The 230,686-nt window shown below is 50.6% G+C and carries 206 protein-coding genes and 7 tRNA genes (2 of these 213 cut by a window edge); 132 read left to right on the top strand and 81 right to left on the bottom strand.

Features of this window, described 5'->3' with window-relative positions:
• The 4 genes in view from J6J28_RS06390 to J6J28_RS06375 are tightly spaced (at most 10 nt apart) and all read right to left on the bottom strand, a layout consistent with a single transcriptional unit that may run on beyond the window.
• On the bottom strand, positions 1-874 hold the 5' portion of the coding sequence (locus tag J6J28_RS06390; RefSeq protein WP_301720501.1) for an AAA family ATPase. The gene continues 2,198 nt to the left of window position 1, outside the view; 874 of the gene's 3,072 nt are visible here — the first part of the coding sequence; its start codon is at positions 872-874; the stop codon falls past the left edge of the window.
• Between the two features lie 10 nt (positions 875-884).
• The gene (locus tag J6J28_RS06385; protein ID WP_301720500.1) at positions 885-2,042 is read right to left on the bottom strand and encodes an exonuclease SbcCD subunit D; all 1,158 of its coding nucleotides are present in this window, start codon (positions 2,040-2,042) and stop codon (positions 885-887) included.
• An 8-nt stretch (positions 2,043-2,050) separates the two neighbouring features.
• Positions 2,051-2,560, bottom strand: a complete 510-nt coding sequence (locus J6J28_RS06380; RefSeq protein WP_301720499.1) for a hypothetical protein — start codon at positions 2,558-2,560, stop codon at positions 2,051-2,053.
• Positions 2,561-2,562: 2 nt separating this feature from the next.
• Positions 2,563-3,681 (bottom strand): helix-turn-helix transcriptional regulator, encoded by a 1,119-nt coding sequence (locus J6J28_RS06375; protein ID WP_301720498.1) that lies wholly within the window; start codon positions 3,679-3,681, stop codon positions 2,563-2,565.
• Between the two features lie 196 nt (positions 3,682-3,877).
• Here J6J28_RS06375 and J6J28_RS06370 point away from each other — a divergent pair, with 196 nt between their 5' ends.
• Genes J6J28_RS06370 through J6J28_RS06355 form a run of 4 tightly spaced genes read left to right on the top strand, consistent with a single transcriptional unit; the run spans position 3,878 to position 9,569 of the window.
• Complete coding sequence (locus J6J28_RS06370; protein WP_301720497.1) at positions 3,878-4,804, top strand: ADP-ribosylglycohydrolase family protein; 927 nt, start codon at positions 3,878-3,880, stop codon at positions 4,802-4,804.
• Position 4,805: 1 nt separating this feature from the next.
• Positions 4,806-5,141, top strand: coding sequence for a hypothetical protein (locus J6J28_RS06365; RefSeq protein WP_301720496.1), 336 nt, complete (start codon positions 4,806-4,808; stop codon positions 5,139-5,141).
• A 33-nt stretch (positions 5,142-5,174) separates the two neighbouring features.
• On the top strand, positions 5,175-6,164 hold the full coding sequence (locus J6J28_RS06360; RefSeq protein ID WP_301720495.1) for a hypothetical protein: 990 nt from the start codon (positions 5,175-5,177) through the stop codon (positions 6,162-6,164).
• 9 nt (positions 6,165-6,173) lie between these two features.
• Entirely contained in the window at positions 6,174-9,569 is a 3,396-nt protein-coding gene (locus J6J28_RS06355; protein ID WP_301720494.1) for a TM0106 family RecB-like putative nuclease, read from the top strand.
• Positions 9,570-9,832: 263 nt separating this feature from the next.
• Here the strand turns inward: J6J28_RS06355 and J6J28_RS06350 are convergent, their stop codons facing one another.
• A complete protein-coding gene (locus J6J28_RS06350; protein ID WP_301720493.1) occupies positions 9,833-10,402 on the bottom strand; it encodes a DUF6933 domain-containing protein in 570 nt (189 codons plus the stop codon).
• A 149-nt stretch (positions 10,403-10,551) separates the two neighbouring features.
• Between J6J28_RS06350 and J6J28_RS06345 the strand changes: the two genes are divergently transcribed.
• The 3 genes from J6J28_RS06345 to J6J28_RS06335 all read left to right on the top strand — a co-directional run bounded on the left by J6J28_RS06345 (position 10,552) and on the right by J6J28_RS06335 (position 12,483).
• Positions 10,552-10,788: a hypothetical protein gene (locus J6J28_RS06345; RefSeq protein WP_301720492.1), complete on the top strand. Its 237-nt coding sequence runs from the start codon at positions 10,552-10,554 to the stop codon at positions 10,786-10,788.
• A 294-nt stretch (positions 10,789-11,082) separates the two neighbouring features.
• Complete coding sequence (locus J6J28_RS06340) at positions 11,083-12,168, top strand: calcium/sodium antiporter (RefSeq protein ID WP_301720491.1); 1,086 nt, start codon at positions 11,083-11,085, stop codon at positions 12,166-12,168.
• A 45-nt stretch (positions 12,169-12,213) separates the two neighbouring features.
• Positions 12,214-12,483 (top strand): hypothetical protein, encoded by a 270-nt coding sequence (locus J6J28_RS06335; RefSeq protein ID WP_301720490.1) that lies wholly within the window; start codon positions 12,214-12,216, stop codon positions 12,481-12,483.
• Positions 12,484-12,498: 15 nt separating this feature from the next.
• Here the strand turns inward: J6J28_RS06335 and J6J28_RS06330 are convergent, their stop codons facing one another.
• The 5 genes from J6J28_RS06330 to J6J28_RS06310 are packed head-to-tail and all read right to left on the bottom strand — an operon-like array spanning position 12,499 to position 17,040.
• A complete protein-coding gene (locus J6J28_RS06330; RefSeq protein WP_301720489.1) occupies positions 12,499-12,747 on the bottom strand; it encodes a YkoF family thiamine/hydroxymethylpyrimidine-binding protein in 249 nt (82 codons plus the stop codon).
• A 50-nt stretch (positions 12,748-12,797) separates the two neighbouring features.
• The gene (locus J6J28_RS06325) at positions 12,798-13,295 is read right to left on the bottom strand and encodes a DUF2569 domain-containing protein (RefSeq protein WP_301720488.1); all 498 of its coding nucleotides are present in this window, start codon (positions 13,293-13,295) and stop codon (positions 12,798-12,800) included.
• Between the two features lie 29 nt (positions 13,296-13,324).
• Entirely contained in the window at positions 13,325-14,323 is a 999-nt protein-coding gene (locus J6J28_RS06320; RefSeq protein ID WP_301720487.1) for a LacI family DNA-binding transcriptional regulator, read from the bottom strand.
• A 33-nt stretch (positions 14,324-14,356) separates the two neighbouring features.
• The gene (locus J6J28_RS06315) at positions 14,357-15,682 is read right to left on the bottom strand and encodes a glycoside-pentoside-hexuronide (GPH):cation symporter (RefSeq protein ID WP_301720485.1); all 1,326 of its coding nucleotides are present in this window, start codon (positions 15,680-15,682) and stop codon (positions 14,357-14,359) included.
• Positions 15,679-17,040, bottom strand: coding sequence for a GH1 family beta-glucosidase (locus tag J6J28_RS06310; protein ID WP_301720484.1), 1,362 nt, complete (start codon positions 17,038-17,040; stop codon positions 15,679-15,681). The genes J6J28_RS06315 and J6J28_RS06310 overlap by 4 nt, the downstream gene beginning before the upstream one ends.
• Before the next feature lie 137 nt (positions 17,041-17,177).
• On the opposite strand from J6J28_RS06310, the gene J6J28_RS06305 reads away from it, so the two are divergent.
• Together J6J28_RS06305 and J6J28_RS06300 are read left to right on the top strand one after the other, a co-directional pair.
• Positions 17,178-18,422, top strand: coding sequence for a sugar MFS transporter (locus J6J28_RS06305; protein WP_301720483.1), 1,245 nt, complete (start codon positions 17,178-17,180; stop codon positions 18,420-18,422).
• Complete coding sequence (locus J6J28_RS06300; protein ID WP_301720482.1) at positions 18,409-20,943, top strand: glycoside hydrolase family 3 protein; 2,535 nt, start codon at positions 18,409-18,411, stop codon at positions 20,941-20,943. The genes J6J28_RS06305 and J6J28_RS06300 overlap by 14 nt, the downstream gene beginning before the upstream one ends.
• Positions 20,944-21,059: 116 nt before the next feature.
• Here the strand turns inward: J6J28_RS06300 and J6J28_RS06295 are convergent, their stop codons facing one another.
• The 4 genes from J6J28_RS06295 to hexR form a co-directional block, all read right to left on the bottom strand.
• On the bottom strand, positions 21,060-24,059 hold the full coding sequence (locus J6J28_RS06295) for a TonB-dependent receptor (RefSeq protein WP_301720481.1): 3,000 nt from the start codon (positions 24,057-24,059) through the stop codon (positions 21,060-21,062).
• Positions 24,060-24,092: 33 nt separating this feature from the next.
• Positions 24,093-26,729: a glycoside hydrolase family 16 protein gene (locus J6J28_RS06290; RefSeq protein WP_301720480.1), complete on the bottom strand. Its 2,637-nt coding sequence runs from the start codon at positions 26,727-26,729 to the stop codon at positions 24,093-24,095.
• 178 nt (positions 26,730-26,907) lie between these two features.
• Positions 26,908-27,918 (bottom strand): type I glyceraldehyde-3-phosphate dehydrogenase, encoded by a 1,011-nt coding sequence (gene gap / locus J6J28_RS06285; RefSeq protein WP_301720479.1) that lies wholly within the window; start codon positions 27,916-27,918, stop codon positions 26,908-26,910.
• Positions 27,919-28,030: 112 nt separating this feature from the next.
• Entirely contained in the window at positions 28,031-28,885 is an 855-nt protein-coding gene (hexR, locus tag J6J28_RS06280) for a transcriptional regulator HexR (protein ID WP_301720478.1), read from the bottom strand.
• A gap of 114 nt (positions 28,886-28,999) precedes the next feature.
• Here hexR and zwf point away from each other — a divergent pair, with 114 nt between their 5' ends.
• The 6 genes from zwf to J6J28_RS06250 all read left to right on the top strand — a co-directional run bounded on the left by zwf (position 29,000) and on the right by J6J28_RS06250 (position 35,979).
• Complete coding sequence (zwf, locus tag J6J28_RS06275) at positions 29,000-30,472, top strand: glucose-6-phosphate dehydrogenase (RefSeq protein ID WP_301720476.1); 1,473 nt, start codon at positions 29,000-29,002, stop codon at positions 30,470-30,472.
• Entirely contained in the window at positions 30,469-31,161 is a 693-nt protein-coding gene (pgl, locus tag J6J28_RS06270) for a 6-phosphogluconolactonase (protein WP_301720475.1), read from the top strand. The genes zwf and pgl overlap by 4 nt, the downstream gene beginning before the upstream one ends.
• Positions 31,162-31,179: 18 nt before the next feature.
• A complete protein-coding gene (gene edd, locus J6J28_RS06265; RefSeq protein ID WP_301720474.1) occupies positions 31,180-32,997 on the top strand; it encodes a phosphogluconate dehydratase in 1,818 nt (605 codons plus the stop codon).
• Positions 32,998-33,027: 30 nt separating this feature from the next.
• On the top strand, positions 33,028-34,035 hold the full coding sequence (glk, locus tag J6J28_RS06260; RefSeq protein WP_301720473.1) for a glucokinase: 1,008 nt from the start codon (positions 33,028-33,030) through the stop codon (positions 34,033-34,035).
• Positions 34,032-34,667: a bifunctional 4-hydroxy-2-oxoglutarate aldolase/2-dehydro-3-deoxy-phosphogluconate aldolase gene (locus J6J28_RS06255; protein WP_301720472.1), complete on the top strand. Its 636-nt coding sequence runs from the start codon at positions 34,032-34,034 to the stop codon at positions 34,665-34,667. Before glk ends, J6J28_RS06255 begins: the two co-directional genes overlap by 4 nt.
• A 73-nt stretch (positions 34,668-34,740) precedes the next feature.
• Complete coding sequence (locus J6J28_RS06250) at positions 34,741-35,979, top strand: APC family permease (protein ID WP_301720471.1); 1,239 nt, start codon at positions 34,741-34,743, stop codon at positions 35,977-35,979.
• Positions 35,980-36,055: 76 nt separating this feature from the next.
• Here the strand turns inward: J6J28_RS06250 and J6J28_RS06245 are convergent, their stop codons facing one another.
• The 6 genes from J6J28_RS06245 to J6J28_RS06220 form a co-directional block, all read right to left on the bottom strand.
• On the bottom strand, positions 36,056-36,265 hold the full coding sequence (locus J6J28_RS06245) for a cold-shock protein (protein ID WP_301720814.1): 210 nt from the start codon (positions 36,263-36,265) through the stop codon (positions 36,056-36,058).
• Between the two features lie 211 nt (positions 36,266-36,476).
• Positions 36,477-37,199: a flavodoxin family protein gene (locus J6J28_RS06240; protein ID WP_301720470.1), complete on the bottom strand. Its 723-nt coding sequence runs from the start codon at positions 37,197-37,199 to the stop codon at positions 36,477-36,479.
• Positions 37,200-37,424: 225 nt separating this feature from the next.
• Positions 37,425-37,778 carry a DUF488 domain-containing protein gene (locus J6J28_RS06235; protein ID WP_301720469.1) on the bottom strand — a complete coding sequence of 118 codons (354 nt, stop codon included), beginning with the start codon at positions 37,776-37,778 and terminating at the stop codon, positions 37,425-37,427.
• Between the two features lie 36 nt (positions 37,779-37,814).
• Positions 37,815-38,813, bottom strand: a complete 999-nt coding sequence (locus J6J28_RS06230; protein ID WP_301720468.1) for an NADP-dependent oxidoreductase — start codon at positions 38,811-38,813, stop codon at positions 37,815-37,817.
• Positions 38,814-38,931: 118 nt separating this feature from the next.
• Positions 38,932-39,008: transfer RNA gene (locus J6J28_RS06225), tRNA-Val, on the bottom strand.
• A gap of 152 nt (positions 39,009-39,160) precedes the next feature.
• Entirely contained in the window at positions 39,161-39,382 is a 222-nt protein-coding gene (locus tag J6J28_RS06220; protein WP_301720467.1) for a hypothetical protein, read from the bottom strand.
• 101 nt (positions 39,383-39,483) lie between these two features.
• On the opposite strand from J6J28_RS06220, the gene J6J28_RS06215 reads away from it, so the two are divergent.
• Complete coding sequence (locus tag J6J28_RS06215) at positions 39,484-39,951, top strand: Rrf2 family transcriptional regulator (RefSeq protein WP_301720466.1); 468 nt, start codon at positions 39,484-39,486, stop codon at positions 39,949-39,951.
• Here the strand turns inward: J6J28_RS06215 and J6J28_RS06210 are convergent.
• The 4 genes from J6J28_RS06210 to J6J28_RS06195 form a co-directional block, all read right to left on the bottom strand.
• A complete protein-coding gene (locus tag J6J28_RS06210) occupies positions 39,905-41,104 on the bottom strand; it encodes a vWA domain-containing protein (RefSeq protein WP_301720465.1) in 1,200 nt (399 codons plus the stop codon). The genes J6J28_RS06215 and J6J28_RS06210 overlap by 47 nt on opposite strands.
• Positions 41,104-41,940 (bottom strand): AAA family ATPase, encoded by an 837-nt coding sequence (locus tag J6J28_RS06205; RefSeq protein ID WP_301720464.1) that lies wholly within the window; start codon positions 41,938-41,940, stop codon positions 41,104-41,106. Before J6J28_RS06205 ends, J6J28_RS06210 begins: the two co-directional genes overlap by 1 nt.
• A 9-nt stretch (positions 41,941-41,949) precedes the next feature.
• Positions 41,950-42,336: a DUF6746 family protein gene (locus J6J28_RS06200; protein ID WP_301720463.1), complete on the bottom strand. Its 387-nt coding sequence runs from the start codon at positions 42,334-42,336 to the stop codon at positions 41,950-41,952.
• Positions 42,337-42,458: 122 nt separating this feature from the next.
• Entirely contained in the window at positions 42,459-43,550 is a 1,092-nt protein-coding gene (locus tag J6J28_RS06195; RefSeq protein ID WP_301720461.1) for a DUF3080 family protein, read from the bottom strand.
• On the opposite strand from J6J28_RS06195, the gene J6J28_RS06190 reads away from it, so the two are divergent.
• Positions 43,551-44,171 (top strand): riboflavin synthase subunit alpha, encoded by a 621-nt coding sequence (locus tag J6J28_RS06190; protein WP_301720460.1) that lies wholly within the window; start codon positions 43,551-43,553, stop codon positions 44,169-44,171.
• A 71-nt stretch (positions 44,172-44,242) separates the two neighbouring features.
• On the opposite strand, the gene J6J28_RS06185 is transcribed toward J6J28_RS06190, so the two are convergent.
• Complete coding sequence (locus J6J28_RS06185) at positions 44,243-44,452, bottom strand: CPXCG motif-containing cysteine-rich protein (protein WP_301720459.1); 210 nt, start codon at positions 44,450-44,452, stop codon at positions 44,243-44,245.
• A 65-nt stretch (positions 44,453-44,517) separates the two neighbouring features.
• Positions 44,518-45,408, bottom strand: a complete 891-nt coding sequence (locus J6J28_RS06180; protein ID WP_301720458.1) for a DMT family transporter — start codon at positions 45,406-45,408, stop codon at positions 44,518-44,520.
• 137 nt (positions 45,409-45,545) lie between these two features.
• Between J6J28_RS06180 and thrS the strand changes: the two genes are divergently transcribed.
• The 7 genes from thrS (at position 45,546) to J6J28_RS06145 (ending at position 52,478) form a co-directional block, all read left to right on the top strand.
• Positions 45,546-47,462 carry a threonine--tRNA ligase gene (gene thrS / locus J6J28_RS06175; protein WP_301720457.1) on the top strand — a complete coding sequence of 639 codons (1,917 nt, stop codon included), beginning with the start codon at positions 45,546-45,548 and terminating at the stop codon, positions 47,460-47,462.
• 19 nt (positions 47,463-47,481) lie between these two features.
• On the top strand, positions 47,482-48,024 hold the full coding sequence (gene infC / locus J6J28_RS06170) for a translation initiation factor IF-3 (RefSeq protein WP_301720813.1): 543 nt from the start codon (positions 47,482-47,484) through the stop codon (positions 48,022-48,024).
• Between the two features lie 77 nt (positions 48,025-48,101).
• The gene (gene rpmI / locus J6J28_RS06165; RefSeq protein ID WP_126762134.1) at positions 48,102-48,299 is read left to right on the top strand and encodes a 50S ribosomal protein L35; all 198 of its coding nucleotides are present in this window, start codon (positions 48,102-48,104) and stop codon (positions 48,297-48,299) included.
• A gap of 15 nt (positions 48,300-48,314) precedes the next feature.
• Entirely contained in the window at positions 48,315-48,668 is a 354-nt protein-coding gene (gene rplT / locus J6J28_RS06160) for a 50S ribosomal protein L20 (protein WP_301720456.1), read from the top strand.
• A 127-nt stretch (positions 48,669-48,795) separates the two neighbouring features.
• Positions 48,796-49,776, top strand: coding sequence for a phenylalanine--tRNA ligase subunit alpha (pheS, locus tag J6J28_RS06155; RefSeq protein WP_301720455.1), 981 nt, complete (start codon positions 48,796-48,798; stop codon positions 49,774-49,776).
• Between the two features lie 14 nt (positions 49,777-49,790).
• A complete protein-coding gene (gene pheT / locus J6J28_RS06150) occupies positions 49,791-52,178 on the top strand; it encodes a phenylalanine--tRNA ligase subunit beta (protein ID WP_301720454.1) in 2,388 nt (795 codons plus the stop codon).
• Between the two features lie 3 nt (positions 52,179-52,181).
• A complete protein-coding gene (locus tag J6J28_RS06145) occupies positions 52,182-52,478 on the top strand; it encodes an integration host factor subunit alpha (RefSeq protein WP_301720453.1) in 297 nt (98 codons plus the stop codon).
• Positions 52,479-52,536: 58 nt separating this feature from the next.
• Here the strand turns inward: J6J28_RS06145 and J6J28_RS06140 are convergent, their stop codons facing one another.
• The 3 genes from J6J28_RS06140 to J6J28_RS06130 all read right to left on the bottom strand — a co-directional run bounded on the left by J6J28_RS06140 (position 52,537) and on the right by J6J28_RS06130 (position 54,504).
• Entirely contained in the window at positions 52,537-53,223 is a 687-nt protein-coding gene (locus J6J28_RS06140; RefSeq protein ID WP_301720452.1) for a ChrR family anti-sigma-E factor, read from the bottom strand.
• Positions 53,216-53,836 (bottom strand): sigma-70 family RNA polymerase sigma factor, encoded by a 621-nt coding sequence (locus J6J28_RS06135; protein ID WP_301720451.1) that lies wholly within the window; start codon positions 53,834-53,836, stop codon positions 53,216-53,218. The genes J6J28_RS06140 and J6J28_RS06135 overlap by 8 nt, the downstream gene beginning before the upstream one ends.
• 68 nt (positions 53,837-53,904) lie before the next feature.
• Positions 53,905-54,504 carry an LON peptidase substrate-binding domain-containing protein gene (locus tag J6J28_RS06130; protein WP_301720450.1) on the bottom strand — a complete coding sequence of 200 codons (600 nt, stop codon included), beginning with the start codon at positions 54,502-54,504 and terminating at the stop codon, positions 53,905-53,907.
• Between the two features lie 149 nt (positions 54,505-54,653).
• Here J6J28_RS06130 and J6J28_RS06125 point away from each other — a divergent pair, with 149 nt between their 5' ends.
• The 10 genes from J6J28_RS06125 to J6J28_RS06080 all read left to right on the top strand — a co-directional run bounded on the left by J6J28_RS06125 (position 54,654) and on the right by J6J28_RS06080 (position 63,185).
• A complete protein-coding gene (locus J6J28_RS06125) occupies positions 54,654-55,592 on the top strand; it encodes a YbgA family protein (RefSeq protein ID WP_301720449.1) in 939 nt (312 codons plus the stop codon).
• Complete coding sequence (gene phrB / locus J6J28_RS06120) at positions 55,592-56,995, top strand: deoxyribodipyrimidine photo-lyase (RefSeq protein ID WP_301720447.1); 1,404 nt, start codon at positions 55,592-55,594, stop codon at positions 56,993-56,995. The genes J6J28_RS06125 and phrB overlap by 1 nt, the downstream gene beginning before the upstream one ends.
• A gap of 64 nt (positions 56,996-57,059) precedes the next feature.
• Entirely contained in the window at positions 57,060-57,548 is a 489-nt protein-coding gene (locus J6J28_RS06115) for a nuclear transport factor 2 family protein (protein WP_301720446.1), read from the top strand.
• Positions 57,548-58,273, top strand: a complete 726-nt coding sequence (locus tag J6J28_RS06110) for an SDR family NAD(P)-dependent oxidoreductase (protein ID WP_301720445.1) — start codon at positions 57,548-57,550, stop codon at positions 58,271-58,273. The genes J6J28_RS06115 and J6J28_RS06110 overlap by 1 nt, the downstream gene beginning before the upstream one ends.
• A gap of 57 nt (positions 58,274-58,330) precedes the next feature.
• On the top strand, positions 58,331-59,617 hold the full coding sequence (locus tag J6J28_RS06105) for an NAD(P)/FAD-dependent oxidoreductase (protein WP_301720444.1): 1,287 nt from the start codon (positions 58,331-58,333) through the stop codon (positions 59,615-59,617).
• Positions 59,607-60,341, top strand: a complete 735-nt coding sequence (locus J6J28_RS06100; RefSeq protein WP_301720443.1) for a DUF1365 domain-containing protein — start codon at positions 59,607-59,609, stop codon at positions 60,339-60,341. Before J6J28_RS06105 ends, J6J28_RS06100 begins: the two co-directional genes overlap by 11 nt.
• 25 nt (positions 60,342-60,366) lie before the next feature.
• Positions 60,367-61,602 (top strand): SAM-dependent methyltransferase, encoded by a 1,236-nt coding sequence (locus tag J6J28_RS06095; RefSeq protein WP_301720442.1) that lies wholly within the window; start codon positions 60,367-60,369, stop codon positions 61,600-61,602.
• The gene (locus J6J28_RS06090) at positions 61,593-62,147 is read left to right on the top strand and encodes a DUF2878 domain-containing protein (protein ID WP_301720441.1); all 555 of its coding nucleotides are present in this window, start codon (positions 61,593-61,595) and stop codon (positions 62,145-62,147) included. Before J6J28_RS06095 ends, J6J28_RS06090 begins: the two co-directional genes overlap by 10 nt.
• Positions 62,140-62,661 (top strand): chalcone isomerase family protein, encoded by a 522-nt coding sequence (locus J6J28_RS06085; RefSeq protein ID WP_301720440.1) that lies wholly within the window; start codon positions 62,140-62,142, stop codon positions 62,659-62,661. The genes J6J28_RS06090 and J6J28_RS06085 overlap by 8 nt, the downstream gene beginning before the upstream one ends.
• Positions 62,658-63,185 carry a DUF3833 domain-containing protein gene (locus J6J28_RS06080; RefSeq protein WP_301720439.1) on the top strand — a complete coding sequence of 176 codons (528 nt, stop codon included), beginning with the start codon at positions 62,658-62,660 and terminating at the stop codon, positions 63,183-63,185. The genes J6J28_RS06085 and J6J28_RS06080 overlap by 4 nt, the downstream gene beginning before the upstream one ends.
• 69 nt (positions 63,186-63,254) lie before the next feature.
• Here the strand turns inward: J6J28_RS06080 and J6J28_RS06075 are convergent, their stop codons facing one another.
• The gene (locus J6J28_RS06075; RefSeq protein WP_301720438.1) at positions 63,255-63,644 is read right to left on the bottom strand and encodes a hypothetical protein; all 390 of its coding nucleotides are present in this window, start codon (positions 63,642-63,644) and stop codon (positions 63,255-63,257) included.
• An 81-nt stretch (positions 63,645-63,725) separates the two neighbouring features.
• Here J6J28_RS06075 and J6J28_RS06070 point away from each other — a divergent pair, with 81 nt between their 5' ends.
• The 4 genes from J6J28_RS06070 to J6J28_RS06055 are packed head-to-tail and all read left to right on the top strand — an operon-like array spanning position 63,726 to position 67,045.
• Positions 63,726-64,508, top strand: a complete 783-nt coding sequence (locus J6J28_RS06070) for a Nif3-like dinuclear metal center hexameric protein (RefSeq protein ID WP_301720437.1) — start codon at positions 63,726-63,728, stop codon at positions 64,506-64,508.
• Positions 64,505-65,275: a methyltransferase domain-containing protein gene (locus J6J28_RS06065; RefSeq protein ID WP_301720435.1), complete on the top strand. Its 771-nt coding sequence runs from the start codon at positions 64,505-64,507 to the stop codon at positions 65,273-65,275. The genes J6J28_RS06070 and J6J28_RS06065 overlap by 4 nt, the downstream gene beginning before the upstream one ends.
• Positions 65,262-66,185 carry a diacylglycerol/lipid kinase family protein gene (locus J6J28_RS06060; RefSeq protein WP_301720434.1) on the top strand — a complete coding sequence of 308 codons (924 nt, stop codon included), beginning with the start codon at positions 65,262-65,264 and terminating at the stop codon, positions 66,183-66,185. Before J6J28_RS06065 ends, J6J28_RS06060 begins: the two co-directional genes overlap by 14 nt.
• Positions 66,182-67,045, top strand: coding sequence for an NAD(P)-dependent oxidoreductase (locus tag J6J28_RS06055; protein ID WP_301720433.1), 864 nt, complete (start codon positions 66,182-66,184; stop codon positions 67,043-67,045). The genes J6J28_RS06060 and J6J28_RS06055 overlap by 4 nt, the downstream gene beginning before the upstream one ends.
• 75 nt (positions 67,046-67,120) lie before the next feature.
• Here J6J28_RS06055 and J6J28_RS06050 read toward each other — a convergent pair whose 3' ends face one another.
• Positions 67,121-68,476 carry a DUF1329 domain-containing protein gene (locus tag J6J28_RS06050; RefSeq protein WP_301720432.1) on the bottom strand — a complete coding sequence of 452 codons (1,356 nt, stop codon included), beginning with the start codon at positions 68,474-68,476 and terminating at the stop codon, positions 67,121-67,123.
• A gap of 246 nt (positions 68,477-68,722) precedes the next feature.
• Between J6J28_RS06050 and J6J28_RS06045 the strand changes: the two genes are divergently transcribed.
• Positions 68,723-69,868: a sialidase family protein gene (locus J6J28_RS06045; RefSeq protein WP_301720430.1), complete on the top strand. Its 1,146-nt coding sequence runs from the start codon at positions 68,723-68,725 to the stop codon at positions 69,866-69,868.
• A gap of 7 nt (positions 69,869-69,875) precedes the next feature.
• On the top strand, positions 69,876-72,218 hold the full coding sequence (locus J6J28_RS06040) for an efflux RND transporter permease subunit (RefSeq protein WP_301720429.1): 2,343 nt from the start codon (positions 69,876-69,878) through the stop codon (positions 72,216-72,218).
• Between the two features lie 27 nt (positions 72,219-72,245).
• On the opposite strand, the gene J6J28_RS06035 is transcribed toward J6J28_RS06040, so the two are convergent.
• Together J6J28_RS06035 and sbcB are read right to left on the bottom strand one after the other, a co-directional pair.
• Positions 72,246-73,865, bottom strand: coding sequence for a GMC family oxidoreductase (locus tag J6J28_RS06035; RefSeq protein ID WP_301720428.1), 1,620 nt, complete (start codon positions 73,863-73,865; stop codon positions 72,246-72,248).
• The gene (gene sbcB, locus J6J28_RS06030) at positions 73,849-75,282 is read right to left on the bottom strand and encodes an exodeoxyribonuclease I (RefSeq protein WP_301720427.1); all 1,434 of its coding nucleotides are present in this window, start codon (positions 75,280-75,282) and stop codon (positions 73,849-73,851) included. The genes J6J28_RS06035 and sbcB overlap by 17 nt, the downstream gene beginning before the upstream one ends.
• A 228-nt stretch (positions 75,283-75,510) precedes the next feature.
• Here sbcB and J6J28_RS06025 point away from each other — a divergent pair, with 228 nt between their 5' ends.
• Genes J6J28_RS06025 through hrpA form a run of 3 tightly spaced genes read left to right on the top strand, consistent with a single transcriptional unit; the run spans position 75,511 to position 80,823 of the window.
• Positions 75,511-76,554, top strand: a complete 1,044-nt coding sequence (locus tag J6J28_RS06025; RefSeq protein ID WP_301720426.1) for an isoaspartyl peptidase/L-asparaginase family protein — start codon at positions 75,511-75,513, stop codon at positions 76,552-76,554.
• 45 nt (positions 76,555-76,599) lie between these two features.
• On the top strand, positions 76,600-77,022 hold the full coding sequence (locus tag J6J28_RS06020) for a CBS domain-containing protein (RefSeq protein WP_301720425.1): 423 nt from the start codon (positions 76,600-76,602) through the stop codon (positions 77,020-77,022).
• Between the two features lie 15 nt (positions 77,023-77,037).
• Positions 77,038-80,823 carry an ATP-dependent RNA helicase HrpA gene (hrpA, locus tag J6J28_RS06015; protein ID WP_301720812.1) on the top strand — a complete coding sequence of 1,262 codons (3,786 nt, stop codon included), beginning with the start codon at positions 77,038-77,040 and terminating at the stop codon, positions 80,821-80,823.
• On the opposite strand, the gene J6J28_RS06010 is transcribed toward hrpA, so the two are convergent.
• From J6J28_RS06010 to ubiG, 6 genes are all read right to left on the bottom strand, one after another.
• Positions 80,820-81,086 (bottom strand): GrxA family glutaredoxin, encoded by a 267-nt coding sequence (locus tag J6J28_RS06010; RefSeq protein ID WP_301720424.1) that lies wholly within the window; start codon positions 81,084-81,086, stop codon positions 80,820-80,822. The two genes, hrpA and J6J28_RS06010, sit on opposite strands and share 4 nt — an antisense overlap.
• Positions 81,087-81,189: 103 nt before the next feature.
• Positions 81,190-81,453, bottom strand: a complete 264-nt coding sequence (gene yfaE / locus J6J28_RS06005) for a class I ribonucleotide reductase maintenance protein YfaE (RefSeq protein WP_301720423.1) — start codon at positions 81,451-81,453, stop codon at positions 81,190-81,192.
• Between the two features lie 5 nt (positions 81,454-81,458).
• Positions 81,459-82,589: a class Ia ribonucleoside-diphosphate reductase subunit beta gene (gene nrdB, locus J6J28_RS06000; RefSeq protein WP_301720422.1), complete on the bottom strand. Its 1,131-nt coding sequence runs from the start codon at positions 82,587-82,589 to the stop codon at positions 81,459-81,461.
• Positions 82,590-82,607: 18 nt separating this feature from the next.
• Positions 82,608-84,950 carry a class 1a ribonucleoside-diphosphate reductase subunit alpha gene (gene nrdA / locus J6J28_RS05995; protein ID WP_301720421.1) on the bottom strand — a complete coding sequence of 781 codons (2,343 nt, stop codon included), beginning with the start codon at positions 84,948-84,950 and terminating at the stop codon, positions 82,608-82,610.
• 357 nt (positions 84,951-85,307) lie between these two features.
• Positions 85,308-85,979 (bottom strand): HAD family hydrolase, encoded by a 672-nt coding sequence (locus J6J28_RS05990; RefSeq protein WP_301720420.1) that lies wholly within the window; start codon positions 85,977-85,979, stop codon positions 85,308-85,310.
• Between the two features lie 3 nt (positions 85,980-85,982).
• Positions 85,983-86,693: a bifunctional 2-polyprenyl-6-hydroxyphenol methylase/3-demethylubiquinol 3-O-methyltransferase UbiG gene (gene ubiG / locus J6J28_RS05985; RefSeq protein WP_301720418.1), complete on the bottom strand. Its 711-nt coding sequence runs from the start codon at positions 86,691-86,693 to the stop codon at positions 85,983-85,985.
• Positions 86,694-86,876: 183 nt separating this feature from the next.
• Between ubiG and gyrA the strand changes: the two genes are divergently transcribed.
• The 11 genes from gyrA to J6J28_RS05930 all read left to right on the top strand — a co-directional run bounded on the left by gyrA (position 86,877) and on the right by J6J28_RS05930 (position 98,497).
• Entirely contained in the window at positions 86,877-89,516 is a 2,640-nt protein-coding gene (gene gyrA / locus J6J28_RS05980) for a DNA topoisomerase (ATP-hydrolyzing) subunit A (RefSeq protein WP_301720417.1), read from the top strand.
• A 9-nt stretch (positions 89,517-89,525) separates the two neighbouring features.
• The gene (gene serC, locus J6J28_RS05975; RefSeq protein WP_301720416.1) at positions 89,526-90,614 is read left to right on the top strand and encodes a 3-phosphoserine/phosphohydroxythreonine transaminase; all 1,089 of its coding nucleotides are present in this window, start codon (positions 89,526-89,528) and stop codon (positions 90,612-90,614) included.
• 16 nt (positions 90,615-90,630) lie between these two features.
• Positions 90,631-91,728, top strand: coding sequence for a histidinol-phosphate transaminase (gene hisC, locus J6J28_RS05970; RefSeq protein WP_301720415.1), 1,098 nt, complete (start codon positions 90,631-90,633; stop codon positions 91,726-91,728).
• Between the two features lie 7 nt (positions 91,729-91,735).
• Entirely contained in the window at positions 91,736-93,010 is a 1,275-nt protein-coding gene (gene aroA / locus J6J28_RS05965) for a 3-phosphoshikimate 1-carboxyvinyltransferase (protein WP_301720414.1), read from the top strand.
• 72 nt (positions 93,011-93,082) lie between these two features.
• Positions 93,083-93,787, top strand: a complete 705-nt coding sequence (gene cmk, locus J6J28_RS05960; RefSeq protein WP_301720413.1) for a (d)CMP kinase — start codon at positions 93,083-93,085, stop codon at positions 93,785-93,787.
• Positions 93,788-93,896: 109 nt separating this feature from the next.
• Positions 93,897-95,576 (top strand): 30S ribosomal protein S1, encoded by a 1,680-nt coding sequence (gene rpsA / locus J6J28_RS05955; protein WP_301720412.1) that lies wholly within the window; start codon positions 93,897-93,899, stop codon positions 95,574-95,576.
• 47 nt (positions 95,577-95,623) lie between these two features.
• Complete coding sequence (gene ihfB / locus J6J28_RS05950) at positions 95,624-95,908, top strand: integration host factor subunit beta (protein ID WP_301720411.1); 285 nt, start codon at positions 95,624-95,626, stop codon at positions 95,906-95,908.
• Between the two features lie 85 nt (positions 95,909-95,993).
• Positions 95,994-96,257, top strand: coding sequence for a lipopolysaccharide assembly protein LapA domain-containing protein (locus tag J6J28_RS05945; RefSeq protein ID WP_301720410.1), 264 nt, complete (start codon positions 95,994-95,996; stop codon positions 96,255-96,257).
• Positions 96,250-97,407, top strand: a complete 1,158-nt coding sequence (gene lapB / locus J6J28_RS05940; RefSeq protein WP_301720409.1) for a lipopolysaccharide assembly protein LapB — start codon at positions 96,250-96,252, stop codon at positions 97,405-97,407. Before J6J28_RS05945 ends, lapB begins: the two co-directional genes overlap by 8 nt.
• Positions 97,408-98,106, top strand: coding sequence for an orotidine-5'-phosphate decarboxylase (gene pyrF / locus J6J28_RS05935; RefSeq protein WP_301720408.1), 699 nt, complete (start codon positions 97,408-97,410; stop codon positions 98,104-98,106).
• A gap of 82 nt (positions 98,107-98,188) precedes the next feature.
• On the top strand, positions 98,189-98,497 hold the full coding sequence (locus J6J28_RS05930; RefSeq protein ID WP_301720407.1) for a ComEA family DNA-binding protein: 309 nt from the start codon (positions 98,189-98,191) through the stop codon (positions 98,495-98,497).
• A gap of 9 nt (positions 98,498-98,506) precedes the next feature.
• Here the strand turns inward: J6J28_RS05930 and J6J28_RS05925 are convergent, their stop codons facing one another.
• Positions 98,507-99,115, bottom strand: a complete 609-nt coding sequence (locus J6J28_RS05925) for a rhomboid family intramembrane serine protease (RefSeq protein WP_301720406.1) — start codon at positions 99,113-99,115, stop codon at positions 98,507-98,509.
• A 125-nt stretch (positions 99,116-99,240) separates the two neighbouring features.
• On the opposite strand from J6J28_RS05925, the gene ggt reads away from it, so the two are divergent.
• Positions 99,241-101,007 (top strand): gamma-glutamyltransferase, encoded by a 1,767-nt coding sequence (gene ggt / locus J6J28_RS05920; protein WP_301720405.1) that lies wholly within the window; start codon positions 99,241-99,243, stop codon positions 101,005-101,007.
• 29 nt (positions 101,008-101,036) lie between these two features.
• Here the strand turns inward: ggt and msrB are convergent, their stop codons facing one another.
• Both msrB and J6J28_RS05910 read right to left on the bottom strand, forming a co-directional pair.
• Positions 101,037-102,200 carry a peptide-methionine (R)-S-oxide reductase MsrB gene (msrB, locus tag J6J28_RS05915; protein WP_301720404.1) on the bottom strand — a complete coding sequence of 388 codons (1,164 nt, stop codon included), beginning with the start codon at positions 102,198-102,200 and terminating at the stop codon, positions 101,037-101,039.
• A complete protein-coding gene (locus J6J28_RS05910; protein ID WP_301720403.1) occupies positions 102,197-102,919 on the bottom strand; it encodes a DUF1499 domain-containing protein in 723 nt (240 codons plus the stop codon). Before J6J28_RS05910 ends, msrB begins: the two co-directional genes overlap by 4 nt.
• Positions 102,920-103,028: 109 nt before the next feature.
• Here J6J28_RS05910 and J6J28_RS05905 point away from each other — a divergent pair, with 109 nt between their 5' ends.
• The 4 genes from J6J28_RS05905 to J6J28_RS05890 are packed head-to-tail and all read left to right on the top strand — an operon-like array spanning position 103,029 to position 107,057.
• Positions 103,029-104,174 carry an ABC transporter substrate-binding protein gene (locus J6J28_RS05905; RefSeq protein ID WP_301720402.1) on the top strand — a complete coding sequence of 382 codons (1,146 nt, stop codon included), beginning with the start codon at positions 103,029-103,031 and terminating at the stop codon, positions 104,172-104,174.
• Complete coding sequence (locus J6J28_RS05900; protein ID WP_301720401.1) at positions 104,171-105,784, top strand: ABC transporter permease family protein; 1,614 nt, start codon at positions 104,171-104,173, stop codon at positions 105,782-105,784. Before J6J28_RS05905 ends, J6J28_RS05900 begins: the two co-directional genes overlap by 4 nt.
• The gene (locus tag J6J28_RS05895; RefSeq protein WP_301720400.1) at positions 105,784-106,443 is read left to right on the top strand and encodes an ATP-binding cassette domain-containing protein; all 660 of its coding nucleotides are present in this window, start codon (positions 105,784-105,786) and stop codon (positions 106,441-106,443) included. The genes J6J28_RS05900 and J6J28_RS05895 overlap by 1 nt, the downstream gene beginning before the upstream one ends.
• Positions 106,443-107,057 (top strand): CDP-alcohol phosphatidyltransferase family protein, encoded by a 615-nt coding sequence (locus tag J6J28_RS05890; RefSeq protein WP_301720399.1) that lies wholly within the window; start codon positions 106,443-106,445, stop codon positions 107,055-107,057. The genes J6J28_RS05895 and J6J28_RS05890 overlap by 1 nt, the downstream gene beginning before the upstream one ends.
• Here the strand turns inward: J6J28_RS05890 and J6J28_RS05885 are convergent.
• Genes J6J28_RS05885 through metG form a run of 4 tightly spaced genes read right to left on the bottom strand, consistent with a single transcriptional unit; the run spans position 107,002 to position 111,498 of the window.
• Positions 107,002-107,844, bottom strand: a complete 843-nt coding sequence (locus J6J28_RS05885) for a sterol desaturase family protein (protein WP_301720398.1) — start codon at positions 107,842-107,844, stop codon at positions 107,002-107,004. The genes J6J28_RS05890 and J6J28_RS05885 overlap by 56 nt on opposite strands.
• 5 nt (positions 107,845-107,849) lie before the next feature.
• Positions 107,850-108,221 carry a histidine triad nucleotide-binding protein gene (locus tag J6J28_RS05880; protein ID WP_301720397.1) on the bottom strand — a complete coding sequence of 124 codons (372 nt, stop codon included), beginning with the start codon at positions 108,219-108,221 and terminating at the stop codon, positions 107,850-107,852.
• A 46-nt stretch (positions 108,222-108,267) separates the two neighbouring features.
• Complete coding sequence (locus J6J28_RS05875) at positions 108,268-109,458, bottom strand: class I SAM-dependent rRNA methyltransferase (RefSeq protein WP_301720396.1); 1,191 nt, start codon at positions 109,456-109,458, stop codon at positions 108,268-108,270.
• 3 nt (positions 109,459-109,461) lie between these two features.
• Positions 109,462-111,498, bottom strand: coding sequence for a methionine--tRNA ligase (gene metG, locus J6J28_RS05870; protein ID WP_301720395.1), 2,037 nt, complete (start codon positions 111,496-111,498; stop codon positions 109,462-109,464).
• Between the two features lie 117 nt (positions 111,499-111,615).
• On the opposite strand from metG, the gene apbC reads away from it, so the two are divergent.
• Together apbC and dcd are read left to right on the top strand one after the other, a co-directional pair.
• Positions 111,616-112,686: an iron-sulfur cluster carrier protein ApbC gene (apbC, locus tag J6J28_RS05865; protein ID WP_301720394.1), complete on the top strand. Its 1,071-nt coding sequence runs from the start codon at positions 111,616-111,618 to the stop codon at positions 112,684-112,686.
• 30 nt (positions 112,687-112,716) lie between these two features.
• Positions 112,717-113,310, top strand: coding sequence for a dCTP deaminase (gene dcd / locus J6J28_RS05860; protein WP_301720393.1), 594 nt, complete (start codon positions 112,717-112,719; stop codon positions 113,308-113,310).
• A gap of 68 nt (positions 113,311-113,378) precedes the next feature.
• Here dcd and J6J28_RS05855 read toward each other — a convergent pair whose 3' ends face one another.
• Together J6J28_RS05855 and J6J28_RS05850 are read right to left on the bottom strand one after the other, a co-directional pair.
• On the bottom strand, positions 113,379-116,039 hold the full coding sequence (locus tag J6J28_RS05855) for a M14 family metallopeptidase (RefSeq protein ID WP_301720392.1): 2,661 nt from the start codon (positions 116,037-116,039) through the stop codon (positions 113,379-113,381).
• Positions 116,036-116,992 (bottom strand): gluconeogenesis factor YvcK family protein, encoded by a 957-nt coding sequence (locus J6J28_RS05850; protein WP_301720391.1) that lies wholly within the window; start codon positions 116,990-116,992, stop codon positions 116,036-116,038. The genes J6J28_RS05855 and J6J28_RS05850 overlap by 4 nt, the downstream gene beginning before the upstream one ends.
• Positions 116,993-117,241: 249 nt before the next feature.
• On the opposite strand from J6J28_RS05850, the gene J6J28_RS05845 reads away from it, so the two are divergent.
• From J6J28_RS05845 to J6J28_RS05825, 5 genes are all read left to right on the top strand, one after another.
• Positions 117,242-118,207, top strand: a complete 966-nt coding sequence (locus tag J6J28_RS05845; RefSeq protein WP_301720390.1) for a DUF4382 domain-containing protein — start codon at positions 117,242-117,244, stop codon at positions 118,205-118,207.
• A 141-nt stretch (positions 118,208-118,348) separates the two neighbouring features.
• Positions 118,349-118,864 (top strand): DUF192 domain-containing protein, encoded by a 516-nt coding sequence (locus J6J28_RS05840; RefSeq protein WP_301720389.1) that lies wholly within the window; start codon positions 118,349-118,351, stop codon positions 118,862-118,864.
• Complete coding sequence (locus tag J6J28_RS05835; RefSeq protein WP_301720387.1) at positions 118,861-120,525, top strand: M28 family metallopeptidase; 1,665 nt, start codon at positions 118,861-118,863, stop codon at positions 120,523-120,525. Before J6J28_RS05840 ends, J6J28_RS05835 begins: the two co-directional genes overlap by 4 nt.
• A gap of 74 nt (positions 120,526-120,599) precedes the next feature.
• Positions 120,600-121,166, top strand: coding sequence for a YgjV family protein (locus J6J28_RS05830; RefSeq protein WP_301720386.1), 567 nt, complete (start codon positions 120,600-120,602; stop codon positions 121,164-121,166).
• Between the two features lie 61 nt (positions 121,167-121,227).
• Complete coding sequence (locus J6J28_RS05825) at positions 121,228-121,560, top strand: LapA family protein (protein ID WP_301720385.1); 333 nt, start codon at positions 121,228-121,230, stop codon at positions 121,558-121,560.
• Here the strand turns inward: J6J28_RS05825 and J6J28_RS05820 are convergent.
• The 3 genes from J6J28_RS05820 to J6J28_RS05810 are packed head-to-tail and all read right to left on the bottom strand — an operon-like array spanning position 121,544 to position 126,373.
• Positions 121,544-122,062, bottom strand: a complete 519-nt coding sequence (locus J6J28_RS05820) for a DUF2937 family protein (RefSeq protein ID WP_301720384.1) — start codon at positions 122,060-122,062, stop codon at positions 121,544-121,546. The genes J6J28_RS05825 and J6J28_RS05820 overlap by 17 nt on opposite strands.
• Positions 122,063-122,119: 57 nt before the next feature.
• The gene (locus J6J28_RS05815) at positions 122,120-125,227 is read right to left on the bottom strand and encodes an efflux RND transporter permease subunit (RefSeq protein ID WP_301720383.1); all 3,108 of its coding nucleotides are present in this window, start codon (positions 125,225-125,227) and stop codon (positions 122,120-122,122) included.
• Between the two features lie 3 nt (positions 125,228-125,230).
• Positions 125,231-126,373 (bottom strand): efflux RND transporter periplasmic adaptor subunit, encoded by a 1,143-nt coding sequence (locus J6J28_RS05810; RefSeq protein ID WP_301720381.1) that lies wholly within the window; start codon positions 126,371-126,373, stop codon positions 125,231-125,233.
• A gap of 145 nt (positions 126,374-126,518) precedes the next feature.
• Between J6J28_RS05810 and J6J28_RS05805 the strand changes: the two genes are divergently transcribed.
• Genes J6J28_RS05805 through J6J28_RS05795 form a run of 3 tightly spaced genes read left to right on the top strand, consistent with a single transcriptional unit; the run spans position 126,519 to position 128,931 of the window.
• Positions 126,519-126,959, top strand: a complete 441-nt coding sequence (locus tag J6J28_RS05805; RefSeq protein ID WP_301720380.1) for a hypothetical protein — start codon at positions 126,519-126,521, stop codon at positions 126,957-126,959.
• An 11-nt stretch (positions 126,960-126,970) separates the two neighbouring features.
• Complete coding sequence (locus J6J28_RS05800) at positions 126,971-128,341, top strand: M28 family metallopeptidase (RefSeq protein WP_301720379.1); 1,371 nt, start codon at positions 126,971-126,973, stop codon at positions 128,339-128,341.
• Complete coding sequence (locus J6J28_RS05795) at positions 128,341-128,931, top strand: YqaA family protein (RefSeq protein WP_301720378.1); 591 nt, start codon at positions 128,341-128,343, stop codon at positions 128,929-128,931. The genes J6J28_RS05800 and J6J28_RS05795 overlap by 1 nt, the downstream gene beginning before the upstream one ends.
• On the opposite strand, the gene J6J28_RS05790 is transcribed toward J6J28_RS05795, so the two are convergent.
• Genes J6J28_RS05790 through J6J28_RS05780 form a run of 3 tightly spaced genes read right to left on the bottom strand, consistent with a single transcriptional unit; the run spans position 128,923 to position 131,926 of the window.
• Positions 128,923-129,957: an ArsA family ATPase gene (locus tag J6J28_RS05790; RefSeq protein ID WP_301720377.1), complete on the bottom strand. Its 1,035-nt coding sequence runs from the start codon at positions 129,955-129,957 to the stop codon at positions 128,923-128,925. The genes J6J28_RS05795 and J6J28_RS05790 overlap by 9 nt on opposite strands.
• The gene (locus J6J28_RS05785; protein ID WP_301720376.1) at positions 129,957-130,229 is read right to left on the bottom strand and encodes a cory-CC-star protein; all 273 of its coding nucleotides are present in this window, start codon (positions 130,227-130,229) and stop codon (positions 129,957-129,959) included. Before J6J28_RS05785 ends, J6J28_RS05790 begins: the two co-directional genes overlap by 1 nt.
• Positions 130,226-131,926 carry a carbon starvation CstA family protein gene (locus J6J28_RS05780; RefSeq protein WP_301720375.1) on the bottom strand — a complete coding sequence of 567 codons (1,701 nt, stop codon included), beginning with the start codon at positions 131,924-131,926 and terminating at the stop codon, positions 130,226-130,228. The genes J6J28_RS05785 and J6J28_RS05780 overlap by 4 nt, the downstream gene beginning before the upstream one ends.
• A gap of 131 nt (positions 131,927-132,057) precedes the next feature.
• On the opposite strand from J6J28_RS05780, the gene J6J28_RS05775 reads away from it, so the two are divergent.
• From J6J28_RS05775 to J6J28_RS05715, 13 genes are all read left to right on the top strand, one after another.
• Positions 132,058-133,884, top strand: a complete 1,827-nt coding sequence (locus tag J6J28_RS05775; protein ID WP_301720374.1) for an ABC transporter ATP-binding protein — start codon at positions 132,058-132,060, stop codon at positions 133,882-133,884.
• 118 nt (positions 133,885-134,002) lie between these two features.
• Positions 134,003-134,527, top strand: a complete 525-nt coding sequence (locus J6J28_RS05770) for an RNA polymerase sigma factor (protein ID WP_301720373.1) — start codon at positions 134,003-134,005, stop codon at positions 134,525-134,527.
• On the top strand, positions 134,511-134,951 hold the full coding sequence (locus J6J28_RS05765) for a zf-HC2 domain-containing protein (protein WP_301720371.1): 441 nt from the start codon (positions 134,511-134,513) through the stop codon (positions 134,949-134,951). Before J6J28_RS05770 ends, J6J28_RS05765 begins: the two co-directional genes overlap by 17 nt.
• Positions 134,948-135,283 carry a YbjQ family protein gene (locus tag J6J28_RS05760; protein WP_418055166.1) on the top strand — a complete coding sequence of 112 codons (336 nt, stop codon included), beginning with the start codon at positions 134,948-134,950 and terminating at the stop codon, positions 135,281-135,283. Before J6J28_RS05765 ends, J6J28_RS05760 begins: the two co-directional genes overlap by 4 nt.
• A gap of 150 nt (positions 135,284-135,433) precedes the next feature.
• A complete protein-coding gene (locus J6J28_RS05755) occupies positions 135,434-135,670 on the top strand; it encodes a hypothetical protein (RefSeq protein ID WP_301720370.1) in 237 nt (78 codons plus the stop codon).
• Between the two features lie 79 nt (positions 135,671-135,749).
• The gene (locus J6J28_RS05750) at positions 135,750-137,072 is read left to right on the top strand and encodes a DUF2868 domain-containing protein (RefSeq protein ID WP_301720369.1); all 1,323 of its coding nucleotides are present in this window, start codon (positions 135,750-135,752) and stop codon (positions 137,070-137,072) included.
• Complete coding sequence (locus J6J28_RS05745) at positions 137,059-138,429, top strand: GTPase/DUF3482 domain-containing protein (RefSeq protein WP_301720368.1); 1,371 nt, start codon at positions 137,059-137,061, stop codon at positions 138,427-138,429. The genes J6J28_RS05750 and J6J28_RS05745 overlap by 14 nt, the downstream gene beginning before the upstream one ends.
• 232 nt (positions 138,430-138,661) lie before the next feature.
• Positions 138,662-140,113 (top strand): tyrosine-type recombinase/integrase, encoded by a 1,452-nt coding sequence (locus tag J6J28_RS05740; RefSeq protein ID WP_301720367.1) that lies wholly within the window; start codon positions 138,662-138,664, stop codon positions 140,111-140,113.
• Complete coding sequence (locus J6J28_RS05735; RefSeq protein WP_301720366.1) at positions 140,110-140,901, top strand: hypothetical protein; 792 nt, start codon at positions 140,110-140,112, stop codon at positions 140,899-140,901. Before J6J28_RS05740 ends, J6J28_RS05735 begins: the two co-directional genes overlap by 4 nt.
• A gap of 110 nt (positions 140,902-141,011) precedes the next feature.
• Complete coding sequence (locus J6J28_RS05730; RefSeq protein ID WP_301720365.1) at positions 141,012-141,212, top strand: helix-turn-helix transcriptional regulator; 201 nt, start codon at positions 141,012-141,014, stop codon at positions 141,210-141,212.
• A 3-nt stretch (positions 141,213-141,215) separates the two neighbouring features.
• Positions 141,216-144,164 carry a DUF927 domain-containing protein gene (locus J6J28_RS05725; RefSeq protein WP_301720364.1) on the top strand — a complete coding sequence of 983 codons (2,949 nt, stop codon included), beginning with the start codon at positions 141,216-141,218 and terminating at the stop codon, positions 144,162-144,164.
• Positions 144,165-144,775: 611 nt separating this feature from the next.
• Complete coding sequence (locus J6J28_RS05720; protein WP_301720363.1) at positions 144,776-145,972, top strand: DUF262 domain-containing protein; 1,197 nt, start codon at positions 144,776-144,778, stop codon at positions 145,970-145,972.
• Positions 145,969-146,616, top strand: a complete 648-nt coding sequence (locus J6J28_RS05715) for a HEPN domain-containing protein (RefSeq protein ID WP_301720362.1) — start codon at positions 145,969-145,971, stop codon at positions 146,614-146,616. The genes J6J28_RS05720 and J6J28_RS05715 overlap by 4 nt, the downstream gene beginning before the upstream one ends.
• Positions 146,617-146,695: 79 nt before the next feature.
• On the opposite strand, the gene J6J28_RS05710 is transcribed toward J6J28_RS05715, so the two are convergent.
• Genes J6J28_RS05710 through J6J28_RS05700 form a run of 3 tightly spaced genes read right to left on the bottom strand, consistent with a single transcriptional unit; the run spans position 146,696 to position 153,193 of the window.
• Positions 146,696-149,851: a type I restriction endonuclease subunit R gene (locus tag J6J28_RS05710; protein WP_301720361.1), complete on the bottom strand. Its 3,156-nt coding sequence runs from the start codon at positions 149,849-149,851 to the stop codon at positions 146,696-146,698.
• On the bottom strand, positions 149,844-151,214 hold the full coding sequence (locus J6J28_RS05705) for a restriction endonuclease subunit S (RefSeq protein ID WP_301720360.1): 1,371 nt from the start codon (positions 151,212-151,214) through the stop codon (positions 149,844-149,846). The genes J6J28_RS05710 and J6J28_RS05705 overlap by 8 nt, the downstream gene beginning before the upstream one ends.
• A complete protein-coding gene (locus J6J28_RS05700) occupies positions 151,211-153,193 on the bottom strand; it encodes a type I restriction-modification system subunit M (RefSeq protein WP_301720359.1) in 1,983 nt (660 codons plus the stop codon). Before J6J28_RS05700 ends, J6J28_RS05705 begins: the two co-directional genes overlap by 4 nt.
• A 270-nt stretch (positions 153,194-153,463) precedes the next feature.
• On the opposite strand from J6J28_RS05700, the gene J6J28_RS05695 reads away from it, so the two are divergent.
• Positions 153,464-153,997, top strand: a complete 534-nt coding sequence (locus tag J6J28_RS05695; RefSeq protein WP_301720358.1) for a hypothetical protein — start codon at positions 153,464-153,466, stop codon at positions 153,995-153,997.
• A gap of 101 nt (positions 153,998-154,098) precedes the next feature.
• Here J6J28_RS05695 and J6J28_RS05690 read toward each other — a convergent pair.
• The 3 genes from J6J28_RS05690 to J6J28_RS05680 all read right to left on the bottom strand — a co-directional run bounded on the left by J6J28_RS05690 (position 154,099) and on the right by J6J28_RS05680 (position 156,111).
• Positions 154,099-154,175 (bottom strand) — tRNA-Pro (locus J6J28_RS05690).
• Between the two features lie 74 nt (positions 154,176-154,249).
• Positions 154,250-155,854 carry a DUF3413 domain-containing protein gene (locus tag J6J28_RS05685; RefSeq protein ID WP_301720357.1) on the bottom strand — a complete coding sequence of 535 codons (1,605 nt, stop codon included), beginning with the start codon at positions 155,852-155,854 and terminating at the stop codon, positions 154,250-154,252.
• 35 nt (positions 155,855-155,889) lie between these two features.
• The gene (locus J6J28_RS05680; protein WP_301720356.1) at positions 155,890-156,111 is read right to left on the bottom strand and encodes a YejL family protein; all 222 of its coding nucleotides are present in this window, start codon (positions 156,109-156,111) and stop codon (positions 155,890-155,892) included.
• Between the two features lie 72 nt (positions 156,112-156,183).
• Here J6J28_RS05680 and yejK point away from each other — a divergent pair, with 72 nt between their 5' ends.
• The gene (gene yejK, locus J6J28_RS05675) at positions 156,184-157,227 is read left to right on the top strand and encodes a nucleoid-associated protein YejK (RefSeq protein WP_301720354.1); all 1,044 of its coding nucleotides are present in this window, start codon (positions 156,184-156,186) and stop codon (positions 157,225-157,227) included.
• Between the two features lie 85 nt (positions 157,228-157,312).
• Here yejK and cspD read toward each other — a convergent pair whose 3' ends face one another.
• The gene (gene cspD / locus J6J28_RS05670) at positions 157,313-157,522 is read right to left on the bottom strand and encodes a cold shock domain-containing protein CspD (RefSeq protein ID WP_126761954.1); all 210 of its coding nucleotides are present in this window, start codon (positions 157,520-157,522) and stop codon (positions 157,313-157,315) included.
• A 226-nt stretch (positions 157,523-157,748) separates the two neighbouring features.
• Between cspD and clpS the strand changes: the two genes are divergently transcribed.
• Both clpS and clpA read left to right on the top strand, forming a co-directional pair.
• Positions 157,749-158,069: an ATP-dependent Clp protease adapter ClpS gene (clpS, locus tag J6J28_RS05665; RefSeq protein WP_301720352.1), complete on the top strand. Its 321-nt coding sequence runs from the start codon at positions 157,749-157,751 to the stop codon at positions 158,067-158,069.
• 43 nt (positions 158,070-158,112) lie between these two features.
• Complete coding sequence (clpA, locus tag J6J28_RS05660) at positions 158,113-160,386, top strand: ATP-dependent Clp protease ATP-binding subunit ClpA (RefSeq protein ID WP_301720351.1); 2,274 nt, start codon at positions 158,113-158,115, stop codon at positions 160,384-160,386.
• Positions 160,387-160,398: 12 nt separating this feature from the next.
• On the opposite strand, the gene infA is transcribed toward clpA, so the two are convergent.
• The 4 genes from infA to ald all read right to left on the bottom strand — a co-directional run bounded on the left by infA (position 160,399) and on the right by ald (position 163,656).
• Positions 160,399-160,617: a translation initiation factor IF-1 gene (gene infA / locus J6J28_RS05655; RefSeq protein WP_008489926.1), complete on the bottom strand. Its 219-nt coding sequence runs from the start codon at positions 160,615-160,617 to the stop codon at positions 160,399-160,401.
• A gap of 66 nt (positions 160,618-160,683) precedes the next feature.
• Positions 160,684-161,409, bottom strand: a complete 726-nt coding sequence (aat, locus tag J6J28_RS05650) for a leucyl/phenylalanyl-tRNA--protein transferase (protein WP_301720349.1) — start codon at positions 161,407-161,409, stop codon at positions 160,684-160,686.
• A 14-nt stretch (positions 161,410-161,423) separates the two neighbouring features.
• Positions 161,424-162,383 carry a thioredoxin-disulfide reductase gene (gene trxB, locus J6J28_RS05645; RefSeq protein WP_301720348.1) on the bottom strand — a complete coding sequence of 320 codons (960 nt, stop codon included), beginning with the start codon at positions 162,381-162,383 and terminating at the stop codon, positions 161,424-161,426.
• A gap of 145 nt (positions 162,384-162,528) precedes the next feature.
• On the bottom strand, positions 162,529-163,656 hold the full coding sequence (gene ald / locus J6J28_RS05640; protein ID WP_301720347.1) for an alanine dehydrogenase: 1,128 nt from the start codon (positions 163,654-163,656) through the stop codon (positions 162,529-162,531).
• 144 nt (positions 163,657-163,800) lie between these two features.
• On the opposite strand from ald, the gene lrp reads away from it, so the two are divergent.
• The 6 genes from lrp (at position 163,801) to serS (ending at position 170,497) form a co-directional block, all read left to right on the top strand.
• Complete coding sequence (gene lrp / locus J6J28_RS05635) at positions 163,801-164,292, top strand: leucine-responsive transcriptional regulator Lrp (protein ID WP_301720346.1); 492 nt, start codon at positions 163,801-163,803, stop codon at positions 164,290-164,292.
• A 147-nt stretch (positions 164,293-164,439) separates the two neighbouring features.
• Positions 164,440-166,836 carry a DNA translocase FtsK gene (locus J6J28_RS05625; protein ID WP_335342632.1) on the top strand — a complete coding sequence of 799 codons (2,397 nt, stop codon included), beginning with the start codon at positions 164,440-164,442 and terminating at the stop codon, positions 166,834-166,836.
• Between the two features lie 12 nt (positions 166,837-166,848).
• The gene (gene lolA, locus J6J28_RS05620) at positions 166,849-167,475 is read left to right on the top strand and encodes an outer membrane lipoprotein periplasmic chaperone LolA (protein ID WP_301720345.1); all 627 of its coding nucleotides are present in this window, start codon (positions 166,849-166,851) and stop codon (positions 167,473-167,475) included.
• Between the two features lie 62 nt (positions 167,476-167,537).
• Positions 167,538-168,821, top strand: coding sequence for a replication-associated recombination protein A (locus tag J6J28_RS05615; protein WP_301720809.1), 1,284 nt, complete (start codon positions 167,538-167,540; stop codon positions 168,819-168,821).
• Positions 168,811-169,200: a fluoride efflux transporter CrcB gene (gene crcB / locus J6J28_RS05610; protein WP_301720344.1), complete on the top strand. Its 390-nt coding sequence runs from the start codon at positions 168,811-168,813 to the stop codon at positions 169,198-169,200. Before J6J28_RS05615 ends, crcB begins: the two co-directional genes overlap by 11 nt.
• Before the next feature lies 1 nt (position 169,201).
• Positions 169,202-170,497, top strand: coding sequence for a serine--tRNA ligase (gene serS, locus J6J28_RS05605; RefSeq protein ID WP_301720343.1), 1,296 nt, complete (start codon positions 169,202-169,204; stop codon positions 170,495-170,497).
• Here the strand turns inward: serS and J6J28_RS05600 are convergent.
• From J6J28_RS05600 to J6J28_RS05580, 5 genes are read right to left on the bottom strand one after another with little or no spacing between them, the layout of a single operon-like run.
• Complete coding sequence (locus J6J28_RS05600) at positions 170,494-170,823, bottom strand: TusE/DsrC/DsvC family sulfur relay protein (RefSeq protein WP_301720342.1); 330 nt, start codon at positions 170,821-170,823, stop codon at positions 170,494-170,496. The genes serS and J6J28_RS05600 overlap by 4 nt on opposite strands.
• Before the next feature lie 19 nt (positions 170,824-170,842).
• Positions 170,843-171,184, bottom strand: a complete 342-nt coding sequence (locus J6J28_RS05595; protein ID WP_301720341.1) for a hypothetical protein — start codon at positions 171,182-171,184, stop codon at positions 170,843-170,845.
• A 3-nt stretch (positions 171,185-171,187) separates the two neighbouring features.
• Entirely contained in the window at positions 171,188-171,535 is a 348-nt protein-coding gene (locus J6J28_RS05590; RefSeq protein ID WP_301720339.1) for a DsrE family protein, read from the bottom strand.
• Positions 171,535-171,903: a DsrE/DsrF/TusD sulfur relay family protein gene (locus tag J6J28_RS05585; protein WP_301720338.1), complete on the bottom strand. Its 369-nt coding sequence runs from the start codon at positions 171,901-171,903 to the stop codon at positions 171,535-171,537. The genes J6J28_RS05590 and J6J28_RS05585 overlap by 1 nt, the downstream gene beginning before the upstream one ends.
• Before the next feature lie 6 nt (positions 171,904-171,909).
• Complete coding sequence (locus tag J6J28_RS05580; protein WP_301720336.1) at positions 171,910-172,584, bottom strand: Bax inhibitor-1/YccA family protein; 675 nt, start codon at positions 172,582-172,584, stop codon at positions 171,910-171,912.
• A 196-nt stretch (positions 172,585-172,780) separates the two neighbouring features.
• Between J6J28_RS05580 and J6J28_RS05575 the strand changes: the two genes are divergently transcribed.
• From J6J28_RS05575 to J6J28_RS05515, 13 genes are all read left to right on the top strand, one after another.
• A tRNA-Ser gene (locus tag J6J28_RS05575) sits at positions 172,781-172,872 on the top strand.
• Positions 172,873-172,990: 118 nt separating this feature from the next.
• A complete protein-coding gene (locus J6J28_RS05570; RefSeq protein ID WP_301720334.1) occupies positions 172,991-173,782 on the top strand; it encodes a thioesterase family protein in 792 nt (263 codons plus the stop codon).
• A gap of 220 nt (positions 173,783-174,002) precedes the next feature.
• The gene (locus J6J28_RS05565) at positions 174,003-174,689 is read left to right on the top strand and encodes a LuxR C-terminal-related transcriptional regulator (protein ID WP_301720333.1); all 687 of its coding nucleotides are present in this window, start codon (positions 174,003-174,005) and stop codon (positions 174,687-174,689) included.
• A complete protein-coding gene (gene uvrC / locus J6J28_RS05560) occupies positions 174,664-176,535 on the top strand; it encodes an excinuclease ABC subunit UvrC (RefSeq protein WP_301720332.1) in 1,872 nt (623 codons plus the stop codon). Before J6J28_RS05565 ends, uvrC begins: the two co-directional genes overlap by 26 nt.
• 16 nt (positions 176,536-176,551) lie before the next feature.
• The gene (gene pgsA / locus J6J28_RS05555) at positions 176,552-177,100 is read left to right on the top strand and encodes a CDP-diacylglycerol--glycerol-3-phosphate 3-phosphatidyltransferase (RefSeq protein ID WP_301720331.1); all 549 of its coding nucleotides are present in this window, start codon (positions 176,552-176,554) and stop codon (positions 177,098-177,100) included.
• Positions 177,101-177,179: 79 nt separating this feature from the next.
• Positions 177,180-177,255: transfer RNA gene (locus J6J28_RS05550), tRNA-Gly, on the top strand.
• An 8-nt stretch (positions 177,256-177,263) separates the two neighbouring features.
• Positions 177,264-177,337: transfer RNA gene (locus J6J28_RS05545), tRNA-Cys, on the top strand.
• A gap of 29 nt (positions 177,338-177,366) precedes the next feature.
• Positions 177,367-177,453, top strand: a tRNA-Leu gene (locus tag J6J28_RS05540).
• A 100-nt stretch (positions 177,454-177,553) separates the two neighbouring features.
• Positions 177,554-178,267 (top strand): YiiX/YebB-like N1pC/P60 family cysteine hydrolase, encoded by a 714-nt coding sequence (locus tag J6J28_RS05535; RefSeq protein WP_301720329.1) that lies wholly within the window; start codon positions 177,554-177,556, stop codon positions 178,265-178,267.
• 147 nt (positions 178,268-178,414) lie between these two features.
• The gene (locus tag J6J28_RS05530; protein ID WP_301720328.1) at positions 178,415-178,702 is read left to right on the top strand and encodes a hypothetical protein; all 288 of its coding nucleotides are present in this window, start codon (positions 178,415-178,417) and stop codon (positions 178,700-178,702) included.
• Positions 178,703-178,749: 47 nt separating this feature from the next.
• Entirely contained in the window at positions 178,750-179,343 is a 594-nt protein-coding gene (locus tag J6J28_RS05525; RefSeq protein WP_301720327.1) for a CBS domain-containing protein, read from the top strand.
• A gap of 81 nt (positions 179,344-179,424) precedes the next feature.
• Positions 179,425-180,915: an FMN-binding glutamate synthase family protein gene (locus J6J28_RS05520; protein WP_301720808.1), complete on the top strand. Its 1,491-nt coding sequence runs from the start codon at positions 179,425-179,427 to the stop codon at positions 180,913-180,915.
• Between the two features lie 11 nt (positions 180,916-180,926).
• Positions 180,927-182,126 (top strand): MFS transporter, encoded by a 1,200-nt coding sequence (locus J6J28_RS05515; protein ID WP_301720326.1) that lies wholly within the window; start codon positions 180,927-180,929, stop codon positions 182,124-182,126.
• Here J6J28_RS05515 and J6J28_RS05510 read toward each other — a convergent pair.
• Positions 182,100-183,017 (bottom strand): LysR family transcriptional regulator, encoded by a 918-nt coding sequence (locus tag J6J28_RS05510; RefSeq protein WP_301720325.1) that lies wholly within the window; start codon positions 183,015-183,017, stop codon positions 182,100-182,102. The genes J6J28_RS05515 and J6J28_RS05510 overlap by 27 nt on opposite strands.
• Positions 183,018-183,102: 85 nt before the next feature.
• On the opposite strand from J6J28_RS05510, the gene J6J28_RS05505 reads away from it, so the two are divergent.
• Genes J6J28_RS05505 through J6J28_RS05495 form a run of 3 tightly spaced genes read left to right on the top strand, consistent with a single transcriptional unit; the run spans position 183,103 to position 185,516 of the window.
• Positions 183,103-183,753, top strand: a complete 651-nt coding sequence (locus tag J6J28_RS05505; RefSeq protein WP_301720324.1) for a LysE family translocator — start codon at positions 183,103-183,105, stop codon at positions 183,751-183,753.
• Between the two features lie 49 nt (positions 183,754-183,802).
• Positions 183,803-184,687, top strand: a complete 885-nt coding sequence (locus tag J6J28_RS05500) for a 6-carboxytetrahydropterin synthase (RefSeq protein ID WP_301720323.1) — start codon at positions 183,803-183,805, stop codon at positions 184,685-184,687.
• The gene (locus J6J28_RS05495) at positions 184,680-185,516 is read left to right on the top strand and encodes a M23 family metallopeptidase (protein WP_301720322.1); all 837 of its coding nucleotides are present in this window, start codon (positions 184,680-184,682) and stop codon (positions 185,514-185,516) included. The genes J6J28_RS05500 and J6J28_RS05495 overlap by 8 nt, the downstream gene beginning before the upstream one ends.
• Here J6J28_RS05495 and J6J28_RS05490 read toward each other — a convergent pair.
• On the bottom strand, positions 185,513-187,303 hold the full coding sequence (locus J6J28_RS05490) for a M61 family metallopeptidase (protein ID WP_301720321.1): 1,791 nt from the start codon (positions 187,301-187,303) through the stop codon (positions 185,513-185,515). The genes J6J28_RS05495 and J6J28_RS05490 overlap by 4 nt on opposite strands.
• 151 nt (positions 187,304-187,454) lie before the next feature.
• Between J6J28_RS05490 and J6J28_RS05485 the strand changes: the two genes are divergently transcribed.
• The 3 genes from J6J28_RS05485 to J6J28_RS05475 are packed head-to-tail and all read left to right on the top strand — an operon-like array spanning position 187,455 to position 190,248.
• Entirely contained in the window at positions 187,455-188,531 is a 1,077-nt protein-coding gene (locus J6J28_RS05485; RefSeq protein WP_301720320.1) for a sensor histidine kinase, read from the top strand.
• On the top strand, positions 188,531-189,358 hold the full coding sequence (locus J6J28_RS05480) for a LytR/AlgR family response regulator transcription factor (protein ID WP_301720319.1): 828 nt from the start codon (positions 188,531-188,533) through the stop codon (positions 189,356-189,358). The genes J6J28_RS05485 and J6J28_RS05480 overlap by 1 nt, the downstream gene beginning before the upstream one ends.
• 29 nt (positions 189,359-189,387) lie before the next feature.
• Complete coding sequence (locus J6J28_RS05475) at positions 189,388-190,248, top strand: DUF6279 family lipoprotein (protein ID WP_301720318.1); 861 nt, start codon at positions 189,388-189,390, stop codon at positions 190,246-190,248.
• Here J6J28_RS05475 and pyk read toward each other — a convergent pair.
• Positions 190,241-191,677, bottom strand: a complete 1,437-nt coding sequence (pyk, locus tag J6J28_RS05470; protein ID WP_301720317.1) for a pyruvate kinase — start codon at positions 191,675-191,677, stop codon at positions 190,241-190,243. The genes J6J28_RS05475 and pyk overlap by 8 nt on opposite strands.
• A 224-nt stretch (positions 191,678-191,901) precedes the next feature.
• On the opposite strand from pyk, the gene J6J28_RS05465 reads away from it, so the two are divergent.
• The 16 genes from J6J28_RS05465 (at position 191,902) to J6J28_RS05390 (ending at position 214,647) form a co-directional block, all read left to right on the top strand.
• Positions 191,902-193,347 carry a glyceraldehyde-3-phosphate dehydrogenase gene (locus J6J28_RS05465; protein WP_301720316.1) on the top strand — a complete coding sequence of 482 codons (1,446 nt, stop codon included), beginning with the start codon at positions 191,902-191,904 and terminating at the stop codon, positions 193,345-193,347.
• A 73-nt stretch (positions 193,348-193,420) separates the two neighbouring features.
• Entirely contained in the window at positions 193,421-194,551 is a 1,131-nt protein-coding gene (locus tag J6J28_RS05460; RefSeq protein WP_301720315.1) for a M14 family metallopeptidase, read from the top strand.
• A gap of 68 nt (positions 194,552-194,619) precedes the next feature.
• A complete protein-coding gene (locus tag J6J28_RS05455; protein ID WP_301720314.1) occupies positions 194,620-196,305 on the top strand; it encodes an alanine/glycine:cation symporter family protein in 1,686 nt (561 codons plus the stop codon).
• Between the two features lie 129 nt (positions 196,306-196,434).
• On the top strand, positions 196,435-196,761 hold the full coding sequence (locus tag J6J28_RS05450) for a hypothetical protein (protein ID WP_301720313.1): 327 nt from the start codon (positions 196,435-196,437) through the stop codon (positions 196,759-196,761).
• Complete coding sequence (locus J6J28_RS05445) at positions 196,761-197,051, top strand: YeaC family protein (RefSeq protein WP_301720312.1); 291 nt, start codon at positions 196,761-196,763, stop codon at positions 197,049-197,051. The genes J6J28_RS05450 and J6J28_RS05445 overlap by 1 nt, the downstream gene beginning before the upstream one ends.
• Before the next feature lie 4 nt (positions 197,052-197,055).
• The gene (locus J6J28_RS05440) at positions 197,056-197,541 is read left to right on the top strand and encodes a GAF domain-containing protein (protein ID WP_301720311.1); all 486 of its coding nucleotides are present in this window, start codon (positions 197,056-197,058) and stop codon (positions 197,539-197,541) included.
• A complete protein-coding gene (locus tag J6J28_RS05435; RefSeq protein ID WP_301720310.1) occupies positions 197,534-197,824 on the top strand; it encodes a hypothetical protein in 291 nt (96 codons plus the stop codon). Before J6J28_RS05440 ends, J6J28_RS05435 begins: the two co-directional genes overlap by 8 nt.
• Entirely contained in the window at positions 197,817-198,473 is a 657-nt protein-coding gene (gene proQ, locus J6J28_RS05430; RefSeq protein WP_301720309.1) for an RNA chaperone ProQ, read from the top strand. Before J6J28_RS05435 ends, proQ begins: the two co-directional genes overlap by 8 nt.
• Positions 198,474-198,477: 4 nt before the next feature.
• Positions 198,478-200,541 carry a carboxy terminal-processing peptidase gene (prc, locus tag J6J28_RS05425; protein WP_418055165.1) on the top strand — a complete coding sequence of 688 codons (2,064 nt, stop codon included), beginning with the start codon at positions 198,478-198,480 and terminating at the stop codon, positions 200,539-200,541.
• A 95-nt stretch (positions 200,542-200,636) separates the two neighbouring features.
• A complete protein-coding gene (locus tag J6J28_RS05420; RefSeq protein WP_301720308.1) occupies positions 200,637-202,019 on the top strand; it encodes a sodium-dependent transporter in 1,383 nt (460 codons plus the stop codon).
• 50 nt (positions 202,020-202,069) lie between these two features.
• Positions 202,070-203,548 (top strand): Na+/H+ antiporter NhaC, encoded by a 1,479-nt coding sequence (gene nhaC / locus J6J28_RS05415; RefSeq protein ID WP_301720307.1) that lies wholly within the window; start codon positions 202,070-202,072, stop codon positions 203,546-203,548.
• An 8-nt stretch (positions 203,549-203,556) separates the two neighbouring features.
• Positions 203,557-206,172: an aminopeptidase N gene (pepN, locus tag J6J28_RS05410; protein WP_301720306.1), complete on the top strand. Its 2,616-nt coding sequence runs from the start codon at positions 203,557-203,559 to the stop codon at positions 206,170-206,172.
• A gap of 196 nt (positions 206,173-206,368) precedes the next feature.
• Positions 206,369-211,207, top strand: coding sequence for an NAD-glutamate dehydrogenase (locus tag J6J28_RS05405; protein ID WP_301720305.1), 4,839 nt, complete (start codon positions 206,369-206,371; stop codon positions 211,205-211,207).
• Between the two features lies 1 nt (position 211,208).
• Positions 211,209-212,216 carry a quinone-dependent dihydroorotate dehydrogenase gene (pyrD, locus tag J6J28_RS05400; protein ID WP_301720304.1) on the top strand — a complete coding sequence of 336 codons (1,008 nt, stop codon included), beginning with the start codon at positions 211,209-211,211 and terminating at the stop codon, positions 212,214-212,216.
• A gap of 56 nt (positions 212,217-212,272) precedes the next feature.
• Positions 212,273-212,824, top strand: coding sequence for a cell division protein ZapC domain-containing protein (locus J6J28_RS05395; protein ID WP_301720303.1), 552 nt, complete (start codon positions 212,273-212,275; stop codon positions 212,822-212,824).
• 83 nt (positions 212,825-212,907) lie between these two features.
• Positions 212,908-214,647 carry a bifunctional 2',3'-cyclic-nucleotide 2'-phosphodiesterase/3'-nucleotidase gene (locus J6J28_RS05390; protein WP_301720302.1) on the top strand — a complete coding sequence of 580 codons (1,740 nt, stop codon included), beginning with the start codon at positions 212,908-212,910 and terminating at the stop codon, positions 214,645-214,647.
• Here J6J28_RS05390 and J6J28_RS05385 read toward each other — a convergent pair.
• Positions 214,626-214,702: transfer RNA gene (locus tag J6J28_RS05385), tRNA-Met, on the bottom strand. The two genes, J6J28_RS05390 and J6J28_RS05385, sit on opposite strands and share 22 nt — an antisense overlap.
• A 190-nt stretch (positions 214,703-214,892) precedes the next feature.
• On the opposite strand from J6J28_RS05385, the gene rlmKL reads away from it, so the two are divergent.
• The 5 genes from rlmKL to rmf all read left to right on the top strand — a co-directional run bounded on the left by rlmKL (position 214,893) and on the right by rmf (position 221,296).
• Positions 214,893-217,031 carry a bifunctional 23S rRNA (guanine(2069)-N(7))-methyltransferase RlmK/23S rRNA (guanine(2445)-N(2))-methyltransferase RlmL gene (rlmKL, locus tag J6J28_RS05380; protein ID WP_301720301.1) on the top strand — a complete coding sequence of 713 codons (2,139 nt, stop codon included), beginning with the start codon at positions 214,893-214,895 and terminating at the stop codon, positions 217,029-217,031.
• Positions 217,021-217,260, top strand: a complete 240-nt coding sequence (locus J6J28_RS05375; protein ID WP_301720300.1) for a glutaredoxin family protein — start codon at positions 217,021-217,023, stop codon at positions 217,258-217,260. The genes rlmKL and J6J28_RS05375 overlap by 11 nt, the downstream gene beginning before the upstream one ends.
• On the top strand, positions 217,257-219,164 hold the full coding sequence (gene uup, locus J6J28_RS05370; protein ID WP_301720299.1) for an ATP-binding cassette ATPase Uup: 1,908 nt from the start codon (positions 217,257-217,259) through the stop codon (positions 219,162-219,164). The genes J6J28_RS05375 and uup overlap by 4 nt, the downstream gene beginning before the upstream one ends.
• A 7-nt stretch (positions 219,165-219,171) precedes the next feature.
• On the top strand, positions 219,172-220,932 hold the full coding sequence (locus J6J28_RS05365; RefSeq protein ID WP_301720298.1) for a DUF3466 family protein: 1,761 nt from the start codon (positions 219,172-219,174) through the stop codon (positions 220,930-220,932).
• Positions 220,933-221,122: 190 nt separating this feature from the next.
• Positions 221,123-221,296, top strand: coding sequence for a ribosome modulation factor (gene rmf, locus J6J28_RS05360; RefSeq protein WP_301720805.1), 174 nt, complete (start codon positions 221,123-221,125; stop codon positions 221,294-221,296).
• A gap of 95 nt (positions 221,297-221,391) precedes the next feature.
• On the opposite strand, the gene fabA is transcribed toward rmf, so the two are convergent.
• The 7 genes from fabA to J6J28_RS05325 all read right to left on the bottom strand — a co-directional run.
• Positions 221,392-221,904, bottom strand: coding sequence for a 3-hydroxyacyl-[acyl-carrier-protein] dehydratase FabA (gene fabA / locus J6J28_RS05355; RefSeq protein ID WP_301720297.1), 513 nt, complete (start codon positions 221,902-221,904; stop codon positions 221,392-221,394).
• A gap of 77 nt (positions 221,905-221,981) precedes the next feature.
• Positions 221,982-223,895: a Lon protease family protein gene (locus J6J28_RS05350; RefSeq protein WP_301720296.1), complete on the bottom strand. Its 1,914-nt coding sequence runs from the start codon at positions 223,893-223,895 to the stop codon at positions 221,982-221,984.
• 26 nt (positions 223,896-223,921) lie between these two features.
• Positions 223,922-224,788: a TraB/GumN family protein gene (locus J6J28_RS05345; RefSeq protein ID WP_301720295.1), complete on the bottom strand. Its 867-nt coding sequence runs from the start codon at positions 224,786-224,788 to the stop codon at positions 223,922-223,924.
• A gap of 288 nt (positions 224,789-225,076) precedes the next feature.
• Entirely contained in the window at positions 225,077-225,613 is a 537-nt protein-coding gene (locus J6J28_RS05340) for an SRPBCC family protein (protein WP_301720294.1), read from the bottom strand.
• Positions 225,613-228,696 (bottom strand): efflux RND transporter permease subunit, encoded by a 3,084-nt coding sequence (locus J6J28_RS05335; RefSeq protein ID WP_301720293.1) that lies wholly within the window; start codon positions 228,694-228,696, stop codon positions 225,613-225,615. Before J6J28_RS05335 ends, J6J28_RS05340 begins: the two co-directional genes overlap by 1 nt.
• Positions 228,693-229,754, bottom strand: coding sequence for an efflux RND transporter periplasmic adaptor subunit (locus J6J28_RS05330; protein ID WP_301720292.1), 1,062 nt, complete (start codon positions 229,752-229,754; stop codon positions 228,693-228,695). Before J6J28_RS05330 ends, J6J28_RS05335 begins: the two co-directional genes overlap by 4 nt.
• A 125-nt stretch (positions 229,755-229,879) precedes the next feature.
• Positions 229,880-230,686, bottom strand: the 3' portion of a protein-coding gene (locus tag J6J28_RS05325; RefSeq protein WP_301720291.1) for an SPFH domain-containing protein. The gene runs 129 nt beyond the window's last position; 807 of the gene's 936 nt are visible here — the last part of the coding sequence; its start codon lies beyond the right edge, outside the window; its stop codon occupies positions 229,880-229,882.

Below are 230,686 nucleotides of genomic sequence, written 5' to 3'. Positions count from 1 at the left end.
CTGCTTGTTGATTGAGTGTTTCGAGTTTTTGTTTGTTGGCTTCAAGACTAACAAAACGTTTGACGAGTTCTTCAGCCTGGGTCAGCGCTTTTTGAGCCTGTTCACGGGAGGACCGCAGCGTTTCAAGTTCTGACAGTGTCTCTTGAATTGGTTTTTCCTGCTCTTCCAGCCCCAATGTTGCCTGCTCAATAGACTGAAATCCGGCTTCTTTCAATTGGTGTTCCAATTGTTTTTTTAGCGCCTGGTAGTCACTACTGACCCGCTGCGCTCGTTCACGCACCGCTTCTTCAATGCGTTTGAATTCTGCGGTGTTAAACAAACTGGCGAGGATCTTTTCGCGATTTTCCGAGTTAGCGGTCAGCAGTTCACGGAATCGTCCCTGCGGGAGAACTACGACTTGCTTAAACTGTTTTTCATCAAGTCCAATGAGGTTGCTAACGAGATCAGTCACATCGCGCACTGAATTCGCTTCAAGTAATTCGGTACTCCATTCCTCTGGCTTGCCTTCACCACTACTGACTTTGTAGATGTTCGCAGTGTGTTCACGTTTCGCAAGGCCCTCACCACGTTTTTTCGCGGTAAACTGGAAAGGCTTTCTTTCGACGCGATAAATTGCACTACCCAAAGCGAAGATAAACACGACCTCGGTCACAAGTTCGTCGCTCGCGTGGTGGCAACGCATAGAAGGGCCACTGCGGTCGCCGGTGGAGGTGCCATAGAGTGCAAAGTTCATGGCATCGAGCAGAGTCGTCTTACCTGCTCCTGTGGGACCGTTGATCAGAAACAAAGGGTGCTCGCCTAAGTCGTTGAAGTTAACAGTTTCAGTGTTCGCAAAAGGACCGAAAGCGGTCATTGCCAGGTACAAAGGTTTCATCAGCGGTTCCTTATGCTTTTTGTGCGGCTTTGTTGACGTCATCCATGATGCTGGCGAGCAGGTTTTCTTGCTCCTCTGACAAAGGTTCGGTGGTCATTGCTTTATAGAAGTCGGAAATGACTTCGATTGGCTTGCGGCCTAATTGCTCGCGCGTTTGGCGTGTATCTGTAGCTTCACGTTCTAGTGCAAGCTTAGTTAAGTCGAGAATATTCGGGTACACGGATCGTAAGCGTGCGAGCGGGTCAAGAATCGCCTCTTTATCAGTGAGTTTGATCTGAATATAATCCTGCGCGTTTGGGGCGGTCTTACCAGCGGCGAGCAGCTCATCAAACTTGCCTTCAAGCACCTGAACATCCCGAATGGCACGCAGTGGTAATAGTTCAACCTGAACCGATTTATCCTCTGCGAAACTAACAAGGGTGACCGACTTCTTCTGCTTTACTTCGGAGAAACTGTACTTTAACGGTGAACCACTATAACGCACGTGTTTATAGCCCTTAAATTGCGCTTGATGCAAATGGCCGAGGGCGGTGTAATCAAAGTCTTTGAATAAGTCCGCATCCACACACTCGGCACCACCGATACTTAGCGGTCGTTCAGACTCGCTGGTGTTTGCCCCGGCAATAAAACTGTGACTGATCACGACTTGCGCTGAAGTATCATCATAATGCTCGGAAATATGTTGCTTGAGTAGGTTGGTGACGTGCTCTTGCGCACTTTGATGGTCATTCGTTTTGACGCCAAAATAATCGTTCACCGACTCAGGATCACAATAGGGAATTCCCCAAATAACAACCTTGCCAAACGATGCATCAAGCTCCACTGGTTTGAGTAGTTCATCAAACGAGGTGAACAAATGTAGACCGGAGTGTTTGAGCAGTTGCGAGCCAAAACCTAAACGTTGCGCGCCATCGTGGTTGCCCGAAATCATGATTACTGGAATGGCCAGTTCGCTGATTATGGTGGTCAAGGTCTGGTCGAGCAGCGCAACAGCATCTGCAGAAGGTAATGCCCGATCATAAATATCGCCCGCAACAATCATCGCATCCACTTGCTGCTCTTGGGCATAGTCAATAATCTGGTTTAGCACATGTTCTTGATCTTCAAGCAGGGAGTGTTGATTAAAAATACGGCCAATATGCCAGTCTGAGGTGTGTAATAGTTTCATTTCGTTCCCTATTCTTGAACAAGTAACTGTGACAAATAGTCGAAATCATAATCACTGTAGTCAGCGAAATTCTCAATGACATCATGCAGAAACGACTGGGGGTCGGTGTATTCGCGCCGACCAAAGTTCAGATGCCTGCCATTATTGTCCCACTTGCAGAGCATCCCGTCAGGCTGCTCAGAGGTGCCCTCGATACTGCGCTCAAAAACAAAAAAGAGATATTCCCCATCACGCGGCAAAATAGCAGCAAAGTAGGGAAGCGGTACGCGGCTCGGTGATTCGAACTCGAGCAGAAGTGCATTAGGCTCATCGAAATAAGTCGGTTTTAGGGCTTTCTCGTAGTCTCTGTCGACAAGTTCCCGAGTAAAAAAACGTAATCCTGTAAAATCACTGCTTTGTAAGTCAGCGAAAAACGACTCAACCCTTTTGCGTTGTTCTTCCGTTTCTATCCTGAACAAACTGGGTAGTTGCTGCGCCTGAAAATTGTAAATGCGTTCGTTACGGTTGTCCTCGCGCATGGCTAGTCCTTAATTTCCGCAAATGGCACGAATGTCTTTTCGTTTGGTGGAGGTACACTTAAGACGTCTGCGCCATCCATAGCTGCGGCGCGCTTGATATCACGGTAAAACATTTCCCGGAAAGGCTGGGGAGATAACACTTTTAAGTAGGCACAGCGGGCGTTTAACCAGTTGACCAGATTTTGATTATAGGGGACATCAACTTGCAGCCAAAAGATGGTTGAGTGTCCTTCAACGGGTCGAATAACTTGGTTTTTGCCGAGGTGACTGTCCTGGATTTCGCGTCTTACCGAGTCAAATATTTGTAGCTCGAGTGTAAATTCCTCTCCAATAGTCATATCAAAATGTCGCTCGGCATGAGCCTTCAATTTAAAGTCACCGACCTGTGGTGACTCAGTAATAACCCCTTTGAGATTCTGTATACGCGAAATCGGGAGATTGGCAACGACACCATTGTTCCCGAAAGCATCGTTTTTTTGTAAAAATCGACACACTAAATAAGGGACCTTGCCACGATAGACTATTCCTAGCGCTGTGACTTTAAATGTCTTTGCCGGATCTCCACGGTGCTTGACGTAATCGATTTCAATCACATTTTGCTCGAACACATCTCTGAGTAATTGTTCAAACAGCCGAACAGGGATTTCCGGCGCCTGTAGTTGATGATCCGATGGCACATAGTCAACAAAGCGATGCCAATTAGCTGCCAGACTGCGGTTATGTGTATTGTGTTCGAGCATGCTTTGCGCATATTCAAAAAATGGCTTGAGCTTATTTAAAAGCAGCTGGTGTTTGATGCCAGTCAAATGCTTTTCCGCAATGAGCGCAGCTAGCGCGACTTCATCAGTAAACTCGGGAGCAGGTCCTTTCTTTCCGTTACCCGCGGTCCATTTTTGTGGTTCACGATGACCCGCTTTCCCGTAGTGACGGATACTATGACTACCTGTCGCATCGTTTAAGTCGCGCTCTACGGTTCGTCTTGATACATTAAAACCGTACTCTTCAGTTAGAATTTCAGTCAACTCCTGAGCAGTGCGAGGCTTCTGCCTTAGCAATTGAACGATGCGATCAACGCGCGAAATGATTCGCCCTTTGCGGCTTGTTTCTGCGTTTTTAGACATGTGCCTTATCCTCTTCCTGTCGTAATGTATTCACGCGTAACCAGTCACAATGTAACCGAAACCAGCGGTGATAGGTATCGTGGCATTACTGTGCTCGGATATTCATCCTAAAGCTTCTGCCCGACATATCATGTCGTTCATGGTTGATACCTTTACAGCAGGTTTGAATAACCGAACTTAAAAAGGGAGAACGATAATGAGTGAACAGGCAGACTGTAAACGATTGGGTTGTTTTTGGGGGCAGTGCGTCGGCGATGCTCTGGGCAGCTTGGTTGAATTCAAAACGAAAGCGACTATCTCTCGTATCTACCCTGACGGTATTAAAAAGCTCGAGGCCAGTTCAGTTTTCCCAATAGCAGAATGTGGCCAGCTGACTGACGACTCGGAAATGGCGATCGCACTGTTAAACTCCATGCATGACGAAAACGGTGACTTCATTGGTTACAGTCCCGAACGCGCTATGCGCAACTATCGCGATTGGTTCGATAGTGATCCCATAGATTGTGGCATGACTGTAGCATCTGCTATCTGTGGTGCTCCGAATCCTTCCAGTGAGTCAAACGGTGCGCTAATGCGTGCCAGTGCTCTGGCGATAAATTCGCGTTTGACAGACGAGCAGACACTTGCGGAATGGGCTCGTGTCGATGCTGAAATTACCCACCCAAATCGTGTATGCCAGCAAGCGAATCAACTTTTTGTTTTGCTTATTCGTTTTCTTTTGGAAAGCTCGGCAGAAAGAGACAGTGGCGACGAGCTTTATGCTCAAGCGTTACGCATCGTAAAAGCGTACGAGTTAACGACTATTTCCGCGCTTGTTGTACAAGCTCGTCAGGCCAATATGTCAGACTTCTATACCAATATGGGCTGGGTACGCATTGCTCTGCATAATGCTTTGTTTCACTTGTTTAATGAAACACCTTGGCGTGAGGCTGTACACACCACTGTCATTCAGGGCGGTGACACTGATACCACGGCCGCGATTGTTGGTGCCTTACTTGGTGCTCGTGATGGTCTGTCAGCTATACCAGAGGACTGGTTGCAGGACGTACAGAATGCGATACCAGTACATCGGCCTCACTACCTCCATGCGCGTCACGGAGCTAGTTTGCTCGCGGAGGTGTAACGTGGATATCGGCGAAATTATCAAAAATTTTGCGATTGTGATGGTGATGCTTTGGATCGTGATGAAGCTAGTAATTGTCGCGTTTTGGACGCTTTGTGCCTTTGTCCAGATCCATTGGTACATGTTTAGTAATCATCCGATCTTATCGGTTGTCTGCTTTGGTATTTGGTACACGCCAGGTGAGGCATTAATAACGTTTATCTTATTTGAAATAACGTTGCTAATCGCCTTCGGTATCAAAATGGATAAACCTGGAATGTACAAGGCTATGGGCATTGGCGCGTTATTGGGGTTTTGGTTAGCCAAGCGCAACGGTGATAATTTGCGGCTTAAGTGATGTTTATAGGCCATTAATAAATAAGGAAACATTATGAACGCTCTTATAAAAGTATTTAAAAGTCACATTCACAACGGTCTCGTCAGTTGCGCGCCGAATTTGGAGAACGCGTCAGCGTTTATTTGCGACTCGCACCTCGATCCAGACAACTACGCAATGCCTGTTCTCAACGAATCAGCGTCGACGGTTATCTCTTTACTCGAACAAGGGAGGTTTGACGAGGTAGAGGACAAACTGACCTTTGAGCCCACAAAGACCATACGTGGTGTGATACGCGTGATGGTTCGAACCCACTTGAATCGACAGGGGGTAGGTCATGTAAGTCGGGGAAGTGCCGATAAAACTCTGGCAAAACGCGTTCTGTTGCCCTTCGAAAACGACTTTGACTATCAAAAAATGCTTGACCACGATTATTTTGCAGAACAATGGGAAGAAGCTCTTGAAGCGCATCCCGCCGAATATGATGAAATTGACCGGCAATCAATTGCGGGGTTGAGAAAATTGCGAGGTGGTCAGCGCACGAATGCACGCGTGGCTAAACATTTAGGGATCCATGATAACTGGGCGAAGGTGTTTACCGGTATCTACAGTGGTTTGCAGTTTTTGGACAACAACTATCATTTTAACGCTGAAGCTTTGTGGTCAGATATGAACGCCTGCGAGAATGATATTGAAGCTACCAAACGTTTGGTTAAAAAGGTCCAGACTGGCATTCATCAATATGGTGAGGCGCTTGCTGGTAGTTTTCTGGCGGATTTGGGACATGCCGGGTTTGTTAAACCGGATACCCACGTTATCAGTTCAGTGGCAGCAATGTGTGGTCGGGAATCGGTACCTTCGCAGTCTGCAGTTGATTACGTATACAAGCTGGCTGAGACGCTGAGCATGGAACCACGTGCGGTAGATAAACTATTTTATCTAGGCTGTTCAGGGAAGCTTTATTTGTATAACTTGGGAATGAAGAACCCACGCCAATTTAAAAGTGACTTTTTAAATGATTTAGGTCCGCTTGGCCAGCTATAAGGAATTTAAATGCGCCAACTAAATGGCAAAATCTATTATTCGCCATCAGAGCTTACGCTGTTTCACGACAGCCCGTTCGCCAGTTGGTGCGAATTTTGTTACCGCGCAACAGACCAAAGGTATCCGACGCCTGATCCTGAAGATGCCTTTCTTGTCATGTTGCAAGAGGCTGGTTACGCGCATGAAAAATGGTTGGTGAATGACTTAAAACACCAGGGACGTAATGTCATTGATGTGAAGGAGCGCTGTGCCGATGGTACTTTTCTTGACGAACACCAGATGACTCGTCAGCTAATGGCGGAAGGGACAGACGTGATTTTCCAAGCGGCTCTTATGGACGATAGATTCGCCGGTTATGCCGATTTTCTCGTTAAGATCGACGTACCGAGTGAATTGGGCGATTACAGTTATGTTGTCTGGGACACCAAGTTATCGAAAACAGCGAAAGTCACGCACTTATTGCAACTTTTAGCCTATGCGCGCATGGTTGAATCTGTTCAGGGGAATCTGCCTGTAACGGTGACGGTGGTACTCGGCAGCCATGAGTTTGATACCTATCCAACAGCTGAATACCTTGCTTACTTCGAGTCTACTCGTGATAAGTTTTTGCTAGCTGCTGAGTCCTTTAATCAGGAAGCGATGCCGGATCCTTATGAATCAAAGGAGTTCGGACGCTGGAGCAACTTTGCTGAAAAACTATTGAGCGAACAGCGACATTTATCACTGGTAGCAAATGTTCGTCGCAGTCAGGTGCTGAAACTGAATAATGCGGGCATCCATACTATTGACGCGCTTGCTGAATTAGATGACTTGTCCAGCGTAAAAATACCCAAAGTGACGCTAGAAAAATTAAGAGAACAGGCTCAAGCGCAAGTGGCGACGGAGCAAATGGGGAAACCGCAGTACCGTCTGCGTGCTTTGAAACCGAACGAACCGAAACCCTTTGATCACCTGATGCCGTTTAGTCGTGGCGATATCTATTTTGACCTGGAAGGTAACCCTTTAGCTGAAGGAGGTCTGGAATTCCTTTGGGGTATGACGGTGTTTGATGATGCCGATAAACAGAGTTTCGTTGCGTACTGGGCGCATAATGCAGAGGAAGAGAAAAAAGCGCTCGGACAATTTTTTGAATTTACCCTAGACCGCTGGCAACGTTTTCCTGACATGCGTGTTTATCACTACGCCCCTTACGAAATGACGGCATTAAAACGTTTGGTCGCGCGCTACGGCATTTATGAAGCCGAGCTTGACGACATGTTGCGAGCTGGCCTTTTTGTCGACTTATATAAAGTGGTAAAAAGCACTTTAGTGATTGGTCTGCCATCTTATTCGATTAAAAAAGTCGAGCTCTTTTATCGAAGCAAACGCGAGACCGAAATCGGCGTTGGTGGGGATGCTGTTGTTGCTTACCAAAACTGGGTGGAGCTAGGCGACGATAAAATTCTTGAGGCGATTGAGCATTACAATAAAGATGACTGTGACTCGACCTATGAGCTCGCAAGTTGGCTAAGAGTCCTGGAAGCTAAGCATCGGCCCGAGTTAGCACAACTTTCCAAAGACAAGGAGTATGAAAGGGAGGCTGGGGTACGTGAAAAAAAGCCTGATGAAAACGCAGAGCTAAAAGCTCAGTTACAAGAGCTTGCCGATGCGCAGGAGGATGCTGAAGAACGCCATGCGATTGAGACACTGATGAACCTTATTGATTTTCATCAGCGTGAAGAGAAACCTAAATGGTGGCAATTTTTCGAATGGCTTGGCCTTCCAGATGATGAACTCATTGAAGAGCGAAATGTAATCGTTGATTGTAGGATTGTAGGTCGAGCGGAAAACCTATTTCGCGTTAACTACCTAGCCGAACAGGAAGCAACTGTAAGTGCAGGTGCAGCGTTTGGGATAAAATCTAAAGCAAATCCTGAAATCAGCAGTGTAATCAATGCAAGAATAGTTTCCGTGTTGGACGGCACTACCTTTGAAATCTCTGTTGCAAAAAAGGATGCGGATCGTGTTCCAATTAGCTTTACCCTTGTCGCAAAAGAGATCGTACCCAGCGGTGTGATGGCTAAGAGTTTAGTGGCGTTTGCAGCTCAAGTTTGCAGTCAGCGGACCCTTGGTGAGTCGGCGGTTGCCGATGTATTACGACGCTCAGCCCCTCGATTTACCGAACCGTTGACGACACTTCAAGCGAATCAGTGCGAACAAGAGGAGCGACTAAATGAAGTTATCCGCTTGGTTGAGAATCTTAATCATAGTTACCTGACAGTGCAGGGACCTCCCGGAACCGGAAAAACCTTTACCGCGTCAAGAGTTATTGGCCATCTTCTTCGGAGTAAACCGAATCTGGCAATTGGGATAAGTAGCAATAGTCACAAAGCTCTGAATAATCTGTTGCGTAGCGTTGTCGAATATTGCCGTAGTGAAGGAATTGCGTGTAATGCGTTTACACTGAAAGTGGATGAAGAGCTTGAGTCCCTCGGCGTTAAAACAGTCGGGCAGAATAACAAAGCTTGGAAGGTGATAGGTCCTGATGTTGTGATTGGCGGCACTGCCTGGATGTTTTCACGTGATGATATGCAGAACTCTCTTGATTATCTGTTTGTTGACGAAGCTGGACAAGTGGCACTAGCAAACGTTGTTGCGATGGCGCCGAGTGCACGTAATATCGTGTTTATGGGAGACCAAATGCAGCTCGGACAACCCACTCAAGGAACACATCCAGGCGAGGCTGGGTTCTCGGTGTTGGATTACTTGATGAAGCACGAACAGGTAGTGCCGGAAGATAAAGGCGTTCTACTGAGTCGTTCATATCGGATGCACGAAGATATATTGGGTTTTATTAGTCGCATGGTCTACCAAGGGAGATTAGAACCGGATCCGGCAAATGCCGTGCAATCTGTAGAGCTTCCGGAACACGGTCAATGCTTGATTCGTAAGAACACGGGCATTGAATTTCATCAGGTCGATCATGATGGTAACACAGTGGCCAGCGATGAAGAGGCTAGCTATATTTATGACCTTTACCAGCAATTACTGGGTCAGAACTACACAAATAAACAGCGCGTTCAGCATGCGATCTGTGCTGACGATATTCTTATTGTGACACCCTACAATTTGCAGGTGCAATGCCTAAAGAATTTACTCCCGAAAGCGCGCATCGGTACCGTTGACAAGTTCCAGGGGCAAGAAGCGCCCATCGTGATTTTTAGTTTTTGTTCGAGTGCACCGGATGAGAGTCCGCGCGGACTCGATTTCCTGTTCGACATTCGCCGCCTAAATGTTGCAGTGTCGCGCGCACAGGCATTGGCAATAGTTATTGGTTCGCCGCGTCTTATGGATGTGGGCGCCACCTCAATTTCTCTAATGAAGAAGGCATCGCTGGTAGTTGAACTTGGGTGCATCGGTAAATAATACTTGCCTAGGCTCAAACAAGACCGATGGGCTATAGCAATCCCCATCAGCAATGTAGGTTTGCATTCTATCCTGTGTGAATGACATGTTATGGCGCTGTCCCTCGGGGGGAGGGATGTAAGTTTGTGCGAATGGATGACGCGCCAATGGGTGACCAAGTGTAAACAGCGGGGGTAAAACTACAAAAGATGTCATCGTCGCCACCAGCGGCACAAGCAGCTGCTAATAAGCCGATTATAGAAGGATACGCAAGACAGAAATACTTATTGTTGGCGTCCAATACGTTCGAGCATTTGCAACATTTCGTTGCGAGGCCACAACGGCTCTTTGCGACCTTTGACACGGCGGGGTGTGTCGGCAAGCCATGCGCCGGTGCGATAGCCCGTGATTTCGGTGACGTCGATGCGGTCGTAGTAGACCTGATGCTCAAATTCGTCGCGCATACGGTTCAGTGTACCTAGGGCTGAGCGATCGCATTCGGTGTCAATGCGCAATGGGCGCAAAAATCGATGTGCGGTGTCGAGGTGGCGCTCTTCAGCGCCGCATTTAAGTAACGTGTTCATCAAAGTATCTACAAATAGATAATTGAGCTCGGCAAAACCGGACTTTCTAAGACCTGGCAACACGAGTGGGAAACGGGTGGCGTCGTGCACAAGCAAGACGCAATTGCGCCGCTGAATAATCAAATTATTGCCATGCCAGCCACTTAACGGATTGATATCCAACTGCGGTTGTTGATAGAGCCATTCAGTTGCCTGGGGTACATCGAGCTCACCGTTGGATTGTAATGGAAGTTTTGCGTAAAGTTTGCGAGTAGCGTGGAGTTCGAGCATGTTGTCACCTGATTGTTTCTATCGGCTATGATAGCACTTGCTATTATGCATTGGCACGGTGGCGAATTTACAGATGTCAGCTAAACTTATAACAGACCGACGAATTTAGTGAACAGGCTTTTAAATTGCTACTGGCTAGAGGAGGCATTATGAAGTTTGAAGCCATCTTAAAAGATCCGTCTGCAGTGTATGATAAACCTCAAGACGTGTTAGACGACGGCAACCTCTCTCGTGACGAGAAATGTGAAATTCTGAAGCAGTGGGAATACGACGCTGTGGAGCTTCAGGTAGCGACTGAAGAGAATATGCCGGGCCCAGAAGACAGCACATTAGATGATATTCTTGCGGCGAAGCAAAAACTGCTTGATTGCGACGACGAAGTGTAAAGTAACAAGCTCGCCATAAGTGTGGCTGCTCGGGAGTTGGTTTTGTTTACCGAGCAGCGACTAGATGCAGCTTTAGGTTTTCGTTTGCAACCGTGTAATGTGCATCGGTGCTTCCGCAAGGAAGTATTCTCCTCTGTAATACCCCATCATGATCTACCTTCCTAAGTTCAAAATTACCAAGCGGTTTTAGCTGGATACGATTTCCTGAAAATATCTGGCAGCCCTATGGGAAGGTGGTTTTTAGTGTAATAGACTAATGCGTATTACAATTGGTACTAAGGACTTGAGGTAAAAATGGATTACGTTCTTTTGGCATTAGGCCTGGTCTTATTGATTTGCGGTGCTGACGGTCTGGTTCGTGGCGCGGCGCGGTTGGCGGCAAGCATTGGCATTCCAACCGTAGTCATAGGTTTGACCGTTGTCGCATTTGGTACCAGTGCGCCCGAGTTGGCGGTGAGCATTAACTCGGCGATTGCCGATAAAACCGAGCTGGCCATGGCCAACGTGGTCGGTAGTAATATTTTTAACGTATTGTTTATTCTTGGCTTAGCAGCCGTAATCACTCCTTTAGCTATATCACGCCAGCTTATTCGTCAGGATGTGCCAATCATGGTGTTGATCAGCGCGCTGGTGTTCTTTCTGGCGTCAGATGGCATGTTGAGCTTCATGGAATGTGCGCTGCTGGTCGTTCTCCTGGTGATTTATACCGTGTTCTTATTTGTTCAGGGGAAGAAGTCGGAGAACGCCAAAGCGGACGCTCCTGATGGAGATGAGTTAGCTGAACTGACCCAGGGTAACCACCCGGCCTGGCAAAGCTTATTGTGGTTGGTCGTTGGTCTGGCGCTGTTGATAATTGGTGCGAGCTTGCTTGTTAATAGCGCAGTAAGTATCGCGCGCACCTTTGGCGTGAGCGAGGCGGTGATAGGCTTGACCATTCTGGCGATTGGTACCTCATTGCCTGAAGTTGTCACCTCTATTGTTGCCAGCTTCAAAGGGCAGCGAGATATTGCAGTGGGTAACGTGGTCGGCAGTAATACTTTCAACCTGCTGGCTGTGCTTGGTATTTCAGGTATCGTGAGTTTTGATGGCTTGGCAGCAACAGCGCAGCTGGTGCAGCAGGATCTTCCCATCATGCTCGGGGTTGCTATCCTGACCTTACCGCTGGTCATCACAGGTTCAACTCTAAGTCGCAGTGAAGGGGCTTTATTTTTCGGTTTGTACGTCTTTTATACTGCGCTGTTAATCGGCACCGCGAAAGGCGCGGCTTGGGTGAGTCCGCTGCAGTCGCTGTTCTGGTACCTGGTACTGCCACTGACGGTGCTTGTGGTGCTGGCATCACTCATCAGGGACGTCGCAAGGCGGCGTCAAGCGTCACAATAGTCAACTATACTTAGTTCAGCTTCTTAATTAAGGGAGACTATCTCTATGAAGACTGCTTATACAGATATTGAGCTCGAACAACTGCTGGAACGGTTAAATAAAGCGTTATTTGAATCTGATCCCATGAATACGGGGTGCCAGGAAAATGACGCATACGACGAGTACGAAGGGATTGCTGCTGCAGCCGTAAATTACATGATAAGAGGCGCCACAGAACGTGACGCCATAACCCAAGCTCTTAAAGATAGTTTCGACGATCTTGTCACTGACGAGAAAGTTGATCAGGTGCTCAACTCACCTGTAATGAAAGATTAAGCGAGAAACTATAGCTTATGGCCGCAAATCACCGTGCAGGAATTTAACGACAAAGACGACTTTACCGTATCGTTCAAATGACCATTTAATGCATGCCTGTAACGCGGCCATCACTTCATCGTAGTCGCCAAAGACCTGAGTGCTGAGGGTATTGGTAATAATGTGCAAGTCTTCAAATTTGTTGAGTTCATCAATAAAGCCTTTAATAGGCTCGATATAGTTATCGGCGAGCGGATATTTACTGATGTCGATAGTTAGTTTCATTACGACTTTACTCCTTTTATAAGCGAACGAAATCAAATGCTACGCCAACCTCAGAAGGTGTTTTTCACCCGTTTAGAGATCAGCATGTAGGGCACCCATATCAAAGCATAGATAATTGCGCGGATTATATCGAGAACTGTGGCCTCATCAATGGCAACAAGGTCAGGCATGAGCTTATGAACGATCCAGGCGTCAGCAATCAAAAACAGGGGCGAAAACACGCATAAAAAAATAAACACCCGCGGGAACCAACGATGTTTACTGAAAAACAGATACAGCAGCGCTAGCGAAACAAGCAACATGAAGGCGTTTGCCAGCATCTCCACGTTCAGCAGCAGTTCCAGGTGAGGAACGAAGGACTTAGAATTTGGATTGGCTGTGATTTCATAGGCGCCGTTCATATAATCAACGAGCATAGGCAGGTATTCAACGGCTAAAAATAAAGGGCTCACAATCACGCCAAAGGCGACCAGGTAGAGCCATCCACCAATTCCTTTTAATTCATTTTGTTGTTGTAATTGTGGTTGTACGTCCGCTACTTCGTTCACGGCTAAGTTCCTTTTAGTTGTTATTGGAATTAAATTTTTTGCGTTGAGTCACGCTCAATGACGCGCGGCTCAAATACATCCTGTAGTTCTTTAACTGGCTGGTGGTAAACATTTTTCAGTACCCAACGCGCAGCCATTTGACCAATTTCCGCAATCGGGTAATCGACTGTGGTTAACTTGGGGTAGGTATAGTGGGCAAAATTAACGTTATCGAAGCCAATAACCGAAAGTTGTTGAGGTAAATCTAGGGGAATATCGTGGGCTGCTGTTATCGCACCTGATGCCATTTCGTCGTTGGCGCAGACCAGCGCGCTGAATGGCACGTCGGTACCGAGTAAGTGCTGAAGACCTCGGACACCGCCGGTTTCCTGAAAGTCGCCTTCGAAGAACAAGGTTTTATTTTCGGCAACACCAAATTCGGCCAGGGCTTCGAGGTGGCCGGCATAACGTTCTTTGGCATCATTTTTCCACATGGGGCCAGAGACATAAGCAATATCGCGATGGCCGAGCTCGAGCATGTGATGAGTGGCCAGATAACCGCCTTGGCGGTTGTCTAAAGTAATACAACGGTCGGCTATGGCGCGCACATAGCGGTTAATTAAAACAAAATCACAGCCGCCATCGGCAAGGCCGCGCAGGTAATTGTCACTGACCGATTCCACATGCAAGATTAACGCGTCGCAGTTACGACTACGTAAAAACTCAATGCTCTCCCGTTCGAGCTCGGCGTCACTGTGACCTGCGGCGATAATTACGTGCTTCCCAACGGTGCGGAATTCCTCTTCAATACGTGCTAACAGCTCACCATAGAAGGGACCACTTAGCTCTGAGACCAGAATGCCGATGCTATTGGAGCGGTTGCTGGCGAGGGATTGCGCGACGGAGTTGGGGCGGTAGCCAAGCTCTTGCATTGCTGCTTCGACCTTTACGCGGGTGGCTTCGCGAACCTGCGCGGTGTTATTGATAACACGCGACACTGTCGCCAGCGATACGCCGGCCAGCTTAGACACTTCGTAAATTGTTGCCATCTCTTGCTGGACTCTTGTTAGCTTTTGTTTTTATTAAGGTTCGTTTGTGAGTTCTTGCGCAATTTTTATGACTCGCGACTGGTTAAGAGTGTACCTGCGCATTATCCATGCAACAAGTAATGATGCGATCGCGGGCAGCACAGTAAAAGCGACGAGTATTCCAAATTGAGTGTGTTCGGTTTGCATTTGACCGGCCTGGTAGTTGTAAAACGCCAGCCACCAGCCGGCGATGGCGCCACCAAGTGCAATACCTATTTTTATGAAGAACACCACTGAGGAATACACCAGCCCGGTGGCACGGATTCCCGACTGGCGTTGGCCAAAATCGACAACATCAGCAATTTTCGCCCACAACATTGGGGTGGCCATTTGTAAGAAGAAGCTCCACAAAAAATACAGAGCAAATGCCAGCACCAGCTGATCAGGGCGCACCCAGAATGCGGCGACCGACATAAGTGCTGCAATGATCTGCAGTGCTTTATAGGCAATCACTTTATCGACCCGACGTGTGAGTGGGTTGGCCACTGCACACCCCAGGATATTGCCAACCATGCCTAAAGAAATAAAGGCGGTAATCAAGTCTTCGCGCAACAGGTAGTACTTCACATAGTAAATGGCAAGGGTATTTTTAATAGCGATGCCAATGAGCAACACCACGGCCACGATCGCCAGCGTGCGTAAGGCATCGTTGCGCCATAGGTTGCGCAGCCCCGAGCCCAGTGTCAGGTGTTGTGTCGCAGGCGGTTGAACGCGTTCCTTAGTGCCGGCAAAACAAAGCAAAAACAGCATCACGCCAAACACACTCATTGCCGTGATGGTGAGTTGATAGCCGAGCGCCCGGTCGCCTTGCCCGAAGAAGTCTACCAGCGGCAGGGTGAGCAGGGTGACGATAAGACCACCAAGCATGCCAAACACGAATCGATAAGATTGCACCGATACCCGTTCTTCGGGATCTTTGGTCAGTACGCCGCCAAGGGCCGAGTAGGGAATATTAATCGCAGTGTAAGCTAACATCAGCAGGGTGTAGGTGACATAGGCATAGATAACTTTGCCGGTGGCATTCAAATCTGGCGTGGTAAAAGCAAGAATACTGCAGACGGCAAAGGGAATGACCAGCCACAGCAGGTAGGGTCGAAACTGACCGAAGCGAGTGCGGGTTTTATCAGCCAGCAGTCCCATCATGGGATCGGTAATGGCGTCAATCAGCCGCACCACCAGAAACATGGTACCGACCGTCGCCGCAGAGATACCAAAAATGTCAGTATAGAAAAATGCTAAAAACAGCATTACGGTTTGGAAAATCAGATTGCTTGCTGTATCGCCTAAACCGTAAGCCACTTTTTCGCGGCGAGAAATCATAACGCCTCCACAGCGGGTAACTGTGTTTTTCGTTGCAGCCAGAAAGTCTGTAAAGCTAATGCACTGGACTTTAATATACGTTGTTGGGTGTCAAAGTCTACATAGACGATGCCAAAGCGCTTACTGTAGCCTTCGGCCCACTCAAAATTATCCAGCAGGCTCCAGGCAAAGTAGCCATTAATAGTCACGCCGGCTTCAATACAATCATGCACCGCCAACAGGTGCTGCTGATAGTAATCAATACGGGCAGCATCGTCGACTTGGTTATCTCTCACTTCATCAGGGAAGGCTGCGCCATTCTCAGTGATGTAGATCGGCGGTAGATTGGCAAAGCGTTGATTCAGGTCAGTTAGGATTTCGGTTAACCCTTGCGGGTAGATTTCCCAGCCCATCGAGGTGAGCGGTGGCGCTTGCGGCGGCACGTCTGAAAACCAATCATTCTTCTCGCGAAATACCGTACGCGTATAGTAGTTCACGCCAAGGAAGTCGAGGCTCTGGCCAATAGTTGCCATATCATCCGCTGCGATATCTGGTCGATCAGCTTCTGGTAGTTGGTTGAGCAAGTCAGGGTAGCTTGCCTCTAACAGTGGCTGCAAATACCAGAGATTATGGTACTGGTGCGCCTGTAGAGCGGCCTGACGGTCGGCTTCGCTATCGCTCGCGGGGTGACAGGGACTAAAATTCAGTACGATACCATGCAGAGCTTGCGGTGCATGTCGGCGTAAAACAGGCATCGCCAGTCCGTGAGCAAGCAGCAGATGGTGCGCAGCCTGACGACCTTCCCGGCGGTTTTTATGCCCGGGCGCGTGAATGCCGGCCTCATAACTTAAATAGGCACTGCAGAAAGGTTCGTTGATGGTGGCGTAACTTGCCACTTTATTACCCAGCGCCCGGCCGACGATATCAGCGTACTCGGCAAAGCGATACGCGGTATCACGATTGAGCCAGCCGCCCTGGTCCTCGAGATATTGTGGCAAGTCCCAGTGATATAAAGTCACATGGGCCTGAATGCCGTTAGCGAGCAGGGCATCCACCAGATCGATATAAAACTGTAAGCCCTGACGATTCACCGAGCCGTCGGCGTTAATAACCCGTCCCCAGGCAATGGAAAAGCGATAGGCATCGACGCCCAGTTCAGTAATAATATCCAGGTCTTGTCGCCAGTACTTGACGTGCTGGCAGGCATGAAGACCATCGGATCCATCTTTAATCCGGCCTGGCTCGGCGCAAAAAGTGTCCCAGATACTGGGCGCACGCTGGTCCGCCGCACCTTCAATCTGGAAAGATGAGGTCGCAACCCCAAACAGGAAGTCGCTGGATAGCAGCTTGGAATGCTTCGGTAAGCTTATTTTAGTCATAAACGTCTTATTCTCGGTTGCCGAAGAGTTTCCGCCAAAGGATTGCGATTAAACTCAATTATGCTATAAATGAAAGCGCTTTCATCATAGGCTATTAAACAAGCTATCGTCAAAAAATAATAAAGATTGAGGCCGTTATGACCCAACAGACAACAAATTATCGGTTCGCGCTGACAGCGTTAACCTCATTGTTCTTCATGTGGGGATTTATTACCTGCATGAACGATATTCTTATTCCATACCTGCGGCTGCTGTTTGATCTGAATTATGCGCAGTCGATGTTGATCCAATTCTGTTTCTTTGGTGCTTATTTTATTGTCTCGGTGCCGGCGGGCCACTTGATCGGTAAGATTGGTTACAAGTCGGGTATTGTTACCGGACTGATGATTTCTGGCGCCGGGTGTGTGCTGTTTTACCCGGCCGCGCAAGCGGAAGTTTACGGATTGTTCCTGTTGGCACTGTTCGTACTGGCATCAGGGATTACCATTTTACAGGTAGCGGCAAACCCTTATGTAACTGTACTTGGCGACTCACGCACAGCATCCAGTCGCTTAACCATGACCCAAGCCTTCAACTCCCTGGGAACGACGGTCGCCCCATTCTTTGGTGCCTGGCTGATTTTTGGCGGTGTGGCAGATCCAGAGGTGACTGGCGTGTCGAAAGATACCGTTAGCCTGCCATACTTCATCCTTGCCGGCACCTTAGTGCTGATGGCCTTTATTTTTATGCGTCTGAAGTTGCCTAATATGGGCAAAGTCGACCCAACCGAATACATTCCAAGTGACGCCAAAGCCTGGAAGCAAAAGCATCTTATGTTGGGCGCAGTGGGTATTTTTGTTTATGTCGGGGCGGAAGTTGGCATTGGCAGTTTCCTCGCTATGTACATTGCCGAGCCGAGCATCGGTGACATGAGTATGTCAAAAGCATCGCATTATATTTCCTGGTACTTCGGTGGCGCTATGGTCGGCCGCTTCCTGGGGGCTGCGGTGATGCAAAAAATTAGTGGTAACCGGGTACTCGCTTTCAATGCGGTTGCTGCGGTGCTCTTAGTCGCAACCACCATGCTGAGCTCAGGCGCACTGGCCATGTGGTCGCTGTTGTTTGTTGGTTTGTGCAACTCGATTATGTTCCCGACTATCTTCAGCCTGGCGTTACAGGATCTTAAGCAATGTCGCGGGCAGGGCTCGGGCATTTTATGTCTGGCCATCGTTGGCGGGGCAATCGTACCCCTGATTCAGGGTTTCCTCGCTGATCGTGTTGGCATTCAGATGGCCTTCATCGTGCCGCTGGTGTGCTATGTCTACATTGCTTATTATGGCATGAGCGGTTATCGGCCGCGTGCATCACAAATGACGCAGGAGGCAGCTAATGCAGCAGAGTAAATTACCAAAGAAGATGCTGGCGACTTGCATCGCGTTAGCGTTAATGGGATGCACAGAGGTCGCCACTGACACCACGCAAGACTCAGGTGCAGAGCAGGTAAAAGCACCGATCTGGCCGGCCATTGCCTCACCGGTTGCGCTAGATCCAGCCATCGAGCAGCGAATCACGGAGCTGCTCGCCGAGATGACCCTGGAGCAAAAAGTTGCACAGATGATTCAGCCGGAAATTCGCGATATTAGCGTCGAGGACATGCGCCGTTACGGCTTTGGTTCCTACTTGAATGGCGGTGGTGCATTTCCGAATAATGATAAATACGCCACGCCGCAGGACTGGATTGCTTTGGCAGAATCCATGTACCAGGCCTCGGTAGATGACAGTCAGGACGGCTCAACTATTCCGACCATGTGGGGCACTGATGCTGTGCACGGTCACAATAATGTGATTGGCGCGACTATTTTTCCACACAATATTGGTTTAGGGGCAGCAAATAATCCTGAACTGATTGAGCAAATTGCGGCAGTGACAGCTAGGGAAGTCATGGTCACAGGTATCGACTGGGTATTTGCTCCGACGGTTGCTGCAGCGCAAAACCTGCGTTGGGGCCGAACCTACGAGAGCTACTCAGAGAATCCAGCTATCGTGCGTGACTATGCGGCCGCCATTGTCCGGGGCTTGCAGGGTACACCCGGCGAGAACTTCCTTAGTGAGCAACATGTTATCAGTACCGTTAAGCATTTCGTGGGTGACGGTGGTACCACTGATGGTATCGATCAGGGCAACACCGAAGTGGATGAAGAAACCCTTTCGCGGGTGCATGCCCAAGGCTATGTCGGTGGCCTGGAAGCTGGCGCGCAAACAGTAATGGCGAGCTTCAACAGCTGGAACGGTGAAAAAATTCACGGCAGTGAGTATTTATTGACGGATGTGCTCAAGCAGAAGATGGGCTTTGATGGCTTTGTCGTTGGTGACTGGAACGGTCACGGGCAAATTCCAGGCTGTAGTAATCATGACTGTCCACAGGCCGCAAATGCTGGTCTGGACGTTTACATGGTGCCGACCGGGGCGTGGAAGCCGTTGTACGAAAATCTGGTGCAACAGGTGCGGGACGGTATTATTCCGCAGACCCGGGTGGATGACGCAGTGCGTCGAATTTTGCGGGTGAAAATGCGCGCGGGTTTATTTAATAAGCCGAGCCCGGCACAGCGGCCTTTGGCGGGCAAAACAGAACTTATTGGTAGCGATGCGCACCGTGCCATTGCCCGTGATGCAGTCCGCCAGTCGCTGGTTCTCCTGAAAAATAACGGACAGTTGCTGCCACTTAATCCCAGCCAGCATATTCTGGTAGCAGGCTCTGGTGCCGATAACATCGGTCAGCAGTCCGGCGGTTGGACCATCAGCTGGCAGGGCACTGGCAACACCAATGCCGACTTTCCTGGTGGAACTTCAATCTATGCAGGTATCGCTGAGCAGGTAGAGCAGGCGGGCGGCAAAGCTGTTTTAGCGCCGACAGGCACATATCAGGACCAACCCGACGTTGCCGTGGTAGTGTTTGGTGAAGAACCTTATGCCGAGGGCAATGGTGATATTGCAAATCTTGATTATCAACGCGGCAACGCAACGGATTTAGCCTTACTACAGCAATTGCAAGCCGATGGCATCCCGGTGGTAGCCTTGTTTATCAGTGGCCGCCCAATGTGGGTCAATCCGGAACTGAACGCCGCTGATGCCTTTATGGCAATCTGGCTGCCGGGCAGTGAGGGTGCAGGTGTTGCAGATGTTATCTTGCGCAATGCTGCGGGCGAGATTCAATATCCGGTGCAAGGGAAGCTTCCTTTTTCCTGGCCCGCTCATCCAGCACAGGCGGATCGTCGTTCAGTGAGTACCGACAACCCACCTTTATTACCGCAAGGTTTTGGTCTGGCCTACGGTGAAGAAAATGTACTTACTGACCAACTACCTGTGCAAACGGGTAACTCGGACGGCACGGTGAGTCTTGCCATCTTTGATCGAGCGCCGCAATCGCCATGGTTGATTGAGTTACGTAGTGGCGGTGAGCGCGATATCGTGGAAAGTAGTATCCAGCAATTGGGCACCATCCGTACCCAGACGTTTGACGACCAGGTACAGGAAGATGCGCGAACCATGCAATTTTCTGGTGAAGGTGTTGCAGCGTTTAACTTTGTCAGTCCATTCCCACGGGATTTGCGCGCCTATGCTGAGCAGGACAGCGCTTTAGCTGTTACCCTTCGGCTTGACTCGGAAGTTCCTGAAGATGCGGCCCTGACGCTGTTCTGTGGCGAAAACTGCGGGATCCACGCGCCTGTTGCGCAACACTTAAAGCAACTGAGTTCAGGTGAGTGGGCGACGCTTAACTTCAATGTGCAGTGCTTACAGGATCTTGGTCTGGATATGGCCAAAGTAAGCGGCATATTTGGCTTAGAGTCGGCTCAGCCATGGACCCTGAGCTTTAATGACGTGCGTCTGGTGCCAAGCGCTACTACTGACAGTATTTGTTTGTAAGCTTTTTTTAGATTTTCTCTCTCCCCAAAAAAAAGCCTGCTTGCGCAGGCTTTTTCCTTAGTTCCAGGGTCGTTTCTTTCGTTTCAGGTTTGCTCAAACCTGTGTCCAGATCCCCATCAGAAGCTATATCTAGCTCCCAGTGAGTACCGTGGACCATACTGACGGGCGAAGAGGAACTGTTCTTCATACCGTCCGTATCCTTGCTCAGTCTCATTGTTCAGGTTGATACCTTCAAAGAAGACCGTAAAGCGATCCGTGATGTCGTAATTCACACTCATGTCCCACTGACCGTATTCACGGGCATATTGCGGTGGAGCATCAGCTGAACCCTGGGCTTGGCCCACACCGATCAGGTAGCTGTCACGCCATGCATAGGTGATTTTTACTGAGAAGCCATGCTTCTCGTAGAACGCCTGGAAGTTTGCTGAATCGCTCAAACCGGTAAGCGGTGCTTGTTGAGTCAGGCTGTCCGTATCAAACTTAACATCGCCGTCGACGACAGTTGCGTTAACACCTAAACCAAAACCACTGTCCCAGAACACGTGTTGAACCGCCATTTCGAAACCATCGACCATTTTGCTGTCAGTATTACTTGGTTGCGTAATGTTCCAGACAATTAAAGGGTCGTCAGCATTTGGCTCGATGACACCTTCGCCGTTACCAAAACCAAGCGCCAGCATTTCTTCAAAAATAGCTGTACTGGTCGCCTGCTCATTGCGCGCTTCCAACGATGCAATCGCTTCCTGGTAGCGAGGCCCCTGGAAGATGTCACGCAAACCATCAATAGTGGTTTCAGTAATGGTGTTCTGAATGAAGTTATCTACGTCTTTCCGGAAGTAACCAATGGACGCGTAGCTTGCTTCGCCATAATAGTATTCAAGAGACAGATCAAAGTTAGTGGACTCGTACGGCAACAAGTTGGTGTTACCCTGACCACCCACGCGTGCACCTGGCTTCGGACTGCCACTTAGGGAGCGGCCACCGGCTAACGCTCCCAGAGGCGCGCGGGTGATCGACTTGCCGTAAGAGAAGCGGCCGATAACATCAGGTGCCAGTTCAACTTTAAGGTCAAACATCGGCAAAAAGACGTCGTGCTCGCCAGTGAGTGTCAAGAAGCTGGCCTGATCTTCAGGCTCGTACTGCATAATCCATTCTGAAGCACTGACCCAATTGACCTGACGCTCAACACGTTGCTTGGTGGAACTGGAAACATCGGTTTGCTCGTAACGGACACCTACATTTAACTGCGAGTAATAGCCAGCGATTTCAAAATCCCAATCGGACTGGATAAAGATGGCATCCGTGACTTCATTAACACCGGCTTGGCTATCGATACCGTTGCTAAACGGATCTGCCAGGTAAGCGTCGCTGCCCATCAACTCCTCGGTTAGGTAGGCGCGTTGGCGCGCAACCGCTTCATCGAAGTCGTAGGTGTAGTAGTAGTTGGTTAATAAATCGCTGCCACCACCAGCAAACTGGTCCAGAAAATCCCCGGTGCCGTTGCGGGTGAACATGCCATCAGGGAAGATAAAGGCAAAGGCTGGATTGAATCCTGGCCCACCTTCCAAGCCGCTCCACGCCGTATAGCCGCCAAAGGTCTGGTCGGTCCGTGACAGGCCAGCGGTAATTTTGACTAAAGGAAGATCAAAAGTGCCATTGTTAAACCATTCCGATTTGAACTGGTACTGTTTTACCGTTGATTCGCCTGGACGACGGAAAAACTGGCTAAAGTTTGAATCAATTTCACTCGGCATCAGTTCGTTGGTACCGTTGGCCCAGTTGATCAGAATTTGTGGGATCTCGCCGTTACGATAGTCGTAAATTTTTGAGTTCAGTTGATCTGAGCCTAAAATGACCTGGCCAAAGAAGTTGCTGCCGGGATCGACGCCGTCATCGGTTTCATTACTTGAATCATGCACATCGAACCAGAGTTTTAAGTCATTGTTGACGTCATAGGTAATGTTCAGGCCAATGGACTCAGCTTTGACTTCGGTAGTGCCTTTTTCTGCGGTAAAGGAACCGTCATTACCGGAGATATCCGCGTAAAGTGCTGTACCGTTCTCATCCAGTTCGTAGGAGTTGATGTTGCCACCGAACTCATTCCAAATGCCCCAACCGAAGGCAGTGCGTCCGGTAACTGAGCGGCTGGCAGTGTAGTCAGCGGTGATCATGAGATCGCGGATAGGGGCAAATTGTAAGGTCAGCTGACCGTTGGTACGTTCCTGGCTGAGATCTTCAATGCCGTAGTTCATGTCTTTCGGGAAAAAGTGATTGCCGATGCGGTTACCTTCCTCATCGACTGGACGAGGGTCAATGAATTCACCCTCAGCCAGATCAGGTAAACCTACGTTCGCCTGCCAACCTTGAACGTTCGCGCGCTGGACTTGAAAGTCGCGACGGTAGTTGGAGAAGGAGAAGGCCACACCAAAGGTGTCATCAGCAAAGCTGTTGCTGTAGACCGCGGCAATTTCCGGGGTGATGTCGTCACCTTTTTCGACCGAGGTGTCGTGCATACCTTTGGCCATAATCGAGAAAGCTTCACCAGAGCGGGCGAGTGGGCGAGTGGTGACGATATTCACCGTAGCACCCAAACCGCCACTTGGTAACGCAGCACGCGCTGTCTTATACACTTCAAGCGCACTGACACCCTCTGACGAGAGGTTTTCCAGATTGTAAGAGCGGGTGTTACCGGTTCCCGGCATTTGCCGGCCATTTAAGGTGATCAGGTTAAATTCAGGACCGAAACCACGCACGGTGATCTGGCTGCCTTCACCATTGACCCGGCTGACCGATACACCGGTGATGCGTTGTAACGATTCGGCCAGGTTGGTGTCAGGGAACTTACCCATTTCTTCGGCGCTAATGGCGTCAACGACGCCACTGCTGTTGCGTTTGAAATCAGCTGAACGAGCTAAGCTGCCGCGAATACCGCGTACCTGGATGACTTCTACCGAATCCTCCTGATTGGCTTGCTGCTCGGACTGCTGTTGTTGGGTCTGCTCTTGCTCAGTGTTTTGAGCGTTGTCCTGTGCATAGACGGGCGCAATTAAACCGGCTGAGAGTACCAGAGAGACTGCTGCAGCGACCGGACTTTTCATAAACGTAATGGTTTTCATAATTATTTTATTCCGTTTCTGTTGTCGTACGCGTTAAAAGTTCGCAATTTCTACGTTATCGATCTGATACACCACGCCCTGGCCGGTACCCCATGCAGGGAAGACCATGATGACATTGAGATCACTGATATCGAGACCCGCATCAAAGAGCTCTTGCAGCGGGAAGTTATAACGCGCCCATTCACCCACCACTGGTGGTTGGTCGTAATTACCAGAAGCCAGAGGTAATTCTACCGCAGTCGCTGCGCCAGTTGATTCCACTTTAAAGAACCAATCCGTTGCACCGCCACTCGGTGGGGTGACAATACGCATATCGAAGCTAACGGCACCGTTGGCAAGTAGTGCTGAGGCATCAAAAGAAACACCTTCATCGGCGAGGAAACCCAGTACAGTTTCAGGCCAGCCAGGAATTTCAAATTGTGCGACGGAACCGTAGGGTGCACCAGCATCCACGACTTGTGGCGTGCTACCGGCACAGCAATCCCATAATGACCAGCCTGACACGATGTTATTTTCGAAGACGGTCAAACCATCGTTGCCAGCACTTGGGTTATAGATGCGAGCTTCATCGACACGATAAACTGCACCATCGCCCGTGCCCCAGGCAGGGAAGATCATAATGACATCGATTGCTGACACATCCAGACCCAGATCGGTCAATGTCTGCAGTGGGAAGGTATAGGTGGTCCACTCGCCGGTTACAGGAGCTACGCCAGCGTTACCTGTCGCCAAGTCAACTTCAACTGCAGTTGTGGCGCCATCTGACTCAATTTTAAACTTCCATACGGAGTCCGAAGCTGGAGCACTTACGACTTTCATGTCGAATTGCACCACACCTTCAATTTGAATCGCTGAAGCATCGAATTGGACACCACTGCCATCGACAGGCTTAAAGCCCATAACTGTCGGCGTAGCACCGATAGAGAACTCTGCTACCGGGCCGCGTTCGTCGTCAGCCACGACACCAGGAGTGGTGCCGCCACAGCAATCCCAGAGTGGCCATTCTGGATTTTCAGCATCACCAAATAAGACCAACTCAGGTGAGGGGCCTTCTGGAGCCGCGATTTCGACGTTAGTTAACAAGTACTCAGCGCCCTCACCGGTGCCCCACGCTGGAAACACCATGATGACGTCAATGGCAGACACATCAAGACCTGCATCTGAAAGCATCTGTAGCGGGTAAGTAAAGGTTTGCCATTCACCAGCGACCGGTGAGACGCCTTCGCTACTCGCTGACATAGGCAGTTCAGCAAAGGTTGAACCTTCATTACTTTCGACCTTAACTAACCAGGTCGAGTCCGCATTGATAGGTTGTGAAACGACCTTCATATCAAAACTGACTGCGCCGGTTTCCAGAATAGGAGAGGCATCAAATGGAGAAGGTGTGCCGTTCGGATCTGTAATGAACGCCGCTCGACTAATAAAGCCGTTCACCGTAGGTGCAGCGCCGACAACAAATTTGTACGCGTCGCCTTTTTCCGCATCGGAAACAATTTCCGGAGTCGAACCGCCACAGCAATCCCAGGCTGGCCAATTTGGATTTGGCGTGCCATCGAAGATAGTTAAGTTACGGGCTACCCCGTCCGAAGGTGGTGAAGGAATAGGAGCTTCGCCCTCAACCAGGGTTTCTTCGTCTTTGTAACCTGCGCGGATGGTCTCACAGCCACGTCCGGTATTTGGATTCTGCGCACATTCGTAAACGCGAACGTAATCAATTTCAAAAGTCTGACCGTTGGCAAAGGCTTCTGCGTTGACACCCAGGTTATTGGTGTTTTCAGGCCAGGTTCCGCCCACCGCCAGGTTCATAATCAAATGAAAGCGCTGGTCAAAGGGAGCAGCATCGTAAACGGTCTCTAATTCGCCCGTTGCCTGGTTAAAGAATTCAGCAAACCAGCCACGATGACGTAGCCCGATTGCCTCGCCTTTACTGTTGTAGCGAACCTGCGATGCCATTTGCGTCTGATAGAGGTAGCCATCAACATACCAGCGGATTTCGCCTTCTTGCCATTCAATCGTATAGGTATGGAAGTCATCTGCTGGATTCGCATTGCCTGGCAATGCATAAGCTTTACCAGAGGAGGAATTGTTCGGCGCATCGCGGCCATAATGCAGCGTTCCATACACATGGGACTCGACATTGCCTTCAGCGTCTTCGGTTTTCAGGTTCACCGCTTCAACAATGTCGATTTCGCCAGACTTAGGCCAGCCACCGTAAACTTCATCGGTTGGGAACATCCACACTGCAGGCCAGGAACCTTGGCCAAATGGCATTTTCGCCCGCACTTCAATGCGACCGTAGGTGAAATCACCTTTGTATTTGCTATTCAGGCGCGCTGACGTATAAGGTTTTTCTGCACCTTCTTCGGCGGGCAGGGCGACGATTTTCAGCGTACCATCGGTTACGAACGCATTATCAGTACTGTCAGTGTAACACTGCTGCTCCTGATTCCCGCCACCCTGGCAATTCACCTCAAAATTCCATTTGTTTTCATTTACAGAGCTACCGGAAAATTCATCACTCCATACCAACTGCCAGTCACTGACCGGTGCCGTCGTGTCAACCGCATCGAAGTCCGAATTGGTTTTTACATCGCCACCACCGCAGCCAACAAGGCCAAGCGTTACAAAGAGAGCCGCTAGGGGACTCTTTTTTATTCTTATGTTGTGCATAACTGAGTTCCTGATTGTTTACTCGCGTTGTTCTATTGTTGTTCTCAAATCGTCACGCCGAAGCTTACGAGATGCTATAATGTAAGCGCTTTCATACCTTAGAACAAGAACTTCTGAGCGTCAATCACCTCTGCTTAAAAACTGCACATTGAATTACTAACTTATTGATTTAAAGATATTATAGGTTTTCTTGCCAGGCGAGGGTGGTATCCAGCATGCGCTGACTAAAGCCCCATTCGTTATCGTACCAGGCCATAACCTTAACCAGGCGCCCGCTAACCCGTGTCTGCTGGGTGTCAAATACCGAAGAGCTCGGGTTATGGTTAAAGTCGATCGAGACCAAGGGCAGCTCATTGATACTGAGGACATGAGCTAACGGTTGCTGCTGCGCGGCAGTGCAAATGATGTCATTTACTTCCGCAACTGAGGTGGCGCGGGAGGCGATAAAGGATAAGTCCACCAACGACACATTAGGCGTTGGCACCCGTACTGCCAGTCCTTCGAAACGCCCTTGCAACTCTGGAATCACTAGCCCTACCGCACTGGCAGCACCGGTTTTTGATGGGATCATGGAGCTGGCGGCGGCACGCGCACGCTGTGGGTCACTGTGATAGGCGTCAAGCAGGCTCTGATCATTGGTGTACGCGTGAATCGTGGTCATTACCCCGGATTCAATACCTAAGTGCTGGTGCAGAGGTTGCGCAACAGGGGCAAGGCAATTTGTGGTGCAAGAAGCATTAGAGACGATCGTCATCTCGCTCGTCAACTGCTGGTGATTAACGCCGTAGACGATGGTGGCATCAGCGTCTTTCGCCGGCGCTGAAATTAAAACGCGCTGAGCTCCAGCACGCAGATGGCCAGCGGCACGTTCGCGATCGGTAAATAAGCCGGTGCATTCAAACACCACATCAACGTCAAGTTCTGCCCAGGGGAGTTGCGCAGGATCTCGTTCGCTATATAACGGGATGGCGATGGTGTCGATCAACAAACGGCTGGCGTGAGTACTGATGTCGGCCGGGAAGATACCATGCACGGAGTCAAATTTAAGTAAGTGAGCGTGGATCGCCGGATCACCAAGGTCGTTAATAGCGACAATTTCGATCTCGTCATCCAGTTTTCGCTCAAACCAGGCCCGCAGAATATTTTTGCCAATACGACCAAAGCCATTGATGGCGACACGAATAGTCATAACACGTCCTTATTTGATTAAGTGCGAAGGTTGCGATGGAATTTGTGTAATAAAATTACATCTAGAGCGCAAATGATCAAGAGTTAAGGACGCAAAATGTAAAATAATTACATTACGGGTGGCTAGCTTTGCCAAACCGGGAGTCGCGCAAACTCTCTTTAATAAGACGCAATTTGTCGCGAAAGTCGGGACCGCGGCGTAGGGTATAGCCGGTAATCAGGACGTCGATTAGCACCAGTTGCGCGATTCGCGAAGCCATGGGCATGTACACGTCAGTATCTTCCGGGACCTGCGTCGAGAGAACCATTTCACACTCATCAGCCAGTGGGCTGGGGAACGCAGTAATACCGAGCACCTTGGCTTTGGTTTGTCGGGCAATGGCGGCAATCTCGCAAAGGGCTTTGGTACGCCCCGTATGGCTGATAAAAACAATCACATCCCCCGGACCGGAATTGATGGCAGCCATACGTTGCATCAGTACATCGTCAGAAAACATCACCGGGGTGTCAAATCGCAAAAACTTATTTTGTGCATCATGGGCGACGGAAGCTGATGCACCCAAGCCGAAGAAAGAAATCTTTTTGGCCTGGCTAAGAGCCTCAATGGCTTGCTCTAATGTCTCGATGTCGATGTGCTTGCGGGTCACATTTAAGGCGGCCATGGTGGATTCGAAGATCTTACCCGTGAAATCCTCGATACTGTCATCTTGCTCCACGTGCCGGTTTACAAAGGGCGTCCCTTTAACCAGACTTTGGGCCAGCTGGAGTTTGAAATCTGGATAACCTTTGGCGCCCAGGGTACGGCAAAAGCGGTTCACTGTGGGCTCACTAACGTCAGCCAGCTGCGCCAATGTCGCTATACTCTTGTGAATGGCGCCGTGTGGGTCTGCTAAAATGACATCAGCGACTTTGCGCTCAGACTTGCTTAACGAAGCAACTTCACTGTGCAATTTCTCAAGTAGGTTCATATTCGGTGGTCCAGATTATTTTTGTAATTTAATTACATTTATTGGATTTATCTAAGATTCACTGTTAGCATCCTAGCTGATTTGTTGCAAAATTACATAAGCAAGAGGCAAATAATGACAACAGCCGCTGAATGTTGCGACCTTATACTGTTTGGTTCTCTCGGCGATCTGGCGCGGCGCAAGTTGCTGCCAGCGCTCTATCAACTCGAGAAGGCCGAACTATTGCATGCTGAATCGCGAATTATTGGTGTCGCTCGGGATGCTATGTCCGCTGAGGACTTTCGTGAACGAGTGCAGCAGAGTCTAAAAGAATTTGTAACTAAAGAACAAATAGATAATGAGGTTTGGCAACGATTTGCTAAAAAACTACATTATTGCGGCCTGGATTTAGCTGATCTCGAAGCCTATGACGATTTGGCCCAGCTCGTTACCCCAAACCAGCGCGCCCCCATTTGTTATTTTGCGACCCCACCGAGTCTGTTCCCGGTGATTTGCGACGGACTTGCCAGCATCAAACTGAACCAAGCGCCAACCCGCGTGGTGCTTGAAAAGCCTTTGGGTCATGATTTGGCGTCTTGCTGCAAAATAAATCAACACGTGGCGCGTTATTTTGATGAGTCGCAGGTGTACCGTATTGATCATTATCTGGGCAAAGAAACGGTGCTGAATCTTCTGGCCCTGCGCTTTGCCAACTCCATTTTTTCTGATCAGTGGAATCACAACACCATTGATCATATTCAGATCACGGCCGCCGAACAGGTAGGCGTAGAAGGGCGTTGGGGGTATTACGATGACGCCGGTCAATTACGTGACATGGTGCAAAACCACTTGCTGCAGGTGCTCTCATTAATTGCGATGGAGCCCCCGACACGACTGGACGCGGAGAGTATCCGTGAGGAAAAACTTAAGGTACTGAAATCACTACGGCCGATCACTCAGGCTAATGTCAATGAGGATACCGTTCGTGGTCAGTACGCTGCCGGCTTTGTTGGCGAGAACCGAGTGCCGGGTTATATGGAAGAAGAGGGCGCTGTGGGCAAGAGCTCAACGGAAACCTTTGTCGGCTTAAAAGTTCATATCGACAACTGGCGCTGGTCGGGTGTGCCTTTTTATCTGCGCACGGGTAAGCGTATGCCGCAGAAGCGTACCGAGGTCGTGATTACTTTCAAGCCACAACCCCATAATATTTTTCATGAAACGCTTAATCAGCTTCCTCCAAACCGTTTGATTATCCGCTTACAACCCGATGAAGGGGTGGAGATTCAAATGATGAACAAAGTGCCGGGATTGGGGAAACGGATGCAATTAAAGCCAACCACCCTGGATTTGAGCTTTTATGAAACCTTTGAAAACAAGCGTATCGCCGATGCTTACGAGCGGTTGTTGCTGGAGGCCATTGAAGGCAACCAGTATCTGTTTGTACATCGGGAAGAAGTGGAACATGCCTGGCGCTGGATTGACGGTATTCGGTCAGCGTGGACACAGTTGGAGAAAGCGCCAAAACCTTATGCGGCGGGTACCTGGGGGCCGGTGGCTTCGGTAACCTTAATGGCGCAGGACGGGCGCGAATGGGACGACGAATCATGACAGTAAGTACGCAACGCTTTGACTCGGACTCAGAGCTGGTGGATTATTTTAATCGTAAATTAAGGTTACAGCTCGAAACCGCGATTGCTGAACGCGGTCATGCCTACCTGGTGGTGTCCGGTGGACGCACGCCAATTCCCTTGTTTCAACGCTTAGCGACGCAGCAGTTGGCATGGCCACAGGTGACCATCGTGCTGGCGGACGAGCGCTGGCTGCCAGCGTCAGATGCGGCGAGCAACGAGCGACTGGTTCGCGAGCATTTACTGCAAGATCAGGCGGCGGCAGCAAATTTCGTGAGTTTGCTGACCAGCGCTGAGGACCCCTATCAAGCGGCGGCAGTCGTCAGCGATCGGCTGGCCGCATTGCCGACCTTTGATGCGGTCATTTTAGGCATGGGTGAAGACGGCCATACAGCGTCTTTATTTCCTGGCAGCGACGAGTTGCAGGAAGGTCTCACTACCGATGCTGCAGCGCTTGCGGTGACCCCGAAGCACGCGCCACACGCGCGTATGTCGATGAGCAAAAAACGCCTGTTGGACAGTCGTCAAATTTATTTTCATCTAAGTGGCGCAGCAAAAGCTGCGGTACTTGACCACGCTCTGGCTGAAGAAGACGTGGAGACGATGCCGGTGCGCGCGTTTTTGCACCAGCAACAGGTCCCTGTAGAAGTCCTGTTGGCATCGAGCTAATTCGTTAAGGAGTTTGTTATGCACGCGGTTATAGACCAGGTTACGCAACGCATCGAAGCACGCAGTGCCGCTGAACGCCAGCGCTATCTTGAAAAAGTCGCCCATGCGCGGCAGCAAGGCCCCCATCGTGGTGCCCTGTCTTGCGGTAATCTCGCTCACGGCTTCGCTGCCTGCGGGAAAGAGGATAAGGGCGGCTTACGCAGTCTGACGAAAGCTAATATTGGCATCGTAACGTCGTACAACGATATGCTTTCGGCGCACCAGCCGTATCACGATTATCCCGATAAACTTAAAGAAGCCATTCGTGCGGTGGGCAGTGTCGCCCAGGTTGCGGGCGGTGTGCCGGCGATGTGTGATGGTGTCACCCAAGGCCAGCCAGGCATGGAGCTGAGCCTGATCAGTCGTGATGTGATTGCAATGTCGACGGCGGTGAGTCTGTCACACAACATGTTCGATGGCGGCCTGATGCTCGGCATCTGTGACAAGATTGTGCCCGGCTTGCTCATTGCGGCGTTGAGTTTTGGCCACTTACCTTTTGTGTTCGTGCCGGCGGGGCCCATGCCTTCCGGCATCACCAATAAAGAAAAAGCTCGGGTACGCGAGCTTTATGCCGAAGGTAAAGTCAGTAAAGATGATTTACTGGAAGCCGAAGCGGCCTCTTACCATAGCCCCGGCACCTGTACCTTTTACGGCACCGCAAACTCCAACCAGCTGATTGTAGAAATTATGGGTCTGCAGCTGCCGGGTTCATCCTTTGTGAACCCTGGTTCTGGGTTACGAGAGGAGCTGACGCGGGTTGCGGCACAACAGGTAACACGGATCACCGATTTAGGTACCGATTATCAGCCGATCAGCTCTATCGTCACTGCGAAAAGTCTGGTCAATGGCATTGTCGGCCTGCTGGCAACAGGCGGCTCCACCAATCACACCATGCATTTGGTGGCCATTGCCCGAGCCGCAGGCTATATCATCGACTGGGATGATTTTGCCGAGCTTTCCAGTGTGACCCCTCTGGTGACACGTATTTATCCAAACGGTGACGCCGACATCAATCACTTCCAGCGTGCGGGTGGTATGGCGTACCTGATTCGTACCTTGCTTGATGCCGGACTATTACACGAAGATGTTGAAACCATCGCCGGGCCTGGCTTATCGCGTTACACCAAGAAACCAGAGTTGGTTGATGGCAAAGTGCAATGGGTTGCAGGTCCGGAAGAATCATTGGATAAAGATGTTTTGCGTAGTAGCGCGGATCCCTTTAGCGACCACGGTGGTTTGTCAGTATTGCAGGGCAACTTGGGCCGTGCAGTCATGAAAACTTCCGCGCTGCCAGAGGACCGCGTGAGTGTCACGGCGCCGGCGGTAGTAATGTCCAGTCAGCATGAGCTTGATGCAGCCTTTAAAGCTGGAGATTTAGATCGCGACTGCGTGGTGGTGGTGCGGTTCCAGGGGCCGAAGGCCATTGGCATGCCTGAGTTACACAAGCTAACCCCGCCGTTAGGCGTGTTGCAGCAGCGCGGCTACCGGGTGGCGCTGGTAACGGATGGTCGTATGTCCGGTGCTTCGGGTAAGGTACCTGCCGCCATTCATGTGACGCCCGAGGCGGTCGACGGCGGTCTGATCGGTAAAATAAAAGACGGCGACCTGGTTCGCGTTGACGCCGAAAGCGGCGCTCTTGAGTTATTGGTAGAAGCTCAGGAACTCGAGCAACGGCCGCAAGCTACACTGGATTTGAGTGGCAGCCATGAAGGCATGGGCCGTGAACTCTTTGGCGGTTTCCGCACTCAGTTCAGCGGTGCAGAGCAGGGCGCCTGTACTCTTTTCTCGGATACCTGAATCCAATACTACTATTAAAAAGTGACTCTTATGGTAACTGATACAACAGATATCAATATTGAGGGCTACGCGGTCGTCGCCGATATTGGTGGCACCAATGCCCGTTTTTGCCGAATTAATTTGGCGACCTTTGAGCTTGACCGCATTCAAGTGTTTGCCTGTGCTGATTATCCAACCCTGAACGAGGTTATGGAAGCCTATCGGGATGAACAGGACGTCGCGCTAGAGCATGTTGCTATCGCCATTGCTTGTCCGGTAGATTCGGATCAGATCGATATGACCAATCACCACTGGCAGTTTTCTATCCGTGGCGTACGCAAATCCATGGGCCTGAAAACCTTTATCGTGTTAAATGATTTTGCCGCCGCTGCGATGAGCCTGGTGACGCTCGAAGCAGATGAACTGAAACAGATCGGTGGGGGCAAAATAGATCCCAAAGCGCCCAAAGCAGTCTTGGGGGCCGGCACAGGGCTTGGTGTCGGACACCTGGTTCGACTGCCCGATGGCACCGTGATGCCACTTCCTGGCGAAGGAGGCCATGTCGATTGGGCTCCGACTAATGAGAAAGAGTGGGCGATTCACCGTTTTATTGGCAACCGTATTGGTCGTGTTTCAGCCGAAAGAGTCCTGTCGGGACCGGGTCTGGAAACGCTTTACCTCGCGCTAGCTGACTACCATGGACGTAATGTGGTGCCTCTGAGCGCGGCAAAAATCGGTCAACGCGCACTGAGCGGTATTGATACGCTGGCGGTAGAGACCGTGAATCAGTTTTTTGCCAGCCTCGGCAGTTTCGCCGGTAATTTGGCGCTGACCACCAATACCTACGGCGGTGTGTATATCGCCGGCGGCGTAGTGCCCAAGCTTATGGGGTTAATGGCAACTTCGAACTTCCGCGCTCGGTTTGAACACAAAGGGCGCTTCTGCAAAGTCGCAGAAGCTATTCCGTGCTTTGTTATCACTGCTGAATACGCCGGGTTACGCGGCGTTGGCCAATACCTCAAGCAAAGCTTACAGCAATCAAAAAAGGGTCAATTATGAGTTTTACCAACTGGACGTTAAGCCCCGATGAGCTCTTTAGCATGGGACCAGTGGTGCCGGTCATGGTTATTGAGCAACTCGAAGATACCTTGCCTATGGCACAAGCGTTGCTGGCCGCGGATATTAAAGTGTTAGAGGTCACCCTGCGCACACCGGTTGCGCTGGAAGCTATTCAGCTGCTGCGCGAGGAATTGCCTGACGCCCTGGTAGGCGCTGGCACTGTGACCACACCAGAGCAATTGCAAAGTGTCACAGCTGCGGGCGCGCAGTTTGCAATTAGCCCCGGTATCACTCGGGAGTTACTGGTTGCCGGAGCTGCGGGCTCAATTCCTTTGTTACCGGGGGTTGCGACCATTTCTGAACTGATGCAAGCGCACGGTTTGGGCTATCGCCATCTGAAATTTTTCCCGGCTGAAGCCGCAGGTGGCACTGCAATGCTCAAAGCCATCGCAGGCCCCTTTGCTGATGTTCAGTTTTGCCCAACGGGAGGCATTCACCAGAACAACTTTCGCGATTATCTGGCGCTACCGAACGTGCGCTGCGTGGGTGGCTCGTGGATTTTGCCAAAAACCGCTATTGCTGCGAAAAACTGGCCGGAAATCACTCGTCTCAGTCGCGCGGCCAGACCCTAATCAGCGTATAACTTGTTGCTTAGCGATTCGACAAGACCTTTATCGACATTAATTTTTGTGTGATTCTACGTCTATGGCGAACACAAAAAAGCAAAATAATTCGGCTAACCTACAACGCACCATCAGCTTCCCGATGCTGGTTTTATACGGCATGGGCACCATGGTGGGTGCAGGTTTTTTTGCTCTGGCGGGAAAAGTTGCCGGCGTAGCCGGCATGTATGCACCAGTGGCATTTGGGATAGCGGGGGCTTTGGCTCTTTTCAGTGCACTGGCCTTTGCCGAATTATCCTCCCGGCTGCCCCATGCCGGTGGCTCCGCACGTTATATTGAAGAGGCTTTTGGTAAGCAGTGGCTGTCGGCCGTGATTGGCTGGATGATCATTGCCACTGGCATAGTCTCATCCGCGACACTGACCGTTGCCACAGTAAGGTTTATTCAGGACTTTGTCAGCGTCCCCGAACAGTTGAGCTTGGTTTTGGTCGCCCTGCTGCTTGGCGGTATAGCGGCCTGGGGCGTGCGCATGGCGGTGGGTGTGGTGGTTGCTATCTCACTGCTGCAGATCGTAACGCTGCTCTACGTGGTTTTTGCTTCGCTTACAGGTCCTGATTCTGTGCACGTCGAGTGGACCGCAATCTGGCCGCCGCTTGAGACAACCGCCTGGGTTGGTGTTCTAAGTGCTGCCTTTCTGGCTTTCTACGCGTTCATCGGCTTTGAAGACATGGTGACCATGGCGGAGGAGGTACGGGACGTTCGGGAAAGTTTACCCGTGGCGCTGGTGTTCAGCCTGATCCTGGCGGCCCTGTTGTATATGAGTGTGAGTGCAGCCCTGGTGCTGACGATTTCACCTGAAACCCTGGCCGAAGCTAAAACACCACTGGCAGCCGCGGTTCAGCACCATGGCACACTGGCCGTAAGTGCCATCGGCGTGATCAGTATTCTCTCGGCAGTTAACAGTGCACTGGTGCAAATAATGATGGTGGCCCGTGTTGCTTATGGCATGGCGGACCGAAATTATGCGCCAAAGGTACTGGGGAAGGTCAGCAAACGCACACAGACACCTTGGCTGGCGACGGTGCTGGCGACTCTGATCATTGCATTATTTGCGGCTACGCTGGAATTGACGACCCTGGCGAACGCCACCAGTTTGGTGTTACTGGCAGTTTTTAGTGTGGTGAACTTTGCATTATGGTGGTTGAAAGGTCGTGATGGTAAGTCTAAGGGCAAGCATTTTAATTTGCCCAGAAGCGTTCCACTGTTTGGAGCACTGGTATCAGCGGCGGCGCTGCTATTCAAGCTGACGCAGATGTTATAAGTTTGCCCGTCTAAATTGCGTGCGATAGGCATAAAAAAAGGGACCCCGTGGGGTCCCTTTCTGATCGTGGCTTAAATTAAAGCGCTACGATGTTTTCTGCTTGTGGGCCTTTTGGACCTTGCGTAATCGTGAACGATACGTTTTGGCCTTCAGCAAGGGTTTTGAAACCACTGCTTGAGATTGCGCTAAAGTGTGCAAATACGTCTGCACCACCTTGCTGCTCAATAAAACCAAAACCTTTCGCTTCGTTAAACCACTTTACAACGCCAGTTACTGTATTAGACATAATGTTTATCCTGAAAATTTTTAAATAAATAGCCGTCATGGCTGATGCCAGTTGACGGGATCATGCGGGTAAAAAATGGAGATTTAAAACTACAGGACGAAGATTTACTGCTAATAATGCGACGTAGAGAGGTTTAACTTTCAAATTCTTATCCAACGCGGCCTACAATACGCTCATTCCTGAGGAAGTCAAACTTTATAGTGTTTATTTTTTATCTGGCTTGATGGTGCGGAAGCTCAAAGCCGAAACGCTCGCCGTCTTGCCAGGCATTTCTGTCATTACCATAATTGGAAATACCATCGTTCGCTTTTAATAACCGCGCAAGATGTATGCAGTTCCAGGTCATAATCGTGGTGTTGCGTTGCGTAAAATCGTTGTCAAAGCCGACCCGCGAGCCTTGTTCAGTTTCGTCACCAAACGACGGTCCTGGTCCCGCTTCACCAATCCAGCCACAGTCAGCCTGGGGTGGGATTGTGTAGCCTAGATGGTTGAGGGCAAAGCCTAGGGTCATGGCAGTATGCTTAATGCCATCCTCATTGCCGGTGATGACACAACCGCCGACTTTACCGTAGTAAATCGACTGTCCCTTATCGTTCAGCGCTCCGGACATTGCGTAGAGGCGTTCAATCAAAATTCGGCATAACGAGCTTTCTTCGCCCAGCCACAGCGGCGTACCGATAATTAAAATATCCGCAGCTTTAACTTTCGGCCAAAGCGAGGGCCAATCATCTTTGCTCCAGCCATGTTCTGTCATATCCGGATAGACGCCCGGGGCGCATTCGTAGTCTGCAAAATGCAAATGCTCGACCGCAATATCAGCCTTCTCCATGATGCCCGCCGCAGCGTTGAGCAACAGCTTGGTATGGCTCTCTGACGCCTTCTTTTTAAGCGACGTATTAATGAAGAGCGCATTTAACGAGATATTCCGACTCATGATCGTCCTCCAGTTTCTAAAAGAGCTGTTCTATCATCCTCTATTTGCGACTTTGATGGTCCGAAAGCCCGCTCGTGGACGTCCTTTGCTTAACTTTCTTGCGTTACAGCGAACAGTTACGACAGTTGGGGGCTGCGGTTGTACGTCTATTTATTCTTAGCAAAAACCCGACGATAGGGCAAAGTCGGGCAGCATTGAACGGACTAAAGCGTAAGTGTTAACGGGCTATGATCCCAGCCGGCCTAAATACTCTTTTAAGACCACCGCATTGTTATGCTCGTTATCGGTCGCAGCGTATAACAGAGTCACACGCTTTTGCTCTGCCTTCTCGGCCAGCGGTCGCAGTTGTTCCCGGTGGTCCTTTAGCTCCGCAAGGTAACGTTTTCGAAATTCAGCCCATTCGGAGCTGTTATCGTGAAACCACTGGCGTAACTCGTCGGATGGCGCAACGTCTTTTATCCAGTCATCTAATTGCGCCTCGTCCTTGCTGATGCCACGCGGCCACAAGCGGTCGACCAGGACTCGATAGCCGTCAGCGCTTGAAGCTGACGCATAGATTCGTTTCAGTTCGATAGACATAGAGATTGACTCCTAAACCGCACGCTTATCCGTAGCTTAGAGTTTTACGATGAGCTTACCTTGATTGTCGCCAGTGAAAAACATATTCAGACCTTCAATGGCAGACTCTAACCCTTCAATAACGTGCGCGCGGTATTTCACTTTGCCGGACATGACATAAGGGGTGAGCTTAGCAAGTAAGCTTGGTACTTGATGAAAGTGGTCAGGCATAGTGAACCCCTGAATGCTTAAGCGCTTTTTGATAATTGGAATCCAGCTTGGCCCCGGGCTAGGCTCAGCTTTGTCATAATCTGCGATCATGCCGCAAACCACGACCCGACCATGGGCGTTCATACGTTCAAAAACGAGGTGTTGAATGGGGCCACCGGTATTCTCAAAGTATAAGTCGATACCATCTGGTGTGTGTTTCGCTAATTGTTGCGCTAAGTCATCGGCTTTGTAATTTACGGCACCGTCAAAGCCCAACTCGTTAACGATCCAGTCCGCTTTCTCATCGCTACCGACCACGCCGATGACGGTTAAGCCTTCAGCTTTTGCCAGCTGGCCCACTATCGAGCCCACCGAGCCAGCGGCGCCGGTCACTACCAGTGTCTCACCTTGCTGTGGCTTACCGACGTTAAATAGGCCTTGAGTCGCAGTTAAGCCGGGCAGGGCAAACACGGACAATACCATTTCATCAGGTACCTGAGCGTCGACCTTATTAATGCCCTGACCATCGCTGAGCGCATACTCTTGCCAACCCATCATGCCCATAACACGGTCACCGACCTGAAAGTCCGGATGCTTAGACTCAACAACTTCACCGACGCCAGAGCTGCGCATGACCGTACCCAACTCAACTGGGGGGATATAGCTTTCAGTATCAGGGCTCATCCAACCAAACATGGCAGGATCCAGCGACATTTGTGTTTGTTTGATGAGTAGCTCACCGGTGCCGACTTTTGGTAGCTCTTTCTCAACCACCTCAAACACGTCCGCCGATACTGGACCTGGCTCGGGTCGCTTGACTAAATTTATCGCTTTATAGGTTGTCATGGTGATCCCTTAAAATTCGTAGATGCGTGTCATTAGATTGACGGACAGCATAACAAATATAAGCGATCTTTGCGGACGGGCTTAAGCTTGGGTTTTATATCCGGGAGGGGGGATGAATTGGTACGACCGAGTGGATTCGAACCACCGACCTCTACCATGTCAAGGTAGCGCTCTAACCAACTGAGCTACGGTCGTACACTTTGAAAAGCTTGCTCACATTGCGTGAACGGCCGCTATATTAGTCATTCTCTTGCTACGACGCAAGCCATTTTTATCAAAAAAACCGCTGTAGGACGCTGACTGCTTAACAATCGAGCAATCAGTGATTTGCGTATTGATTTGCGTAACTAGCGCAGCGGCTGACCAAGCTGGTGCTGGGCAATCAATCGAACGACATAAGAGACTTTAAAGAGCCCGGCAGTAAGTATTTGGAGAAAGTGCAACACCGCAATAAACATGAGTGGAAGCTGTGCCTCCATGCCCCATGCCAGATAAGCGACAATAAGAAAAAGCAGCAAAAATGCGACCATGGCACTATTTGCAGTTCGTAAGAGAGTTACTGCTGTCATAACCTACATCCTTAATGCATGTTTTATAAAGTGCATTATTCATGTATCTTTAGCTGAGATCAAGTTTTTCAAGCTCAGGCTTCCGTAAACAGGGCGGATTTATGCAGTTAAAGAAATATACTGACTATGGATTGCGAATTTTGATGTACTTGGGCGTGCAGGAAGCGCAAGCACGTAAGCCAGGTATGGAGTCATCTCAGCAGAACAAGCTGACAACCATACGGGATATTTGTACCACGTTCGATTTGTCCACCAATCACGTCAATAAAGTCGTTCATCATCTGGGGCGATTGGGCTTGATTGACACCCGGCGTGGCAAGAACGGTGGTTTTTTGCTGGCTAAACCGGCTGCGGAAATTAGGTTGGATTACGTCATCCGTCAACTCGAGGGCGACGAGGCTTGGATAGAATGCCACAACCCTTATTGTGTGGCATTACCTGCGTGCGAACTCAAAGGCATTGTGGCGCGGGGCAAAGAGCTATTTTATGACTACCTGGCGCAGTTTACGCTCACCGATTTACTTAAGAAACAGGGGCAGCTGTTGCAGATTTTTTCAACAACACCCTGATGGCTTCGCTGATCCCGTCCAGGGTCAATGGGTACATACGCGCGCCCATTAGTTCTTGCATCATGTCGATAGAATGATGCCAGCGCCAGTGCTCTTTTGGTTGTGGGTTAAGCCACACAGCGCTAGTGAAATGAGCAAGTAACCGCTGCATCCAAACAGCGCCAGGCTCTTCATTCCAATGTTCGACACTGCCGCCCGGGTAGGCAATTTCATACGGACCCATAGTGGCATCGCCGACAAAAATCAGCTTATAGTCGCGACCGTAGCGGTTGATGAGCTCACGGGTTGGGGTTTTTGCACTGAAACGCCGCTCATTGGATGCCCAGACTTCTTCGTAAACACAGTTGTGGAAGTAGTAAAACTCCAGATGTTTGAATTCACTGCGCGCAGCAGCAAATAGCTGCTGACACTCATAAATAAAATCATCCATGGAGCCGCCGACATCAAAGAGCAACAGCACTTTGACCGCATTATGTCGCTCAGGCCGCCATTGTAAGTCGAGCATACCGCCTTTCTTTGATGTGGCCCGAATGGTCTCGTCCAAGTCCAGTTCTTCAGCACTGCCGGTGCGCGCGAATTTGCGCAACTTGCGCAGGGCCAGTTGCATGGTGCGGTTATTCAGCTCGCCTTCGGTGTCGAGATCGCGAAACTCACGCTTATCCCACACTTTCACTGCTCGGCGAGCGTTTGACCCTTCCTGACCGATACGAATGCCTTCCGGGTGGTAGCCGTAAGCGCCAAAAGGTGAGGTGCCTCCGGTGCCAATCCATTTATTACCACCGGCATGGCGTTTTTGTTGTTCTTTCAGGCGTTCCTGAAAGGCGTTCAACAATTCATCAAGTCCGCCCATACTCTGCAGTTTGGCTTTGTCCTCATCACTGAGTTGCCGTTGCAAAGAGCGGCGTAGCCAGTCTTCAGGAATCGCACTGGCTAAATCAACCTGTTCAACACCTTCAAAGTATTCTGCGAAAGCCCGGTCAAAGCGGTCGAACTGACTTTCGTCCTTAACCAAGGTCAGCCGCGCAAGGTAGTAAAAAGCCTCAACGTCAGCGAACACCACCTGTTGTTCCAGCGCCTTCAACAGATCCAGCAGCTCGGTAATACTGGTCTGTAGTCCGTGCCGGCGCAGACATAAGAAGAACTCAATCAGCATCAGCTTTCCCGGCGGCGTGACATGAACGCGAGCTTTTCTACCAGCTGCACGTCCTGCTCATTTTTCAGCAGCGCACCAAACATCGGCATAAGACCGTCGCTTGCCTGCAGCTGTTTATGGCTGACATCTTCAACTAACAGCAGCTTCAACCAGTCAATCAGCTCTGACGTAGAGGGTTTTTTCTTCAGGTTAGGTAATTTTCGCACATCGAAAAAGACTTCCAGGGCCGTTTTCAGCAAGTCTCTCTGAATATCAGGGTGATGGACGTGCACGATCTTTGCCAGGGTCTCCGCATCGGGGAAATTAATGTAGTGAAAAAAGCAGCGTCGCAGAAATGCATCAGGCAGCTCTTTTTCATTATTGGAAGTAATCACCACAATCGGGCGGTGCTTGGCGCTTACCTGTTCACCAGTTTCATAGACATGGAATTCCATCTGGTCGAGCTCGTGCAGGAGGTCGTTTGGAAATTCAATGTCGGCTTTATCAATTTCATCAATCAACAGCACCGGTCGCTCCGGCGCGGTAAACGCCTGCCAGAGCTTGCCCGGTTTGATGTAATTGGCGATATCATGCACTTTGTCACTGCCGAGCTGGCTATCACGCAGACGTGAAACAGCATCGTACTCGTACAGACCTTGCTGGGCCTTTGAGGTCGATTTAATCTGCCAGCGCAGTAAGGGTACCCCAAGGCTCGTAGCAAGCTCTTCGGCCAGCCTGGTTTTCCCGGTACCCGGTTCACCTTTGAGCAATAAAGGCTTTTCCAAAGTTACCGCGGCCTGGACCGCGAGCGCCAATTCATCGGCAACGATATAATTTGAGGTACTGCTAAACTGCATGAAAAATCCTTATTTTTTGACGATTTTCGCCGAAGTTTCTAAGTAAATTCTACCTTGTTTTTTTACCGTATCATAATCCAGCGTCTCAGAGGCAATATGCACTTCCTCGAGTACCTCCTGCAAAGTGTCCACTTCTTCGTCAAGTTTCTGCAGGGCATTTTCCAGGGTATAGCTTAACTGGTGAACCGTTGCCATATCTTCAGCGGTAAGCTCGCCATCCGCCATCAGCTGAGCCAGTTTTGCATTGAAATTAGCCAGATTAAACATGGCTTGATCGAGTGTTTTAGCAGGTTGACCTTTGAAGTGCTCGTAACGCTGTTCGTCCTGTGCTTGAGCCGGTTGCGCGGAGAGCACGGCAAAACCAAGCAGCGTGGCGGCAATCACTGATAATTTCATAGCGGTTTCCTTATAGCCTTTAAAGGTAATCATGGGTTGATAATCATTCTTAATGCGAATCATTATCAATAATACCTGAACCCTGTCGATACACCAACAGGGTTACTTCACCTGTGCATCCATTACCCACCCGGGGTAAAGTTGCATGCTGCAAAGAAATCTTGCCATGGTTTCACGTGCGCCTTGGTTGCCTCGTTTAGATCCTCGGAAACCGCAATGAGCTCGTTAATGTAATCACTTAAAGCAGGGGAGTTGATCTCAGCGTTGAGCTCCCTCAAAACCTTGTTTACCGCATAACCCTGCTCAGTGAAGCTGGCCACCTGCGGCTGAACCTCGCCGATAAAGTATTTAGTGAAGACAGTATGCAAAACTTCTGCGCGCTGTGGCGTCACGTCCGGACGGCAGCCGCTGGCTGCAACTAAATTGTCCAGCATCGGTTGCAGTCGGCGCAAATAGGCGTTCAGTTCGAAAAGCGAGCGCCAGAGATAGGGCAGATAATCACTCTGGTATAAGATTTCCATAGCCTCATCGATTTGATCACGGGTTGGCACCGCCTGCTCAGTCGAGGTATTTACCTTTAATACATCGCTTTGGAGGAGTTGTAATACAGTGCTCAGCGCACTCATTGAGCTGGCAAAGTAATCTTGATCAGCTTCGGCGTGGGTGTTGGCCCCTACGCGCAGGGCGTGACGCAGAGCCTCATCGGTAGCGAGCGCATGTTCTTGCTCCGCAGCCAGATTGTCTTTTTTCTTTTCCAGTGCTTCGGCTAACCGGTCGGCTAAGCTCTCGCCATTGTTGCGCAACTCGTCCACGCAATCTTCCATGGCTTTGACCAACAACACATCGGTGTGTAAACGGCTCAAGCCTTTTTCCAGCTTCCCGAGCGCGCTGTTGCGGCGTGCAATCAGGTTGCCGGCGGCACATTTATCAATGCGCCATGAGTCCAGCAGCGAAATACTTACACGGGGGATAGCGACCGTCAGCTGCCGTACTGGCGGAATCCGCGGTACCTCGATACTTTGGTAGGGCACAGGCTCCCGCTCCAGGGTATTGGCAACCCGGTCCTGATAATCGACAACTGGAGCCAGGGTCGCTGGCGAAGGACTGCAAGCGCTCAGTAAGGTTAACGCAGCAAGACCGCAAATCGCGTGGCAAAGCCGGGGGTAAAACCGTACAATAAAATCATTCACGAATTGTAGAGGACGTTGTTTCATATGTTTACCGGTATTGTTCAGACGCAGGCAGAAGTGATGGCTATTGAGCAGCGCGAGCAGTTTCGTCATCTGCAACTGCGTGTTGCTTCAAAATTTTTATCCCAATTAGAAATTGGGGCGAGTATCGCTATTAACGGATGTTGTCTTACGGTAGTTAAATTTAGCACAGATACAGTAAGTTTTGATGTGATCGACGAAACTCTGCGACTGACCAATCTCGGCGAGTTGGAGGTTGGGTCACAGGTGAACCTGGAGCGGTCATTAAAAGTAGGCGATGAGATTGGCGGGCATCAGGTGTCGGGTCATATTCATGCTACCGGTAGTATAGAAACCATCACGACGACCGATGACAATGTGGCGATGTGGATTGAGTTCCCAGCGAGCTTTGCGCCTTATGTCTTCGGCAAAGGCTTCATCAGTGTGAATGGCGCCAGTCTTACCGTAGGCCAGGTTCATGAGAACCGGTTTTCGTTGCATTTGATTCCGGAAACACTACGCCTGACGAATTTAGCAAAGGCGCAGCCAGGACAGCGGGTCAATCTTGAGTTCGATCAGCAGACCATCACTATCGTCGATACGGTCGAACGCATTATGATTCAGAAAAATCAAAGCGGGCAATAAAACAGAGCAATAACTAAGCGACATGAGCTGTAAGGGTCAACGCACCTATAGTGCTCGTGTTTTACTATGGCTCAATAAAAGTTCTCATCGTCGCTGCGGATCTTAACAACGATTTTATCGCGCACATCATCAAGAGTGATTTCGATATGCACGTCGCTACCGCACGCGGGACATTCATCCTGATAGTCCTGATCGCCTTGCGAGGCATCAATTGCCAGATGGATGTGGTGGCCACAATGCGGACAATCGACAGCCGCATCATGCAGTTTTTGGGGATTCATTTTTAAACCTCAATCGTTGCTGTCCTGACTTGAGTATGGAACATGAATTGTCATGTTGGCCAACTTTAACGCGAAAATAACAGCGCGATCCCGGTGACTGCAATAAGCGCACCCAGAATACTGCGGACTGAAGGCGGTTCTCCGCGAAACCACTGGATCGGGATTAACCACAATGGCGCAGTAGCGAGCAGTGTCTGTGCCAGTCCCGGGTGCAAATAGGCAATAGCGGTTTGTTGCAGCCAGATGGCGAGGAAAGTTCCCATCACAATGGCAACAAACAGCCAGGGTAAGGACGTATGTCTTAACGCCGAACGGGTTTGCAAAATGATGCTCGGCTTCAGCAGTAACAGGGCGACGGTAAGTGCCGCAGTACCGGCTGCGAGCCTTACAAAAGCGGCTTGTAGTGGATTGACGTCAAAGCTGACCAGCGCTTCAAAGGCCATCACCAGACCCAGTGCCTGACATAAGGCAGCACCTGTTGCTGCGGCCGCGCCTGCACGGGTGAGCGGGGTTGTTCCCTGCCGCTGGCCACGCTCAGTGACAATCACCAGAATACCGAACAACACCACCAGTGCTGCGCTAATCTCAGCAAAACTCATCGCCTCGCGCAGCCATACCCAGGCAATGATCGCAGCAAAAGGAGGCGCGAGGTATTCGAACAACATGGTATGCCAGGGGCCAATGCGCCGCAGTGCGGTGAAATACAGGGTGTCGCCCAGAGTGATACCGATAACGCCACTGGCCAGTAACAGCCAGGCCGCGGCACTGCCGTCGAACTGAACCAGTTGCGAGGTCGCCAGCCCCACCATAAACAGCAGGGGGACGGCGACGAAGCCTTTCACCAGATTGAGCTGGCTGGCCGACAAATAGCTACCCGCCTGACTGTAAAGCAAGGTAGCAAGGGCCCAAAACAAGGCAGCAAAAAGGGCGGCCAGGGGGCCGATAAACCAATCCATAGGCTGCTATCTTAACTGGACTTGAAACTCAGGCCAATAGCCGCGTTGCGCCGAATGTCACGGTGCGGTATAGTGCGTTTTTCGTTGAATCACAAGTGACACTTGGTAGGTGCCACCACTGTTAAAGGAACACAAGAATGCCTGTTGTAACGCTCCCTGATGGAAGTCAACGCACTTTCGATAAACCCGTCTCTATTCTCGAAGTCGCCCAAGATATCGGTCCCGGATTAGCCAAAGCTACGGTCGCTGGTAAAATTGATGGTGAGTTAGTAGATGCCTGTGATCTGATCACTGACGATGCTGCGGTACATATCATTACTCCAAAAGATGACGAGGGCGTACACATTATCCGTCACTCGTGCGCGCACTTACTCGGGCATGCGCTGAAGCAAATGTTCCCAGACGCGAAGATGGCCATCGGTCCAGTGATTGATAACGGTTTTTACTACGATATCGATATGGACAAGGCATTGACCCATGACGATCTTGAAGCGCTGGAAAGGCGCATGAAAGAGCTGGCGAAAACCGAGTACGAGGTAGTTAAAAACCGCGTGAGCTGGCAGCAAGCCCGCGAAACCTTCGTGGCACGTCACGAGCCTTACAAAGTTGAAATTCTGGATGAGAATATCAGCCAGGACGATCGTCCGGCGCTTTACCAGCATGAAGAATATGTGGATATGTGCCGCGGTCCGCACGTTCCCAATATGCGTTTTTGTCAGCATTTCAAAGTCATGAAAGTTGCAGGTGCGTACTGGCGCGGCAGCTCTGATAACAAAATGCTGCAACGTATCTACGGCACCGCCTGGGCTGATAAGAAACAGCTAAAAGCCTATTTGCAGCGCCTTGAAGAAGCGGAAAAGCGTGACCATCGTAAGATTGGCAAATCTCAGGATCTGTTTCACTGGCAAGAAGAAGCGCCAGGCATGGTGTTCTGGCACCACAATGGCTGGACCATTTTCCAGGAGCTGGAAAGTTACGTCCGTGAAAAGCTGCGTGAGTACGACTACCAGGAAGTTAAAGGCCCACTGATGATGGACCGGGTGTTGTGGGAAAAGTCAGGCCACTGGGAGAAGTTCTCCGATCTGATGTTTACCACTGCTTCGGAAAATCGCGAATACGCGATCAAACCTATGAACTGTCCTGGCCATGTCCAGATCTTTAACCAAGGGTTGAAGTCTTACCGTGACCTGCCGTTGCGGATGGCTGAGTTCGGCTGCTGTCACCGTAACGAACCTTCAGGTGCCTTGCATGGTTTGATGCGGGTCCGTGGCTTTACCCAGGATGACGCGCATGTGTTCTGTACGCCCGCCCAGGTACAAACTGAAGTCAGTAGCTGTATTCAAATGGTCTACGAGACCTACAAGACCTTCGGTTTTGAAGATATCGTGGTCAAGCTGTCGACGCGTCCGGAAAAACGTTTGGGTGATGATGCCACCTGGGATCATGCCGAACAGGCGCTGGCTGAGGCGCTGAAGAATAACGGTATCAAGTTTGAGTACCTGCCAGGCGAGGGCGCCTTCTATGGTCCGAAAATTGAATTCACCCTGCATGATTGTTTAGGTCGTGCGTGGCAGTGTGGTACTGTGCAGCTCGACTTTGCATTGCCGGGCCGTTTAGGTGCAACTTATGTCGGTGAAGATAACGAGCGTCACACTCCGGTTATGATTCACCGGGCGATTCTGGGCTCACTGGAACGCTTTATGGGAATCTTAATCGAGGAATACGCTGGTTATTTCCCACTTTGGCTGGCGCCAACTCAGGTTGTGGTGATGAATATTACCGATAATCAGGCGGATTACGTCAAAAATACCGTAAAAGAGTTGAATAAACTCGGATTTAGGGCGACAGCTGACTTGAGAAATGAGAAAATAGGCTTTAAAATTCGTGAACACACATTAAAACGTGTTCCTTATATGTTGGTTGTCGGCGATAAAGAGATCGATAATCAAGCGGTTGCGGTACGTACGCGTCGCGGTGAAGACCAAGGCGTAAAAGGCCTGGAGCAATTTATTGCAGAGCTTACCGACGAAGTACGTAGTCGCAAAATTAGTTAATTGATTGGAGGAATGACCCATTAAAGGCGGAAAAAGAACTCAGAAACCTGCTGACAAAAATCGTATCAACGAAGATATTCGCGTCAATGAAGTACGCTTAATCGGAGTTGAAGGTGAACAGATTGGTGTCGTAAGTATTCAAGAAGCTCTTGAAAAGGCCGAAGAGGCCGGTGTTGATCTGGTGGAAATTAGCCCGAATGCGGAGCCACCAGTGTGTCGTCTGATGGATTATGGCAAGTTCCTCTACGAAAAAGCTAAGAACGCGAAAGAGCAGAAGAAAAATCAGAAACAAATTCAGGTGAAGGAAGTTAAATTCCGCCCTGGCACAGACGAAGGCGATTATCAGGTAAAACTGCGCAACCTGAGTCGCTTTTTAGAGGGAGGTGACAAAACAAAAGTCACCGTTCGTTTCCGTGGCCGAGAAATGGCGCACCAGGAGATTGGAATCGAATTGCTAAATCGCGTTAAAAACGATTTAGAAGAGATTTCAACTGTTGAGTCGTTCCCAAGAAGGGCTGAGGGTCGCCAGATGATTATGGTGCTGGCCCCTGCCAAGAAGTAACTGAGGTCTACAAGTAGTGAGGTTTCGACCGAGCTCACCCTGTTACACTTTTATGTTAACAATGCGGAGTTATTTTCATGCCGAAAATGAAATCCAATAAAGGCGCGTCAAAGCGCTTTAAAAAAACCGCTTCAGGCGGTTTCAAGTGCAAGCAATCACACTTGCGTCACATCCTGACTAAGAAGAGCTCTAAGCGGAAACGTCACCTACGTGCGAAAAGCATGGTGCACGAAGCCGACGTTCAATTAGTCGCACGTATGTTACCGTACGCATAAGGAAGGAGACAGCAAATGGCACGAGTAAAACGTGGTGTGATCGCGCGCGCGCGTCACAAGAAAGTCCTGAAGCAGGCGAAAGGTTATTATGGTGCTCGTTCACGCGTTTATCGCGTAGCGAAGCAAGCAGTTATCAAAGCAGGTCAATATGCATACCGTGACCGTCGCAACAAGAAACGTCAATTCCGTCAATTATGGATTGTGCGTATCAATGCTGCGTCCCGTCAAAACGGTTTGTCATACAGCCGCTTTATCAACGGTTTGAAAAAAGCATCGGTAGAAATCGATCGTAAAATTCTGGCAGACATCGCAGTGCACGACCAAAAAGGTTTTGCCGCGTTGGTAGAGAAAGCAAAAAGCTCTCTGTAAGCCATGAAGAAAGTCGAAAAAGGGAGCATGATTGCTCCCTTTTTTTATGGATTTTCGCTATGATAGTCGCCTTTACAGGGTTTGAACCATGCCGCGGGTCGGCAATCACGCATCATCGAGGAAAGTCATGGAGTTAAATGACATTGTCGCGAAGGCCGAAGACGCCGTCGCAGCCGCTACCACCCCCCAGGAACTGGACAGTGTGCGGGTTGAGTACATGGGCAAGAAAGGCTTGCTCACTGAGCAATTAAAAAGCTTAGGTAAGCTATCTGCAGAGGAGCGTCCAGCTGCCGGACAAGCAATCAACCAGGCCAAACAACAGGTTCAGCAGGCGATCAACGCGCGTAATGAAGAACTCAAACAAGCGCAGCTGGCAGAGAAACTCGCTGCTGAACGCATTGACGTCACCTTACCTGGTCGTCGCGCCGCCTTGGGTGGGCTGCACCCGGTCACGCAAACGATTCAGCGTATCGAACAGTTCTTTGGTGATTTAGGGTTCCGCGTAGTTGAGGGGCCTGAAGTTGAAGATGACTTCCATAACTTTGATGCATTGAACATTCCAGCGAACCATCCGGCTCGCGCGGATCATGATACCTTTTATTTTACGCCCAAAACGATGCTGCGAACACAGACTTCTGGTGTGCAAATCCGCACCATGGAGCATGAGCAGCCCCCGTTGCGCATTATTTCCCCTGGCCGCGTGTACCGCAACGATTACGACCAGACCCATACCCCGATGTTTCATCAGGTCGAGGGCTTAATGGTCGATACGGATGTTAGCTTTACGCAGCTAAAAGGCATCCTTGAAGACTTTCTGGTGAACTTCTTTGAAGAGTCACTGGAAGTGCGTTTCCGGCCTTCTTATTTCCCCTTCACCGAGCCCTCTGCAGAAGTTGACGTGCGTCGTAAAGACGGTCAATGGCTGGAAGTATTGGGTTGCGGCATGGTCCATCCAAAAGTGTTGCAGGCGGTGGGTATTGATAGCGAAAAATACACCGGCTTTGCCTTTGGCATGGGGGTCGAGCGCCTCACCATGTTGCGTTATGGCGTGAACGATCTACGCGCGTTTTTCGAAAACGACGTTCGCTTCTTGAAACAGTTTAATTAAGTTCGGGTGCAGAGATGAAATTTAGTGAAAAGTGGCTACGTAGTTGGGTAAATCCTGCTCTTGATCAGGTTGCCCTGGCTGAGCAATTGAGCATGGCCGGATTAGAAGTGGATGATGTAACGCCTGTTGCAGAAGCTTTTAGTTCGGTTGTCGTCGGCGAAGTCGTAAAATGTTGGCAACACCCGGATGCTGATAAGTTACAAGTTACCGAAGTGAACATTGGCGCGGATGAACCCGCGACCATCGTTTGTGGCGCACCAAATTGCCGGCAGGGCCTGAAGGTTGCCGTGGCGACCGTGGGTGCCGTTTTGCCTGGCGACTTTAAAATTAAAAAGGCCAAGTTACGCGGGCAGCCTTCGCATGGCATGCTCTGTTCAAACGCGGAACTGGGCTTAAATGACGACCATGACGGTATCGTAGAGCTGCCAGCTGATGCGCCAGTAGGCATGGACTATCGTGAGTACCTTGAGCTGAATGATGTCACCTTCGACGTCGATCTTACCCCGAACCGGGCCGATTGCCTGGGTCTTCGTGGCATTGCCCGCGAGGTGGGTGTACTCAATCGCATGGCCGTTACAGAGCCAGAAATCAACGAAGTTAAAGCCGTTCACGATGCTAGCCGGGCGATCGAGCTGGTTGCTGCTGAAGCCTGTCCACGTTACCTCGGGCGTATTGTTAAAAACGTCAACGTTGGTGCTGAGTCGCCGTTGTGGTTGACCGAGCGTTTGCGTCGTAGCGGTGTGCGCAGCATTGACCCTGTGGTTGATGTCACCAATTACGTCTTGCTCGAGTTGGGCCACCCCATGCACGCTTTTGATAACGATAAGTTAAAGGGCGACGTGCAGGTACGGATGGCACAGACAGATGAGAAGCTGACCTTATTAGACGGCACTGAAGTGACCTTACAAGACGATGTATTGGTCATCGCGGACAGTGAAAAAGCACTGGCAATGGCGGGTATTTTTGGCGGCGAGGACAGTGGTGTCACCACAGAAAGTAACACCATTTTCCTTGAAAGCGCATTTTTTGCACCCGCTGCAATTGCCGGTCGTGCACGTCGCTTCGGCTTACATACCGATGCTTCACACCGCTATGAGCGCGGTGTGGATCCCGAGTTACAACGCAGCGCTATGGAACGTGCGACAAAGTTAATTATTGAGATTTGCGGCGGTGAAGCGGGGCCGGTGGTCGAAGCGAAAGATGACCGTCATTTACCGCAACCACAGCAGGTGCGTCTGCGCAAAGCTCGCTTGGCGTCCGTTCTCGGCATTAGTATTGCCGATGACGAGGTGATGGAAATTCTCGAGCGCTTGGGCTTTACGGTGAGCAGTGATGATGAGGGTTGGCAGGTTAGCGTGCCGACGTTCAGGTTTGATATTGCCATTGAAGAGGATCTGATTGAGGAAGTTGCCCGCATCTACGGCTATCACCGTATTCAGGCGACTGCACCGGCAGCACAATTGCGCATGGTCCCCAGAAAAGAATCCGCAATAGGAGCCGGGACATTAAAGCAGTTGCTGGTCGATCGCGGTTACCAGGAAGCCATTACCTATAGCTTTGTGGATCCGAAGCATCAAGCCATGTTGTTTGATGACTCAGCAGCGCTCACCTTGCCTTTCCCGATTAGTCTGGATATGTCGTCCATGCGCGTCAGTTTATGGCCGGGCCTGATCGGCGCGGTCGCGCATAATCAGAAGCGTCAGCAACAAAGCCTGGCGTTTTGTGAGACGGGTCTGCGGTTCCTTCCAGATGAAGATGCTGAAAACGGCGTTCGTCAGGAGCCAATGATTGCCGGGATCCGTGCAGGAAAAGCTTTTGGTGAACATTGGGATGAAGGGGAGCGTGCGGTTGATTTCTTTGATATCAAAGGCGATGTCGAAGCGCTTCTGGCAGCGACTGGTGAGCCTCAGCTGTATACCTTTGTCGCAGATGCGCATCCGGCTTTGCACCCAGGGCAAAGCGCAGCAATTTTTAAAAATGGTAAAAATGTCGGCTACCTTGGTGCTGTTCACCCACAGTTCGAAAAGAAATTAGGCTTAAACGGTCGTACCTTCGTCTTCGAACTGGAACTGGCAGCTGTGCAGCAACGTCGGTTACCCGCAGCGCAATCTGTATCGCGTTACCCTTCGATTCGACGCGACCTTGCGATCGTGGTACCCACTCAGCTGGCGGCGGGCGAAATTCTCAAGGCCATTGAAAATGTTGGCGTAAATCATTTAGTTGGCCTAAACTTATTTGACGTCTATGAGGGTACAGGAGTTGCTGAAGGGTATCGCAGTTTAGCCTTATCGCTAACCTTACAACATCCCGAACGCACTCTTGAAGATCAAGAAATCAATACTGCAGTCAATGCAGTGGTTGAAATGCTGACAAACGAATTTGGGGCAACCCTGAGGGAGTAAGCTATGGCGCTGACCAAAGCAGAAATGGCAGAGCATTTGTTCGAAAAATTCGGCATCAATAAAAGAGATGCTAAAGATTTGGTCGAAAACTTCTTTGAAGAGATACGTAAAACGTTAGAGCGGGGAGAGGAAGTCAAGCTCTCGGGTTTTGGGAATTTTGAATTACGCACCAAAAATGAACGACCGGGACGTAATCCTAAAACCGGCGAGGACATTCCTATTTCGGCCCGGCGTGTGGTGACGTTTAGACCAGGCCAAAAGCTGAAGCAGCGCGTAAGTAACGCCAAACCGAAAGGTTGATCGAACTGAAAGAAAAAAGCCGCTCATCGAGCGGCTTTTTTAGTTCTACTGATCTCGTTTATTTGAAGAATAAACTACTAAAGGGGTTTAATAATCTGCTTACGCCCGAAGTAAAGTGCATAGGAGCGTCCAATGCTGACAATGTCAGACAATCTTCATGACGTGTCTCCGGGGTATGCTTCACACTTCCGTCAAGAAATACAAAGTCGCCATCACGGTAGTCAGACGTTTCATCATTAAAGACGCCATTTACCACCAAGGTTGCTTCATTGCCTTTATGAGTATGCTCAGGAACTCTGGTGTTCTCGGCCATATAAATAAAGGTCAGAACGTCTTTACCACCAACCTGAACCGGCGCACGCCACATCTGTCCCAGTAGTTTGTGCCACTGACCAATACGGTGATGATTGCGCGCAAGAGTTCCGGGTAACTGGAAGCGCTTGCCTTCAAGTACCAGCTCGCTGGCAAACTGCTGACTGAGATCCCTTGGCTGCTGTTGTGGTTGCGCCAGGATCTGCGCAAGCATCTCGTCGCCATCAAAGCTATCGTTCGCGGCAGCGAACTCTTCAGGCAACTGGCGTTGGCCAAACAGCTTCTGCGCCATCGTCTCTTCAATATGTTGGACATTACGTTGACACTGGGAACACATATCCACATGGGTGCCAACCATCATTAACATGGCCGGGGTCAAGTCGCCGGTCACGTAGTGAAACAAATGTTCTTCGCTAGGGTGAAACTTAATCATCGCTTTGTATCAACTCTCTTAATTTCTGCAATGCCAAGCGGGTGCGGGACTTCACTGTACCTAAAGGAATCCCAAGTGCATCCGCCACTTCTTGTTGCGACTTCCCTGCTACATAAATCAATTCTATAACTGTACGTTGAGCTTTCGGAAGTTCTTCGCAGTACACGGCAAGCTGTTGCATGAGAAGATCATCATCAAGCGCATAGTCATCATCGAGACTATCATTTTGCTCCGCAAGCACTGGCCATAACTCATCGGCACTCAAATCGTGTTGACGATGTTTGTTCTTGCGAAGAAAATCAAAGCGGATATTACGAGCAATCGTAAAAATCCAGGTCGAGGCAGAACCACGATCAGGTTTGAATAAGTGTGCCTTGTTCCAGACGTTGGTCATGGTTTCTTGCACCAAATCCATGGCGGTTTGTTCGTTACCAAACTGGCGTGTCGCGTAGGCTTTCAAGCGTGGTGCGAAGTATCTGAACAGCTCGCTAAATGCATGACGAGAACGTTCGGTCGCAACAAGGGCAAGTAAAGCCGCAGCATGGTCTGGATCATCAGGCTGCGCAGAAGACATAGTGTTCCGTTTTGTTTTAGTTTCAATCACTGTCTGCATAGTATTACCTGTGGGGTATTTCCTCAAGTTACTTTCTGTTACGCAAGGTGCGCGAAACCGGATCAAATTTAGTTTTCGCTTTCCTGAATCAAGCCGCTGAGGTAATCCAGCGCAGGTTCGCACGAAGGCTGGTTTAATAATTCTTGTTTGACGTCGGCGGTTAAAGGTAACAACTCAAGCCAGCGTTGGCAGACCCAGCGGGCACAACGCAAGCGATCCTCGGTTGGGCAGCTGCCCAGCTCCGGGTATTCGTGGTAGACCTGACACAAACGTTCCGCCAGATGCTGATACTGTTCTGCCAATGCTGTCGGTTGCCAATTGTGGGCGAGCTCGACTTGACCGCGACGCAGGCCATCCTCGTCAACGCTGATCTGGTTGATTTTACAGGCCTCGACGCCTTCAACGGTGATGCCCAATAAACCATCGTCGCGGTGTTCAAAATCGATCACACGCGCCAGCGTGGCTAGCGGATAAATATGCGTATTTTCCTCGACGGAACCGTGCTCATTGAACATGCACATGCCGATGCGCCCTTCATCACCTTGCGCGCAAACTTCACGGACCATGCGCAGGTAGCGTGGTTCGAAAATCCGCAAGCGCATGGTCCCTCCAGGGAGGACGTGCCCAGATAACGGAAACAATGGTATGTTTGTAAGTGCAGGGTTCATTGGGTTAGCCTCTTGAGCTGCTGGCTTCTGTCTTTAATTATTATGTAGATGCATTTGTTACGATAACTTTGTTGAATTAGATCCTTACTATTGAACTTTTTTCTTAAGTAAGCGTAATGTTCGCAGTAACAAGTTTTCATGAGGGATATATGCAACAAATCAAAGTTGGGATCAGTGCATGTTTACTGGGCGACGAAGTGCGCTTTGATGGTGGACATAAGCGCTCGGCCTTTTGTCAGGAAGAGCTCGGGCGTCATGTCGAATTCGTAAAACTTTGCCCCGAGGTAGGCATAGGCATGCCAGTGCCACGACCTACGATTCGACTCGAGCAACACGAGGGAGAAACCCGTGCCATCGTTCCTAAAACGGGCGAAGATGTGACTGACCGGTTGATCGGCTTCGCCGAGCGAGCCCAGGGGCATTTAACCCATATCAGTGGTTATGTTCTGTGCGCGAAGTCGCCAAGTTGCGGCATGGAAAGAGTGAAGTTGTATGACCCGGTCAATGGGCATGCCCGCAAGGAGGGCGAGGGCATTTTTGCGGCACAACTACGGCAGCGTTATCCGGCGTTACCGCTGGAAGAGGATGGCCGCCTTAACGATCCGCTGCTGCGCGAAAATTTCGTTATGAGGGTCTATGTCTATGCATCCTGGCAGCAGCTGCCGGACCCTTTAAGTAAAGCTGATTTATTAGGCTTTCATACCAGCTTGAAGTTGTTGTTGTTAGCGCACAACCAGGATGCTTACCGTGCCCTGGGGCGTGAGGTAGCGCAGATGCAAGAGGTGACGACTCAAGCGCGGACCGAATACATCGAAAAGGTGATGGCGGCGCTGGCAACCCCGGCCACGCGTGCCAATCACACCAACGTATTGCAACACATTCAGGGCTATTTCAAACAACATTTAACAGCGCCCCAAAGGGAGGAGCTGACGGACAGTATTTTATCTTACCGCAAAGGAACGGAGCCGTTGCTGGTACCCCTCACTCTGTTACGGCATTACCTGCGGGAGCACCCGAGCGATTACCTTTCAGGGCAGCGTTATCTGAATCCTTATCCCAAGGATTTAAAACTAAGGTACGGTATCTGATGGCTCGATTGATTTGGTTTCGCAATGACTTACGCTTACGTGACAATCCCGCGGTTGCCAGTGTTTTATCAGCCAGCGATAAAAACGATCCTATATACGGCCTGTACTTGTACAGCGAAGAGCAGTGGCAACGGCATCAGTGGGCGCCAATCAAGGTCGATTTACTGTTACGCCACTTGCAAAGCCTGCAAGAGGAAGCTGCGCAGTGGGGTATTGCGCTGCACATTAAAGGGGTCCGTAACTGGCAGACCGTGCCGCGGGTGGTGCGTGATTTTTGCAGTCAGTACGATATTACCGAGGTTGCCTTTAATACCGAATATCCCGTGGATGAGCAAAAACGTGATCGCGGCACTCGCAGCTGGCTGGCCGAGCAGGGGATTGGCGTTCAAACCTTCCATGGTATGCTACTGGTACCGCCAGTTTTACGTACGCAAGCAGGCGATTACTATAAAAAGTTCACCCCCTACTTTCGCTCCTGGCTTGAACATCTGCGCGTGACCGGACTCCCCAGTCTCTATGGCCGACCCGATCGTGCTGCGGTGAATTGCCCTGACTTTCCGGATCGCGTTGACTACCCGCGACGCGACAGTTCAGCGTGGCTAGTAGGAGAACAAGCCGCGTACCAACAACTTGAAGAATTTATCAATCAACAGGTCAGTGATTACAACGCTGATCGCGACTTGCCGGCAATAAACGGCACGTCCAAATTATCGCCTTATTGGGAGCTTGGTGTGTTAGGGCCGCAAACGGCTGCACGCATGCTCCAGCGTGAAACACCGGAGTTTCCTGATGGTCTTAACGAAGGGGCGAGAACCTGGTTAAGCGAGCTGGCCTGGCGGGAGTTCTATCAGCACCTCATGGCTGCTGTACCGCGACTAAGCCAAGGTAAGGCCTTTCAGCCTCATACCGAAGCCTTTGCATGGCGCGACAGCGAGGCTGACTTCCAGGCCTGGTGTGAAGGGCGTACCGGCTTTCCAATCGTTGACGCGGGCATGCGACAACTACAAAAGGAAGGTTGGATGCACAATCGGGTACGGATGATTGTGGCTAATTTTTTAGTAAAAGACCTGCAGCTGGACTGGCGCAAAGGTGAGCAGTTTTTCATGGAAAACCTGATTGACGGCAGTTTTCCTGCCAACAACGGTGGCTGGCAATGGAGCGCATCGACAGGGACAGACGCAGTGCCTTATTTCCGGGTGTTCAACCCCACTTCGCAGAGTAAAAAAGTTGATCCCGACGGCAGCTACATCCGTACCTACATTGAAGAGTTAAGCGATTGTCCGACGAGTAAAATCCATGAGCCGGCAGAATGGGCAAAGGCAAAGGGTGTGGACTATGCTGAGCCTATTGTTAATCATAAACAAGCGCGGGAAGATTTTCTGCGTAAGTTCAAAGCATTGTAGAAAACCAGCTACACTTAATTGAGTTGAATTGATGGAAACTGGCTAAGCAAGAAGGAGGCAGATCATGGCGGACGATAAAGACGAAGAACCGGTAAATAAAGCTGAAGAACTTGCTAAAAAAGAAGAGTACCCGGAAGTCATAGAACGTCTACTCAAATACTATGATGAATTCAGTGATGTAAACATTGATAAGCTCGACGAGCTTTATCATGAGGACGTTACTTTTATAGATCCTATTCATCAGGTGCATGGTCTGGATGATTTGAAGAGTTATTTTAAAGGCACCATGGAAGGGGTCGAGCAGTGTCACTTTGCCTTTACCGAGTATGCCGAAAATGGCGCCCACGTGTTCGTCAACTGGCAGATGCGACTGTGTCACCCAAAGCTCGGTGGTGGCGAAGAAATTGTAGTGCCAGGGGTCAGTCATCTGGAATTCAAAGATGACAAAATCATACAGCAACGCGATTACTATGATTTGGGTGCCATGATCTACGAGCATGTCTCCTTGCTTGGCTACGTCATTCACAAAATAAAAGAGCGTATGGTGCCATAATGAATATTCTTATTACTGGAGCAACCTCTGGTATTGGTAAACAGCTGGCGTGTGATTATGCTAAAGCCGGTCATCACATTGTCGCTTGTGGACGGAACGAGCAAGCTCTTGCTGAACTTGAGCAACGTTTTCCGGATGCTATTGCCGGACAACAGCTGGATATCTCCGACAAAGACACCACCATTCAGAACTTGCGCGGCTATACAGATATCGATTTGGTCATTCTGGTTGCGGGGGTTTGCGAGTACCTCGACATTGATAATTTCGATGCCGATCTATTTGCCCGCGTGTTCAACATCAACGTTGTCGGCACCATGCGCTGTGTTGAGGCGCTGCTGCCGAATCTCAAAGCTGGCTCAAAGCTGGTCATTGTTGGCAGTACCGCAAGGCTCCTCCCTTTTACCCGAGCCGAGGCGTATGGCGGCTCGAAAGCGGCCATTCACTATATTACCCGGAGTCTGCAGGTTGATCTTGAAGAACGCGGTATCAAAGTGCTAAGTGTCTCACCAGGTTTTGTCGAGACGCCAATGACAGAACAAAATGATTTTGAAATGCCGATGCAGGTCAGTGTCGAGTATGCTTCTGATTTTATCCGCCGGGGTATCGACAAGAATCGTCTTGATATCACCTTTCCCAGAACCTTTGGCTGGTTCTTAAAATTTGCCTCCCGTCTGCCGCAGAGCTGGCAGTTGGCATTGTCGCGACGATTCAAGCAGGCCACTTAGCCAGCGCTTAGCTGGCTCTTTAGGGGTCGTTATCCGGGTGATGTAGGAATAAACAGCATGAAAATAGCGGTAATTGGCAGCGGTGTTGCAGGAATGACCTGTGCCCACTTGTTAAACGAACAGCATGAGGTGCAGCTGTTTGAGAAGAATGATTACATTGGCGGACACACACGCACGGTCGATGTTGAAGTGCAGGGCAAAAGTTACGCTATCGATACCGGTTTCATTGTGTTCAATGATCGCACTTATCCGAATTTTCGCGCGCTCATGCGGAAGATTGGTGTGCAATGGCGGGACACTGAAATGAGCTTTAGTGTTCGCGACCCAGACTCGGGTCTCGAATACAACGGCAACTCTATCAACACCTTGTTCGCGCAGCGCAAAAACCTGTTCAGTCCGGCTTTCTTCAGGTTGATAACAGGCATTTTGAAGTTCAACAAACAAGCCAAAGCTGCGCATCAGAACCTTGATCGCAAAGTCACTCAGACGCTGGGTGAATTCTTGCGTGAGCAACAGTTGCCCCAGGACGTTGCCGATTATTATCTATTGCCGATGGTGGCAGCGATCTGGTCAGCCAGTATTGATGAGGCCGCCGACTTCCCGCTCGACTTCTTTTTACGATTCTTCGAAAACCACGGCTTGTTAAACGTGGCCGATCGGCCGCAATGGGCTACGGTCTGTGGTGGCTCTTCCAGCTATATTGAACCCTTGCTTGGTGATCTGATTCGCGCCGATCGCGTGCACCTAAACGTAAACATCAAGGCCATTCATCGTGCTATGGCGGGAAGAAACAGTGCGGTGACTCTTGAGTTCGCCGACGGCGACATGCAGGATTTTGATGAGGTCATTATTGCCAGCCACAGTGATGAGGCTTTAGCTCTGCTGGCGGAGCCAACCGCTGCCGAACAACAGGTCCTGGGCGCTATTCCATACCAGGACAACGAGGTGGTGCTACATACCGATATTCGTCTACTGCCCCGCGAGCGACGTGCCTGGGCGAGTTGGAACTATTTATTGCACAATGGAGACGATGCCAGGCAGCGGCCAAGTTCGGTGACCTACAACATGAATATACTGCAGGGTATCGATGCGCCGGAAACCTTCTGTGTGACCTTAAACAACACCGATGCTATTCAAGCCGAACGTATTCTTGGTCGTTACACGTACGCGCATCCGGTCTATAGCCTGGAATCGATGCGGGCGAGGGCTCAGCGCGACAGTATTTGTGGTCATCAACACACCCATTTCTGTGGTGCTTATTGGTACAACGGCTTTCATGAAGATGGTGTGCGCAGTGCTTTAGATGTGGTGCGTCGACTAGGAGTGGAATGGCATGTTGAGTAGCGCGATTTTGCGCGGTCGGGTCTATCACCGGCGTTTGCAACCTACCCAGCATCAGTTTGATTACGCGACCGCGCAGTGGTGGGTAGCGTTAGATGAGCTTGAGCAACTGCAGCGACAAAGCAAATTACTCTCAACCCGAGGTTTTGCCCCTTTATGGCTGCGGCGTCAGGATTATTTACGGGGAACACAAGGGGATCTGGCGACGGCTGTGCGTGAGAAAATGGCAGCGCTGGCCGGCAAACGCCTGGAAGGGCGGGTCTTCTTGCTCGGTAACTTGCGAACTTTTGGACTTTATTTTAGCCCGATCAACTGTTACTTCCTACAACCCCCCGGGCAACAAGACTACAGTCACATGCTGGCGGAAGTGAGCAATACCCCCTGGAATGAGCGCCACTATTATTTGCTCGACCTGAACGAAGAATTAAGTCACGACAAAGCTTTTCACGTATCGCCTTTTAACCCGTTGGATATGCGTTATGAATGGCAAATTAAACCACCCAAAATGTGTGCTAATCACAAAAGCATGATTCATCTGGCAGCGCACAAAGGTGAACGTCATTTTACCGCAACTTTAAAATTGCAGCGTCAGGAACTGAACCGTCGGGCGATTCGAAGCGTATTGCTAAGGTACCCAATTAATACCTTAACGACCGTTGCAGCGATTTACTGGCAGGCATTACGGTTATGGTTAAAACGGACACCCGTTTACGACCACAAAAATTAATCAGACCAAAGGGTTTAAGGATCCGATGAATACAGAGACCGCGTTAGTAACAATGAATCAGGGAACGACGACGGATAAATGGGCACGCCGTGCCGTGCTTCGTCTGTTAAGTGAGTTACAGGATGGCTATGTGACCCTGCGTGAACAGGGCGTCATTCTGGGCCAGTTCGGTTCGAAAGAGAGTGACCTCAAGGCCGAGATTAATGTTTTGCGCCCCAGTTTTTATCGGCGGCTGTTGCTTGGCGGCAGTATCGCTTCAGGCGAAACTTTTATCGATAAGTCCTGGGAAACCCCTGATCTGACCACCGTTATTCAACTTTTTGCCCGCAACCTGCCGGCACTAGATGCTTTTGAAGCGAAATTCAGCTGGTTGCTGTTGCCCTGGCAGAAATTTCAGCACTGGCGGCGTCGCAATCATAAACAGCAAGCGAAAGAAAACATATCCGCCCACTATGATCTCGGTAATGATCTCTATCAGAGTTTTCTTGATCCAGCCATGCAGTATTCCAGTGCAGTCTACCCGAATCCCGAGAGTACTCTGGCGGAAGCACAGGTACACAAGTTAAAGCGTCTGTGCGACAGTCTGGATCTGCAACCGAATGACCATTTGTTAGAGATCGGTACCGGCTGGGGTGGTTTAGCCGTGTACGCGGCTAAACACTACGGCTGTAAAGTGACCACTACGACCATCTCGAACGAGCAGTATGAGTACGCAAAGCAGAAGGTTCAGGAGGAAGGTCTGGCGGAGCAAATCACTGTTCTTAAAAATGACTATCGTGACCTGCAAGGGCAATACGATAAGTTGATCTCGGTGGAAATGATTGAAGCCGTGGGCCGCCACTATATGGCGACTTATTTTCAAACCTGCAGCCGGTTGCTTAAGCCCGATGGCAAAATGGCACTGCAGGCGATAACCATTGCCGACCAACGCATGCGAAGCTATGCCAATTCGGTCGACTTTATTCAGCAACATATCTTTCCGGGCGGTTTCTTACCGTCGTTGACGATGATTACTGAAATGTTCACCAAGCACACCGACATGGTGGTGCGTAAGTTGGATGATATTGGCTTTGACTATGCGCAAACGTTGCATGACTGGCGTCAGCGTTTTAATGCCGCGCATCCGCAACTGCAAGACCAAGGTTATGACGCGCGCTTTGGTCGGTTATGGAATTTTTACCTCTGCTACTGCGAAGGTGGCTTCCTTGAACGGAGCGTCTCGGCAGTGCAACTGGTAGCGAGTAAACCTGCATGTCGCTGAAGCTCAAACAGTGGCTGGCAAAAGATAACCTGCGCCGCATAGCCGGACTGCTCTGGTTTGATTTGGTCTGGTTCAGCACTGTTGCCGGTCGTGAACCCTGGTTGCCGATAGCTTTGCCGATTGTAGCTGTACAAATTTACCTGAGCAGTACGCGCGAAGGATTTAGCTGGGTACTATTTTTGCAGTTGCTGGTACTGGGGCTCGCCCTTGAAAGCACGGTAGTGGCTTTGGGCATACTTGATTTTACCGGCGGCTGGTTACCGCTATGGTTGATCGCTTTGTGGTTTGGCTTCGCGGCGATGGTGACCACAAGTCTTGACTGGTTGTCGGGTCGCTATGTGCTAGCAGCATTGCTTGGCTTGGCTTCAGGGCCTTTGACTTACGCCATCGGCAGCCGCCTGGGCGCAGCAGAGCTATTGGTTGATGAGTATCTGATGTGGATTGCCTACGGAATACTATGGGCACTGTATATGGTTATATTTGCCTATCTGATGAAGCGTAATGCAGCGACCTACGCGACAACAAGGGAGACAGCGCATGGCTAACGTACTGATTACGATCACATTACTTACGGGGTTGCTGGCAAGTGGCGCCGCCTCCGCACAATGTTCGCCCGCTGCGGCAAGTTCACTGCAGACGGTGGGCAGTACACGTTTAAGTGTCTGGTTTTGGGACGTCTATGACGCCGAGCTGCTGACCGATAGTGGCAATTATAAAGACTACGACCGGCGGGCTTTACGACTCAGTTATTTGCGAGAAATCGAAGCCGCAGACCTGGTCGACACGACCAAAGAAGAATGGCAGCGGTTGGGTATCGAAATAACACCCACACATCAGGAGTGGTTGGCTAAGCTCAACCGTATATGGCCGGACGTCCAAGCAGGTGATTGCCTTATGCTGGTTGAGAATGCGCAAGGGCAGAGTCAATTTTTCAACACGGATAAGGAACTTGGCACCATCGAGTCGAGTGAATTTACCGATGACTTTTTAGCGATTTGGCTAAGTCCTGATTCAAGGTTCAAAGAAGAGCGCAACGAACTAATAGGAGCAGACCAATGAAAAAACTATCCGCAACAGCAATGATACTGGTGATGTTCGCCATGATCGGGTGCTCCACGTCATTAGACACCTACCGTGATAAAGAACCTCACCTGAAATTAGAGGAGTTTTTTAACGGTGAACTGGTCGCCTACGGCATGGTTCAGGATTACAGTGGTGAAGTCATTCAACGTTTTCGTGTCGATCTGGTGGGCAGCTGGGAGGGCAATGAAGGCGTACTTGATGAAACCTTCTATTACGCCGATGGCCGTGAGCAAAAACGTATCTGGTATATTACTAAAACCGCGCCGGACCAGTATGAAGGTCGCGCCAGTGATGTCGAGGGCGTGGCGAAAGGTAAAGTGGCAGGCAATGTCCTCAACTGGAGCTACGTTCTGACTATTGAGCTCGATGGCGAACCTTTCTCGGTGAAACTGGATGATTGGCTTTATCTGGTTGACGAAGACAATATGATCAACCGTACGCACATGTACAAGTACGGGATAAATGTCGGCGAGATCACACTCTACATCGGCAAAAAGTAATGTTTTGTTGATGATCTGGCAATAAAAAAGCAGCTCCTTTGAGCTGCTTTTTTCGTTTATACCAACGTCTTAGAAACCGCGTGGTAACCGTGATAACGAACTACCTTGTTCCAGTTTTTCGCGCCACAGTTCGCGAGCTGTTAAGCCACCAGAACTTGCCGACTTCTTCGCTGTAGATTTATTCTCCGCAAGGCGTTTTGATGCAGGTTTTTTTGCAACTTTCGCAGTGGGTTGTTTCTCAGCTTTCGCCGCAGGTTTCGATTTGGCTTTTGCCGCCGCAGGCTTACTACCACCAACTAACGTCTTAGCTTCCTCTGCGAGTTGTGCCAGACGCATATTTTTGCCACCATCAACACTGTACCAACCGCTACTTGCTTCGATAGTTGGTTTTTTACCGTGAGCCTTTTCATAAGCTGCAGTAAAATCAGCGAGGACCTGGTCTTTATCAAGTTTGCTCATGGATAAATCCTTTGCATATTGAGTAAAAGTTCTCCATTTTTATACCGCTTTTTGCGCACTATGTCTATTATTGAGCGCAAAATGTTAAAACAAGAGGTAAAACGCGTGGAACGTGAACAATTAGAAGCCTATTTACGGGACTTTTTAGCAGTCGATACTATTAAGGACTACTGTCCGAATGGGCTGCAAATTGAAGGCCGGCCTCATATTCAGTCGATTGTCACCGGAGTGACGGCTTGTCAGGAGTTACTGGAACGCGCCCTGGTTACCGACGCTGATGCAATTCTGGTACATCACGGCTACTTCTGGAAGGGCGAGCCGCAGCCGATCAAGGGGATGAAGAAGCGCCGTGTGCAAACCCTGTTACGTAATGATATCAATTTGTTTGCCTATCACTTACCGCTCGACGTACATCTCCGCATTGGCAATAACGCACAACTGGCCCGCCTCATGGACTGGCCTGAGCCATCGGTCTTAGCTTCGGCCGAACCCGAGGGCGTGGTGATGTACACTGAGTTGTCGCATACAGAAACTGCCGAACAAGTGGCGCTGCAGCTGGAAACTAAACTCGGTCGTTCACTTGTTTGTTCGGTACACGAATCGCAACATCCTGTGCGTAAAATTGCCTGGTGCACGGGCGGAGGCCAGGGGTTTATCGATCTCGCTGCGGCGGCGGGTTGTGATTTATTTATTACCGGGGAAGTGTCCGAACCCACAGTGCATAGTGCACGCGAGCAGGGCATCGCATTTTTTGCGGCGGGCCATCATGCCACAGAGCGCTATGGCATCCAGGCACTGGGCGAGCATTTGGCTGAAAAATTTGGCCTGACCCATCAGTTTATTGATATCGACAGCCCGGCATGAGAAACGACCAGAGCTTTGCCGGACTTACGGATAAATTTGCAAAAAATATTTATGCGACCGCTAAAGGAAAGATTCGTCTGGCGGTACTGGAGCGGGACTTAGAGCCCTTGTATACCGGTGCACGTCCGCTTTCGGTACTCGATGTCGGCGCCGGTATTGGTCAGTTTTCGCAGAACTTCGCACGGCATGGGCATAATGTGGTGCATACTGACATTGCTGATGAGATGGTTGCAGCAGCGCGCGAGCAGCATCAGGCTGCCGGGCTAAGCTCGTATTACTCCTATTTCACGGCTCCGCTGCAGGAACTACCTGATCGAATTGGCAGGCAACAGTTTGACGTGGTGTTATGCCATGCTGTTTTAGAATGGCTGGCAGATCCAGCCAGTGCCTTGCAGGTTTTGCAGCAATTTTTAAAGGCCGATGGCGCACTGTCTCTGATGTTTTATAACCGTAACGCCAAGCTTATGGCGAACATGGTGTTTGGCAACTTTGACTATGTTGAAGCTGATTTGCAGGTCAAAAAGCGCGTGCGGATGAGCCCGCAGCAGCCCATTGCTCCGCAGCAACTGGAGGACTGGCTGGCGCAGCATAAGCTGACGGTCATGCAGCGCACAGGAGTTCGTTGTTTTCACGACTATTTACGCGAGCCGTTGAATGCTGAACGGTTTGAGCAACTGTTGCGGCTTGAACTGAAGTACAGTCAGACCGAACCATTTTCAGAACTGGGGCGTTATCAGCACTGGCAAATCCGTCATGCCGCGCAGTAAAGCCTACGCAATTTACTATAAATCAAGCTTGTCGCACGCGCGCCGTTATGCCGATGCCTATCAACAGCAGCTTGTGCACCAATACGGTCTGGCTCAGGTTGAATTACTTGCCAGTAGCCCAGACCGCAACAAAGATATCGCACTCCTGCAAGACTGGCTAAGCCGCAACGCTGACGCCGAGCATCGCGAGTGTCTTGTGATTGGCGGTGATGGTAGTGTCAATATTGTTGCCCAGTGCGCAGCGACGGTGGAGTTTGAAATAAGTGTCATCCCCTGTGGTACCGGCAATGACTTTGCCGCGGGGCTGGGCATTGGCGACTGGCGCTGGCGATTGCAAAGCGAGGGCGAACTCAGCCGCCGGGATCTCGGGAAAGCGGGAGACTGTTACTTTGTTAATCACGCAGGCTGTGGCATCAGCGTCGCTCTGCAACAGTTACAGAGCCCGCGTGCTAAGCAAGTATTCGGGCGTTACAGCTATCTTTTAGCGCTATTTCGTTATCTTTTCACGCGCCCCTCCCAGCGTTGTAAGATTGCACGTAATGGTACAGACCGTAAAGCGGGCTTTGACGAGTTCCAGGTGGCGGCGATAAGTCGGAGGATTGGTGGCGGCATCGTGGTCTACCCCCAAGCAGATACGCAACGACAGCAAATTGGTTTTCTAAGGTTGCCGCAACGCGCTCGCTGGCGTCAGCTTAATGCATTGTACTGGATCTTACGCCAGCAACCTGAGCGCAGCGCCAGTATCGATTTCACTGAGGCGACGCAGGGCAGCCTTGGTGATCAACACGCGACGATTGAGCTGGATGGTGACACCACCAGCTTGCAGGGTCCGGTGAACATTGAAATCATCGTCGGCGGCTTAGCCGTGCGCCGACCTATTCATCATAAGAACAAAGGAGTTTCACTATGAAATGTGCCTTTATTGGGCTGGGCGTTATGGGCTACCCCATGGCAGGCCATCTGCAACAAAAAGGGTTTGCTACAACGGTGTTCAACCGCACCAGCGCAAAAGCCAGCAAGTGGGTTGAGGAATTCGGCGGGAAAAGTGCTGATACTCCTCGGGAAGCCGTGCTTGACGCGGATATTGTAATGGTATGTGTTGGCAATGATGAGGATGTAAGAAGCGTTTTTTACGGTGACCATGGCTTGCTTGCCAGCATTAGTGAAAATACTATCGTCATCGACCATACCACGGCATCAGCCGAACTTGCTCAGGAGCTGGCCGATGAAGTTCATCAGCGCGTCGCCTTGTTTCTCGATGCTCCCGTTTCGGGCGGCGAACAGGGCGCAATCAATGGCGTGCTGACGGCCATGATTGGCGGTGATAAGGAAGCCTTCGATGAGGTTCAGCCGGTGTTGGAGTGTTATTGTAAAACGCGCGAATACATGGGCCCGGCTGGGCATGGACAGTTGGCCAAGATGGTGAACCAGATCTGTATTGCGGGCGTTGTTCAGGGGCTTGCTGAAGGCCTGCAACTGGCTCGCAAAGTTGGCTTGGACGCGGATACTTTGATTCGCGCGATCAGTCAGGGAGCGGCAGGTTCATGGCAAATGCAAAACCGTTACAAGACGATGTGGGAAGGCCATTATGAGCATGGTTTTGCGGTGGACTGGATGCGTAAGGATCTGAAGATTGCGTTACAAGAGGCCGACCGGAACGGTCTGAGCATGCCACTGACAGCATTGGTGGATCAGTTTTATGCTGAAGTTCAGCAGCTGGGAGGCAGCCGTTGGGATACGTCCAGTTTGTTGGCGCGGCTTGAGAAGTAAGGCGGCCAAGGTAATAAAAAACCCCGCATTAGCGGGGTTTTTTTTGTGTTTTGCTTAAGGCCTGAACGACAAGGCTTAGCGAATACCCATGCGGCGTAGCGCAGAAGTACTGAAGTCACTGCGCTCTGGCTCAATTTCGAAGTCCATGTAAGAGGACTCTTCATTGGCAAGACCAAGCACGATGTAACGACCAGAGTTCAGGTCATACAGTGCCTCAGCAGCCATCCATGGAGTATCGTGGTAGTAGAACTGAGTATTGTAAGCTTCAGCTACACGCCACAGTTCGCCACGGTTGTCGTAATGGTCGATGACGCTGGCTGTCCAGGTATCTTCGTCAATGAACATGTGACGGGTCTGGTAAATATGACGTTCGCCATCTTTCAGAGTCGCTTTCACTTCCCAGACGCGGTGTTTTTCATAGCGCACCAGATCCTGATCCATATGGCCAGGGTTGATGATGTCATCATAAGATAAGCTGGTGTCCATCAACTTGAAGTTGTTGTACGGGATATACATTTCACGTTTACCGACCAGCTCCCAGTTGTACTTGTTCGGTGCACCGTTAAACATGTCCAGGCCGTCTGATGTACGTAGGCCATCAGATGCTGTACCCGGGCCGTCGTAGGCAACATTAGGTGCGCGACGAACGCGACGTTGACCGGCATTATACAGCCATGCGCGACGACCTTCTTTTACCTGGTTGATGGTTTCATGAACCAACAGGACGGTACCGGTTTGACGCGCAGGAGCCAGAACTTCCTGCAAGAAATAGAACAGAATGTTGTCATCAGCCGCTTCACGACCACTTTTCATGTACTCAGGGAAAACCAAAGCTTCGCGCAGCAGTACTGGCACGAAATTGCCGTCTTCAAGCACCGGGAACTGGTTCACTAAGCGCTCCACCGCGCCACCGCGATAGCGGGTAATGTGGTTCCAGATCACTTCATTACCGTTCGCTGGGATAGGGAACGGGATATGCATTTTAAAGTCTTCCAGACCGTTACCACCGGCAACAAGCTCGGCGTTGACCGCGTTCTCTTTAATCACGTCGTACACTTCTTGTGGGTACGCTGCTGATCGGTGAGTCGGGTAGATGTTCATTTTGAAATCAGGATACTTTTTGAACATGGCAACCTGACCGGCAGAAAGCATGTCTTTGTGCTCATCCAGATTAGCACTGGTGATGGTGAACAGAATTTCATCATCTGCATAAGGGTCAGCAGGACGCTCTGGTGTAGCACCGTCAGCGTCTACACTATAGCCGCCAGTCCAGGCAGGTATTGAGCCATCGGCATTACCTGCCATCTCAGCACCTACCGGGGTTAAATCATTACCTAAGCGTGCAGCTTGTTCGGGTGGAACTTTCGCCATCACGCTTGCTGAAATCACAGATAGCGCGAAAACCCCAGCCTTCAGCATAATTTTATTCATGATTGAATTTCCTTGTTTGTTCTATGTACTTATACTTTACGTACTTTTACTTAAGGTAAACTTCGAAAGCTATAGTAACAAGAGTCTAAATTAATTCCCCGGCTGGTACTAGCGTTTGAAAACATCTCACGGTAAGGTAGCAGCTGGTTTGACCTGTACGAATTTTTCCATAGCATGTACGGCTTACGAAAAATTTGCAACAGTAAAGATAACAATTCTAAGACAGATAAAAAGCAAGAGGGTTCCATGATAAGAACTAGGGTCTGTGCAAGCGCAGTGGCTCTGGCGTTTAGTTTAACTGCTGCAGCGCAAGACGCGCCGGTTGACGACTATGACGTTATCTACGCTCCCGCGATGATTGCTCCAGAAGCGACGTCCGCGGTGTTGACAGAAATTACCAGCACGGCAGACCGCCAGGTAGCTGTGGGGGATTATGGTGTTGTTGTGACCCGCGAGCATGGCAGTGAAGCTTGGCAACAAGCTGACGTGCCAACCAGTGTGTTTCTTACCAGCGTGGATTTTGCCTCAGATTCTCTGGGTTGGGCTGTGGGTCACCATGGCGTAATTTTAAAAACCTCCGATGGTGGCTTGTCCTGGCAGCGCCAGTTAGATGGCTTTCAGTACATTGATCTGCAAGTCGCTTATTACCAGCAGCGTGTCAATGAACTTGAAGAAGAGCTTGCCAATGATGAGCTTGACGCTGATGCAGCCGCGGAATTGGAATTTTTGCTCGATGAAGCGCTTTTTCGTCTCGATAACGCCACGTTTGCCAAGGAAGAAGGGCCAACTAAACCTTTTCTGGACGTGCTGGCGTTATCAGCGGATGAGCTGCTAGTCAGTGGCGCTTATGGAGCACTCCTCTACAGTGCAGACGGCGGTGCCAGCTGGCAGATCTTTGACGAACGCATCGAGAATCCTGATGGCTTCCATTTGAATGCGATGCAACGTTCAGGCGAGACCCTGTTTCTTGCTGGCGAAGCAGGACAACTGTTTCGTAGCAACGATCGGGGCACCACCTGGGAAACCCTTGACTCACCTTATTACGGCTCGTTCTTTGGTATGTATGTGGATCAACAGGATCGGCTCTGGGTCTACGGTTTACGCGGTAATATTTTTGTCAGCGAAGACCAGGGCGATTCGTTTACTCAGCTGAAACTGGAAGATCCTGTCAATATTAATGCGGCGGTTAATGCCCCGGCAAACGGCTTGTATTTTGTCGGTAATGCAGGGGTGGTAGCTTATCTCTCAGAAAGCGGAGAGCTGACCGAGCAGACCCATAAAAGTGGCGCAGCGTTAACTGATCTTGTCATTAACGATGACGGTGATTTGACCCTGGTAGGTCAACGTGGCGTTCTGTCAATGCCAAGCTCTGCGCTAACCGAGAAGGAATAAGATCGCAATGTCTGAACAGCAGGTAGCAAAAACAACAGATAAGAGCGTTTTTCTCGAGCGCTTAATTTTCAATTTCCGTCCGCTTTGGGTCGTTCTGTTTGTGCTCTTGACGGTATTTCTGGGTTGGCATGCCAGTCAGGTACGCCCGGAAGCCAGTTTGACCAAGATGATTCCTACCAATCATCCCTTTATTCAAAATTACTTTGAGCATAGAGACGACCTGGCCAGTCTGGGCAATGTGGTGCGCATTGCAGTGGAAACCACTGACGACACCATTTTCACCGCAGATTTCCAGAAAACCCTGCAGGAAATCACCGATGAAGTCTTCTTTATTCCCGGCGTTGATCGCGCCGGGCTAAAGAGTCTATGGACGCCGAACGTGCGCTGGAGCGAAGTGACCGAAGAGGGTTTCGTCGGCGGACCGGTGATTCCAGACTCCTGGGATGCTTCGCAAGAGTCGCTTGAGCAACTGCGCACCAATGTTTTGCGCTCAGGCGAAGTAGGGAATCTGGTTGCCAACAATTTTAAATCGGCGCTGATTTATGTGCCGTTGAACGAAATCAATCCAGATACCGGTGAACCTCTGGATTATCAGGCTTTTTCGGAACGGCTCGAAGAGCAGGTGCGTGATAAATACCAATCTGACGATGTTAAAATTCACATCACCGGCTTTGCCAAAATCATTGGTGACCTGATCGATGGTGCAATGCAGGTCGGATTGTTCTTTTTGCTGGCGATTATCATTACCCTGGTCATGTTGTTTGCTTACAGCCGTTGCTGGCGCAGTTCCTTCGCGGTTCTGAGTTGCTCAATTATCGCGGTAGTCTGGCAACTGGGGATCATTAAACTGATCGGCAGCGGCATCAATCCTTATTCCATGCTGGTTCCATTCTTAGTTTTTGCGATTGGTGTCAGCCATGGGGTGCAGATCATCAATGCCATGAGCACCAACCGTGTCGAGGGACATGATCGGGTGATGTCTTCGCGACTCGCTTTTCGTGCGCTTTACATTGCAGGTCTCACTGCGCTGATTTCTGATGCCATTGGTTTTACCACACTGATGGTGATCGATATCGCAGTGATTCAGGAACTCGCCATTGCTGCCAGTATAGGTGTTGCGGTGGTGGTGCTGACCAATCTGGGTCTGTTGCCGATTCTCATGTCCTATACGGGCATTTCTGAACGCGGACGTAAGTATAGCGAGCGCGTGCGCGACCAGGACCATCCGGTGTTGACCTTGTTCGAACGCTTCTCAGAGCCTAAGTGGGCCTATAGTGCATTAGTTGTAGCGCTGATTGGCTTGACCTGGGGCTTGGTGCAGGGGCAACAGCTGAAAATTGGAGATCTGGATGCCGGTGCACCGGAATTACGGCCGGACAGCCGCTACAATCTCGATAATAAATTTATCGTGGATAATTACAGTTCCAGCACGGATATTTTCGTGGTGATGGCGGAGACCGAGCCGTCTCAGTGTATCGCTTATGACAATCTTGAAGTCATGGATCGCTTCAGCTGGCATATGGAAAATACGCCGGGCGTGCAGGATGTGAAATCTGTTGTGTATGTGGCAAAAATGGGAGCTTTTGGCCTTAACGAGGGCAACCTGAAGTGGTTTAGTCTGAATCGTAATCAGTATGTCCTGAACGCCAACACCGGGCGTACGCCACCGGGATTAATTAATCCTGACTGCTCGATGGCACCGATCATTATTTATCTCAATGATCACAAAGCGGAAACTCTGAAAACCGTTGTTAATGCTGTCGAGACCTTCAACGCGAACTATCAGCAGGAGGGACTGGAACTGCTGATGGCAGCCGGTAACTCAGGTATTGAGGCTGCCACCAACGCTGTTATTGAAGACGCTCAGTACAAAATGCTGCTTTGGGTTTATGGCGTGGTTATCGTCCTGGTCTTCATTACCTTCCGTAGTTTCCGTACGGTCGCCTGTATCGTTTTACCATTGGCGTTGACGACGGTGATGAGTCAGGGACTGATGGCAACCTTAGGGATTGGCGTGAAAGTCGCGACGCTACCTGTCATTGCGCTGGGTGTCGGTATCGGGGTCGACTACGGTATTTACATTTATACCAAGATGAAAGAGGGCCTCGATCGCGGTATGCACCTCAATGAGTGTTACAAGTATGCGCTGGATAATACCGGTAAGGCGGTTGGATTTACGGGGTTAACCCTGGCCATCGGCGTCGCCACCTGGATCTTCTCACCGATTAAGTTCCAGGCGGATATGGGCATACTGCTGACCTTCATGTTCATCTGGAACATGCTGGGTGCGCTCATCTTAATTCCTGCTCTGGCACGCTTGTTTGCGCGCTTTGGCAAAGCGATTCCCTAAACTTCACTGATGAATCAGGTGCCGGCCTTACGTGCCGGCAAGGACGAAGTCGGCACCTGCATCAGCTATCACCATGGTCGGTGCATTGGTATTGCCACTTATTACCGTTGGCATAATTGACGCGTCAATCACGCGTAACCCTTCCACGCCACGCACCCGCAGCTGTTCATCCACCACTGAATCGCCATCTTTACCCATACGACACGTGCTGGTGGGGTGGTAAATCAAACCACAATGTTTTTTGAGTCGGGTCAGTAGCTCTTCTTCGCTGCGCGTTGAACCGGGCAAAATTTCGCCGCCATTGTGTTCAGCCATGGCCGGCTGCGCCATGATTTCACGGATCTGCTGGATACCAGCCAGCAGTACCTTGATATCGTCCTGCTGCCGCAGAAAGTCATAAGTAAAGCCCGGCGCTTGACGTACATCATTGCTGTGCAAAAACAGCCGTCCGCGGGTCTGTGGCCTTAATACGCAGGCGTGACAAGCAAAGCCATGGCCGAAAGCCGTGCGCAGATCATACCCGCTATCATCGAATCGGGTCGGCACCAGGTGCAGCTGAATGTCCGGAGTGGTCACTGCGCTGGAACTGCGGATAAAGCCACCCACTTCAGCGGGTGGGTGCGCCATAGCACCATCGCGCGTGCGCCAGTAGCGTAACGCTTGTCCGCCGAGTTTCAACAGACCCTTCGGGCCCAGGCTGATGCCGTCTTTCTGGCGGTTGCGATAATGCACCAGTATATCGGCGTGTTCCTGCAAATTCGCCCCGACATCACTGCTGTCCACGATGGGGACTATGCCATGGCGATGGAGCTCGTCGGCAGGGCCAATGCCCGACAGCATCAACAGTTGCGGCGAATGGAAAGCGCCGGCACTGAGGATGACTTCGCGCTTTGCAGCAATAAATTCATGGCTGCTGCGACCGGTACGGATCAGGACTCCCGTTGCACGCTGGCGGTGGATGACCACGCGCTCGACCTGGGCTCCGGTAACAATAGTCAGGTTGTCGCGCCTCCGAGCGGGTTCAAGGAAGGCGCGGCGGGTACCGAAGCGTTCACCTTTGTGCAGGGTGAACTGGAAGGCGCCAACGCCATACAGCTCGGCGCCATTAAAGTCGTGATTATGCGGGAGTCCGGCTTGTACGCCGGCCTCGATAAATTTTTTGGATACTCTGTAGTAAGGTTCGATATCGCTGACATGCAGTGGCCCCTGATCACCATGGTAGGCGTTGGCACCACGCTGGTTGTTCTCCAGAGCGCGAAAACGCGGCAGCAACGCGTCCCAATGCCAATCGCTGCTACTGACCTGCGCCCAGCTGTTATAGTCACTGGGAGCGCCACGGGTGTAGATCATCGCATTAATGGCACTACTGCCGCCAAGACCTTTGCCACGTGGGGTATAAAGTCCTTTCCCCTCGCGCAAACCGGGATCTTCGCTACGCAACTTCCAGTTGAGGCCGCTATGATGCAACAGGGCGGCCACGCCGCCAGGCATAGTGGAGAGCAGCGAAGTTCCCGCGCCACCTGCTTCAAGCAGGGCAACCCGGAAGCGACCGCAACGGGACAGCTTCTCGGCCAGCACGCAGCCGGCAGAACCGCCGCCGACAATCACATAATCAAAACTCCGCGCGTTTTCAGATGCTTTGGACATAGTTATAGAGGTCTTTGAGTAAGCGCTGTTTGCCTGTGTTATCTGCATTTAAACTGGCACTTTGTTCCAGCTCAAGCATAAATTGTTCGGCAGACAGACCTTTGGGCAGGGGTTCCAGCAGGCGTTGCTGACAGAACTGCCGCCAGCGTTGCAGTTCTGCATCGGAAAGTGTATTTGGAAAATTGCGGGCACGATAGCGAAACAGCATTTCGGGTAACCGCGGGTCACTGAATTTGACATCTAACGCAGCGAGCTGCTCCGGTTCACTGGCACGAATAATCGCCATTGCGGAACGGTCCTGATCACTAAAAAACGCTCCGGAATAAAGCTGCGTCTCAGGATCGCCAGGCAGTTCGTCTTTAGCCGTGAAGCCGGTAGAATTGACTAGCCGCTCGCGCAGTTCAGGTTGCTGTTGCAACCATTCTGCGCGGGCTAACATTTCTTCTAAAGGGAACTGCCAGCGCTGCTGGACCTCGGCGGTGATCACGCTACGCGGTGCGAGAAACGGGCAGCGGTTTAATTGCAGCTGCTGGGCGCCGAACACGCCCCAACCCAATGCCTCGCGCTGGTCGCGCTTGGCGAAGCGGCGCTCCTGCAACTGGTCATCGCTCAGTTCGGTTAATTCGCGTGGGTCCTCGCGTAAGTTCCAGTACACCAGCGCGTTTGGGTTATCGTCTTTATAGCCAAGTGGCATGATCAACGATAAATAACCATTATTAGCGCCATAAAAACCGGCGACATGAGCGAGTGGAGTGAATTTGACCAGATCCACCAGGGGTTTTAGCGTCTGCTTGCGGCGAATTGAGTAGGCGTACTCAAACAGCTTGGGTTGGCTTTGTTTCAAGAGTTTGGCTATCGCGATGGTGGCGTGAACATCGGCCATAGCATCATGCGCCTGGCCATGCTCAATACCATTTGCTTTGGTGAGATGCTCCAGTCGCATACTGACTTGTCCGGCTTCATTTTCAGGCCAGACCACGCCCTCTGGTCGCAGCGCGTAACACGCCCGGACCACATCAATTAAGTCCCAGCGAGAATTATTGTGTTGCCAGGTGTGCGCGTAGGGGTCGATGAAATTGCGGTAGAACAGGTGACGGGTCACCTCGTCGTCAAAGGAAACTGAGTTATACCCCACGATAGTGGTATTGGGTTGACTCATCTGCTCCAGGATTTTACCAGCGAAGCTGGTTTCGTTCATACCCTGAGCCAATGCGTGCTGCGGCGTGATTCCGGTAATCAGCACGGCTTCAGGATGGGGTAAAAAATCCGGTGTTGGCTGACTGTAAATGGTCAGCGGGCGTTGTACTGGCTCGAAATCAAGGTTTGTTCGCAGTCCAGCGAATTGCGCAGGGCGGTCAACTTGTGGGTTGGCACCCCAGGTTTCGTAGTCGTGCCAGTAAAAGCTTGCTTCGCTCATCGTGTACTCATGTCTAGGGAAACTGTGGAAAAGAAAACTGAAATTCAGACTACCTGATTGCGGTAGCTGCCGCAATTGCTGCGCTCGAGTGCATGATTTTAACTAGTAGTTGGCGCGCGCTCATGGCAGGATAATTAACGATGCTTTATTTCCCGAAAATGTACCTGAAAGGTACGCATGTAACTGAGCACGCAGTAGCTTATTAAAATTAAACCAAAAGGTAGCGATATGACGAAGCTCTCCGTATTTGCCGCAGCACTTGTTGCTGTAAGTGCCACTTTAAGCGCAGCACAACCTGTGTATGCAGCTGGCAGCACCGACACCGATCATGATAACCAGTTTGCCATTGCCATCCATGGCGGGGCAGGAACCATTACCCGGGCGAACCTCAGTGATGAGCAGGAAGCAGCCTATAAAGCTAAGCTGACAGAAGCTCTGAATGCCGGCCATACTATTCTTGCTGAAGGTGGAACCAGCATGGATGCGGTCATAGCTGCCGTGCAGATTATGGAAGATTCGCCACTGTTTAACTCCGGGCGCGGCGCTGTGTACACCTTCGACGGTGAGCATGAGCTTGATGCCTCAATTATGGACGGCAAAACTCTGGAAGCTGGCGCGGTTGCCGGCGTCAAAACCATCAAAAGCCCAATCGCTCTGGCCCGCAAGGTGATGGAAAACTCTGTGCACGTGATGTTAAGTGGCGAAGGTGCTGAACAGTTCGCGAGCGAGCAGGGACTGGAACGTGTCAGCAATGACTACTTTGATACTGAGCACCGCTATGAACAATTAGAGCAGGCGCGTGAGCGTCTAGGTGTGGCGGACAAGCAAGCTTATCTGGATCTGGATGATAAATACAAATACGGTACTGTCGGTGCGGTAGCCGTTGATAAGCATGGCAATCTGAGCGCGGCAACCTCGACCGGGGGCATGACCGCGAAGCGCTATGGCCGGATTGGTGATTCGCCTATCATTGGTGCCGGCACCTGGGCGGATAACGCCAGCTGCGCAGTCTCAGCAACCGGACATGGCGAGTACTTTATCCGCTACCACGTTGCCGCAGATATCTGCAGTCGCGTGAAATATCTTGGCGATTCCGTTGAGGAAGCCGGTGATACAGTGATTCATGATGTCTTGCTGCCAGCTGGTGGCACCGGTGGCGTGATTATTGTTGATGCCAAAGGTAACGTGCACATGCCATTTAATACGGAAGGTATGTACCGGGCCAGCCGTGTCGGTGACGGCGAAACTGAAGTTGCGATTTACAAGGATTGACTATAATTACGATAGGACATGTAGTTACACGCAAGCGAGGTGGTTATGCAGTCGATGAAAGTGGTTGAGTTCATGAATCGCAATCCGGCCGTATTTACTGCGGATATGCCGATTGAAGCAGTGGTGGAACGGTTGTTAAAGAGCCGTCAACGCGGCGGTCCAGTGGTGGATGATGAACGCCGTGTCATCGGTTTTATCTCTGAACAAGACTGCCTCGCTGCTATGCTACGTGATACCTATCATAAGGAGCAATCGGCGAACGTCAGTGATTGCATGTTCAGTGGCGAGGTCTTGTGTGTCTTCGCCGGTGATTCTATTACTGACGTTGCGCAACGTATGGATCTGAGGAAGCCCAAAATCTACCCGGTGCTCGACGACGATAACCGGCAACTGGTGGGGCTCATTACCCGTACTGATGTTTTGGCCGCTATTGACGGCTATTTTCGAGATTCCTATCGCCGGCGTTAACAAGCCGGCGCTTCACTGTTAAACTCTAGCCTTTCCGCTGATGTAAATGCAGGACAGGGCGTGCAGACGACGATTCATTTCCCCGCCGACTTACCGGTCGTGCAAGCAAAAACCGAGATCCAGAACGCCATTCGTAACCACCAGGTGGTTATCGTCGCTGGCGAGACGGGCTCAGGTAAAACCACGCAGTTACCGAAAATGTTGCTGGAACTTGGTTATGGCCGCCAGCATGAGGGGACCTTGATCGGTCACACGCAGCCACGTCGACTGGCAGCGCGTAGCGTAGCGCAGCGCATTGCCGATGAGTTGCAGACGCCCTTGGGTGAAAAAGTGGGATATAAAGTTCGCTTTCAGGACCAGACCGCACCCACGACCTCAATTAAGCTGGTGACCGACGGTATGCTGCTGGCGGAGTTACAAAACGATCGCCTGTTGCGCAAGTACGACGCGCTGATTATCGACGAGGCCCATGAACGTAGTCTGAACATTGATTTTATGCTCGGCGTGCTGGCGAGTCTGCTGCCGAAACGCCCAGATCTTAAGCTGGTCATTACCTCTGCGACCATAGAAACCGAACGCTTTTCGAAGCACTTTAATAACGCCCCGGTGATTTCCGTAAGCGGGCGCACCTATCCTGTCGAGACGCGTTATCGACCACTGGAAGGAGAGGACGATAGTGGTGATGTGATTCAGGGCGTGTGTGACGCGGTTCAAGAGCTGTATCGTGAACCCTCTGGCGACATTCTGGTGTTTGGTTCTGGTGAACGGGAGATCCGCGATTTCGCAGAAGCACTGAATGAACTGGATTTACCCAATACCGAACTGCTGCCGTTATTCGCGAGGTTGTCCGCCAATGAACAAAACCGCGTGTTTCAAAGTCATGGCCAGCGCCGCATCGTCATTGCCACCAATGTTGCCGAAACCTCACTGACCGTGCCGGGTATTCGCTATGTCATTGATCCCGGGACCGCACGCATCAGCCGCTACAGTTACCGCACCAAAGTGCAACGCCTGCCGATTGAGAAAATCTCTCAGGCCAGTGCCAACCAGCGTTTAGGTCGTTGTGGTCGGGTGGCACCGGGTATCTGTATCCGTTTGTACAGTGAAGAAGACTTCCTGCAACGGCCCGAGTACACCGAACCAGAAATATTAAGAACTAATCTGGCTGCGGTGATTCTGCAGATGACGTCGGCGCGGCTCGGTGATATCCGCAAGTTTCCCTTTATTGATCGGCCCGATGAGCGCTTTGTCAAAGATGGCATGAATCTGCTGCAGGAACTGCATGCCCTGCAGCCGGGCAAAACTAAGCGGCGTAAAAAAGGGCAGCCCTCAGGACCACAGTTAACTGCACTAGGTCGGCAGTTGGCCCAACTGCCGATTGACCCGCGGCTGGCGCGCATGGTGCTGGCAGCGAATGAATTTGGCTGCATTCAGGAAGTGATGGTGATTACCGCGGCCTTAAGTATCCAGGATCCGCGTGAACGGCCACAAGAAGCCAGGCAAAAGGCGGATGAATTACACCAGCGCTTTCACGATAAGGATTCCGATTTTAATGGTTACCTGAATTTGTGGAATTATTTGCAGGAACGACAGCGAGAGCTGTCCAAGAGCCAGTTCCGTAAGCAACTGAAATCTGAATTTATCCACTTTTTGCGGGTTCGCGAATGGCAGGATGTTTACAGTCAGATCCGCCAGACCGTGCGTGGCCTAGGGTACAAAATAAATCAAGAACAGGCCAGTTTTGAAGCGGTGCATCGTGCTCTCTTAACCGGTTTACTGTCCCATCTTGGTAATAAGCAGGAAGGCCACGAGTTTTTAGGTGCGCGGAACCGTAAATTTTACGTCTTTCCAGGCTCTGGCCTGTTTAAGAAGCCACCGAAATGGCTGATGGCTGCGGAGCTGGTGGAAACCAGTCGTTTATTTGCCCGGGTGAATGCGCGGATTGAGCCGGAGTGGATTGAACCTGCTGCCCGGCACCTGGTGAAACACAACTATTTTGAACCGCATTTTTCGAAAAAGTCAGGTTCAGTGGTCGCTGATGAGCAAGTCACCTTGTATGGTCTCATCATCGTGCCGCGGCGCCGGGTTCAATATGGTCCCGTAGACCCGGTAACGGCCCGGGAAATCTTTATTCGCGATGGCTTAGTTTCGGGCGCACTGAAACGGCAATTGCCTTTCATTCGTCATAACCTGGCCTTAATTGAAGACATCCGTGAGCTGGAAGATAAATCCAGGCGCCGTGATATTCTGGTGGACGACGAAGCATTGTTTCACGCCTATGAAGCGCAAGTACCTGCCGGAATCTACAATGAACAGTTGCTTGCCGGTTGGTGGCATAAGGCAGCCAAACAGGATCCAAAACTACTGTATTTTGACCGCGGCGACTTGATGGCGCAGGACGCGGGCCACGTGACCGAGCTGGATTACCCCGATACCTGGCAACAAGGCGACGTCACCTTACCTTTGAGCTATCACTTTGAACCCAATGACCCTATTGATGGGGTCGCTGTGCATGTACCTTTAACCTTGGTGAATCAACTGCAACCGCAGGGGTTCGATTGGCAGGTACCGGCACTACGTGAGCAACTGGTGGTGCATTGGATAAAATCTTTACCTAAAAGCTGGCGGCGTCATTTTGTGCCGGCACCGAATTACGCGCAGGCGTTTTTGCAAAGCTGTGCTGAAGAAAAAGACCCCGAGGCGCTACTGAAGCGTCCTTTGCTTGAAGTTCTGACCGAGAAGTTACGGCGCATGAGTGGAGTCACGGTACCGGCAGATGCCTGGGATGCTGCACAGCTTCCGGATTATCTCAAGTTACGTTTTGTCATCGAAGATGAAAAAGGAAACTCCGTTGCTGACGGTCGTGATTTGCTGGCTTTGCAACAGCGCTTACAGGGTAAAGTTCAACATGCCTTACGGGAGGCCGTTGCGGAGCAACCTGCCGCGCGGGCAGTCACAGACTGGCAATTTGGAACTATGCCAGAGCTGCGCGAGCGCCAGCATCGGGGCTATTCTGTCAAAGCTTATCCGGCACTTGAAGTGAGCAAAGAGGGCGTTCGCGAAACTCTTTTTGACAAGCCGGAACAGGCACAGTATTCGCACCAGCTGGCCCTGCGTAAGCTGTTGCAGTTGCAGTTACCGTCGCCAGTCCGCTACCTGCAGCAGAGCCTGTCGAACAAGGCCAAGCTGGCCATGTATTACAATCCCTGGGGCAAGGTCGACGCGCTTATTGAAGACTGCATTGTTGCGGCTCTGGATGAATTTATTGTTGCTCAACCCATCCGTAATGAAACAGCGTTCCGCCAGGTAGTAGAGCTGGCCCGTAGCGAGCTGAATGAACGTGTGACAGCGATTGCACGCCAGGTGGAGCCTTGTTTGGTGCGCTCGCAGAAGATTCGTAAGCAATTGAAAGGGTCCGTGGCCCTTGACCAAATTCAGGCCCACGCAGACATTAAAGAGCAACTGGATGAACTGGTGTACCCAGGCTTTGTCAGCGCCGCCGGAGCACAACGATTGGCGGACATTGAGCGCTACTTGAAAGCCATTGAGCAACGGCTGGAGAAATTGCCAGTGGATCCGAATCGGGATCGTCTGCATTTGCTTACCTTGCAAAAGCTAACCGCAGCCTACAAAGAACTGAAAGCCAAGTGGCCTAAAGGACAGTCCTTGCCGGAGCCTTTGGTAGAATTACGTTGGATGCTGGAGGAGTTGCGGGTAAGTTTCTTTGCCCAGAAACTAGGAACCCGCTATCCGATATCGGAAAAGCGGGTTCAACAAGCACTTGCCGCGCTGAAAACTTAGGCTGCGTAAAGGTCTAAGTTTTCGCGTGCGTAAGCTTCAAACTCTGTGCAGCCACCGATGTGTTTTTCATCGATAAAGATCTGCGGCACGGTCAACACCGGTGCACCAACGGTTTTTTCCAGATCAGCTTTGCTGATACCTTCTTCGTGCATGTCGATGTAACGAAATTCAAAATCGTCACGATCTTCAACCAGTTTTTCTGCAATTTGCTTGGCACGGACACAGAAAGGGCAGCCAGGACGGCCAAAAATTACTGTAAACATGTTTACTCCCACATAGTTTAATCATTTAACTTGGCACTATTTTGCCTGAGAAGTGCGCTGATGGCCAATGATCGTGCTCTATCGGGGTAATCGATTGAAGCGATTAGTGGTCGATATCTAAATCGGAGGTAGGGACACAGCAGCACGCCAGACAATCTCCCGGGCGCACAATGGCCAGAGGCTCGTTAATGTAGGCGATAGTACCTGTCTTGACCTGGGTACGGCAGGCACCGCAAAATCCGTCGCGACAGTGATAGCGGGTTTCGATACCAGCGGCCTCCATCGCTTCCAGCAAAGAAGAGCCTTCCGATGGGTCAACGGTCAGCTCGTGCTGACCGTTGACGCGGACTTTGAAGGTGTTGCTCATAGCAGTTACAGCTCGAAATCCCCTAAATCAGATGCGCTCACGGAGCTATCGATTTGGCCAACTAAGTACGAGGTGATTTCTGCTTCCTGCGGTGCAACCTGGACGTTGTCAGAGACAAGATATTTGTTCATCCAGGGCAACGGATTATTACGTTGCTTGAAAGGTGCGTCAAAACCAATGGCTTCCATGCGCATGTTCGCGATGTACTCCACATACTGGCAAAGGATTTCTTCGTTCAGACCTATCATTGAACCGTGCTGGAACAAATAATGCGCCCATTCTTTTTCCTGTTCGACGGCCTTCATAAAGATTGCCAGAGCTTCGTCCCGCAGTTCTTCAGCGATTTCCTTCATTTCAGGGTCATCTTTACCGTACTGCCACAAGTTCAGGATGTTCTGAGTAGAGACCAGATGCAGGTTCTCATCACGGGCGATCAGGCGGATGATTTTCGAATTACCTTCCATCAAATCACGTTCTGCGAAGGCAAAGGTGCAGGCAAAACTGACGTAAAAGCGAATCGCTTCCAGCGCGTTTACAGAGTTGATGCAAAGAAACAGCTTCTTTTTCAGCTCGCGCATGGTGACATTATGAACTTCGCCGTCAACTTCAATTTCACCTTCGCCATGGGTTTGCCACAGCTGCGTGTAGAAAATAAGGTCGTCGTAATATTTGGAGATATCGTTGGCACGCTTCTGGATCTCTTCGTTAATGACGATATCTTCAAACACCTGACTCGGATCGGTAAACAGGTTACGCAAGATGTGCGTATACGAGCGCGAGTGGATCGTCTCAAAGAACGACCAGGTTTCAATCCAGGTTTCCAGCTCCGGGATGGAGACAATAGGGAGCAGGGCGATGTTGGGACTCCGGCCCTGAACAGAATCCAGCAAGGTCTGATATTTCAGATTTGAAATGAAAATGTGTTTTTCACTTTCGGTCAGGTTCTGAAAGTCGACCCGGTCGCGACTCACGTCAACTTCTTCCGGACGCCAGAAAAAGCTGATTTGTTTCTCGATGAGTTTTTCAAAAACACTATGTTTTTGCTGATCATAACGCGCTACGTTGACCGAATTTCCGAAGAACATCGGTTCCTGCAACGGATTAATCTGGTTCTTGTTAAACGTCGAATAACTCATTAATTTAGCGCCTTGTTATTAGATTTTACATGCACCGCCGGCACAGTCGTCATCTTCTTCTTCAATGACGTCTACCGTTGCTTGCTGATTTTCCTGCTCACGTTGCTTGGCATCAATTTTGTCGCGTAAATCGACCTGGTTGTCCGAGGCACCGTCACGGGTGTTGTGATAGTACAAGGTCTTCACACCGAGCTTGTATGCATAAAGTAAATCTTGCAGCAGCTGTTTCATGGAAACTTTGCCGCCTTCAAACTTGCTGGGGTCGTAGTTGGTGTTTGCCGAGATGGTTTGGTCGACAAACTTCTGCATGATCCCTACCAGTTCCAAATAGCCTTTGTTATTTGGAATGGTCCACAACAGTTCGTAAGCGTCTTTCAGGTTTTCATAATCAGGTACGACTTGCTTGGTCACACCATCTTTCGATGCTTTAATACTGATATGGCCACGCGGTGGTTCAATACCATTGGTCGCATTGGAAATCTGTGACGATGTTTCTGACGGCATTAAAGCTGACAGAGTCGAGTTACGCATACCGTATTGTTTGACGTCCGCGCGTAACTTATCCCAGTCCAACTGGAGACCTTCTGAACACACCGCGTCTAAATCTTTTTTGTAGGTGTCAATTGGCATGACGCCTTGAGAATAAGTGGTCTCGTTAAATTTAGGGCAAGCACCCATTTCTTTGGCGAGATTGACTGACGCTTTCATCAAATAGTACTGAATGGCTTCAAAAGTACGATGCACCAGGCCATTGGCAGAACCGTCTGAGTAGCGGACACCGTTTTTCGCCAGGTAGTAGGCGAAGTTGATGACGCCGATGCCCAGAGTACGTCGTCCCATGGTCGCGTTGCGTGCCGCAGGTACCGGGTACTCCTGATAATCCAATAAACTATCGAGCGCACGAACGGCTAAATCAGCCAGTTCTTCAAGATCGTCAAGCGACTTGATGGCGCCGAGGTTGAAGGCGGACAGCGTGCACAGTGCGATTTCACCTTCCTCATCGTTAACATGAGCCAGCGGCTTGGTTGGCAAGGCAATTTCTAAACACAAGTTGCTCTGACGAATGGGGGCAACCTTAGGGTCGAACGGGCTGTGGGTGTTGCAGTGGTCCACGTTTTGCAGGTAAATACGGCCGGTACTGGCACGCTCCTGCATAAACAAACCAAACAACTCCAGTGCTTTGATACGTTTTTTACGAATCGAATCATCGTTTTCATATTGCACGTACAAGCGCTCGAACTCCGCCTGATCAGCAAAGAAAGCATCATACAGACCCGGGGTATCCGAGGGGCTGAACAGAGTGATGTAATCGTCTTTGACCAGTCGGGTATACATCAGGCGGTTAAATTGAACCCCGTAATCCAGATGGCGGACGCGGTTTTCTTCTACGCCACGGTTGTTTTTCAGAACCAGCAAACTTTCAACCTCAAGATGCCAAAGCGGGTAAAAGAGGGTGGCTGCGCCGCCTCGAACACCGCCTTGCGAGCAGCTTTTCACCGCTGTCTGGAAATATTTATAGAACGGGATGCAACCTGTATGGAAAGCCTCTCCACCACGAATCGGGCTGCCTAAGGCGCGGATGCGGCCGGCATTCACACCGATCCCAGCGCGCTGTGACACATACTTAACGATGGCACTCGCTGTGGCGTTAATGGAATCGAGGCTATCACCGGCTTCAATCAACACACAGGAGCTGAACTGACGAGTGGGTGTGCGTACGCCTGACATGATCGGCGTCGGCAATGAAATCTTAAATAACGACGTCGCGTCGTAAAAACGCTTCACGTATTCCAGGCGCGTGTCTTTTGGGTAGTTTGCGAACAGACAAGCTGCCACCAGAACATACAAAAACTGCGCACTTTCAAAGATTTCACCGGTCACCCGGTTTTGCACCAGGTACTTGCCTTCAAGCTGCTTGATTGCTGCGTAAGAGAAATTGAGGTCACGTGAATGATCGATAAACGAATTCATTTGCTCGAAGTCTTCTTTACTGTAATCGCTTAGTAAATGCTCATCGTAATGGCCACTGTTCACCATCGATGTGACCTGGTCATACAGGTGGGGCGGCTCAAATTCACCGTAAGCAAGTTTGCGCAGATGGAATACCGCGAGGCGGGCAGCCAGATACTGGTAGTCCGGAGCGTCTTCAGAAATCAAATCTGCAGCAGCTTTAATGATGGTTTCGTGAATGTCTTCGGTCTTGATGCCATCGTAGAATTGAATACGTGACTTGATTTCGACTTCAGAAACAGACACGTTATCAAGGCCTTCAGCAGCCCAACTGATCACGCGATGGATTTTATCCAAATCCAGCGGTTCCCGTTCACCACTACGCTTGGTAACAAAAAGCTTTTGATTCATGCGGCGCACCCACCAATTTTATCGTTATGTTTTTAGTTGCAAACCACAAGATATAGTGTCGAATAGGCATTCTGTGTGAAAATTACACAATATCTTGGGTTGGGATTGATAATCGTATGCTAGCACTTATCGCTAAGGGATCAAGCGTGATTTGATGAAATTTAAAGTGGTGATTTCAGTGCCTGAGCACTCTCATGCCTGAAAGTCTTGCGGTTCTAATGGTTTAGCGATTGCAAGCCAAAATAAATATTTTTAAATAACTTTTTGCTCTTTTAAATCTCTTCTTAATAGAGCAAAACTCTAAGGCTTGATTTTAGTGGTGTACACAACATCTAGCGCTGAAAGTACCGGCAACCACTAAATGTGGTAACGGTGGAGATGTTCGAGTAATTCCAAGGGTTGCTGTATTTCGTAATCAGCAGCCCAGTTCTCCGGATAGTCTTCCGCGCCAATATAGCCGTAGCGCGCCAGGACCGTTTGCATACCGGCCGCGCGTCCGGCTTCGATATCTCGCTGCGCATCGCCGACATACCAACAGTGCCTGGCGTCCAGCCCCAGTGCTGTTGACGCATGCAAAATGGGATCCGGGTGTGGCTTTGCCACCGCCAGGGTATCGCCGCTGACTCTTATATCAATGGCGGCCAGCTCCGGATAGTAGGGAATCAGCTGCTCGGTCAGTGCTTTGGGTTTATTGGTGACAATGGCGACGGCTATTTCGCTGGCGTTAAGCTGCTGCAAGAGTTCATCGACGCCGGGGAAAAGCTTGGTTTGCACGGCGATGGCATTGGCATAGTGCATCAGAAAGGCTTTGCGTAATTCACTTTTACGAGCATGAAACTCAGCTCCGTAAGCATGCTCGAGCAGGCCACGCGAGCCGTGCGATGCCAGCGTCTTGGCAACTTCCAGTGCGACCGGCTCACGGCCTTCGTCCGCAAGCACCTGATTAAGGGCTGTTCCCATATCGGCGGCGGTATCGAGCAAGGTGCCGTCTAGATCAAAAAGTACTGCTTTAATCTTGTGTTTGGTCATGTTTCAACCATCTTTGCGCAAAGCAACGATGTAGTTAACGTCAACGTTACTGTTATCCAGGTAAAAGCCCCGCAAGGGTGAATAATGGATGCCGGTGATCGCTTTGGCTTGTGCACCTGCAGCATCAGTCATGCGCAGTAATTCTGCGGGCTGAATAAATTTCGCGTGTTCGTGCGTCCCTTTGGGAACCCAGCGCAGCACATATTCGGCAGCCACAATTCCCAGCAACCATGATTTCAGATTACGGTTGAGGGTTGAGAAAACCAAAGTTCCGCCGGGTTTTACCAGAGTCGCAGCTGCTTGCACAATACTTGCCGGGTCGGGCACGTGCTCAAGCATTTCTAAACAGGTAACGACATCGAAGCGTTGCGGATGCTGCCTGGCAAACTCTTCAGCAGCAATACAGTGATAGTCGATGCTAAGCTGACTCTCCAACGCATGCAGTTTTGCAACTTGCAGGGATTGCTCAGCCAGATCAATACCTGTTACCTGCGCTCCCTCACGAGCGAGAGCTTCGGTGACCAGGCCGCCCCCGCAACCAATGTCCAGAACCTGTTTGCCATAGACGCCATCAGCCTGACGTTGAATAAAGTCCACCCGCAGCGGATTAATCTGGTGCAACGGTTTAAATTCGCCTTCGGGATCCCACCAGCGCGACGCCAGGGCACCAAATTTCTCTATTTCTTTTGGATCGACATTATTTGATTGCTGCATAGTACTTCTGCTTATTGAAAAAACTCGGTACAGTGTACTGGAGCTCTCGAATTAAAAAAAGTCGAGGTGAAGCAACCGGCGCCGAAAAAGCGTCGGAAAAAAGGATGCGAGAGTGCAGCGCTAAGGGTACAATGCTGCTACTAAGACAACTATAAGAAAGATTGAGCGTTTAGGGATATAACTATGAGTGATCTCGCCAGAGAAGTCGTTCCAGTCAATATCGAAGACGAGCTGAAAAGTTCCTACCTCGATTATGCAATGAGCGTCATTGTTGGCCGTGCACTACCGGACGTGCGCGATGGGTTAAAACCGGTTCACCGCCGTGTCTTGTTTGCGATGAACGAATTGCGCAATGATTTCAACAAGCCTTATAAAAAGTCCGCCCGTATCGTCGGTGACGTAATTGGTAAGTATCACCCGCACGGTGATAGCGCTGTTTACGACACTATCGTACGTATGGCGCAACCCTTCTCATTACGCTACATGTTGGTAGACGGGCAGGGTAACTTTGGTTCTGTTGACGGTGACTCAGCGGCAGCCATGCGTTACACCGAAATTCGAATGGCAAAAATTGCCAGCGAATTACTTTCCGATCTCGACAAAGAAACCGTCGACTTCGTGCCGAACTACGATGGCACTGAGCAAATTCCAGATGTACTGCCAACGCGGGTGCCGAATCTGTTGGTGAATGGCTCCTCAGGTATTGCTGTTGGTATGGCAACCAACATACCACCGCATAACCTCGGTGAGGTCATTGATGGCTGCTTAGCCATGATTGAAAACCCTGACATCACCACCGACGAACTGATGGAGTTCATCCCGGGGCCTGACTTTCCTACCGCAGCATCAATTTCTGGTCGCGCGGGTATCGTTGAAGCCTACCGCACCGGCCGCGGTCGTATTCATTTGCGCGCTAAAGCAGAAATTGAAACCGACTCGAATGGCCGTGAAGCCATTATTGTTAATGAAATTCCCTACCAGGTGAATAAAGCCCGGCTGATTGAAAAGATCGCCGAGCTGGTCAAAGAAAAACGCCTGGAAGGCATCAGCGGTCTGCGCGATGAGTCTGATAAAGACGGTATGCGGATTGTGATTGAGCTGAAACGTGGCGAAGTCGGTGAAGTGGTATTGAACCATCTGTATGCCAACACCCAGATGCAAGTGGTGTTTGGTATTAACATGGTGGCTCTGGATAAGAACCAGCCACGCCTGTTTAACCTGCGTGACATGATTGATTGCTTTATCCTGCACCGTCGGGAAGTGGTCACCCGTCGCTCGGTCTACGAGCTGCGGAAGGCGCGTGAACGTGCGCATATCCTTGAAGGCCTGGCGATTGCACTGGCGAATATCGATGATGTTATCGAATTGATTCGTCGCTCCCAGACCGCCGCTGAAGCGAAGGCAGGGTTAGTCAGCCGCGCCTGGATCTTGGGTGATGTTGCGAACATGCTTGAACGCGCTGGTGTTGATGCCGCGCGGCCCGATCATCTTGCCCCGGAGTACGGGATTCGAGACGGTCAGTATCACCTGACTGAAGAGCAGGCGCAGGCCATTCTTGACTTACGTCTGCATAAGCTGACAGGTCTTGAGCATGAAAAGATTCTGGAAGAGTATAAGAACCTGCTCAGCCAAATCGAAGAACTGTTACTGATTTTGAACAACTCTGCGCGTCTGATGGAAGTTATCCGTGAAGAGCTGGAGAAGATCAAACTGGATTATGGTGACCCGCGGCGCACGGAAATTACTGCTGCAGCGCACGACATCTCCATGGAAGATTTGATCAATGAAGAAGATGTTGTCGTGACCTTGTCACATCACGGTTATGTGAAGTATCAGCCATTAACCGAGTACGAAGCCCAACGCCGCGGTGGTAAAGGCAAAGCAGCAACGAAGATGAAAGACGAAGACTTCATCGAGCGGCTGTGGGTGGCCAATACTCACGATACGATTTTGTGCTTCTCAACCCGTGGTCGGATCTACTGGATGAAGGTCTATCAGTTGCCGTTAGCAAGTCGCGCCTCGCGAGGCCGACCTATTGTTAATCTGCTGCCACTGGAAGCTGACGAGCGGATCACCGCAATTTTGCCAACGCGTGATTATCCGGACGATAAATTCATACTGATGGCGACCAAAAACGGCACGGTCAAGAAAACTCCAATGGTGGATTATTCACGCCCTCGTTCAGGCGGCATCATTGCCCTGAACCTGAATGACGGTGATGAGCTGATTGGCGTTGATATGACCTCGGCGGGTGACGAAGTGATGTTATTCTCTGATGCTGGCAAAGTGGTGCGCTTTAGCGAAGACCAGGTACGCTCTATGGGTCGTACCGCTACCGGTGTACGTGGTATCCGTCTGGAAGAAGGCCAACGCGTGGTGTCACTGATTGTGCCGCGTACCATTGAGGAAGAAGTCCCGACCATTCTGACGGTGACTGAAAATGGCTTTGGTAAACGTACCCCGATTACCGACTACCCGGCGAAGAGCCGTGCCACTAAAGGTGTTGTCTCCATTAAGGTAAGTGAACGTAATGGGGCTGTGGTCGGCGCGATGGAAGTGGTGGATGCCAATCAGATCATGCTGATCAGTAATAAAGGTACCCTGGTGCGGACGCGTGTGAGTGAAGTTTCAACCGTCGGTCGAAACACGCAAGGTGTGCGTTTAATCCGAACCGGTGCCGACGAGAAAGTCGTTGGTATGCAGCGTATCGACGAACTCGACGAAGACGAACTTGACGACATCGAGTTAGACGTCGAAGACACTGTTGAAAACGCAGGTGAAGATGCGACGCAGACACCAGCGGACGATAGTAACGAGGAGTAATTAAGCACAATGACGGCCCCGTATAATTTTTCTGCTGGACCTGCGATGTTACCGCGTGCGGTATTGGAACGTGCGCAAGAAGAGCTTAGGAGTTGGCGGGGCAGTGGTATCTCGGTGATGGAAATCAGTCACCGGGATCCAGCTTTTGTGCAAATGGCACTCAAAGCTGAGCAGGACTTACGTGATTTAATGACGATTCCTGATCATTACCAGGTGCTGTTTATGCATGGCGGTGGTCGCGGTCAGTTTAGCGCTGTTCCCCAGAATATTGCCGGGGCGAATGATACTGTCGATTACCTCAATAGTGGCGTCTGGTCAGAGTTTGCTATTCGCGAAGCGCAGAAGTTTGTCAGCAAGGTTAATGTTGTGGGCGCCGCCGTGGATACCGAACAAGGTCGCGCCATTGCTGCTGCAGAAGACTGGCAGCTGAGTGCGGACGCGGCTTACTTCCACTACTGTCCAAACGAAACCGTGGATGGTGTCGCGCTGCATGAGATTCCAGCGCAGGTCACAGCGCCAGTTGTGGCCGATATGTCCTCCAACATCCTCTCAGAGCCTCTAAATGTTGAGCGTTACGCCTTGATTTATGCTGGTGCTCAGAAAAATATCGGACCCTCAGGTTTTGCTATCGCCATCGTGCGGGACGATCTGCTTGGTCGCGCGCAAGGGGCAACCTCGACCATTATGGACTACACAGTTCAGGCCAAAGACAAATCTATGTACAACACGCCAAATACCTGGGCTTGGTACCTGTCCGGGCTGGTATTTGAGTGGTTAAAAGAACAGGGCGGCGTAGCGGTCATGGGCCAGGTTAACGCCCGTAAAGCGCAATTACTGTATAACTATATTGACAGTTCAGACTTCTACAGCAACCCGGTTCATCCTGACTATCGGTCAAAAATGAACGTACCCTTTTTACTCGCCGATCCGCAGCGTGATGACGACTTTCTTAAAGCGGCAGAGCAACAGGGCTTATTGGGATTAAAAGGTCACCGCTTTGTCGGGGGCATGCGAGCAAGTATCTATAACGCTATGCCAATAGAGGGCGTGATCGCACTGGTCGATTTCATGCGTGAATTTGAGCAAAAACACACCTAAGAAAAGAAAAACTATTATGTTTGATGCAAAGCAGTTAGCAAATGAGGGCGTACGTAACTTACAGCCCTACCAGGCAGGTAAACCCATCGAAGAGCTCGAACGTGAGCTAGGTATTAAAGACATCGTGAAACTTGCCTCAAATGAGAACCCGCTGGGTTTAAGTTCTAAGGTTCGCGCCGCGTTACAGGACACCCTGAGCGGGCTGGCACGTTACCCAGACGCCAACGGCTTTTACCTGAAGTCAAAGCTGGCGAAGAAGTTTGGTTTGCAAACCTCGCAAATCACCCTTGGCAACGGCTCCAATGATGTGTTGGAACTGGTCGCGAGAACTTTTGTTAGCGCCGAACATGAAGTTATTTTTTCACAGCATGCGTTCGTGGTTTACCCACTAGTGACACAAGCGATAGGTGCCAAGGGCATTGCGGTGCCAGCGCAGGATTATGGTCACGACTTAGACGCCATGCTGGCCGCGATTACTCCAAAAACGCGGATGATTTTTGTGGCAAATCCGAATAATCCCACGGGAACATTTCTGAGCACCGAAGCCTTGCAAAACTTTATTGCGAAGGTGCCAGAGAACGTGCTGGTCATCCTGGATGAAGCCTACTCTGAGTATGTGGCTGAAGCAGACCGCGCACCATCGTTCGCCTGGGTAGACAGCTATCCTAATCTGGTGGTGACACGGACGTTCTCGAAAGCTTATGGCCTGGCCGGGCTGCGTGCCGGCTATGCAGTGTCGCACCCTGAGGTTGCCGATTTGATGAACCGCGCGCGACAGCCATTTAATATGAACAGTTTAAGTCTGCGTGCCGCGGAAGTGGCGCTGGATGACGAGGACTATCTGCAGCAGTCGGTCGCTGTGAACGCGGCTGGCATGGAGCAATTAGTGGCCTTCTGTGAATCTGCCAACCTGCCTTATATTCCATCGCAGGGAAATTTCCTGACCATTGAAGTAGGCGATGGAGCGGCAGATATCTATGACAAGCTGTTGCACGAAGGGGTGATTGTGCGCCCTGTGGCCGGTTACGGACTGCCTCGGCACTTGCGGGTCAGCATTGGTATGCCGGAAGAAAATGAAGCTTTTATCACTGCCATGCGCAAGCTGCTGGATTAACTGAGTCGTGATCAAGAAGCTAACTTTGCAAGGCCTGCAAAGCTGTCAGGGCACGGTGGACTTACCGGGCTCCAAGAGTATCGCTAATCGCGCCTTGTTGATGGCCGCGTTGGGCGACGGTACGACTGAGCTTAACCACCTGCTGCGTAGTGACGATACGGCACGTATGTTAGAGGCTTTGGCAGCCCTTGGGGTCGGTATTGAGGAGCTAAGTGCCACCTGCGTCAGAGTACGGGGCTGTGGTGGCCGCTGGCCAAAGCAACCGGAGCAACTTTACCTTGGCAATGCCGGTACCGCGATGCGGCCGTTGACGGCGGTGCTGGCAGCGACAAGTACCGCTCCTGTTCTGCTTACCGGTGATGCGCGCATGCAAGAACGGCCGATCGGCGATCTGGTGGACGCCTTACGTGAAGGCGGTGCAACTGTTCGCTATATGCAGCAGCCGGGTTATCCGCCGCTGGTCCTCGAGCAAGCGTTGCGTGGCGGCGAAATTCATGTCGATGGCAGTGCCTCCAGTCAATACATCTCGGCTTTACTCATGGCGTTGCCGCTACTGCCCAATGACAGCCACCTGATATTAACCGGAACTGTAGTCTCCTGGCCCTATATCGAGCTGACTTTGGCCATGTTGCGCGATTTTGGTATCACCGTCGAGCAACATGGAAAGCAAGGGTTCAGCATCGCCGGGCGGCAACGGTACCAGTCTCCGGCAGCCTATTGGATTGAAGGCGATGCCAGTGCGGCCAGCTACTGGTTGGGTGCAGGCGTCCTTGGTGGTGGCCCGTTACGTATCGAAGGTATTGGCCGCAAGAGTATTCAGGGCGATATCGCTTTTATCGATTACCTGCAACAAATGGGCGGCAGAATTACCGTTCACGACGAATATGTTGAGGTGAATGGTGGCCAGCTCAGGGGCATTGATGCCGATTTAAATGCAATTCCTGATGCAGCCATGACGTTCGCCACCCTCGCATTGTTTGCCAAAGGGCGTACTGCCATCCGTAACGTCGCAAATTGGCGCATTAAAGAAACCGATCGGCTGCACGCCATGGCCACAGAGTTACGCAAAGCCGGTGCTCAAATCGAGGAGGGGGCTGATTACCTCATCATCGATCCGCCAGCGCAGATTCAACATGCACAGATTAAAACCTATGATGATCACCGTATGGCGATGTGTTTCTCACTGCTGGGTTTTAGTGCCGCAGGTGTGACCATTGAAGACCCTGATTGTTGTGCGAAAACCTACCCGGATTACTTCAGCGAATTAGCACGCGTCACTTAAACACCCCTAATAAAGGTGCAATTTTCTGCAAGATCCGTATAATTGCCGCGCTTTTAGTTGGTAGAGGATGTTATGACCGAGTCAATCCCCGTGATTACGATAGATGGCCCAGGTGGGGCTGGTAAAGGAACGGTAAGCCGCATTTTAGCGGAACAGCTGAACTGGCACCTGCTCGACAGCGGCGCGATTTATCGTGTCTTAGCATTGGCGGCATTACATCATGATTTTGCCGCTGATGATGAAGAGAGTCTGGTCGCGTTGGCCAGTAATCTCGACGTTAAATTTGAAGTGGAAAACGAAAAATCACTGACCCATATTATTCTCGAGGGCGAGGATGTGACGATGTCCATCCGTACCGAGTCGGTTGGCAATATGGCCTCCAAAATTGCTGCCTTGCCGCGCGTACGCGAAGCGCTCCTGCGTCGGCAGCGGGCATTTCTGGAGTTGCCGGGCCTCATCGCCGACGGCCGCGATATGGGCACAGTTGTCTTTCCCAATGCGTCAGCCAAGGTGTTTTTGACCGCAAGCGCGGAAGAACGGGCGGAGCGGCGTTACAAACAATTGCTCGAGAAGGGTTTTACTGCTAAAATCGACCAATTAATCGCCGAAATCAAAGAACGTGACGAACGCGATATGAATCGCTCGGTTGCCCCCTTGAAGGCTGCTGAGGGTTCCTTGTATGTAGATTCAACCGACTTAAGTATTGATGAAGTGGTGGATCAAATCTTAAAGTTTGCCCATGGCAAGCTTACGAATACTGAGAAGGTAACCTCGTAAACGTTACCAGCTTAGGGGTCTGCAGTAAGGAAGCGAGCAGATTGATTTAAACAACCCCATCTCACCGGATTGTTTGATGGATGTACTTAACTGAAGTAAGCCAACTCATATGTCAGAAAATTTTGCACAGCTGTTTGAAGAAAGCCTAAAAGAGGTCGAAACTCGCCCAGGTTCTATCGTAAAAGGTACTGTCGTTGCTATTAACCGCGACGTTGTCCTGGTTGACGCAGGCCTGAAATCTGAAAGTGCTATTCCAGTCGATCAATTCCGCAATGCGGAAGGCGAAATTGAAATCAACGTCGGTGACGAAGTTGATGTAGCTCTTGACGCAGTAGAAGACGGCTTCGGCGAGACAATCTTGTCACGCGAGAAAGCTAAGCGTCATGAAGCTTGGTTACAACTGGAAAAAGCCTACGAAGACCAAGAGACTGTTACCGGTATTATCAGCGGTAAAGTTAAAGGTGGTTTCACAGTTGACCTTGGTGGCGTACGTGCGTTCTTACCAGGTTCTTTGGTAGACGTTCGTCCAGTTCGCGAAACTGCACACTTAGAAAATAAAGATCTTGAATTTAAAGTTATCAAGCTGGACCAGAAGCGCAACAACGTTGTGGTTTCACGTCGTGCTGTTATCGAAACTGAAAACAGTGCTGAGCGCGATGCTCTGCTTGAAAACTTGCAAGAAGGCCAGGAAGTCCAGGGTATCGTTAAGAACCTTACAGACTACGGCGCGTTCGTTGATTTAGGCGGCGTTGACGGTCTATTGCACATCACTGACATGGCTTGGAAGCGCGTTAAGCACCCAAGTGAAGTCGTGAACGTTGGTGACGAAATCACCGTGAAAGTATTGAAGTTTGACCGTGAGCGCACGCGCGTATCGCTTGGCCTGAAACAGCTGGGCGAAGATCCATGGTCAGATATCGCAGCACGTTACCCAGAAGGGCATCGCCTGGAAGGCCGTGTTACTAACCTGACTGACTACGGTTGCTTCGTTGAAATCGAAGAAGGCGTTGAAGGTTTGGTACACGTTTCTGAAATGGATTGGACCAACAAAAACGTTCACCCTTCTAAGGTTGTTAACCTGGATGACGTTGTTGAAGTTATGGTGCTTGAAATTGACGAAGAACGTCGTCGTATTTCTCTTGGCCTTAAACAGTGTAAGCCTAACCCTTGGGAAGAGTTCGCGAAGAACTTCAACAAAGGTGAAAAAGTCAGCGGTAAGATCAAGTCAATCACTGACTTCGGTATCTTTATCGGTCTTGACGGCGGCATTGACGGCCTGGTTCACTTGTCAGATATCAGCTGGAATGCTCCAGGTGAAGAAGCTGTCCGTGAATTCAAGAAAGGCGAAGAAGTCACTGCAGTGGTCTTACAGGTCGACGCAGAGCGTGAGCGTATTTCTCTAGGTATCAAGCAACTAGAAGAAGATCCGTTCAACAATTATCTGGCGGCGAACAAAAAAGGTGCTATCGTTACTGGTAAGGTCATCGAAGTTGATGCCAAGGGCGCCAAAGTTGAACTGGCTGACAGCGTAGAAGGTTACATCCGTGTAGCTGACATCTCACGTGACCGCATTGAAGATGCGACCACTGAGCTGAAAGTTGGTGATGACGTTGAAGCACGCTTTATGGGTGTGGATCGTAAGAACCGTACGTTGAGCCTGTCGATTCGTGCGAAAGACGAAGTTGAAGAGAAAGAAGCTCTTGATACAGTGAACAGCAGCAAGCAAGACGATGCTGACTTCACCAATGCAATGGCTGAAGCCTTCAAAGCGGCTAAGAGCGACGACTAAGAACAGCTAAGCGTGCTCGGTAGCGACGCAACAAAGAGGAGCTTAAGATGACAAAATCGGAGCTGATTCACCAGTTAGCGACATTGTATCCCGAGCTATCTCCGCGTCAGGTCGAAGATGCGGTGAAAGAGCTTATCGAACAAATGGCCCAGCAGCTTGCTGCTGGCGATCGAATCGAGATTCGTGGTTTCGGTAGCTTTTCACTGCATTATCGGGCACCACGCGTAGGGCGTAACCCAAAAACAGGTGAAAAGGTTGAGCTGGAGGGCAAACATGTTCCCCATTTCAAACCTGGTAAAGAACTACGTGAACGCGTAGATAACATCAGTTAAAGGGGCGCTATTTTCGCGTCGAGTTCAGCAAAACGGCATGCTATAGTAAGGCATGCCGTTTTTTTATGACTGCTAGGACCCAGCAATGCTGCGATTTATCTTTATTGGCTTACCGCTTTTAGTGTTGTTTCTTTTGGCCGTCGCTTTTGGCGCGCTCAATAAGCAATCCATTCCTTTTGACTTTCTGGTAGGCGAAGTAACCTTGCCGGTATCTGTGCTGACCGGCCTCTTTATTTTGCTTGGCTTTTTACTTGGCATCCTCAGTATGCTCGGCCGCCAGTTCGTATTAAGAAACGAAAACAGGAAACTCCGTAAACAACTCACCGCACGGGATGCCGCCGATGCTTGAGCTGCTGTTCCTGTTGTTGCCAGTTGCCGCAGCCTACGGCTGGTTCATGGGCCGCAATAGTGTCCGCAATGAAGAACGCCGCGAGCAGGAAGAGTTTTCAAAGCAGTACGTGACAGGTCTGAACCTGTTGCTCTCCGATCAACCGGACAAAGCGGTTGATCTATTTATTCAATTACTTGATGTCGATTCCGATACCCTGGAAACCCACTGGACATTAGGTAAATTATTTCGCCGCCGTGGCGAAATAGATCGTGCCATTAAAATTCATCAAAATCTTACCTCACGGCCAGCCATCAGCGAACAACAGCGCCGTCATGCGATGTTCGAGCTGGGGTTGGATTACTTGTCTGCAGGTATCTTCGATCGCGCCGAAGAGATGTTATTGGCACTGCAAACCGATAAAGAATTTGCTGAGCCTTGTCAGCGTTATTTGCTGGAGCTTTATGAGGCGACCCATGAGTGGGATAAGGCCATAAAAATTGCGTTAAAGCTTGCCCGTCATGATGCGAATGCTCAGCCTGTAGTGGCGCAACTGTACTGCGAACTGGCGAATTTACAAAACGACCCGGCCACCGTTGAGAAATATTACCTAAAAGCCCGCAAACATGATCCAGATAACGTCCGTGCGGCACTTTCTTTAGGTCGTATGTGGTTTGAACAAGGCGAAGTGAATCGCGCCCAACGGATACTAACGACGATTCTTGACGCCGACCCGGCCTTTATCTCGGAAGCCTTACCTATTTTAAAAGCCTGTTACACCAGTCAGCAGGATGAAGCGGGCTTCATCCATTACCTGCACAAGTGTGTAAGCGAAGCCAATTCCACCGCCGCAGCCATACTGCTATCAGAAGCCATAGCCAAAGCTGGCACCATGGAAGAAGCCGAAAAGTTTATGCAGTCAGCTTTATTGCGAAATCCCACCATGAAGGGGTTCCACCAGCTGATGGACTTTCATATTCGCGCGGCCGATGTGGGCAAAGCGCGAGACAGTTTGATGATGTTGCAGAAACTGGTGCAACAACAAATGCAGCAGCGGCCTAAGTACCGCTGCCGTCACTGCGGATTCTCGGGAAGTACCTTATATTGGCATTGCCCCTCATGCCGCGTGTGGGGCGAAATAAAACCTATTACCGGACTAGATGGAGATTAAATGAAGCCACAATCGACCGTTTTTGTTGCGCTGGATTACGCAAATGCTGAGCAAGCATGGCCACTTATCGATCAACTTGACCCATCGCAATGTGGTTTAAAAGTAGGTAAGGAGCTATTTACCTCGGCCGGTCCAGAGTTCGTGCGAGAGTTGGTACGTCGCGATTTTAAAGTCTTTCTTGATTTGAAATTTCATGATATCCCCAATACCGTAGCGAAAGCGGTAACTGCTGCGGCGGAACTGGGGGTGTGGATGGTCAATGTTCACGCTTCAGGCGGTCGGCGTATGCTTGAAGCTGCCCGGGCCGCACTAAACGACTATCAACAGCCACCGTTGCTTATTGCAGTTACCGTATTGACCAGCATGGATGCAAGTGATCTGGCCGAGGTCGGTATTCAACGTTCGCTCACCGAGCACGTGCAACACTTAGCAAAACTGAGCCAGCAGGCTGGTCTTGATGGTGTGGTCTGTTCGGCCCAGGAAGCGGCTATGATTCAGGACACCTGTGGTAAGGATTTCGTGCTGGTGACGCCGGGTATTCGTCCGCAAGGGGCAGAGCAAGGCGATCAACGGCGGGTGATGACGCCAGAACAAGCCGCAAAACAGGGTATTCAGGTCCTGGTTATTGGACGACCGATTACGCAGGCAGAAGATCCTGCAGCAGCATTGGCGGCAATACAAGCATCGCTTACAGCTTGATCCGCTGTTTTTAGTTTGCCCCGGAAGTCACAACAACTAAGCTCTTAGGACTGCATTTGCAGTGTTAACTAAGGAGCTTATTATGTTACGGAAAACAGCCTTGTCCGCAGTGCTGATGGGTGCAACTTTATTGCCCTGTGCTTATGCAATGCCTTCAGTACAACCGACCCAACAAGCCGCTGCACAAGAAGTGGTGATGAAAGTCAACGTGAATACTGCCTCTGCGGCGGAACTCAGCATGGCACTTACCGGTGTAGGTACCAAGCGCGCAGAGGCTATTATTGAGCTGCGGGAAAAGCTCGGCGGTTTTACCGAGCTGAATCAGTTGATGCAAATCAAAGGGGTGGGCCCGCGTTTGCTGGAACTTAATAAAGATCGCATTGAGTTCTAGGCGCTAGCGTTACTCTCCGGACGGCTGGGCAAGTTTAGCCAGATGGCGATTGTGGAGCCACCAGGCAAGGATGCCACTAAGGATCCCGGCGCCGTGCAGTTGCCACAACTGCTGATCTTGCCCAGTTACCAGTGGACTCTGCCACCAGCCTAAAAATTCTGCCAGCCACTTTAACCCCAGCAGGGCGCCGGCAGTGTAAAGCAAATACTTTTGCGATGGTGTTTTGCAGCCTCTTAGCTCCAGCAAAATCCCCATAATGAGTAAGCCATGATTCACCGCCGATAAGCCCACGAAACGATTCTGATAACCCGCCAGCCACAAAATGACAGAACTCCCTGCCGTAAGTAGCAAAAGCGCATTCAAATAGGTGCGTACCGTGAAATGTCGTGCCAGGAATACGGTCAGGGCAGTAAAGGCCAGAACATTGCCCACCCAATGCAATGTAGTTAAATGCAGGAAGTGTGCGGTGACCAAACGCCAGGGCTGTTGCCAAACCTGCGCGTAGGAATAGTCAAAGTCCTCGAGCAGCTGATGTGCCTCGAACTGATAGTAATAGGCCCAGATACTTATCAGGCTAAGCAGCACACCACAGATGATGACTTGTAATTTGTTCGACATAGGTTGAGATTTCGCTTCACGCATTGTGATCGTTGTTCGAGAGCTTTATGATAGGTATAACTTAAGCGCCTGTAAATATAGCAAAAGCCAACTCGCCAAATCGTGCCGTAGCGAAGGATAATTCCATGAAACTTAATTCTCTAGCAGTGCTGCTGCTGACCAGTCTGGCCCTAAGTGCCTGTGCACCACAAGCCGGTGATGAACATCAGCGCGATAAACGTGAGCCTGAGGCTGCGACTGGCGTTATCGATAAAGCGGCGGTCTATTCGAACGAATACATGGTGGCTGCTGCTACTCCAGAGGCCGCAGCGGCAGGGCGCAAAGTTTTAGCGGAAGGAGGCTCGGCGATTGATGCGGCGGTGGCTGTACAGGCGATGTTAACGCTGACAGAGCCACAGTCTTCGGGGATCGGAGGTGGCGCCTTTATTCTCTATTGGGACGCTGCGGAACAACACTTGTATACCATTGATGCGCGTGAAAAAGCCCCCGCAAGCGCTACCGGAAATCTATTTCTTGATGCTGACGGGCAGGCGCCGGAAAATTTCTGGGATGCCGTGGTTGGCGGACGTTCAGTCGGCACACCCGGGGTGCTCAAAGGTCTTGAACTTGCGCATCAACGTTGGGGCAACAGGCCCTGGCAAACCTTGTTCAGTGACACCATCACTGCAGCAGAATCAGGCTTTACGGTTTCGGCACGATTGCAGCGACTATTGGAAATGGATCTCAATCCAGGATTACGGCAATTAGCTCCGGCAAGTGATTACTTTTACCCTGATGGTCAGGCGCTGCAGGCAGGGACTACAAAAACCAATCCTGAACTCGCCTGGGCGTTGAAACTGGTGGCTGAACAGGGCACTGATGCGTTTTATCGTGGTCCTATCGCCGAAAAAATTGTTGCGGCGGTACAAAACAGCGAACTGGCCCCTGGTCTGTTAACCCTGACTGATTTGGCGAATTATGAAGCCGTTGTACGCGACCCTGTCTGTCACATCTATCGCATTTATAAGGTATGTGGGATGGGGCCACCAAGCTCCGGTGGGTTGACGGTACTGCAAATACTGGGGATTTTGGAAAACTTCCCGGTCTCACAGTGGGATCCCACCGGTGTAAAAGCGGCGCATCATTTTACCCAAGCATCGCGTCTCGCTTTTGCCGATCGGAATCGCTATATTGCAGACACTGACTTTGTCGAAGTTCCTGTCACGGAAATGCTGAAGAAAAGCTATCTGGCCTCACGCGCGCGCTACATTGGCAACCGCGACTTGCTGCAGGCTGAGCCAGGTGTTTTTGAGACGAAAAATCTGGTCGATGATCGGTCTCCGGAGTTCCCTAATACCAGTCACATCTCTATTGTAGATGCCGAGGGCAATGCGGTATCCATGACCACCAGTATCGAAATGGGATTTGGCTCATCAGTGATGGCCAGCGGTTTTCTGTTAAATAACCAGCTCACTGACTTTTCCTTACGTCCTGAAGTGGATGGCAAGTTGATTGCCAACCGCGTGCAGGGCGGAAAACGCCCGCGTAGTTCCATGGCGCCCACCATGGTGTTCGACGTCAAAGGTCAGGAGCTGATGCACGTGGTCGGTTCGCCAGGTGGTGCTCGAATCATTAACTATGTGGCGCAGACCTTACTGGGAGTGCTCGACTGGGACATGAACATGCAGCAAGCGATAGACCAGCCACATGTAACGAATTTGAATAATTACACTGCGTTAGAAGAGGGCACCGAGATGGCGGATTTGGCAAGAGCCCTTAAAGCCATGGGCCATGATGTACGCGTCACCGGCTTAAACAGTGGTTTGCATGGCATCACTGTTTTGCCTGATGGGCAACTCATCGGTGGCGCCGATCCAAGACGCGAGGGCGTGGCCCTCGGCGAACTTGAATAAGGTAATAGGCTAGCCGCAAGGCGCTTACTCTAGCGGTCCTCTTTTACCGCAGGAATATAATCCGCATAACCTTCTTCCGCCATATCTTCGAGCGGAATGAAGCGCATCGCAGCGGAGTTCATGCAGTACCTGAGTCCTGTGGGCTCAGGTCCATCTTCAAACACATGGCCTAAGTGCGAATCGGCGTGTTTGCTTTTTACCTCAGTGCGGGTCATGAACCAGGAGCGGTCGGTTTTGGTGACGACATACTTGTCGTCGATGGGCTGCGTAAAACTGGGCCAGCCGGTGCCCGATTCAAACTTATCAGCAGAAGAGAATAGCGGCTCACCACTGACAATATCGACATAAATGCCCGCTCGTTCTTCATCCCAGTACTCATTGTTAAAGGCACGTTCAGTTTTGCCCTTTTGCGTCACTGAGTATTGCAGCGAGGTCAGGCGTTCTTTTAGCGCTTCATCGGCTGGCTTTTCATAGTCGCTAAAATCAAGCTGCTGCTGGTCCTCTGCTGCAGAGTTACTGGTTTGCTGATCCGATGTTTTTTTATCGGCATGAGTGTCCATAGTGATGTCATCCTCAAATTTGCGATAATCAACGTCGTAGTTATCACCCCAGACCTTCTCAGTGAACTGAAAACGGCCGGAGTTACGCGTGTAGACCCAGTAGCGCACCGAGTTTTTCCGATAGTAATCCTGATGATAGTCTTCGGCTTTATAAAAGGTCGTAAAAGGCTCAATCGGAACCACAACCGGTTCTTCATAAAGATCCATCTGCCTGAGTTCTTTACGTTCGTGTTCGGCAACACGTCGTTGATGTTCGTTGTGATAAAAAATAGCAGGCCGATACTGCTGGCCACGGTCAACGAATTGCCCGTCAAGGTCGGTCGGGTCCATCATTCGCCAGAACGCCTGCAACAAACCGGTGTAACTGACGACCGCCGGGTCATAGTAGACCTGCACCGCTTCGGTGTGGTCGGTGCGCCCGCGCGAGACTTCTTCATAAGTTGGGTTTTCTTTGCTACCGCCGGCGTAACCGGAGATGGCACGATCAACACCTGGTACATCTTCAAAAGCCTTTTCTACGCACCAAAAACAGCCACCGGCGAAGGTCGCGACACGCAGCTCATCAGAGCTCGCGTGCGCCACAGCTGTTATCGCCATTAGCCCTGCGAATAGGGCAGCTACTGCATAATTCATAGGTTTCCTTTTAGTTGTTGCTGAAAATCACGGATCCGCGCAGCGTTTTTACCTACGTCACTGCGACCGACACGTGATTTACTACGTACATCAACCCGTGTTTGTTCACCTTCGCGTTGGAGGCGAATGACAACATCGTCTTTAAAGCCGAACCAGAAGGTTGATGCGGTCGCTTCGATGCGTCCTTCCGCCAGATCACTGGCGACCAGCTGCCAGCCTTTGGCATTAACGACCCGAAGCGCAGCTTCAAACACCTGATTGAGGTCTTGCTCGAAGTACTGTGGGGTCAGATCCGAGTACGCTTTGCGTTGTTGTGCTGCAGTTTCTTCGCCTGGATAAGGCAGAGGATTAGGTGCATCAGCCCGTAATGGCGCAATCGCAACGAATTCAGGAGGATTCTCTAAATCTGTTGTGATGTCATGGATCGGCGGCACGCTGCGCGCTGTTTCCAACTGCTGATAGGGAATATAGAAGCTAATCATGCCAACAATGGCTGCGGCCGTCAGCACCGCAAGCCGGACCCCACGTGGACGCTTCCAGATCAAATAAACAATGATCAACACCACCGAGGCTACGCCGATATAGGCTGCCCAACGCAATAAGGTAAAAGCGATACCTAAATCTAAAATTTGCCAGCGGTACAAAGGACCGGAAAGCAGCAAAATAAAGGCCGATAAAAAGCCCAGGCAAATAAGTAGTGAACCGATTTTCTTTGACATGACAAGCTCCGTTGCGAATTATAGATTTTATACGTCATTCACTATACTCTAGATCAGCCTATGCGAAACACATAACTATCGGTACATCATTCAGTTGCGGAATCAGGCTTTGCTAAAGAAAACACTCTATTTCATGCTGTTTATTGCTCTTTTGCAGCTCGTGCTGGTGTCCCGGGTACAGGCACAGCAAACGTCTGCTGAGCCACAGACAGTGTTCTTTTATGCCTGGGGTGGTTCCGAATCCGTCAACGACTATTTGCGCTGGGCGCAGACTCAGCTAAAAACCCGTCATGGTATTGAGTTACAGCATGTAAAGGTGGCAGATATTGCCGAAGCTGTGACCATTTTGCTCGCTGAAGGCGAGCAGCAGACCAGCAATATAGACCTGTTATGGATCAATGGCGAAAATTTTAAAGTTTTAAAAGATGCCGGGAAGTTATTGCCGGACTTGCCTGAACGTGTGCCCAACAGCGCACTTTTACGCGATGACCTGAACTGGCAGACAGACTTCGGGGTCGCTGTCGACGGTCAGGAGCTGCCCTGGGGCATTGCCCAGTTCCAACTGATTTTCAGAGCGCCACTACTGGCTGACCATACCCTGACTAACCGCGTGGCTGTCGAAGACCTGTTCGCGCTTGCCAAACGTCATCCCGGCCGTTTGTCCTATCCCAAACCACCGGCTTTTCATGGCACCACCTGGCTTAAAGCGCTTGCGTATGAGTTGGTCCATGCGCCTGAACTGCTGCAACAACCGCCACACAAGGTGAACATTGCACAGGTGTTACAGCCGTTATGGGACTACTTAGATCAGCTGCACCCTTACCTCTGGCGTCAGGGGCGGGAGTTCCCGGGTTCAGCGGAACAGCAACGGCAACTCTTTAACCATGGCACGCTCGATAATGCAGTGACCTTTAATCCAAATAAAATTCCGGCCTTACAACAGCAATTACGGCTTATCCCAGCGGCAACTGCGGTAAGCCTTGGCTCCTCAGCATTAACCAACTTTCATTACCTGGCGATTCCACGCGCCAGTGATAATCGCGCGGCCGCGCTCACCGTCATCAATTTTATGTTGAGCGAAGCAGCTCAGCAGCGTAAAGCTGAACTTAATGGCTGGGGCGACCCCATGGTCATCCGGGCGCCGACATCAGCTAAACCCAGATTACATGCACCTCTGTTTCCGAGTCATCCTGAGCCTCATGTCGAGTGGACCGCGGTGCTCGAGCAGGAATGGCTGCGCAGGTATCAGCGATGATAAAACGAATCTCCTGGAACATCGTACTGGTAGCCTTGCTCGCCTTGTTGGCTTTGCCGTGGTGGTTCGTACTCCAGGGCTTGTCACTGCAGTTGCCAACCCCGGGGGCAGAACTTTGGAATTATCCGGGCATCGGCACAGCACTGTCAAACAGCCTTCTTGTCGGGTTGCTGAGCACGCTTCTTGCAGCCGCTTGTGCAAGTCTGATCATCGCCTGCGAAGCGGTCAGCGGGCGGCCTGGCAAAAATGATGTGGGCACTATTTTTACTGCGCCCCATTTGGCTTTTGCGATTGCTTTTTTGTGGTTATTCACGCCGTTTGGCTGGTTTGACCGTTTGTTTCCCTTTGCCGCAGGGCTGGTGGAACAGCAGTCTTTAGTTACGCTAGTGATTATTCTGGTACTTAAAGAAACGCCGTTTCTGGTGGTACTGGGGCGGCAACAGCTCATGCAATTACCCTATCAGCAATGGCTGCTGCAGGGACAAGCGCTTGGCACCGACCGGACACGCAGCTGGTGGCTGGTGGTGTTCCCGGCATGGCTGCGGGCCATGCGATTAATCCTGTTTGCGGTCGCCATTTACAGTGTTGCCGTGGTCGATCTTGCGCAAATCGCCGGGCCACTCAACCCGCCGTTATTAGCACCGTTACTCGTTGGTTGGCAATTGCAGTTCGATCCGCTTAGCCAGCTGCTTGTCCAGCAAGCAACCTGGCTGTTAATCGCACTGGGCGGTGTTATGGTGAGTTGGGTCGTGATCCAGGAGTGGGGGCTGGTCCGTTTGCTGAAATTACGTATCGGCAGGCCGCCGGGCCGGGCTCTCATCAAGGCGCTGTCAGGGTTTAGTCTTTACTTCAGCAGCGCGACTCGGTTGCTATTTATTCTTATCAGCGCTCTGACATTAGCCGCATTGCTGGCTCTGAGTCTGGGTTACGGCTGGTTTTATCCTGATCTGCTGCCACTTGAATGGCAGCTTAAAGGTTGGTCCGACAATGCCGACCTGATCCTGCAGTTAGCGCTGAACACCCTGGGTCTGGGGCTGCTTACTGCCGTGATTGCAACGGCAATTATTATCTGGCTGAGGGAATGGCAGCGCTTAAATCAACGTGAATTGCCTGACCTCTGGCTGCTACTTGCCTTATTCGTACCGCAATTGAGTCTCGTTATTGCATGGTTGGGAAGCGACTGGAGTGCACTGTTGCGCTCCAACCATCTCAGCGTGCTGGTGGCGCACAGCTGGTTTTCGTTTGCCTATGGCTATCTGGTCTATGCCCCGACCGAGCGCAATACCACACAGATTCATCTGCTGACAGGGCGCAGCCTGGGGTACGGTTATTGGCGCAGCTGGTGGTACTTTAAGCGACCACTCATGCATAGTGGTATCGGCTACTGTTTTATGGTGACCTTCTTAGTCAGTGTTGCCCAGTATGTTCCGACCCTGTTGCTGGGTGCCGGGCGGCTGCCGACACTCACAACGGAGCTGGTGGCGGTTAGCAGCGGTGGAGAATGGCGCCTGCCAGCGGTGTACGCAACCTTATTATGGTTCATCGCATTTGTCGCCTTAATGCTGGTGCAATTGACCCGCAGCAAACAAAACTTGGCAAGAGAGTCGTAATGAACGCAAGCAGATCTGATAATTTACTCCGCCAGCAAATGCTCAGGTGGCGGGACACGGACAAGGTGATCCGGTTGCCGGATATGTCTATCGCGCCAGGTGAAAGCCTGGGAATGATGGGGCTTAGTGGCTGTGGTAAGTCGACCTGGCTGCGGGCGTTACTGGGAGAGTCCATCGGCTACGCGCGCTTCACCGGCGAACTGTGGGTGGCGGGCAAGGAGGTAAGTGACTTGCCCATAGAGCAGCGGGGGATTGGCATCTTATTGCAGGATAACCCATTGTTTCCCCATTACAGCGTCCGTAAAAATCTCGCTTTCGCGTTGCAACGGCAGGGGCTCAGTCGCACACAGCAAACTGCCGAAATTGAACAGCAACTGGAAGCTGTTGGCATGGCGGCAGCAATTGATCGCTTACCCGGACAGTTGAGTGGAGGCCAGCGGGCACGGATTGGTCTGCTGCGCACGGTCATGGCGGCACCGGCTCTGGTGTTACTTGATGAGCCCTTTAGTGCACTCGATGCCGAACGGCGTGTTCAGGTGCGCGACTGGACGCTGGCATTTTTGCAACAACGCGGTATCGCCAGTATCATCGTCAGCCATGATGCTGAAGATCTTGCCGCTGTGACCCAGCAGTTTAATTGGCCAAAGGAGCAAAACTGATGATTGATGCGTTACTTTACCGACGCCTGCGGCCTATTCTGGATACTGCAGCTAAACCTCTGGTAAAACTGGGTATTAGTGCCAACACGGTCACTGTCGTCGGCTTTGTGATTGGCCTCCTGGTACTTCCGGCATTGGCGGCGCAACGTTTTGATCTGGCGCTACTTTGTATTGTGCTGAACCGCTTATCGGATGGTTTAGATGGCGCTATCGCCAGACAGACGAAGCGCACAGACGCCGGTGGTTACCTTGACAGTGTCATGGACTTTATCTTTTACAGTGCCGTGCCCTTTGGCTTTTTGCTGGCAGATCCCGCTGAGTTCGGTAGTGTTGCTGGCTTGCTGATGTTTAGCTTTATGGGCACAGCGGCAACGTTTCTGGCTTTTGCGATTCTTGCCGGCAAGCATGGCATTGAGAACCCCAACTATCCAAACAAATCGCTGCATTACATGGGCGGTATTACTGAAGGCTTTGAGACCATCGTCGCATTTATTGTCTTTTGTTTATGGCCAGCGGCGTTCCCGGTGACCGGGGCGATATTTGCTGCTCTATGCTGGTTTACTGCTTTGACGCGTCTTTATCTTGGCTATCGGACCCTGCGTCTGCTTGCTTAGGCTGGCGGAAGGGAATCGCGAGCAGGTAGCTGAGTTTGGTGCTTTCGCGCACCGCAGGATACTCTTTTAAGCCAATGTTGATACCATCAGAGCCCGCTTCCGGGCGTGCGGTGTAGGAGCGGAACAAGCGATCCCAGACGGACAGATTAAAGCTGTAATTGCTGTTGGTTTCGTGAGGTAACTGGCTGTGGTGGATGCGATGCATTTCCTGGGTCACAATCAGTCGTCTTACCGGCCACTCAATACGGCTCGGCAAGGCAACGTTGCCGTGATTGAATAACGAGGTTGCGTTGAGCACTATTTCGAAAATCAGTACTGCCAATGCCGGGATGCCAAACACCACGACTACACCGATTTTTATCAGCATACTTAAAAGAATTTCTAGCGGATGAAAACGTAATCCCGTGGTGGCATCAAAGTCGGCGTCGGCATGGTGCATGCGGTGAATTCGCCACAACAGGGGAATGCGGTGAAACATGCGGTGTTGCCAGTAAATGGTGCAATCCAGTATCAGAAAGCCCAATACCAGGTTTAGTGCCAGCGGCCAGTCCAGGCCCGGCAAGAGGCCAAAACCGGTTTGCTCTGCCCAAAGTGCAGCGCCAATCGCACCTGCTGGAATAAGCAGCCGCAGCAGCACGGTGTTGATAGCGACAATACCGAGATTTGCGGGCCAGCGCCGTTTGGCCGGTAACCTAGATTTGCGTTTTGGATTAAGCCGTTCCCACAGCAGCATGATGGCGAGTACGCCGACAAAGCAACCTAGCCGCCACCAAACCTCTGCGGGCATCAGCGTTAGCCTTGCTTCGGCTCAGCGTTGGCAAATGGCGGCCAACCAAGTGTCTGGCCGGCAAGCAGATGCAGATGAATATGGTAAACCGATTGCCCACCATCATCGTTACAGTTCATGACCAGCCGATAACCGTCTTTGGCAAAGCCATGCTGCACGGCGATTTTACGGGCAACCACAAACAGATGCCCGACCAGCTCACGTTCATCTTCCTGAATGTCGTTCACTGTCGCAATCCGCTTCTTAGGGATAATGAGCAAATGAACTGGGGCTTGTGGATTCACATCCTTAAAGGCAAGACTGATATCGTCTTCATAAACAATATCCGCAGGGATTTCGTTGCGGATAATCTTGTCGAAAATGGTCTCGGTTGTCATAGAATTACCTCATTTGACTCAACAGCTTAGTCTCATACTAGCCAACTCAACCGCGGAGTACCAGCCCTTTCAGGTAGAGTGATTCAGGAAAGTTGGTGCGCACGGGATGGTCCGCGCCCTGATAAAGTCGTTCGATAATATGCAGTGGCCGTTTTGCGTCTAACGCTGCGTCCGCCACAACTTTCTGGAACAAATCACTGCTTAAGAGCCCCGAGCAAGAAAAAGTGAACAGGGTGCCACCGGGGTTCAAAATTTTACAGGCGAGCCGATTGATGTCCTTATAGCCCCGACAGGCACTGATTAGGTTCGCTTTGCTATCTACAAACTTAGGCGGATCCAGAATAATGACATCGAAACGCTCACCACGATGATGGAATTCACGCAGTGCCTGAAACACATCCTGCTGCATATTCGTCAGCGTCTCACTGGCGAAGTTATTCTCAGCATGATTGCGTTCGGCCTGCGCCAAAGCTGGTGCTGATACGTCAAGGTTGACGATCTCTGTGGCGCCCGCTTGAGCAGCGAATAACCCAAAGCCTCCGGTATAACTAAAGGCGTTCAGCACGCGCTTTCCTGCTGCGTAACGGGTGAGGGCGTAGCGACTATCCCGTTGATCCAGATAGTAGCCTGTTTTGTGGCCCTGCTTTACGTCAACGCCTAGCTGCAAACCATTTTCCTGAATCCATAGGGTGGCTGGCGGCTCCTCGCCTGTCGCGCTGTAGAGCAACTTATCCACAAGGGGCAGCCCTTCCTTCTGGCGGACGTCAACGTCAGAGCGTTCGTAAATCGAGCAGTCGGGGAAGTGCTGACGCAGGGCCTCGACGATGGCGTCACGCCAGCTATCGGCGCCGGCGCTTAACAGCTGGCAAACCAGCCAGTTGTCGTATTTATCGATGGTCACACCGGGCAACTCATCGGCTTCAGCTGCGACCACGCGCCACGCGTTGCTATTGATTGCCAGGCCTTCCCGCAGGGCTTTGGCAGCAGCGATGCGTTGCGAAAAAAAAGCTTCATTGATTTGTTGATTGGCCTGGAACGTCCAAATCCGCACGCGGATTTGCGAGTGGGGTGACCAGGCTCCTGCGCCCAGCCAGTCGCCTTCCGCGCTATGTACACTGACAGTTTCGCCAAGTTTAGGATCGCCCTTTACTTTAGCGATGGCGCCGCTAAACACCCAAGGGTGCAGACGGCGCAAGGATTTGCATTTTTGCGGTTTTAAATGGACGGTGGCGGTCATGAATTATTTAACTCGCATACCAGGTTTAGCGCCTTCGTGCGGATTCATAATATAAAGCTCTTTGCCACCCGGACCTGCGGCCAGCACCATGCCCTCGGACAAACCGAAGCGCATTTTCCGGGGCGCCAGGTTAGCCACCATGACGGTATGCTGGCCAATGAGTTCCGCCGGGTCATAAGCTGATTTAATACCGGCAAAAACCTGACGGGTTTCGCCGCCAAGGTCGAGGGTGAGTTTCAGCAACTTGTCAGCACCTTCAACATGTTCCGCATTGGCAATAAGAGCAACACGAAGGTCGATTTTGGCGAAGTCATCAAAGCTAATCTCGGCGCTGATGGGATCATTTTTCAGTTCGTCATTAGCATTGGCTGCTGGGGCAGGTGCTGCGGCATTGGCCTCTTTAGATGCGTCGATCATTTTTTCTACGTGCTCCATTTCAATACGTTGTAGCAAGGCTTTAAAGGGTTCGATTTGATGATCTTTAAGTACCGTCGTATGGCTATCCCAGTCGAATTCTTCGTTCAGGAAAGCCTGTACCCGTTGTGCTAAATCTGGCACCACCGGGGTGAGGTAAATCATCAACAAGCGGAACAGGTTGATCCCCACAGAGCAGATCTCGTGGACCCGTTCGGCATTCGCCGGATCTTTAATGAGCTGCCATGGCTCTTCCTCAGCGATGTAAAAGTTAGCTTTATCCGCAAGTGCCATGATGTCGCGCATCGCCCGTGAGAACTCACGCTTTTCATAAAGCTCGGCAATGCCCGCAGCGGCTGCCTGAGTTTCATCTAGCAGAGCCGTGTCCTGTAAAGAGGAGGCCAGTTTGCCGTCAAATTTCTTCTGGATAAAGCCGGCACAGCGGCTAGCGATATTGACAACTTTACCGACCAGATCGCTGTTCACGCGCTGGGCGAAGTCAGTCAGGTTTAGGTCAAGATCGTCAATCCGACTGGTAAGTTTGGCGGCGAAATAGTAACGCAGGTAATCTGGGTCCAAGTGGTCCAGATAAGTACGCGCCATGATGAAGGTGCCTTTGGATTTCGACATCTTAGTGCCGTTTACGGTAATAAAACCGTGCGCCCAGACATTGGTCGGTTGGCGGAAGTCAGCGCCGCTCAGCATGGCCGGCCAGAACAGGCTATGGAAATAAATAATGTCTTTACCGATAAAATGATACAGCTCAGCATCACTGTCTTTTTTCCAGTAGGTTTCGAAGTCGGCCTGACCTGTGGTGTCACAGTAGTGTTTGAAGCTGCTCATGTAACCGATAGGTGCATCCAGCCAGACATAAAAGTATTTGCCCGGCGCGTCTGGGATTTCAAAACCAAAGTAGGGAGCATCACGGCTGATATCCCAGCGCTGCAAACCTGATTCGAACCATTCGTTTAACTTGTTGGCCATCTCTTCCTGCAAGGAGCCGGACCGGGTCCAGGCCTTCAGCATTTCTTCGAACGCTGGCAAATCGAAAAAGTAATGTTCGGATTCGCGCATCTCTGGTGTGGCACCCGAGACGGCGGACACCGGATTTTTCAATTCAGTTGGCGCATAGGTCGCACCACAGACATCACAGTTGTCGCCGTATTGGTCGCCAGCACCGCATTTGGGACAGTCACCTTTGACGAAACGGTCCGGCAGAAACATTTCTTTTTGCGGGTCAAATAACTGCGAGATGGTTTTCGTCTTGATATGCCCGGCATCGCGCAAACGCGTATAAATTAACTCAGCCAGCTCTTTGTTCTCCGGGCTGTGGGTCGAGTAGTAATGATCGAACCTGACGTTGAAATCAGCAAAGTCCGCCTGATGGGCGCGGTTCATTTCCGCAATCATTTGCTCTGGCTCAATGCCAAGCTGCTGTGCTTTCAACATAATAGGTGTACCGTGGGCATCATCGGCACACATGTAATGACACTCGTGGCCACGCATTTTTTGAAAACGTACCCAGATATCGGCCTGAATGTAGCCCAGCATGTGGCCTATATGAATGGGTCCATTTGCATATGGCAGCGCATTGGTAACCAGAATTTTACGCGGTGCTGTTGTCATGTATTTCGTCCAATAACTAACAAGTTTCTGAAAGGTCGAAGTGTACCTGAAACAGCACTGGCAATCCACCTGCAGTCACCGTATCATGCGGCCTTAAAGCTGGAATTGGAGGAGCTCATGTTAGGTAAATGGCTCGGCAAAAAAACTGCGGATAAAACTGCAGAGAAAACGGCAGATGATTTCTCTGCACAAGAGCGTGAGCACTTGCGCCAGTTTCGCTTACCCGGTTACCAGGGTGCGCTGCCCGAAAATTGGTTTAGCCGTGACCAGCAACAGGCAACTCTGAAACTCCCCTTTGCGGCCGGGCAGCAGGTATTAAAAGACTTGCAGGATGATGCTGAGGTGGGGCATTACCAATGGCGACTGGACTGTCAGATAGCCAAGCTCAGGAACTCGCAACCGGAGTTGCCGCTGGTGTATGGCAATGTCATTGCGGTTTCCTCAGGCAAGGGTGGGGTTGGCAAATCATCGATAGCTGCTCAGCTGGCAGTAGCCCTGGCGCAGACGGGCGCCAGTGTGGGTCTGCTGGACGCTGATATTTATGGCCCATCGATGCCAACCATGATGGGCGGCGCAGACGAAAAACAGCAAATTGATGCACAGAATAAAATGCAACCGCACGTTCGTCACGGCGTTCATGTCAGCTCCCTGGGCTATCTGGCGGATAGCAAAGATGCGGCGATCTGGCGTGGTCCTATGGCCAGTGCGGCATTACAGCAACTATTCCGCGACACGGCCTGGCCGCGCCTCGATTATATGGTTGTCGATTTACCGCCCGGCACCGGGGATATACAGTTGACCATTGCACAAAAGTTACCGGTCACCGGAGCCGTAGTTGTCACCACACCGCAGAACGTTGCTACCGCAGACGCTGAAAAAGGCATCGCCATGTTCCGTAAGCTCGGCATCCCCATCACCGGGCTGGTGGAGAATATGAGCTATTACCACTGTCCCTCCTGTGGTCACGAAGAAGCTATATTCGGTCACGAAGGAGGCCGTAAAACCGCGGCAGCTCACGATGTGCCATTACTGGCGCAGTTGCCCCTGGCCAGCCCGATTCGTGAAGCCCTTGATCATGGTGAGCCACTATTGGTGGGATCGCCCGATCATGAGCTCAATGCTGCCGTAAGAGAGATGGCGACCGCCGTCGCTGCACAACTCTACCAGCAAGCCCAAAAGTCGGTATAGTGGTGATAACAAGCTTAATTGGAGATAACCATGCGGTTAACTGATGAACAAATCGAAACTTACCTGAATAATGGCACCATTGGTATAGAGCCGCGGCCTCTGAGTGCAGACATTAGCGGTGTGACCGTTGATATTCATCTCGGTAATGAGTTCCGGGTGCTGCAGGACCATGCTGCGCCTTTTATTGATATCAGCGGACCCCGCGAGGACATTGAACGGGCCATTGCTCAGGTCATGAGCGATGCCATCATCCTGCAGCCCGAGCAGGCATTTTTTATTCATCCAGGCGAGTTTGCCCTGGCCGTCACCCATGAAAGTGTAACCTTGCCAGCTGACATGGTGGGCTGGCTGGATGGCCGCTCATCATTGGCGCGGCTTGGTCTCATGGTGCACGTGACCGCGCATCGTATTGATCCGGGCTGGTCAGGACAGGTGGTGCTGGAATTCTTTAATAGCGGCAAATTGCCGTTGGCATTGCGCCCGCATATGAAAATTGGTGCACTGAGTTTTGAGCAGCTTAATCAGCCTTGCGCCAAGCCTTACAGCAGCCGCAAAGATGCCAAATACAAGGATCAGCGTGGTGCGGTAGCCTCGCGTATCAGTGCAGATACCGATGCTGACTAAGCTTTAAAGGCCTTAGTAAAAAAAAAGCCCGCAATCGCGGGCTTTTTTAGTTCCGGTTTAGACTTGCATTAACGCAGTGGGCGAGCGTGTGAGGCGCCACCAAAAATGGCATTCATCAGGGTCACATTCAAACCATCAAGGTAAGCACGGTAGGTAGGCTCCTGAGTGAAGCTAATGACCATACCGCGGCCACGAGGTTGCCACATCAGATACGGCTTATGGGCCAACTGCTGCTTGTTTTCCGCCCATAGGTAACCACTCACGGACAGCTCATCAGCACTTGCGTAGGTCATCAGATTGCGACCGTTATTAATGGTTAATGGACGATAGATCTGGTTACCGACTGTCAGGCTGATAACGTTGTCCGGCACTCCAGCTGTCAACCAGTGTTCCTGATCAACGTCGAGTTTGGTCAGCACACCAGAAGTCCAGTACGGGTCAGTATCTGCAGCGTTGACATATTGATGCAGATGCTCAGCACTGTTCAGCAACAGGCCTGCGACACGTTTTTCTGTATGCACTTCAACTTCTTTATCTTTGGCTTCTTTCTCTAACGCACTGGCCAGCAGGTCAGCATCTACTGCCCATTGCGTCGCGTTGGCAAAGGTAATCAGAACACCGCCACGCTCGACCCACTGGGTGAGGTTTTTCTGACCCTGTTCGCCAAAAGCGTCATTTAATGAGCCATAGCTGGTGGGTAAGATCAGCACTTGATAACGGCTCAAGTCAGCACGTCGTAACTGGTCAGCACGGATTGCGGTCACCGGGTAGCCAAACTGACGCTCAATCAGATAGCGGGTATGACCAGCATTGAGACTACTGAAAGGTTCATCCCACGCCAGCGCAATTCGCGGCGCGTGGACCTGCTGGACGTTATCCGAACCAAAGTTAGGTCCCTCAACAATCCAGCTTGAATCAACGCCCTGGATGGTTGCGCCAGAGGTTGCTGCAAGCGTGGCTAAAGTAGCACTGAGGTCATCGCCATTATCTGCACGGGTAAAAATTAATGAGCCCGCAGGATACTCTTTACCATCCTTGAAGGTGAATGGCAGATCGCTCTGCTTCACGCTTAACCCTTCGCGTAAAGCCGCAGTTAACAAACGTCCTGCGTTCATATCGCCCCAGGCAGAGACAAAGCCTATTTTGGCGTCTGGGTGCAGTAATTGTCCTGGTGCAATCAAGTCACCGCTGACGGCCGCCAAATCCATACGTGGTAAACGCGCGCAACGTTGTTGCTCCAGGTTAAACATCAGCGGTAGGGACCAAGCGGTCACGTCATAAATCTGATCAGGCAGGTTGTTGCTACGCAGACGTTCTTGCTCAGCAAGAAAGTCCGGTGCCATGTCCACCTGCTCATCAAGCAGGGTACGGACCATGTAATGGGCCGGCTGCGCGGTATCAATCACGTAGCTGCCAGCACTAAAGTCAGTACCACAGGCTTCAAATTGCGAATTGCTTTGCTGCACCTGCACACCGTGTTGGGTCAGCAAGCCGGCCAAGCGTTTACTGGCCGCAGGGTCCTGAGCGCTATCGATAAAGACATAGCGCTCTTTACTATCTTTACCTTGCTGGATGCCTTGGTTGCGATAGTTCCAGAAATCCTGCAACAGGCGCTGACGTTCTTTACTGGCCGTTTCAATAGTTGAAAGTGAGGCGATGAAATGACGTTGCACGCCATCACCGTAGGTCAGGATGTCACCATCGCGGGTACGAAATTTATGTCCGCGGGCGGAAGCCATTTCGTAGGTCATGGCCAGCGTGCCATGATAAAGCGGCCAGCTCGCACCGTAGCCAGGATAAAAGGCGTCAAAAATTTCGCGGGTGAAATAATCGAAGCCGTGCTCGTCGAACCAGCGACCATTGTTTTCGCCAATGGTCCATAGCGCTTCGCGTTGGCTTTTCGCGATCAGCGGGTTGTACGGACGTGCTTCAGGAGTAAAGTAATACGTTTGATCGCCACCCATCTCATGTAAGTCGACAAAGATTAATGGGTAGGTCTCAAGCAGAGCATTGACCTGTCCGGCAACTTCAGGCTGGGTGAGGGCGATCCAGTCACGGTTTAAATCAAACAAGTAATGATTGCTGCGGCCACTGGGCCAGGGTTCGTTGTGCTCAACGGAGATTCGATCAGCGCTGTGCTCCATACCGGTATTCATGTAATAACGGCTGACGAAGCGGCTGCGGCCATCGGGATTTTGTATGGGGTCGATAAAGACCACAGTATTATCGAGCATGGCCTCTGTGGCCTGATCTTCAGCGGCAAGTAAATGCCAGGCCGTGAGCATGGCGGCCTCTGGTGAGGAGATTTCGTTACCATGCACACCATAAGATAACCAGATGCTGGCAGGCAGCTCAGAAATCAGGCGTTTTGCCTGTTCACTGCTGGTATTTTGTGGATTGGCCAGGGCTTGCATGCCAGCTTTAAAGTCGCCAAGGTCGGCGATATTTGCCGGGCTGGAAATGGCCACATAATACAAGGGCCGACCTTCCCAGGTTTTGCCATAGTGAAACAGTTGAACCTGCTCCGGGTGGGCATGGTGCAGCGCCTGAAAATAATCGTACATGGCATCCGGGCTGGAAATTCTCGAGCCAATCGGATAGCCCAGGACGCTTTCAACGCTGGGTGTTGTAGCGCTATAGTCTGTTGCCAGTCCCAGCGAGGTGGTTTCGGCCTGAACCGTGCCAAGACCGGCAACGGCGAATAAGGCGGCTAACAAGGTTTTTTTCATTGTTGATTCCCTTTGCTTGCGTGTCGGGTGGCGCTTATTGCTGCCAGCGCCTGATTGAGCGTATTGCGTAAACTTTCTTTGTCGTGGCGCTGTGGAGCATCAGCAGCTGCCTTTATGCTATTTAAATGCGGGATGGTTAAATTCGGGTCCGCGATATTGGTGATGACAAAATCGATAATGTCGTGGCCAACAACGGATCTTAACCAGTCCAGTCTCACACTCAGCGGTAATTCTCCCGCTGGACTATACTCAGGTAGCAGGTTATCAATAAAAATCACCGGCGCATCGTTAGAAGCGATAGTTTCCACAATTTTGTCCACCAATAGCGGGGGCATAATGGAGGTCAGGAAGCTGCCGGGGCCAATAATGATCAAATCACTACGCTGCAGATGACGCAGCGCTTCAGGAGTTGCGCTTACAGGTTTGGACAAACGCAGGGTGGTTGGCATGTGACCTAATTGGTCGACCAGAAGCTCGCCGAAGCACTCGAGACCCTCATGGGTATCGGCGACCAGATCGACCGGTGATTCAGACATCGGAAGTAAACGTGTGTTGACGTTCAGCAAACGGCTCAGCAACTGGATCCCATCAAGCGGCCGGGCACTGAGTTGATTCAGTGTATGCAGCAAAAGATTACCAAAGTTATGGCCAGCAAGCGTGGGGTCGTCGGTAAAGCGGTAATTAAGTACATCTGCTGCTAAGCGCTGATCGACCAGTTGCGATAAGCAATTACGAATATCGCCCCAGGCAATGGTCTGATGTGAGCGTCGTAACAAACCGCTGGCACCACCATTATCGGTAGTAGCAACAATGCCCACCAGCTTACTCTGCAGGAATTGCAGGCTGGCAAGTACACGGCCCAGGCCATGACCGCCACCAATGGCGGTAACCCGGCGGAGTTGCTTGATTTGGCAATCATCGGCTTCGTACGAACGAAGCGGCTGCTCTCTCATGGTGACATGACCTTCTGTTTTGAGTAGACAGGCGATGTCGTACTTTATGCTGTCCGGGCAATTTGATCAATTCTAAGTGCCTGTGTAACGGCCTCTCTTGAGTTCTGCCGGTAGCTCTCGGAGAACTGCCCAATAATTAAACAAGTGACTAAAATACCTGTGTAAATTGATAGTAAAGAGGGGGACTGATCTTGTCCTGTGTATTAAAGTTGTGTATAACGAGAAGCATATAACAAGAGGGCTACCTTTATGTTGCAAAATAGTTTAATACGTAATATTATTGTTACTTCATCTGTGCTAGTTCTGGCTGCCTGTGGCGGTTCTGACGACGAAGACCAGATGACAAGGTTTTCTCTTGCTGTCAGTGACGCTCCTGTGGATAGTGCCGATGCTGTAGTGGCCTGTTTCAGTGCAGTTGAGCTCGTCGGCAACGGCGATGAGTCGTTAACCTTTACCGTGGGTGAATCGGCCAATACAGTGGCAGCCAACGATGTCTGTAAAGACGCTAATGGCGACACTGTGCCCAATACGCATGGTGTGGACTTACTCAGTTACACTGGGTCTGACTCGGCAGCATTGATTTCGGGTAGCGAAGTTCCTGCCGGTTCTTATGGTCAGTTGCGCTTAGTCATGGCAACAGGCTCATACGTTCAGGTTGGCGATGAGCAAATCCCGTTAAGTGTTCCTTCAAATGAACTCAAGTTTGACAGCTTTACGTTAGATGCCGGTGGTAACGTCGCCTATACCGTCGAGTTCGACTTACGCCAGGCGCTGGTAAACCCAGTCGGTCAGGCGGGCTACTTCCTGAAGCCACGCGGTGTTCGTTTAGTCAATAATCTTGAAGTGGGTCATGTTGAAGGCACAGTGGCGGAAGCCTTGTTAATTGAAAATTCTTGTACTGTCGCACCAAGCGACACTACAGAGCCAGTAGCTGTGGTGTACTTCTATGAAGGAAGTGATTTAGATGTCACCACCCTGGCGGATGTAGGTGGGGCAGAGACACATCAGCCGTATGCCGTTGCAGCGGTGTACTTTGATAACGTCTCTGCCTACACCTTTTCTGTCGGTTACGTAGCAGTGGGTGATTACACTGCTGCGTGGAGCTGCCAGACGGATGACGATCCTGAGGCAGACGATGACCTCACATTTAATGGAACTGTAAATGTGACCGTCAATGGAGATGAAGCAGTGACGGCTGTGGATATCTCTGGATAAGCACCGCTGACTTTCGAAGTTAGTGCATGTTTATCACTTTGTTCTCCAATTTAAAGCCCCGAAAGGGGCTTTTTTGGCTTTTTTTTCCCTCTGAATCAGGCCATACTTGACCTTCTGTTTAGCCAGTAAGGGTGACCAACCGTGTCATTAAGATCCGCTATTCTTTTTGGTGTTATCGCATTTTATGTGACAGCTGCACCGCCTGTTGTCAGTCAGGAAAGCTGTTCAACAGAAGCCGATGCCAAATGTGAGTATGAAGTGGTGCAACTATGCCAGCGCGTAGCGCAACCACCAATGGTGGTTGAGGTAGCCGATACCGCCGCCAAACGCGAGCGTGGGCTGATGCATCGTGAGAGCCTAGCTGAAAATCATGGTATGTGGTTTGTTTACGATGAAGAACGCCCCGGCTATGCTGGCTTTTGGATGTTTAACACCAAAATTCCACTTGATATCGCTTATCTGGATGAATCCTTAACTGTCGTCAAAACCTTTACTATGCGCCCTTGTACCAGCGTAAATTCACGCAATTGCCCGGCCTATCGGCCTGGTGTCAATTACTGGGGTGCGCTCGAAATGCCTGCTGGCTACTTTAAAAAATACGGAATTCAGCAGGGCTCCCAATTACAACAATGCGAAACACAGGAGAACAACCGATGAAGAAAATCTCGGTACTCGCAGCAAGCTTATTAATTGTTGCTTGCTCGCCAGCGAGTGAACCCGAACCATCGACCAGTCCGCAAATGGAAGTCGACCCTTACAGTTTTAACGAGAACTATCGCGACTATCTTGCGACCTTGAGCTCCGATGAATTTGAAGGGCGCGCGCCAGCCAGTAAAGGTGAAGAGCTGACCGTAGAATTTGTCTCAGATAAATTTCGTAGTTGGGGGTTAAAACCATTCAACGAGGAAACGGGCAGTTATCGCCAGGAAGTGCCGCTGGTCAAAATGACACCTTACAGCGTTTCAGAAATGACCTTTAGCGACAGTGATCTGTCAGCATTTTCCTATAAGCAGGATATGATGGCCTGGTCGCCACGCGTGCAGGAAGAAGTCAGTCTGGACGGTAGTGAAATGGTCTTTGCGGGTTACGGTATCGTTGCTCCTGAGTTTGGCTGGAACGACTACGAAGGGTTAGATGTCGCCGGCAAAACCGTCGTTGTTTTAGTTAATGACCCGGGTTATGACACCGGTGATCCGGAAGTTTTCAACGGCAAGGCCATGACTTACTACGGCCGTTGGACGTACAAGTTTGAAGAAGCTTCGCGGCAAGGTGCTGCCGGCATCATCGTGATTCATGAGACCGGCCCTGCGGGCTATGGCTGGGGTGTTATCGCCGGCGGTTCACCGGTGCGGTTCGACTTAGCGCGTGAAAACAAAAATATGGATCGCACGGAAATCGAAGGTTGGATCACGCAAGAAGCTGCGGATAAGCTATTTGCGCGGGTCGGTTCATCTTATACCGAAATGCGTGAGCAGGCGCAGCAGCCTGATTTTCAGCCGGTGGCACTGAACACTGCCATGTCGATCACGGTGCAGTCAGACTTTGAATACCTGAACTCACCTAACCTTATTGGCTATATTGAAGGTAGCAAAGCTCCTGAAGAGCACGTCATTTACATGGCGCACTGGGATCATCTGGGCATGAATCCAATCAGCTCCGACGATCAGATTTACAATGGTGCTCAGGATAACGCCAGTGGTACTGCAGGCGTCCTCGCTTTGGCTGAATTCTATGCCAGCCAGCCCCAGCCAGAACGTTCTGTGGTATTTGTGCTGGTCACGGCAGAAGAGCGTGGTCTGCTAGGCTCAAACTGGTATGCAAACAACCCAATGTTGCCGCTGAGTCAAGCCGTTGCCGGTATCAACATGGACGTACTTAACGTGTATGGTCCGATGCAGGATATGGTGGTCGTTGGCCACGGTAACTCCGAGCTGGAAGAATACCTAGGTAAATACGTCGAGCAACAGGGCCGTTATGTCGCACCTGAGCCAACCCCGGAAGCAGGTTCTTTCTACCGCTCAGATCACTTCAACCTGGCCAAACGTGGCGTACCTATGCTGTATGCAAAAGGCGGCAATGACCACGTCGAGTTTGGTGTGGAATACGGCAAAGAGAAGCGCGCTGAGTACGTGCAGGTGGCATACCATAAACCAGCCGACGAGTACGATCCTGAGTGGGATTTACGCGGAGTACAGCAAGATTTATGGCTGTACTACTGGATTGGTAATGAGTTGGCCAATTCCGATAGCTGGCCGAATTGGTATGCTGGTAATGAGTTCCGCGCCACCCGTGATGCTACTGCGGACCAACGTCAGTAACAATCGCATGGCATAAATGAGGCGGCGGCTACTGTTTGCGGTGGTCGCCGTTTTTGTTTCAAAAGGAAGAAAACTTGAGCTTTATTTCGATTGCTGAAGTCTTTGGCTTTATCGCCTTAGTGACCAACTTCATTGCTTACCGCCAGCCCACAGCGGATCGTTATCGCATAGTATCAGCGTTAGCATTGGCGGCATTGTCGATCCATTTCTTTATGCTCGATGCTGTGGCAGGCGGTATCGTCACAGGCATCGCGGTACTGCGCAATTTTATTGCGCTGCGTTGGCAGGGACCTTGGGTGCTATGGGGTTTTGTGGCGCTAAATATACTATTCCTGATGATTGAATGGTTATTTCCAATTGCGTCGTTACAGTTTTCCTTTAGCGGTATCAGCGTCGTCTTCTCGGATCAGCCGAGTCACTGGTCCATTTGGATTGCCTACACGTCGTCTATCATTTTTACCGTCGGCTCGATTAAGTTAAATGACCCGGAGCGCATCCGGCGCTGGTTTCTTTTAGCTGAATTTTTAGGATTAGTTTATGCAATCATTGTCGGTAGTATTTCGGGTACGGTTTTCAATATCGTCAATCTGACCAGCATTATTCTTAAATTGTTACAGGATAAACGTGCACGAACCTTGTAATCTGAGGTTATGGCTACAATAGTAATAGAGAGATCAACTAAAACGTGAGCAGTCAATTGTTATGATGATTTATATCCGCCAGTGGCAACAGAAGATGAAGCCTCAGCCAGGTGCTAATCCCTTGATGGTCCTATTGAGCTGGTTATTGCTTGGTATTATGTTGGTCGTTGCCCTGGGTCTAGGTTTAATATTTTTATTGGTCGGCTGGATTTTGCTGCTGCCGCTGCTGTGGCGTAAACGGCGTCAGATCAAGCAAATGTGGCAGTTTAATAAAGCCGCTCAGCAAGCTCAGCGCGAAGCGCGCCAGCGCCATGAACAACACCGTCAACAGGCCGCAGACCGCAATGACAGCTCGGTCATCGACGGTGAATACAAAGTTAAGGACGACGACTAGTGTAGCTGTGGCGCCGCCGGCGCCACAGTCCTCTAACGAGTGCCGCTAAGCTATCCATTACGACCACCACCGCTAACGCAATTAAAGCACCTGTCGCTATCGCTTGCTGATTCAGTGGCACGTTAAAACTGTACTGCTGCAAGGTGCCTGTCATCAGCTCTTCATCGTGTTGCCACGCCAGCGACCATAACTGTGCTGGATAGTCCTGCGTGAAGTAACGCTGTTGGCGTTCAAAGGTCTTTACCCGTTCAACCAGCTCAGCAATCACTTTCGCTTCTTCCTGAAAGGCCGGTGCCGGGTTCTGCTCGTGAGCGGCAATAAGTCCACTAATTTCACCATCGTAATAGCGATCTGCGATGATCTGATATTGTCGATAGTACACCATAGCTTCAGCGTATTGCGCCGCTAGCCGCTGTTGGTATTGGGTAAGCAGATTAGGAGCCTGAATGCCAAGTAGTAGGGCACAGGCGGCAAGAGCCAGAATGAAGTATCGATAAATCATAAGCTATGGTTACCCCGGAAACATAGGATAACCATAGCATGACAATGAAGACAGCAACTAGTCTTCTTCACGTACCTTAGGTGGGAAGGTGCGCCGCACAATATAGAACAGTAGTGGTACGAAGAAGATGGCAAGAATCGTGCCGCCAAGCATCCCGCCGATCACCCCTGTACCTATGGCTTGTCGGCTGACTGCACCAGCGCCGGTTGATAACGCCAGAGGCAACACCCCGAAGGTAAAGGCCAATGAGGTCATCAGGATAGGGCGCAACCGCAACCGCACGGCTTCCAGTGTTGCAGCTAGCAACTCTTTTCCCTGGGCCTGCAAATCTTTGGCAAATTCAACGATAAGGATGGCGTTCCGGGACGATACACCAACGGTGGTTAACAGGCCAACCTGGAAATAGACGTCATTTTCCAGACCACGCATGGTCGCAGCAATAACTGCACCCAGGATTCCCAGAGGTACCACCAACATCACCGCGAATGGAATCGACCAACTCTCGTAGAGTGCTGCCAAACAGAGGAACACGATCAACAGTGATAAGGCATAAAGGAGCGGAGCCTGATCACCTGACTTTCTTTCTTCGAGTGAAATACCGGTCCATTCAAAGCCGATGCCCTCAGGCAGCTGACTGATCAGGCGTTCCATCGCCATCATGGCCGCACCGGAAGCGTATCCCTCTGCAGCTTGCCCCTGAATATTCATCGCCGGTACACCGTTGTAACGTTCCAGTCGTTGTGGTCCAAAGCTCCAGCTGGATGAGGCAAAGGCTGAAAAAGGCACCATTTCACCTTGATCGTTGCGCACATACCACTGCTCCAGGTCTTCAGGGTCCATGCGACTTTCAGCTTTACCCTGAATATAAACCTGTTTCACCCGGCCACGATCAATGAAATCGTTTACGTAAGTTGAGCCAAACGCCGAACTTAGTGTGGCATTGATCGAGCTGATCGACAGCCCCAGCGCTTTGGCCTTTTGGAAATCAACTTCAATGCGGAACTGTGAGGTATCTTCAAGACCGTTCGGGCGGACACCGGTTAACTCTTCCTGTTGTCCAGCCATTCCGAGCAGTTGATTGCGTGCCTGTAATAAGGCTTCATGGCCCAGACCGCCGCGATCCTGCAGGTACAGATTAAAGCCTGTTGCGTTACCCAGAGCAGGAATGGAAGGCAGATTGAATGCAAAGATCATGGCCTCCCGGATTTGACTGAAATGGCCCATAGCTCTGCCAATGATGGCATCTATCTGTAATTCGGGTGAAGTGCGTTCGGACCAGGGAGTCATACGCACAAACGCCAGTCCCGAGTTCTGTCCCTGGCCACTAAAACTAAAGCCAACGACGGAAAACACCGAGCGGATACCTTCTGCTTGATCGAGGTAATAATTCTCGATTTTTTGCATAGTTTCGAACGACTGTTCCTGAGTCGCCCCAGACGGTAATTGCATCTGAGTTAAAAACACCCCACGGTCTTCGTCGGGAATAAAGGAGCTTGGCATGCGCAAAAACATAATGCCAAGCACGATGACCAGCGCCAGGTAGATGAAAACAAAACGGACACTGCGCTTAATGATGCTTTGCACCGAGTTTGTATAACGCTCGATCAATCGGTTCAGGCCGCGGTTAAACGCCCCGAGGATCCCTTTATTCTGTTTCTCATGGTCGACCGGTTTAAGGAGCGTTGCACACAGTGCTGGACTGAAAATGATAGCAACCAGTACCGAGAGTGCCATCGCCGAGATGATGGTAATTGAAAACTGCCGGTACACTGCTCCCGTTGAGCCACCGAAGAATGCCATAGGAACAAACACTGCTGCCATGACCAGACCGATAGCAATCAGTGCTCCGGTAATTTGTTTCATCGATTTTATCGTGGCTTTGCGGGGCGAGAGTTTCTCTTCGCTCATCAGCCGCTCGACGTTTTCGACCACCACAATGGCGTCATCCACCAGCAAACCGATCGCCAGCACGATACCGAACATGGTTAAGGTATTTATGGTAAAACCGAACGCTGACATGATGCCGAACGTGCCGAGTAGCACCACCGGAATCGCTAGTGCAGGAATCAAGGTCGCACGTAAGTTCTGCAGGAAAATAAACATCAGCAGGAATACCAACACCACAGCTTCAAAGAGGATCTTAACGACTTCAGTTATGGAGATCTCAACGAAAGGAGTGGTGTCATAGGGGACAACCAGTTCCACACCAGGGGGGAAGAATTGCTCAAGGTCAGCGACAGTTTCTTTCACTGCTGCGGCAGTATCCAGGGCATTTGCGCCCGTCGCCAGATTAATAGCGATTCCTGAGGCGGCCTGACGGTTGTAGCGCGCAATAGTGCCGTAGTTCTGTCCCCCTAACTCAACGTGCGCAACGTCAGCGATGGTCACCGCGGAACCGTCGTTATTCACCCGCAGCAAAATTTTCTCAAATTGCTCGACGCTTTCCAGGCGAGTTTGCGCGATGATAGAGGCGGTCAGGCGCTGCCCGTCAACGGCTGGTGTGCCGCCAAGCCGACCCGCGGCCACTTGGTTGTTCTGTTCGCGTAAAGCTAACACCACGTCTTCCGTGGTCAGGTTAAAGCGGGTTAGTTTTTGTGGATCCAACCAAATGCGCATGGCATAAGGAGAACCGAACAATTGCACATTACCAACGCCTGGCGTACGCGCTATCGGATCCTGAATATTGCTGGCAATGTAGTCGCCCAGATCGATTTGATTAAATTCCGGGTTATCAGAAACCAGCGCGAGAACCATCAGAAAGGAATCATTGGATTTCGCGACCACAATGCCCTGGTCTTGCACGGCCTGGGGCAATAATGGCACCACTAATTGTATTTTATTTTGCACCTGCACCTGGGCGATGTCCGGATCGGTCCCGGCAGCAAAGGTCAGTGTAATGCTGGTATTTCCCGCGGAGTCACTGGTCGACGAAAAGTACTGCAAATTATCAATACCGTTAAGGTTCTGCTCAATAATTTGAGTAACGCTTTCTTCCAGCGTCTCCGCCGTTGCACCAGGGTAGGTGGCATTGATTTGCACCGATGGTGGGGCAATCTGCGGGTATTGCTCGACCGGTAACTGTGTTATTGCCAAACTACCAGCCAGCATAATAATGATGGCAATCACCCAGGCGAAAATCGGACGATCGATGAAAAATTTAGCCATATTTTATTTCACTTCTTCCGTTTGTACTGTTGCACCGGGTTGTACCTTTTGCAGACCTTCGACAATGATTTTGTCGCCGGCCTCAAGGCCTGATCGAACAATCCAGTGACTACCAGAAGTCTCTCTTACCTCGATGTAACGTTGTTCAACTTCACCTTCCGCATTCACCAGCATGGCAACAGCACGTCCGCGAGGATCGCGTGATACGCCGGTCTGCGGAGCAAGCAGGACGTTGGTAAGGGTACCGGTGGCGATCTCGGCGGTAACGAACATACCTGGTAAAATTCGGCGTTGTGGATTATCGAACTTTGCCCGTAGAGCAATCGAACTTGTTGATGGATCGACCGTTACCTCATTAAAGAGCAGCTGGCCCTCGGCGATCGCTTCGGTGCTGTTATTGGTATAAAGTTTGACTCGTGGCTGATTATTCTCATCAACCCGAATACGACCCGCTGTTATGGCTTCCTGCATCTGCAGATAAGCTTCGCTGCTCTGCTGAATATCGACATAAATCGGATCCAACTGATGAATCGTGGTTAGCGGGAGACTCTGGCCGACGCTGACTAAGGCACCTTCGGTGAGAACAGAGCGTCCAATGCGACCACTTATCGGAGCCTTAACGGCGGTGTATTCAAGATTCACTGCGGCACGCTGTTGCTGTGCCTCAGCAACTTTGAGCTGTGCCTGTGCTTCCAGGTAGGCAGCTTCAGCTTCGTCGAATTCCTGCTGGCTGATAGCTTTGTCGGCTAGTAAGTCCTGAAACCTGTTGAACCTTGCGGTGGCCGCACTCAGAGTCGCTTCGGCCTGCGCTACAGCCGCTTCTGCTGAGGCCAGGTCGGCTTTATAGATGGCCGGGTCGATACGGTAGAGAGATTGTCCAGCCTCAACATCCGTGCCTTCGGTGAAAAGTTGTTCTTGCAAAATTCCACTTACTTGCGGGCGGACTTCTGCGCTACGATAGGCTGTCGCCCGGCCAGGCAATTTCGTGCTCAACTCGAGCGATTGTGACGCGAGGGTGACCACTCCAACGGTTTGCTGTTGTTGCGCTTGTTGCGGTGCTGATTGCTCCGCATCGCTACAGCCGGCAATAAACATCGCACTACTGATGATGGCGATGGCCAGTGGTGATAGGGTACGTTGACGCATGTATTAACTACCTCGTTTTTTGAAATTTTTGCGTTAAGCCGATTGAACTTGTATAGATGGTCGTAATTATACATACATACATGAATGTTTGTAAGTGTGGATTTAATAATTTGATAGGGATACGCGCGTTAATAGGTAATAGTTTATGTCAGCAACATTTAAAAAGAGTTTCATCGCCGGCGTCGTGGTGTTGATGCTAGGTAGTCTCGCCAGCTGGCTCTGGCACACGAATACACAAACGGACAGTTCCAGGCAGCGTAATGCACTCTATCAGGACTTGTTAGAGCTCTCCGGCAAGCTTAACCGCGATCTACCGCGTTTGCTCGATCAACAGACGCGTTTCGATCGCGCCGAAGTGGTTAATTATGGTATGCGTTTCTATTACACCCTGATTCGGATTGATCGCTTCGTTCACGATGAAGAAGATATCGAACGTCAGGTGCGTCCCAATATGTTGCGTGAGTACTGCCAGGGTGAGGCGCTGGCGTTTTATCGGGAGAACGCTGATTTTATTGAGTTTCGCTATTTAGATCAGAACGAACTGACATTGTTTACGTTACGTTTTACACCAGAAGATTGTGACTAAGAGGTTCACTTATGAAAATTTTTACATTATCAGCGGCTTTAGGTCTGGCCCTGGCTACCAGTGCACAAGCGGAGACCGTGAGTTATCAGGAGCAAGAGAAACTGCACGACATCGCTGCAGCTGTGTCTGCTGATCGCATCGAGCACGACATTACCAAACTGGTTAGCTTCGGAACCCGTCACACTTTGTCGGAAACTGAATCTGATACGCGTGGTATTGGTGCTGCGCGACGTTGGATCAAAGCTGAATTTGATAAGATTTCAGCCGCCTGTGGCGGATGTTTAGAGGTGTACTTTCAGTCACGGGTGATCAGTGGCGAGTCCCGTATCCCAAATCCTACCGAAGTTGTCAGTGTGATCGCCGTGCAGCGCGGTAGTGTTGATCCTGATCGCTACGTGATTATGTCCGGCGATATTGATTCGCGCGTTTCAGACGTCATGGATGCGACTTCAGACGCACCCGGTGCCAACGATAATGCCTCGGGCGTCGCCGGTACCCTGGAAGCAGCACGTGTGCTAAGTCAGTATGAGTTTGCCGGAAGTATCGTCTATGCCGCACTTGCCGGCGAAGAGCAGGGGCTCTTTGGCGGTAAAATTATGGCGGAGCAGGCGCAGGCTGACGGCTGGCGCATTAAAGCAGTGTTAAATAACGACATGATTGGCAACATTGAGGGCGTGAACGGCGTTATTAATAATTCGACCGCGCGCATTTTCGCTGAAGGTACGCGAATGGACGAAACCGAAGCGGATGCCCGCCGTCGGCGTTTCACCGGTGGCGAGGTCGACTCGCCAAGTCGTAACGTCGCGCGCTACATCGACTGGATGGCGGATCGTTACATCCCGAACCTGGATACCATGGTCATTTATCGACTGGACCGCTTCGGTCGTGGTGGCCATCACCGGCCCTTTAACGATTTAGGCTACCCGGGCGTTCGCATCATGGAGACCAATGAAAACTACAACCGTCAACACCAGGACCTGCGTGTTGAAGATGGGATAGCCTATGGTGATACCCTCGATGGTGTGGATTTTGATTATGCCGCCAAGCTGACCTCACTAAACGCGGTCTCACTTGCCAGTATGGCCTGGGCACCGAGTCCGCCGGCCGGGGTCAGCATCGCTGGAGCCGTTCAGCCGTCGACCACACTAAGCTGGGAGCCGGCGGAAGCTGAGGAACAGGAACTGATCGGCGGTTATCGCATCTACTGGCGCCACACAGATGCACCCAACTGGGAATTCAGTCGTGATGTAGGGCTGGTGAATAGCTATACCCTGGAAAATATCGTCATTGATAATTACTTTTTTGGTGTCGCCAGTGTCAGTAAAGACGGCTTCGAGAGCCCGGTAGTGTATCCAGGCCCCGCTGGCGCCTTTGGCGAGTAATGCGCACACCTGACGATCAACGTGCCAACAAGTGGTTGGCACGTATCCTCGACTCCAACCGCATTCTTTGGATGATTTTTCTACTTTCCTTGTTGGAGTCGATCATTTTGCCTGTACCGCTGGAGTTGGTGCTAATTCCGCTACTGATTCATGAACGTGACCGTTGGTTTACCATCGCGACCGTAGCTTTGGCCGGATGTCTGGTAGGCGCCACGATTGGTTACACCATTGGCGTCTTCTTTTTCGATACCGCCGGGCAATGGTTGATTCAGTGGTTTGGCGTTAGCGCTGAGTTTTCGGAGTTTCAGCAGGACTTTAGCGAGCATGGTTTTGCAACTTTGCTGCTGGTCGGTATAACACCGATACCCTTTCAGGTGGGAATGCTGGCAGCTGGCAGTTCGAATTACCCTTATTTATTATTTTTACTCGCCGCCGTTATCGCCCGTGGCATTCGCTATTATGGCCTGGCGCTATTGGTGAATTGGCTTGGCGAGCGTATTCTCAACTGGTGGGAGCAGCATCAGCAACGGCTTGGCTGGGGTGTTCTTGTAGCAGGTATCGCTATCTATCTGGTGGTGGTTTTAAACTGAAGCCTGGAAGGTGCAATCTTTTAACGCTTGCAGCAACTTCTCCAAGCCCGTCACACCATCAAGGTCCGTCGGGAAAAGCGGCAGATACGTTTTCAATTCCTGCGAAAAACGCTGCTCAATCTGCTGTTGATAGATGCCTTCCTGATGCTTACGTTGCAACAGGAATTCGCCTTCCACAGGGTCTGGTAAATTGCGGTTAACGATCAGCGCTGCCAACGGCAACTTATGCTCATGCAGTTGTTGTACTGCGCGTTCGGTTTCTAAAATGGGTAGTTTTTCTGGTGTTAGAACCAAAATAATAGCCGTTTCATCGGCATTTTTGATAGCGCTCCGTACCCGTTGGAATAGCTGTTGTCGCTCTCGTAAACGCTCAGCAATTTTTGCATTGCGGTCACTTAAGTTGGCAACTCCGTGCTGTTTGGGCTCCCCCAGGGGATGCTGCGGGGCGGTTTGCCGGGCTGAAGCTAAATGATCGACCACACCTTGTAACTGCTGCGCTTTTTCACTGTGTTGCAGTAATCCCTGCGTCCATGCCGACATGGCTTCCGGTAGAATCAATAAGCGCAGGGTATGTCCTGTTGGGGCGGTATCAAAGAGTATATGGTCATAGCCCTTCAGGGTACGTTGATCGATGAGCTTGGCGATGGACTCGAGTAATGCGGCCTCCTGAGTTCCCGGCGACTGTGCGGTAAGTTTCATCTGCTTTTCAATCTGCGGGTACAAGGTTGGCTTGACCAAGTCTTTCATGCTGGCAAGCACACTTTCAATATGGTCTTTTACCTGTTGATCCGGATCAATTTCAAGCGCATCAAGCCGTGACTCGATTGTTGTTGTCTGACCACCGATGGCGATGTCGAAAGCGTCACTTAAACTATGCGCCGGATCAGTTGAGACAATGAGCACACGTTTGCCGCTTCGGGCAAGTTTCAGCGCCAACGCAGAGGCGACCGAAGTTTTCCCGACGCCACCTTTGCCGCCGATAAAAACAATGGGGGGGAGTTGCGCAAGGAAATCTGGAGCGGCCATTAACAACACCTGAACTCATCGAATGGCGAATGTTCCATGCCCATGCGTAAATGCCATTCATGAAATTGTTCCAGCAGTAAGGGCTGTAGCTCAAGAGTGTAGTAACTGGCAGGATTGGGAATACCCATCATTTCCGCATAAACGTAGAGCATAAAGAGATCATCCTGTTCGCGTTTAGCCCGCGCTACCGCGGCGCGGTAGGGGGCATTGTAGTACTCGTTGGCAAGTTCGCCTGCGCGGGAAAGCCAGCGCCGTATAGCAGTGATTTTCATGAGCCTTGCTCCTTGTCCTCTGCGGCATCCTCAGCAGCATTCTCGCGCCGTATACGGGTCAGTGCGCTGGCTGATTCGAGGGCAATCCAGATCGCTGCTATAAGTACCAGCAGATCAAGACTAAACAGGAACCAGTCGGCTTGGTCATAGAAACCTTTCAGTTGAATGAGCAGCGCATAGATGGTCATGACCAACAAAAACAACAGGGGGAGCAAAGTCACATACATGGGCCGTTTCAGCCGTACCAACATGGTTGTGATCACCAATAATGTTAGACCTGCCAATAATTGGTTCGTGGTACCAAAGAGAGGCCATATTGCCAGTCCACCTGTGCCATCAGCACCGCCAGCGCCGAACGCGAGAATTAAGCATGACCCCACCGCGAGCAGGGTTGCGGGTGCGGCTTTCTGCATCCAGCTAATGTTATAAATACCACCCCATTCCTGAAAGATATAACGCTGCAGACGTATCCCGGTGTCCATCGTGGTGCCCGCAAATAATACCGCCATCACCGTCAGCAAGGTTTCAGATATCTCCACATCCAGACTTAACCCTTGCTGCAAAATTTGCGCGCCACCGGATACAAATGCCGAAACACCACCCTGGCCAAAACTATGATAAACCGCCTGCCAGTCGGCGAGCGTGGCAAAACCGGCGGTTACAGCAATGATGGTTGCTAGCGATAACGAGCCTTCACCAATAGCCCCAAAGTAACCGACAAAGCGTGCATCAGTTTCTTTGTCGAGCTGTTTCGACGTGGTGCCCGACGCCACCAACCCATGAAAGCCTGATATTGCCCCGCAGGCAATGGTGACAAAGAGTAATGGAACCAGCGACGGCGTGCCCTCTGGGGTATTGGTATTAAACGCCGGAGCAACCAGTTCAGGGCCACTGATAAGGACCGCACCGTAGATGAGGAACAAGCCGATAAACAGTTGTAAACCGTTAATATAATCGCGCGGCTGTAACAGCATCCAGACCGGTAATAATGAGGCAATCGCAGCGTAGAAAAACAAAATTAGGATCCAGCTGGCATTATCCGACAGACCCATTACTGTTTCCGGCAACGTCAGGGGAACTTCAGGGCCGGCGAAGATAATAGCGTATAAAGCGAGCACGCCAAGAATGGATATAGTTCCTAAGTTCATCCATTTGCGGAAAATGATCTGGCCGATAATAAGGGCGACGAAAATAGCGCCCCAAACCGGTACCACTGAACTTGGGAAATTAATAAGTAAACCTGAAATTGCTGTGGCGAAGACCGCATTGACCATCAGTAACACTAAAAAGATGACAATCATAAACAAGGATTGCGAACGTTTGCCAACCACATCGCCGGTTAAGGCGCCGATCGAGCGCGCGCGGTTACGGCTGGAAGCCCAGATAGCACCAGCATCATGCACACCAGCAAAGAAAATGGTACCGAAGATGACCCATAAGAATGCCGGCACCCAGCCCCAAATCACAGCGATTGCGGGGCCTATGATAGGTGCAGCGCCGGCTACTGAAGTGAAGTGATGTCCCCAAAGTACATATTTATTGGTTGGTACAAAGTCGATACCATCTTCGAACTCGTGCGCAGGGGTACGAAAATCCGGATCCAGCTTATAGATCTTTTCGGCGACGTATTTCGAGTAGAAAACATAGCCCAGGAACATGCCACCCAAACCAAGCAACATCAGTAAAATAGCGTTCATGTGGTACCTTTTTCGTTTACTATGAAGTCAAAGGCTTACAAATTAACCGCTTCATGATACTGCAGACGGGTGCGGTTAGGACATTCGACCAAGGTCGAGTTGCTGTTTAATTAGTACACTAAAGGATAGTTATGTTTCGTTGGTTTGAAAACCGTTTAAATCCATTCCCGCCGCCCACCCATGAGCAACCACCGAAAGGCTTGATCGCGTTTTGCCGGCACTATACTCAGGGGGCCTGGCTTTATATCTTCATTGCTGGCCTGTTGATGATGGCCATTGCCATCACCGAGGTCTGGTTATTCAGCTTTATTGGCAATATTGTTGACTGGCTGAGCGAGCAGTCGCGGGAAAGCTTTGTTGGTGATCAGTTGTGGTACCTGATCGGCATGGCCGCGGTGGTGTTAATTCTGCTGCCGGCATTAGTGGTGATGCATTCATTGGTTACGTTTCAATCACTGCTTGGTAATTACCCCATGCGGATCCGCTGGTTGGTGCACAACTATTTACTGCAACAGTCCATGGTCTTTTATCAGGACGAGTTTGCCGGGCGCATTGCCACCAAGGTAATGCAAACGGCGCTGGCGGTGCGTGAAAGTGTCATCAAGTTATTTGATGTACTCAATTACGTCAGCGTGTACTTCATTGGTACCGTGGTCATTGTTGCCACCGCAGACTGGCGGCTGGCATTACCGCTACTGGCATGGCTCGGCTGTTATGTGATACTGCTGCGCTATTTTGTCCCCAAACTCGGTAAGGTCGCTGCTGCGCAGGCCGATGCACGCTCGATCATGACGGGTCGTATCGTCGACAGTTACACTAATATTCAAACCGTGAAGTTGTTTTCCCATGCCCAGCGCGAAAGCGCCTTTGCCAAAGCCGGCATGGACGAATTTCTGGGCACCGTGCATCGACAAATGCGTCTGGTCACCAAACTCTATACCTGTCTGTACCTGCTCAATTCGCTGTTACTGTTCAGCGTTGCAGCATTAGCTATCTGGTTATGGCTTGGCGAGCTGATCACCGTTGGCGCCATTGCGGTTGCGCTGAGCCTGGTGTTGCGGCTATGGGGCATGAGCCAGTGGATCATGTGGGAAGTGTCGGCACTGTTTGAAAACATTGGTACCGTGCAAGATGGTATTAAGACGATCTCTGTGCCGCAAGTGATTCAGGATGTGGAGCAGGCTCCGCCACTTGAGGTTCGGCAAGGGCAGGTGAGCTTTACTGACGTGAACTTCCATTACTCCGACGATAAGCCCGTATTACGTGATTTTAATTTAAACATTCGCCCGGGAGAAAAGATTGGATTGGTCGGCCGCTCGGGTGCTGGTAAATCAACGCTGGTGAATCTGTTACTGCGTTTTTATGAATTGAATTCCGGCAAGATAAGCATCGATGGGCAGGATATTTCGCAAGTGACTCAGGACAGCCTGCGGGCGCAAATCGGTATGGTGACCCAGGACACCTCGCTGCTCCACCGCTCGGTGCGTGGCAACATCGCATACGGCCGGCCTGATGCCAGTGATGAAATGATTGAGCAAGCCGCAGCTCGCGCTGAAGCCACCACTTTCATCGCTGATCTGGAGGATGCTGCGGGACGCCATGGTTACGATGCACATGTGGGGGAACGCGGGGTCAAACTCTCTGGTGGGCAGCGGCAACGGATCGCCATTGCCAGGGTCATGCTAAAAGATGCGCCGATTTTAATTCTCGATGAAGCCACTTCAGCACTGGACTCAGAAGTCGAGGCCGCGATTCAGGAAAACCTGTACCGCTTGATGGAAGGCAAAACTGTCATCGCCATAGCGCACCGCCTGTCGACGATTGCCGCGATGGACCGATTGGTGGTGATGGATGAAGGGCGTATCGTAGAGCAGGGCACCCATGCTGAGCTGCTGGCGCATAACGGTCTTTATGCCAGCTTGTGGGCGCGTCAATCCGGTGGTTTTATTGCTGAATAGATAGGAAGACAGCCTGGAATTCGCCCCGACTAAGGCGCAGACCTGTTAAAAAAGAGAATAAAATCTGTACCCGCTGCGTCTTAACTTAAGAACTGATTCATTAAAAAGGAAAGCAACCGTGGCATTAGCGGCAGAGCACGTCTCCCGAATGCAGATGATTGAGCCTCATACCCGTGGCGCTCAACGTCTTGCCGAGCAACTGTTAGGTTGTCCGCAACGGGCGGCGGACGTGGTGCAGGATGCCACCGAAAAGGTCCTGACCACGACACACTTTCCCGCGCGGCAAAATGCTAAAGCCTGGTTTTTACAAGTGGTACGACACTTGTGCATTGATCAGTTACGACGGCAGCGAAAGCATGTCGATGATGACGTTTTAGGCTCACATAGAGCACCGACTGAACCGCTCGATTCAACTTTGCGGGAGACGGCCGGCGCTGTCTATGAGGCGCTGGCGGCACTGCCCTTCGAGCTGCGTGATTTGATCGTTTTGCGCGAGCTCAATGAATGCAGCTACAAGGAAATTGCGGTAATTGTTGGCATTGCCGAAGGCACTGTCATGTCACGGCTACATAAAGCCCGGCTGGCGTTACGCAGCGAGTTTAAACGGCGAACAGGGGAAGACTCAGATGACTACCGAAGCTAGCAAATGTGCGGTGTATGAACCGCTGATAAGCGGGGCGCTCGATGGGGAGCTGACCCAGCAGGAACAGCAACATTTACAACTTCATATAGCCAAGTGTGCAAAGTGCCAGCGGCTGTATACCGAGTTAGAAGGTATGCAACAGCAGTTGCGTGCGGGCATTGCTCCGACCCATCCGTTACACCAGCCACCAGTGAACAGGGCGGTGCGATTCTGGCCGCTGCTAGGCTGGCTGTTGCTGCTACTTGGCGTGCTGCCCTTGCTCGGTTACGCGGGGTACCAGCTGTTGACCGATCCACAACTGCCAGTTTGGGTCAGGCTGGCAATGGGCTCCATGATTCTGGGCGCCGTTGTACTCTTCATTTATGTGGCGCGTCAGCGCGTGATGGCAGCGAGAACCGATAACTATAAAAAGGTGAAATTATGAAAACTATCCCCGTGGTAACCACTGAAACAATCCCCGGGCAAACAATTGCCTCCACGTGCGGTATCGTTCGTGGTAATACCATTCGTGCCCGGCATATTGGCCGCGATATTCTCGCATCCTTCCGTAATATTGTCGGTGGCGAAATCAATGATTACACTAAGCTTATGGCAGAAAGCCGCGAACAAGCTCTGGATCGGATGGTGGATGAGGCGCGGGCGTTAGGAGCCGATGCTATTGTGAGTTGTCGTTTTACCACTTCGATGCTGGCGCAGGGCGCGGCAGAGTTGCTGGTGTATGGCACGGCAGTAAGGCTTGCTGAGAAAAGCGAATGAATGGCGCAACGTCGTTGATAAGCAGGTTTGGAACGCTTCCTTTACCGAAAATTAACGGATAAATTTGTATTTTTTTTATACACTGCTATTAGAGTAATGGGGCTTGCACACCTTATATAGCCCCATTTCGTTAGTGGAGTTTAAAACAGAATGCGCAAGTTATTGATAGTAGCTATTTTTGCCGCTGCCTTTTACCAGTATTACGTTGGCGGGTTCGGCGCGCACCTGATGCCAGACGTCGATTTAGGCCAGGTTGCAGGCGAACTGAAGCGCAAAGCTACGGAAAAAGATCCGACCCAACTTAAACTGGAGTGTCCGCATGGACATTACGTTGCGGTGGACCAACAACTACAAACAGCAAGCTGCCAGGAACGCACGCGATTGTAACAGGCCGTAAAAGCCTCTTTACCTGCTTAGTTTGCTCCAGTATCTTAAACCTTCCTCCATCGGACAGGGAAGGCTCTCCTTGGTTTTTTCGCGATTTGAACAATTCTGGTTAGCCGAGTATCAACGTCAGCACGATCAGGCCGATTTGCCGAAACAGCTGCAAGCGCTGGATCTGCGCGAGTTAGATGCCTCACAAAGCACCCGTCAGCAGCTGCTTACGCGTGCTCTGCGCATCGCTGAGCGGCGCGGCACTGCAACCCAGCTGAATGCCTGGCAACGTAACCGACGGTTACTCACGGTGGTTATGGGCTTTACCGCGCTGATACTTGGCATGCTGGCCACCCAGGCTGTTTTGACCCAAGCGCAGCCGTTGTCACTGTTGTTCGCTCTGATTCTTCTGTTGTTACCCAATCTAGTTATGCTGTTGCTCTGGCTCCTGCTTCATTTCAATAGCCACAAGCCTCACGGTATTACCGCTGTTGGCTTACAGGTGATGAATTGGCTGGGGGCTAAGACGTCGCGCCAGTCCGGCTTTAGTGAGCGCCCGATAACACTGAGTGAAGCCTGGCTGCGTCATGTGCAGCAACAACGCCTGTTAGCCCCACTAATGGCGTTGGCCTCTCACGGCTTCTGGTTACTCATCAGTCTCAGTAGTTGGCTTACCTTACTGCTATATCTCAGTTTTAATGACTATCAGTTCCACTGGGCAACGACAATTTTGCAGCAGCCACAGTTGGTGGCGATCGCTGAGCTGCTCAACTCAGTCCCCGGTCTGCTGTTCGATACGCAGGTGCCGTTACCGACGGAATCCGGCGGTGATAACGAGTTTGCCAATTTAGCGGGGCGCTGGCTGGCCAGCTGCGTCTTGGTCTACGCTATCCTGCCACGGGCGCTATTGGTGTTGCTCAGTCTCGCCTGGTTTGCGGTGAAAGTACGCCGCATGCGTCTGGACGAGCGCGCCCCGGGACATGTCGCGGTGGTACAGGCGCTGCGTCAACAGCAACATCAGCCGCAGGTGGTTGACCCTGATCAGGGCCAGCAGCACGAAGACCTGCAGTTTAATTACGCGGAGCAAGGTCAGGGGCAGCTCGTTGCAAGTCTCGATTACGAAGCCAATCCAAAGTGGGGCGAAGGCTCCGCAGCTGCTAATTTTGGTGTCATCGATAGTCATGCGCGTAAGCGCGCATTGCTGGATGAGTTGCAGCAGCAGCCGCGACAAGAGGTGGCAATGAGGATTGCGGCAAATCTGACTCCTGATCGCAGCAGTTTACGATTTTTAGCGCAACTTGCCCCGTTCACCCGCACCCTTCGGGTACAGCTAGTGACCACCGAGGGCGACACCTACCTGAGCCAGTGGCAAAGCTTGCTTGATCGTTACGGAGTTCATCATGTCACACTCTGATCCCATGTTAAAAATAGCGGTGGTCGGTCATACCAACGCCGGCAAAACCTCGTTATTGCGGACCTTATTACAAAGCCGTGAGTTCGGCGAAGTGGACCAACGCCCAAGTACCACCCGTAACGTGCTTGAACAAGGGGTGAGTTTAAACACAGCGCAAATCATGAGTTTTTACGACACACCCGGATTAGAATCCGGCTCGGATCTCTATGCCGAACTTGACCAGCTCGGCGAGCAATATCGGCATGATGGACCCGCGCAAATTCGCGCGTTCCTGGCGCAGCCAGAGGCGGAGACGATCTTTGCTCAGGAAGCGAAAGTCATGCGGCAACTGCTGCAATCCGATGCTGCCTTCTACGTCATTGATTGTCGTGACCCGGTGTTGCCTAAATATCAGGATGAGCTGCATGTGTTGGCCCGCTGCGGTAAGCCCTTATTGCCGGTCCTGAATTTTACCGCCGCGCATGGGAATCGGGAGCGTGACTGGCAGCAGGCGTTAGCGAAGTTGAATTTACATGCAGTGGTGGCGTTTGACACCGTTACTCCGCCTGAAGGTGGCGAGCGGCAGTTACTACAAAGTCTGGCGGTGGTTTTACCCAGTGCACAACCGAAGTTAGAAAAGTTAATTGCCCATCGTTACCGCGAGCGGGAGCAGCGCCGTCAGCGCGCCTTACAGGCGATAGCTGAAATGTTGACCGATGTTGCCGGCATGCGCCACAGAGTTCCCCTTGATGCTAACGAAGATGTGCTTGAGCGAGAGGTTGCTGCGTTACAGAACAGAGTCCGACGGCGTGAGCATGAAGCGGTCCAGGATTTACTGGCGCGCTTTGCTTTTTTGCCGAACGATGCGGTGTTCGAGTTAGTCGATATTGGTTCGGGCCAATGGCATGATGACTTGTTTGCCAGTGACACACTTAAAGTCTGGAGTAAAGATACCGGCTTTGGTGTCGGTGCAGGTGCTGCTGCAGGAGCTGGTATCGATTTGATGGTTGGGGGCATGAGTCTCGGTCTGGCGGCTGCCTTAGGGGCTGCGGCCGGGGGGCTGTATCAAAGTTGGCGACATTTCGGCGAAAAGCTTAAACAACGGATCCAGGGGGAGCGTGAGTTAGGTGTTGACCCTGCTACTTTGGCAACCATTGCCGGGCGCCAGTTGTATTTGCTGGAGCAGCTCAGTCAGCGTGGCCATGCTGCGACAGATGCGGTGGCGATTGCGAAAGAACACCGGTTATCCCGCGACGGGTTCCGCAACATTGAAAAAATCCTGGCGCCGGTCATGCAGGATCAGCCGGATTTGGACAAGCAAAAGATTATTCAGGAGTTAGCTAAGTATTTACGGGAATTAACAGATAACAAGAGGTGAGAAATTGGTCGGCGTGAGAGGATTTGAACCTCCGACCCCTGACACCCCATGACGCGATTTGGGGCCTTTCAAAATCCTTATAAAATGGAAATGTTTAGCGCAAAGCTAAATAAAATAAAGGTTTTTTATTTTTTAAAGACTCTCTTTGAATCTTGTCGAATTCTGTAAAGTTCGGCTATACTGGCCCCAGATTGGCCCCAAATTTTTGGGGCCGCTGATTTGGAGCAAGATCATGCGGCCGGTAAAAGAAAAGCTCACCTCCATTACTATTAGCTCAATTAGCAAGTTCCTGAATCAAGATGGACTCGATGTTCAACTTGGTTGTTCACGGATCAATGGCTTCTTTCTTCGGAAGGGCAAGTCGGGTGCCAGCTGGTACTTCCGATATACAGATGCCAATGGCAAACGCCGGAAGCTAAAGCTCGGTCGACTCCTAACAGGCGACGGGCAGGGCGGACATATCCAGTCTATGGCGAGCATCGCACTAGAGTACTCCCACATGCTCGCGAGAGGTGCAGACCCGGCGCTTCATCGCTTTAAGTTGAAATCAGAAACGAGAGCCGCTGAAGAGGAGCGACTGAAAGGGCGTGTCAAAAAGGTCGGTCATTTCTTTGAGCACATCTACAAGCCGCATAAGATGCGTTCGCGGTACGGCTATGGAACATGCCAAATTATCGAGGCTAATTTCTCACACCTTTTCCACCGCAATATGAATGAGCTCAGTGCCGAAGATATTCGAGAATGGGAGGGGATGCGTCGCAAGGAAAAAGCTGAGCTCGGTAAAACCATCAGTCGAGAGACTCTCGTTAGGGACTTGGGTGCATTCAAGGCCATGCTGAACTACGCAGCAGGTCGTAAAAAAGATGACCCTATTGATTATCCGGTGATTGAGACTAATCCCCTCGATAATGTCTATGTCCGCAAGCTGTCGGCAGAAGAGCGAGACAAACGTTATCTCGCAACCAACAACAACCGGCGCATGCTGACCCCCGAAGAGCTCTCGAGCCTCATCAAAGGGCTTGATGGCTACGCTGAGGAGCTAAGAGCCAAACGACGTCGGAGTATCAAGCACGGTAAGCCACACCTTCGCGATCTTGACCAGGTTGCATACCCTCATTGGTTTATTCCGTTTGCCTGGGTCGCACTCTACACCGGTATGCGACCCGGGGATATTTATGGATTGCGTTGGGAGGCGACGAGTGCGAACGCTGTGAATTTTAACTTCAACATCGTAACGGCGGTTCCCGAGAAGACACGGGATAAAGGGGACCAACCGGTCTCGGTGAAGCATCCGATGTCTGAGGGATTACGCGCCGTATTGAAAGCGTGGCACGAGCAACAAGGGCAGACTGAGCAAGGTTACGTATTTCCGAATGGCTCAGGTGGCCGATTAGCTAAAAAGTCGCATGACAAGCATTGGCGGCACGTTAAACGTATCGGCGAACTAACCTCCGGTTTGGCGTTCTACAGTCTTCGTCACCACTTCATTTCATCTTTGGTCATGAATCGAGTTCCGCTTCTGCACATCGCAAAACTCGTTGGGCATAAGTCGACGCACATGATCGAGCAAAATTATGGGCACCTGTTGCCCGACACCGCAGAAGCGGTGATTCAAAGTTACAGCCAATCGATTTGTAAGGTCAGCAACAACGTTCCAGGTGCGAAGGAGGTAAAACATCGATGAACGACCATCCGATAAAAGAGCATAGCGAGGTTGAGGTACACCACAAGCAACTTAGTTGCAGCGCCTCCGGTGAAGATCACCTTGTGGCACGCGACTTAGATTTTTATCCGCATAACGGAAAGAAAAAAGGAGAGGCTTCTTTTCAACGGCGAGCTCTGGCGGTGTGGGACTCGAGACAGATCCGTCGCCCATCCGAGTTCGATGAACTTCTGGCTGCTGTTGAAAATGCTGAAACGGAACACGAACTCACATTAGCTAGGCACAAATTAATGCTCGCGAAAATGGAAGAAGACGAGTTGACCGCTGCGCGGATGAATTCCAGCCTCGACTTCAACTATCGAAGATTGGCGGATGAAGAGTTCGCATTTAGAGCCAATCGCGCTGCGCTAGAAGATGCACAAGAGCGTAATCGCGATTTAAGTATTCGGAAGCGGAAGACAAATACAACCCGGGCTGGAGCGTTTTATGCTTCAGCACGCTTGGTTTTCGAATACATTCGCACGAATAAAAAACGATCACCTAATGGGTTTTACGAATGGTGCCGCAGCTTAGCAAATTGTGAAACTTTGACTTTACGAGGCTGTGAGGTCATTACACCCAAATCGACAAAGAAGCGACGATTAGATGAGGTCGAGCTCGAGGTTACGCTCGAGGACACGAACGGCGAACTTCTCGACGATGGAATCATGGTCGAGGGTTTGGGTAAATTTTCATCTGGTTCAAAGCAATACAGTAAGAGAACATTAGTTCGCACATATGAACGGTATCTAAAGTCTAAAATTTTTTAATCCCGACACCGACACTTTGGTCTTAGTGTCGGTACCTCCCTCCGATAGTCCTCAAAGCCCAGCGAATACAACCAGTATCGCGGGCTTTCATTTAAAATTGAGGATTACTTATGAATGCTAATCAATTGAAAGAATCAGTTACCATCCGTCGAGTAAATGTCCCTCGCTATATCGGAGTTTCTCCGACAACGCTGTGGGATCTTGAGCAAACTGACTCTAGCTTCCCGCGTCGAATCAAGCTCGGCAAACGGGGCGTTGCTTACCTTGTGTCAGACCTGAACGCTTGGCTCGAAGCAAAGAAGGAGGGTTAACACATGGCAACCACAAAGTTATTCGCCCCAGAAAATACTTTAGACTTATCGCCCGAACAACAGGCGCGTTTATTTGTTGACCTAATAAACCCTACTGGACCCCGTTGCTTTAGGATGCTGTCACCAAAGTCGGCCCTTGAGAAGCGACCAGCGTTAAATCGAATTTTTGCTCCGAAGAAGTGGCAAGTGGGTAGTCATGGCGAGTCTCTATATGACATTTTGAAGTCGCTCAATGAGCGTGGGTTAGCGGTTTACATGACAGTGAACCCTGTTGAACGTGAATACGCTAAAGAAAACCGATTCAGTGGCGTGGCAAACCAACACATTGTCGGAGTTAGCGCTCTCTTTTTGGACTTCGATCAACCTCATGCTATTTCGCTAGAGGCAATTGACGCAATGAGTTTACCGCCATCCATTGTCGTTGAAACGAGCCCCGGTAAATACCACTGCTATTGGCTTCTAGAATCTAGAGGCGTTATCTCGCTCGCGGAATTCACCCCGTTTCAGATCGCGTTGCAGAACAAGTTCACTGAGCTGCAGCCGGACGTTTCAATCAAAGACCTAGCGCGCATCATGCGGGTCCCCGGATTCATCCACAGTCCCGAAATTGGTAAAAATGAAAATAGGTTCATTAGTCGGCTAGTTCGATTGAATGAGACGCGATACTCACGCCAGGAGATTCTTGATTTTATTGGGGATGTGTTATGCAAACCTGAGCAGGAAGCTGAGTTTGAAAGTCGTTCAAAGCCTGAAGACAATTTTGACCAAACCTTCAACTATCAGGGGGAGATTGGTCGCCGGTTATTGGAACGACTGGAATCAGCAGCCAAGTTCCTCATTAGCGAAACTGACTATTGCAGTGATAACGCTACCTTTGAGGAGCTTGCGGCGGTGTTCTCCAACTTCCAACGCACCTCAAACGAGGAGGCTTCTGAGGAGCTCTTCGAAGAGTTATGCCTAAGCGCCCCGGGTAGCACGGGAAATGAGCTCGAACGTATGAAGTCGTTTGCCGTTGAGTATACAGGTGCCAAAGTCACCGAAGGCTCGCTCTTTAAACGAGCATCTGACGCGGGCTGGTTGAACCCCGCAAAGGTATACTCTCCTGGGTTCCAAATCGAAGAAGATGGGGTCTATCGCGACGTCAAACAACATGACGACGGCGGCACTGTGCGTATCAAGATATGCAATCACTGCTACATAAAAGCTTGGACCGAGTCTCGTCAGAGTGGCAAAGGCGGGTTTGTATTGAGCTTTCGAACTCTCAGCGGCAAATTGGTTACGCGAGTTTACGATCGTAGCCTACTCCACGAACCGCGCGATCTCGTGAAGAGATTAGAGAGCGATGGATTATCGGTCACGCCTGGTGAACAGAATGCCTTCGCAAAGTATTTGGGAGGCTTCAAAACTAACAAAATAGCGCATACAACATCCCAAGTAGGTTGGTTTGACGCTTGCTTCGTGCTGCCTGACGAAACGCTCAAACCGCAGGAGTGTGAGGACGAGGTCATCTTCTCGAGTAACGAAGAGGCGGTTCCATTGTGCATCTCAGGTAGTTTAGACGACTGGCGAGAAAAGGTTGGCCGCGTGTGTATCGGTAATCCGGTTCTAGCCTTCAGCGCATCCGTGGCATTCGCTGCTCCGTTACTCGAAATTGTCGGCCAAGATGGCGGTGGATTTCACCTATTTGGAGCGTCGAGCAAAGGCAAATCGACAGCCTTGCAAGTCGCTGCGTCCATATACGGAAAACCAAGCACTGGCGGCACATCACTCCACCCGACGTACCTTCAAACCTGGCGGCAAACCGACAACAGTATCGAAGTGTCATTGGCGCGATACAACAACCTGTTGCTTCCGCTTGATGACATGCGGCAGATAAGGAATGCTCAGGCGCTCATCGATACAATTATGATGCTCGGTAACAATCAGGGCAAAGGGCGAGCAAATAAAAATGGCGATGCGCAGTCTAAACGAAGCTTTCGAACGATGGTTCTTTCGACCGGAGAGAAGCCAACTCAAGCGTTTATTGAAGCTGAAAATAAGCCATTCGACGCCGGGACCGAGGTTCGACTGCCTAACATTGACATCGTCTTTAAAACAGGCGTGATTCACGATGCGAACATGTTTGATGATAATCACAAAGCGATGATTGAGCACCTCAAAGCGAATACATGCCGTCTATACGGAGCTGCGGGCCTACAATGGTTGAGATGGCTGGTTGCGCATAGAGGTGCCTTAGAAAACAAGATTGAGAGCCTTATCAAGCGCTTCGTGGTCGAAATAACCAAAAAGGTAGGCCCGTTAGGTTCACAGCAGTGCCGGGTAATCGACCGTTTTGCGCTCGTGGCTGCAGCGGGGACGCTAGCTTCAGAGTGCGGAATCACAGGGTGGATAAAGGAAGAGGCATTTAATGCTGCGGTATTCATGGCTCAACGCTACTTTGAGCAACGTGGTACCGTTGAAGACACGGAGTCCCAACGTATCATGCGTCGCCTTTATGCAAGACTTATCAGTCAACCTAAGAGATTCCCATATCCCTTCGCTTCATCGCTGATGCCTGCTCACTATTTTAGTCAGGAGAATGTGTCAGGGCAGTTGGGTTATCGGCTTCCGAAAGACGAGACGGTATTTCTAAACCACCTCAACAGTCGCATGGGCGAGGACTTCGAAGACGGTGCCGTCGATGCTTCGGCTGAATGTGAGCTCGGTGTCTATTATCTGATTCCAGACCCTGAAACGCTTTGCTCAGTTCTCGACACCGAGTATTCGGCAGCGCAAATACTGGCTGCGCTTAGGGATAACGGTTGTTTGGTCACACAAACAGAGACGCGCAATGGAAAGAGTCGACGAGTGAACAAGAAGAAGTTTGCATCGACCGCGACGAAAAACTTTGGAGCTAAGCAGCGAAGCTTCTACGTCATCGATTTGGATATTATCGATATCACGGAAGAGTAATTCCGTAGAACCGTCGCCTATTCCGACTGTGCACAACCGTGGTCGGAATAGGCGACTCCATGCGCGGCAGGGGTTGCAGAGTCTTTTTACATAAACTTACGTTTTTCCGTAGTATTATTAAGTGCTATTTTTTTGCTTATTAATAATTTGATAGATTCCTCAAAAAGTTATATAGCGTGCCTATTAAATACGGAAAAACGGAATTCCTGCTTTTCAAATCGACAGTATGTTGGGTACATACAGCTCCTCTGCTTTTAATAAACCTCTACTAAATAGAAAAAAAAGAAAATGTAACTACCTCGCAAAATAATACAGCTCTTGCTAATGCCCATGCAGACACACGCAAAACGAACGCTAATACCATGACGTTGAATTGCAGCTTGCGCCATTGGTAAGGCCTTACCTAATTCGAAAATCCTCGTCACTAGAAATAATATTACCCAACAAAATGATGCGCAGACTTTCCGAGATAGGTCAGAAAATACACTTGTAATTGATTGTAAATAATAGTAAAAGCATAAATAGCGCTTGTCATGATGGTATTAGCTTGAGACACTTGCTGACATTTCAGCTGTTAAAACCATTAAATTTTTAAGAATCCGGAGAACCTTGTGGACAACAGTAACCCAGAGTTTAAAGAGGACGAAGATCAGCTTGAGCTTGAGGGCGATATAGGTTGTTTAGACCAGCGCTCATTCTCTTCTGCAGTTGTTAGCGCTAATGACTGGACCACAGAGACGCTTCTGAATCAAATCGACAAGGGCAATATTTTACTTAATCCGGATTTTCAACGCAGAGACGCATGGGATAAAAAACGAAAGAGCAAATTTATAGAGTCGCTAATCTTGGGACTGCCTATACCGCAAGTAGTCTTGGCAGAGTCCAAAGAACGCCGCGGCTCGTACATTGTATTGGACGGTAAACAACGTTTATTGAGTATTCGCCAGTTTGCAGCTGAACGCTCCGATCCAAACTATGAGCAATTAAAATTAACGGGACTTGAGATAAGAAGTGACCTATGTCGAAAAAGTCTAGTTGACTTGAAAGCTGACTTAGATCTCTTTGATGATCTTTCAGCATTCGAGAATCAACCTATTAGGACAGTTGTAATAAAAAATTGGCCAAACGAAGAGTTTTTGTACCATGTATTTCTTAGGCTGAATACCGGAAGTGTACCTTTATCCCCTCAGGAACTCAGACAAGCTCTTCATCCAGGACCGTTTGTAACTTTCTTGGATAAAGCGTCTGCTCAAAGTTCTGCATTACAGGAAATTCTAAAATTAAAGCGCCCTGATTTTAGGATGCGAGACACAGAACTGTTATTGCGCTATTTTGCTTTTAGTAATTTTTTGAAACAATACGGCGGCACACTAAAACGCTTTCTCGATGAAACTTGCGAGAAACTCAATGATAGCTGGGAAAATAATGAGACAGAAATTATTGCTCAACTCAAATCGTTCGAGCTCGCACATAAGTGCGTAGAATCGATATTTGAAGGAAACCAATACAGAAAATGGAATGGTGAATCATATGAATCGCGATTTAATCGGGCAATATTTGACGTGATGGTTTTGTCGTTTAGTAAGGCCGAAGTTAGAAATAAAGCAAAAGACAAAGAAAAAGAAATCGAAGATGCATTTAAACAGCTTTGTGTGAGCAACTCTGAATTCCTAGCTTCGATAGAATCGACTACCAAGAGTCTTACATCAACCCACGCACGTATTTCTCATTGGTTCAGAATCTTAAACGATACGATAGATTCTAACCTTAATGTCCCGGTACTAGAAGACAGACGAATCCAGTGGTGAGCAAGAAACGTTTGTCAGGTCGTTTTATAGAGCTAAGGAAGAGACTTAGAGAGTTACGCCGGCATCTTTTGCCAGCGAAATTTTCAACGACCGGAGATTACACCGATCGGCAGTTGGATAGAGTACGCGGGTATAGGTTATTGGTACATGCTGAAATAGAAGCGTATATAGAAGATGTAGCCAAAGAAACAGTCATTAATGCGATCCAACGTTGGAAAAACAATGGAAAACCATCGGTCGTGATTGTTTCTTTTCTAGCGTCATACCACTCAAGTTGGGCTGTTAATGATGAGCTAAAGCAACATGAAATAATCCAGCTAGCTAATAACAGACACAGTGGTCCAAAGGCTGTTGCAGCGATTATAGATCTGGCTCAAACTCAATTTGTAAATAAGTTGAAGGATAATCACGGAATAAAGGAGAAAAATATTAAAACGCTGATAATTCCGACAGGCATAGATGTAGATAGTCTTGATACAACTTGGTTAACCAACCTCGATGACTATGGCACGAAGAGAGGCGACGTCGCCCATAAGGCAAAGAGAGCTCAAAAATCGATAAACCCAAAGGATGAATACGAGACGGTAAAATCTTTACTTTCTGGGTTAGAGGATTTAGACATACAAATTATGAAGCTTCCTTAGAAGCTTAAAAGATTTATTTTTAGCAAAGTAGCGAACTGCTAAACCAGTTAAGTCAGCTTTCTAAGTAACTAATTGATTTTTAGCTTGGCGTGTCAAGTAACCTGAGGATGAGGCGCGCGAACTCACGGCCAACTTGCGGATTTTCGAGCACCTCGGTTGATAGCTTTTCATAGTCGGTCATCACGTCAAGGACGCTCTCTGTGATTCGCTGAGGATAGAGGCCATGCATCACTTCTTCAGGAGTATATTTATTGATTTGCGCCATAACGTCCTCGTCTCTGCTAATACGTTTTGCAATGCCTTCAGCAAATTGCAACTTATCAGAATCGCCAACTTCCGACCCAAATAAATCATTGAGCGTATCTATGATTTCTTGCAGCTTTTTCTTCTCAGGATCGTGGGGCTTGCCGCTACCGACACCAGTGATTGGAGGTAGGTAAGGCGTTTCTCCTTCCCCGAGCTTAAGCTGTTTCTCAGCTTGCTTGGTTGTGCGGTAATGCGTCAGTTGAACACCGGACAAATCGATATCATCGTCGTCGTCGAGACGCTCTACACGCAGTAATGGCAGCAGGTGCTTCGCGTACACGCACAGCGACTCAAGTTCATGGTCGTTGTACGGCGTGATCTGCGATAAAAACTCGTACATACGCACATAACTGTTCAGGTTCTTTTTGAACAGGTCGAGCTGGTCAACCATTTCGCCAGCGGCTTTAACAGACTCTTCGGTTTTATTGATGCTGATCTTATCACCGGTCGCCCGAGCTTGGTTGAGCATCGCCTTCGCTTGCTTCAACGTATCAACGGCGTGGTTATACCTCGCCATGAAACGTTCTTTGGCTGGCTTACAGTAATACCCGAGCTTGGAAGCTGGCGCTTTTGGGTCGTAAAAAGCTTCGGCAAACTTCGATACTTCCGACCATTCGTAAATGTGCTCTTCATCGAGCTTGCTCATGATGTCGAACAGAATGTGCGGGTCGGTAACAGAATCAAGCTCTGCAGTGGTGTAGTAGGGCTTGAATGACTCCAGGACGTCCTCTTCGTTGTTAAAAAAGTCGAGGATAAACGTCTGGTGCTTACCTGGGAAGGTTCGATTTAAGCGCGAAAGTGTCTGAACGCACTCGACACCCTGCAATTTTTTATCGACGTACATCGCACACAGTTTGGGCTGGTCAAAGCCGGTCTGGTACTTATTGGCAACGATCATCACGTTAAAGTCATCCGAGTCGAGTGCTTTGTCGTGTTTGCGACCGTTCAACCCCGGGTTTAATTTTTTGTCGTACTCGGTCACGCTATCGGGTATATAATCATCCGCCGGTACCTCACCGGAGAAAGCCACCAGCGCATGCACGTCCTGATAGCCTTTATCAGCAATGTAACTGGTCATGGCTAACTGATAACGCACTGCCTCCTGACGGCTGGCAGTGACTACCATGGCTTTTGCCTGACCGTTCAGCAAATGACGGACGTTTTCGCGAAAGTGCTCAACGATAATTTCAACGCGCTGATTTATGTTGTAAGGGTGCAGTCGTACCCACTTAGCCAGCTTGATGCGCGCCTTTTTACTGTCGACTTCTTTGTCTTCACCTTCGGGGTGAGCAATCTTCCAGGCCGTGGCGTAAGTGGTGTAGTTCTTCAGTACGTCGAGTATAAAGCCCTCTTCAATTGCCTGACGCATGGAGTACACATGAAACGCTTTGGGCTTGTTGTCGTCGCTAATGGGCGAATGCGGATCATCCGGGCGACCGAACAGCTCGAGCGTTTTACCTTTTGGTGTCGCGGTAAACGCGTAGTAACTGATGCGCTCGTTCGGCATCCGCGCCTGAACAGCGGCTTCCAACAGCTCTTCAGCGCTGATGTCAGCGCCCTCGGGACGGTCAGAACCCAACAACGCTTTCAGTTTACTCGCTGATGCACCGGTTTGAGATGAATGCGCTTCATCGGCAATGATCGCGTAGTTTCCGGCTTGCAGAGCTGGGTACTTATCAATGGCGTCGTACAACGCTGGGAAGGTTTGGATGGTTACCACGATAATTCGTACTTGGTCTTGTAATGCTTCAGCCAATTGCTCGGACTTACTTTTTGTGCCGACATCGCGGGTAATTGCACGCACGACGCCATCGGCGTGCTCAAATTGCCGTATCGTGTCCTGTAGCTGCGAATCGAGCACGGTGCGGTCGGTGACCACCACAATGGAATTAAACAACTTTGAGCCGTCGTCGGCATACATTGAGGATAATTGATGCGCTGTCCAAGCAATTGAATTGGATTTACCCGAGCCGGCACTGTGCTGAATCAGGTATTTACTGCCGGGCCCTTCACGGCGCGTCGTGTCGATAAGCTGATTCACCACGTCCCACTGATGGTAGCGGGGGAATATCAGCGTTTCTTTTTTCTCGATTCGACCCTCGAAATTTTCTTTTTCTTCAACTTCAAGGTGCATAAAGCGCCCGATGACTTTTAGCCAGGCGTCTTTATTCAACAAGCGCTCCCAAAGATAACTGGTGGCATAGCTGTCCTCAGAGGCTGCCTGCGGGTTCCCGGCGCCGCCTTCGTGGGTGCCCATATTAAACGGCAGGAAGAAGGTGTCCTTACCCGCTAATCTGGTGGTCATGGCCACTTCGTCCTGGCTGACCGCAAAATGGACCAAAGCACCGCGTTTGAACGTTAACAACGGCTCTGGCTTGCGGGTCACAGGGTCTTTAACTGGACGGTCGAATCTATACTGGCGTTTGGCGTGTTCAACGGTCTGCTTAAACTCGCTTTTAAGCTCCATGGTCGCGGTTGGAATGCCGTTGACAAAAAATACTAGGTCGATGCGTGGGTTATAGTCGCCTTCATGCGCATGGGGGGAGTAGGAGACTTCCTCAACCACCCGCAACCGATTGGCCTGATAGCGGCGCTCGGTATCGGGGTTCATGCTATGGTCGGGACGAAAGGCGCAGACTTTGATGGTGCCGCCAATGGCTTTAAAGCCATGTCGCAGCACATGAAGTGCGCCGTCGCGGGTCATGCCCTTTACGGCGGCGTGAACTAATAGCTTTTCTGGCTCACCTGGGTTGGACTTGCAAAAGCGCTCCCAACGGTCAGGGTAAGCGTCTTTTACAAAACCGATGAGGTCTTCGGTATACACCGCATTGGTTTTATCGTAATTAGCGGCAGAGCCAATTAACCAACCGTCTTTTTTCAGGCTGTTCAGTATGTCCGTCTGAAACTGACGCTCTTTGCTGTCAGCCATAATGCCTCTCCGTTTGCATTGACGCGTTTGAATCCACTGTATCGGAACCTGCAGGCGGTTGCCAGTCACGCACATCAATTTTGCCGGTAACGGCTGCTGATATTAGTGCGGAGCGGCGTTCTTTGAGTGTTTCGCTTAACGTTTTTGATTCAGTTTCGAGTGAGCTTAATTTAAGTATTGCCTTATTAACCGTTGTAATCAGCTTTTCTTGTTCTTCTAGTGGAGGAACAACTATTGGAATTTTTGCTACGTAGGAAGCGTTCAAATTCATTTGACTAGTCTCGTTCCCCACATCTCGGATAAAGGAGTACGCAAACTTCAAATATAACTCAAGAAACTCAACCTCAAGTTTGTGGTTAACCGTTATGGCAGCACATGCCTGGTTGAAAGTAGCATGAACGCCAAGTATTGCTACACGCCCTCTAGTTACGCCCTGTCCATACATTGCCATGAGTAGGGTTCCTGGCGGTGCTAAGCGGACCGAAGATTCTTTAGTAGCCAATAGGGTAATAGATTCTTCGGAATTAAATATCGTTTGATAGTTTACTTCGCCAGTTTTTATCCATGGGATATCTCCGCCCCAATACTCAGGATTGCTTCTGTCAGGAGTGGAGCCGGTTTCAATACGTGAGTAATATCCTAAGGAACCATACAGCCAATGCTTAGGCACTTCCCCAAGCCACTCAACACCAGAGTCTTTCATCGGTGCGCCTGGGTTAAGCCCTTTGGTAACCGCATGACTGATAACCGCCTGACGCTTTTCTTTGAGCAACTCAATCAACCGCTTTTGCTCGTCAATCAACGCATCAATTTTTGCCGTTTCGTAGTCGAGGAACTGGGCTATTTTTTGTTGTTCTTCTCTGGGTGGCACAACAATAGGAAATGCCATTAAGTCGTCTCTTCCCATTTGAAGAGAGTTGGGTCTTATTCCTGTAAGAAGACGTGTGTAGCCTTTTACATAAATGTCTGAGCGCATCAGGTGGTGGATAAAGCGAGTATCAAAATCTTGTCTGATAGCATAAGAACGATAAGCTGGACTGACGTAACCAACGTAGGTGGATACGCCTAATCCAGCGTAGTTTAACCACATGGTATTCACTACTAGTTGTTTGGGTTTAACAATTCGGTAATTGATGAGCTCGTTGGGTTTACGCTTTAGAGATTCATCTTCATACTCTTTAACTTCGATGCCGCGATACCCTGATACAGAGAGCATTTCACCTTTTATCTCACTCGGTGATTCAATCTTCTCTTGGCTTTCCGAAAAAACGTATCTGAATTTCTCGACATCCCATTGTTCAGGAATGTCGGCAAGCCATTTGTAACCAGATGACTTAGTAGATCGAAGACTAGTTAGGCTCATGCTGACAACTCCTCAATCATCTGCTTGATTCTATCCGTGCATTGTTTGAGGTCTGCGTCAATTTCTTCGAGGGAGCGAGGGGGGGCGAATACGTAAAAGTGGCGGTTGAACGGGATTTCAAAACCAACAATACCGACTTCGCCGTCTTGTTCGTCGCGCTTGCTTTCGTCTATCCAGGCGTCAGGCACGTGTGGTTTGACTTCGCGTTCAAAGTATTCGTAGATATCTTCTGTCAGCGGCACGTTCTCGTAGTCGCGTAAACCGGCATCGGCTTCTGCATTACCTTTTTTGTCGGTACAGACATCAGCGTCGCTGTCGCGCTCGCTCAAAGCATTGAGCACGGCTTTTAGTTGTGCGGCGGTTAGTTTTATGTCGCTTGCTTTGAGTTGGGTGTTCAGTGCTTTGGTAAAGTCAGCGCGATTCGTGAAAAGGGTGTCAGCGTCAACTTGCTGAATGGGCTGTTTCAGTTGGTTAAAGTCTTCGGCTTTAAGCTTTTGCAAAGCCTTTTCGTCATCTAACCGGGCGATACGCTCTTCACTGGCCTGGAAGTTAAGTCGCAACGGGCGTTCAATAGTGATGCGACGGTAGCCGAATGCTTCGTTAGGGAATACCTTGCTGTTTTGGGCTTCTTCCATAGCACCGTATAAACGCACCAGCTCGTTGATGTTCTCTTCGGTCAGGTATTTGCGTTTACTACCGAGTGACTTGCGCATTTTGGCGAAGGCTTCACTGCCGTCAATCAGTTGCAGTTTGCCTTTACGTTCCGGCTTTTTGGCGTTGGATAAGATCCAAATATAGGTGCTGATACCGGTGTTAAAGAACATGTCGGTCGGAAGGGCAACGATGGCTTCGACCAAGTCGTTTTGCAATAGGTAACGGCGGATCTCAGATTCACCACTGCCGGCCGAGCCGGTAAACAATGGGCTACCGTTTAAGACAATACCGATGCGAGAGCCTCCTTCACGTGGATCGCGCATTTTGCTGACTAAATGCAGTAAAAACAGCAATGAACCGTCGGATACCCGTGGTAAGCCAGGCCCGAAGCGACCATCGAAACCTTTTACTTTGTGCTCGTCGTTTACAACGCGCTGCGAGGCTTTCCAGTCGACCCCAAACGGCGGGTTTGCCAGCATGTATTTGAATTTTTCATGTGCAAGTTGATCGTTTGATAAGGTGTTACCGAGTTTGATGTTTTCGACCTGCTGGCCTTTGATCATCATGTCAGCCATACAGATGGCGTAGGACTCGGGGTTAAGCTCCTGTCCAAACAGCCTGACGGTAACTTTGTCGCTGATGGACTGAATGTACTCTTCGGATTCAGACAGGAAGCCGCCGGTGCCGGCTGTTGGATCGTAAATGGTAATGATGCTGTTGGGCGATAGGACTTCTTCCTGACCGGTCATCAATAACGAGGTAGCGGCATGCACACAATCACGCGGGGTAAAGTGCTCACCGGCAGTTTCGTTGGAGCTTTCGGCAAACTTGCGGATAAGCTCTTCAAAGATAAGCCCCATGCCGTAGTTTGAAATGTTATCGGTCGATAAATCTATTTTGGAGCCAAACTGCTGAGTAACTTGGTAAAGCAGGTCGGCTTCGGCCAGTTTCAGCACAAACTCTTCAAAGTTAAAGTGCTCGAATATTTCACGAGCTGACTTACTGAACGACTGAACATACGAGATCAAATCTTCAGCGGTTTGAGTATCGGATAAGGTAGCCAGAGATAACGGCGATGCATTGAAGAACTGATGCCCCGATTCTTTTAACAGCAGTAGTTCACGCGTTGCATCAGGTTTATTCTGATGCTGTTTCGCGGCTTCCAACACCTTTTGTTTGTTAGGCGCTAAAACGCACTCTAAACGGCGTATGAGGGTAAAGGGCAATATGACCCGTCCATACTGAGATTGCTTAAAATGACCACGCAGAAGGTCTGCCACTGACCAGATAAAGGAAGCGGTTTGAGAGTAGTTTTCAGTATTCATTGCTGAGCCCTGTTAATATTTTGTTTTCCCTAATATGGTTCATTATGCCACGCTTAATATTAATGTCATTAGCTGTGAGACTAAACTTACGGCGCGACGGTTAATGTCCTACAAAAAGTGAAATTTGATAAAAATATCTGCGTTAGGGATATACTCCATGCCGATAGATACTTTTACGCCATACCCCGGGGTATTTGACCCCCTGGGGGCCGTGAGGCTAATTTCGTCTGTTAGAGAATAAAAATTGCCAGAGTGATGGAGCGAAAAGAAATGTCTGATGGGTTAACCGGTTTTTTTAAAGAGTTATTTGGGTTCGTCACGAGACGCGATAAAGCGCGTATTGATAGATTAGAAAAGCATGGTGAGGAAAAGCGTGAAAGCGATATTAAATTGTACTGGGAGCTCGAAGCTAAGCTGAAGGAGGGGAGCTCTGGAGTTGTTTTGCTGAAAGAACACAACTTTACTAACGATTTTTACGATCAGTCGGTGATGCAGTTAGATGACGCCCAGATGTTCTTAAAATCGACGAGATCCAGCTTTCACGACCCAAAGCTCGAAAGCTTAAAAAGTGAGTTACTAAACGAACTCAATGAGTTTCTGCACACGCTCAACGACAACTGCAGAGGAGCCTACCAAAAAATTGGACTTATGAGCTGCGTAACAGCTAGCGAACAGGTCAATGAATTCGGTGACTTGAGTGAATCCTCACAAGAGACCGTATTATGTCTGAATGATAAAGCCCGTAGGTGCCACAACACCTATGTAAAGCTCCTAGAGGTTGGGAAAAGTCGCCTGGCTCTTTAGGTCATAAATGTTAGCAGGTGGCTATGCTGGCCCCAAATTGGCCCCAGATTTAGAAGTTGAAGAATTCGAAGAAAGGAGGTTAGGCTGAAAGCCTTTAAAATTGGTCGGCGTGAGAGGATTTGAACCTCCGACCCCTGACACCCCATGACAGTGCGCTACCAAGCTGCGCTACACGCCGACCGAGGGCGTTATATTACTGGTTTTTAGCAATTACTCAAGTACTGCGACGGAGAAGCTTGACCGACTGCCTATTTATTCATCAGATTTAGCACTGAAGCGTTGCAGATGTCTCAGGCCATCTACCAGTACGGGTGTTGCCGGCGATACATTCGGACGGGTCTCAAAGGTTTCATTGTCGAATGAACGCATGCTGCCATTACCGTTGATGATTGAGGTCACCTCACGATCATAAATCACCAAATCACGGCCGAAACTGGTCATGACCGGGAACTCCCGGGCACCTGTAGTTGAAATATCTCTGCCCGTTGCGTAAGCCCGTACACCTTCTGAGCAATTGATATAGCCATTGACCAGAGTCGGCATCAGATCAGTCAGAATCACCACGTCCTGCGGTTGCAGAGTTAACGATGGTGAGTGATAAAGCGGTACCTGCAGGCGAGACATGGCATAGGGTTCAGCATCATGGTTGACGGCTTGGTTCGGCGTTAATCCGGTAATGACAACGTGGTGCCCATCGGCTAGGGCAAGTTGCACACGCTCAAGCAGGGCAGTATCGACAGCGGTACTTAAGACCACATCAATACGAGTGCGATAGCCACTGGCTTCGCTGGGGTTGAGGAAATCGGGCAGAGCAAACGCAGCAGCATCTCCCTGAATTTCAAACTTCACCTGATAATCGGTTAATTGTTGCCAGTACGCCGGCTGCTTTTGGGCTGCATATACAGGTGGCGCGTAGATGTCTGCAAGGCCATAGATAAGCTCGAATAAGCCCGCCTGGGTACTCGTTTGACCCAGCACGGTACTGCCGTACTCCTGTAACTGCGGCAACTCCTGCTCGAGCAGTTGCTGCTGCGCCAGAGTCAGATGATTGAAGACCACCACCAGAGTGTTCCGCTGTTCAGGTTGCCGTGCGCACATCAGCTCGCGGGTAGGGTAGTTCAGTTGAATCGCATTGGTTTCACGAAGCAGGCGATCCGTTGCCTGAATCCGTTCTTCAACCAACCAGCCCTGTTTACTCATTAAAGTACGGGCGGTGGTAGGGTAAGAGACCGGAAACAGGTCATCCTGCGCAGTAATAGGCGTGTAAAACACAGCATCGGCCCAGATGTGCAGGCTATGACTGGTAAAAAAGCAAAGTACAAAAACGGCGCTGAACGACGCACCCCAATGTCGTGCGCGCAGCCGGTCCAGACGTTTCCAGGCAATATTGGCCAGGGCCAACTCAAACACCAGTAACACGACAAATACCAGCAGCATGCTCAGTAGCAGTACAAAGCTGGCGCCGGCAAACGCTGCTTCAGCATCGACGGCCAGTTGTGACAGTGAGTAGGTGTTCAGATGGTAACCGTACTGGCGGAAGAACAGCGCATCGGCAACCAGAGCAATCAGGCCAAAGGATGCGACGAGCGTTGCGATGCCACGGAGTACTTTGGAATAGGGAATAATTAGACAGAACGGGAAGACCAGCAAGATAAAGACAATGAATGGCAAGAAGGCAAAATGTCCGAGCCAGCTCAGCACCATATAGATGCCACCTAAAAAGGTCGATGGCGTCGCGGCGGCTTCGATATACAGGGTACCTATTGCAAGGGCGAGTAAAATATTGAAGAAGGTGAACCAATGTCCCCAACTGATCAATCGAGCTATTTTATCGCGACGCTGTCTGCGCTGTCTCATAGTTGCCCTGCGTGTTTGCCCAAGAATTCGCTAGCTTATGCTGTTTTTCCTAAGGATTGTAGCAGCACTTTACCAAATTGTTCAGCGACTTGCTGTGCTTGCTGCGGCGAATAGTGTTCGGCAATGATATGAGTGACGGCGTTGCCGAGCGTCATCAGCGCCAGATCGACCGGTGTTTCTTCCGCTTGCAAAGTTTCAAGAACGTCATTAAGAAGTTTCTCTTGTTGTTCGACGGCATATTTTGAAACGATTGGCATCGAAAATTTTCCTCTCATGTTAGAATGCCGGCAATCTTATCACAGGGATTGCAGAAGGACAGTAGTAGAGCCATGCAAGCAGATGTTCAACACAGTATTATTCACCAGTTTTACACCAATGACGGCCAGATTGGCTTACGGGTCGCGCCATCGACATTGGCGATCAATGACGAGGTCAGCCTGCTTCTGGACGAACTCACCGAGGTTTATCAGGCCAAACCCAGTAAGGGCTACGCACGATTTCTGAACGCTGATGATGAGCAGGAAACCACTCTTAAGAGCGATTTCCCAGAGTTGTTAGCGCAATGGCGCAAGCACGAATTAGAATTTGTTGAATTCTCTCAGCAGGCGGCAAAACTCCTGCATCAGCAGCTGCAGCATTACGGCATTCTTGAGCCTGGATTTTTGTTGATTGCGACCTATGCAGAACGCGGGCAGGACTTTCTGGTCGTGGCGTTTCTGCCCAGCCAGGACGGTGTCACCATCGCTCCTGATCTAAGTGTGGATCGCTCATCGCAGCTCGCAATAAGCAAGGTGCAGCTGGCCGCTTCGATTAATTTACGGGAATGGCAGGAAGAACCGGACTCGACGACTTATATCTCGTTTATCAAAGGTCGTGCAGGGCGTAAAGTTTCTGATTTCTTCCTGGACTTTTTAGGCTGTGCTGAGGGCTTGAACCCAAAGAAACAATCGCAGCAACTCATTGAAGCCGTATCGCGTTACGCCCAGGAAGAACAACTGCAGGCGGATGAAGCAAGACAACTGCGCAAATCCGTGTACGAGATCTGTGACAACCAGTGGCAGCAAGGCGAGCCGATAAAAGTAAAAGATCTGTCAGAGCAGTTGCATGAAGCCATGCCGCGCGAACGTAGTTTCGCTGACTTCAACCAAAGCCAGCAGGAACGCGCGTTGGTGGATGAATTTCCTACTGATCGCACCACTTTACGCAAGTTAGTGAAATTTCAGGGACAGGGCGGCGGCTTGAGTGTGGCCTTTGATCAGGAGCTTTTAAGCGAACGTGTCGAATACGATCCGCATACGGACAAGCTCACCATTCATGGTACGCCCCCGAACCTGCGTGATCAGCTGCGGCGCTACTTTGGTATCGACAGTTAAGCAAAGCCTGACAGCAAAGGTATCGAGCCAGACATAAAAAACGCCAGCGATTGCTGGCGTTTTTGCAACGAGCAGTTGCAAGATATTATTTTTGCACTGGCGTGATGTTCGTGGCGTGAAGACCTTTAGGGCCTTCTTCAAGTTGGAACTCGACGTCTTGTCCTGCTTTTAAGGTACGATAACCTTCCATTTCAATCGTTGAGTAATGCGCGAAGATATCTCCTTCACGGTCTTCGGCTTCAATAAATCCAAAACCTTTCGAATTATTGAACCATTTCACTTTACCGGTTGCCATACTTCTACTTCCTTTATTCTGCATTTACTATTTAGTTATTGTTAGAATGGTCATTAACCCAGAGACCCCATTGAAAAAGTCAATTGTTAACGCCATGTTTTACTCTAGGTGAGTTCTGTGCAGAGTCAAGCCCCAATTTGATTATTTAATGTACGACCAAACTGTTAATTTCAGTTATGGGTGAGCGAAATCCAGGTTTTATGGCTATATATAGGTAAGAGACGTTATGAGCAGTATGGACCAACATCAGCAAGGCACAGTGCATCATCGCGAAAGCGAAAAACAAAAGCTGCAGCCACCGCCCATGTACAAGGTCGTCCTCAATAACGATGATTACACCCCGATGGATTTTGTGATTGAGGTGCTCATCAAATTTTTTCGGATGGATCAGGAGCGTGCTACGGACACCATGTTGACCATCCATTATAAAGGCCAAGCGGTATGCGGGGTCTATTCTGCAGAAATCGCAGAGACCAAAGTAGTGCAAGTGAACCAGTACGCCCGTGAGCATGAGCATCCGTTGCTGTGCACCATGGAAAAAGCCTAAGGGCCTGAAGCGTAGTCGTCTGGCGTAGTTGAGGAGTGCTTAGATGCTAAATAAAGCCTTAGAAATAAGCTTAAACGATGCGTTTCGCATCGCCCGGGATCGTCGTCATGAGTTGATGACGGTTGAACATCTGTTGTTGGCGCTTTTAGATAATCCTGAGGCTTCCAAGGCTTTGCGTGCCTGTGGCTTAGAGTTTACCAAGCTAAAACAAGAGCTTTTATCTTACATTGATCGCAGTACCCCGACCTTTGATACGGAAACGTCGGAGAGCGATACGCAACCGACACTGGGCTTCCAGCGTGTGTTGCAACGTGCGGTTTTCCATGTGCAGTCTTCCGGCAACAGTGAGGTGACCGGTGCTAATGTGCTGGTGGCGATTTTTAGTGAGCAGGAATCGCACGCGGTATTTTTGCTGAACAAACACGATATTACCCGCCTCGATGTGGTGCATTTCCTGTCTCACGGATTGTCTCAGGTCGATGATCCTGTTATTCGCCCAGAAGGCGAGGACAATGAACAGCAGGATGCCGCCGCAGACGAGCAGCAGAGCTATCTGAAGCGCTTCTGTACCAATTTGAATGCTCGAGCACGGCTCGGTCTTATTGATCCCCTGATTGGGCGTGACGGTGAGCTGGAACGTTGTGTGCAGGTGTTGTGCCGCCGTCGTAAAAACAACCCCTTGCTGGTGGGCGAGGCTGGTGTCGGTAAAACCGCCATCGCCGAAGGTCTGGCCTATCGTATTGTGCAGGGCGAAGTGCCTGAAATTATGAACGACGCCACTCTGTACTCGTTGGATATGGGCGGCTTGCTGGCCGGCACCAAATACCGTGGTGACTTTGAAAAGCGTTTCAAAGCTTTGCTCAAAGAAGTGCAGGCACACGACAACGCCATTTTATTTATCGATGAAATCCATACCATCGTCGGTGCGGGCGCAGCCAGTGGCGGGGTGCTGGATGCGTCAAACCTGCTGAAACCATTGTTAAGCAGTGGCGAACTGAAGTGCATTGGCTCCACAACCTACAGTGAGTTTAAAAATATTTTCGAGAAAGATCGTGCGTTGGTGCGGCGTTTCCAGAAGATCGATGTCACTGAGCCTTCAGTGGATGACACCACCAAAATATTAATGGGATTGAAAGAACGTTACGAAGGCCACCACGGCATTCGTTACACCCAAAACGCAATCCGCGCCGCGGCAGAGCTGTCGGCCCGCTATATCAACGAACGTCATCTGCCAGACAAAGCGATAGATGTTATTGACGAAGCAGGCGCAAGCCAGCGCTTGTTGGCACCATCACGCCGCAAGAAGACTGTGGGTGTTGGCGATATTGAGCAAATCATTGCAAAAATCGCGCGCATTCCGGAGCAAAGTGTTTCGCGCTCGGATCAGCAGGTGCTGAAGCAACTGGATCGCAACCTGAAACTGGTGGTCTTTGGTCAGGACCAAGCCATCGATCAGTTAACCGCCGCGATTCGCTTATCGCGTTCCGGGCTGGGCGAAGAGCACAAGCCAATCGGTTCTTTCCTGTTTGCCGGCCCCACCGGGGTAGGTAAAACAGAGATCACGCAACAACTGGCAAATGCTCTTGGTATTGAGTTCCAACGTTTCGATATGTCCGAATACATGGAGCGCCATGCGGTGAGCCGTTTGATTGGTGCGCCACCGGGTTATGTAGGCTACGAGCAGGGCGGTCTGTTAACTGAAGCGGTCATCAAGCATCCGCATTCAGTGGTCTTACTGGATGAGATAGAGAAAGCTCACAGCGATATTTATAACATCTTGCTGCAAGTGATGGATCACGGCACTTTAACCGATAACAACGGACGCAAAGCTGATTTCCGTAACGTTATCCTGGTGATGACCACCAATGCCGGAGTGCAGGAAACCGTACGCCAGTCGATCGGCTTTAAACAGCAGGATCATGCTCCGGACGCGATGCTCGAAATTAACCGGACCTTTAGTCCGGAGTTCCGTAACCGTCTCGACGGTATCGTTTGGTTTAACCATCTAAGTCCGGAAGTGATCGCCCAGGTGGTGGATAAGTTTGTCACCGAACTGCAGGCACAGCTGGATCGCAAGCAGGTCAGTCTTGAACTGAATGATGAGGCTTATGCCTGGTTAGCAGAGAAAGGTTACGACAAAGCTATGGGCGCACGACCCATGACGCGAGTGATTCAGGAACACCTGAAAAAGCCACTGGCGAATGAGATCCTGTTCGGCAAGCTCACGAATGGTGGTAATGTTCGTGTTAGCGTCGGTAAAGACGGCTTGCAGTTAGCGGTGAGTGAGCGTGAAGCCCGTGGTTCAACCACGGGCTAGCGGCAGCTGCGTTTAGCGCGCGCGGAAGACAATGCGGCCTTTAGTCAGGTCGTAAGGAGTCAATTGCACGGTAACTGTATCACCCGTCAAAATACGGATGTAGTGTTTACGCATCTTTCCGGAAATATGTGCCGTCACCACGTGACCGTTTTCTAATTCAACGCGGAACATGGTGTTCGGCAGGGTATCCAGAACCGTGCCTTGCATTTCAATACTGTCTTCTTTTGCCATTCAAATCCTCGAAATCTCAGTTAAAAACATATGCTCTAGAAAAAGTGGTCAGAATTTTAGCTGTTTTCAGCAACAATTACCACTTGATTTATGTGGCAACTCCCGGGAATACCAAAACCCGGGCGTCAATTTAGCCTTTCCTTGCTGACTTTCACGCAGTCGGTGCAAGAAATGTTGGCGCGGTAATTCGTGCATTCCTAACCTGCTCAGATGAGGGTTCGAGACCTGCGCATCGAGCAGTTGCCCGCCTGCCGCAAAAAAGTGTTCGGCGAATACCAGCAGCGCTAGCTTTGACGCATTGCTCCGCTCGTGGAACATACTTTCTCCGCAAAATACATCGCCAACGGCAATACCGTACATGCCACCGACTAAAACATCGTCCGCCCAAACCTCTACGGAATGAGCATGGCCAAGTTCATGCAAACGAATAAACGCCTGCTGCAGCTCAGTTGTGATCCAGGTGCCATCAGGACCTGCCTCATGGTTTGCAGCACAGGCCTGTATCACCTGTGCAAAGTCCTGGTTCAGGCTGACATGAAAACCGGTACGTTGCCGGAAGCGCTTCATCGAGCGGCTCTGGTGCAATGACTCGGGGGTAAATACGGCACGCGGGTCAGGGCTCCACCATAAGGGGGGAGTATCGTCCGCAAACCAGGGAAAAATGCCTTGCCGGTAAGCATTGAGCAGGCGATCGGGGTGTAGATCACCACCGATCGCCAGCAGTCCGTTTGGCTCACGCAAAGCGAGTTCCGGACGAGGAAAGCTAAACTCATTTTCCGCTAAGCGGAACATCGGCCTGATAGTTCCTAGGCTTTGGTCAACGCATCAAGATAACGTTCCGCATCCAGGGCAGCCATACAGCCTGTTCCGGCCGAAGTAATCGCCTGACGGTAAACATGATCCATGACATCGCCAGCAGCAAAAACGCCAGGTACGCTGGTCGCGGTGGCGTTGCCGGTCAGGCCTGAGCTCACCACAATGTAGCCGTCATGCATCTCGAGCTGACCTTCAAAAATACCAGTATTGGGCTGATGGCCGATAGCGATAAAGCAACCCATGACCGCCAATTCAGACAAGCTGCCATCCTGAGTATCTTTGACGCGCACGCCAGTCACACCGCTGTCGTCGCCGAGAACTTCATCAAGGGTCTTGTTTAGGTGCAAGGTCACATTACCACTGGCCGCTTTTTCCATCAGTCGATCGACCAGGATTTTTTCGGCGCGGAACTCTTCGCGACGATGAATAACATGAACTTCACTGGCAATATTGGCCAGGTAGAGCGCTTCCTCTACCGCGGTGTTACCACCACCGACAACGCAAACCTTCTGATTGCGGTAGAAAAAACCATCACAAGTCGCACAGGCAGAAACCCCTTTGCCCATAAAGGCTTCTTCGGAGTCCAGACCAAGGTACTTGGCTGAGGCACCCGTTGAAATCACGACCGCGTCAGCCGTGAACTCATTGCTGTCACCGAAGAGTCGGAACGGCTTAGTGCTAAAATCAACCTTGTTGATGTGATCGAACACGATTTCAGTATTAAACTTTTCCGCGTGCTGCTGCATGCGCACCATCAGATCCGGACCCGTCAGGCCTTCAGCGTCGCCGGGCCAGTTTTCCACATCTGTGGTGGTAGTCAGCTGACCGCCTTGCTGCATACCGGTGACCATGACCGGATTTAAATTTGCGCGCGCAGCATAAACGGCTGCGGTATAGCCGGCCGGACCAGAACCCAGAATGAGAAGGCGGCAATGTTTGGCGTCTGCCATAATCGATGTACTCCGTTATTATTTAATTTATTCGCGACATGCTTACATACATAGGGGTCGATTGTATGGATTACAACAGCCGCAAACAAGAGACCCGCAAACATTGTGCGGGTCTACAGGTGTAACTATTTACTGGCAGGGGGAATTAGCCGCGAATAGCGTCAGACGGGTCCTGATACTCCAGACCAAGCTTCTCGCCTAAATCGTCATGCACAGCCTTGTAGGTGATTTTACCTTTGTGCATGTTCAAGCCGTCGCGCAGGTGCTCGTTGCTTTCCATCGCTGCTAAACCATGGTTCGCCAGCGCCAGACCAAACGGTAAGGTTGCGTTATTTAAGGCGATGGTTGAAGTACGGGCCACACCACCTGGCATGTTCGCAACACAGTAATGCACGATGTCATCAACGATGTAGGTAGGTTCCTGATGCGTGGTTGCTTTCGAGGTTTCAAAACAGCCACCCTGGTCAATCGCGACATCAACAACAACCGAGCCCGGTTTCATGTTTTTCAGGTGGTCACGGGTTAACAACTTAGGTGCCGCAGCGCCTGGAATCAACACCGCACCAACCACTAAGTCAGCCTGACGTGAGAAGTGATCAATGGCATCAACAGTGGAATAGATGGTTTTCACGCGACCCGCAAAAATATCATCCAACTGACGCAAACGTGGGAGTGAACGATCCAGAATCGTTACTTCAGCGCCCATACCTACAGCCATTTTTGCTGCCTGAGTACCGACCACACCACCACCGATGACCAGAACTTTACCTGGCTCAACACCAGGTACGCCACCGAGCAATACGCCGCTACCGCCGTTTACTTTTTCAAGGTTGTGCGCACCAGCCTGAATCGACATACGGCCAGCAACTTCGCTCATTGGGGCTAACAGGGGCAGACCGCCGTTACGGTCAGTTACAGTTTCATAGGCAATCGCAGTCACGCCAGATTTCGCCAACAACTCAGTTTGTGTTGGATCTGGTGCCAGGTGCAAATAGGTGTACAGGATTTGACCTTCACGCAGTTGCATACATTCGTTCGGCTGCGGCTCTTTGACTTTAATGATCATATCGGCTTTGGCAAAGATTTCAGCTGGGTCGGAAACGATGGTCGCGCCGGCCAGTTCGTAATCTTCGTTGGTAAAACCAATTGCCGCACCACCGTTATTTTCCACCATCACATCGTGGCCGTGTGCTACATATTCACGCACAGCTGCAGGCGTGAGGCCAATACGGTATTCGTGGTTTTTAATCTCTTTAGGTACACCAATTAACATGGACTGCTTCCCATCTAAGTTGTCAATGAAACATGAGGATTTACGGCGGCAATTATAGGCGAACTTTGTGGTTTGTTTCGTACTTTTTTTACTATAGTTTTCAGTCTATAATATGGTCAAACCTATAAAGAATAGTGAAAAATAATGTTTTCAGCTGAAGAACCCGTCGAAATCACTATTGACAGAATTGACCGTAAAATACTACGTCTACTACAGGAAGAAGGGCGCCTCAGTAACGTTGCCACAGCACGCCGGGTGGGCCTGAGTCCCACGGCTTGTAGCGAGCGTATTCGCAAGCTTGAAAAAGAGGGTGTGATTGAAGGTTACCATGCGCGCATCAACCCAGCTAAGCTGGGCGCGAACCTGATGGTATTCGTTGAAATCACGCTAACCCGCACCTCGTCAGACTCGTTTGCGGAATTCAGTGATGCGGTGCAGAAAACACCTGAAATTCTTGAGTGTCATTTGGTCGCAGGGGACTTTGATTTCCTGATTAAAGCCCGGGTCCCGGACATGCCTTCCTATCGAAAATTACTGGGTGAAACCTTGCTGATGATGCCGGGCGTGAACGAGTCCCGTACCTATGTGGTGATGGAAGAAGTGAAAAACGAAAATAAAGTTCTGATAAAAGGTTAGCAAAGAGGTCGTAAAACAGCTGAATCTCTTGCGCTGACAAGCTACACTAGCTAATAAAGAACGACGGTTCTTCGATAAGAATAAACGCTAACAGGGAACAACAATGATGAACACGGCAGTGGTGCTCAAACAACCGCAGGCGCAATCATGAGCGGTGCACAACGCGTACTCGAAGTAGGCCTGATTTTATGTGGTGCCTTTGCGATATTTCTTTTTCTGGCCTTAGTCAGCTTTAATCCGGCAGATCCCAGTTGGTCACAAACCGGCTATCAAGGCACGATTGAGAATGCTGCCGGCGCCATCGGTGCCTGGTTCGCCGATGCGTTATTGTTTTCCTTTGGCTTTGTTGCCTATCTGATCCCTTTTGGTTTGGCTGGACTGGGTTATGTGATGTTCCGCCAACCCCATCGTCTGGTAGAACTCGATTACCTGGCGCTTGGCCTGCGCTTAATTGGCTTGATTCTGACCTTGGTCGGCGCAGCCGCGCTGGCATCACTGAATTTCTCAGAGCTTTATTCGTTTTCCGCAGGTGGCGTTGTCGGCGACGTGATTAGTAGCTCGTTATTGCCTTATTTTAATCTGATTGGCACCACCTTACTGCTGCTGACCTTTCTGTGCACCGGCTTGACACTGGTGACCGGCATTTCCTGGGTTTGGCTGGCTGACAAACTCGGTGAACTGGCAATACGCGGGACGTTATGGCTGGTTGAGCGCAGCAAAGAGCTGCTTCAGCGGTTTCGTACTTCGTCAAACTCAGAGCCCCGGGAGCGTAAGAAAAAGCGCCGTAAGGTGAAACCACTCCCGACCGTTGACGAAGAAGAGGCGGATGCGCTGTTCGAGCGCCGTGAACCAGAACTCGATCTGGATATTACCTTAACCAGTGATGACGATGATGAACCGGATCTAGGCTTATTTGGCGCGGCCGAGAAGAAGTCGATGAAAATCGCGCGTTCCGACGAAAAGCCAGCGGCGCAGATTAATGCCGAAGAACGGCAGCAGGTGGAAGAAGAACATGAGGCCGAGGAACACTCAGCTGCCGCTGACGCGATTGATCCGCTGCCTTCAATTGCCCTGCTGGATAAGCCAGCAAAGACGGGCAATCCTTTAACGCCAGAGGAACTGGAGCAAATCAGTCAGACCGTTGAGGCGGTCCTGCAGGACTTCGGTGTCGAGGTGAAAGTTGCTAACGTGCAGCCAGGCCCGGTGATTACCCGCTTCGAACTCGATCTAGCGCCAGGTGTGAAGGTCTCCAAAATCTCCAACCTGGATAAAGACATTGCCCGCTCGCTGTCAGCCATCTCCGTGCGCGTGGTCGAAGTCATCCCCGGAAAGTCTTATGTAGGGCTGGAGCTGCCGAATAAAAGCCGTGAGACCGTATTTTTCAGCGATGTGATTAGCTGTGACGCCTTCCAGCAGAACCCGTCGCCTTTAACCATGGTACTTGGTAAAGGGATTGCTGGTCAGCCGGTGGTGGTGGATTTGGCGAAAATGCCCCACCTGTTGGTGGCAGGAACGACCGGCTCGGGTAAATCTGTGGGCGTTAATGTCATGATTTTAAGCCTGCTTTATAAAAGCACCCCCGAGCAGGTACGGCTGATTATGATTGATCCTAAAATGCTGGAACTTTCGGTGTATGAAGGGATCCCGCATCTGTTGACTGAAGTGGTAACCGACATGAAAGACGCGGCCAACGCTTTGCGGTGGTGTGTTGGCGAAATGGAACGCCGTTACAAACTGATGTCGGCACTGGGCGTACGTAATTTGAAAGGCTATAACGTCAAAGTGGAAGATGCAGCCGCAGCGGGTGAGCCGCTACGCGATCCATTATGGAAGCCCGGCGATTCCATGGACGAGATGCCACCGGTGTTGGAAACACTGCCGAGCATCGTGGTGGTGATTGACGAGTTTGCCGACATGATGATGATTGTCGGCAAAAAAGTTGAAGAGCTGATTGCCCGGATCGCGCAGAAAGCGCGGGCCGCTGGGATTCACTTAATTCTGGCTACTCAGCGCCCGTCGGTTGACGTTATCACGGGTCTGATTAAAGCAAACATTCCGACCCGAATCGCGTTTCAGGTGCAATCAAAAATTGACTCGCGCACCATATTGGACCAACCCGGTGCCGACCAGTTATTAGGGCAGGGTGATATGCTCTATCTGCCTCCGGGAAGCGGCGTACCGACGCGTGTGCATGGTGCCTTTATTGATGATCATGAAGTGCATGCGGTGGTGGCAGACTGGAAGCGTCGCGGCAAACCCAACTATCTGGAAGAGATCCTCAGTGGCGATCAAAGTGACGATGCTTTGTTACCCGGCGAGAGCGCGGGTGACGACGACGGTGAAAGTGATCCCCTCTATGATGAAGCGGTCGCCTTTGTTACTGAGACCCAACGGGTGTCGGTCTCGAGTGTTCAGCGAAAATTCCGTATTGGTTACAATCGCGCTGCGCGCATCGTTGAACAAATGGAAGTTAGCGGTGTCGTTAGTAGTGCAGCAAGTAATGGTCAGCGCGATGTACTTGCGCCACGGCCACCACGCGATTAAGGGAAAACAACGATGAAGTTTTTAACCAGCGCCGTAGTAGCGTCCACGCTACTTTTGGGCTTTGCCAGCGTATCGGCCAGCGAGGCCAAATTCGAGTTACAACAGCGGCTGGCACCTGTCAGCACGTTACAGGCAGACTTTGTCCAGCAGGTTATCGACCCGCAGGGCGAGTTAGTCCAAGAACTACAGGGACGTCTGGCAATGGCCCGTCCTAATAAATTTTTCTGGCAAAGCGATGCTCCCAATGAATTAGTGCTGGTAGCGGACGGTACCACCCTCTATTACTTTGATCCCTTTGTCGAGCAGGTTACCGTTGCTGAACAGCAAGCTTCGGCCACGCAAAGTCCGTTCCTGTTACTGTTAGATGGTGAAACCACGGCCTGGGCTGATTATGAGGTAGAGGTTGAAGGAAACAGCTATCAACTGGAGCCGAATGCCGAGGCTGAGAGTCAGCAAAGTCTGCAAATTAACTTCACTGATGAGACGCTGAACGAAGTGATTTTGGATGATGGGCAAGGGCAGCTGACGCGTATTGTGTTAAGCAATGTAAAAACTAACTCAGCCCTGGCGGGAGCCACTTTCGAGTTTGAGATCCCCCCCGGCGCGGCGGTGGATGACCAACGAGGCGATAACGAGTAAGCGTAGTGGCCAAGAACCAAAGTTTCGATTTCGCAGCCGATTTTCGGCCACTTGCGGCACGCATGCGGCCGCTGACCCTGGCGGACTACGTTGGCCAGAGCCATTTATTGGGGTCTGGTAAACCGCTGCGCGATGCCATTCAAAACGGGCAGTTGCATTCCATGATTTTGTGGGGGCCGCCTGGCACCGGAAAAACCACGCTGGCGGAAATCATTGCGCAAACGGGTGCTGCCGAGCTCGAACGTATTAGTGCGGTGACCTCAGGGGTCAAAGAAATTCGCCAGGCCATTGCCATCGCCAAAGAACATCAGCAGCAAGGTCAACGTACCCTGTTATTTGTCGATGAGGTGCACCGATTTAATAAAAGCCAACAGGATGCTTTTTTACCCCACATCGAAGATGGCACCATTATTTTTGTCGGGGCGACCACGGAAAATCCAGCTTTTGAACTCAATGGTGCCTTGTTGTCCCGAGCGCGTGTGTATCGCCTGAAGTCACTTGAAACAGAAGACCTATCCGGTTTGTTGGAACGGGCACTGAGCGATGCCGACAAGGGGCTGGGAGCCAGACAGTTGCAGTTAACGACCGCCGCGAAAGCTTATTTGCTTGATGTGGCAGGGGGGGATGCCCGCCGCCTGCTTAATTATTTGGAAATCTGCGCTGATACTGTCACTGACGGCACCACCATTGAGCGCGATTTAATCGTCGAGGCGATTGGCGGGCGGCAGGCAGGTTTTGACAAGCAAGGCGACGTTTATTACGACCTGTTATCTGCCTTGCACAAATCTGTCCGTGGCTCCTCGGCAGATGGTGCCCTTTATTGGTATGCACGTATTCTGCAGGGCGGCGGCGACCCGCTGATTGCGGCACGACGACTTTTGGCCATTGCTTCCGAAGATATAGGTACCGCCGATCCGCGCGCCTTACAAATGGCCCTGAATGCCTGGGACACCTTTCATCGGGTGGGGCCGGCAGAAGGCGAGCGAGCGATCGCGGAAGCATTGGTGTATTGCGCGATGGCACCGAAAAGCAATGCGCTGTATCGTGCCTTCAATGCGGCGAAAAAATTAGCCGCAGATTTCCCTGACGCACCGGTTCCTCACCACTTACGCAACGCACCAACCAAGGTCCATAAGCAGGAAGGTTTCGGGGCCGGCTATCGCTACGCCCATGACTATCCGCAAGCCATTGTGCCCGGCGAGCGGTATTTGCCCGCAAGCGTAGGGCAACCGGACTTATATCAACCCAGTGATCGCGGCCTGGAAAAACAATTACGGGCGAAGCTCGAGTGGTTACAGCAGCAGGATCAAGCCAGTGACTGGCAGCGAGGCGAGGATGAGCGCTAATTTACTTGCAGTTGCCCTGGGCGGTGCTCTGGGTGCTATGGCCCGCTATGGTGTCGCGCTGGGAAGCCTGGCAATCTTCGGCAAGTCATTCCCTTTCGGCACACTTATCGTTAACATAGTAGGCTCTTTTTTACTGGCGCTTTTATTCCTTGGACAGCAACAAGGCTCGGTCTCTTCGGCCGCCTGGCTGTTTTTTGGTGTTGGTGTGTTGGGAGCATTTACCACTTTCTCGGCCTTCTCACTCGAGGTGGTCTTGCTGCTGCAAGCAGGGGAAACGCTGAAAGCGTTGGCCTATGCCAGTTTAAACGTGGTTTGTTGTATCGCTGCAGTTGCCGTGGCACTGGGGCTTAAAACTTATTTTTTATCGATTTGGAATTAGCATGTTAGACGCCAAGTTATTTCGTAGTGAACTCGCAGAAACCGCCGCTTATCTCGCCAAAACGCGGGATTTCTCGTTGGATGTTGCCAAGCTGGAACAGCTGGAGCAGCAACGTAAGGATCTCCAGGTCCGTACAGAAACTCTGCAGGCTGAGCGCAACTCGCGATCCAAAGCTATCGGTAAAGCCAAAGCTCAGGGGGAAGACATCCAACCCCTGCTGGCTGAGGTTGATGACCTTGGCAGTCAGCTGGATCAGGCGAAAGCTGATTTAGCTGAAATCCAGAGTGAGCTGCACAGTATTATTTCAGGCGTTCCCAATTTACCCGATAGTTCGGTGCCTCTGGGTAAAGATGAAGACGAAAATCAGGAAGTAAGCCGCTGGGGTGAGCCCCGCAACTTTGACTTCACACCAAAAGACCATGTGGATGTTGCCCATGCTCTTGCTCAGGGAATGGACTTTGAGCGGGGCGCAAAACTCGCTGGAGCGCGTTTCGTGGTGCTGCAAGGCGCCATTGCTCAACTGCATCGGGCTTTAGCGCAATTTATGCTGAACCTGCATGTGAATGAGCATGGCTACACCGAAGCTTATGTGCCTTATCTCGTCAACCACGATACGCTGTTTGGTACGGGGCAATTGCCGAAGTTTGGCGAGGATCTCTTTCATGTACAGGGCGCCACGGAGAGTCAGGTCCCGATGTCCCTGATCCCTACGGCGGAAGTGCCGCTCACCAACTTATGGCGCGATGAAATTGCTGATGAAACTCAGTTACCGTTGCAATATGCTGCGCATACGCCGTGTTTTCGCAGTGAGGCCGGCTCTCATGGGCGTGATACCCGCGGTCTGATCCGTCAACATCAATTTGATAAAGTCGAACTGGTGTGGCTGGTTAAACCAGAAGAATCGATGGCGACTCTGGAGACATTGACTGAAAATGCTGAGCGCGTATTACAGCTGCTCGAGCTCCCTTATCGCAAAGTGCTGCTGTGTACTGGCGATATGGGCTTTGGTGCCTGTAAGACTTACGATCTGGAGGTCTGGCTACCGACGCAGCAAACCTACCGTGAAATCAGCTCGTGCTCCAATATGGGAGACTTTCAGGCGCGCCGCATGCAGGCACGTTTTCGCCGTAAAGGCGCGAAAAAGCCAGAATTAATGCACACCCTCAACGGCTCAGGTCTGGCGGTGGGTCGGGCGCTGGTTGCGGTACTTGAAAATTATCAGCAAGCGGACGGTTCTTTGAAAGTGCCAACGGTTTTGCAGCCCTACATGGGCGGCAAGACACAACTCAGCATCTAGATACATTTGGCCGGTTTAGGCAGCCCGGCAATACGGGTTGCCTGCTTCGCCGGGCCCTTCGGGAAAAGCCGGTAGAGGTAAATACTGTTGGCTTTATCTTTACCGAGTCGCTGACCTATAGCTTTGACCAGTACGCGCATAGCCGGGCTGGTATCGAATTCCTGATAAAAATCACGGACGAACGTCACCACTTCCCAGTGAGCGTCGGTTAACTCAATCCCTTCCAGCTCAGCAATATACATCGCCAGATCCGGGCTCCACTCATCAAAGTTGGCCAGATACTCATGTTTATCTGTGGCATATTGCCGACCGTTAAACTCAAACATTGTGCAGGTTCACTTCAGGCTAAGCAAAATAGGTTACCAGTTGCGATTGTAGCGTTAACTCCACCCAACTGGCATCGTTAAGTTGCATAATAAATGCCGGGAAAGGCAGATCGGCAAGGGTACTGTTGTCAGCACGAAGCAGCTCGATTTCGGTGTGCACAGCATAACAGGTGTGCGGAAAATCGAGGAGTTCATCCGGGTTTTGCCAGAGTGTCTCAAGGGCTTGCTCGGTGACAATCAACAGGATTTGCCGGTCGTCCGTACAGCTCTGTTGCAGTAACGCTCGATCGTGCTCGGCTAAAGGCCATTGCCGTACATAAAAAACACTTTGTTCCTGCATAGGTACACTGGCGTCGATCATGGCTTAAAACCTTATCACTTTGGTACTTTGCAGCAGTTGTTGGCTGAGTTGATGGTAGCTCATGACGGCAACCTCGCAGACAAAATCAGCCCCAGTGATGCCTAGTTTGCTGAGTTCTTCGGCGACCACCACAGGTGGGGGACAGTCGTAAAGATCAAGCAGCGCATAGCGTTTCTGCAAAGAACGCTGCTGCCGGCTGACATCATGATTATGGCGTAAATGTGCGACAGCATCTCCGAGCAATACCAGTTGTGGGTTGAGCTCAAGCGTTGCCAGTGCCAGCAGCATATCCTGGCCATGCCAGCTGTCGATCGCTGCCGGAGGATGAGTCTGTACGATAAAAGTGGTCATCAGAATTGCACCACGCGTTCTGCTTTTGCTGTCGCCATACTGAATTCCGTCAGTCCACCCAGCTCATAAGCTTGATGCAGCTGCTCCGGCTGGAGCTGATAATCGTTCTCGACCACGGTCGAGCAGACCACCAGTGGGAATCCATGTTGTTGACTCAGCCGCACCCAGTCTGCAGCGACAGGTGTCAAGGTGCCGTCCTCCTGCAGTTGCGCATGCAGCACACCGGCCTGATAGAAGAACACATGATGAATGCGATGGCCTAACGCAAGCGCAGCCTGCGCGTAGTGAAACGCTAACAGGCTGCGAGCAGAGGTTGTAGCTGCGGTGGTTAAAGGTGCCGCATGCACCGAGATAACAATATCAGTCACGAGAACTTATTCGTCGCCACCGAAGGCCATCAGAATGTTCAACAAGCTGACGAAGATGTTATAAATCGAGACGTACAAGGTCACCGTGGCCAATACATAGTTACGCTCACCGCCGCGAACAATGGCGCTGGTTTGCATCAGGATTGCGCCTGCTGAGAACAGGATAAAGAGTCCAGACAGGGCCAGTCCCAGTATCGGCATGTTCAGGAACAGATTCGCGATAAACAGCGCAATGATGACGAAGAAACCCGCAACCATCATGCCGCCAAGGAACGACATATCTTTCTTGGTGGTCAGCACATACGCTGATAACGAGAAGAAGATAAGTGCAGTGCCGCCCAGAGCGGTCATAATAATTTCAGCACCCTGCGGACCAATTGCACTAATCATGCCGAGAATCGGACCTAAGGTGTAGCCCATAAAGCCAGTCAGAGCGAACGTAGAAAGCAGGCCCCAGGCGCTGTCAGAGGTTTTATGCACCAGGAACAACAAGCCGTAAAAGCCGACCAGAGTAATAATAAGGCCCGGGTGAGGCAAATTCATGCTTGCTGACAAGAATGCGGTGAACGCACTAAAAGCCAGTGTGAGACCCAGCAACATATAGGTGTTGCGTAAAACTTTGTTGGTTTGTATAACCGACTCACCGCGGCGTGCGGTCGAAACGTGAGCTTGGTTGTTCATGGCATTCTCCAATAATAAATAACTGTTCCCAGTGTATCCCAAAAGTGGGGGTAAGTAGCAATGCTTTCAAGGGATATTTGTTGCTAATTGTATAAAATGACAGCAAACGATCTCTGACAGTTAAATTTTTACTTTACAACCGCGTTAGGGGTCTTTATCATTCGCTTCGTCTTGAGGCACACAGCCTTTCGACATCGGAGAGATGGCAGAGTCCGGTTGAATGCACCTGACTTGAAATCAGGCGTGGGTTCATACCCACCGGGGGTTCGAATCCCTCTCTCTCCGCCAATTTCCCGAAAGCCCGCTACTTGTTAGCGGGCTTTTTTGTTGCCCCTTCCAGATCTGGTCCTACCTGTTTATACTGCCTAGAAACAAAAGCCAATAAACCAAACTAGATGAGTCTGTTATGGAAAATTTTGACGCTATTCTTGCCCAGATCAGTCCCGCCCCAGAGCAACACGTGCAACTTCCCGAGGGTTGGGGCCAGGGCCGCGCACTGTTCGGTGGCCTGACCGCAGCCATTGCCTGGCAGCACGGTGAGGCAGGTGCTGCCGAGGATCAGCAGTTGCGAGCGATGACGGTATCTTTCGTGGCGCCGGTACTTAGCGGTTCAGCACAGTTGTACCGCCGGGTTCTACGAAAGGGCAAAAATGTCACGCAAATCGCCGTCGAGATAAAGCAAGAGGGTGAGGTGGTGTTGTCCTCTTTATTGACGTATGGCCGCGCCAGGCCTTCTGTGGTCCAGGTAACCGACACCCCCGATCCGCATGAATTGCCAGTTGAGAAAGGTTTAAGTTTCCCGCAAGGACAAGGTGTGCCGGAATTCACTCGCGCCTTTGATTATCGGGTAACCCTGGGAGGGCTGCCATTTTGCGGTAGCAAAAGTCGCGAGTTTGGTGGCTACATGCGCTTTAGAGAGCTGGATACACCTATCACCATAGGGTTGTTATTAGGGCTTGTCGATGCCTGGCCACCAGCCTTGTTAACGCACCTGACTGAGCTGGCACCGGCCAGTTCCTTAACCTGGACCATTGAATTTCCGAGTGAATTACCACAGCGCTCCACCGCAGCCTGGTGGCATTATGTGGCGACAATAGATTACGCCGCTGATGGTTACGGCCACACGCACGCGCATATCTGGGATGAAAATGGGCAAATGGTCGCTATCAGCCGTCAGACGGTGACAGTTTTTGCCTGAATTTTAGTCAGTTTTGGCTCGCGGCCAAGGATCATACCTATCATTTGAAGTGACCTATGGGCTCAAAACATCTAAAAAATGTCATTGTTCGAGTAATTTAACAAAAAACACATAATTGTAGTTGCGCATCCTAAAAGTTCGGGGCATACCTTGAATGACACTAAAATAGGTTTAGTGGTATAGCCGAAATCTTTCGGAACTTTGGGATAAGGAAACTCACATGACTCAGTTCATCGTGGCAGTCCCTTCGGAACTCATCAGCCAAGGCATGACCAATGTTTTGGCGGCAATGGAATCGCAGTTTAAAGTGGTCGCGGTTGTTTTTAATCATCAGCAATTGCGTGAGGCTATTCAAAATTCACCTTATGCAACAGTCATTCTCGGCAGTAGTTTGTGTGGCGACGGGACAATAGAGGTGTGGCGTCGCCTGCAACGACGCTATAGCGATATTCAGTTGTTACTCTGGGCGGCGCGGTTTCAGGATGTACTGGACTTTCAATGTAATCTCGAACGGGTCGATGGCTTTTTATTGGCGTCGGCGACACTGGCCGAGTTCAAACAGGCCTGCACGACCCTGAGCCGCGGTCGTATGTATGTGGCGGCGAGCGTGGCTGAATACCTGGCCAAGAATCCGGCCCGGCAAAAGCAGACAGTGTTGCTTACCTGTTTAAGCAAGCGCGAAATCCAGGTGGCACAAATGATCGGGCAGGGTAAGCGGGTCGGTGAGATTGCTCGATTGCTCAATATCAGTAGTAAAACAGTAAATACCTTTCGTTACCGGATTTTTGATAAACTGCAGTTATCCGGGGACGTAGCTTTAACCCATTTGGCCATTCAAACGGGTCTCGTCGAAATTGAACCAAAGGTAACCATTGTTTTAAATGAAGAAATCGAGGGAGCCATTTAACGCAAAGCAATTTTTGCGGAGTCTGACTCATCAGCCAGGCGTTTATCGCATGTTCGATGAGTCAGGCGATATCATTTATGTTGGCAAAGCCAAAGATCTGCGTAAGCGCGTTGGCAGTTACTTTCGCGCGCAAGTCGATAGCCCAAAAACGCAGACACTGGTGAAACAGATCGCTCATATCGATGTGACGGTGACCAATACCGAAGCTGAAGCATTGATCCTGGAAAATAATTTCATCAAAAAATATCGGCCACGCTACAACGTATTGTTGCGCGACGATAAATCCTATCCTTATATTTTAATTAGCGATCATCAGCACCCACGTCTGGCATTTCATCGCGGCACCCGTCGGGAAAAGGGACGCTATTTCGGACCCTTTCCCAATGGTGTTGCCGTGCGCAATAGCTTGCGCTTGCTGCAAAAACTGTTTCCCGTGCGGCAATGCGACGATTCCTATTATCGGGCGCGCAGCCGGCCGTGTCTGCAGTACCAACTGAAACGTTGTCTGGCTCCCTGTGTTGAAGGCTATTGTTCTGATGAGGAATACAATGAGCAGGTCGAGCTGGCGACGTCATTTTTGCAAGGTAAAAACCAGCAGGTGATTGATCGTCTGGTAATAAAGATGGAAGACGCCAGTGGTGATTTAGAGTTTGAACGGGCCGCAGGCTATCGGGATCAGATCGGCGCACTACGGCAAATTCAGGAGCGTAACGCAGTCACCGGCAACCAGCAGGAGCTGGATGTGATTGGTTATGCGCGACAAGGTGGGATTGCTGCGGTGCACCTACTGTTTGTTCGCGATGGCGCGGTGCAGGGCAGTCGCAGCTATTTTCCTAAAGTACCGCACAATACCGAAGACAGTGAAGTATTGCTGGCTTTCTTATTGCAATTTTACCTCAATGATCAGGTTGAGCGTCGCTTACCGCGAGAAATTATCTTACCTGAGCAAAATGCTGCAAATGTGTTGGATCCCGAGCAAGAACTGGCCGCACTGGAGCAGGCACTGGCACAAAAGATCCGGATGACTCACAATGTCCGCGGTGAACGCCGCCAGTATCAGGTGCTGGCTCAGAAGAATGCGTTAAATGCGCTGGAAAGCAAGTCACACCAGGCCAGTACCATGATGATGCGCACCCAGGCGCTGGAGCAGGTGCTTGATTTCGGTCGCCCGATCACGCGCATGGAGTGTTTCGACATCAGCCATACGATGGGCCAGGAAACGGTTGCCTCCTGCGTGGTATTTGATCAGCAAGGGCCAAAGAAAAGCGATTATCGCCGCTACAATATTAAAGGGATCACGCCAGGGGATGACTACGCCGCGATGGCGCAGGCCTTACAGCGCCGGTTTGACCCCGTCAAAAACGCCAAAATTGACGCAGCCCCGATGCCTGATATTCTCTTTATTGACGGTGGTAAAGGGCAATTAAGTCAGGCCGAGAACTACTTTTCCGACTGGTCAAACTCAGTGGGGAAGGCCACACCACTGTTAATCGGTGTCGCCAAAGGCGAATCGCGCAAACCCGGGCTGGAGACACTGATCCTGGCCGGCAGTCACGCCACCATCCCGTTATCCGCTGACGCACCGGCGTTGCACCTGGTGCAACATATCCGCGATGAGTCACATCGATTCGCAATTACCGGCCACCGCCAACGTCGGGCTAAGGTCAGACGCACCTCCAGACTCGAGGACATTCCGGGGATAGGTGCTAAACGCCGGCAACGGTTATTACAAAATCTTGGTGGATTACAACAGGTGAAACAGGCTAGTATTGACCAACTTGCAGCAGTGCCCGGCGTCAGTCGAGATTTAGCTGAAACCATCTATCACGCGTTTCGTGACGAATAAAGGACCAACAGTTCGTATGTGGAATATTCCAAACCTGCTGACCAGCTTCCGAATGCTTTTAATCCCTGTATTTCTTGGGATTTACTACTTACCAGGCAGCGATGCAAATTTCTGGGCGGCTTTTGTGTTTGCCCTGGCAGCAATTACCGATGCTCTGGATGGCTATGTCGCCCGTAAATTTAATCAATTTACCAAGTTCGGAGCATTTTTGGATCCAGTGGCCGATAAAGTCATGGTTGCAGCATCCCTTGTGGTGGTGGTGGAAACCTATGCGACCTGGTGGATCAGCATCCCGGCATTGGCCATTATCAGTCGTGAGCTGGTGGTATCCGCGCTGCGCGAATGGATGGCGCAGATCGGACGTCAGGAACACGTCAAGGTGTCCAATTTAGGCAAAATCAAAACCATTGCCCAAATGACGGCGATCGGGGGTTTAATTTGGGAAGCCAATACCTTCGTGGTGGTGACCGCCACATTATTGTTGTACATCGCTTTTGTGCTGACCTTGTGGTCAATGTGGGAGTACCTGCGTGCGGCCTGGTCAGATTTAAGCCAAGTGGATTAAAAATAAGCAAACAAACGGTTTAATGGCAAAAAATCGTTGACCTTGCCGAAATAGGCAGTAGAATGCGTCGGCACTGGATGCGGGAATAGCTCAGCTGGTAGAGCACAACCTTGCCAAGGTTGGGGTCGCGAGTTCGAATCTCGTTTCCCGCTCCAAATTCGATGGCGGGATGGCAGAATGGCTATGCAGCGGATTGCAAATCCGTGGATCTCGGTTCGACTCCGGGTCCCGCCTCCATCGAATAACCTCAGGTAGTACCTCTGTATGCCCGGGTGGTGAAATTGGTAGACACAAGGGATTTAAAATCCCTCGCTGGTAACAGCGTGCCGGTTCAAGTCCGGCCCCGGGCACCACCTCCTTAACGCAGTTTAATTCCCCTTTGAATTCACTCATGTACACGCACTTACATAGTCGTTACTATTCACCCATGTGGTTAATGTAAGGTGATAATCAATGGGCGTATTGGCGTGGTTCGGTAAAAAGATAGCGAAGTATTTGCAGCAGCCCAGTAGCGGACTTCCTAATCCTCCGACATCCGCTTTTAACGTCCTGGAACAAGCCATTGAGGTTGGCGACGTATTGCTGGTCGATGGTAATAGTCGTATCGCCACTGCAATTAAATACCTCACTCAGTCCACTTGGTCACATGCGACTTTATGTGTAGCGAAGAACAATGACGAAGGGGTGATGCTTTTAGAAGCAGATGTGATTGAAGGTGTACGACTGGTGCCGCTGTCTTTTTATCAATCCGTGCATACCCGAATCTGTCGGCCGATAGGCATACGACCTGAGGATATGAAGAAAGCAGTTGAATTTGCAAAGAGTAGGCTTGGTCATCAGTATGATACAGGGCACATTCTGGATTTAGCCCGCTATTTAATTCGAACTCCTCCTGTGCCAGTCGAATGGCGCCGTAGCTTGTTGACCTTTGGTAGTGGCGATCCAACCAAAGCCATTTGTTCCTCGCTAATTGCCCAAGCGTTTCAATCGATTCATTATCCGATCTTGCCGGAAGTCCTGCGCCAAAAGTTAATTAAACGCCATCACAGCCAATATGTGCCAGGGGATTTCGACATCTCGCCGTATTTTGCAATTGTCAAACCGAGCCTAAAAGAGCAGTTTGACCCTTACCAACTGCAATGGCATGAACCAAGCGCAGATCCGTAACGGATAACTCCGAAATTGCTGTGCGGAATCACCGAAATACGCCGCATTTTTTAAGTCTGTCTCATTTTATTTCTTCAGTCTGCTTGATTTGCCGCTCGCTCAGCTCCATAGTTTAGTCATCTGAAACATTTCGAGTCTGAAGCTACCGTGTTCATTCGTCTGTTAGTCCTGTTTACGCTGGTCAGTATTGGCGATACCTTTACTGTAGTTGGCGCAGCCGGCGATGATCGTGGCTATCAAACAACCACAAATCTTTCCCTTGCTGCATTACCCGTCGTTTCCGATGAAACCGACAGTGATGACGACACTTGCGTTACCGTACCGGCAGCAGTTACCCCTGTATTGCCAAGCGAGCAAACACACCGTCTTGCTGACCTTTTCACAGTTGCCAGCCACCTCGTCCCGCAACCACGTGCACCTCCTTACACCGCTTAATAAAACCTGATTCATCTTTTTGTTTTCACTTTATTAAGGGGCTTATCATGTCCGAATTCCATTCTATGGTGTGGCAGACCACACCTGCTGTGCTGCGTTTAGCTGATGCTGCAGCTGTAAAAAATGACAAACTCGACTGGCACGCGCCGGCGCTGTCGGTGCTGGAGAACTTTACTATCAGTCGACCGTTAGTGATGAAAGGCTCGCTTCGACTACCCGACGTGGAAGAAGCTTTTGCCAGCTCCTCAGCTCGCTATGCCTGCGTTATCGACAATGATGATGCGGTGATCGGTGTGTTACTGGCGCGTGACCTGCATAGTCGCCAAAGTGGGGCACTCTCTAACTTATTACAATTGCCCTGGGGGCAGCTCGAAGCGCGTTTTCTGATGCAACCCCTGCAACGCATGCCAACCCTGACCATGGCTCAGATCGAGCGCGCCCGAATCGGCGATATAGCCGCGACCATGCAAGCGGCGAGTCGTGATTTTGTCATCGTTACCGAGCAGGACCGGGTGATAGGCTTAGTGGCGGCCTTAAAAATACTGGAACGCACAGGCGAATCCGTTCGTCTTTATCCGCGGGCGACGACCTTTGCTGAGGTTTTTAGTGCTTTGAAACACCCTGAAATTACCGATAGTTAGACTTGTTGGAAAGCCAGCAGCCCTGTACATTAAGAGCAGTAAAGCAGATGCCGAGGTAGCGTGATGACCGAAAATGCATGGATGAATAGTGGAACTCTGTTAATTGTCGCACAGTGGCTGCTGGGCTTGTTTGTATTGCTGCTCATCATCGGCCTGATTTCCATTGCGGTGATGTATGTGGTGGATAAGACCCAAACCAAACATACGATACGACGCAATTTTCCTGTGGTGGGCCGCTTCCGTTATATTTTCGAGAATCTTGGTGAGTTTTTCCGGCAGTACTTTTTTGCCATGGACCGCGAAGAGATGCCGTTTAACCGGGCGCAACGCAGTTGGGTTTACCGTGCAGCGAAGAATGCTGACCGAACCCTTGCCTTCGGCTCAACCCGAGATTTAACCAAAAGCGGTACCATCATTTTTGCCAACTCACCTTATCCTCGCCAGACGGAGGAGAAAACCCAGCCGCAACCGGTAAGAATTGGACCCAACTGTGAGCATCCTTATGAACCTGTTTCGTATTTCCATATCTCCGGGATGAGCTACGGTTCTTTATCACCCGTGGCCGTGCGGGCGCTGTCTAAAGGGGCGAAATTAGCCGGATGCTGGATGAACACCGGCGAGGGTGGTCTCAGCCCTTATCATCTGGAAGGCGAGTGCGATATTGTGTTCCAGATTGGAACAGCGAAGTACGGTGTGCGTAATCAGGATGGCACACTGAATGAATTACGTTTAAAGGAACTCGGTGAGCATAAACTGATTAAAATGTTCGAGCTAAAGCTCAGCCAGGGCGCGAAACCGGGTAAGGGCGGCATTCTGCCAGCGCTTAAGGTGAACAAAGAAATTGCCGAAATTCGAGGCATTCCTGAAGGTAAAGACTCGATCAGCCCGAATCGTCATCCGGAAATAAAAACCGATGATGACTTGCTCGATATGCTCGATAAAATCCGGGGCATCACCGGCAAGCCGGTTGGCATTAAATTTGTGATGGGCGACCCCAGTTGGATTGACGAATTGATTCAGACCATTCAACGGCGGGGGATCGAATCAGCACCAGATTTTATCACGCTCGACAGTGCCGATGGCGGCACCGGCGCGGCCCCACAGCCGCTGATGGATTATGTCGGTTTGAAGTTGTCCGAAAGCCTGCCGTTGCTGGTTGATAAATTAATCGCGGCCGGCCTGAAAGAACGGATTCGGGTGGTTGCCTCTGGCAAGATGATATCACCTGCCGATGTTGCCTGGGCCATCGCTATAGGCGCAGACTTTGTGGTTTCGGCCCGCGGTTTTATGTTCTCGATAGGTTGCATTCAAGCGATGCAGTGTAATAAAAACACCTGTCCAACCGGGGTCACGACCCACGATAAGAAGCTGCAAAAAGGTCTCGACCCGGAAGAAAAGTCAGTACGGGTAGCGAACTATCACAAATACCTTGAATACGGGGTGAATATCATTGCCCACTCCTGCGGTGTCTCTGATCCACGTCAGTTAAACCGTCGCCATGGCCGTATTGTCACGCATACCGGGGACAGTGTCAGTCTGGCTGAGCGCTACCCGCCGCAAGCGCCGAGGTAACGTCTTCGCTCATGTTTAAACAGTACTTTCGGTTATTGCAGAGTCATCCGCGGTTCTTGCTGTTTGGTTTTCTGGCGACTTTTTTTTCAAGCTTTGGGCAAACCTTTCTGTTGGGGCTTTTTACCGATGCGTTTCGCAGTGCGAATGATCTGAGTCACGGTGAGTATGGCGCCATTTATGCCGGTGCAACCTTTTTCGGCGGGCTGCTGCTGATGCGTATCGGTAAGCAGCTGGATACCGTCAGCCTGGCGCATTTCACGACATTTACCTTCATCGGCATTGCGCTCTCGGCGTTGCTCATCACCTGGCCCATCCACCTGCTCACATTGTTTCTGGGGCTTGCGGGCTTGCGTTTGTTTGGGCAAGGCTTTATGGGTCACATTGCCATGACCAGCATGGGTCGTTACTTTACCGAGCAACGGGGTAAAGCTGTCGCTTTTGCAGGAATGGGTTTTCCTTTAGGGGAGCTGGTTTTGCCGCTGCTGATTGTCAGCTTGCTGGCGGTTACGGGCTGGCAACAGACCTGGTGGCTGTTCGCTTTGCTGCTTATTTGTGGCTTACCGCTAATGCTCTGGTTGCAGGCGCATAAGCCAAAAGAAATTGCTGCGCCTGTCGTGGATCACAGTGAGGAAGCGCTGCAGATTGGCCTAAGGCAACGTGATCTGCTGCGCCAGCGAAGATTCTGGGTAGTGTTACCGGCATTGCTAGGGCTACCTTTTGTGGTCACTGCATTACTGCTGAATCAGCTCTGGCTGGCCGGACAGCAAAGCTGGTCGGTTGCGGCGACAGCAGGTGCGATCATGTTGTTTTCACTCAGTCGGGTAACGGTTTCTGTGTTTGCGGGTGACTGGATCGATCGGCTTGGCTCGCGTCGCTTTATCGGTTTAAATATTGTACCGGTTATTTTGGGAACTTTACTGCTGGCGGCGAATTTCGGCGTCTGGTCCTGGTGGGCCTTTCTTGGCTTGGCAGGTGTCAGTGCCGGTATTAACTCCGCGTTGTCAGGAACGTTGTGGGCCGAGCTGTATGGCACCCGCTACCTGGCCACTGTGCGGGCCCTGGTGCATGCCATGATGGTTTTTGCCACCGCGCTGGCACCTTTTTTAATGGGCACCCTGATAGACAGCGGTTGGTCGCCAACAGCCATTATGCTGATGTTTAGTAGCATCCTGATAGTTGCCTGGTTAAACGCCCGACGTCTGGTGGATTGAGGCAATGCTTTGCTGCACGCGATTGCTTAACCACTTGCTAAAAGCAACCACAGCCACAGGGTGGCGTTCACGTGCTTTTAAGCAGGTAAAGACACCGGTTTTCGCACTGACTGCAGCATCGGCTTGCACCGACCACTTGGCAAACTGAGGGTGCTGGGCGTAGAGAGTATTGATCAGGCTAAAACCTGGAAAGCTGCTGAGTAAGTCCAGACCAATACTGGCTTTTGCAACTGCATGTAAAGGATAAGCCTGGCTCAGTGATTTGTGTTGCTTGCAGAACAGTTGCCAGGCCTCACTCGAAGGATTGATGTACCAGCTTGCAGGGGTTGCGCTGCCATCAGCAGGTGACTGAATCGCACTAAAGGTTGGCTGATACAGGAGTTCTTGCTGTAAACTGCGGTCCTTAAGTTTACCGCTAAGCACAGCCACATCAATCCGGCCGTGTTGCAGCGCCTGACTGGTTCTGGGCAGTTGTAGATCATGCTCGTCTTCGGCATAGGTATCGACCTGAACCCGAATATGCGGATAGATGGCGTTAAAGTCTGCCAGCCGCGGTGCCAGCCACCAGCGTAAAAAGGTGTCCGGTATCAGCACCCGCAGGGTGGTGAGCTCCTCGTCGCCGCAGGTGCGGGCTTGTTCAACGGTTTGCTCAAGCTGCTGGAACAGACTGAGCAAAGACGGCGCCAGTAATTCACCCGCGGGGGTCAGTGCATGGACGCGGTTATCACGGTGAAACAGGGGCGTTCCGAGTTGCTGCTCCAGTGTCTGGATGTGCCGCGTTATCGCGGATTGCGAAAGCTCCAGTTGCTGCGCAGCATGCTTGAAAGACGGCGCATTTGCAGCGACCGCGAAGACTCGAAGGGCATTTAATGAATAATCTTTTAAGCTCACCGGCGGCATCCTTTTTAACCGAACTTGATTTGCTGTTAAGTTAATTTGTATTGCATAAATTTAAACACTAAAGAGCTCCTAAGCAATGTATTTACGCGAATTTATCGAAATAGCCATTTTGCATTTTTTGGCCGTTGCCTCGCCGGGTCCGGATTTCGCGGTGACCGCCCGCTACAGTTTGGCGTACGGGCGTCGCATTGGTCGTTGGGTGGCCGTTGGTATTGGCGTCGGGATCCTGGTGCACATCGCGTACTCTTTATTGGGAGTGACCTTGATCATCCACCGTTACCAATGGGTTTATGCCACCTTACTATTGCTCGGAGCACTGTATTTAGGCTGGATTGGCTGGCAAGCGATTCGCGCGCAACCGCGTAACAGTGAGCCTGATGCCGCAGCGGCGGCGGGCACTATTTCGCGACGCAAAGCGTTTCGGATCGGCTTTATCACCAACGGTTTGAATGTGAAGGCGACACTGTTTTTTATGGCGCTGTTTACCGCTGTTATCAGTCCGGCAACACCAACGGCGGTCAAAGTCGGCTACGGTCTTTATATGGCAGTCGCGACCGGGCTCTGGTTTACCTTGCTGGCGACCTTACTTACCGTACCGGCGTTTTATCAGCGTATCTGGCATTACGGACACTGGCTGGACAGGACGATGGGCGCCTTGTTGTTGTTATTATGCGGGAAGCTTATTGTGGACTGGTTTGCCGTAATTCAAGTTCTCGTAAACGGCTGATGATGCTATCATTGGCGCAGAGAAGGGTTCGCTTTTAACAGAGATGTCTATGCAGTTATTTGTAAACGATCTGACCGTTATTGATTTTTCATATCTATGTCCCGAGCGTGGAATCGTTGGGGAGAGTTGGATCGTGGATATTGTGCTTGATGGTAGCTTGAACGAGCAGTCGATGGTGCTCGATTTCGGCCGTGTCAAAAAACAAATTAAACGTATTATTGATGATGCCGTCGACCACAAACTGGCAGTGCCGGCGAATCACCTCTACACCGCGGTTACGCACGATGCTGACGATAGCTGTTATTGGGTTGATTTCATGCGCCCGGATAATGCTTCGATCCACCTGTTTTGTCCCGCTGACGCATTTGCCTTTATTGATGCTGAACGGGTCACCATGGCGACCGTCAATTCCTATCTGCGTGCAGTGATTAAACGCCAATTGCCGGGCAATGTTGAAGGCTTGGAAGTCACCCTCCGGGCCGAGCAGATTGATGGCGCCTATTACCACTACACCCATGGCCTGAAAAAGCATGATGGCAACTGTCAGCGTATTGCCCATGGTCATCGTTCCCGTATCAAGGTCGAGCTTGATGGCGAACGTGCCACGGATATTGAGTTACGCTGGGCTGAGCGCTGGCGTGATATTTATCTCGGCTCCACGGAAGACGTCTGTACCACTGATGCCTTACAGCGCTCTGAACGGGCCCAGGCGTGCACTGATTCGTCCCATGTTGGCTACGGTTATGATGCGGATCAGGGCCGTTTCGAATTGTTGGTTCCTAAAGCTGAAAATTACATTATTGATAATGACTCAACAGTGGAGTGTATTGCCGATTACCTGGCGCAAGCCATTCGGCAAGAATTGCCCAAGCCGCAGGAAGTTACCGTGAAGGCCTACGAAGGCGTCGGAAAAGGTGCGATTGGTTATGCGTAAGCTAAGTTTTGGCTTGCTGTTGATGGTTTTTGGATGCGTCGCTGCAAGTAGTGCAACCAGTCAGGCGAATGAAACTCAACCTTTGCTGGAACTGACCGGAGCACGGACGGCGGGCGCGCTGATGATTGCTAAAACGGATCCCTCTTATCAGGTTGCATTAAACGGCGAAGCACTGGCAGTCTCTGATAACGGCATCGTGGTGTTCGGTTTTGAACGCGACAGCGAGGGTATCCAGGAATTGACTCTGACTTTAGCTGACGGCCGGCAAGTCACCCAGCAGATCGAGCTTGAACCCCGTAGCTATGTCATCGACCGGGTGGAGGGCGTACCACAACGTACAGTAACCCCTGATCCTGAGCAAGTTGCGCGAGCGCGCAAAGAAGCCGCAGCCGTATGGCAAGCGCGCCAGACGTTCAGCACCCGCCAGGATTTCCTGCAGCCCATCATTGAACCTGCTCAGGGCCGTATCAGTGGGGTTTATGGCAGCCAGCGCATTTTTAATGGCGAACCACGCAACCCTCATTATGGCTTAGATGTTGCTGCGCCCACGGGGACGCCGGTGAAAGTGGTCTGGTCCGGCAAAGTGGTTTTTGCCGATGAGGATTTATTTTATTCCGGTGGAACCATTATCGTTGACCACGGCCAGGGGCTGACCACCACCTATATCCATCTCAGTGAAGTTAAGGTTCAGGTCGGCGATGAAGTCGAGCAGGGCACTGTTATCGGTGCCATTGGCGCCACCGGCCGTGCCACCGGGCCGCATCTGGACTGGCGCGTGAACTGGCGCAACGTCCGGCTTGATCCGGCCTTAGTGCTGGAACACTTCTAGGCTTCAGGCTTGCGGTCCAGGGCTAACCAGCCTTGGGCACGCTCGCGATCCGCGACACTCAGAATGTAATTGTTGAGCTTTGGTGCTTGCCAGATGAGCTCTAGGGTCAGCAACTCATCCCGGCGAAACGCATGCACGGTCACCACGTCACCCGGCTGATAGCGCTCAAAGACTTCGCGCATCGTGCCATCGGTAACCTGTAAATGGTCAATGGCAATAATCCGATCTTGCGCACTTAAGCCGGCATCATGAGCCGCTTCCTCAGCAAATACCACCTGCAACTCCAGACCAGCGCTGGAGGCCTTAAATTTCGCCCCTAAAGCTACCGGTAGCGGAGCGGCAGCAGGTTTACCGCCAAAACCGGTATCATCCTGTGGTGGCCGACGCTGAACCTCGATGCCAAACTCTTTTAGCAACTGCTGAACAGGCAAGGCTTCCGTTGATTCTACGGCACGCTCAATAAAAGCACCAAGATGGACGTTATACTCAGTCGTGACAAACTCGGCAAAACTGGTGTCTGTAGTCCCTTTCTGCTCTGCACCAAAGTGCCGCCAGAATTTCGCCATTACCTGGCCCAGGGTCACCTCACCATTGGTCTCGATACGCAGCATCAAATCGAGACAGAGAGCAATCAATGCGCCTTTGGCGTAATAGCTCACCACGGCGTTGGGCGCGTTTTCATCCTGCTTATAGAAACGGTTCCAGGCCTGTAAACTTGAGTCGCCGACAGTATGGCGATCAACCCCAACTCCCCGGTGGACCCGCGCCAGAGTATCACCCAGCAGATTCAGATACGTCGCGGCATCAATTAAACCTGCTTGCTGCAATACGTAGTCATCAAAATAGGAGGTGATCCCCTCGTAGAACCACAGCTGACGGGTGTATTGCTCAGCATTCAGCTGGTAAGGAATAAAGTCCCGTGGTTTGAGGGTTTTAATGTTCCAACTGTGGAAATATTCATGGCTGCAGAGACTTAAAAACGTGCGATAATCAGTGTCGATGTTTTGCCGTACTCCCTTGCTCACCAAATCTTTGCGGCTGCACAGCAGTGCCGTGGAGTTACGGTGCTCAAGACCGCCAAAACCTTTACCGACGACCATGGTCAGGAACAGGTAGTTATCGAAGGGGACCTGCTTCTCAAAAAGATTGACTTGATGCTCGCATATTCTCGCTAAATCGCTACAGATGCGCTCATAATCCGCGAAATTACGACCAGCAGTCACAAACGCATGCTTTTTCCCGCCAGCAATAAATTCATGGATGCCAAGCTCACCTAACAGAAACGGGTAGTCAATTAAGGCTTCATAATTTTCCGCGTAAAAACCACCTGCACCAAAGTTATCTCCACTGCGTCGCGGCATTCCGGTAGCCACACGCCAATGCTTAAGTTCAGCCGGTAACTGCAATGAAAGTTCAACGGTTTCGTCCGTGTGTCCGTCAACGGCAAGGCATAAGCTGCTGTTATTAAAAAAGCCAAAGAATTGATCCAGATATGCGCTGCGCACAGACAAATCAAACGCGTACACCTGATACTGGATCAGCACGGTGCTCTCGGTCGGTGCCAGGCGCCAGGTCTGCTTATCAATAGCAGTAACCGGGATGCGCTGACCATTGGCCTCGGCGCGCAGGTCAAGAATGTTGCGCGCAAAGTCGCGGATCATGTAACTGCCGGGGATCCAGGCAGGGAGTTTAAGTTCTAGCGCTTCGTGGCGTTTCGGTGTAACCCGCAAAGAAACTGCGAATTGATGTCCATTGGGATCAAGCGGAGTAATTTCATAGTGCAACACGGCGGCCTCACGAAGTTCATTGCGAATGAAAGAAATGTTAGCACGGTACAGACACGCTATACAGTGGGTTGTCTGCGATAAATGAACCGACAGCGCGGCAAACTCTAGGTATAATCGCTAGTCAACCACAGACTTTAGTGAATGCTGTTTTATGATGGGACGCTGGAAAGCTTTATTAGATGATCGTAACCGTTTCTTCTGGGTGCTACAGGCAGCCGGTTGGTCGGGCTATGCACTGGTCCATTACATTGGCTCATTGATGCACGAAATGCGCGACATCTACGCCATCATCATCATTCTGGGCGCTTATGCGGGGTTTCTGCTGACCGTACCGTTGCGTTACCTGTATCGCCGTATCTGGGACATTAAACCCTGGATGCTGATTATCGTGGTACTTGGCGCCGCGTACCTTAGCGCAAGTATTTGGGCAGTGATTGATAACACCACTTACTGGGAAATTTATAAGTTCGGCTTCAGGCCAGAGAGTAATTGGTTTTACTTTAAAAATACCACAGCCAAGTTTTACATCATGTTGAGCTGGAGCGGGCTCTATTTTGGTATTAAATATTATCAGATGCTGCAAGATGAGAAACAAAAAGCACTGATGGCAACGTCTATGGCGCATCAGGCGCAGTTAAAGATGTTGCGTTACCAGTTGAATCCGCATTTTCTGTTTAATACGTTAAATGCTATCTCCACGCTGATTCTGATTAAAGAAAACGAGCTGGCCAATCGTATGATGACCAAGCTCAGCTCCTTTTTGCGTTTTTCGCTGGATAACGAACCTATTAAAAAAATTCCGTTGTCGCGAGAAATCGAAGCCTTGATGTTGTACCTCGATATTGAAAAGGTACGTTTTGATGAGCGTTTGAAAGTCACCATAGAGATCGATGACACGGTTGGCAAAGCATTGGTGCCAAGCCTGTTCCTGCAGCCTTTGATTGAGAATTCGATCAAATACGCGATTGCCAAAATGGAAGAGGGTGGCGAAATCATCGTTCACGCAGAGCGTGAAATAGATGACCTGGTGGTGGTGATTGCCGACAACGGCCCGGGAGTAAGGCAACCCGCTGAAGATCTTGTGAATAAAGGGGGCGTTGGTCTTGCGAACACCCGTGATCGTTTGCAGGCCTTGTATGGTAAGCGTTACTCCTTTACATTATCAGCTAACGAGCCCAGTGGTATGCGTGTGGAAATTCGCATTCCTTTCGAACAGGTTGACGCTTAATGACTAGCAAAATTCGTACACTTATCGTAGATGATGAATCGCTTGCACGCCGCGGTCTTACTGTGCGTTTACAAGAATTTCCTCAGGTTGAGCTGCTGGATGAATGCCAGAATGCCCGACAGGCACTGGAAAAGATCCTTGAACTGAAACCCGATTTAGTTTTCCTGGACATCCAGATGCCAGGCATGAATGGTTTTGAATTGTTGCGTGAAGTGAAAGCCAAAGGCGCCAGCTTGCCGGTGGTGGTTTTTGTGACGGCTTACGACCAGTATGCGATTAAAGCCTTCGAAGTTCGTGCCATCGACTACTTATTGAAGCCTGTCGACCACGACCGGTTAGCGCAGACCCTCACTCGTGTTGAAAAAAATCTGGCTGAACGTGAACGCGAACAGCAACAGCAACGTATGCTTAATTTACTGGCCGATGCTACCGGCGAAGATTGCGAGGCCATCCTGAGAAAGCTGGCTGATAATCAGGATCTGGGCAATGTGCGTTACCCGGAACATATTGCCATTAAAGAGAGCGGTGAGATTACTCGTGTGGCGATCAATTCCATCGAATGGGTGGATGCTGCGGGTGATTACATGTGTATCCATGCAGGTAATGAGACCCATATTCTGCGGCGCACCATGAAAGAGCTGGAAGACGAACTCAATCCAAATCGCTTTCAGCGTATCCACCGCTCAGCAATTGTAAACCTGGAACAAATTGAAAAGCTCTGCAGCCGGCAAAATGGTGAGTACCATATTGTTTTGAAAAACGGCAAAGAACTCAAAGTCAGCCGCAGCTATAAAGAGCGTATTAAACGACTTATTTTAACGACCTAAAGGGTCTGTCCTACAGGAGCTTACTTACAGTGATAGCAAAACGTTTCGTAAGCCGCCTGGTTCTGTTTACCTTTCTTATTAGTCTTAGTGGCTGTTCTACCCAGTTTGGCTACCGCTTCGCGGACACCTTTGTTGAGTGGCAACTTGCCAAGTATGTGGAGCTCTCCGGGCCGCTCGAGGATAACGTCGAGCGCAGTATTGACGAACTCCATATGTGGCATGCCCGAACACAATTACCGGCCTATCGTAATGTGCTTGAGCAGCTGATACAGGATCTTGACCAGGACACTGTCGACGCGGTTAAGATTGTGGCGTATAGCGAACAATTATTCAGCTTCTGGCAGGCCATCCGAAATCAGCTGGAACCTTATGCTTTAACCTACCTTCCGCAGCTTTCAGAGGCCCAGCGCGAGCAGCTGATCAGTAACTTGCGTGAGCGAATCGAAGAGGAACGCGAAGAAGCGGCGGATCTCAACGAGCGGGAGCGTTATCGGGAACGACTGGAGCGGACGCTGGATCGGGCAAAAGAATGGTTAGGCCCGTTGCAGTCAGAGCAACGTACGTTGCTCCGCCGCTGGCTAGAAGAGCGTGTTAGCAACGATGAGTTATGGCTGGTGTATCAGGAGGATTGGCTTGACGCCTTTGCCGCGACCGTTCGCGCACCTGAGGCAGAAGGTTTTGCCGATGGTATCAGTTTGCTGATAACGCGCCCCGAAGCTTATCGCAGTGACGCCTTGATAGCGGCCACTGAGTTCAACCGGGCTCTGACCATGCAGCTTATGGTGGACCTTTACAGCACGCTTAGCGACGGTCAAAAACGCCACCTCCGCAACAAATTAGCAGGCTACCGCGAGACCGTCGATAGCCTGATCAACAACTTTGCTACTTAACTTCGATAATTTTACAGGTATTGGTCGAGCCGACGGTTTCCATGACATCACCGTGGGTCAGTACCACCAGATCGCCAGCATTGAGATGACCACGCGCTTTAATTTCATTAATAGCATCAGCGGTTAAATCTTCTGCTTTGCTCTTGGTCGAGTCAAAAGCGACTGGATACACGCCGCGATACAGCGCGCAGCGATTGCGGCTATCCTGGTGCCGCGACAACGAGAAGATCGGCAGGATAGTATGAATCCGCGACATCAACTTCGCAGTAGAACCTGACTCAGTAAGCGCGATGATCGCTTTTACGCCGGTTAAGTGCGTCGCCGCGTACATTGAGGTAATCGCCGTTGCTTCCTGAATATTGGTAAAGGTCTCTTCCAGTTCACTGTTATCGATGCGAGCTGAAGGGTGGGTTTCTGCACCCAGGCATATTTCAGCCATAGCTTTTACGGTGGCGACCGGAAATTTACCTGCCGCTGTTTCCGCAGAGAGCATGACCGCATCAGTACCATCAAGTACCGCATTGGCAACGTCCATCACCTCGGCCCGGGTCGGCATCGGGTTTTCAATCATGGACTCCATCATTTGGGTGGCAGTAATCACCACTTTATTGAGCTGGCGGGCACGCTCTATGATGCGTTTCTGCTTACCGACCAGTTGTGCATCACCGATCTCAACCCCTAAGTCGCCGCGGGCAACCATGACGGCTTCAGAGGCCCGGATAATATCGTCCAGGGCAGCATCGGTGGCAACCGCTTCAGCACGTTCGATTTTGGCGCACAGCATACCGCTGCCATTAGCAGCACGCAGTAAGCGACGAGCTTCGTGCATGTCTTCCCCGGAGCGTGGAAAAGAAACTGCAAGGTAATCGACTCCAATTTTTGCCGCTAACTTAATGTCTTCATAATCTTTCTCGGTCAGGGCCGCCGCTGACAAGCCGCCACCGAGACGATTAATGCCTTTATTATTGGAAAGTTTTCCGCCAATGGTAACTGTGGTATGCACTTGAGCACCCTCAACGCGGTCGACCTGCAAGCGCACGCGACCATCATCAAGTAACAGAATATCGCCGGCGTTGACGTCTTCAGGCAGTTCTTTGTAATCGATGCCCACACTGTGGCCGGTACCGGCATCTCTGGCCAGTTCAGCGTCAAGAATAAAACCGTCACCTTCGTCCAGCGTCACTGAGTCATGGACAAATTTAGCGATGCGAATCTTAGGACCTTGCAAATCGCCAAGGATAGCGACATGAGTTCCAAGTCGTTTGCAGATATCGCGCACCATGGTGGCGCGCTTTTCGTGGTCTTCTGGCTTACCGTGCGAGAAGTTAAGGCGCACAACGTTGGCGCCTGCTTTAATTAATGCTTCAAGAGTAGCAGGGTCATCAGTTGCAGGACCTAATGTAGTCACAATTTTAGTGCGGCGCAGCATGGTTAACTCCTCGGTGTGCAAGCCTGGTTCTTATTATGTCATGTACGACTTAGTTCGTTGCCCTAGCTGTTACCAGCTAGCAGTTATAGAGCAGTCTACAGGGCGCAGATTATATCATGCTGACACAGAGGTTACAGAGTTTCTGGCACTTATGTGGTGTTTTCAGTACAATAGCGCGCACTTTTTTGTTTCTCTTCTTTTCAATGCAACGTAAAGGTAATCGCATGAGTGATCAGCAGCAGGATATGACGCTTCAAAGCTGGCAAGAACGCCAAGAGTACGCGGAATTGATGCAGCCATTAATTGGCCGTCTTTATCGTAACTACGGTGTGGAAATCCTGGTTTATGGCCGTACTTTGTTAAACGTGGATACGATTAACATCATCAAAGCCCATCGCCTGATTCGTCGGCACGAAGGCGTCAAACTGCGTTTGCGTGAGAGTTTCCCGTTCATCGAGGCACTCAGCAAAATGAAACTGGCACCAGCCCGGGTCGACCTCGGTAAGCTGGCGTTTAATTACTTACATAAAGATGCAGGCAAGGGCGCTTCTATCGAGGAGTACCTTCATAAAGAGCTCGTGGATATCGTCGACATGGCCGACGAAATCCCTGCACAAGATGTCGTCCTTTACGGTTTCGGTCGTATCGGCCGCTTGTTAGCGCGTCTGCTGATCGAACGTAATGGCAGCAACAACAAGATGCGCTTACGGGCCATCGTTGTCCGTGGTGGCCGCGACGGCGATCTGGAAAAACGTGCGAGTTTATTGCGCCGGGATTCCATTCATGGTCCATTTAACGGCTCGATTACCGTTGACCATGAGAACTCAGCAATTCGTGCCAATGGTACCAGTATCAAAGTCATTTACTCTGATGGTCCTGACCAGGTCGATTACACCCAATATGGCATCAACGATGCTATCGTTATCGACAACACCGGTATCTGGAAAGATGAAGAGGGTCTTGGCCTGCACCTGAAATCTAAAGGTGTGAAAAAAGTACTCCTGACTGCCCCTTCAAAAGGCGCCATCAAGAATGTCGTTTACGGCGTGAATCACACTGATATTCAGCCCGATGACCTGATCGTCAGCGCGGCAAGCTGTACCACGAACGCCATCACTCCGGTTCTGAAAGTAATCAACGACAATTACGGTATCCGTAATGGCCACGTTGAGACGGTTCACTCCTACACGAATGACCAGAACCTGATTGATAACTATCACAAGGCTGAACGTCGCGGGCGCTCTGCACCTTTGAATATGGTGTTAACCTCAACCGGCGCTGCGAAAGCGGTTGCTAAGGCGCTACCAGAACTTGCCGGCAAGTTAACCGGCAACGCCATCCGCGTGCCAACACCTAACGTTTCTATGGCCATCATGAATCTGAATCTTGGCAAAGAAACCAACAAAGAAGAGCTCAACGCTCTCCTGCGTGAGCAGGCGCTGCATTCTGACTTACAGGCGCAAATTGATTTCACTGCGTCGACAGAAATCGTGTCCAGTGATCTAGTGGGTTCTCGCTATGCTGGTGTGGTCGACTCTCAAGCCACCATCGTTGATGAAGACCGCGCAGTGCTCTATGTTTGGTATGACAATGAGTTTGGTTACAGCTGCCAGGTCGTCCGTGTTGCCGAGCAGATGGCAGGACAGCAGCTGATGAATCTGCCTAAGTAAAGAAAACACCCTGCAAAAGCGCCTTTTGGCGCTTTTGTTTTTGGTTCAAAGCATAAAACGAGAGGACACACGCATGTTTATAACTGCCCAGTTCGATAGCGGTAATATCGAGGTTGTTGATGCAACGAACGAAGATGCCATTGAGTTGAAAATCCGTAAGGATCACCAGTCGGATTTCTACCAGTGGTTCCACTTCAAACTTTATGGTGAAGTGGGTACCGAGCACGTCATGAACATCACCAATGCCGGTGAGTCCGCGTACCCAGATGGTTGGAAAGACTATTCCGCGCTTGCTTCATATGATCGTGAGACCTGGTTCCGGGTGCCGACGGAGTTCGACGGCAAAACCCTGACCATTCGTCATACCCTTGAGCAGGAAAGCATCTACTTTGCTTATTTCACGCCTTATTCCTATGAGCGCCATCAGGATTTAATTCAATCTGCGCAGCAGTCAAGTCTGGTTGAGCATGTCTGGCTGGGGGCTACCCTGGACGGTCGCGATATGAACCTGCTGGTAGTAGGGGAACCTGCCGAGCAAAAACGTAAGATCTGGATCACGGCACGTCAGCACCCGGGCGAGAGTATGGCCGAGTGGTTTGTGGAAGGGCTGCTAAGTCGTCTGCTTGACGACGAAGACGGCGCCGCGCGCAAATTATTACAGGATAACGTTTTCTATATTGTGCCCAACATGAACCCTGATGGTAGTGTACGCGGGCACCTGCGTACCAACGCGGTAGGCACCAACCTCAACCGTGAGTGGCATGGGCCTTCGCTGGAAAGCAGCCCAGAGGTCTACCTTGTGTTGCAGGCCATGCAAGAAGCCGGCGTCGACCTTTATCTGGATATTCATGGTGACGAAAATCTGCCTTACAACTTCCTGGCTGGATGTGAGGGTGTGCCTTGTTACGATGAGCGCCATAAGAAATTAGCGAAGCGCTTCATCGAGACCTTGCTGGCGATTACACCTGAATTTCAGACCGAACATGGTTACGAGATTGATGCGCCAGGTGAAGCAAACCTGACGGTGGCGAGTAACGCGGTTTCTCAGCGCTTTAACTGTTTGGCCTTTACTCTGGAGATGCCTTTTGCAGATAATGCGAACCTGCCTGATGAAGATTTCGGATGGTCAGCAACGCGCAGCGCGCAACTAGGTGCTGACGTACTAAGTGCAATTTATGCAGTCGCAAATAACTTGCGTGATTAATTCACGCAAGTTAGCTTGTTAACCATAACGACAATAAATAACGATAACAATTTCGCAAGGGGGACACCTTGGAAGCGATTAATAACTTTCTTTTACTGCTCGATAGCTATCTAGGCTCAGCAGCGTATTTTCCATATATTCTGCTTGGCGTAGGTATCTTTTTCACGCTTTATCTTGGTTTTCCACAGATCCGCTTTTTCGGTCATGCCTGGAAAGTCGTTACCGGAAAGTTCGATAAAAAAGGTGCGAAAGGTGACACCAGTCACTTCCAAGCCTTATCGACAGCACTCTCAGGCACCGTAGGTACGGGGAATATCGGTGGTGTAGCTTTGGCTATCTTCCTGGGTGGTCCAGCTGCGTTATTCTGGATGTGGATCACAGCATTTTTGGGTATGACCACCAAATTTGTTGAGGTCACTTTATCGCATAAGTACCGGGTGCAAACCGAAGACGGAACTATGGCAGGTGGTCCCATGTACTACATGGATCGTCGCCTTAACATGAAATGGCTGGCGGTTATTTTTGCCGTCGCTACTATCATCAGTTCTTTCGGTACGGGTAACATGCCCCAGATCAACAACATCGCTCAAAGTATGGAAATGAGCTTTGGCGTTGAGCCTATGCTGACCGGCGGCATCCTGGCGATCTTATTGGCGATGGTCATCATCGGCGGTATCAAGCGTATCGCTGCGGTGACCTCTCGCATTGTGCCAATCATGGGCTTGCTCTATATCATCGGTGCCTTCAGTGTCATTCTGTATAATCTGGATCAGATCGGTCCATCATTTGCAGCGATTTTCACCGATGCATTTACAGGATCAGCAGCAACCGGCGGCTTCTTAGGTGCAACCTTCGCCTATGCGTTCAACCGTGGTGTCAACCGTGGCTTGTTCTCTAACGAAGCTGGTCAGGGTTCGGCGCCGATTGCGCACGCTTCCGCGCGCGCTGATGAGCCGGTATCAGAAGGTCTGGTGTCCATTCTTGAACCCTTCATTGATACCATCGTGGTGTGTACCCTAACGGGCTTGGTGATTCTTTCTTCGGGTGTCTGGAGTGAGAAACATGAGAACAATTTCTCGCGTACGGATCTGGAAATTGTCGCGGGCAATTACAACGATGAAATTGAGGAAGACCGCACTGCGCTTTACCACTACCTGAACAGCACCGATCAAAACACCATTGTGAAGTACACAGGTACTATTGAAGTACGCAACGGTGAGCCAGTCAGCAATGGTTATACAATGTTGCACGCGCGCTCAGTCGCTGAAAACGTCCGCTTTATCGTTGCCGGTGAAGACCCTTACACAGGTATGTTGCGCATTGACAACGGCCGTCTGCTGAAACAGGACATCACTATTGTCGGTGAGAGTCTGGTTCACTCTGCAGCGCTAACATCAATTGCGTTTAGTAATGGTTTCCTTGGCGACTACGGTGAATACATTGTCCCCATTAGCTTACTGATGTTTGCTTTTTCAACCGCTATCGCCTGGTCTTACTACGGCGACCGCGCGGTGGTCTACCTGTTTGGGCAGAAGGGTGTCATGCCGTACCGGATCATCTATGTTGCCGGCTTCTTCATTGCATCTTTCGCCGATACCACCCTGGTCTGGACGTTGTCCTACGTAGCGATTGTCTTGATGACCTTACCTAACTTACTGGGTATTGTGTTGTTACGTCGTGAAATGAAAGATACGGTAAAAGCTTACTGGCAAGACTTTGATGCCGAGCAAAGCAAAAAGAAAGAAGAACAGTAATTGTTCCACTTTCTAAGGAGAACCCGCGCACCGTCGCGGGTTCTTTTTTAGCTGAGTGTCTATCCTCTCTTGAAATTACCGCTGAAACCCTTATATTGCTTAGTTCGAAGTATGCAAATAGAGGATATCATGGCACTTATTAACTGCCCCTCCTGTAACAAGCGAATATCCAATAAAGCCAAAACCTGTCCGCACTGCGAATTTGTGATTGCGGGGCGCAGCGGTGACGAGCTTGAACGTGAGCAACTACGTGCTGTGCAACGCCGCAAAGACAAGTTATTAAGCCAGTCGATGCTGGCCTTATTAATTGCTATTGCCGCCTTTGCTTATACTTTCCTTGAGCAACCTTACCCTGACTCATGGCAAGCGAAAGTGAGCTACGGTCTGATGGGGCTTGGCCTGATTTGGTTTTTAGTGAACCGGGTCCGTATTTTGCTGTTGAAAAGAGGGCGCTAATGCAATTTGAAGACTTACTTGCCAGCATTTCTCCAGAAACCTACGAGCGACTGGTGCTGGCAGTAGAAACAGGCCGCTGGCCCGATGGCGTTGCTCTGACTGAAATGCAGAAAGAGCATACGGTGCAACTTGTGATGGCGTACCAGGCTACCTATTGTCCCTCAGAAGAACCCTTTCGCATCGGCGCTGATGGCTTGTTGGTAACCCGCAGCAAGCGGGAAATGCGCGACAGCTTGCAAGAGAGCAGACAAACGATAGCAACCTTTCCTTTATCAGCAGACGAGTCCTGAATAAATGAGCACAATTGATTTTGATTTACTGCTGGCCCAGGCAGAAGCGATTACCGCAGGCGAGCCTGATTTAATCGCCAATTTAAGTAATATCTCAGCGTTAGTCTACCATGAGCTTGATGATGTGAACTGGGTGGGCTTCTATCTGACTCGCGCGCCTGAGACATTGGTGCTAGGCCCATTTCAGGGTAAAGTCGCCTGTCTTCGTATTGATTTCGGTAAAGGTGTTTGTGGTGCTGCAGCGGCAGCAAAAGAAACCCAGCTGGTTACCGACGTACATGAGTTTCCGGGCCATATCGCCTGTGATAGCGCCTCCAACGCTGAAGTAGTGGTACCCTTGATGGTAGACGGGCAAGTGGTTGGCGTATTTGATCTCGATAGCCCTTCCGTTGGTCGTTTTAGTCAACATGATGCCGATGGATTAAGTAAACTTGGCCGCTTTATCGAAGGGCTCAACTGGTCACAGTTGCGCGGAGCGGTCGATGTATAGTGAGTTTGATGTGCATGCCTACCTGGTAAGCCAGCAGGACATGGTCTTTTTTGATGACGAAGCCGAAACTGCTGTCGATCAAATGAATGAGATGCTTCATTATATTGCTAGCTATCGCGAAGAAGATGATGACCTGGACGTATTGGAAGAAGTCGTTCGCCGTACACTTTTCGACTGGATTGAAAACCCGGACTTACTGGGCCTCGATAGTGATGAAATGCAGGCGTATATTTTAGAACAACTAGCTGACGCTCGTCAGCAGGACAATGACGATCATGAGTGAAGTAAAGAAATTGAGTAATAACAAAGAAGTTCTGGCTTACCTTGCCGAGAAGTTTCCAGCTTGTTTTTCACTCGAGGGCGATGCTAAGCCCCTTAAAATCGGTATTTTTGAGGACTTGGCGAAACAGTTAGAAGATGATGAGGCGGTAAGTAAAACCCGCCTGCGCACAGCGCTTCGGCACTACACCAACAGCTGGCGTTACCTGCGCGCGATGAAGCAGGGCGCGGAGCGCGTTGATCTGTCGGGCACTGCCGTCAGTACAGTAGATGAAGAGCAGCAGAAGCACGCTGCCGAAGCTTTGGCACAATCCAAGGCTGCTGCGGCAGAGCGCAAAAAGGCGGCCAATCCAGCGCCACGTGCGAACGCCCGGCGAGCTAAGGTTCCAGCGAAATCAGCGCCTGGCACTAAGTCGCCAGCAGTTAAACAGCCCGCTGCGAAACGTAAGTCAGCAAAGCCCGCAGCGCCCAAATTAACGGCTGCTGACAGTGCAAAATTGTCGGTTGGCCAGAAAGTTCAGGTGAAAGCTGGTAAGCAGCCTGTGCCAGGTGAAGTTGTTGAAGTTGACCGTAATGATGTAGTGGTGCAACTTCACAACGGCTTAACGGTCAAAGTTACAGTAGATGCTATATTTTTAGCGCAGCAGGAGTAACACAATGCAGAAGGTAACGATGAGAAAATTAGCTATAGCTGTCGCTTTGCAATGTGGGGTGGTTTCCGCAGCTATCGCGTTACCGCCAGCGCATGAAGTCGATGACCTACCAAAACTGAAGCAAGAAGAACAACATAGTGTTGTTAGTCAGCGCGTCACGACTTATTTCACCCGCTACCATTTTAAAAATATGGAGCTGGATAATGCACTGTCGGAGCAAATTCTGGATCGTTACCTGAAAATGCTTGATTTCAATAAAATGTTTTTATTACAAGCGGATGTTGAGCAAGCCAGTGAATACCAGCATTTGTTTGACGACATGATTCATTCCGGCAAGCTTAGTCCTGCCTACGCATTGTTTGAAAAAGCCTTGCAACGCAACTTTGAGCGCTATGCTTATGCGCTAAGCCTGCTCGACGAAGAGCAACCCTTTGATTTTTCCGTCGCCGGCGATCGTTATCAGTACGATCGTGAGGATGCGCAGTGGGCGACCTCTGAAGCCGAACTGGATGAGCTGTGGCGGCAACGCGTAAAATACGATGCGCTTAATTTAACCATGGCCGGCAAAGCATGGCCGGAGGTGGTAGAAACCCTTGGCAAGCGCTACAACAATGCTTTGAAGCGGCTCACTCAAACCAATAGCGAAGACGTCTTTCAGACGGTAATGAATGCGTTCGCGCGCAGTGTCGAAGCACATACCAGTTATCTGTCTCCAGCCAATGCTGAGCGGTTTGAGCAAAACATGAATCTGTCCCTGGAAGGGATTGGCGCTGTGCTGCAATCAGAGTTTGACTACACGGTCATTCGCAGCCTCGTTCCAGGTGGACCCGCCGATAAATCTGGCGCTATTGCCCCCGAAGATAAAATTGTTGCGGTTGCGCAAGGTGAAGATGAAGACTCTGAGTTTGTCGATGTCGTCGGCTGGCGTCTCGATGAAGTCGTCGAGCTCATTAAAGGTCCGAAAGGCACTACAGTGCAATTGCAGGTCCTCAAAGCAAATCAGGCCGCAGGGGCCAAACCCACTGAGATTTCAATCGTCCGCGACACGGTAAAACTTGAAGACCGCGCGGCCAAAGTCGAAATTAAGACGGTAGAAGAGGGGCCTTACGCAGGACGCACCATGGGCGTTATCGCGATTCCCAGCTTTTACCACAATCTCAGTGAAGACGTGAAAAATCTGATCGCCGAGGTTAACGAAACCGAAGCCGAAGGCGTGATCATTGACTTGCGTGGCAATGGCGGCGGCTCTTTACAGGAGTCCATCGCGCTGACTGGCTTGTTCATTGATGAGGGACCTGTAGTACAGGTCACTGATGGCAGCGGCCGCAGAGAAGTCAATGGCGACCGCGACGGTGAAACCTTTTACGATGGCCCTCTGGTGGTCATGGTCGATCGCTACAGTGCCTCAGCTTCGGAAATATTTGCCGCAGCACTGCAGGATTACGAACGCGCTTTAATTGTGGGTGAGAATACCTACGGCAAAGGTACTGTGCAACAGCACCGTGGCCTGCAGCGTCGTTTTGATTTCTTTGATGAAGAGCTCGGTAGTGTCCAGTACACCATCGCGAAGTTCTACCGCATCGACGGTGGTAGTACCCAGATGCGTGGTGTAACACCAGACGTGCAATTCCCGACAGTCACGGACACGGAAACCTTTGGTGAAAGTAGCCAGGAGAATGCCTTGCCCTGGGATAAAATTGATACCGCTGATTATCAGCCACTGCAACTGGTGTCTTCAGGCAAACTAGAAGAACTGCGCGCTTTAAAAGAGAAAAACATTAGCGAAAACCCTGAATTTAATTATGTTCTGGAAGATGCAGCTGAATACCAGCGGCAGAAAGATAAAACCTGGATCAGCTTGGTTCTTGAGGAACGTAAGGCAGAAGAAAAGCAGGACGAACAAAAAGCGTTAGAACGTGCTAATGAGCGGTTAGTGCGCGCTGGTTTTGAGCCAGTGGAGTCACTTGAGAATGTGCCGGAAGACTTTGAGTTACCGGATCCATACCTGAACGAAACCCTGGTGTTAAGCTTTGAGCTTATTGATACGATGAAGCTTGCCATGCACTAAGCGCTGTTTATCGCTGCAAAGCCGCCCATGGCGGCTTTTTTATAGACTAAGTACAACCGACTAAAACAATAATAACATGACGGAACACTAAGGTTATGACACGTCCTAAACTGATAGCCAGCCGCTGGTCCAGCCGCATGGCGTTTATTCTTGCCTCAACCGCAGCCGCTGTGGGCCTGGGTAATATCTGGAAATTCCCCTATATCACCGGTGAAAATGGTGGCGGGGCTTTTGTTCTGGTGTACCTGCTTTGTATCGCTGTGATTGGTATTCCAGTGATGATCGCTGAAATTGTGATTGGCCGTCGCGGCCGCCACAGTCCCGGCATCGCTGCGCGTGAAGTCGCACTGGAGTCGGGCAGTAGTAGTGTCTGGCAAATTACCGGTTGGCTCGGCATGGCGACAGGCTTTTTAGTGTTAAGTTTTTATGCGGTTATCGCGGGCTGGGCAGCAGCCTACATTTACGAATCCGCCACTGGCGCTTTTCAGGGCCAGTCGGTCGCTGAAATCAGTGGCATTTTCGATCAATTGGTGGGTTCCTCACTGCGCTTAACCCTTTGGCATGCGCTTATTTTGGTTGCTGTTGCAGTGGTCGTGGGTAAAGGCCTCAAAGATGGCCTGGAGCGCACGGTGAAATGGATGCTGCCGATCATGGTGGCATTGCTCATCCTGATCGCCATTTACGCCGCGTCCATCGGTGACTTCGCCGGCGCCATGAGCTTTATGTTTGCCCCGAATTTCGATGATTTATCCATCAATGCCATCCTGCTGGCACTTGGCCATGCGTTTTTCTCGCTCGGCTTAGCTTCAGGTGTGGTTATCATGTACGGCGCCTACTTGCCGCGGGAAACTTCAATCGTACAAACCACAATGTGGGTTGCATTGGCTGATACCTTTGTTGCTTTACTGGCTGGCTTAGCTATATTTCCAATTGTCTTTGGCAGCCAACTACCGCCAGAAGCTGGGCCTGGCTTAATCTTTAAGAGCTTACCAGTGGCGTTCAGTACCATGCCGGGTGGCGTCCTGGTCGGCACCGCGTTTTTTGTGATGCTGGTCATTGCCGCCTTTACCTCTGCAATTGCAATGATAGAATCCGCAGTCGCTTTTCTGGAAGAAAAGTGCGACTGGGGCCGTTGGAAAGCGACTATCGTCGCAATAGCAACATTGTGGTTGCTAGGGCAGGTGACCATTTATTCCTTCGCGGGGGCTCCCTGGACGCAAATTGATGTACAGGTTCCCGGGAAACTATTAGGCAGTTGGTTTGATGTGATTGATTACGCCACTGGCTCAGTGTTGCTTCCGTTGGGCGGCTTATTACTCGCCTTGTTCAGCGGCTGGGTGATGACCCGTTCAGCCAGTCAGGACGAACTTGATACAGCGCCGATGATTTTCCGTGCATGGCTGTTTATGGTGCGTTGGTTTGCGCCGGTCATCATAATCATTATTTTCCTGCAGTTGGTGGGCGTACTTAATCTTTAATAGTACGCCATCCTGTAACTGTGATTAATTAAAAGACATTAGAGATAACTATGCGAAATCAATCCCTTACAGCTTTTAAAGAGCCGAGCTTGCTGCAGGCTACCATTCCGTTGCTGGTTCTCATTTGCACTCTTGCAGGGTCGGTTTTTCTATTTGGCGAAGACTCGTCCTACGGGCCCAACCAAATTGCGCTATGGGTGGCCGGTGCCGTTGCGGTGGTCATAGGTTTTGTCAATAACTACCGTTGGGACGACATCGAAGAAGGTATTAAAGAAGGGGTCTCTGTTGCTCTGGGGGCCTTGCTTATTATTCTCGCGGTAGGCTCATTAATTGGTACCTGGTTGTTGTCGGGCACGGTACCGACCATGATTTATTATGGTTTGGAGCTACTTAACCCAAGTTGGTTCTATGCCGCCAGCGCGCTAATTTGCGGCATCATCGCTCTTGCCATTGGTAGTTCATGGACCACCGCCGCAACCATCGGTGTTGCCTTGATGGGGGTCGCAGCAGGGATGGAATTATCCCCCGGTATTACTGCCGGCGCAGTAGTTTCCGGCGCCTATTTTGGCGATAAAATGTCACCTTTATCAGATACCACAAACCTTGCACCTGCGGTGGCCGGTACTGAGTTATTCGCGCACATTCGTTACATGGTGTTCACTGCGGGGCCTGCTTACCTTATCTCGCTGGTGTTGTTTTTCTTGCTGGGTTTAAATGTTGAAACTACAACAACCAGCGCGCTAAAACTCGAAACGATGCAGCTGGAATTGACCAACGCTTATAATATTGGTTGGGAAATGTTAGTGCCACTGCTGGTGTTATTGTACCTGGCCGCAACCCGCAAACCTGCTTTACCCACGGTATTCTTTGGTGCCTTGTTAGGCGGCGCATGGGCTGTGATCTTCCAGCCCGAGTTAATCGAGGAACTTGCCGGCGATGGCTCTGCTGTCGCGTCACTTAAAGTGGTTTGGATGGCGCTGACCGATGGCATCGTGGTGGAAACAGGTAGCGCGCAACTCGATTCACTTCTGAGTGGCGGCGGAATGTCGAGCATGCTCAATACGGTGTGGTTGATTCTCAGTGCCATGACCTTTGGTGCAATTGTCGAAAAAATCGGTCTATTGCAACGTCTGATCTCGGGCGTGCTTGGCTTCGCCAAATCCACCGGTAACTTGATTGCAGCGACCTTATTTACCTGTTTTGGCGCTAACTTGCTCACCGCCGACCAATACATGGCCATCGTGATTCCAGGTCGTATGTTCCGCGAAGAATATGAAAAACGCGGGCTTGATGCGCGCGTTCTCTCTCGTACTCTGGAAGATAGCGGTACCCTGACTTCAGCGTTGATTCCATGGAACACCTGTGGTGCGTTCATGATGGGAACGCTGGCAGTAAGTCCATGGGAATACGCACCATTTGCATTCTTTAATTGGTTAACGCCGCTCATCGCAATGTTTTATGGTTACACGGGGATTCGTATTTTACACCGTGACAGAGCACCTCATTCACCGATTCACGCAAGTAGTTAAGAGCCGTTATGTCGAAGAAGTTAGCTAAGTTCCGGAGCGATTATCGCGCTCCGGCATTCTCTATTACGACCGTTCATCTTGACATCGATCTTGATGAGCGAGCCACACAAGTGCGTTCGCAGTTACACTTAGAGCGGAAGAATTCAGGTCCTTTAGAACTGGATGGTGAGCAGCTAAAATTAACCAGTATCAAAATTGATGGCAAAGTGCTGCCACCGCAAAACTATGAAGTCACGGATAAGCAGCTCATCGTTCACGAGCTTCCCGATAGCTTCGAAATGGAACTTGTCACTGAGATCGATCCAAGTAGCAACAGCGCGTTAGAAGGTTTGTACAAATCTGGCGGAGCTTTTTGCACTCAGTGTGAGGCCGAAGGTTTCCGCCGTATTACCTATTACCTCGATCGGCCCGATGTGCTGGCGGTGTTCACGACTAAGATCTCAGCCGATCGGGAACTCTATCCCTATCTGCTGAGTAACGGCAATCTGGAGAGCTCCGGTGAGTTAGACGGAGGCCGTCATTATGCCACCTGGCATGACCCTCATCCTAAACCCGCTTATTTGTTTGCCTTGGTGGCAGGTAACTTTGATCGTCTGGAGGATCATTACCAGACGAGCGAAGGGCGTGACGTACGCCTGGAGATTTTTGTCGATAAAGGCAACCTGAGCCGGGCCGAATACGCAATGGCAGCGCTAAAACGTTCAATGCAATGGGATGAAGAACGTTTTGACCTCGCTTATGACCTCGACCGGTATATGATTGTGGCAGTAGACTTTTTCAATATGGGCGCTATGGAAAATAAAGGGCTCAATATTTTTAACTCGAAATATGTCTTAGCCGATCAAATGACAGCCACCGACTGGGACTTTGTTCATGTCGAATCTGTCATCGGTCACGAGTATTTCCACAACTGGACCGGTAACCGTATCACCTGTCGTGATTGGTTCCAGCTCAGTCTGAAAGAAGGCCTGACGGTTTTCCGTGATCAGGAGTTCAGCTCTGACCTGGGTTCACGTGCGGTACACCGCATTGATGCTGTGCGCGTCATTCGCAGTTTTCAGTTCAACGAAGATGCCAGTCCTATGGCACATCCTATTCGTCCCGATAAAGTTGTGGAAATGAACAACTTTTATACGGTGACGGTTTACAACAAGGGCGCAGAAGTGATTCGCATGCTGCACACCTTATTAGGAGAACAGGGCTTCCAGCGCGGCATGCGCTTGTATCGTGAACGCCATGATGGCCAGGCCGTGACCTGTGAAGACTTCGTTGCCGCTATGGAAGCAGCTAATGATTTCGATTTAACCCAGTTCCGCCGCTGGTATAGTCAGGCCGGCACCCCTGAAGTTCGGATCGCGCAACATTATGATGCCCAGCAGCAACAGCTCACGCTTAACTTTCAACAACTCACACCAGCGACGCCAGGGCAGGAAGAAAAATTCCCTCTGGTGATCCCGTTACTGTTCAGTGCCTACGACGAAAAGGGCTCGCGTATCCAGCTAACAGCAAAGGACGAAGTTGTTAAACATGAGTCTGGCAGTCAACTGTATACCTTGACCGAAACCACAAGCTCGCTGACGTTCTCCAACGTCGAACAGGAGCCAATCATTGCCTGGCTGGAAAACTTCAGTGCGCCTGTGAAGCTGCAGACGCCACTAACAACAGTAGATTTAGAGCTGTTGCTAGGTCATGCTGAACAAGAGGTGACACGCTGGGAAGCCGCTCAGCAAGTCTACCTGAAGGCATTGCAAGAGGCCGTCGACACAAATCAGGCGGCGCAGCTGTCGGAATCACAGTACACCGCCTTAAAGAAAGCTTTGCATGCGCCTCTCGATGATGCACTGAAAGCGCTTATTTTTACTTTACCAAGCGCTGAAGAATTACTTGAGTATTACACTGAAGATGCGCCACTTGATGCTATTGAACTGGCGGTTACCAGCCTCGCTAAAACGGTCGCCGATGAATTATCCAACGACTTCGCCGAGTGTTTCGCCAAGCTCGATAGCCAGCCCGATGATTTAAGTGGCAAAGCGATGGCGGCTCGTGCCTTACGCCAGCGGTGTCTGTACTTTTTGGCGTTGGCACAACCCCAGCAGTATAGCGACGAGGTTGCCGAACAAGCATGTCAGCAGGGCAACATGACCCTGCAACAGGGCGCATTAGAAATTGCCGTGCAACACCAGCTCCCATGTGTAGAGCAAGTGCTAGCGACCTTCGCTGAGCAATGGCAGGATACGCCTCTGGTGATGGATAAGTGGTTTGCTGCGCAGGCGAACGCGCTGCACGACACTACTGTTGAGCGGGTCACCCAGCTCATCGAGCACCCCAAATTTTCCTTACGCAATCCGAACCGCGTCTACGCATTACTTGCCAATTTCAGCCGCAACAGTCTACGCTTTCATCAGCAAGATGGGGCAGGCTATAAATTATTGCAAAGCATAATTACGCAACTGAATACCTTGAACCCTCAAGTTGCGTCGCGTTTGATTACGCCGTTTATGCAATGGCGCAGATTCGATACAAGACGCCAGCAAATGATGAAGGAATGCCTGTTGCAGCTGCAACAACTTCCTGATTTAGCGCCAGATCTTGATGAAAAGATTGCGAACGCGTTGCAGCAGTAGCGAGTAAAAACCAAATATTCATGCATGAACCCATGCATAATCATGTTCAGGCCACGTCATACGTGGTCTGAACACTGATTTTTCCACCGAATAAGCATTGAATAGCTTAGGTAAATGTCCGACAATACGAGTTATCACAGTTTTTGGTAAAAATACAAAACCGCGTTCACCTCAAAAGGTTACAAGGATATTTAGCATGAACTCCGTTGGCGACAGCCAGACTCCCGTAATATTGCAAAAAGTGGCCGCTCTCATTCAGCAACGTGCAACTGACCGCGCTGATATCATTCAAGACTTTGCCCTACGTATGTTTCGCAATGTGTCGTCAGACGAACTGGCGCAACGCAATGACAGCGACCTTTACGGTGCGATTATGGGGCTCTGGCACAGTTTCAATGAGTATAACCCAGGCGATAAAGCCCTGATCAAAGTCTACAATCCGGAAGTAGCGCGACATGGTTGGGAATCTGCCCATACCATCATTGAAATCATCCAGACCGATATGCCATTTATGGTGGATTCCATTCGCATGGCATTGTCACGGCTGGGCATCAATTCGCACCTGTTATTGCACTTGCCACTAAGTCACGAGCGTGACGAACAGCAGCGTATCACTAACCTGCTGAAAGCGGGGACCCGTGGCGATAACGAAGTTGATACCGTATTCCTGATTGAAATCGATCGTCAAACCAGCAAAGACGCCATTGCCCAACTAAAACGTGAGCTGGCATCCGTGATGGACGATGTTACTGCCTCTGTTACAGACTGGCAGCCGATGCGTGAACGTCTTGCCACAGTCGCTGAAGAATTAAGTGATATTAACTACCCGGGCGACGCCAAAGAGCTAAAAGAAGCACAGCGCTTTCTGAAATGGCTGGCGAAAGATAACTTCACCCTGATGGGCTATCGCCGCTATGACTTAAAGGCGGTTGAGGGCGATCACCTCATTTGTCAGATCAGTGACTCAAGTCTTGGCTTGATGCGTAAATCTGCAAACAACAAAGAGCGTCTGGTATCCTCGCTGCCAGAGGTAGCGCGCGAGCTGACCTTTGACAATACCCTGTTGCTGGTCACCAAAACCAACTCCAAGTCACGGGTTCATCGTCCAGCCTATTGCGACTATATCGGCGTCAAACGCTTTGATAAAAACGGTAAAGTCATTGGTGAAGATCGCTTCATCGGTCTTTATTCGAGCAGTTTCTATAACAACAGCGCCCGTGATGTACCGCTGGTCAGCGAAAAAATTAAGCGAGTTATGGATGTCTCTGGCTTTGCCCAAAACTCACATGCAGCGAAAGCCTTATTAAATATCCTCGAAACCTATCCGCGTGATGAAGTGGTGCAAGCCACTGAGGAAGAACTGCTTGATGTAGGTCTGGGTGTTCTGCAAATGCAGGAACGCGATATGACCCGACTGTTTGTGCGTCGCGATATTTTCGGTCGCTTTGCATCCTGTATGGTCTATGTACCCAAAGAGCGTTACAACACCTTGTTGCGCCAGAAGACCCAATCGATTTTAGCGGAAACCCTGGATAGCAATTACGACGTGGAATTTACCACGTATTTTTCTGAATCAAATCTGGCCCGCACCCATTATACGGTTCGCGTTGGAGACCACGTACAGGATATTGACGTGAAAGAATTGGAACACGATCTGGTTGAAGCGGCACGGACCTGGGAAGACAATTTTGAACGTATTTTGCGCAGCACTTTCGGTGAATCGAAAGCGAACGCTTTAAATAAGAAATATGCCAACGCCTTCCCACGTGCGTACAAAGAAGAAATCTTACCGTCGGTCGCCATTGCTGATATTCAGCAGTTAGAAGCCCTCGATAAAGACCATAAGCTTGGCATGCTGTTCTATCGTTCCCGTGAGGAAAATGAGCAGAGCAAGCGTATCCGCTTGAAATTGTTCCATAAAGATGAGCCAATTCACCTGTCAGATGTGTTGCCGATGTTGGAAAACTTTGGTCTTCGCATCATTGGTGAAAGCCCGTATCAGATCAAAGCCACCAACGGTGATGTGTTCTGGGTACTCGATTTCCAGATGTTGCACAGCAATATCAAACTGGATCTTGAGGCCAGTCGCGACGTCTTCCAGGAAGCTTTTGCGCATGTCTGGAAAGGCCACTACGAAGATGATGGCTTCAACCGTTTGGTACTTAGCGCTGGCCTGACAGGGCGCCAGGTGGTGATTTTGCGGATGTTGGCAAAATACATGCGTCAAATCGGTACCACGTTCAGCCAAAGTTACATCGAAAGTACGTTCAGTAAGTACCCGGTCATTGCGACCCTGATCGTGAAGCTTTTCTATAGTAAGTTCGAGCCAAGTACTAAGAGCCGTAACAAGAAGGTCGAGGCGCTGGAGACCCGTATCACCAGCGAGTTGGACAATGTTGCTAACCTGGATGATGACCGGATTTTCCGCCGTTATGTCGAGCTTATTCTGGCCGCATTACGTACGAACTTCTTCCAAAAAGATCAAAACGGCAATGAAAAACCTTATATTTCAGTGAAGTTCTTGCCAGAGCAAGTTCCTGAAATGCCTTTGCCTTTGCCCAAATACGAAATTTTCGTCTATTCACCGCGCGTTGAAGGTGTCCACCTGCGTGGTGGTAAAGTTGCCCGTGGCGGCCTGCGCTGGTCGGATCGCCGGGAAGATTTCCGTACCGAAGTGCTGGGGCTGGTTAAAGCGCAGCAGGTTAAGAACACGGTTATCGTGCCGGTAGGTGCGAAAGGTGGCTTCTATTGCAAGCATTTACCAGAAGAGCGCGAAGCGTTTTTCGAAGAAGGTAAAGAGTGTTATCGCACCTTCATCCGTGCGTTACTGGATATCACCGATAATATCGTTGGTGGTGAAGTACAGCCGCCGGTAGATGTGGTGCGTCATGACTACGACGATACCTATCTGGTTGTTGCCGCCGACAAAGGCACGGCAACCTTCTCTGACATCGCCAATAGCATTTCAGCAGAATACAATTTCTGGCTCGGCGATGCTTTTGCCTCAGGTGGCTCGGTGGGTTACGACCACAAGAAAATGGGCATTACCGCACGTGGTGCATGGGAGTCCGTGAAACGGCACTTCCGCGAGATGGGCGTTGATTGTCAGACCACTGATTTCACTGCAGTGGGTGTCGGTGATATGGCCGGGGATGTATTTGGAAACGGCATGCTGTTGTCAAAACATACTCGTCTGGTGGCCGCATTTAACCACCTGCACATTTTTATCGACCCTGAACCTGATGCGAAAAAGAGCTACGCGGAACGCGAGCGCTTATTTAACTTACCACGCTCTTCCTGGGAAGATTATGATAAGTCGTTGATTTCAAACGGTGGTGGCGTATTTCCCCGAAGCGCGAAAGCGATCGAGCTAACGCCTGAGTTGAAGAAGCTGTTCAACACTCAGAAAAAATCGATGACGCCGACGGATATGATCCGCGCAATCCTGACTCTACCTGTCGATTTGCTGTGGAACGGCGGTATCGGAACCTACGTCAAATCGACCAAAGAGAGCGATAGCGATGTTGGCGATCGTGCCAACGATGCCTTGCGCGTCAACGGCAAAGAGCTGCGGGCGAAAATTGTCGGCGAGGGCGGTAACCTGGGCCTGACTCAGTTAGGTCGGATCGAGTACGCCGGCAACGGTGGTCGCATCAATACCGACGCTATCGATAACGTAGGTGGTGTCGACTGCTCGGATAACGAAGTTAATATCAAAATTCTGCTTAACGGCCTGGTTGCCGACGGTGATTTGACGCGGAAACAACGTGACAAATTGTTGTTCGATATGACCGATGAAGTTTCGCAAATCGTATTAAAAGACTGTCACCGTCAGTCCCAGTCTATTTCTGTGACTGCTTTACGCGGCTCGGACCAGGTCAAAGAGCTGCAACGCTTTATCCATCACCTGGAACGCGAAGGACAGTTAAACCGCAGTCTGGAATTTTTGCCAGATGACGATGAGCTGGCAGAGCGCCAGGCGAGTGGGAAAGGCTTTACTCGTCCGGAATTGGCAGTCATCACGGCTTACGGCAAGATGGTACTAAAAGAAGATTTGCTGGACGAAGCGGTCATGGCTGACCCATTCCATGCGCGTTCTTTAATTAATGCCTTTCCTAAACCTCTGCATGAACCTTATGCGGAAGCGATGGAAGCGCACCCATTGCGGGCACAAATTATCGCCACTCGTCTTGCCAATAATATTGTCAACGATATGGGGCCAAATTTCATATTCCGTAAAATGGACGCCACAGGTGCTACCGCTGCAGAAGTTGCCTCTGCTTATGTGGTGGCACGAGAATGCTTCGATTTACGTGGTTTGATGGAGCAAATTGAAGCGGGCAATAACAAGATTCCGGCAGATATTCAGAATCATATGCTGTTCCAGTTACGCCGTGTGGTACGCCGGGCGACGCGTTGGTTCTTGCGCCACCGTAAACCAGAACTGACGACAATCCAGGAACGTCTTGATTTTTATCAGGGCGCATTCAAGGACTTGCGCAAGAATGTATTGGATTATCTGATTCCGGACGAACGTGCAGGTCTTGAAAAAGAGATCGAACGTTTAACTAAAGCCGGTGCACCAGAGAAACTTGCACAGCAGATTGGCACCTTGTCGACGGTGTTCTCGGCGCTTGATATCGCAGATATCGTGCACGAAACAGATCGCAAAGTGCGCAGCGTAGCCTTAGCGTATTTCCACCTGGGCGCGCGCGTTTCTCTGCATTGGTTCCTGGAACAAATCAATACGCAACCGGTAGATAACCACTGGCAGGCCCTGGCAAGAGCGGCTTTCCGCGAGGAACTGGATTGGCAGCAACGTTCACTAACTCTGAGCATGCTGAAAAGTGGCGATGCCAAAGTGGAAGGTCTTGAAGTTCTGGATGAATGGATGGCGGATAATCAGGTCTTTGTCGATCGCTGGTTGCATATGTTGTCCGACTTCCGTACTACCAAGACCCACGAATTCGCGAAGTTCTCAGTGGCATTGCGCGAACTTATGTTACTAAATCATAACTGTACGGTGACCAACTAAGATGTACGGACTGGCTAAGGCGTGGCTGTTTCGAAAAGATGCGGAAGAAGCGCATGATTTGACCTTGCAGCTGTTGCGACGCTATACGGATACGCCTTTAGCGTTATTCTGGCGGCAAAAGGTCGCGCCGAAGCCGGTCAAAGTTATGGGCATCGAGTTCCCCAATCCAGTCGGCCTGGCGGCGGGCCTGGACAAAAATGGCGAATGTATTCGTGCCTTCGAGCAAATGGGCTTTGGCTTTATCGAAATCGGTACGATCACGCCCAGGCCACAACCTGGCAACCCAAAGCCGCGACTGTTCAGATTGCCAGAAAAAGACGCCATTATTAACCGTATGGGCTTTAACAACAAAGGTGTCGACTACCTGATTGAACAGGTGCGCCAGGCAAACTTTAAGGGTGTGCTTGGAATTAATATTGGTAAGAATAAAGACACCCCCGAAGAAAATGCGGTGGATGATTATGTGTACTGTATGCGCAAAGTTTATCCCTATGCGACTTACATCACAGTCAATATCTCTTCGCCAAACACTCCTGGACTGCGCTCATTTCAACATGGTGCAGCGCTGGATAAGCTGTTAAGCATATTAAAGAAAGAACAGGCGGCACTCACCACTAAACACAACAAATACGTGCCACTGGCGGTAAAAATTGCTCCTGATTTATCTGATGATGAGTTAGCAGCCATGGCGACTGCTTTTATCAAGCATGATATCGATGCGGTGATTGCAACCAATACCACTCTAAGCCGGGATGCTGTTGCCGGACTTGAGCATGCCAATGAAGCAGGGGGGTTAAGTGGCGCTGTGCTCTTTGAAGACAGTACCCGAATCGTCCGCAAGCTGTCTGGGTTGCTTAATGGGGCGCTACCGATCATCGCCGTGGGCGGGGTCGATTCGTACTCAGCCGCTAAAGCTAAGTTAGCTGCCGGAGCCAGTTTAGTGCAGATTTATTCAGGCTTCATTTATCAAGGACCGAAACTTATCCCGAGTATAGTGAATCGCTTGTAATTTGATCGTATCTTAGCTATGTTAATCAGCATCTAATAACTATAAAAGGTACAAACGTGCACGCATCTCAGCATTGGCGCTGGATATACGACCCCGAGCAAGACCAGCTCGTCGTTGAACTAGACCACGGTCTTGTGCATAAGTGTCCCTACAAATCTTCACGCTTGATCCCATTAAAACCTATGCACGCAGCATTCACTATGGATGATGCGAGTTGTTTCCAGGAGTTCTACGACGCGCTGTCAGCTTACGAACTTTGGGATCCAATGTTGCTGACTCAGGCAGCCCTCAACCGCACGATTTTAGACCGTTTCGGCCGTCCGCAAATGCCGCAGAGCTGGTATTTTCAGAGCTGCGATGAGCTGCCGAATTACGATTTAGAATCCGGCGCTTTAATTGAGCTAAACTCTGGTACTGAGACAGGTATCTTCGTCATTATGACAATGGATGATGAGTTCGCGGAGTGTATGCTGTTATCAAATGGCATGACGTTGTCAGACGTTAAAGTCATGCAGCAGTTTGAGTCTGTAAAAGTTTTGCTGAATCGCTTACAGCCAAGTCACTATTTGCAGTTACATCTCGACGACGATCATTTGCGCCACGCTTAACCGAGAGTCCTGTTTTGCAACGTTTCAAATTTTTCTCAGTTGCTGTCCTGATTTTGGTCGGCATTAGTAGTTGCGAGCAAACGATGCCCAAACAAGGTTCACACACCACCACATTACGTATCATGGAAACCAGTGATGTCCATGGTCAGTTACTTAGCTACGATTATTTTGCTCAGGCAGAGCAACCAGGAATGGGTCTGCTTGCGACTGCAGAGCTGATCCAACAAGCGCGAGCTGAGCAGCCTTTGCATGTTCTCATCGAAAATGGTGACTTGATACAAGGCTCGGCGCTTACCGACTGGGCCGTAGCAGAATTCCCAATTACCAGCTCCACACATCCTGTTATCCGTCTGCTGAATGCTCTTCATTATGATGTCGCTAACCTGGGCAATCATGAGTTTAACTTTGGTCTGGATTATCTGGCTCACACCTACCGTGATGCAGAGTTTCCGGTGATCAGTAGTAACCTCAACCTGTTACAGAACGCACCGGACGAGCTGCAACAGCGCCTGCGTAAAATTGGCTGGGTTAAGCGGGAGGTGACCACCGATGCGGGGCAATCCATTCCTTTAAAGATTGCAGTGATAGGCGTATTGCCACCACAGATCATGCAGTGGGATCAGCAGCACCTGAAGCACCAGGTGACGGTCAATGATATGCTCACCAGCGCCCAGGCAGCAGCATTGCAGGCACGCGACCAAGGCGCTGATGTGGTGGTATTGGCAGCCCACACGGGGATGCCTAAAGACACTGCAAATCCAGAAAACAAAGAGCAGACCGGCTGGTTGCTGGCAGGCATCAGTGACATTGATGCAATACTCCTTGGCCATCAGCACGAGATTTTTCCCGGTACAGAGGTGTATGACCTGCTACCGGAGGTTGATAGCAGCAAAGGGACCGTTCGTGGTGTCCCTGCGGTACAGCCCGGAGTCTATGGCAGTCATCTTGGCTTAATTGATTTGCAGCTAACTTATGATTTTGCCGAGCAGCGCTGGCAGGTTAGCGATTTCGTGGTCGAAAGCCGACCCGTAACAGAGCAGGGCGCCACGAACCCCCGACTGCGTGAGTTGGTGGCAGATGCTCATCAGGCAACACTGCAGTTTGTCGAGCAGCCGGTAGGACAAACCGCGCAGCCATTAAGTTATAAGACGGCACGCTGGCGTCCCAGTAGTGCCGTTCAGTTCGTCCAGCGCGCGCAAGCCTGGCAGGCGGAACAGCTGATCAAAGCCAACGACTTACCAAGTTTACCTCTGTTAAGCGCAGCAGCTCCTTTTGATGCTGCTTATGCTGCTGAGGAATCAGCAACTCATATCGCTGCCGGAGAAATTACCCGTGGAGCAATAGGTGATCTTTATCGTTATCCAAATACCCTGGACGTGGTCAAAGTGAATGGTGCGCAGCTACGAGCATGGCTCGAACGCAGCGCGGAAGGCTTTACCTCAGTCGCAAACCTGGACGAGGGTGACCCCTCTTGCTGGGAGCTGATTGATCGCGACGTACCCCATTATAACTTTGATACTATTTTGGGAGTCAGCTACGCCATTGATGTGCGCAAGGCGGTCGGTCAGCGGATTGTCGAGCTGAGCTATGCCGGGCAAGTTGTTAGCGATGACCAGGAATTTTATGTGGCGACCAATAATTACCGCGCTAATGGCGGCGGCAACTTTCCACATCTGGACGGACAGACGGTCGTCGCGCGTGGCGCTGACATGCTGGCAGATGTACTGTTAGGATATATTGGATCACTGCCTGAACGGCGCTATACAAAAGATTTGGAACAACATTGGAAGGTTATCGGAATTGGTTGCGGGGGCAGGATTTGAACCTACGACCTTCGGGTTATGAGCCCGACGAGCTACCAGACTGCTCCACCCCGCGTCCGATGCTGCGCATGTTACCAAGCTTTCAGGTAAACGCAATGCTTATTTCCTGCAACTGCTGAATATTTAAACAAATCCCGTTTGACTGCTGCTTTTTAGCACAATTGCGACAATACAGTGCGCTCTGCATCACGTATAATTGAACCGTTTTCTATCGACTATCGACGCAAAAAAGGATTACCCAGACTATGACGTCAGCTTTGCAGCTCTTTGCAACCTGTGCCAAAGGCCTTGAGCCACTATTGTTCGACGAACTCCAACGTCTGGGCATTGAAGATGTGCAACAAACCCTGGCGGGATGTCGCTTTACCAGTGACCGAGAAGGCGCCTATCGGGTTTGCCTATGGAGTCGCCTTGCCAGTCGGGTTCTGCTGCAACTGGGTCAGTGCCCGGTAGGAAATGACCTCGGTGCCGTAAGTGCCGCGGTCGCCGCGACCCCGTGGCAGGAACACATGGATGCGACACAGTCCTTTGTGGTCGACTTTACTGGCCAAAATCAACAAATTCGTCATACCCAGTTCGGTTCGCAACTGGTTAAAGACGGCATCGTCGACTATTTTCGTGACGCTGGTCTGGGCCGGCCTAACGTCGATAAAGCCGACCCCGATCTGCGCATCAACGCGCACTTGCAGCGTGACCAGCTAACCTGGTACCTGGATTTAAGTGGTGAGGCCCTACATAAGCGAGGTTATCGCCTGCAGCAAGGCGCAGCGCCGTTGCGGGAGACGCTTGCCGCAGCGATCGCAATCCGCGCAGGAGTCACCACTGACACTGACATTATCGTTGACCCATTTTGTGGCTCCGGTACCTTGTTGATTGAAGCAGCGATGATTATTCTCGAACATGCGCCGGGACTACGCCGTGATAACTGGGGGTTCCGTTACTGGAAACAACACCAACCTGAGCTCTGGCAGCAACTCCATGAGCAGGCAGAAGCAACCCACAGGCAGGCAAAAGAAGCGTCTTCGCTGAAGTTGTATGGCTCTGACACCGATCCCAGAGTACTCGCCATCGCTGATCAAAATGCCGAGCGGCTGGATCTCAACGGCTTCTTCCACTGGCAAACCTGTGACGCGACTAAAGTTGCGGCTCCAGTGCTGGAAGAAGGGCAACAGAATGCCTTGGTCATCTGTAACCCTCCTTATGGCGAGCGCCTCGGTGAAGAAGTCGAAACTTTGCTGCTGTACCGTCGTTTTGGCCAGCGCTTAAGACAGGCATTCCAGGGCTGGCAAGTGGCTTTGCTGGCAGGTGATGAAGGGCTGCTAAAACGGGTCAAAATGCGCAGCCATAAAAAATATAAGCTCTACAATGGCGCACTGGAGGTCGTTCTGGCGCTTTATGACTTAACTAAAGAACAAGTTGAGTTTACCAAAGAGCAATCCAGCGATCTCGCTAACCGACTGAAGAAAAACTACCAAAAACTTGAAAAATGGGCCGCAAAAGAAGGGGTTAGTGCCTGGCGGTTGTATGACGCGGACCTGCCTGAGTACAATGCTGCGGTCGATGTTTACAACGAGCATGTGGTGATTCAAGAGTATGCAGCCCCCAAAGACATCCCGCCTGCTGTGGCCAAGGAGCGTCTGTGGTTTCTACTCGACACCCTGGCTGAAGAACTGCCATTTGCCGCCGCAAACATGCACTTAAAAGTGCGTCAGAAGCAGGCCGGTAAGCAACAGTATCAGCGTCAACAACTGCGGGGCATCACTACCATTGTGCATGAGTACAATGCGCAGTTTAAAATCAACCTGAGTGATTATCTGGATACGGGGCTATTTCTTGATCATCGCTGGGCGCGTCGCAAAATTGCGGAGCTAAGCCAGAACAAAGTGGTGCTGAACCTGTTTGCCTACACCTGCAGTGCTTCAGTGCATGCAGCCCTGGGCGGCGCTCTTAGCGTTACCTCTGTGGACTTATCCAAAACCTATCTGGGCTGGGGCGAAGAGAACTTCCGTTTAAACGGTTTACCGTTACGCCCGCATAGCTTTATTCAAGCCGATTGCATGCAGTGGCTGCAAAAACAGCCGCCGCAACAGCGTTTTGACGTGATCTTTCTCGATCCACCGACGTTTTCGAACTCAAAACGCATGCAGGACGTTCTCGATACGCAGCGCGACCACGTGCAGTTACTGAAGCTTGCCGGCCGTTTGCTGAAAGACGATGGCGTTATTATTTTCTCGACTAATAAGAAGAAATTTAAGCTTGACCATGCCGGACTTGCGGATGCCTTTTTGCAGGCTGAAGATTGGACCCAGCGGTCCATCAGTCTTGATTTCGCGCGACATAAAGGCATCCATCAATTATTTAAGGTGACCCAAAGTGTCGACTGATTTTTATTTGCTGACCAAGCCTGAGTGTCCACTTTGCAATCAAGCTTTGGCACAGTTACATCAGCTCGAGCTGGAGGAACCTATTCGCCTGCACTGGGTTGATATCAGCACACAGCCGGAACTGCTTGAAGAATACGCCTTGCTGGTGCCCGTATTGGTGCGTGAGGCAGACGATGCAGAATTACGCTGGCCTTTTGGTGAGCAATTAATGGAGTTTGTAACAGTATGACGGTTTTACGTGTTCAACAGGCACAACTGGCGTTTGGCCGGGAGCCCATTTTAGACCGCGTCGATTTAATCATCGAAGCAGGCGAGCGGCTTTGTCTGGTCGGTCGTAACGGCGCAGGCAAATCAACCTTACTGAAGGCAATCTCCGGTGATATTCAGTTAGACGATGGCAGGATTCAGAAAGTAGGCGACACCGTCGTTGCGCGACTGCCGCAGGATCCGCCGGCCAACTCGGAACAACGGGTCTACGATTATGTCGCTGAGGCATTGGCGGAAACCGGTAAAGTTCTGAAAGACTACCACGACGTTTCGCAACGCCTGACTCAGGAGCCAGAAAACGAAAAATTATTCACCCAACTGGCGAATCTGCAAACTCAGCTGGAAGCCGCAAATGGCTGGCAATTGCAAACCCGGATTGAACAAACCTTGACCCGTTTGGGGCTGGATGAGAACGCCTCCATGGCTGCGCTCTCCGGTGGCTGGTTGCGACGCGTCGCCTTAGCCCGGGCGCTGGTGGTCGATCCTGATCTGCTGTTACTGGATGAGCCAACCAACCACCTTGATATCGACATGGTACGCTGGTTGGAAACTGTATTACTGGAATTTAGGGGCGCGGTACTCTTTATCAGTCACGACCGGATGTTCATCCGGCGCCTGGCCACTCGTATTATTGACCTTGACCGCGGTCAGCTGACCTCATTTCCCGGTAACTACGACAGCTACCTTAACGCAAAACAAGAATTGCTCGAGGTCGAGGCTAAGCATAATGCTGAATTTGATAAAAAAATGGCGCAGGAAGAGACCTGGATCCGACAGGGCATAAAAGCCCGGCGTACTCGTAACGAAGGGCGGGTTCGGGCGTTGCAGGCACTCCGCGCTGAGCGCAAGCAGCGTCGCGAACAACAGGGATCAGCGAAACTTGCGGTGCAAGAGTCACAGCGATCTGGAAAACTCGTTTTCGAAGGCGAGGACATGAGCTTAAGCTTCCCGGATCAGCAGATTTTTAAAGACTTCAGCCTCACTCTGCAGCGTGGTGATAAGATCGCGCTGGTGGGGCCCAATGGTTGTGGCAAGAGTACTTTGATTCGGGTGATTCTGGGCCAGCAAAACATTGATTCCGGAACCATTAAGCTGGGCACGAATCTGGAAGTGGCTTACTTTGATCAACATCGTGCCAAGCTGGATCCACAAAAATCTGTTGCAGAAAATGTCGGTGATGGTAAACAGGACGTGACCTTTAACGGTCGCACCCGGCATATTCTGAGTTACCTACAGGACTTTTTGTTTGCGCCGCAACAAGCCCGCACACCTGTGCATGCGCTCTCCGGTGGCGAGCGCAACCGGGCGCTGCTGGCCAAACTATTTTTGCAGCCCAGCAACTTACTGGTGCTCGATGAACCGACCAATGACCTGGATATCGACACCCTCGAGCTATTAGAGCAGATCATTGCCGATTATCAGGGAACAGTGATTCTGGTAAGTCATGATCGTGAATTCGTAAACAATACCGCCACCAGCATTCTGTTATTCGAAGGTGCCGGTAAAGTCACTGAAATCGTCGGTGATTTTAATGATGTTGAGCATTATCTGATGCATCAGACACAGCAGGGAACTAAACCCATTGCCCGGCAGTCAGAAAAGCCTGCAAGCAAAGGTTCAGAGCCAGCGAAGAAAAAGTTATCCTATAAGCTGCAACGTGAACTTGATATGCTACCCAAACGCATCGAATCACTTGAAGCTGAACAACAGGAATTACAAGCACAAGCCGGTAACGCTGAGTTTTATGATCAGCCGCATGAAGTGACAGGGCCAGTTCTGGAGCGGTTATCCGTTCTGGAAGAAGAGCTTATTACTGCGCTTGAGCGTTGGGAAGAACTCGAAAATTTACAAAAAGAGAGCAGTTGAATCATCTATGAAAAAATTTACTTTAGGGGTGCTTAGCGTAGCTGTCGCTGCGTCTTTTATAAGCCCGGCAGAGGCCACTGTGTTCACGTTTCAACAAGTTGAAACCCCTGAGCAGGTCCGCCATTTGTTTCCGACAGACATCAATGACAACCGACACGTTACTGAACTTGGCCAGTTTCCAACGGATCTGGATATAGATTTAACCAAACTACAGCCCAGCACTTTAGCGTCGATTGGAATTAATCCGGAATTAGAAGATGAAGAATTAGCGGACTACTCGCTCAGCTACGGTCAATACACCGCCTTGATTGAAACCTTGCGCGATCGGGCCAGCCCGCAGCTCCGTAACCCCCGGATTAGCTATCATTTTGCCGGTTACTTTGATGGTCAGACGGTTACCTTTAATGATTTCTTCAATGATACTGATCCGGAAACGCCTGAATTGGCGAATACCGCTGATCATTATTTTTACGCGTTGAATAATAACAACGCACGGGTAGGTTGGGGCACCGCGCCTTACCGCTATGAAAGTTTCACCTACACGACTGACGGTGATGATCCTGAAACCATCACCTATGAAGCCGCTGAGCGGGACTTTACCCGTCAGGCCATGTGGTCCGACGGTACTCAAACAAAAACCTATCCAGCGCCCGAACAGGCCTATCTAGGCGGTGAAACTGCCATGATGGACATCAACGACTTTAACGTTGCTGTTGGTTTTGCCAGTATGGCTTTGAGCCCCAACGCCGTGAAAGTTGGCGAACAATGTGAGACGGCAATCGAAGATGGTAGCGCGGTCCGTTCCGTTTATGGTTGTATGTGGCAGCGTTGGTTTAGCTTAACCAACTCCGTTGCTTCGAACCTGCAAAACTTCTATAGCCGCACGTCGATTGCCAGCAATCAGTCCATTTATGACATGCAAGCGGCGGTCTGGCAGCTTGATACGGACGGTAGCGTAATTGATGTTACCTACTATCCGCCGCTTATGGAGCGCGCAGAAGAAGATGAAGGTGATTTCTCCAGCTACGCATTTGCCATTAATAACAATGGCATAGCTGTGGGGCAGAGCTGGACCTATTACGAGGGTGTTGCTGAGCCAGGCCGCAGGATTAAACTGCCTGCGATCTTCCGTGATGGAGAAACCTTACCCATCACTGGAATTACCGAAAACCGGGATTATCTGTGGGGCTCGGCGACCGACATCAATGATGAAAACGAGGTGGTCGGCTTTGTCATCCGTAGCATTCAAGGTATCCAACGCTACGTCGGTTTCAAATACGATCTCGATACTGACACTTTTGTTGAGTTACCCGGATTCTTTACCGGTTCCAGTACCATACCGACCGCAATTAACAACTCGGGCGTGATCGTCGGTACCGCTGAAATTGAAGCAAGCTTGTCGACCCAGCGGCGCCGGGTTGGTTTCCGTTTTGACAGCCGTGTTGCCGACGCATTGTTTGTTGATTTAAATAATACCGTTGACTGTGATGCGGGTTTATTTATTGCTACAGCAGAAGGCATCAATAACAACGGTGTGATCGCGGCAACAACCATCAACGAGGAAGAAATTGTTGATGATCAAGGGAATACCCGCGATGAACAGCGTGCGAAAACTGTCATTCTTGACCCAACAGCAGGTGAACCGAATCAGTGTTCAGTGACCGACGAGCGGGTTGAGCGCGAAGGCGCAGCAATTGGCTTCGGCGGACTCTTCACTATGTTCTTGATTGGTGGTCTTATTACGGTTCGTCGTTGGATTAAGGCTTAACCGTAAAACTTGTTCTAAAAAAAAATCATCATAGAAATGACGCTTTTTCAGCAGCTTATAAGGCGAACTGAAAAAGCGTCTTTTTTTACTATTGAACTCCCTCCCTGAGTTGCTATCTATTATTACAAGAGTGAAATAAATTTCGCTCTTAGTAAAAAACGACAAGAACAACTGGACGAGGTAATGAATGATGAAAAGACAGAAACGCGATCGCCTAGAACGGGCACATTCTCAAGGTTTTAAAGCGGGTGTGTCGGGCCGTTCAAAAGAACTATGTCCGTATCAGAATCAGGAAATTCGTTCCCAGTGGTTAGGCGGTTGGCGCGACGCGCAAGAAGCGCGGAGTGTAGGATTGTATCGTTAATCTGTCCAACGCAAATGAGGTAAAAAAGATTTACTCTATCTCTGGAAAGCTAAAAAGCCCGCTGATGCGGGCTTTTCTTTTATCGGCAAGAGCGCTTAGAAGTTTGAGGTGTCGGTAAACAGACCCACTTTAAGATCTTTTGCGGTGTAGATCGTTTTGCCATCCACTTCAACGCGACCATCAGCGACTCCCATAAACAGTTTACGCTTGATAACACGTTTCATATCAATGAAATAGCTGACCTTCTTCGCGGTAGGAAGGATTTGACCAGTAAATTTTACTTCACCAACTCCTAAGGCACGACCACGACCAGGGCCGCCACTCCAGGCCAGAAAGAAGCCTGTCAACTGCCACATGGCGTCAAGTCCCAGGCAACCTGGCATGACCGGGTCACCTTTAAAGTGACAGTCAAAGAACCAAAGATCCCGTGAAATATCCAATTCAGCGTGAATGTAGCCTTTGCCGTACTCGCCGCCTTCGTCATTAATGGTGACGATGCGGTCCATCATCAGCATGTTAGGGGCGGGTAACTGGCTGTTTCCTGGACCAAACATCTTGCCATCGGCACAAGCTAGCAGGTCGTCGCGGTTAAAACTTGATTGAGTCATAAACACCTTGTCTTCGGCGTGAAAAGTGCTGTTAGCTTAGCGAACACTTGTACGCTAAACAAGTCCGACAAGTACCTTTACCAGATCCGCTTGTACCATGGCTGCTCTGGCTCGCAATGCTGGAGCTCGTCAAGACGCTTTTCTATACGTGCATACAACTGTTTCTGTTCTTCACCAGTGAGCAGTGTCAGTGCCTCAGCGACGTCGTCGATGGCGTAGACATGGTACTGGCCTTCAGCGACTGCGGCGATAACATCTGGATCTAAATTGAGCTGGCTTAAATTCGCACTCGGAATAATCACTCCTTGCTTGCCGTCGAAACCACGCTCCTGGCAAAGGGCAAAGTGACCTTCAATCTTTTCATTCACTGCACCAATAGCCTGCACCCGCCCAAACTGGTCCACCGCACCGGTAATGGCCAGACCTTGCGCCACAGGCGCTTCTGCCAGGGCTGATAACAGACAGCAGAGCTCTGCCAGCGAGGCGCTGTCACCATCGACTTCATAATAAGATTGTTCGAACACAATGGTGGCTGACAATCGCATCTCTTCGCTGCGCGCGAATACATTCGCAATATAAGCAGACAGAATCATCACACCCTTGGTGTGAATATTGCCGCTGAGCTCAGATTTACGATCAATATCGATAATGTCACCATCACCATAGTGCACGGTAGCGGTGATTCGGGTGGGTTCACCAAACTCAGAGCCGCCCATGGTAACCACTGTCAGACCGTTGACCTGACCCACAACAGCACCACTGGTTTCGATATAAACCTGGCCTTCCAGGATCTGGCGACGGCTTAACTCGGCAATATAACCGTCGCGATAAAGACGCTGCTGCAGCACAGCTAAAATAGTGTCATGGGTAATGCTGTCGAGCTGTTGATCCTGCGCTAATGCCGCCGCTTCACGTAGCAGTTGCATCAACGCAATAGTATCCAGTGACAACTCCGTCTGATAATCACTCAGGCGCGCGGCATATTTCAGAACCAGCGGAATTGCTGACGCCGCCAGAGGCAGGGTCGCTGCCTCGCGTTCAACATAAGCCAGGTAGTCAAAGTAGGGCGCTAATGGATTTTGTGCCACCGGATAGTGTGATGAAAAGTCAGCCAGATACGGAAACAGATTGTCAAAATCACGGTCAAGTTCACGCAACTGTGCGTAGATGGAACGATCGCCCAATAACAACACTTTGAGGTGAATGGGGACCGGTTCGGGCTGGTAGTAGGCGGCAATATTGGCTTCGCCTGGTTGCGGCCAATGAAAACGACTGGTACGTAATACGTACTTCAGTTTGCGCCAGAGTCCGGGCTGGCTCAGCAGTTCTTCGGCGTCAATGGCCAGCACACCGCCATTGGCTTTTAATAAAGCACCAGATTGAATCAGGTGCAGTTCCGAGGAGATGGTGCCTTCAACGGACTGTAAGCGGATGGTGCCAAACAGACTGGTTTCGGTGACGCGATCACAAAGCACAAAATCATCTGAATCGGCATCGGACTCGACAATAACTGTTGCCAGTTCCTTCCCGGGCAGATCCGCAAAGGTCTTGTCTTTAATGCGCTCGACGTAATTCTGCAGACGCTCGCTGGGAAAGGTCTCCAGTAGTTTCTGAACCGCATTGGCGCGTTCGGCCGCATCCAGCTCAAACAACTGCAACAGACCCTCAAGGACAGACCGCGCGGTACCGGCCGGGACATTGACGCACAGCGGTTCGTTGGCTGAGTCCGGATTAACCAGATACAGCCAGTCTGAACGCTCGAAATGAACCCACTGATGGCGTACCTGTAACTCATGCAACACATCCACCACCCGCAACCCAGGCGTGGTCACCATGTAGCCATGGGCGTAGCGACCGCCAATGCGCATGGTTTGCTGAATCGCCGTAAGGGCACGATCCTGGCCCACTAAAGGGTTAGCCTGCGGAGTAGCAGGGCGCTGTTGCGCCCATTCGTGAATAGTTGGCTGCAGTTGTTCAGCGGCGACGCGCATTAAATTATCCTTTCTTGCTTTAACAGTTAATCCTGGGTTTGGGTTGTAACGGGCTCAACCGCATACCCCAGATCTTTTAGGAGCTGAATGATACCAGCATTACCGCCTAAATGACCCGCTCCTACGGCAATAAATTCCGATCCTGGAGCCTGCAAGTCCGCGTCAAGCTGTTGTTGCCAGGTCCGGTTACGATCATCCAGTAATAACGCTGTGTAGTCCGCGTAAGCGTCGGTATCAGCGATCATCTTATAAAGACCTTCCATATCTTCAGCCACGTATAAGCGCACCATTTTATCCAGTTCGCCTTTGGCTTTAGCTTTATCTTCAAGGGATTCCATTAGCCACTGAACCTGTTCCTGATAGGGGATCTGGTCGAAAATACCAAATTGAAAATCAACGCTTTCCAGACCGTCAACGGCTTTTTGTTGTTCCATGGCTTTCTGAGTGAAGTGTCCTTCATAGGACATTTGCTGTGCACAACCAAGTTGTGAAGTCATGACCATGCTACTGAGGATAAAGGGGCGCATGCCGTCAAACGTCGTCAGACCCGTGCCCATAGTAGACGTTAAGAACTCATCCAATAACTCGTACTGAGCTTCAGACACATGCGAAGACAATTTGCGTCCCTGGGGATCGAGTAGTTTGGTCTGCATCGACTGCAAAACGCCGGGGTCCGCCATGTCCAATTCCATAATTAAACGATCGGCCTGAGCAAACGCGGCTTTGGTTTGTTCATGAACTTTAAAATCTTCAGCGCAAATCATGTGGATTGTGCCAAACAAATAGGAGGGTTCAGCCATGTCGTTGCCAGTCACTTTGTACAACAAAGACGCCTGGGCGGTACTTACTGAGAGCGCTCCGGCAACCAAAAGAGCGGTGATACTTTTAACCATGATAATTCTTCCTTGGGTATTTTTTTAAATTGTCGTTAAAACAATGCTTAGTTTAAGCGTAAGCGGCCACAGACTCAATTGAACGAAGAGAACCAAGGGCTAACTTTGCTCATTCTTAGATTGCGCATAATGTATATTATGTTAAATACTCTATGAATAAGACTATATAATCTAAGTGGGTGTTCACATTAATGAGCTGCGCTACGTAAAAATTTGGCTAGAATGGCCCTGCTCTGTGAACAGATTTTACGTAGCGAACGATTCAGGAGTGAAAAATCAGCGGAAGAATTACAGATCTAACAAGTAGCTTTGCAGAGAATCCATTTGTTGCTGCAACACATTATCGACAGCTGGTGCCCACTTGGAGAGATCATTCGGCGAGTAGCCTCCGACGCGATAATAGACCGTAATAACACTCGTCCGGCCATCATCTGTTGTCGCCAGTCGCCAATCCATAACACCATGCAGGCCTTCAGCCTGTAACGGGCCTAAGCCACCCGTCAGACGAATGAGTTTGCCCGGTTCTACCTTTACAACTCTTAAGTGCTCTGTTTCACCCTGGTCAGACACTTCACACAAACAGCCATTAAGTGTCGCTGTTAATCTCATGTTGCTGCTATCGCCGTACCAGGTGTGCGCGGCAAGCCACCAGTTTCCTATTCCGTCAGTTAAAGCTTTGTAAGCCTGCATCGGCTCAGCCGCCAGTTCGCGCTTGAAGGTTAAGGTAAAACCGCTCGCGCTACTATCGATAACATCTGCGACGGCCTGAGGAGTCAGGCACGCCGCTATGATCACTAGTGAGCTTTTAAATAAGGATGTTTTCATCAGTCTGAAGCTTTTTCCATTTCGCGCTCCAACCGCTGAGTTTCGTCCGCACGCGGTTTGGTAAATCTCGCCAGTGCCAGATAAATCACCGGTGTTAAATACAGCGTAAAGACAACGGCAAATGCAAGACCACCAAATACCACCCAGCCGATCGCGTTTCTTGCTTCTGAGCCTGCGCCCACGGAAAGGATTAAGGGCAAGGCGCCAAGCAAGGTTGAAACCAGCGTCATCATGATGGGACGCAAACGAATATCCGCAGCATTCTCAACTGCCTCGCGCACCGACTGACCTTTGTCGCGCAGCTGGTCCGCGAATTCAACCAACAAAATGGAGTTCTTCGCGATCAGACCAATTAACATCACCAGGCCTATTTGCGAGAAGATATTAATGGAGGTGCCGGTCAGGTACAGCGCAAAGAATGCGGCAGCAATACCAAAAGGTACTGTCGCCATGACCACAATGGCACTGTTCACACTTTCAAATTGGGCCGCCAAGACCAGCAACACAATGAGAAATGCCAGGATGTAGGTCATCATCACTTCCCGCTCAGTTTCCTGATAGGCTTCGGCTTCACCAAGCAGCACCATGCCAATATTTTCCGGCAAGGTATCTGCGGCAATCGCCCGTAAATTCTCAACCACTTGCTCGATTGGAATACTGCCAGGCATTTGCATATCCACTTCGATCGCACGCCGTTGAGCGCGCCGCTCAAGTTCCGCTGCAACACCCTCTTCGCTTATGGTCGCTACACTCGATAAGGGAACCAGAGTTCCGTCTGCCGCACCAACATAAAGGTTGGCCAGATCAGTTGGTGAACGGATCTGACTGCGCTTCGCTTGCAGCATGATAGGCACAGCCTGGTCACCGATATTTAGATCAGCAATATCATCACCATTGATGGCGACCCGCAACGTCGATGAAATATCACTCAGGGACACTCCAAGTTCAGAGGCGCGACGGCGATCAATATTAACCCTTAGCTGTGGTTGCGTTGGTTGGTAACCAATCCGCGGAAAACCAACTTCCGGCATCGCTTCCTGCGCGGCTTTGCCAAAGGCTTGCGCGGCGTCATAAATCTCACGGTAGTTGTCACCGGTTAGGGCGACTTCAAGTCCACCGCCCTGGCCTCGCAGGTTCAGACTGTTTGAGCCAAAGGCGCGGGCCGGCGCCCCGGGAATGCGACCTAAAGGTCCACTTATTTCGTCGATGATTTCCTGTTGCGAGCGATCGCGCTCTTCCCAGTCGGTCAAACGCACGGTAATGAAAACCAAATTGGGATCCCATTGCCCGACGCGAGTATTAATACTTTCAACTGCCCCGCCATTTACATAAGGCAGCAGAATTTCTTCCATCTGCTGGGCCTGGCGGTTCATAAAGTTCAGACCGACACCATCCGGCCCACGAGCGAAGATACGGATCTGACCGCGATCCTCCGATGGCATCAGCTCACTGTCGACATTTAGATAAAAACCGACCGCGGTGCCGGCAATCAGGACACAGGCGGCAAAAACAATTTTTGCGTGATCAAGCGCCCAGTGCAGACTCTTCACGTAAGCGTTACGGAAACGATGCCCCAGCCGGGTAAGTACGGTTTCTTTGTGGTCCTTTAACGGAAGCCTTGCCGTCAGCGCGGGCACCAGCGAGAGCGCAACAAAGGAAGAAATAATCACCGCGGCAGCGAGTACGCCACCAAACTCACGGAACAAGCGCCCGGCAGTGGAAGGCAAAAATGCGATGGGTACAAACACCGCAACCAACACCGCAGTGGTGGCCACGACAGCAAAGAAAACTTCTCTGGTACCAATAACCGCTGCTGCGCGGGCACCGATACCCATACTGCGCCGCCGCTGAATGTTTTCGGAGACGACAATGGCATCATCGACGATCAAACCTGTGGCTAACACCAGGGCTAGCAGAGTCAGGATATTAATCGAAAATCCTAGCAACCAAATGACCGCAATTGAGCCGATCAGCGCGACCGGAATTGAGACTGCAGGAATAATGGTGGCGCGGCCGGAACCAATAAACAGCCAGAGCGTGGCGACCACCAATAAGATGGTCAGTGCCAGCGAGGTAATAACTTCTTCGACGGAACTGCGAATAAATTCGGCATCGTCACTGGTGATGCGGATAGTCAGTTCCGGGTACTGCTTACGTAAGTCTTCAACCAAGCGCAATACTTCGTCGGATATCTCGATAGTATTTGAACGCGCCTGACGAATAATCCCTAAACCAAGAACCTGCTTACCGTCGAGTCGGGTAATGCTGCTGGCGTCGGCGGGGCCAAAGTAAACTGTGGCAATGTCACCGACGCGGGTGGTGCCAGAAATAATGATATTTTCAACATCTTCAGTGGTGACCGAACTGGCATCGGCGCGCACGATCAGCTGCTGATCCGTGGACTTTAAACTCCCGGCGGGTACATCAAAAGGAGCCTGTCGCAGCACTGCAGCGACGTCACTCACGGTTAACTGATAACTGGCCAGACGCAGAGGCTCGATAACCACCCGCATCACCCGGCGGCGATCACCGGTCAAGCGCACATCAGCAACCCCCGGAATATTTAGAAAGTTAGGCGCCAGGTCGGTTTCGACGCGTTCGGTGAGTGAAGACAAATCTAGCTCTTCACTGGAGATGGCAAGCGAGACCACAGACTCCGCGTCATTGTCCGCTTTGATAATAGCGACATTTTCAACTTGTTCTGGCAACCGGCGCTGCACCCGACTTACTGATTCCCGGGTTTCATTGGCGGCGCTGTCTAAATCGACACCGGGTCGGAATTCAACAACAATGCGAGAGCTGCCTTCTTCACTTGAAGCACGGATGGACTTAACCCCGCTAACCCGCGCCACTGCCCCTTCCAGACGACTGGTAACTTCGGTATCTACGGTTTCCGGGGCTGCGCCAGGGTAACTTGCAGTCACCGAGACCACAGGACGATCAACGTCAGGTAACTCACGCACCTCAACGCCCTGGATGGCTGCTAAACCAGCGATAATAATGAGAAGGTTGAAAACAACGATAAGAACCGGGCGTCGAATCGACAGCGACGGCAGGTCATTTAACTGCGGAGCCCATTTCATGCGCTTGCGCCCCCGTCTGCCGCGGCTAACTCTTTAACCGATTGCCCTTCGCGCAGCGTCTGTACGCCTTCAACAATGAGTTGGTCGCCTAATTGCAAATTACCATCCACTAGCACGCGCCCGGGTAAGCGCTGTTTAATCGAAACATCTACCCGCTTGGCTTTACCATCTTCAGCGATCCAGACGTAGGCACCCTCCGGGCCCCACATCAGACCTGCCTCCGGAACCACAGGATAACTGTCACCGGCAAGGGTTAAGGCAATCCGAAAACTCATTCCCGGTCGGTATTTATCGTTGACATTGTCCATGACCGCACGGATACGAACCGTACGGTTGGAAGGGTCAACTCGTGAGCCAATTTCAGCTACTTCAGCGGCTAGCGGCTCTTGCATGCGCTGCCAGGCAAATACTTGTACAGTCGCACCCTGCTCCAATAGTGCGACGGACGCCTCAGGCGCAAGGAAGTCAACGTAAAGCTCTTCGCGTTTATCCAGAGTGGCAATAAGCGTTTGCGGGGTAATGCGATCACCAGTTTCAACATCAGTAATGCCAATCACACCGGTAAAAGGGGCAACAACCTGACGGTCATCAAGGTTGGTTTGCGCTTCATCGACGGCGACTTCCAGTAAATCGCGGGTGATCACGGCTTCATCGAGCTGGCTCTTGGGAATCGCGCCTTGCGCATGACTCGATTGCAATCGCTCGACCGTGCGCTCGGCATCGGCAAGTTGCAGTTTCGCACGTTGCAACGCAATGCGCTGACGTCTATCGTCCAGTTGTACCAGCACATCACCTTGCTGGACCCGATCGCCGGGGGCAAAATTAACCGACTGCACGACATCACCGACTGCAGGATAAAGTTCGACAGATTGCAAAGCTTCAGCATAACCGACAGCTTCGACCTGCTCCTGCTTACTCTCAAAACCCAGAGGTTGCATGACGACCAGCGCAGCCTGTTCGGAGTTGCCCCATTGTTGCGCTGTAGCTTCAGTGAGCACTGCGGGCGTAACGGTAAGCAGAGTTAGCATGGATAAAGTAAAAGCGGTCGAGAGCTTCATTAAACTTAATGTCCTTATACGACGAGATGAAGAAGTTAAAGGTGAGTATGCGTATTTCAGCAAATACGATCAAAAAAGACCGCCCATCTACGATGAACAGTCTTTTAGATACGCCAGTTTAACAATTACTGCTGGCTGGGTTTAACTTTTAGCACTTCGGTCAGACCGGCAACTGCACCACCGATGTCCGCCAATTGCGCCGGTAAAATTAAAGTATTGGTCTCTTTCGCCAGGTTGCCGAACTCTTTCACGTACTGTTCTGCGACTCTCAGACTGACCGCACTTTCGCCGCCCGGCTCCTGAGTCGCACTAGCAATTTTACGCAAGCCTTCAGCAGTTGCGATGGCGATAAGCTCAATTTCTTTGGCACGCCCTTCCGCTTCATTGATCTGCTTTTGTTTCTCAGCCTCAGAGAGATTAATAACTTCCTGTTTGTGACCTTCAGACACGTTAATCATGGCCTGACGCTCACCCTCAGACTTGGCAATCGCAGCGCGACGCTCGCGCTCGGCGCGCATTTGCTGCTCCAGCGCATCTTTAATACTCATCGGCAGCTCGATATCAGAAATTTCGTAGCGCAGAACCTTAATTCCCCAAGGCGCCGCGGCTTCATCTAATGCTTGCACTACGATCTCATTGATGCGGGCACGCTCTTCAAAGGTTTTATCCAGATCCGTCTGGCCGATGACCGAACGCATCGTGGTCTGAGCAAGCTGGGATGCCGCGTAGCGGTAGTCATTGATGCCGTAACTTGCTTTATGGGCGTCAACCACCTGAATATAGAGGACGCCATTGATACCCACCTGAATATTATCCCGGGTTACACATGCCTGGCGTTCAACATCAATCACTTCTTCTTTCAGCACATGCTGGTACGCAACTTTGTCAACGAACGGTATCAATAAATGAAAACCAGATTCTAAAGTTCGGTT

It is taken from the genome of Pseudidiomarina terrestris (assembly GCF_030466375.1).
GTDB lineage: Bacteria > Pseudomonadota > Gammaproteobacteria > Enterobacterales > Alteromonadaceae > Pseudidiomarina > Pseudidiomarina terrestris.
The sequence above is the reverse complement of the archived record's forward strand: the minus strand, read 5'-3'. Positions and strand labels throughout refer to the sequence as shown.

Bases quoted from the DNA above. Each gene is read 5' to 3' on its own strand.
- J6J28_RS05600 (WP_301720342.1), bottom strand. From the start codon at position 170,823: ATGTTTGAGTTTAACGGTCGGCAATATGCCACAGATAAACATGAGTAT.
- aat (WP_301720349.1), bottom strand. From the start codon at position 161,409: ATGTTCCGCTTAGCGGAAAATGAGTTTAGCTTTCCTCGTCCGGAACTC.
- J6J28_RS06235 (WP_301720469.1), bottom strand. From the start codon at position 37,778: ATGTCTATCGAACTGAAACGAATCTATGCGTCAGCTTCAAGCGCTGAC.
- J6J28_RS06300 (WP_301720482.1), top strand. From the start codon at position 18,409: ATGCAGCAGAGTAAATTACCAAAGAAGATGCTGGCGACTTGCATCGCG.
- phrB (WP_301720447.1), top strand. From the start codon at position 55,592: ATGGCTCGATTGATTTGGTTTCGCAATGACTTACGCTTACGTGACAAT.
- J6J28_RS05725 (WP_301720364.1), top strand. From the start codon at position 141,216: ATGGCAACCACAAAGTTATTCGCCCCAGAAAATACTTTAGACTTATCG.
- J6J28_RS05775 (WP_301720374.1), top strand. From the start codon at position 132,058: ATGTTTCGTTGGTTTGAAAACCGTTTAAATCCATTCCCGCCGCCCACC.
- J6J28_RS06130 (WP_301720450.1), bottom strand. From the start codon at position 54,504: ATGAACCCTGCACTTACAAACATACCATTGTTTCCGTTATCTGGGCAC.
- J6J28_RS06195 (WP_301720461.1), bottom strand. From the start codon at position 43,550: ATGAAACAACGTCCTCTACAATTCGTGAATGATTTTATTGTACGGTTT.
- J6J28_RS05760 (WP_418055166.1), top strand. From the start codon at position 134,948: ATGAAAACTATCCCCGTGGTAACCACTGAAACAATCCCCGGGCAAACA.
- proQ (WP_301720309.1), top strand. From the start codon at position 197,817: ATGAGTGAAGTAAAGAAATTGAGTAATAACAAAGAAGTTCTGGCTTAC.
- fabA (WP_301720297.1), bottom strand. From the start codon at position 221,904: ATGACTCAATCAAGTTTTAACCGCGACGACCTGCTAGCTTGTGCCGAT.
- J6J28_RS06240 (WP_301720470.1), bottom strand. From the start codon at position 37,199: ATGAGTCGGAATATCTCGTTAAATGCGCTCTTCATTAATACGTCGCTT.
- zwf (WP_301720476.1), top strand. From the start codon at position 29,000: ATGACAACAGCCGCTGAATGTTGCGACCTTATACTGTTTGGTTCTCTC.
- J6J28_RS06245 (WP_301720814.1), bottom strand. From the start codon at position 36,265: ATGTCTAATACAGTAACTGGCGTTGTAAAGTGGTTTAACGAAGCGAAA.
- rmf (WP_301720805.1), top strand. From the start codon at position 221,123: ATGAAAAGACAGAAACGCGATCGCCTAGAACGGGCACATTCTCAAGGT.
- ggt (WP_301720405.1), top strand. From the start codon at position 99,241: ATGAAACTTAATTCTCTAGCAGTGCTGCTGCTGACCAGTCTGGCCCTA.
- J6J28_RS06200 (WP_301720463.1), bottom strand. From the start codon at position 42,336: ATGAAATTATCAGTGATTGCCGCCACGCTGCTTGGTTTTGCCGTGCTC.
- J6J28_RS06040 (WP_301720429.1), top strand. From the start codon at position 69,876: ATGTCTGAACAGCAGGTAGCAAAAACAACAGATAAGAGCGTTTTTCTC.
- J6J28_RS05805 (WP_301720380.1), top strand. From the start codon at position 126,519: ATGTCAGCAACATTTAAAAAGAGTTTCATCGCCGGCGTCGTGGTGTTG.
- J6J28_RS05790 (WP_301720377.1), bottom strand. From the start codon at position 129,957: ATGGCCGCTCCAGATTTCCTTGCGCAACTCCCCCCCATTGTTTTTATC.
- dcd (WP_301720393.1), top strand. From the start codon at position 112,717: ATGCGGTTAACTGATGAACAAATCGAAACTTACCTGAATAATGGCACC.
- J6J28_RS05680 (WP_301720356.1), bottom strand. From the start codon at position 156,111: ATGCCAATCGTTTCAAAATATGCCGTCGAACAACAAGAGAAACTTCTT.
- pyrD (WP_301720304.1), top strand. From the start codon at position 211,209: ATGTACGGACTGGCTAAGGCGTGGCTGTTTCGAAAAGATGCGGAAGAA.
- J6J28_RS06115 (WP_301720446.1), top strand. From the start codon at position 57,060: ATGGCGGACGATAAAGACGAAGAACCGGTAAATAAAGCTGAAGAACTT.
- rpsA (WP_301720412.1), top strand. From the start codon at position 93,897: ATGTCAGAAAATTTTGCACAGCTGTTTGAAGAAAGCCTAAAAGAGGTC.
- J6J28_RS05900 (WP_301720401.1), top strand. From the start codon at position 104,171: ATGATAAAACGAATCTCCTGGAACATCGTACTGGTAGCCTTGCTCGCC.
- J6J28_RS06035 (WP_301720428.1), bottom strand. From the start codon at position 73,865: ATGTCCAAAGCATCTGAAAACGCGCGGAGTTTTGATTATGTGATTGTC.
- nrdA (WP_301720421.1), bottom strand. From the start codon at position 84,950: ATGAATCAAAAGCTTTTTGTTACCAAGCGTAGTGGTGAACGGGAACCG.
- rlmKL (WP_301720301.1), top strand. From the start codon at position 214,893: ATGACGTCAGCTTTGCAGCTCTTTGCAACCTGTGCCAAAGGCCTTGAG.
- cmk (WP_301720413.1), top strand. From the start codon at position 93,083: ATGACCGAGTCAATCCCCGTGATTACGATAGATGGCCCAGGTGGGGCT.
- J6J28_RS06290 (WP_301720480.1), bottom strand. From the start codon at position 26,729: ATGCACAACATAAGAATAAAAAAGAGTCCCCTAGCGGCTCTCTTTGTA.
- ihfB (WP_301720411.1), top strand. From the start codon at position 95,624: ATGACAAAATCGGAGCTGATTCACCAGTTAGCGACATTGTATCCCGAG.
- sbcB (WP_301720427.1), bottom strand. From the start codon at position 75,282: ATGAGCGAAGCAAGCTTTTACTGGCACGACTACGAAACCTGGGGTGCC.
- J6J28_RS06055 (WP_301720433.1), top strand. From the start codon at position 66,182: ATGAAATGTGCCTTTATTGGGCTGGGCGTTATGGGCTACCCCATGGCA.
- J6J28_RS06060 (WP_301720434.1), top strand. From the start codon at position 65,262: ATGCCGCGCAGTAAAGCCTACGCAATTTACTATAAATCAAGCTTGTCG.
- clpA (WP_301720351.1), top strand. From the start codon at position 158,113: ATGCTAAATAAAGCCTTAGAAATAAGCTTAAACGATGCGTTTCGCATC.
- J6J28_RS06095 (WP_301720442.1), top strand. From the start codon at position 60,367: ATGAATACAGAGACCGCGTTAGTAACAATGAATCAGGGAACGACGACG.
- J6J28_RS06085 (WP_301720440.1), top strand. From the start codon at position 62,140: ATGGCTAACGTACTGATTACGATCACATTACTTACGGGGTTGCTGGCA.
- J6J28_RS06370 (WP_301720497.1), top strand. From the start codon at position 3,878: ATGAGTGAACAGGCAGACTGTAAACGATTGGGTTGTTTTTGGGGGCAG.
- ald (WP_301720347.1), bottom strand. From the start codon at position 163,656: ATGTTAATTGGTGTACCTAAAGAGATTAAAAACCACGAATACCGTATT.
- J6J28_RS05330 (WP_301720292.1), bottom strand. From the start codon at position 229,754: ATGAAGCTCTCGACCGCTTTTACTTTATCCATGCTAACTCTGCTTACC.
- uvrC (WP_301720332.1), top strand. From the start codon at position 174,664: ATGAAGAAATCGAGGGAGCCATTTAACGCAAAGCAATTTTTGCGGAGT.
- J6J28_RS05705 (WP_301720360.1), bottom strand. From the start codon at position 151,214: ATGAGCCTAACTAGTCTTCGATCTACTAAGTCATCTGGTTACAAATGG.
- rpmI (WP_126762134.1), top strand. From the start codon at position 48,102: ATGCCGAAAATGAAATCCAATAAAGGCGCGTCAAAGCGCTTTAAAAAA.
- J6J28_RS06330 (WP_301720489.1), bottom strand. From the start codon at position 12,747: ATGAAACTAACTATCGACATCAGTAAATATCCGCTCGCCGATAACTAT.
- J6J28_RS05735 (WP_301720366.1), top strand. From the start codon at position 140,110: ATGAACGACCATCCGATAAAAGAGCATAGCGAGGTTGAGGTACACCAC.
- J6J28_RS05350 (WP_301720296.1), bottom strand. From the start codon at position 223,895: ATGCGCGTCGCCGCTGAACAACTGCAGCCAACTATTCACGAATGGGCG.
- J6J28_RS06145 (WP_301720453.1), top strand. From the start codon at position 52,182: ATGGCGCTGACCAAAGCAGAAATGGCAGAGCATTTGTTCGAAAAATTC.
- J6J28_RS05480 (WP_301720319.1), top strand. From the start codon at position 188,531: ATGACTAGCAAAATTCGTACACTTATCGTAGATGATGAATCGCTTGCA.
- J6J28_RS05595 (WP_301720341.1), bottom strand. From the start codon at position 171,184: ATGATCGACGCCAGTGTACCTATGCAGGAACAAAGTGTTTTTTATGTA.
- J6J28_RS06315 (WP_301720485.1), bottom strand. From the start codon at position 15,682: ATGATTTCTCGCCGCGAAAAAGTGGCTTACGGTTTAGGCGATACAGCA.
- J6J28_RS05340 (WP_301720294.1), bottom strand. From the start codon at position 225,613: ATGAAAACATCCTTATTTAAAAGCTCACTAGTGATCATAGCGGCGTGC.
- J6J28_RS05945 (WP_301720410.1), top strand. From the start codon at position 95,994: ATGCTGCGATTTATCTTTATTGGCTTACCGCTTTTAGTGTTGTTTCTT.
- J6J28_RS05930 (WP_301720407.1), top strand. From the start codon at position 98,189: ATGTTACGGAAAACAGCCTTGTCCGCAGTGCTGATGGGTGCAACTTTA.
- J6J28_RS06080 (WP_301720439.1), top strand. From the start codon at position 62,658: ATGAAAAAACTATCCGCAACAGCAATGATACTGGTGATGTTCGCCATG.
- J6J28_RS05885 (WP_301720398.1), bottom strand. From the start codon at position 107,844: ATGCCCGCAGAGGTTTGGTGGCGGCTAGGTTGCTTTGTCGGCGTACTC.
- J6J28_RS05745 (WP_301720368.1), top strand. From the start codon at position 137,059: ATGTCACACTCTGATCCCATGTTAAAAATAGCGGTGGTCGGTCATACC.
- J6J28_RS05910 (WP_301720403.1), bottom strand. From the start codon at position 102,919: ATGTCAAAGAAAATCGGTTCACTACTTATTTGCCTGGGCTTTTTATCG.
- J6J28_RS05795 (WP_301720378.1), top strand. From the start codon at position 128,341: ATGCGCACACCTGACGATCAACGTGCCAACAAGTGGTTGGCACGTATC.
- J6J28_RS06180 (WP_301720458.1), bottom strand. From the start codon at position 45,408: ATGGATTGGTTTATCGGCCCCCTGGCCGCCCTTTTTGCTGCCTTGTTT.
- hexR (WP_301720478.1), bottom strand. From the start codon at position 28,885: ATGAACCTACTTGAGAAATTGCACAGTGAAGTTGCTTCGTTAAGCAAG.
- J6J28_RS05785 (WP_301720376.1), bottom strand. From the start codon at position 130,229: ATGAAAATCACTGCTATACGGCGCTGGCTTTCCCGCGCAGGCGAACTT.
- J6J28_RS06050 (WP_301720432.1), bottom strand. From the start codon at position 68,476: ATGAATAAAATTATGCTGAAGGCTGGGGTTTTCGCGCTATCTGTGATT.
- J6J28_RS05890 (WP_301720399.1), top strand. From the start codon at position 106,443: ATGATTGATGCGTTACTTTACCGACGCCTGCGGCCTATTCTGGATACT.
- J6J28_RS05710 (WP_301720361.1), bottom strand. From the start codon at position 149,851: ATGGCTGACAGCAAAGAGCGTCAGTTTCAGACGGACATACTGAACAGC.
- J6J28_RS06075 (WP_301720438.1), bottom strand. From the start codon at position 63,644: ATGAGCAAACTTGATAAAGACCAGGTCCTCGCTGATTTTACTGCAGCT.
- J6J28_RS05780 (WP_301720375.1), bottom strand. From the start codon at position 131,926: ATGAACGCTATTTTACTGATGTTGCTTGGTTTGGGTGGCATGTTCCTG.
- J6J28_RS05440 (WP_301720311.1), top strand. From the start codon at position 197,056: ATGAGCACAATTGATTTTGATTTACTGCTGGCCCAGGCAGAAGCGATT.
- J6J28_RS06385 (WP_301720500.1), bottom strand. From the start codon at position 2,042: ATGAAACTATTACACACCTCAGACTGGCATATTGGCCGTATTTTTAAT.
- J6J28_RS05590 (WP_301720339.1), bottom strand. From the start codon at position 171,535: ATGACCACTTTTATCGTACAGACTCATCCTCCGGCAGCGATCGACAGC.
- J6J28_RS05515 (WP_301720326.1), top strand. From the start codon at position 180,927: ATGTTTAAACAGTACTTTCGGTTATTGCAGAGTCATCCGCGGTTCTTG.
- apbC (WP_301720394.1), top strand. From the start codon at position 111,616: ATGTTAGGTAAATGGCTCGGCAAAAAAACTGCGGATAAAACTGCAGAG.
- J6J28_RS06215 (WP_301720466.1), top strand. From the start codon at position 39,484: ATGCAGTTAAAGAAATATACTGACTATGGATTGCGAATTTTGATGTAC.
- J6J28_RS05615 (WP_301720809.1), top strand. From the start codon at position 167,538: ATGCGGCCGCTGACCCTGGCGGACTACGTTGGCCAGAGCCATTTATTG.
- pyrF (WP_301720408.1), top strand. From the start codon at position 97,408: ATGAAGCCACAATCGACCGTTTTTGTTGCGCTGGATTACGCAAATGCT.
- J6J28_RS06045 (WP_301720430.1), top strand. From the start codon at position 68,723: ATGATAAGAACTAGGGTCTGTGCAAGCGCAGTGGCTCTGGCGTTTAGT.
- J6J28_RS06250 (WP_301720471.1), top strand. From the start codon at position 34,741: ATGGCGAACACAAAAAAGCAAAATAATTCGGCTAACCTACAACGCACC.
- pyk (WP_301720317.1), bottom strand. From the start codon at position 191,677: ATGCTGCGCCGCACTAAAATTGTGACTACATTAGGTCCTGCAACTGAT.
- lrp (WP_301720346.1), top strand. From the start codon at position 163,801: ATGTTTTCAGCTGAAGAACCCGTCGAAATCACTATTGACAGAATTGAC.
- J6J28_RS05365 (WP_301720298.1), top strand. From the start codon at position 219,172: ATGAAAAAATTTACTTTAGGGGTGCTTAGCGTAGCTGTCGCTGCGTCT.
- J6J28_RS05535 (WP_301720329.1), top strand. From the start codon at position 177,554: ATGGGCGTATTGGCGTGGTTCGGTAAAAAGATAGCGAAGTATTTGCAG.
- J6J28_RS06010 (WP_301720424.1), bottom strand. From the start codon at position 81,086: ATGTTTACAGTAATTTTTGGCCGTCCTGGCTGCCCTTTCTGTGTCCGT.
- msrB (WP_301720404.1), bottom strand. From the start codon at position 102,200: ATGAATTATGCAGTAGCTGCCCTATTCGCAGGGCTAATGGCGATAACA.
- trxB (WP_301720348.1), bottom strand. From the start codon at position 162,383: ATGGCAGACGCCAAACATTGCCGCCTTCTCATTCTGGGTTCTGGTCCG.
- J6J28_RS05335 (WP_301720293.1), bottom strand. From the start codon at position 228,696: ATGAAATGGGCTCCGCAGTTAAATGACCTGCCGTCGCTGTCGATTCGA.
- J6J28_RS05450 (WP_301720313.1), top strand. From the start codon at position 196,435: ATGGCACTTATTAACTGCCCCTCCTGTAACAAGCGAATATCCAATAAA.
- lolA (WP_301720345.1), top strand. From the start codon at position 166,849: ATGAAGTTTTTAACCAGCGCCGTAGTAGCGTCCACGCTACTTTTGGGC.
- rplT (WP_301720456.1), top strand. From the start codon at position 48,315: ATGGCACGAGTAAAACGTGGTGTGATCGCGCGCGCGCGTCACAAGAAA.
- pheT (WP_301720454.1), top strand. From the start codon at position 49,791: ATGAAATTTAGTGAAAAGTGGCTACGTAGTTGGGTAAATCCTGCTCTT.
- serS (WP_301720343.1), top strand. From the start codon at position 169,202: ATGTTAGACGCCAAGTTATTTCGTAGTGAACTCGCAGAAACCGCCGCT.
- J6J28_RS05625 (WP_335342632.1), top strand. From the start codon at position 164,440: ATGAGCGGTGCACAACGCGTACTCGAAGTAGGCCTGATTTTATGTGGT.
- J6J28_RS05520 (WP_301720808.1), top strand. From the start codon at position 179,425: ATGAATAGTGGAACTCTGTTAATTGTCGCACAGTGGCTGCTGGGCTTG.
- J6J28_RS05855 (WP_301720392.1), bottom strand. From the start codon at position 116,039: ATGAAAAAAACCTTGTTAGCCGCCTTATTCGCCGTTGCCGGTCTTGGC.
- J6J28_RS05445 (WP_301720312.1), top strand. From the start codon at position 196,761: ATGCAATTTGAAGACTTACTTGCCAGCATTTCTCCAGAAACCTACGAG.
- J6J28_RS05505 (WP_301720324.1), top strand. From the start codon at position 183,103: ATGTATTTACGCGAATTTATCGAAATAGCCATTTTGCATTTTTTGGCC.
- J6J28_RS05755 (WP_301720370.1), top strand. From the start codon at position 135,434: ATGCGCAAGTTATTGATAGTAGCTATTTTTGCCGCTGCCTTTTACCAG.
- J6J28_RS06140 (WP_301720452.1), bottom strand. From the start codon at position 53,223: ATGATTAAGTTTCACCCTAGCGAAGAACATTTGTTTCACTACGTGACC.
- J6J28_RS06305 (WP_301720483.1), top strand. From the start codon at position 17,178: ATGACCCAACAGACAACAAATTATCGGTTCGCGCTGACAGCGTTAACC.
- J6J28_RS05880 (WP_301720397.1), bottom strand. From the start codon at position 108,221: ATGACAACCGAGACCATTTTCGACAAGATTATCCGCAACGAAATCCCT.
- J6J28_RS05345 (WP_301720295.1), bottom strand. From the start codon at position 224,788: ATGGTTAAAAGTATCACCGCTCTTTTGGTTGCCGGAGCGCTCTCAGTA.
- J6J28_RS06360 (WP_301720495.1), top strand. From the start codon at position 5,175: ATGAACGCTCTTATAAAAGTATTTAAAAGTCACATTCACAACGGTCTC.
- J6J28_RS06295 (WP_301720481.1), bottom strand. From the start codon at position 24,059: ATGAAAACCATTACGTTTATGAAAAGTCCGGTCGCTGCAGCAGTCTCT.
- J6J28_RS05580 (WP_301720336.1), bottom strand. From the start codon at position 172,584: ATGAACAACCAAGCTCACGTTTCGACCGCACGCCGCGGTGAGTCGGTT.
- nrdB (WP_301720422.1), bottom strand. From the start codon at position 82,589: ATGAGTTATTCGACGTTTAACAAGAACCAGATTAATCCGTTGCAGGAA.
- thrS (WP_301720457.1), top strand. From the start codon at position 45,546: ATGCCTGTTGTAACGCTCCCTGATGGAAGTCAACGCACTTTCGATAAA.
- J6J28_RS05990 (WP_301720420.1), bottom strand. From the start codon at position 85,979: ATGACCAAACACAAGATTAAAGCAGTACTTTTTGATCTAGACGGCACC.
- J6J28_RS06355 (WP_301720494.1), top strand. From the start codon at position 6,174: ATGCGCCAACTAAATGGCAAAATCTATTATTCGCCATCAGAGCTTACG.
- pgsA (WP_301720331.1), top strand. From the start codon at position 176,552: ATGTGGAATATTCCAAACCTGCTGACCAGCTTCCGAATGCTTTTAATC.
- J6J28_RS06190 (WP_301720460.1), top strand. From the start codon at position 43,551: ATGTTTACCGGTATTGTTCAGACGCAGGCAGAAGTGATGGCTATTGAG.
- edd (WP_301720474.1), top strand. From the start codon at position 31,180: ATGCACGCGGTTATAGACCAGGTTACGCAACGCATCGAAGCACGCAGT.
- J6J28_RS05685 (WP_301720357.1), bottom strand. From the start codon at position 155,854: ATGAGACAGCGCAGACAGCGTCGCGATAAAATAGCTCGATTGATCAGT.
- J6J28_RS05895 (WP_301720400.1), top strand. From the start codon at position 105,784: ATGAACGCAAGCAGATCTGATAATTTACTCCGCCAGCAAATGCTCAGG.
- gyrA (WP_301720417.1), top strand. From the start codon at position 86,877: ATGAGTGATCTCGCCAGAGAAGTCGTTCCAGTCAATATCGAAGACGAG.
- yfaE (WP_301720423.1), bottom strand. From the start codon at position 81,453: ATGAGCAACACCTTCAAAGTCCGCGTCAACGGTCAGCACGAGCTGACC.
- J6J28_RS06110 (WP_301720445.1), top strand. From the start codon at position 57,548: ATGAATATTCTTATTACTGGAGCAACCTCTGGTATTGGTAAACAGCTG.
- J6J28_RS06125 (WP_301720449.1), top strand. From the start codon at position 54,654: ATGCAACAAATCAAAGTTGGGATCAGTGCATGTTTACTGGGCGACGAA.
- J6J28_RS05765 (WP_301720371.1), top strand. From the start codon at position 134,511: ATGACTACCGAAGCTAGCAAATGTGCGGTGTATGAACCGCTGATAAGC.
- J6J28_RS06350 (WP_301720493.1), bottom strand. From the start codon at position 10,402: ATGCTCGAACTCCACGCTACTCGCAAACTTTACGCAAAACTTCCATTA.
- J6J28_RS05565 (WP_301720333.1), top strand. From the start codon at position 174,003: ATGACTCAGTTCATCGTGGCAGTCCCTTCGGAACTCATCAGCCAAGGC.
- cspD (WP_126761954.1), bottom strand. From the start codon at position 157,522: ATGGCAACCGGTAAAGTGAAATGGTTCAATAATTCGAAAGGTTTTGGA.
- J6J28_RS05875 (WP_301720396.1), bottom strand. From the start codon at position 109,458: ATGACCGCCACCGTCCATTTAAAACCGCAAAAATGCAAATCCTTGCGC.
- J6J28_RS06210 (WP_301720465.1), bottom strand. From the start codon at position 41,104: ATGCTGATTGAGTTCTTCTTATGTCTGCGCCGGCACGGACTACAGACC.
- pgl (WP_301720475.1), top strand. From the start codon at position 30,469: ATGACAGTAAGTACGCAACGCTTTGACTCGGACTCAGAGCTGGTGGAT.
- J6J28_RS05730 (WP_301720365.1), top strand. From the start codon at position 141,012: ATGAATGCTAATCAATTGAAAGAATCAGTTACCATCCGTCGAGTAAAT.
- metG (WP_301720395.1), bottom strand. From the start codon at position 111,498: ATGACAACAGCACCGCGTAAAATTCTGGTTACCAATGCGCTGCCATAT.
- J6J28_RS06220 (WP_301720467.1), bottom strand. From the start codon at position 39,382: ATGACAGCAGTAACTCTCTTACGAACTGCAAATAGTGCCATGGTCGCA.
- J6J28_RS06380 (WP_301720499.1), bottom strand. From the start codon at position 2,560: ATGCGCGAGGACAACCGTAACGAACGCATTTACAATTTTCAGGCGCAG.
- J6J28_RS05525 (WP_301720327.1), top strand. From the start codon at position 178,750: ATGTCCGAATTCCATTCTATGGTGTGGCAGACCACACCTGCTGTGCTG.
- J6J28_RS06255 (WP_301720472.1), top strand. From the start codon at position 34,032: ATGAGTTTTACCAACTGGACGTTAAGCCCCGATGAGCTCTTTAGCATG.
- J6J28_RS05495 (WP_301720322.1), top strand. From the start codon at position 184,680: ATGCGTAAGCTAAGTTTTGGCTTGCTGTTGATGGTTTTTGGATGCGTC.
- J6J28_RS06065 (WP_301720435.1), top strand. From the start codon at position 64,505: ATGAGAAACGACCAGAGCTTTGCCGGACTTACGGATAAATTTGCAAAA.
- J6J28_RS05695 (WP_301720358.1), top strand. From the start codon at position 153,464: ATGTCTGATGGGTTAACCGGTTTTTTTAAAGAGTTATTTGGGTTCGTC.
- J6J28_RS05815 (WP_301720383.1), bottom strand. From the start codon at position 125,227: ATGGCTAAATTTTTCATCGATCGTCCGATTTTCGCCTGGGTGATTGCC.
- J6J28_RS05390 (WP_301720302.1), top strand. From the start codon at position 212,908: ATGCCCAAACAAGGTTCACACACCACCACATTACGTATCATGGAAACC.
- J6J28_RS06025 (WP_301720426.1), top strand. From the start codon at position 75,511: ATGACGAAGCTCTCCGTATTTGCCGCAGCACTTGTTGCTGTAAGTGCC.
- J6J28_RS06185 (WP_301720459.1), bottom strand. From the start codon at position 44,452: ATGAATCCCCAAAAACTGCATGATGCGGCTGTCGATTGTCCGCATTGT.
- J6J28_RS06230 (WP_301720468.1), bottom strand. From the start codon at position 38,813: ATGACAACCTATAAAGCGATAAATTTAGTCAAGCGACCCGAGCCAGGT.
- J6J28_RS06090 (WP_301720441.1), top strand. From the start codon at position 61,593: ATGTCGCTGAAGCTCAAACAGTGGCTGGCAAAAGATAACCTGCGCCGC.
- J6J28_RS06335 (WP_301720490.1), top strand. From the start codon at position 12,214: ATGAAGACTGCTTATACAGATATTGAGCTCGAACAACTGCTGGAACGG.
- J6J28_RS05700 (WP_301720359.1), bottom strand. From the start codon at position 153,193: ATGAATACTGAAAACTACTCTCAAACCGCTTCCTTTATCTGGTCAGTG.
- J6J28_RS06340 (WP_301720491.1), top strand. From the start codon at position 11,083: ATGGATTACGTTCTTTTGGCATTAGGCCTGGTCTTATTGATTTGCGGT.
- J6J28_RS05465 (WP_301720316.1), top strand. From the start codon at position 191,902: ATGAGTGATCAGCAGCAGGATATGACGCTTCAAAGCTGGCAAGAACGC.
- prc (WP_418055165.1), top strand. From the start codon at position 198,478: ATGCAGAAGGTAACGATGAGAAAATTAGCTATAGCTGTCGCTTTGCAA.
- lapB (WP_301720409.1), top strand. From the start codon at position 96,250: ATGCTTGAGCTGCTGTTCCTGTTGTTGCCAGTTGCCGCAGCCTACGGC.
- J6J28_RS06135 (WP_301720451.1), bottom strand. From the start codon at position 53,836: ATGCAGACAGTGATTGAAACTAAAACAAAACGGAACACTATGTCTTCT.
- ubiG (WP_301720418.1), bottom strand. From the start codon at position 86,693: ATGCAGCAATCAAATAATGTCGATCCAAAAGAAATAGAGAAATTTGGT.
- J6J28_RS06100 (WP_301720443.1), top strand. From the start codon at position 59,607: ATGTTGAGTAGCGCGATTTTGCGCGGTCGGGTCTATCACCGGCGTTTG.
- J6J28_RS05420 (WP_301720308.1), top strand. From the start codon at position 200,637: ATGACACGTCCTAAACTGATAGCCAGCCGCTGGTCCAGCCGCATGGCG.
- J6J28_RS06345 (WP_301720492.1), top strand. From the start codon at position 10,552: ATGAAGTTTGAAGCCATCTTAAAAGATCCGTCTGCAGTGTATGATAAA.
- J6J28_RS06310 (WP_301720484.1), bottom strand. From the start codon at position 17,040: ATGACTAAAATAAGCTTACCGAAGCATTCCAAGCTGCTATCCAGCGAC.
- J6J28_RS06070 (WP_301720437.1), top strand. From the start codon at position 63,726: ATGTTAAAACAAGAGGTAAAACGCGTGGAACGTGAACAATTAGAAGCC.
- serC (WP_301720416.1), top strand. From the start codon at position 89,526: ATGACGGCCCCGTATAATTTTTCTGCTGGACCTGCGATGTTACCGCGT.
- J6J28_RS06105 (WP_301720444.1), top strand. From the start codon at position 58,331: ATGAAAATAGCGGTAATTGGCAGCGGTGTTGCAGGAATGACCTGTGCC.
- J6J28_RS05435 (WP_301720310.1), top strand. From the start codon at position 197,534: ATGTATAGTGAGTTTGATGTGCATGCCTACCTGGTAAGCCAGCAGGAC.
- J6J28_RS05825 (WP_301720385.1), top strand. From the start codon at position 121,228: ATGATGATTTATATCCGCCAGTGGCAACAGAAGATGAAGCCTCAGCCA.
- infA (WP_008489926.1), bottom strand. From the start codon at position 160,617: ATGGCAAAAGAAGACAGTATTGAAATGCAAGGCACGGTTCTGGATACC.
- J6J28_RS05485 (WP_301720320.1), top strand. From the start codon at position 187,455: ATGATGGGACGCTGGAAAGCTTTATTAGATGATCGTAACCGTTTCTTC.
- pheS (WP_301720455.1), top strand. From the start codon at position 48,796: ATGGAGTTAAATGACATTGTCGCGAAGGCCGAAGACGCCGTCGCAGCC.
- J6J28_RS05570 (WP_301720334.1), top strand. From the start codon at position 172,991: ATGGAAAATTTTGACGCTATTCTTGCCCAGATCAGTCCCGCCCCAGAG.
- gap (WP_301720479.1), bottom strand. From the start codon at position 27,918: ATGACTATTCGTGTCGCCATCAATGGCTTTGGTCGTATTGGCAAAAAT.
- uup (WP_301720299.1), top strand. From the start codon at position 217,257: ATGACGGTTTTACGTGTTCAACAGGCACAACTGGCGTTTGGCCGGGAG.
- J6J28_RS06020 (WP_301720425.1), top strand. From the start codon at position 76,600: ATGCAGTCGATGAAAGTGGTTGAGTTCATGAATCGCAATCCGGCCGTA.
- J6J28_RS05740 (WP_301720367.1), top strand. From the start codon at position 138,662: ATGCGGCCGGTAAAAGAAAAGCTCACCTCCATTACTATTAGCTCAATT.
- J6J28_RS05810 (WP_301720381.1), bottom strand. From the start codon at position 126,373: ATGCGTCAACGTACCCTATCACCACTGGCCATCGCCATCATCAGTAGT.
- yejK (WP_301720354.1), top strand. From the start codon at position 156,184: ATGCAAGCAGATGTTCAACACAGTATTATTCACCAGTTTTACACCAAT.
- J6J28_RS05500 (WP_301720323.1), top strand. From the start codon at position 183,803: ATGCAGTTATTTGTAAACGATCTGACCGTTATTGATTTTTCATATCTA.
- hisC (WP_301720415.1), top strand. From the start codon at position 90,631: ATGTTTGATGCAAAGCAGTTAGCAAATGAGGGCGTACGTAACTTACAG.
- J6J28_RS05925 (WP_301720406.1), bottom strand. From the start codon at position 99,115: ATGTCGAACAAATTACAAGTCATCATCTGTGGTGTGCTGCTTAGCCTG.
- J6J28_RS05820 (WP_301720384.1), bottom strand. From the start codon at position 122,062: ATGATTTATCGATACTTCATTCTGGCTCTTGCCGCCTGTGCCCTACTA.
- J6J28_RS06320 (WP_301720487.1), bottom strand. From the start codon at position 14,323: ATGGCAACAATTTACGAAGTGTCTAAGCTGGCCGGCGTATCGCTGGCG.
- clpS (WP_301720352.1), top strand. From the start codon at position 157,749: ATGAGCAGTATGGACCAACATCAGCAAGGCACAGTGCATCATCGCGAA.
- crcB (WP_301720344.1), top strand. From the start codon at position 168,811: ATGAGCGCTAATTTACTTGCAGTTGCCCTGGGCGGTGCTCTGGGTGCT.
- J6J28_RS05800 (WP_301720379.1), top strand. From the start codon at position 126,971: ATGAAAATTTTTACATTATCAGCGGCTTTAGGTCTGGCCCTGGCTACC.
- J6J28_RS05405 (WP_301720305.1), top strand. From the start codon at position 206,369: ATGAACTCCGTTGGCGACAGCCAGACTCCCGTAATATTGCAAAAAGTG.
- J6J28_RS05835 (WP_301720387.1), top strand. From the start codon at position 118,861: ATGAAGAAAATCTCGGTACTCGCAGCAAGCTTATTAATTGTTGCTTGC.
- J6J28_RS06205 (WP_301720464.1), bottom strand. From the start codon at position 41,940: ATGCAGTTTAGCAGTACCTCAAATTATATCGTTGCCGATGAATTGGCG.
- pepN (WP_301720306.1), top strand. From the start codon at position 203,557: ATGTCGAAGAAGTTAGCTAAGTTCCGGAGCGATTATCGCGCTCCGGCA.
- J6J28_RS05845 (WP_301720390.1), top strand. From the start codon at position 117,242: ATGTTGCAAAATAGTTTAATACGTAATATTATTGTTACTTCATCTGTG.
- J6J28_RS05850 (WP_301720391.1), bottom strand. From the start codon at position 116,992: ATGAGAGAGCAGCCGCTTCGTTCGTACGAAGCCGATGATTGCCAAATC.
- J6J28_RS06375 (WP_301720498.1), bottom strand. From the start codon at position 3,681: ATGTCTAAAAACGCAGAAACAAGCCGCAAAGGGCGAATCATTTCGCGC.
- glk (WP_301720473.1), top strand. From the start codon at position 33,028: ATGGTAACTGATACAACAGATATCAATATTGAGGGCTACGCGGTCGTC.
- J6J28_RS05460 (WP_301720315.1), top strand. From the start codon at position 193,421: ATGTTTATAACTGCCCAGTTCGATAGCGGTAATATCGAGGTTGTTGAT.
- nhaC (WP_301720307.1), top strand. From the start codon at position 202,070: ATGCGAAATCAATCCCTTACAGCTTTTAAAGAGCCGAGCTTGCTGCAG.